This is a genomic window from Streptomyces sp. NPDC002602 (genome assembly GCF_042889445.1).
Taxonomy (GTDB): domain Bacteria; phylum Actinomycetota; class Actinomycetes; order Streptomycetales; family Streptomycetaceae; genus Streptomyces.
This window is the reverse complement of record NZ_JBIAQX010000007.1, coordinates 1-230,686: the sequence shown is the minus strand read 5'-3', so window position 1 is coordinate 230,686 and position 230,686 is coordinate 1. Positions and strand designations below refer to the sequence as shown.

Annotated in this window: 197 protein-coding genes, 5 tRNA genes, 1 pseudogene and 1 riboswitch (1 of these 204 cut by a window edge); of the genes and pseudogenes, 143 read left to right on the top strand and 60 right to left on the bottom strand. The window is 71.4% G+C overall.

Going from position 1 to position 230,686, the window contains the following annotated elements; genetic code table 11:
* The 3 genes from gatA to gatB all read left to right on the top strand — a co-directional run.
* Positions 1–1,355, top strand: partial view of an Asp-tRNA(Asn)/Glu-tRNA(Gln) amidotransferase subunit GatA gene (gatA, locus tag ACFYW3_RS21165; RefSeq protein ID WP_351750548.1) — the 3' portion only. Its footprint begins 139 nt before the window's first position; only the last 1,355 of its 1,494 coding nucleotides appear in the window; its start codon lies off the left edge, out of view; its stop codon occupies positions 1,353–1,355.
* Positions 1,352–1,597 carry a hypothetical protein gene (locus tag ACFYW3_RS21160; protein WP_053677648.1) on the top strand — a complete coding sequence of 82 codons (246 nt, stop codon included), beginning with the start codon at positions 1,352–1,354 and terminating at the stop codon, positions 1,595–1,597. Before gatA ends, ACFYW3_RS21160 begins: the two co-directional genes overlap by 4 nt.
* A 72-nt stretch (positions 1,598–1,669) precedes the next feature.
* Complete coding sequence (gatB, locus tag ACFYW3_RS21155; RefSeq protein ID WP_351384825.1) at positions 1,670–3,124, top strand: Asp-tRNA(Asn)/Glu-tRNA(Gln) amidotransferase subunit GatB; 1,455 nt, start codon at positions 1,670–1,672, stop codon at positions 3,122–3,124.
* Positions 3,125–3,230: 106 nt separating this feature from the next.
* Here the strand turns inward: gatB and ACFYW3_RS21150 are convergent, their stop codons facing one another.
* Both ACFYW3_RS21150 and ACFYW3_RS21145 read right to left on the bottom strand, forming a co-directional pair.
* On the bottom strand, positions 3,231–3,839 hold the full coding sequence (locus ACFYW3_RS21150) for a GNAT family N-acetyltransferase (protein WP_351750546.1): 609 nt from the start codon (positions 3,837–3,839) through the stop codon (positions 3,231–3,233).
* On the bottom strand, positions 3,836–5,920 hold the full coding sequence (locus tag ACFYW3_RS21145; RefSeq protein ID WP_351750544.1) for a penicillin acylase family protein: 2,085 nt from the start codon (positions 5,918–5,920) through the stop codon (positions 3,836–3,838). The genes ACFYW3_RS21150 and ACFYW3_RS21145 overlap by 4 nt, the downstream gene beginning before the upstream one ends.
* Positions 5,921–6,018: 98 nt before the next feature.
* Here ACFYW3_RS21145 and ACFYW3_RS21140 point away from each other — a divergent pair, with 98 nt between their 5' ends.
* Complete coding sequence (locus tag ACFYW3_RS21140; protein ID WP_389386977.1) at positions 6,019–6,759, top strand: siderophore-interacting protein; 741 nt, start codon at positions 6,019–6,021, stop codon at positions 6,757–6,759.
* A 179-nt stretch (positions 6,760–6,938) separates the two neighbouring features.
* Here the strand turns inward: ACFYW3_RS21140 and ACFYW3_RS21135 are convergent, their stop codons facing one another.
* Both ACFYW3_RS21135 and ACFYW3_RS21130 read right to left on the bottom strand, forming a co-directional pair.
* Positions 6,939–7,439: a DinB family protein gene (locus ACFYW3_RS21135; RefSeq protein WP_389386976.1), complete on the bottom strand. Its 501-nt coding sequence runs from the start codon at positions 7,437–7,439 to the stop codon at positions 6,939–6,941.
* A 56-nt stretch (positions 7,440–7,495) separates the two neighbouring features.
* Complete coding sequence (locus ACFYW3_RS21130) at positions 7,496–8,299, bottom strand: GNAT family N-acetyltransferase (protein ID WP_351750616.1); 804 nt, start codon at positions 8,297–8,299, stop codon at positions 7,496–7,498.
* A 59-nt stretch (positions 8,300–8,358) separates the two neighbouring features.
* Here ACFYW3_RS21130 and ACFYW3_RS21125 point away from each other — a divergent pair, with 59 nt between their 5' ends.
* From ACFYW3_RS21125 to ACFYW3_RS21100, 6 genes are all read left to right on the top strand, one after another.
* Positions 8,359–8,751 (top strand): signal peptidase I, encoded by a 393-nt coding sequence (locus tag ACFYW3_RS21125; protein ID WP_389386975.1) that lies wholly within the window; start codon positions 8,359–8,361, stop codon positions 8,749–8,751.
* A 258-nt stretch (positions 8,752–9,009) separates the two neighbouring features.
* Entirely contained in the window at positions 9,010–11,301 is a 2,292-nt protein-coding gene (locus tag ACFYW3_RS21120; protein ID WP_389386974.1) for an MMPL family transporter, read from the top strand.
* 490 nt (positions 11,302–11,791) lie between these two features.
* Positions 11,792–12,694: a S41 family peptidase gene (locus ACFYW3_RS21115; RefSeq protein WP_389386973.1), complete on the top strand. Its 903-nt coding sequence runs from the start codon at positions 11,792–11,794 to the stop codon at positions 12,692–12,694.
* Positions 12,695–12,881: 187 nt separating this feature from the next.
* On the top strand, positions 12,882–13,508 hold the full coding sequence (locus ACFYW3_RS21110) for a hypothetical protein (RefSeq protein WP_351750534.1): 627 nt from the start codon (positions 12,882–12,884) through the stop codon (positions 13,506–13,508).
* A gap of 171 nt (positions 13,509–13,679) precedes the next feature.
* Positions 13,680–13,874, top strand: coding sequence for a hypothetical protein (locus tag ACFYW3_RS21105; RefSeq protein ID WP_389386972.1), 195 nt, complete (start codon positions 13,680–13,682; stop codon positions 13,872–13,874).
* Positions 13,875–13,954: 80 nt separating this feature from the next.
* The gene (locus ACFYW3_RS21100) at positions 13,955–17,125 is read left to right on the top strand and encodes an AAA family ATPase (protein WP_389387012.1); all 3,171 of its coding nucleotides are present in this window, start codon (positions 13,955–13,957) and stop codon (positions 17,123–17,125) included.
* Here ACFYW3_RS21100 and ACFYW3_RS21095 read toward each other — a convergent pair.
* The 3 genes from ACFYW3_RS21095 to ACFYW3_RS21085 form a co-directional block, all read right to left on the bottom strand.
* The gene (locus tag ACFYW3_RS21095; protein ID WP_351750529.1) at positions 17,094–17,258 is read right to left on the bottom strand and encodes a DUF6191 domain-containing protein; all 165 of its coding nucleotides are present in this window, start codon (positions 17,256–17,258) and stop codon (positions 17,094–17,096) included. The two genes, ACFYW3_RS21100 and ACFYW3_RS21095, sit on opposite strands and share 32 nt — an antisense overlap.
* 51 nt (positions 17,259–17,309) lie before the next feature.
* Positions 17,310–18,467 carry a PQQ-dependent sugar dehydrogenase gene (locus tag ACFYW3_RS21090; protein ID WP_389387011.1) on the bottom strand — a complete coding sequence of 386 codons (1,158 nt, stop codon included), beginning with the start codon at positions 18,465–18,467 and terminating at the stop codon, positions 17,310–17,312.
* A gap of 315 nt (positions 18,468–18,782) precedes the next feature.
* The gene (locus ACFYW3_RS21085) at positions 18,783–19,790 is read right to left on the bottom strand and encodes an aldo/keto reductase (protein WP_351750527.1); all 1,008 of its coding nucleotides are present in this window, start codon (positions 19,788–19,790) and stop codon (positions 18,783–18,785) included.
* Between the two features lie 73 nt (positions 19,791–19,863).
* Between ACFYW3_RS21085 and ACFYW3_RS21080 the strand changes: the two genes are divergently transcribed.
* From ACFYW3_RS21080 to serA, 6 genes are all read left to right on the top strand, one after another.
* On the top strand, positions 19,864–20,811 hold the full coding sequence (locus ACFYW3_RS21080) for a 2-hydroxyacid dehydrogenase (RefSeq protein WP_389386971.1): 948 nt from the start codon (positions 19,864–19,866) through the stop codon (positions 20,809–20,811).
* 237 nt (positions 20,812–21,048) lie between these two features.
* A complete protein-coding gene (locus ACFYW3_RS21075; RefSeq protein ID WP_389387010.1) occupies positions 21,049–23,961 on the top strand; it encodes a putative bifunctional diguanylate cyclase/phosphodiesterase in 2,913 nt (970 codons plus the stop codon).
* A gap of 228 nt (positions 23,962–24,189) precedes the next feature.
* Positions 24,190–26,076 (top strand): acetolactate synthase large subunit, encoded by a 1,887-nt coding sequence (locus ACFYW3_RS21070; RefSeq protein ID WP_351750523.1) that lies wholly within the window; start codon positions 24,190–24,192, stop codon positions 26,074–26,076.
* A 32-nt stretch (positions 26,077–26,108) separates the two neighbouring features.
* Positions 26,109–26,633 carry an acetolactate synthase small subunit gene (ilvN, locus tag ACFYW3_RS21065; protein WP_351750521.1) on the top strand — a complete coding sequence of 175 codons (525 nt, stop codon included), beginning with the start codon at positions 26,109–26,111 and terminating at the stop codon, positions 26,631–26,633.
* Between the two features lie 149 nt (positions 26,634–26,782).
* Positions 26,783–27,784 carry a ketol-acid reductoisomerase gene (gene ilvC / locus ACFYW3_RS21060; protein ID WP_053677673.1) on the top strand — a complete coding sequence of 334 codons (1,002 nt, stop codon included), beginning with the start codon at positions 26,783–26,785 and terminating at the stop codon, positions 27,782–27,784.
* 291 nt (positions 27,785–28,075) lie between these two features.
* Positions 28,076–29,665 carry a phosphoglycerate dehydrogenase gene (serA, locus tag ACFYW3_RS21055; protein WP_351750519.1) on the top strand — a complete coding sequence of 530 codons (1,590 nt, stop codon included), beginning with the start codon at positions 28,076–28,078 and terminating at the stop codon, positions 29,663–29,665.
* Positions 29,666–29,736: 71 nt separating this feature from the next.
* Here serA and ACFYW3_RS21050 read toward each other — a convergent pair whose 3' ends face one another.
* Positions 29,737–31,290, bottom strand: a complete 1,554-nt coding sequence (locus ACFYW3_RS21050; RefSeq protein WP_389386970.1) for an MFS transporter — start codon at positions 31,288–31,290, stop codon at positions 29,737–29,739.
* 89 nt (positions 31,291–31,379) lie between these two features.
* Between ACFYW3_RS21050 and ACFYW3_RS21045 the strand changes: the two genes are divergently transcribed.
* On the top strand, positions 31,380–32,036 hold the full coding sequence (locus tag ACFYW3_RS21045) for a TetR/AcrR family transcriptional regulator (protein ID WP_389386969.1): 657 nt from the start codon (positions 31,380–31,382) through the stop codon (positions 32,034–32,036).
* Positions 32,037–32,062: 26 nt separating this feature from the next.
* Here ACFYW3_RS21045 and ACFYW3_RS21040 read toward each other — a convergent pair whose 3' ends face one another.
* On the bottom strand, positions 32,063–33,469 hold the full coding sequence (locus ACFYW3_RS21040; RefSeq protein ID WP_389386968.1) for a PucR family transcriptional regulator: 1,407 nt from the start codon (positions 33,467–33,469) through the stop codon (positions 32,063–32,065).
* A 198-nt stretch (positions 33,470–33,667) separates the two neighbouring features.
* Between ACFYW3_RS21040 and ACFYW3_RS21035 the strand changes: the two genes are divergently transcribed.
* Complete coding sequence (locus ACFYW3_RS21035; protein WP_389386967.1) at positions 33,668–34,594, top strand: proline dehydrogenase family protein; 927 nt, start codon at positions 33,668–33,670, stop codon at positions 34,592–34,594.
* A gap of 44 nt (positions 34,595–34,638) precedes the next feature.
* Positions 34,639–36,270 carry an L-glutamate gamma-semialdehyde dehydrogenase gene (pruA, locus tag ACFYW3_RS21030; protein WP_351750511.1) on the top strand — a complete coding sequence of 544 codons (1,632 nt, stop codon included), beginning with the start codon at positions 34,639–34,641 and terminating at the stop codon, positions 36,268–36,270.
* Between the two features lie 81 nt (positions 36,271–36,351).
* Here pruA and ACFYW3_RS21025 read toward each other — a convergent pair whose 3' ends face one another.
* On the bottom strand, positions 36,352–37,053 hold the full coding sequence (locus ACFYW3_RS21025; RefSeq protein ID WP_351750509.1) for a nitroreductase family protein: 702 nt from the start codon (positions 37,051–37,053) through the stop codon (positions 36,352–36,354).
* A 60-nt stretch (positions 37,054–37,113) separates the two neighbouring features.
* Between ACFYW3_RS21025 and ACFYW3_RS21020 the strand changes: the two genes are divergently transcribed.
* Together ACFYW3_RS21020 and ACFYW3_RS21015 are read left to right on the top strand one after the other, a co-directional pair.
* Positions 37,114–37,866 carry a tyrosine-protein phosphatase gene (locus ACFYW3_RS21020; protein WP_351750508.1) on the top strand — a complete coding sequence of 251 codons (753 nt, stop codon included), beginning with the start codon at positions 37,114–37,116 and terminating at the stop codon, positions 37,864–37,866.
* A complete protein-coding gene (locus ACFYW3_RS21015; RefSeq protein WP_351750507.1) occupies positions 37,863–38,417 on the top strand; it encodes a GNAT family N-acetyltransferase in 555 nt (184 codons plus the stop codon). Before ACFYW3_RS21020 ends, ACFYW3_RS21015 begins: the two co-directional genes overlap by 4 nt.
* 43 nt (positions 38,418–38,460) lie before the next feature.
* On the opposite strand, the gene ACFYW3_RS21010 is transcribed toward ACFYW3_RS21015, so the two are convergent.
* Together ACFYW3_RS21010 and ACFYW3_RS21005 are read right to left on the bottom strand one after the other, a co-directional pair.
* Positions 38,461–40,488, bottom strand: coding sequence for a phosphocholine-specific phospholipase C (locus tag ACFYW3_RS21010; RefSeq protein ID WP_351750505.1), 2,028 nt, complete (start codon positions 40,486–40,488; stop codon positions 38,461–38,463).
* A gap of 119 nt (positions 40,489–40,607) precedes the next feature.
* On the bottom strand, positions 40,608–41,621 hold the full coding sequence (locus tag ACFYW3_RS21005; protein WP_389386966.1) for an NADP-dependent oxidoreductase: 1,014 nt from the start codon (positions 41,619–41,621) through the stop codon (positions 40,608–40,610).
* Between the two features lie 101 nt (positions 41,622–41,722).
* Between ACFYW3_RS21005 and ACFYW3_RS21000 the strand changes: the two genes are divergently transcribed.
* The 4 genes from ACFYW3_RS21000 (at position 41,723) to ACFYW3_RS20985 (ending at position 45,505) form a co-directional block, all read left to right on the top strand.
* Positions 41,723–42,604 (top strand): LysR family transcriptional regulator, encoded by an 882-nt coding sequence (locus tag ACFYW3_RS21000; protein ID WP_389386965.1) that lies wholly within the window; start codon positions 41,723–41,725, stop codon positions 42,602–42,604.
* Between the two features lie 271 nt (positions 42,605–42,875).
* Positions 42,876–43,007, top strand: coding sequence for a hypothetical protein (locus ACFYW3_RS20995; protein WP_266950054.1), 132 nt, complete (start codon positions 42,876–42,878; stop codon positions 43,005–43,007).
* 142 nt (positions 43,008–43,149) lie between these two features.
* Entirely contained in the window at positions 43,150–44,190 is a 1,041-nt protein-coding gene (locus ACFYW3_RS20990) for a 3-isopropylmalate dehydrogenase (RefSeq protein ID WP_351750500.1), read from the top strand.
* A gap of 229 nt (positions 44,191–44,419) precedes the next feature.
* Entirely contained in the window at positions 44,420–45,505 is a 1,086-nt protein-coding gene (locus ACFYW3_RS20985; RefSeq protein WP_351384706.1) for a branched-chain amino acid aminotransferase, read from the top strand.
* Positions 45,506–45,743: 238 nt separating this feature from the next.
* Here the strand turns inward: ACFYW3_RS20985 and ACFYW3_RS20980 are convergent, their stop codons facing one another.
* A complete protein-coding gene (locus ACFYW3_RS20980) occupies positions 45,744–47,174 on the bottom strand; it encodes a cytosine permease (protein ID WP_389386964.1) in 1,431 nt (476 codons plus the stop codon).
* A gap of 156 nt (positions 47,175–47,330) precedes the next feature.
* Between ACFYW3_RS20980 and ureA the strand changes: the two genes are divergently transcribed.
* The 6 genes from ureA (at position 47,331) to ACFYW3_RS20950 (ending at position 54,899) form a co-directional block, all read left to right on the top strand.
* Positions 47,331–48,095: an urease subunit gamma gene (gene ureA / locus ACFYW3_RS20975; protein WP_351750496.1), complete on the top strand. Its 765-nt coding sequence runs from the start codon at positions 47,331–47,333 to the stop codon at positions 48,093–48,095.
* Positions 48,092–49,825: an urease subunit alpha gene (locus ACFYW3_RS20970; protein ID WP_351750494.1), complete on the top strand. Its 1,734-nt coding sequence runs from the start codon at positions 48,092–48,094 to the stop codon at positions 49,823–49,825. Before ureA ends, ACFYW3_RS20970 begins: the two co-directional genes overlap by 4 nt.
* Positions 49,826–49,843: 18 nt before the next feature.
* The gene (locus ACFYW3_RS20965; protein ID WP_389386963.1) at positions 49,844–50,890 is read left to right on the top strand and encodes an agmatine/peptidylarginine deiminase; all 1,047 of its coding nucleotides are present in this window, start codon (positions 49,844–49,846) and stop codon (positions 50,888–50,890) included.
* A gap of 30 nt (positions 50,891–50,920) precedes the next feature.
* Positions 50,921–51,529, top strand: coding sequence for a TetR/AcrR family transcriptional regulator (locus tag ACFYW3_RS20960; RefSeq protein WP_351750491.1), 609 nt, complete (start codon positions 50,921–50,923; stop codon positions 51,527–51,529).
* Positions 51,530–51,810: 281 nt separating this feature from the next.
* Positions 51,811–53,439 (top strand): citramalate synthase, encoded by a 1,629-nt coding sequence (cimA, locus tag ACFYW3_RS20955; protein WP_351750489.1) that lies wholly within the window; start codon positions 51,811–51,813, stop codon positions 53,437–53,439.
* A gap of 116 nt (positions 53,440–53,555) precedes the next feature.
* The gene (locus ACFYW3_RS20950; RefSeq protein WP_389386962.1) at positions 53,556–54,899 is read left to right on the top strand and encodes a hypothetical protein; all 1,344 of its coding nucleotides are present in this window, start codon (positions 53,556–53,558) and stop codon (positions 54,897–54,899) included.
* A gap of 42 nt (positions 54,900–54,941) precedes the next feature.
* Here ACFYW3_RS20950 and ACFYW3_RS20945 read toward each other — a convergent pair whose 3' ends face one another.
* A complete protein-coding gene (locus tag ACFYW3_RS20945; RefSeq protein WP_389386961.1) occupies positions 54,942–55,556 on the bottom strand; it encodes a YceI family protein in 615 nt (204 codons plus the stop codon).
* A gap of 264 nt (positions 55,557–55,820) precedes the next feature.
* Between ACFYW3_RS20945 and ACFYW3_RS20940 the strand changes: the two genes are divergently transcribed.
* Both ACFYW3_RS20940 and ACFYW3_RS20935 read left to right on the top strand, forming a co-directional pair.
* Positions 55,821–57,404: an acyl-CoA carboxylase subunit beta gene (locus ACFYW3_RS20940; RefSeq protein WP_267803216.1), complete on the top strand. Its 1,584-nt coding sequence runs from the start codon at positions 55,821–55,823 to the stop codon at positions 57,402–57,404.
* Positions 57,405–57,425: 21 nt separating this feature from the next.
* Positions 57,426–57,629: an acyl-CoA carboxylase subunit epsilon gene (locus ACFYW3_RS20935; RefSeq protein ID WP_351750484.1), complete on the top strand. Its 204-nt coding sequence runs from the start codon at positions 57,426–57,428 to the stop codon at positions 57,627–57,629.
* A 189-nt stretch (positions 57,630–57,818) separates the two neighbouring features.
* On the opposite strand, the gene ACFYW3_RS20930 is transcribed toward ACFYW3_RS20935, so the two are convergent.
* The 8 genes from ACFYW3_RS20930 to ACFYW3_RS20895 all read right to left on the bottom strand — a co-directional run bounded on the left by ACFYW3_RS20930 (position 57,819) and on the right by ACFYW3_RS20895 (position 68,291).
* On the bottom strand, positions 57,819–58,400 hold the full coding sequence (locus ACFYW3_RS20930; protein WP_037792108.1) for an ATP/GTP-binding protein: 582 nt from the start codon (positions 58,398–58,400) through the stop codon (positions 57,819–57,821).
* Positions 58,381–58,941 carry a DUF742 domain-containing protein gene (locus ACFYW3_RS20925; RefSeq protein ID WP_351750482.1) on the bottom strand — a complete coding sequence of 187 codons (561 nt, stop codon included), beginning with the start codon at positions 58,939–58,941 and terminating at the stop codon, positions 58,381–58,383. The genes ACFYW3_RS20930 and ACFYW3_RS20925 overlap by 20 nt, the downstream gene beginning before the upstream one ends.
* A gap of 93 nt (positions 58,942–59,034) precedes the next feature.
* Complete coding sequence (locus ACFYW3_RS20920; protein ID WP_030037347.1) at positions 59,035–59,448, bottom strand: roadblock/LC7 domain-containing protein; 414 nt, start codon at positions 59,446–59,448, stop codon at positions 59,035–59,037.
* Positions 59,449–59,458: 10 nt separating this feature from the next.
* Complete coding sequence (locus ACFYW3_RS20915; protein ID WP_351750480.1) at positions 59,459–62,665, bottom strand: nitrate- and nitrite sensing domain-containing protein; 3,207 nt, start codon at positions 62,663–62,665, stop codon at positions 59,459–59,461.
* Positions 62,666–62,957: 292 nt separating this feature from the next.
* Positions 62,958–63,542 carry an ATP/GTP-binding protein gene (locus ACFYW3_RS20910; RefSeq protein WP_266573764.1) on the bottom strand — a complete coding sequence of 195 codons (585 nt, stop codon included), beginning with the start codon at positions 63,540–63,542 and terminating at the stop codon, positions 62,958–62,960.
* Complete coding sequence (locus tag ACFYW3_RS20905) at positions 63,523–63,915, bottom strand: DUF742 domain-containing protein (protein ID WP_007266775.1); 393 nt, start codon at positions 63,913–63,915, stop codon at positions 63,523–63,525. Before ACFYW3_RS20905 ends, ACFYW3_RS20910 begins: the two co-directional genes overlap by 20 nt.
* Before the next feature lie 152 nt (positions 63,916–64,067).
* The gene (locus ACFYW3_RS20900) at positions 64,068–64,481 is read right to left on the bottom strand and encodes a roadblock/LC7 domain-containing protein (RefSeq protein ID WP_008739864.1); all 414 of its coding nucleotides are present in this window, start codon (positions 64,479–64,481) and stop codon (positions 64,068–64,070) included.
* Between the two features lie 9 nt (positions 64,482–64,490).
* Positions 64,491–68,291: a nitrate- and nitrite sensing domain-containing protein gene (locus tag ACFYW3_RS20895; protein WP_389386960.1), complete on the bottom strand. Its 3,801-nt coding sequence runs from the start codon at positions 68,289–68,291 to the stop codon at positions 64,491–64,493.
* A gap of 578 nt (positions 68,292–68,869) precedes the next feature.
* Here ACFYW3_RS20895 and ACFYW3_RS20890 point away from each other — a divergent pair.
* The 9 genes from ACFYW3_RS20890 (at position 68,870) to ACFYW3_RS20850 (ending at position 72,833) form a co-directional block, all read left to right on the top strand.
* On the top strand, positions 68,870–69,052 hold the full coding sequence (locus tag ACFYW3_RS20890; protein ID WP_053675056.1) for a hypothetical protein: 183 nt from the start codon (positions 68,870–68,872) through the stop codon (positions 69,050–69,052).
* A gap of 108 nt (positions 69,053–69,160) precedes the next feature.
* Positions 69,161–69,967: a fumarylacetoacetate hydrolase family protein gene (locus ACFYW3_RS20885; RefSeq protein ID WP_351750477.1), complete on the top strand. Its 807-nt coding sequence runs from the start codon at positions 69,161–69,163 to the stop codon at positions 69,965–69,967.
* Positions 69,960–71,435, top strand: coding sequence for a glutamate--tRNA ligase (gltX, locus tag ACFYW3_RS20880; RefSeq protein ID WP_351750475.1), 1,476 nt, complete (start codon positions 69,960–69,962; stop codon positions 71,433–71,435). Before ACFYW3_RS20885 ends, gltX begins: the two co-directional genes overlap by 8 nt.
* A gap of 87 nt (positions 71,436–71,522) precedes the next feature.
* The gene (locus ACFYW3_RS20875; RefSeq protein WP_351750474.1) at positions 71,523–72,251 is read left to right on the top strand and encodes an HAD family hydrolase; all 729 of its coding nucleotides are present in this window, start codon (positions 71,523–71,525) and stop codon (positions 72,249–72,251) included.
* 86 nt (positions 72,252–72,337) lie between these two features.
* Positions 72,338–72,409, top strand: a tRNA-Gln gene (locus ACFYW3_RS20870).
* 26 nt (positions 72,410–72,435) lie between these two features.
* A tRNA-Glu gene (locus ACFYW3_RS20865) sits at positions 72,436–72,508 on the top strand.
* Between the two features lie 61 nt (positions 72,509–72,569).
* A tRNA-Glu gene (locus ACFYW3_RS20860) sits at positions 72,570–72,642 on the top strand.
* 24 nt (positions 72,643–72,666) lie between these two features.
* Positions 72,667–72,738, top strand: a tRNA-Gln gene (locus tag ACFYW3_RS20855).
* Positions 72,739–72,760: 22 nt separating this feature from the next.
* Positions 72,761–72,833, top strand: a tRNA-Glu gene (locus ACFYW3_RS20850).
* Between the two features lie 196 nt (positions 72,834–73,029).
* On the opposite strand, the gene ndgR is transcribed toward ACFYW3_RS20850, so the two are convergent.
* Positions 73,030–73,746: an IclR family transcriptional regulator NdgR gene (gene ndgR, locus ACFYW3_RS20845; RefSeq protein ID WP_053675064.1), complete on the bottom strand. Its 717-nt coding sequence runs from the start codon at positions 73,744–73,746 to the stop codon at positions 73,030–73,032.
* A 184-nt stretch (positions 73,747–73,930) separates the two neighbouring features.
* Between ndgR and leuC the strand changes: the two genes are divergently transcribed.
* The 4 genes from leuC to ACFYW3_RS20825 all read left to right on the top strand — a co-directional run bounded on the left by leuC (position 73,931) and on the right by ACFYW3_RS20825 (position 77,148).
* Positions 73,931–75,355, top strand: coding sequence for a 3-isopropylmalate dehydratase large subunit (gene leuC / locus ACFYW3_RS20840; protein ID WP_351750472.1), 1,425 nt, complete (start codon positions 73,931–73,933; stop codon positions 75,353–75,355).
* A gap of 3 nt (positions 75,356–75,358) precedes the next feature.
* On the top strand, positions 75,359–75,952 hold the full coding sequence (gene leuD, locus ACFYW3_RS20835; RefSeq protein WP_053675068.1) for a 3-isopropylmalate dehydratase small subunit: 594 nt from the start codon (positions 75,359–75,361) through the stop codon (positions 75,950–75,952).
* A 137-nt stretch (positions 75,953–76,089) separates the two neighbouring features.
* On the top strand, positions 76,090–76,317 hold the full coding sequence (locus ACFYW3_RS20830; RefSeq protein WP_351750471.1) for a hypothetical protein: 228 nt from the start codon (positions 76,090–76,092) through the stop codon (positions 76,315–76,317).
* Positions 76,318–76,461: 144 nt separating this feature from the next.
* Positions 76,462–77,148, top strand: coding sequence for an HU family DNA-binding protein (locus ACFYW3_RS20825; RefSeq protein ID WP_351380822.1), 687 nt, complete (start codon positions 76,462–76,464; stop codon positions 77,146–77,148).
* Positions 77,149–77,468: 320 nt separating this feature from the next.
* On the opposite strand, the pseudogene cofC reads toward ACFYW3_RS20825, so the two are convergent.
* Positions 77,469–78,068 (bottom strand): annotated as a pseudogene (cofC, locus tag ACFYW3_RS20820) (2-phospho-L-lactate guanylyltransferase); the annotation flags it as partial.
* A gap of 241 nt (positions 78,069–78,309) precedes the next feature.
* Between cofC and ACFYW3_RS20815 the strand changes: the two are divergent.
* From ACFYW3_RS20815 to ACFYW3_RS20805, 3 genes are read left to right on the top strand one after another with little or no spacing between them, the layout of a single operon-like run.
* Positions 78,310–79,062 carry a 1-acyl-sn-glycerol-3-phosphate acyltransferase gene (locus ACFYW3_RS20815; RefSeq protein WP_267800191.1) on the top strand — a complete coding sequence of 251 codons (753 nt, stop codon included), beginning with the start codon at positions 78,310–78,312 and terminating at the stop codon, positions 79,060–79,062.
* Positions 79,059–80,069, top strand: coding sequence for an NAD(P)H-dependent glycerol-3-phosphate dehydrogenase (locus tag ACFYW3_RS20810; RefSeq protein ID WP_053675076.1), 1,011 nt, complete (start codon positions 79,059–79,061; stop codon positions 80,067–80,069). The genes ACFYW3_RS20815 and ACFYW3_RS20810 overlap by 4 nt, the downstream gene beginning before the upstream one ends.
* A 39-nt stretch (positions 80,070–80,108) precedes the next feature.
* Positions 80,109–81,266: a D-alanine--D-alanine ligase family protein gene (locus ACFYW3_RS20805; protein WP_389386959.1), complete on the top strand. Its 1,158-nt coding sequence runs from the start codon at positions 80,109–80,111 to the stop codon at positions 81,264–81,266.
* Positions 81,267–81,372: 106 nt separating this feature from the next.
* Here ACFYW3_RS20805 and ACFYW3_RS20800 read toward each other — a convergent pair whose 3' ends face one another.
* On the bottom strand, positions 81,373–81,873 hold the full coding sequence (locus tag ACFYW3_RS20800) for a DUF3515 domain-containing protein (protein WP_351750469.1): 501 nt from the start codon (positions 81,871–81,873) through the stop codon (positions 81,373–81,375).
* Positions 81,874–81,896: 23 nt separating this feature from the next.
* Complete coding sequence (locus tag ACFYW3_RS20795) at positions 81,897–82,130, bottom strand: Lrp/AsnC family transcriptional regulator (protein ID WP_030011290.1); 234 nt, start codon at positions 82,128–82,130, stop codon at positions 81,897–81,899.
* A 245-nt stretch (positions 82,131–82,375) separates the two neighbouring features.
* Between ACFYW3_RS20795 and ACFYW3_RS20790 the strand changes: the two genes are divergently transcribed.
* Together ACFYW3_RS20790 and thiD are read left to right on the top strand one after the other, a co-directional pair.
* Positions 82,376–83,359 (top strand): thiamine-phosphate kinase, encoded by a 984-nt coding sequence (locus tag ACFYW3_RS20790; protein WP_053675082.1) that lies wholly within the window; start codon positions 82,376–82,378, stop codon positions 83,357–83,359.
* Positions 83,356–84,156 carry a bifunctional hydroxymethylpyrimidine kinase/phosphomethylpyrimidine kinase gene (thiD, locus tag ACFYW3_RS20785; protein WP_351750467.1) on the top strand — a complete coding sequence of 267 codons (801 nt, stop codon included), beginning with the start codon at positions 83,356–83,358 and terminating at the stop codon, positions 84,154–84,156. The genes ACFYW3_RS20790 and thiD overlap by 4 nt, the downstream gene beginning before the upstream one ends.
* Before the next feature lie 170 nt (positions 84,157–84,326).
* On the opposite strand, the gene rpmB is transcribed toward thiD, so the two are convergent.
* Positions 84,327–84,512, bottom strand: coding sequence for a 50S ribosomal protein L28 (gene rpmB, locus ACFYW3_RS20780; RefSeq protein WP_007266795.1), 186 nt, complete (start codon positions 84,510–84,512; stop codon positions 84,327–84,329).
* Between the two features lie 241 nt (positions 84,513–84,753).
* Between rpmB and ACFYW3_RS20775 the strand changes: the two genes are divergently transcribed.
* The 9 genes from ACFYW3_RS20775 (at position 84,754) to mutM (ending at position 93,861) form a co-directional block, all read left to right on the top strand.
* Complete coding sequence (locus ACFYW3_RS20775) at positions 84,754–86,427, top strand: DAK2 domain-containing protein (protein ID WP_351750466.1); 1,674 nt, start codon at positions 84,754–84,756, stop codon at positions 86,425–86,427.
* A 37-nt stretch (positions 86,428–86,464) separates the two neighbouring features.
* Positions 86,465–88,675 carry an ATP-dependent DNA helicase RecG gene (recG, locus tag ACFYW3_RS20770; RefSeq protein WP_351750464.1) on the top strand — a complete coding sequence of 737 codons (2,211 nt, stop codon included), beginning with the start codon at positions 86,465–86,467 and terminating at the stop codon, positions 88,673–88,675.
* A 61-nt stretch (positions 88,676–88,736) separates the two neighbouring features.
* Positions 88,737–89,315, top strand: a complete 579-nt coding sequence (gene rsmD / locus ACFYW3_RS20765; protein WP_351750462.1) for a 16S rRNA (guanine(966)-N(2))-methyltransferase RsmD — start codon at positions 88,737–88,739, stop codon at positions 89,313–89,315.
* A 29-nt stretch (positions 89,316–89,344) separates the two neighbouring features.
* Positions 89,345–89,824, top strand: a complete 480-nt coding sequence (gene coaD / locus ACFYW3_RS20760) for a pantetheine-phosphate adenylyltransferase (RefSeq protein WP_199826417.1) — start codon at positions 89,345–89,347, stop codon at positions 89,822–89,824.
* Positions 89,825–89,927: 103 nt separating this feature from the next.
* Complete coding sequence (locus tag ACFYW3_RS20755; RefSeq protein WP_351750461.1) at positions 89,928–91,025, top strand: ATP synthase F0 subunit B; 1,098 nt, start codon at positions 89,928–89,930, stop codon at positions 91,023–91,025.
* Between the two features lie 100 nt (positions 91,026–91,125).
* A complete protein-coding gene (locus ACFYW3_RS20750; protein ID WP_371591454.1) occupies positions 91,126–91,827 on the top strand; it encodes a DUF177 domain-containing protein in 702 nt (233 codons plus the stop codon).
* A 2-nt stretch (positions 91,828–91,829) separates the two neighbouring features.
* Complete coding sequence (gene rpmF, locus ACFYW3_RS20745; protein ID WP_053675094.1) at positions 91,830–92,003, top strand: 50S ribosomal protein L32; 174 nt, start codon at positions 91,830–91,832, stop codon at positions 92,001–92,003.
* Between the two features lie 19 nt (positions 92,004–92,022).
* A complete protein-coding gene (gene rnc, locus ACFYW3_RS20740) occupies positions 92,023–92,868 on the top strand; it encodes a ribonuclease III (RefSeq protein ID WP_389386958.1) in 846 nt (281 codons plus the stop codon).
* 132 nt (positions 92,869–93,000) lie between these two features.
* Complete coding sequence (gene mutM, locus ACFYW3_RS20735; protein WP_389386957.1) at positions 93,001–93,861, top strand: bifunctional DNA-formamidopyrimidine glycosylase/DNA-(apurinic or apyrimidinic site) lyase; 861 nt, start codon at positions 93,001–93,003, stop codon at positions 93,859–93,861.
* Here mutM and ACFYW3_RS20730 read toward each other — a convergent pair.
* Entirely contained in the window at positions 93,834–94,238 is a 405-nt protein-coding gene (locus ACFYW3_RS20730) for a helix-turn-helix domain-containing protein (RefSeq protein WP_329442141.1), read from the bottom strand. The genes mutM and ACFYW3_RS20730 overlap by 28 nt on opposite strands.
* A 127-nt stretch (positions 94,239–94,365) precedes the next feature.
* On the opposite strand from ACFYW3_RS20730, the gene ACFYW3_RS20725 reads away from it, so the two are divergent.
* A complete protein-coding gene (locus tag ACFYW3_RS20725; RefSeq protein WP_351762670.1) occupies positions 94,366–94,974 on the top strand; it encodes a flavodoxin family protein in 609 nt (202 codons plus the stop codon).
* Between the two features lie 58 nt (positions 94,975–95,032).
* On the opposite strand, the gene ACFYW3_RS20720 is transcribed toward ACFYW3_RS20725, so the two are convergent.
* Positions 95,033–96,034, bottom strand: coding sequence for a CAP domain-containing protein (locus tag ACFYW3_RS20720; protein ID WP_389386956.1), 1,002 nt, complete (start codon positions 96,032–96,034; stop codon positions 95,033–95,035).
* Between the two features lie 140 nt (positions 96,035–96,174).
* On the opposite strand from ACFYW3_RS20720, the gene ACFYW3_RS20715 reads away from it, so the two are divergent.
* The 4 genes from ACFYW3_RS20715 to ACFYW3_RS20700 all read left to right on the top strand — a co-directional run bounded on the left by ACFYW3_RS20715 (position 96,175) and on the right by ACFYW3_RS20700 (position 102,792).
* Positions 96,175–96,456, top strand: a complete 282-nt coding sequence (locus tag ACFYW3_RS20715) for an acylphosphatase (RefSeq protein ID WP_351762675.1) — start codon at positions 96,175–96,177, stop codon at positions 96,454–96,456.
* Between the two features lie 350 nt (positions 96,457–96,806).
* On the top strand, positions 96,807–97,022 hold the full coding sequence (locus tag ACFYW3_RS20710; protein WP_030227372.1) for a hypothetical protein: 216 nt from the start codon (positions 96,807–96,809) through the stop codon (positions 97,020–97,022).
* A 231-nt stretch (positions 97,023–97,253) separates the two neighbouring features.
* Complete coding sequence (locus ACFYW3_RS20705) at positions 97,254–101,105, top strand: AAA family ATPase (protein WP_389386955.1); 3,852 nt, start codon at positions 97,254–97,256, stop codon at positions 101,103–101,105.
* Between the two features lie 256 nt (positions 101,106–101,361).
* Positions 101,362–102,792 (top strand): sugar porter family MFS transporter, encoded by a 1,431-nt coding sequence (locus ACFYW3_RS20700; RefSeq protein WP_351762681.1) that lies wholly within the window; start codon positions 101,362–101,364, stop codon positions 102,790–102,792.
* 48 nt (positions 102,793–102,840) lie between these two features.
* Here ACFYW3_RS20700 and ACFYW3_RS20695 read toward each other — a convergent pair whose 3' ends face one another.
* Positions 102,841–103,827, bottom strand: a complete 987-nt coding sequence (locus ACFYW3_RS20695; protein WP_389386954.1) for an LLM class flavin-dependent oxidoreductase — start codon at positions 103,825–103,827, stop codon at positions 102,841–102,843.
* A 63-nt stretch (positions 103,828–103,890) separates the two neighbouring features.
* Positions 103,891–105,363 (bottom strand): cytosine permease, encoded by a 1,473-nt coding sequence (locus tag ACFYW3_RS20690; protein WP_351762687.1) that lies wholly within the window; start codon positions 105,361–105,363, stop codon positions 103,891–103,893.
* Between the two features lie 197 nt (positions 105,364–105,560).
* On the opposite strand from ACFYW3_RS20690, the gene ftsY reads away from it, so the two are divergent.
* Positions 105,561–106,775, top strand: coding sequence for a signal recognition particle-docking protein FtsY (gene ftsY / locus ACFYW3_RS20685; protein ID WP_351762690.1), 1,215 nt, complete (start codon positions 105,561–105,563; stop codon positions 106,773–106,775).
* Between the two features lie 87 nt (positions 106,776–106,862).
* Here ftsY and ACFYW3_RS20680 read toward each other — a convergent pair whose 3' ends face one another.
* Entirely contained in the window at positions 106,863–107,531 is a 669-nt protein-coding gene (locus ACFYW3_RS20680) for a bifunctional DNA primase/polymerase (protein ID WP_351762693.1), read from the bottom strand.
* 409 nt (positions 107,532–107,940) lie between these two features.
* On the opposite strand from ACFYW3_RS20680, the gene ACFYW3_RS20675 reads away from it, so the two are divergent.
* The 6 genes from ACFYW3_RS20675 (at position 107,941) to ftsH (ending at position 117,702) form a co-directional block, all read left to right on the top strand.
* Positions 107,941–109,431 (top strand): hypothetical protein, encoded by a 1,491-nt coding sequence (locus tag ACFYW3_RS20675; RefSeq protein WP_351762696.1) that lies wholly within the window; start codon positions 107,941–107,943, stop codon positions 109,429–109,431.
* Positions 109,432–109,722: 291 nt separating this feature from the next.
* Positions 109,723–111,060, top strand: a complete 1,338-nt coding sequence (locus ACFYW3_RS20670; RefSeq protein ID WP_351762699.1) for an ammonium transporter — start codon at positions 109,723–109,725, stop codon at positions 111,058–111,060.
* A complete protein-coding gene (locus ACFYW3_RS20665; RefSeq protein WP_053675124.1) occupies positions 111,057–111,395 on the top strand; it encodes a P-II family nitrogen regulator in 339 nt (112 codons plus the stop codon). Before ACFYW3_RS20670 ends, ACFYW3_RS20665 begins: the two co-directional genes overlap by 4 nt.
* Before the next feature lie 17 nt (positions 111,396–111,412).
* Positions 111,413–113,839 (top strand): [protein-PII] uridylyltransferase, encoded by a 2,427-nt coding sequence (locus ACFYW3_RS20660; protein ID WP_389386953.1) that lies wholly within the window; start codon positions 111,413–111,415, stop codon positions 113,837–113,839.
* A 215-nt stretch (positions 113,840–114,054) separates the two neighbouring features.
* Positions 114,055–115,629, top strand: a complete 1,575-nt coding sequence (ffh, locus tag ACFYW3_RS20655; protein WP_351754268.1) for a signal recognition particle protein — start codon at positions 114,055–114,057, stop codon at positions 115,627–115,629.
* Positions 115,630–115,779: 150 nt separating this feature from the next.
* Positions 115,780–117,702 (top strand): ATP-dependent zinc metalloprotease FtsH, encoded by a 1,923-nt coding sequence (gene ftsH, locus ACFYW3_RS20650; protein WP_389386952.1) that lies wholly within the window; start codon positions 115,780–115,782, stop codon positions 117,700–117,702.
* A gap of 21 nt (positions 117,703–117,723) precedes the next feature.
* On the opposite strand, the gene ACFYW3_RS20645 is transcribed toward ftsH, so the two are convergent.
* A complete protein-coding gene (locus ACFYW3_RS20645) occupies positions 117,724–118,401 on the bottom strand; it encodes a methyltransferase type 11 (protein WP_351754266.1) in 678 nt (225 codons plus the stop codon).
* A gap of 132 nt (positions 118,402–118,533) precedes the next feature.
* Between ACFYW3_RS20645 and proS the strand changes: the two genes are divergently transcribed.
* The 18 genes from proS (at position 118,534) to ACFYW3_RS20555 (ending at position 133,031) form a co-directional block, all read left to right on the top strand.
* Positions 118,534–119,946 carry a proline--tRNA ligase gene (gene proS / locus ACFYW3_RS20640; protein WP_053675134.1) on the top strand — a complete coding sequence of 471 codons (1,413 nt, stop codon included), beginning with the start codon at positions 118,534–118,536 and terminating at the stop codon, positions 119,944–119,946.
* Between the two features lie 202 nt (positions 119,947–120,148).
* Positions 120,149–120,748 carry a hypothetical protein gene (locus ACFYW3_RS20635; RefSeq protein WP_053675136.1) on the top strand — a complete coding sequence of 200 codons (600 nt, stop codon included), beginning with the start codon at positions 120,149–120,151 and terminating at the stop codon, positions 120,746–120,748.
* Between the two features lie 260 nt (positions 120,749–121,008).
* Positions 121,009–121,449, top strand: a complete 441-nt coding sequence (gene rpsP, locus ACFYW3_RS20630) for a 30S ribosomal protein S16 (protein WP_053675137.1) — start codon at positions 121,009–121,011, stop codon at positions 121,447–121,449.
* 2 nt (positions 121,450–121,451) lie between these two features.
* Positions 121,452–121,691 carry an RNA-binding protein gene (locus ACFYW3_RS20625; RefSeq protein ID WP_030011889.1) on the top strand — a complete coding sequence of 80 codons (240 nt, stop codon included), beginning with the start codon at positions 121,452–121,454 and terminating at the stop codon, positions 121,689–121,691.
* Positions 121,692–121,786: 95 nt separating this feature from the next.
* Positions 121,787–122,389: a ribosome maturation factor RimM gene (gene rimM, locus ACFYW3_RS20620; protein ID WP_389386951.1), complete on the top strand. Its 603-nt coding sequence runs from the start codon at positions 121,787–121,789 to the stop codon at positions 122,387–122,389.
* Positions 122,389–123,210, top strand: coding sequence for a tRNA (guanosine(37)-N1)-methyltransferase TrmD (gene trmD / locus ACFYW3_RS20615; RefSeq protein WP_351754259.1), 822 nt, complete (start codon positions 122,389–122,391; stop codon positions 123,208–123,210). The genes rimM and trmD overlap by 1 nt, the downstream gene beginning before the upstream one ends.
* A 133-nt stretch (positions 123,211–123,343) precedes the next feature.
* A complete protein-coding gene (gene rplS / locus ACFYW3_RS20610; RefSeq protein WP_351754257.1) occupies positions 123,344–123,694 on the top strand; it encodes a 50S ribosomal protein L19 in 351 nt (116 codons plus the stop codon).
* 44 nt (positions 123,695–123,738) lie between these two features.
* Positions 123,739–124,449, top strand: a complete 711-nt coding sequence (gene lepB, locus ACFYW3_RS20605; protein WP_351754254.1) for a signal peptidase I — start codon at positions 123,739–123,741, stop codon at positions 124,447–124,449.
* Between the two features lie 85 nt (positions 124,450–124,534).
* Entirely contained in the window at positions 124,535–125,341 is an 807-nt protein-coding gene (gene lepB / locus ACFYW3_RS20600) for a signal peptidase I (protein WP_351754252.1), read from the top strand.
* 115 nt (positions 125,342–125,456) lie between these two features.
* Positions 125,457–126,374: a signal peptidase I gene (lepB, locus tag ACFYW3_RS20595; protein WP_351380743.1), complete on the top strand. Its 918-nt coding sequence runs from the start codon at positions 125,457–125,459 to the stop codon at positions 126,372–126,374.
* A gap of 62 nt (positions 126,375–126,436) precedes the next feature.
* The gene (gene lepB, locus ACFYW3_RS20590) at positions 126,437–127,201 is read left to right on the top strand and encodes a signal peptidase I (RefSeq protein WP_389386950.1); all 765 of its coding nucleotides are present in this window, start codon (positions 126,437–126,439) and stop codon (positions 127,199–127,201) included.
* Complete coding sequence (locus tag ACFYW3_RS20585; RefSeq protein WP_351754244.1) at positions 127,191–127,691, top strand: NUDIX hydrolase; 501 nt, start codon at positions 127,191–127,193, stop codon at positions 127,689–127,691. The genes lepB (ACFYW3_RS20590) and ACFYW3_RS20585 overlap by 11 nt, the downstream gene beginning before the upstream one ends.
* 55 nt (positions 127,692–127,746) lie before the next feature.
* On the top strand, positions 127,747–128,055 hold the full coding sequence (locus ACFYW3_RS20580; RefSeq protein ID WP_005311352.1) for a DUF2469 domain-containing protein: 309 nt from the start codon (positions 127,747–127,749) through the stop codon (positions 128,053–128,055).
* Positions 128,056–128,169: 114 nt separating this feature from the next.
* Complete coding sequence (locus ACFYW3_RS20575) at positions 128,170–128,556, top strand: YraN family protein (RefSeq protein WP_351754241.1); 387 nt, start codon at positions 128,170–128,172, stop codon at positions 128,554–128,556.
* Entirely contained in the window at positions 128,556–130,187 is a 1,632-nt protein-coding gene (locus ACFYW3_RS20570) for a YifB family Mg chelatase-like AAA ATPase (protein ID WP_351754238.1), read from the top strand. Before ACFYW3_RS20575 ends, ACFYW3_RS20570 begins: the two co-directional genes overlap by 1 nt.
* Positions 130,184–131,365: a DNA-processing protein DprA gene (gene dprA / locus ACFYW3_RS20565; RefSeq protein ID WP_389386949.1), complete on the top strand. Its 1,182-nt coding sequence runs from the start codon at positions 130,184–130,186 to the stop codon at positions 131,363–131,365. Before ACFYW3_RS20570 ends, dprA begins: the two co-directional genes overlap by 4 nt.
* 209 nt (positions 131,366–131,574) lie before the next feature.
* Positions 131,575–132,411, top strand: a complete 837-nt coding sequence (gene whiG / locus ACFYW3_RS20560; RefSeq protein ID WP_351754232.1) for an RNA polymerase sigma factor WhiG — start codon at positions 131,575–131,577, stop codon at positions 132,409–132,411.
* 62 nt (positions 132,412–132,473) lie between these two features.
* The gene (locus tag ACFYW3_RS20555; RefSeq protein ID WP_389387009.1) at positions 132,474–133,031 is read left to right on the top strand and encodes a TetR/AcrR family transcriptional regulator; all 558 of its coding nucleotides are present in this window, start codon (positions 132,474–132,476) and stop codon (positions 133,029–133,031) included.
* A gap of 45 nt (positions 133,032–133,076) precedes the next feature.
* On the opposite strand, the gene ACFYW3_RS20550 is transcribed toward ACFYW3_RS20555, so the two are convergent.
* Entirely contained in the window at positions 133,077–133,583 is a 507-nt protein-coding gene (locus ACFYW3_RS20550; RefSeq protein ID WP_389386948.1) for a M23 family metallopeptidase, read from the bottom strand.
* Between the two features lie 251 nt (positions 133,584–133,834).
* Between ACFYW3_RS20550 and rpsB the strand changes: the two genes are divergently transcribed.
* From rpsB to ACFYW3_RS20505, 9 genes are all read left to right on the top strand, one after another.
* Positions 133,835–134,758, top strand: coding sequence for a 30S ribosomal protein S2 (gene rpsB / locus ACFYW3_RS20545; protein WP_351754227.1), 924 nt, complete (start codon positions 133,835–133,837; stop codon positions 134,756–134,758).
* Positions 134,759–134,893: 135 nt separating this feature from the next.
* A complete protein-coding gene (tsf, locus tag ACFYW3_RS20540; RefSeq protein ID WP_389386947.1) occupies positions 134,894–135,730 on the top strand; it encodes a translation elongation factor Ts in 837 nt (278 codons plus the stop codon).
* A 162-nt stretch (positions 135,731–135,892) separates the two neighbouring features.
* Positions 135,893–136,672 carry a UMP kinase gene (pyrH, locus tag ACFYW3_RS20535; protein ID WP_053675272.1) on the top strand — a complete coding sequence of 260 codons (780 nt, stop codon included), beginning with the start codon at positions 135,893–135,895 and terminating at the stop codon, positions 136,670–136,672.
* 84 nt (positions 136,673–136,756) lie between these two features.
* The gene (gene frr, locus ACFYW3_RS20530; RefSeq protein ID WP_053675274.1) at positions 136,757–137,314 is read left to right on the top strand and encodes a ribosome recycling factor; all 558 of its coding nucleotides are present in this window, start codon (positions 136,757–136,759) and stop codon (positions 137,312–137,314) included.
* A complete protein-coding gene (locus ACFYW3_RS20525) occupies positions 137,314–138,390 on the top strand; it encodes a phosphatidate cytidylyltransferase (protein ID WP_351754224.1) in 1,077 nt (358 codons plus the stop codon). The genes frr and ACFYW3_RS20525 overlap by 1 nt, the downstream gene beginning before the upstream one ends.
* Before the next feature lie 74 nt (positions 138,391–138,464).
* A complete protein-coding gene (gene rlmN / locus ACFYW3_RS20520; RefSeq protein WP_150517606.1) occupies positions 138,465–139,577 on the top strand; it encodes a 23S rRNA (adenine(2503)-C(2))-methyltransferase RlmN in 1,113 nt (370 codons plus the stop codon).
* A 59-nt stretch (positions 139,578–139,636) separates the two neighbouring features.
* A riboswitch (TPP riboswitch) is annotated at positions 139,637–139,745 on the top strand.
* An 84-nt stretch (positions 139,746–139,829) separates the two neighbouring features.
* Positions 139,830–140,933 carry a thiamine ABC transporter substrate binding subunit gene (locus ACFYW3_RS20515; protein ID WP_389386946.1) on the top strand — a complete coding sequence of 368 codons (1,104 nt, stop codon included), beginning with the start codon at positions 139,830–139,832 and terminating at the stop codon, positions 140,931–140,933.
* Between the two features lie 53 nt (positions 140,934–140,986).
* A complete protein-coding gene (locus tag ACFYW3_RS20510) occupies positions 140,987–142,603 on the top strand; it encodes an iron ABC transporter permease (RefSeq protein WP_351754279.1) in 1,617 nt (538 codons plus the stop codon).
* A complete protein-coding gene (locus tag ACFYW3_RS20505) occupies positions 142,603–143,628 on the top strand; it encodes an ABC transporter ATP-binding protein (RefSeq protein ID WP_389386945.1) in 1,026 nt (341 codons plus the stop codon). Before ACFYW3_RS20510 ends, ACFYW3_RS20505 begins: the two co-directional genes overlap by 1 nt.
* Before the next feature lie 107 nt (positions 143,629–143,735).
* Here ACFYW3_RS20505 and ACFYW3_RS20500 read toward each other — a convergent pair whose 3' ends face one another.
* The 6 genes from ACFYW3_RS20500 to ACFYW3_RS20475 form a co-directional block, all read right to left on the bottom strand.
* Positions 143,736–144,641: a DMT family transporter gene (locus ACFYW3_RS20500; RefSeq protein WP_389386944.1), complete on the bottom strand. Its 906-nt coding sequence runs from the start codon at positions 144,639–144,641 to the stop codon at positions 143,736–143,738.
* Between the two features lie 80 nt (positions 144,642–144,721).
* Positions 144,722–145,813 carry an LOG family protein gene (locus ACFYW3_RS20495; protein WP_389386943.1) on the bottom strand — a complete coding sequence of 364 codons (1,092 nt, stop codon included), beginning with the start codon at positions 145,811–145,813 and terminating at the stop codon, positions 144,722–144,724.
* Positions 145,814–145,839: 26 nt separating this feature from the next.
* On the bottom strand, positions 145,840–146,922 hold the full coding sequence (locus ACFYW3_RS20490) for a hypothetical protein (protein WP_389386942.1): 1,083 nt from the start codon (positions 146,920–146,922) through the stop codon (positions 145,840–145,842).
* On the bottom strand, positions 146,904–147,641 hold the full coding sequence (locus ACFYW3_RS20485; RefSeq protein ID WP_351754209.1) for an ATP-binding cassette domain-containing protein: 738 nt from the start codon (positions 147,639–147,641) through the stop codon (positions 146,904–146,906). The genes ACFYW3_RS20490 and ACFYW3_RS20485 overlap by 19 nt, the downstream gene beginning before the upstream one ends.
* A 182-nt stretch (positions 147,642–147,823) precedes the next feature.
* Positions 147,824–149,203, bottom strand: coding sequence for an aspartate aminotransferase family protein (locus tag ACFYW3_RS20480; protein ID WP_008737612.1), 1,380 nt, complete (start codon positions 149,201–149,203; stop codon positions 147,824–147,826).
* On the bottom strand, positions 149,188–149,691 hold the full coding sequence (locus ACFYW3_RS20475) for an Lrp/AsnC family transcriptional regulator (RefSeq protein ID WP_053675186.1): 504 nt from the start codon (positions 149,689–149,691) through the stop codon (positions 149,188–149,190). Before ACFYW3_RS20475 ends, ACFYW3_RS20480 begins: the two co-directional genes overlap by 16 nt.
* Positions 149,692–149,861: 170 nt before the next feature.
* Here ACFYW3_RS20475 and ACFYW3_RS20470 point away from each other — a divergent pair, with 170 nt between their 5' ends.
* Positions 149,862–151,301 carry a gamma-aminobutyraldehyde dehydrogenase gene (locus tag ACFYW3_RS20470; protein ID WP_053675188.1) on the top strand — a complete coding sequence of 480 codons (1,440 nt, stop codon included), beginning with the start codon at positions 149,862–149,864 and terminating at the stop codon, positions 151,299–151,301.
* Between the two features lie 104 nt (positions 151,302–151,405).
* The gene (locus ACFYW3_RS20465; RefSeq protein ID WP_389386941.1) at positions 151,406–152,584 is read left to right on the top strand and encodes a PotD/PotF family extracellular solute-binding protein; all 1,179 of its coding nucleotides are present in this window, start codon (positions 151,406–151,408) and stop codon (positions 152,582–152,584) included.
* A 114-nt stretch (positions 152,585–152,698) separates the two neighbouring features.
* On the opposite strand, the gene ACFYW3_RS20460 is transcribed toward ACFYW3_RS20465, so the two are convergent.
* From ACFYW3_RS20460 to ACFYW3_RS20440, 5 genes are all read right to left on the bottom strand, one after another.
* Positions 152,699–153,922, bottom strand: a complete 1,224-nt coding sequence (locus tag ACFYW3_RS20460; protein WP_389386940.1) for a serine hydrolase domain-containing protein — start codon at positions 153,920–153,922, stop codon at positions 152,699–152,701.
* A gap of 157 nt (positions 153,923–154,079) precedes the next feature.
* On the bottom strand, positions 154,080–154,838 hold the full coding sequence (locus ACFYW3_RS20455) for a response regulator (RefSeq protein WP_389386939.1): 759 nt from the start codon (positions 154,836–154,838) through the stop codon (positions 154,080–154,082).
* Positions 154,835–156,001, bottom strand: a complete 1,167-nt coding sequence (locus tag ACFYW3_RS20450) for a sensor histidine kinase (protein ID WP_389386938.1) — start codon at positions 155,999–156,001, stop codon at positions 154,835–154,837. The genes ACFYW3_RS20455 and ACFYW3_RS20450 overlap by 4 nt, the downstream gene beginning before the upstream one ends.
* Positions 155,998–156,687, bottom strand: a complete 690-nt coding sequence (locus ACFYW3_RS20445) for a glycerophosphodiester phosphodiesterase (RefSeq protein ID WP_351754198.1) — start codon at positions 156,685–156,687, stop codon at positions 155,998–156,000. Before ACFYW3_RS20445 ends, ACFYW3_RS20450 begins: the two co-directional genes overlap by 4 nt.
* 21 nt (positions 156,688–156,708) lie before the next feature.
* Complete coding sequence (locus ACFYW3_RS20440) at positions 156,709–157,734, bottom strand: adenosine deaminase (RefSeq protein WP_351754195.1); 1,026 nt, start codon at positions 157,732–157,734, stop codon at positions 156,709–156,711.
* A gap of 108 nt (positions 157,735–157,842) precedes the next feature.
* Between ACFYW3_RS20440 and ACFYW3_RS20435 the strand changes: the two genes are divergently transcribed.
* Positions 157,843–158,586: a hypothetical protein gene (locus ACFYW3_RS20435; protein WP_389386937.1), complete on the top strand. Its 744-nt coding sequence runs from the start codon at positions 157,843–157,845 to the stop codon at positions 158,584–158,586.
* A 64-nt stretch (positions 158,587–158,650) separates the two neighbouring features.
* Here the strand turns inward: ACFYW3_RS20435 and ACFYW3_RS20430 are convergent, their stop codons facing one another.
* Both ACFYW3_RS20430 and ACFYW3_RS20425 read right to left on the bottom strand, forming a co-directional pair.
* Positions 158,651–159,127, bottom strand: a complete 477-nt coding sequence (locus tag ACFYW3_RS20430; protein WP_389386936.1) for an NUDIX hydrolase — start codon at positions 159,125–159,127, stop codon at positions 158,651–158,653.
* Positions 159,124–159,678 (bottom strand): NADAR family protein, encoded by a 555-nt coding sequence (locus ACFYW3_RS20425; protein ID WP_351754187.1) that lies wholly within the window; start codon positions 159,676–159,678, stop codon positions 159,124–159,126. Before ACFYW3_RS20425 ends, ACFYW3_RS20430 begins: the two co-directional genes overlap by 4 nt.
* A gap of 194 nt (positions 159,679–159,872) precedes the next feature.
* On the opposite strand from ACFYW3_RS20425, the gene ACFYW3_RS20420 reads away from it, so the two are divergent.
* The 8 genes from ACFYW3_RS20420 to ACFYW3_RS20385 all read left to right on the top strand — a co-directional run bounded on the left by ACFYW3_RS20420 (position 159,873) and on the right by ACFYW3_RS20385 (position 169,731).
* Positions 159,873–161,387: a gamma-aminobutyraldehyde dehydrogenase gene (locus ACFYW3_RS20420; protein ID WP_351754274.1), complete on the top strand. Its 1,515-nt coding sequence runs from the start codon at positions 159,873–159,875 to the stop codon at positions 161,385–161,387.
* 47 nt (positions 161,388–161,434) lie between these two features.
* The gene (locus ACFYW3_RS20415; RefSeq protein WP_351754185.1) at positions 161,435–162,685 is read left to right on the top strand and encodes a spermidine/putrescine ABC transporter substrate-binding protein; all 1,251 of its coding nucleotides are present in this window, start codon (positions 161,435–161,437) and stop codon (positions 162,683–162,685) included.
* 137 nt (positions 162,686–162,822) lie between these two features.
* Positions 162,823–163,974 (top strand): ABC transporter ATP-binding protein, encoded by a 1,152-nt coding sequence (locus ACFYW3_RS20410; protein ID WP_351754183.1) that lies wholly within the window; start codon positions 162,823–162,825, stop codon positions 163,972–163,974.
* The gene (locus ACFYW3_RS20405; RefSeq protein WP_351754180.1) at positions 163,971–164,900 is read left to right on the top strand and encodes an ABC transporter permease; all 930 of its coding nucleotides are present in this window, start codon (positions 163,971–163,973) and stop codon (positions 164,898–164,900) included. The genes ACFYW3_RS20410 and ACFYW3_RS20405 overlap by 4 nt, the downstream gene beginning before the upstream one ends.
* Positions 164,900–165,706 (top strand): ABC transporter permease, encoded by an 807-nt coding sequence (locus ACFYW3_RS20400; protein WP_053675209.1) that lies wholly within the window; start codon positions 164,900–164,902, stop codon positions 165,704–165,706. The genes ACFYW3_RS20405 and ACFYW3_RS20400 overlap by 1 nt, the downstream gene beginning before the upstream one ends.
* Before the next feature lie 21 nt (positions 165,707–165,727).
* A complete protein-coding gene (locus tag ACFYW3_RS20395) occupies positions 165,728–167,146 on the top strand; it encodes an FAD-dependent oxidoreductase (RefSeq protein ID WP_351754176.1) in 1,419 nt (472 codons plus the stop codon).
* Positions 167,147–167,363: 217 nt separating this feature from the next.
* Positions 167,364–167,825: a hypothetical protein gene (locus ACFYW3_RS20390; RefSeq protein ID WP_389386935.1), complete on the top strand. Its 462-nt coding sequence runs from the start codon at positions 167,364–167,366 to the stop codon at positions 167,823–167,825.
* A 100-nt stretch (positions 167,826–167,925) separates the two neighbouring features.
* Positions 167,926–169,731 carry a chitinase gene (locus tag ACFYW3_RS20385; RefSeq protein WP_389387008.1) on the top strand — a complete coding sequence of 602 codons (1,806 nt, stop codon included), beginning with the start codon at positions 167,926–167,928 and terminating at the stop codon, positions 169,729–169,731.
* Between the two features lie 103 nt (positions 169,732–169,834).
* On the opposite strand, the gene ACFYW3_RS20380 is transcribed toward ACFYW3_RS20385, so the two are convergent.
* Both ACFYW3_RS20380 and gabT read right to left on the bottom strand, forming a co-directional pair.
* Positions 169,835–170,452, bottom strand: coding sequence for a phosphatase PAP2 family protein (locus ACFYW3_RS20380; protein ID WP_389386934.1), 618 nt, complete (start codon positions 170,450–170,452; stop codon positions 169,835–169,837).
* A 370-nt stretch (positions 170,453–170,822) separates the two neighbouring features.
* The gene (gene gabT, locus ACFYW3_RS20375) at positions 170,823–172,157 is read right to left on the bottom strand and encodes a 4-aminobutyrate--2-oxoglutarate transaminase (protein WP_351754168.1); all 1,335 of its coding nucleotides are present in this window, start codon (positions 172,155–172,157) and stop codon (positions 170,823–170,825) included.
* Between the two features lie 274 nt (positions 172,158–172,431).
* Here gabT and ACFYW3_RS20370 point away from each other — a divergent pair, with 274 nt between their 5' ends.
* The 11 genes from ACFYW3_RS20370 to ACFYW3_RS20320 all read left to right on the top strand — a co-directional run bounded on the left by ACFYW3_RS20370 (position 172,432) and on the right by ACFYW3_RS20320 (position 189,026).
* Entirely contained in the window at positions 172,432–174,771 is a 2,340-nt protein-coding gene (locus tag ACFYW3_RS20370; protein WP_389386933.1) for an ATP/GTP-binding protein, read from the top strand.
* A gap of 171 nt (positions 174,772–174,942) precedes the next feature.
* On the top strand, positions 174,943–176,523 hold the full coding sequence (locus tag ACFYW3_RS20365; protein WP_351754163.1) for a PucR family transcriptional regulator: 1,581 nt from the start codon (positions 174,943–174,945) through the stop codon (positions 176,521–176,523).
* Positions 176,524–176,693: 170 nt separating this feature from the next.
* The gene (locus ACFYW3_RS20360; RefSeq protein WP_351754160.1) at positions 176,694–178,139 is read left to right on the top strand and encodes an aldehyde dehydrogenase family protein; all 1,446 of its coding nucleotides are present in this window, start codon (positions 176,694–176,696) and stop codon (positions 178,137–178,139) included.
* A gap of 184 nt (positions 178,140–178,323) precedes the next feature.
* Positions 178,324–180,276, top strand: a complete 1,953-nt coding sequence (locus ACFYW3_RS20355; protein WP_389386932.1) for an acyl-CoA dehydrogenase family protein — start codon at positions 178,324–178,326, stop codon at positions 180,274–180,276.
* Positions 180,277–180,389: 113 nt separating this feature from the next.
* On the top strand, positions 180,390–181,652 hold the full coding sequence (locus tag ACFYW3_RS20350) for a hypothetical protein (RefSeq protein WP_389386931.1): 1,263 nt from the start codon (positions 180,390–180,392) through the stop codon (positions 181,650–181,652).
* 20 nt (positions 181,653–181,672) lie between these two features.
* Entirely contained in the window at positions 181,673–182,926 is a 1,254-nt protein-coding gene (gene dxr / locus ACFYW3_RS20345; protein WP_351754152.1) for a 1-deoxy-D-xylulose-5-phosphate reductoisomerase, read from the top strand.
* Entirely contained in the window at positions 182,923–184,224 is a 1,302-nt protein-coding gene (locus ACFYW3_RS20340) for a site-2 protease family protein (RefSeq protein WP_351754149.1), read from the top strand. Before dxr ends, ACFYW3_RS20340 begins: the two co-directional genes overlap by 4 nt.
* Positions 184,225–184,431: 207 nt before the next feature.
* On the top strand, positions 184,432–185,589 hold the full coding sequence (gene ispG, locus ACFYW3_RS20335; protein WP_351754146.1) for a flavodoxin-dependent (E)-4-hydroxy-3-methylbut-2-enyl-diphosphate synthase: 1,158 nt from the start codon (positions 184,432–184,434) through the stop codon (positions 185,587–185,589).
* Positions 185,590–185,736: 147 nt separating this feature from the next.
* Entirely contained in the window at positions 185,737–186,582 is an 846-nt protein-coding gene (locus ACFYW3_RS20330; protein WP_351754144.1) for a GNAT family N-acetyltransferase, read from the top strand.
* Positions 186,583–186,716: 134 nt separating this feature from the next.
* Positions 186,717–187,289: a GNAT family N-acetyltransferase gene (locus ACFYW3_RS20325; RefSeq protein WP_351754141.1), complete on the top strand. Its 573-nt coding sequence runs from the start codon at positions 186,717–186,719 to the stop codon at positions 187,287–187,289.
* A 42-nt stretch (positions 187,290–187,331) separates the two neighbouring features.
* Positions 187,332–189,026 carry a proline--tRNA ligase gene (locus ACFYW3_RS20320; protein ID WP_389386930.1) on the top strand — a complete coding sequence of 565 codons (1,695 nt, stop codon included), beginning with the start codon at positions 187,332–187,334 and terminating at the stop codon, positions 189,024–189,026.
* Between the two features lie 119 nt (positions 189,027–189,145).
* Here ACFYW3_RS20320 and ACFYW3_RS20315 read toward each other — a convergent pair whose 3' ends face one another.
* The 4 genes from ACFYW3_RS20315 to ACFYW3_RS20300 are packed head-to-tail and all read right to left on the bottom strand — an operon-like array spanning position 189,146 to position 192,091.
* Complete coding sequence (locus tag ACFYW3_RS20315; protein ID WP_389386929.1) at positions 189,146–190,054, bottom strand: slipin family protein; 909 nt, start codon at positions 190,052–190,054, stop codon at positions 189,146–189,148.
* A gap of 42 nt (positions 190,055–190,096) precedes the next feature.
* Complete coding sequence (locus tag ACFYW3_RS20310; protein WP_351754134.1) at positions 190,097–190,999, bottom strand: aminoglycoside phosphotransferase family protein; 903 nt, start codon at positions 190,997–190,999, stop codon at positions 190,097–190,099.
* Between the two features lie 16 nt (positions 191,000–191,015).
* Complete coding sequence (locus ACFYW3_RS20305; protein ID WP_351754132.1) at positions 191,016–191,480, bottom strand: ferritin-like domain-containing protein; 465 nt, start codon at positions 191,478–191,480, stop codon at positions 191,016–191,018.
* Positions 191,477–192,091, bottom strand: a complete 615-nt coding sequence (locus ACFYW3_RS20300) for a hypothetical protein (protein ID WP_389386928.1) — start codon at positions 192,089–192,091, stop codon at positions 191,477–191,479. The genes ACFYW3_RS20305 and ACFYW3_RS20300 overlap by 4 nt, the downstream gene beginning before the upstream one ends.
* A gap of 170 nt (positions 192,092–192,261) precedes the next feature.
* Here ACFYW3_RS20300 and rimP point away from each other — a divergent pair, with 170 nt between their 5' ends.
* The 9 genes from rimP (at position 192,262) to ACFYW3_RS20255 (ending at position 204,874) form a co-directional block, all read left to right on the top strand.
* Positions 192,262–192,759 (top strand): ribosome maturation factor RimP, encoded by a 498-nt coding sequence (rimP, locus tag ACFYW3_RS20295; RefSeq protein ID WP_329442031.1) that lies wholly within the window; start codon positions 192,262–192,264, stop codon positions 192,757–192,759.
* 2 nt (positions 192,760–192,761) lie between these two features.
* Positions 192,762–193,832 carry a transcription termination factor NusA gene (nusA, locus tag ACFYW3_RS20290; protein ID WP_351754127.1) on the top strand — a complete coding sequence of 357 codons (1,071 nt, stop codon included), beginning with the start codon at positions 192,762–192,764 and terminating at the stop codon, positions 193,830–193,832.
* Positions 193,833–193,988: 156 nt separating this feature from the next.
* A complete protein-coding gene (locus tag ACFYW3_RS20285) occupies positions 193,989–194,276 on the top strand; it encodes a YlxR family protein (protein ID WP_351380626.1) in 288 nt (95 codons plus the stop codon).
* A 148-nt stretch (positions 194,277–194,424) separates the two neighbouring features.
* Complete coding sequence (gene infB / locus ACFYW3_RS20280) at positions 194,425–197,562, top strand: translation initiation factor IF-2 (protein WP_351754124.1); 3,138 nt, start codon at positions 194,425–194,427, stop codon at positions 197,560–197,562.
* 191 nt (positions 197,563–197,753) lie between these two features.
* Positions 197,754–198,047 (top strand): DUF503 domain-containing protein, encoded by a 294-nt coding sequence (locus ACFYW3_RS20275; RefSeq protein ID WP_053675255.1) that lies wholly within the window; start codon positions 197,754–197,756, stop codon positions 198,045–198,047.
* 27 nt (positions 198,048–198,074) lie between these two features.
* Positions 198,075–198,524, top strand: a complete 450-nt coding sequence (gene rbfA, locus ACFYW3_RS20270) for a 30S ribosome-binding factor RbfA (RefSeq protein ID WP_351754121.1) — start codon at positions 198,075–198,077, stop codon at positions 198,522–198,524.
* A complete protein-coding gene (gene truB, locus ACFYW3_RS20265) occupies positions 198,521–199,429 on the top strand; it encodes a tRNA pseudouridine(55) synthase TruB (RefSeq protein WP_329442024.1) in 909 nt (302 codons plus the stop codon). Before rbfA ends, truB begins: the two co-directional genes overlap by 4 nt.
* A gap of 335 nt (positions 199,430–199,764) precedes the next feature.
* Complete coding sequence (locus ACFYW3_RS20260) at positions 199,765–203,733, top strand: trypsin-like peptidase domain-containing protein (protein ID WP_389386927.1); 3,969 nt, start codon at positions 199,765–199,767, stop codon at positions 203,731–203,733.
* 184 nt (positions 203,734–203,917) lie between these two features.
* Entirely contained in the window at positions 203,918–204,874 is a 957-nt protein-coding gene (locus tag ACFYW3_RS20255) for a bifunctional riboflavin kinase/FAD synthetase (RefSeq protein ID WP_389386926.1), read from the top strand.
* Between the two features lie 88 nt (positions 204,875–204,962).
* Here ACFYW3_RS20255 and ACFYW3_RS20250 read toward each other — a convergent pair whose 3' ends face one another.
* From ACFYW3_RS20250 to eccE, 3 genes are all read right to left on the bottom strand, one after another.
* Positions 204,963–207,428 carry an SCO5717 family growth-regulating ATPase gene (locus ACFYW3_RS20250; protein ID WP_389386925.1) on the bottom strand — a complete coding sequence of 822 codons (2,466 nt, stop codon included), beginning with the start codon at positions 207,426–207,428 and terminating at the stop codon, positions 204,963–204,965.
* A gap of 286 nt (positions 207,429–207,714) precedes the next feature.
* Complete coding sequence (locus tag ACFYW3_RS20245) at positions 207,715–208,431, bottom strand: hypothetical protein (RefSeq protein ID WP_351761444.1); 717 nt, start codon at positions 208,429–208,431, stop codon at positions 207,715–207,717.
* A complete protein-coding gene (gene eccE, locus ACFYW3_RS20240; RefSeq protein WP_389386924.1) occupies positions 208,428–209,699 on the bottom strand; it encodes a type VII secretion protein EccE in 1,272 nt (423 codons plus the stop codon). Before eccE ends, ACFYW3_RS20245 begins: the two co-directional genes overlap by 4 nt.
* Before the next feature lie 288 nt (positions 209,700–209,987).
* Here eccE and eccB point away from each other — a divergent pair, with 288 nt between their 5' ends.
* From eccB to ACFYW3_RS20220, 4 genes are all read left to right on the top strand, one after another.
* On the top strand, positions 209,988–211,562 hold the full coding sequence (eccB, locus tag ACFYW3_RS20235; protein WP_351761450.1) for a type VII secretion protein EccB: 1,575 nt from the start codon (positions 209,988–209,990) through the stop codon (positions 211,560–211,562).
* An 11-nt stretch (positions 211,563–211,573) separates the two neighbouring features.
* Positions 211,574–212,908: a type VII secretion-associated serine protease mycosin gene (gene mycP / locus ACFYW3_RS20230; RefSeq protein ID WP_389386923.1), complete on the top strand. Its 1,335-nt coding sequence runs from the start codon at positions 211,574–211,576 to the stop codon at positions 212,906–212,908.
* Positions 212,909–213,121: 213 nt separating this feature from the next.
* Complete coding sequence (locus ACFYW3_RS20225; protein ID WP_351761453.1) at positions 213,122–213,442, top strand: WXG100 family type VII secretion target; 321 nt, start codon at positions 213,122–213,124, stop codon at positions 213,440–213,442.
* A 44-nt stretch (positions 213,443–213,486) separates the two neighbouring features.
* Positions 213,487–213,792 (top strand): WXG100 family type VII secretion target, encoded by a 306-nt coding sequence (locus tag ACFYW3_RS20220; protein WP_351761456.1) that lies wholly within the window; start codon positions 213,487–213,489, stop codon positions 213,790–213,792.
* 125 nt (positions 213,793–213,917) lie between these two features.
* Here the strand turns inward: ACFYW3_RS20220 and ACFYW3_RS20215 are convergent, their stop codons facing one another.
* A complete protein-coding gene (locus ACFYW3_RS20215; protein ID WP_053683900.1) occupies positions 213,918–214,151 on the bottom strand; it encodes a DUF397 domain-containing protein in 234 nt (77 codons plus the stop codon).
* 100 nt (positions 214,152–214,251) lie between these two features.
* Positions 214,252–218,214: a type VII secretion protein EccCa gene (gene eccCa / locus ACFYW3_RS20210; protein ID WP_351761459.1), complete on the bottom strand. Its 3,963-nt coding sequence runs from the start codon at positions 218,212–218,214 to the stop codon at positions 214,252–214,254.
* A 206-nt stretch (positions 218,215–218,420) separates the two neighbouring features.
* On the opposite strand from eccCa, the gene eccD reads away from it, so the two are divergent.
* The 6 genes from eccD (at position 218,421) to ACFYW3_RS20180 (ending at position 225,596) form a co-directional block, all read left to right on the top strand.
* Positions 218,421–219,941: a type VII secretion integral membrane protein EccD gene (gene eccD, locus ACFYW3_RS20205; RefSeq protein ID WP_389386922.1), complete on the top strand. Its 1,521-nt coding sequence runs from the start codon at positions 218,421–218,423 to the stop codon at positions 219,939–219,941.
* Between the two features lie 174 nt (positions 219,942–220,115).
* On the top strand, positions 220,116–220,403 hold the full coding sequence (rpsO, locus tag ACFYW3_RS20200; RefSeq protein ID WP_053683894.1) for a 30S ribosomal protein S15: 288 nt from the start codon (positions 220,116–220,118) through the stop codon (positions 220,401–220,403).
* 285 nt (positions 220,404–220,688) lie between these two features.
* Positions 220,689–222,911 (top strand): polyribonucleotide nucleotidyltransferase, encoded by a 2,223-nt coding sequence (locus ACFYW3_RS20195; protein ID WP_351380848.1) that lies wholly within the window; start codon positions 220,689–220,691, stop codon positions 222,909–222,911.
* Entirely contained in the window at positions 222,908–224,287 is a 1,380-nt protein-coding gene (locus ACFYW3_RS20190; protein ID WP_267797537.1) for a pitrilysin family protein, read from the top strand. Before ACFYW3_RS20195 ends, ACFYW3_RS20190 begins: the two co-directional genes overlap by 4 nt.
* A gap of 81 nt (positions 224,288–224,368) precedes the next feature.
* Positions 224,369–225,124 carry a 4-hydroxy-tetrahydrodipicolinate reductase gene (gene dapB, locus ACFYW3_RS20185; RefSeq protein WP_389386921.1) on the top strand — a complete coding sequence of 252 codons (756 nt, stop codon included), beginning with the start codon at positions 224,369–224,371 and terminating at the stop codon, positions 225,122–225,124.
* A gap of 19 nt (positions 225,125–225,143) precedes the next feature.
* Positions 225,144–225,596, top strand: coding sequence for a hypothetical protein (locus tag ACFYW3_RS20180; protein WP_351761467.1), 453 nt, complete (start codon positions 225,144–225,146; stop codon positions 225,594–225,596).
* Positions 225,597–225,630: 34 nt separating this feature from the next.
* On the opposite strand, the gene ACFYW3_RS20175 is transcribed toward ACFYW3_RS20180, so the two are convergent.
* Both ACFYW3_RS20175 and ACFYW3_RS20170 read right to left on the bottom strand, forming a co-directional pair.
* Positions 225,631–226,185: a PH domain-containing protein gene (locus tag ACFYW3_RS20175; protein WP_351761469.1), complete on the bottom strand. Its 555-nt coding sequence runs from the start codon at positions 226,183–226,185 to the stop codon at positions 225,631–225,633.
* Between the two features lie 48 nt (positions 226,186–226,233).
* Positions 226,234–226,473, bottom strand: a complete 240-nt coding sequence (locus tag ACFYW3_RS20170; protein WP_053683883.1) for a hypothetical protein — start codon at positions 226,471–226,473, stop codon at positions 226,234–226,236.
* A gap of 226 nt (positions 226,474–226,699) precedes the next feature.
* Here ACFYW3_RS20170 and thyX point away from each other — a divergent pair, with 226 nt between their 5' ends.
* From thyX to ACFYW3_RS20155, 3 genes are all read left to right on the top strand, one after another.
* Positions 226,700–227,440 carry an FAD-dependent thymidylate synthase gene (thyX, locus tag ACFYW3_RS20165; RefSeq protein ID WP_389386920.1) on the top strand — a complete coding sequence of 247 codons (741 nt, stop codon included), beginning with the start codon at positions 226,700–226,702 and terminating at the stop codon, positions 227,438–227,440.
* A gap of 199 nt (positions 227,441–227,639) precedes the next feature.
* Complete coding sequence (gene dapA, locus ACFYW3_RS20160) at positions 227,640–228,539, top strand: 4-hydroxy-tetrahydrodipicolinate synthase (protein ID WP_351761473.1); 900 nt, start codon at positions 227,640–227,642, stop codon at positions 228,537–228,539.
* 113 nt (positions 228,540–228,652) lie between these two features.
* Positions 228,653–230,338: a ribonuclease J gene (locus ACFYW3_RS20155; RefSeq protein WP_053683878.1), complete on the top strand. Its 1,686-nt coding sequence runs from the start codon at positions 228,653–228,655 to the stop codon at positions 230,336–230,338.
* Positions 230,339–230,686 lie beyond the last annotated feature (348 nt).

The window sequence follows — 230,686 nt, the reverse complement described above, 5'->3', positions numbered from 1 at the left end:
TCGACCGCGACGGGGCCCTGGCCCAGGCGCGCGCCGTCGACGCGAAGCGCGCCGCGGGCGAGAAGCTCGGCCCGCTGGCCGGCGTTCCGCTCGCCCTCAAGGACATCTTCACCACCATCGGGGTCCCGACCACCGTCGGTTCGAAGATCCTCGAAGGGTGGATCCCGCCGTACGACGCCACCCTGACGCGCAAGCTGAAGGAAGCCGACGTCGTCATCCTCGGCAAGACCAACATGGACGAGTTCGCCATGGGGTCCTCCACCGAGAACAGCGCCTACGGCCCCACCGGCAACCCGTGGGACCTCACCCGCATCCCCGGCGGCTCCGGCGGCGGTTCCTCCGCGGCCCTCGCCTCCTACCAGGCGCCCCTGGCCATCGGCACGGACACCGGCGGTTCCATCCGCCAGCCCGCCGCCGTCACCGCCACCGTCGGCGTGAAGCCCACGTACGGCTCGGTGTCCCGCTACGGCATGGTCGCGTTCTCGTCCTCCCTGGACCAGGGCGGGCCCTGCGCCCGCACCGTCCTGGACGCCGCGCTCCTGCACGAGGTCATCGCTGGCCACGACCCGATGGACTCGACCTCCATCGACGCGCCGGTCCCGCCGGTCGTCGAGGCGGCCCGCAACGGCTCCGTCGCAGGCCTGCGCGTCGGCGTGGTCAAGCAGTTCGCCGGCGAGGGCTACCAGGCCGGCGTCGTCCAGCGCTTCAACGAGTCGGTGGAGCTCCTCAAGGAGCTCGGCGCCGAGATCGTCGAGCTGGACTGCCCGTCCTTCGACCTGGCCATGGCCGCGTACTACCTGATCGCCCCGTCCGAGGCCTCCTCGAACCTGGCGCGCTTCGACGGCCTGCGCTACGGCCTGCGCGTCGGCGACGACGGCACCCTGTCCGCCGAGGACGTCACCGCCCTGACCCGCGAGGCCGGCTTCGGCGACGAGGTCAAGCGCCGCATCATCCTCGGCACGTACGCGCTCAGCTCCGGCTACTACGACGCGTACTACGGCTCCGCGCAGAAGGTCCGCACGCTCATCACGAAGGACTTCGAGAAGTCCTTCGAGCAGGTCGACGTGATCGTCTCCCCGACGACCCCGACCACCGCCTTCCCGATCGGCGAGCGCACCGACGACCCCCTCGCGATGTACCTCGCGGACCTGTGCACCATCCCGACCAACCTGGCCGGCAACTCCGCCATGTCGCTGCCCTGCGGCCTGGCACCGGAGGACGGCCTCCCGGTCGGACTGCAAATCATCGCCCCCGCGATGAAGGACGACCGGCTGTACAAGGTCGGCGCCGCCGTCGAGGCGGCCTTCGTCGCGCGCTGGGGTCACCCGCTGCTTGAGGAGGCACCGTCGCTGTGAGCACCAGTGCACTGTCCAAGGCCAAGGGCTTCAAGAAGTCCAAGACCGGCACCTACCTGTCGATCGGCACCACCGCCTTCGGCGCCCTCGGCGTGATCAAGCAGGTCAAGAAGGCCCGCACCGAACACGACGTGCTGAAGTTGATCGACGCCGCCGTGTCCGCCGCCGCCATCGTGACCGGCCTCGCGATCCTGTACCGCGAGCTGAAGCGCCTCGGCGACGACGACGTCCTGCTGGGCTGAGAGGGAACATCCACCGTGAGCTTCACTGAACTGCTGTCGTACGAGGACGCCCTCGCGTCGTACGACCCCGTCATGGGCCTCGAGGTCCATGTCGAGCTCGGCACCAGGACCAAGATGTTCTGCGGCTGCTCGACCGAGCTGGGCGCACAGCCCAACTCGCAGACCTGCCCGGTCTGCCTCGGTCTGCCGGGCGCGCTGCCGGTCGTCAACGCGATCGGCATCGAGTCCGCGATCAAGATCGGCCTCGCGCTGAACTGCGACATCGCCGAGTGGTGCCGCTTCGCCCGGAAGAACTACTTCTATCCGGACATGCCGAAGAACTTCCAGACCTCCCAGTACGACGAGCCCATCGCCTTCAACGGCTTCCTGGACGTCCAACTGGAGGACGGCGAGATCTTCCGCGTGGAGATCGAGCGCGCCCACATGGAGGAGGACACCGGCAAGTCGCTGCACGTCGGCGGCGCCACCGGTCGCATCCACGGCGCGTCCCACTCCCTGCTGGACTACAACCGCGCCGGCATCCCGCTCATCGAGATCGTCACCAAGCCGATCGAGGGCGCCGGCGAGCGGGCCCCCGAGGTCGCCAAGGCGTACGTCGCGGAGCTGCGCGAGGTCATCAAGGCGCTCGACGTGTCCGAGGCGCGGATGGACAAGGGCCAGATGCGCTGCGACGTGAACCTGTCGCTGCGCCCGAACGGCACCGAGAAGTTCGGCACCCGCTCGGAGACGAAGAACGTCAACTCGCTCCGCTCCGTGGAGCGCGCGGCGCGCTACGAGATCCAGCGGCACGCGGCCGTGCTGTCCTCCGGCGGCACGATCGTGCAGGAGACCCGGCACTTCCACGAGGAGGACGGCTCCACCACCGCCGGCCGCATCAAGGACAACGCCGAGGACTACCGGTACTTCCCGGAGCCCGACCTGGTGCCCGTCGCCCCGGCCCGCGCCTGGGTCGAGGAACTGCGCACCGGCCTGCCCGAGATGCCGCGCGTGCGGCGCAACCGGCTCCGCGAGGAGTGGGGCGTCAACGAGCACGACATGCAGTCGATCCTCAACGCGGGCGCGGTGGACTCCATCGTCGCCACCATCGAGGAGGGCGCCGACTCGACGGCCGCGCGCAAGTGGTGGATGGGCGAGTTGGCCCGCAACGCCAACGAGCAGGGCGTCGTCGTCGACGAGCTGCCGATCACCCCGGCCCAGGTGGCCCGGGTGGCGGCGCTGGTCGCCGCGGGCGACCTGAACGACAAGCTGGCCCGCCAGGTCATCGAGGGCGTCCTCGCCGGCGAGGGCACCCCGGACGAGGTCGTCGACAAGCGCGGCCTGAAGGTCGTCTCGGACGAGGGCGCGCTGGGCGCGGCCGTGGACGAGGCCATCGCGGGCAACGCGGCCATCGCCGACAAGATCCGCGGCGGCAAGGTCGCCGCCGTCGGCGCCCTGGTCGGGGCGGTCATGAAGACCACCCGCGGTCAGGCCGACGCGGCGCGCGTCAAGGAACTCATCCTGGAGCGCCTGGGCGTCTCCGAGGGCTAGATCCCGTACGAGGAACGGCCCGCACGGTGAACACCGGTGCGGGCCGTTCTCGTCGGTCGGCTCCGACCGCCGCGGGACGCCGCGACCACCGCGGCCGCCGCGAGGCCTACAGCGGAACCGGCGCCGCCAGGAAGGCCAGCCGCGCCGGCTTCGCGGGCAGATACACCTCGGGCAGGTCGATCTCCGGGAGCACGACCTCCGGGCCCAGCACGAAGCCGGTGCGCTCCAGGCGACTGATGGCCTTGAGGTTGCGGGCGTCGGGCTCGGCGACCACGCGGCGGGTGCGGCCGTCGGCGAAGACGTACGCCATGAACGCGGTCAGCAGGGCCGCGGTGAATCCGCGCACGGCGCCACCGCCCGCGTCCGGGGCGATCAGCAGGTGCACACCCGTGTCGCCGGGCCGCGCCTCGTAGCACTCGCTGACCCGGTCCGCCGAGCAGTCGTACGTCTGGAACAGCGCGACCGGCGTGCCGTCGCGGCTGACGATGAAGGCGTGGTGCGTCGTGCGCCGGTCCACGTCCTCGTAGATCTCCCGCACCAGTTCGCGGCTCGCGTCGCCCATGCCCCAGAAGCGGGCGCGCTCCTGGCTGACCCAGCCGTGGATCAGCGTCGCGTCGGCGGCGGGGTCGACGGGGGTGATGGTGACGGTGCCGAAGCCCGCCAAGGGGTGGGTGTGCACGGGCTCGCGGGTGGACGTGCTGGATGCGCCGGTCATGCGGGGGTTTCCTTGGTGAGTCGGGCCCAGTCGGTGACGACCGGTACGAGTTCGCACCGCGCCCACAGGGCGAGCTGGTCACGGTGGTGGGGTGAGCCGGTGACGCCGTCCGCGCCCAGCGGGACCGCCCAGAGGCTGTCCTCCCGCCGGGCCAGGTCCCAGGCGTAACGGGCGGCCGAGGCGCGGGCGGTGAGATCGGTGAAGCCGGGTACGGAGGAGGTGGCGTTCACGCAGTCGTGGTCGCCGCCGAGGCCGGGCCACAGCGCGTCGGGATCCGGGAGCGCCGACCAGGGCACGAGCCGGTGGACCTGCGACCAGGGGGTGTCGGCGCCCTGCGCGGCGGCGGTCTCCTCCAGGGCGGCCCGAACGTGCGCGACCCGGTCCAGGGCGGGCAGGAGCGGGGTGGTCAACAGCCCTTCGAGGGCGTAGCCCACCCTCGGGAGCAGGTACAGCCAGGGGTGGAAGACCTCCGGGCCGGTGGGGGCGTCGGCCAGTCCCGCGAGCGCGGGGTCGGCGGCGATGCCGCGTACCGTCGCGGTCCGGAAGGCGGCGAAGACGGTGGCGTCGGTGCTGTCGGCCGCCATGTGCCGGTCCCAGGCGAGCAGTCGGGCGCGCAGCGCCTCGGCGGCGGGGGAGAGGTCCGCGAGATCCGGCAGCAGGTCGAGCAGGGGCGCGGCGGAGGCCAGCCGGGTGTCCGCGTGTACGTCGGCCATCGCCTTCGCCGACCAGTCCGTGGAGCCGGAGAGCAGCTCGCGGATGCGGTCGGCCCGGTGCGGGGGAGCGAACTCCACGCCGAGGGGGGCGGCGATGCCGCGCGCGTTCGCCATCACGGCGAAGTCCCGCACCGGCTCGGCGGGCGTCTCGGCCCAGCCCCGCCACGCGTACCGCGCGTCCCAGGCGGGCACGGGGCGCAGCCGGTTGGCGGGGTCGCGCACCGGGACGGCGCCGGCGACGCGGTGCAGCAGACCGCCCTCGGTGTCGGCGGCGTGCACGACGTTGACCGGCTCGGCCCAGCCGTCGAGCGCGCGGTCGACGTCGGCCACGGTGCGGGCCCGCAGCAGCGCCGGCAGGACGGCGAAACCGAGGTCGCGACGGACCCGGGGCGGGTAGCGCAGCGACAGGGTCTGGTCCGCCGACTCCTCGCGGGTGATCACCGGGCCGCGCGCGGTCTCCAGGACCTCGATCTCCACCGGGTCGCCGCCGGCGACGGAGATGGTCTCGGTGTGCCGGTGGACGGGCTCCCAGGCGCCGTCCGGTCCCAGGGCCTCGACGCCGTCGCCGCCGGGCGCGGGGCGCAGCCGCTCGACGTACAGGTCCTGGTAGTCGGCCATGGCGTTGGTGATGGCCCAGGCCGCGCCGCCGGTGTGCCCGAAGTGGCCGAGGCCGGGGATGCCGGGGACGGCCAGGCCGAGCACGTCGAACTCGGGGCAGGAGAGACGTATCTGCTGGTAGACGCCCGGGTCCTCGATGAACCGGTGGGGATCGCCCGCGATGATCGCCGCGCCGGTGGCGGTCCGGTCGCCGGGGATCAGCCAGCCGTTGCTGCCGGCCGTGCCGGGGCCGTCGGTGGCGAACAGGGTGACCGCCCCGTCGCCCAGGGCCCGGCCGACGCGCTCGCGCCAGAGCTTGGTCGCGAACCCCGCGAACAGGATGTGGGTGGCGATCCAGATGGAGAGCGGGACCCACGGCTCCCACGGGGTCGGAACGTGCCCGGTGCGCGCGAACCGCTCGTCGCGCAGGGCGCCTTCGGCCAGCCCCTCGTTGACCCCGTCCACGTACGCCCGCACCCAGGCCGCGGTCTGCGGGTCGAGCGCCTCGTGGCAGCGGCGGGCGGTGTCGTCGAGACGGGACTGGCGGGCGAACCGGTCCCAGGCGACGGCGTCCGCACCGAGGAAGGCGGCGCTGGAGCCCTGGGCGCGATGGCGCTCCACCTCCAACTGCCAGGCGCGGTCCAGGGCGGTGACGCGCCCTTGGGCGTGGGAGAGTCGGAGCGCGTCGGATGCGCGAAGATGGGGGACGCCCCAGTCGTCGCGGTAGACCGCGTAGTCGTCCGACGGGTTTGCGCTGCTCACACTGCTCACTCTTCCCCAAAGCGTTAGGTTAGGCTGGCCTAACTATAAGCTGAAAGCGCGTGCCGATGCCTAGGGCAGGGGCAGCTCAGGGGAAGGGGTGGCCACACATGGCCGTTGGCAAGGGCTGGGAGGGCGTCGTCCTCAAGCTCATGGGGGCGAAGGACTTCACCTTCACCGTCACCGGGGCGGAGGACGTCACGGCGAACTACCGCCGCGTGCACCTGTCGGACGGAGGACTCCTCGCGTCGGCCGGAGAATCGATTCACCCGACGATGTGGGTCCGCCTGTGGTTCCAGAGCGAGGGCAAGCCGCACCAGCGTGCCTACACGCTCGTCGACCCCGACCCCGCCACGGGCACCTTCACCCTCGAATTCGCCCTCCACGACGGAGTGGCCAGCGCCTGGGCGCGGGCCGCCCGACCCGGCGACACCATCGAGGCCAGCATCCAGGGCACCGGATTCACCGCCCCCGCGCCCGAGCCCGAACGCCTCCTGGTGATCGGCGACCCGGCCTCCCTCCCGGCCATCAACTCCCTCCTCGACGCCTACCCGAGGACCCCCGCCACGATCTGGTTCGAGACCCAGCACGCCTCCGACACCGCCCTCCCCGTCCGGCTGGACCCCGACCGGCACGACATCCGCCGCGTCGAGCGCGGCGCGGGCGCCGGGGCGAACCTGGTGGAGCAGGTCAAGGCGCAGCTCCCCGAGCTGGTCGCCGACCCCGCCTCGGCGTACGTGTGGCTGGCCTGCGACGCCGCGACCACCCGCGCGTTGACCGCGTACCTCCGCAAGGACCTCGCCCTGCCGAAGCAGCGGGTCAACGGCCTCGGCTACTGGCGCGCCGCCTGACCCGGACGCCCGGTCGCGGCCCCCGCACCCACCCCTGAGGCGCAGACCCCGGGGTGGGTGGTGCGACGGCGTTTCCACCCGCCCGCGCCTCTCGCGCGCCGACGATGCGCCTCTCGCGTTCCCCCGCCGCGCCTCTCATGCGCCGACGGTGCGCCTCTCACGTGCCCCCGCCGCGTCCCTCACGCGCCGACGGTGCCGTCCACGGCCTCGCGGAGGAAGTCGGCGTGCCCGTTGTGGCGGGCGTACTCGTGGATCATGTGCAGCATCACCAGGCGCACCGAGACGTCCTCCTTCCACTTCGGGACGTGCACCGTCACCTCCAGGGACGCGGCGGCGGCCTCCACCTCCCGGGAGTGCTCGATCTCGGCGTGCCAGGCGGCGAAGGCCTCGGCCCCGCTCGCGTCCGTGGCGTCGTAGGCCGCCTGGAAGTCGTGGCGATCGGACCACAGGTGCGGGGCCTCGGCCCCGCCGATCGTGCGGCGGAACCACTGGCGCTCGACCTCGGCCATGTGTCGGACCAGGCCCATCAGGGACAAGGTGGACGGCGGGGACGCCCTGCGGCGCAGTTGCCCGTCGTCCAGGCCCTCGCACTTCATCGCGAGGGTGGCGCGGTGGAAGTCGAGGTAGGCGCGGAGCGTTTCGCGTTCGTTCCCGGTGCCGGGTGGTGAGATGCGTTCCATGTGCGTGATCCTGCCCGCCCGACCTGGCGGCCGGAAGGGCTCGACGAGCCCCCGTTTCAGGACTCCCACAGGTACGGCACCGTTACTCCCAGCACCTTGAACCCCAGCCGTTCCAGGATCGGTCGGCTGTCCTCCGTCGCGTCCACCTGGAGGTACTCGATGCCACGGGCCGCCGCCAGCCGGGCGCGGTGGGCGACCAGGAGACGGTAGATGCCCCGCCCTCGCCACTCGGGATCGGTGCCACCGCCCCACAGGCCCGCGAACGAGACCCCCGGGGGCATCTCCATCCGGGCCGCGCAGACCGGGGTGTCGCCCGCCATCGCGACGACGGCCTCGACGGTGTCCGGTGCGTCCCGCAGCATGCCGAGCACCAGCTCCCGGATCCGGGGGCTCTCGGAGGCGAACGCCCTTCTGTGGGCCTCCATCATCAGATCCACCCCCGCCTCGTCCGTCACCACCCGCAGGGTGATCCCCTCGGGAGGACGGACCGGCAGCGCCGCGAGGTCGGCCGTGCGCGCCACGAGCAGCGTCTCGGCCGGCTCCGGCACGAACCCGGCCGCGCGCAGCCGCTCCCCGAGGTCCGCCGGTCGGTCGTGGCCGTACAGCTTCCACTCGAAGTCCGTCGCCTCGCCGGCCTTCGCCCGCCCCGCGTAGTGGGCGATCTGCGCGGCGATCTCCGCGTCCGCCGTCCCGGCGTCGAGGTCCGACCAGACCACGCCGTTCCAGCCGGGACCGGACACGGTCTGTCGGACGACCGCGCCCACCCGTTCCACGCGGGCCGACGCAGAGTCGGGCTGCGCGCCCCGGCGCATCTGCGAGTCGTACAGGGCCCGTACCTTCACCAGTTCCGCGTCATCCATGGTCATCCGGCCAGCTCACCAGCCGAGTCCGCGCGCCACAACTGCATTAACCTCGCTCCGTGAACGTCGACTCCTCCGTCTACACCGGCAAAGCCGCTCCCGACGCCGCCGCCGACCGGGGCTGGCTCCTCGGTCACTTCAAGGCGCCCGGCGATCCCCGCCACAGCGAGGACGTCGAGATCAAATGGGGCGTCCACCCCAAGGGCGACGAGCGGGCGACGTGGGTGACCGGCGAGGAGCGCACCGCGCTCCAGGTGTTGATCAGCGGGCGCTTCCGGCTGGAGTTCCCCGGCCGCACCGTGGTCCTCGCCGAGCAGGGCGACTACGTGGTCTGGGGGCGCGGCGTCGACCACTCCTGGCACGCGGAGGAGGACACGGTGGTGCTCACCGTCCGATGGCCGTCCGTTCCCGGCTACCGGGCCGACGAGCGGCCCGGCAGCCCGCGATCCTGAAACTGCTCCGCGACCCTGCCCCTGGCGCTCGCCCCGCCGCTCCGCACCGGGCATTCCCCACGTTCCTGTGACGATGCACACGAATGGGGCCAACGATCATCAATCGCTGAGATCGTTGCAGGTGAAGCAGGTAGAGGTGTGGACCGACCGGTCGGCCGGGGAGACCCCCTGGACACCGCCCCGGACCGCACGCGTTCACGTGTTCTTTGCGGCGGGCCCTCCCTCGGTAAAGATCCGAACCACCAGGGAGCACGTCCGTTGGCAGCAATCGCACGCTGGTGCATGCGACACCGACTGGTCACCGTCCTGATCTGGCTGCTCGCTCTCGGCGGCACCGCCGCGGCCGCGGGGAGCGCCGGATCGGCCTTCACCAACGACTACGAGGTCCCCGGGACCGAGTCCGCCAGGGCCAACACCCTGCTGCGCGAAGGCTTCCACGGCCAGGGCGGCGACACGAACACCGTCGTGTGGCGGGCCCCGGACCACCAGAGCGCCCGCACCCCCGCCGTCGAAGAGCGCATGACCCGGGCACTGGACGCGATCGCCGCACTCCCCGGCGTCGGCTCGGTCGCCGGCCCCTACGGGCCCGGCCCCGAACAGGCCGACCGGATCAGCCCCGACGGGCGCACCGCCTACGCCGTCGTCACCTTCGACCGGCCCGCCGACGCCGTGCCCAAGGACCAGGCCAGAGCCGTCGTCGCGACGGCCAAGAACCCCACCACCGAGTCCGACGGCCTCCAAGTGGAGCTGGGCGGCCGGGCGATCGGCCTGACCGAGGCACCCGGCGCCCACCTGGCCGAGGCCATCGGCGTGGCCATCGCCGCCGTGGTCCTCTTCCTCGCCTTCGGCTCGCTCGCCGCGAGCCTGCTGCCCCTCGCGACCGCCCTGGTCAGCGTGGGCACCGCCTACTTCGGCATCACCCTGCTCGGACACGCCATACCGGTCGCGGACTTCGCCCCGATGCTCGGCACCCTCGTCGGCCTCGGCGTCGGCATCGACTACGCGCTGTTCATCGTCACCCGGCACCGCAAGGCCCTCACCCGCGGCCTCCCGGTCGAGCAGGCCGCAGCGGAGGCCGTCGCGACCACCGGCCGGGCCGTCGTCTTCGCCGGCGCGACCGTCTGCATCGCCCTGCTCGGCATGCTGGTGCTGAGGCTGAACTTCCTCGACGGCGTCGCGATGGCGGCCTCCCTGACCGTGGTCCTCACCGTCGCCGCCTCCGTGACCCTGCTCCCCGCCCTCCTCTCGTACATCGGCACCCGCGCCCTCTCGCGCCGCGAACGCCGCACGCTCGAGCGGGAAGGACCACGCCCCGAGCTCCCCACCGGCTTCGCCGTCCGCTGGTCCGCCTTCGTCGAACGACACCCCAAGCTCCTGGGCGCGGTCGCCACCACCGTGATGGTGGTCCTGGCGCTGCCGACCCTCGGCCTCCACCTCGGTACCTCCGACCAGGGCAACAACCCGGCCACCGCCACGACCCGCAAGGCCTACGACCTGCTGGCCCAAGGCTTCGGACCCGGAACGAACGGACCGCTCGCGGTCGTCGCCCGCCTCGACGGCGCCGCCGGCCGGGTCGCCGTCGACCGCCTGACCGAAGCCCTGCACACCACCGAGGGCGTGGCCTCCGCGGGCCCGGCGGTCTTCAACGGCAGCGGGGACACCGCCGTCCTGACCGTCGTACCGGACACCTCCCCGCAGTCCCGGGCCACCAGCGATCTCGTCGACACGCTCCGCCGGGACGTCATCCCGCGCGTCGCGAACGACGGCTCGACCGAGGTCCACGTGGGCGGCGTGACCGCCGGCTACGACGACTTCGCAGAGGTCATCATCGGGAAGCTGCCGCTCTTCGTCGGCGTGGTCATCGCCCTCGGCTGCGTGCTCCTGCTGCTGGCCTTCCGGTCCATCGGCATACCGGTCAAGGCCGCCGTCATGAACGTCGCGGCTGTCGCCTCCTCCTTCGGCGTGGTCGTCGCGATCTTCCAATGGGGCTGGGGCAGCGAGGCGATGGGCCTGGGCAGCGCCGGCCCCATCGAGCCCTTCCTGCCCGTCATCATGGTCTCCGTCCTCTTCGGGCTGTCCATGGACTACCAGGTCTTCCTGGTCAGCCGGATGTACGAGGAATGGCTGGAGACGGGGGACAACAAGCGGGCCGTCCGCGTCGGCCTCGCCGAGACCAGCCGGGTGATCAACTCCGCCGCCGTCATCATGATCTCCGTGTTCCTGGCCTTCGTGCTCAGCGGCGACCGCATCATCGCGATGTTCGGCATCGGCCTCGCCGTCGCCGTCGCACTCGACGCCTTCGTCCTGCGCACCCTGCTGGTCCCCGCGCTCATGCACATGCTCGGGGGCGCCAACTGGTGGCTGCCCGCCTGGCTCGACAGCAGGCTCCCGCGCATCAGCATCGAACCCCCGCCCTCCCACACCCGCGCGACACTCCCGTCGCAGCGGCCCGACGAGGACAGCGCCCCGGACAAGGACAAGGACGAGGACAAGGACACGGACACGGACACGGACGAGGACGAGGCCGCGCACGCCACGGCATCCCGGTGACGCGAGCCCGCCGCCCGTGACCCGAGGGGGCACGGCAGGTTCTCGATCCACCTCGCCGAAGACGCCCGGCCGTTCCCGCTGGAGATCAGCCCCGCCGAGGAGTTCCCGGCCCACATGGACCGCGGCCGGGAGTGCGCCGGCGAGCACACCGCGCTTCCCGACCTCGCCACCGACCTCGACTCCGCGCGCGCCTTCCTCGCCGACCACGCACGCAAGACGGCCACCACACCGGCCGTGAAGGAGTCCCGCGGCAGAGCGATCCGCACCGGGGAGTCCGCCAGGACACCGAGGTCCGGGCGGTCCTCGCCCACGCGTGGACCGCGACCGCGAAGCCGGCAGGGACCGCGAACCCGGCAGGGACAGCGAACCCGCAGGGACCGCGGACCGGACCGCGAACGCGCAGGCCGCCTCTTCTCTGAGCTGATCCGGCTCCCGCCGCGTGGGGACAACGGCTTCTCATCGGGAGCGTCGATCCCTACCATGATCCATCATGTCTTCCAATCAACAGATAGTCGAAGCAGCCCTGGAGCGAATCGGCGCGGGCTATGTCTTCCCCGGGAAGACCGCCTCCATCGAAGCCGCGATCAGGGGCCGTCTGGCGACCGGCGCCTACGAGGGCCTGGACGGCCCGGCTCTCTGCGACGCGGTGACCACACACCTCCAAGAGGCGTGCCCGGACAAACACCTGCGACTGCTCTGGACGCACGAGCCGCAATCGCTGGCGCCGGCGGACGACGACGGGGGCCAGGCCGCGTTCCTCGCGCGCCTCCGGGCGGAGGGCCAGGGGATCCACCGCGTCGAGCAGCTGAAAGGCAACGTCGGGCTCATCGAGCTCCGGCTCGTCACCACCGCCGCCGAGGGCGCCGGCGCGATCGGTGCGGCCATGCGGTTGGTCGCGGACAGCTCCGCCCTCGTACTGGACCTGCGGGCGTGCCTCGGCGGATCCCCGGAGGGCGCGGCGATGTGGTGCAGCTACTTCTTCCCCGACGACCAGGTGCACCTGAACGACCTCTACGACCGGCGCACCGACACGACCCGCCAGTTCTGGACGGTCGGGCACCTCCCCGCGCCGCGCTATGTGGACCGCCCGGTCCACGTGCTCACCAGCGGGACCACGTTCTCCGCGGGCGAGAACATCGCGTACACCCTGCAGGCGCACGGCCGGGCCGTCGTCGTCGGCGCGACCACGCGCGGCGGTGCCCATCCCACGGACCGCCACGCGGTCACCGAGCACATCCTGGTGACGGTCCCCACGGCACGGACCATCAACACCGTCACGGGGACCAACTGGGAGGGTGTGGGAGTCGTCCCCGACGTTCCGGTTCCGGCGGACCAGGCGCTCGAAGAGGCACTCGAGCCCACGTCGCGGCAGGTCGCGGCGCAGCCCGGATAGGCGTCTCGTGGCCGGAAGGCCGGCGTCCGCCGCCGGGACCGCCGGGCCGCTCGCGATCGGCGGCCCGGTCCCCGGGGCGGGGCCACCGCCCGGATTCCCGCCCCCGGGCCCACCTGCGGCGATGGCCCCCGGGCGGTCGCGGGACCTTCTCAGAAACCTCTCAGAAACGCCGCCTACGGTGCCCGGCATGGACACCAAGAAGACCTCCGACCCGACGGCCCCCGCAACGGACCCCACCGAAGACAAGGCGACAGCGACCACCCCGGCCGAGGCCCGGACCGAGAACACGGGGTCCGACACGGTCGAACCGGCCGACAAGGCCGTGGCGGAGCCGCTCGACGGGTCCACCGCGGCCGAGGCGTCCGACGAAGACCTCGACGAGGAGTTCGCCGCCGAGGACGAGGAAGCCGAGCAGGTCGGCGGCGTCGCCTCCGCTGCCTCCGCGATCGTCGCCGCAGGGCTGAGCGTCGTCGCCCTCAGCGGGAGCTGGGTCTCCCGCGTCGTCGCCGAGCGACAGAACCTCGTGAACCAGCTCGACCTGAGCCAGACCGCCGACAACAACGCGAAGATCGCGGCCCTGTACAGCGCTCCCTGGCACGCGACCGCCCTCGTCAACGGCGTCCTGTCCGCCATCGCGCTGCTCCTCGCCCTCTTCGTCCTGGCCCGCCCCGCCTTCGGGGTCCCCGGCCGCACCCTCCCGACGTGGATCCGCTCCGTGGCCTGGGCCGCCATCGCGCTCGGCGCACTGGGTGTGCTCCTGTTCACCCTCATGTACTTCGACCTCCTCCTCCCCGCGCCGACGAGCGCCGCCTGACGCCCGTCGTCCACAGGGACGCCGGGAGACCCGGGCACCGCCTTGGGGACAACCCTTAGGGCGGTCCGGGGGCCGGTAAGCGGGACTAAGGCTTCCGGCGCGCGGAGATGCGGCAAGCGCCCCATGCGCCCGGGCCCTCTGGGAAGCGAATCTTGGATCACACCGAACGAGGTGCCCGAGAGAGCAACCAGGGAGTACGACATGTTCGAGTACGAGATGGCCAACGCCCGCCGCGCCGAACTCCTCCGCGAGGCCGATGCGTACCGACTGGCCCGGGCGGCCAAGAAGGCGCGCCGCTCCTCACGCGGCCAGGAACCCGAAGGGTCGGTGAGTGGAAACCGGAGCCGCTTCACCCGCGCCGCGTAAGCCGCGGCGCGAGCAGCGGGAACCGACGCGTGATGAGAAGCGCGGAGATACCCGGTGACGCCGAACAGCCGCCCTGTGCGATGCTCGGCGACGTGGAGACCAGATCCGTGAGCCCGGTGTTCGTCGGCCGAGCCGACGAACTGGCCATACTCGTCGATGCCCTGACACGCGCCGGGGACCAGGAGCCGCAGGCCCTGGTCATCGGCGGCGAGGCCGGCGTCGGCAAGACCCGCCTCACGGAGGAGTTCCTGGCCGAGGCCGCCCGCCGCGGCGCGGTGGTGGCCGTCGGAGGCTGTGTGGAGATCGGGGCGGAGGGGCTTCCCTTCGCCCCGTTCTCGACGGCGCTGCGCAGCCTGAGCCGCCGGCTCCCCGAGGAGCTGGCCGCCGCGACCGCCGGCCAGGAGGACGAACTCGCCCGCATCCTCCCCGAACTCGGCGACACCCCCAGGGGCCCGCACGACGAGGAGAGCACCGCGCGCCTCTTCGAGCTGACGGCCCGCATGCTCGAACGGCTCGCCGCCGACCGCACCATCGTGCTCGTCCTGGAAGACCTGCACTGGGCCGACACCTCCACCCGGCACCTCCTCGCCTACCTCTTCCGCACCCTCGGCAACGGCCGTCTCGTCGTCGTCGCCACCTACCGTGCCGACGACATCCACCGCCGCCACCCGCTGCGCCCGCTCCTCGCCGAACTCGACCGGCTCCGCACCGTCCAGCGCATCGAACTGCCCCGCTTCAACCGGGCCGAGGTACGCCGACAGCTCACCGGCATCCTCGCCTCGCGGCCCGACGAGGCCTTCGTGGACTCGGTGTTCGACCGCTCCGACGGCAATGCCTTCTTCGTCGAGGAACTCGTCGCCTCCCGGGCGAACGGCTGCCGTACGGGACTCACCGAATCCCTGCGCGATCTGCTGCTCGTCCGGGTCGAGGTCCTGCCGGAGTCCGCGCAGCGCGTGGTCCGGATCGTCGCCGAGGGCGGTTCCACCGTCGAGTACCCGCTGCTGCGCGCCGTCACCGGGCTCGGCGAGGACGAGCTGATCGAGGCCCTGCGGGCCGCCGTCGGCGCCAACATCCTCCTCCCCACCTCCGACGGCGACGGCTACCGCTTCCGTCACTCCCTGGTCCGCGAGGCCGTCAGCGACGACCTGCTGCCCGGCGAGCGCGCCCGCGTCAACCGACGGTTCGCCGAGGCCATGGAAGCCGACGAGACCCTGGTCCGCGCCGGTGAACGGATCATCAGGCTGGCCAGCTACTGGTACTACGCCAACGACGCGGTCAAGGCGCTGCCCGCCGTCCTCGCCGCCTCCGTGACCGCCCGCCGCCGACACGCCTACTCCGAGCAGCTGAGCCTGCTGGAACGGGCCATCGACCTCTGGGACAGCGTCCCGGAGGAGACGCGCGAAGGACTCCGCCCGGCGGACTACACCGACGTCTACCCGCCCTGTGGATGCGACCCGGAGAACAACGGGCTCCGGCGACTCGACCTGCTGGCCGAGGCCACCGTCGCGGCCCGCTACGGAGGTGAACGCGAGCGCGCCCTCAAGCTGACCAAGACCGCGCTGCGCGTGCTGGAGGAGGACGAGGACCCGCTCAGGGCCGCCTGGTTCTGGACCGAGCGCTCCCGGCTGGTCGCGAGCCTCGCCCGCGGCGACGGCTGGGCGGAGATAGCCAGGGCGCAGGAACTCGTCCGGGGGCTGCCCCCGTCCCAGGTGCACGCCGAGGTACTGGTCCGGGCCGCGGGCTGGGGCATGCTCCACAAGCCGGGCCCCGACAACCTCGCCGCCGCCGAACGCGCCGTGGAGTACGCGCGGATGGTCGGCGCGGAGGACGTCGAACTCAACGCGCGGATCACGGTCGCCTCCCTGTGCGTCGACGCCGGCGACAGCGAGACGGGCCTCGCCGAACTGCACGCGGTCAAGGACCGCGCCACGGAACTCGGGCTGACCGCATTGGCCGGTCGTGCTCATATCAATCTCACCTCTCAGTTGGAATCGCTGGGCCGTTCCGCGGAAGCCGTGGAAGTGGCCAAGCGGGGTACTGAACTCGTCGGGAAATCAAGGCTGTTGGACTCCGAGGCCTGGGTCCGGGGCAACATGGCGGAAAGCCTCTACAGCCTCGGCCGCTGGGACGAGGCCGCCGAGGAGGCCCGGGAGACCCTCCGCGTCGGCCAGAGCGCCGCCCCGCGCGCCGCCGCCGCCGCACGCCTCTCCTACCTGGCCTTGGCCCGCGGCGAACTCTCCGAGGCCGCCACCCAACTCGCGACCGCTCACGCGTACTTCGGTACGCACGATGCCCAGCCCCAACACCGACTGCCGCTCTACCGGCTGGAGATCGGCGTGGCCGCGGGCAAGGGCCGGATCGCCGAGGTCCGCAACCACGCCACCGAGGCCATCGCCCACGGATTCGCCCTCGGGCAACACCGCTACGCCTGGCCCCTGCTGCTGGCCGCGGCCACCGCGGAGGCCGACACCCGGGGACTCCCGACCGCCGACTCCGGCCGGGAAGCCGCTCTGAAGGCGCTGCGCGCCGCCGCCCGCACCCTGGTGACCCCGGTGCCGGTGTGGGTCGCGCACGCCGAATACGTCCGGGCCGAGCTGCTCCGCGCCGAGGGCCGGGACACCACCGAGGACTGGACCGCCGTCGTGGCCAAGATCCGCCCCCTGGCCCGCCCCTACCTGCTCGCCCGGGCCGTGTACCGACTCGGCGAGGCGCTGCTCGTGGCCGGCCACGACCGGGAGAAGGCCGCCGAACTGCTCCGCGAGGCCCACACCACCGCCGAGCGACTCGGCTCCCGACGGCTGTGCGAGGACCTGGCCCTGCTGGCGCAGCGTGCCCGGGTCCCGCTCGACGCCCCCGACCCGCACGGGGCGCCGCCGACACCGGAGGTGGACCCGGTCGAGGCCCTGGGGCTGACCAGCCGCGAGCGGGACGTACTACGACTGGTCGCGACGGGCAGTACCAACCGTCGGATCGCGGAGGAACTCTTCATCTCCCCGAAGACGGCCAGCGTGCACGTCTCGAACATCCTGGCCAAGCTGGGCGTGGCAGGTCGCGGCGAGGCCGCGGCCCTCGCCCACCGGCTCAGACTGTTCGGCCCCGACCTCCAGGACCGCCCGGACCACCGCCCGGACAGCGGGGGCCGCCAAGACCACGGGGGCGGCCGGACCGGTCAGGATGATGCCCAGGCGTCCGGACCCGCCCCGGTGCGCGGGGCCCGGGTCAGGCCGGAGGCCGCTCGGCAGGGCGTATGAACACCTTGCCGGATTCGAGATCTATCGGGCCCCGTCCCGGATCGCCGTCATTGACGTCGGTCCGGGACAGCTCCAGCCGCTTCTTCTCCTCGTTCGCGTGCTTGCGTCCCGGTGCGAAGAGGTCCTCGATCATATTGAACACGGTGTTCACCACGCCTTTCGTCCCCGGCCGGGGCCTCGTCGGTCATCGCACCGTCAGCGTCAGGATCCTGTCGTCGCCGGTCTCCGGCGACCCGCGCCTGTCCGTCTCGCTCGTGACCAGCAGCAACGCGTCTCCGCCCAGGGGCACCACGGTCCGCAGCCGGCCGTACCGGCCCTGGAGGAAAGCCTCCGGTTCGGCCACCGGCGTCGCGCCGGCGAGCGGGATCCGCCACAACCGTTCGCCCTTCAGCCCCGCCATCCAGATCGAGCCCTGCGCCCAGGCGATGCCGCTCGGCGACGCCTCGTCGGTCTTCCACACGGCCACCGGGTCGCGGAAGCCGGGTCTGCCCACCTTCCCCTCGGCCTCCGGCCAGCCGTAGTTCACACCGGGCTCGATCAGATTCAGCTCGTCCCACGTGTTCTGGCCGAACTCGGCGGCCCAGAGCCGCTTGTCCTTGTCCCAGGTGAGACCCTGCACATTGCGGTGACCGTACGAATAGACGACCGAGTCCGCCTCCGGATTGCCGTGCACCGGCTCCCCGTCCGGGGTCATCCGCAGGATCTTGCCGCCGAGGGACTTCCTGTCCTGCGCGAGCCCGGTCTCGCCGGTCTCCCCGGTGCCGACGTACAGCATCTTGTCCGGACCGAAGGCGATCCGGCCCCCGTTGTGGACGAGGCCCTTGGGGATGCCCCGGAACACCGTGTCGGGTGCCCCCAACTGCTGCCCGGTCGACCGCTGGTCGTCATAGCGAAGCCGGGCGATCCTGTTGTCGGACTCCGTCGTGAAGTAGACGTACACGAGCCGGTCCGAGGCGAAGGCGGGGGAGAGCGCCAGACCCAGCAACCCGCCCTCGCCGCCCGGGGCCACCCCGGGGACCTCGCCGATCGGCGTCACCACGCCCGTGTCCGCCCGCACCCGACTGATGGTCCCCTTGTCCCGCGAGGCGACCAGCAGATCCCCGCCCGGCAGCGCCGCCACACCCCACGGGGACTCCAGCCCCTTGGCGACCTCGCCCGTCACCGTCACGGCGCCCTTGGCGGGCGGACCGCTGGGGGAGGGGGAACCGGAGGGACCCGGCGATCCGCCCCCCGGTGACGCCGTACCCGGTGGGGAGCCGCCCGGCCGGGCCGCCTCCCCACCCGGCGGCGAACAGCCCGCCGCCAGCAGGGCCCCACAGCCGGCCAGTGCCAGCGCCGTCAGGACCGATCGGGGCCGGCCGCGCACGACGTCATACGCGGCCGGGGGAGCGGTGCGCCCGTCCCCCCGACCGTCCCGCCGCGAGTCGAGCCGCGCAGAGCCGACCGCCGCCCGCACCCCCGAGTGCCCGTCGCCCCGCCCGTCGCCCTGTCCGTACCGCGGTTCGTATCGCATCGCGCTGTCCCTTCCGGTGCTCCGATCGTGCCTTCCCACCGACTCAACATCGGCGGCACCGCCCGAAGTTCCACCACTCGTACACTCGATCGAGTGGATGTGCCGGTGGTCGCCGACCGCGCGGGGCACGACCCCCGGCCGGGGTCAGTCCCAGGCTCCCACCGCCGCCGGCAACTCCGCCATCTCGGCCAGGTCCCCGGCCGTGAGCCGGACCTCGGCCGCCCGGGCGTTCTCCGCCGCCCAGTGCGCCCGATCGGCCCCCGGCACGGGCACCACGTGCGGTCCCTGCGCCAGCACCCACGCCAGCGCCACCTGCGCCGCGGTGACCTCCGGCCCGTGCCGCCGGGCCACCCGCCGCAGCCCCGCCACCAGCACCTGGTTCGAAGCCATCGCGTCCGCCGTGAACCTCGGGTGCCGGGCCCGCACGTCCGCCGACTCGAAGCCGGCGCCCGGCCGCAGCGTCCCGGTCAGAAACCCGCTGCCCAGCGGCATCGCCGCCAGCACCCCCACCCCCCGCGCCGCGCACCACGGCAGCAACTGCCACGCCGCCTCCGGCGACCACAGGGACAGTTCGGCCTGCACCGCGCTCACCGGGAACACCTGCTGCGCCCGCTCCAACAGCCTCACCGTGGACCGGTACGCCCGGTCACCGCGCCGTCCCGCGCCCGGCCCGGCGCCCGCGCCCAACGCGCAGAAGCCGAGCGCCCGCACCTTCCCCGCGGCCACCAGCTCCGCCATGGCGCCCCAGGTCTCCTCCACGGGCACGTCCGGGTCCACCCGGTGCAGCTGGTACAGGTCTATGACGTCGGTCCGCAGCCGCCGCAGCGAGGCGTCGCAGGCCCGCCGCACATATCCGGGCCGACCGTCCGCCACCACGTGCTGCTCCCCGGCCCGCAGGCCCACCTTGGCCGACACGAAGGCCTCGGACCGCCGCTCCCGCAGCACCCGGCCCAGGACCAGCTCGTTGGTGAACGGCCCGTACACATCGGCCGTGTCCAGCAGGTTCGCGCCGAGGTCGAGCGCCGTGTGCAGGGTCCGCATCGACTCCTCGCCCCGGCGGTGCGAGGGCGCGTACGCCCAGCTCATCGGCATGCAGCCGAGTCCGATGGCGCCCACCCGCAGCGGCCCCGACCCGATCGACCTGCGCTCCACCTGTGCGTCCCCCTCCCGGTCCGGCCATCAAACTAACGGCTTGATCCGAATCCCTTGGCATAGCCTCGTGATCATGACTGCAACGACCCCGGACGTCTGGCTCCCCTTCGCCGCCGACGAGATCGAAGGCCTTCCCGACTGCTTCCGGTACCGACGGTGGGACGGCGAGGACGCGTTCCCCGCGGATCCGGGGGACTGCGCCTTCTACGTCACCCCGTACATGAAGTCCCCGGCGGTCACCCTGCGACCGCTGCCGGCGATGCCCGTCCTCCAGGTCGTCCAGACCCTCACCGCGGGCATCGACCACGTGCTCGGAGGCCTCGACGGACTGCGGCCCGGCGTGCGCCTGTGCAACGCCCGCGGCGTGCACGAGGCCAGTACCGCCGAACTGACCCTCACCCTGATCCTCGCCTCGCTCCGCGGCATTCCCGGCATGGTCCGCGGCCAGGACCGCGAGGAGTGGCGCTCCGGGTTCTACCCGGCGCTCGCCGACAAGTCGGTCCTGATCGTCGGCCACGGGTCGGTCGGCGCGGCCATCGAGGACCGGTTGATCCCCTTCGAGTGCGCGCGCGTCACACGGGTCGCACGCTCCGCGCGCACCACCGCGCACGGGCCGGTGCACGCTCTCGCCGACCTTCCCCGACTCCTCCCGGACGCCGACGTGGTGATCCTCTCCACCCCGCTGACCGATGCCACCCGGGGCCTGGTCGACGCCGATTTCCTGAGCCGGATGAAGGACGGCGCCCTGCTCGTGAACGTGGCGCGCGGCCCGGTCGTCGACACGGCGGCCCTGCTGGCGGAGCTGGAATCCGGCCGGTTGCGGGCGGCGCTCGACGTGACCGAGCCGGAACCGCTGCCCTCGGGCCACCCGCTGTGGCACGCCCCGAACGTCCTGATCACGCCCCATGTGGGCGGCAGCACTTCGGCGTTCGAGCCGCGGGCCAAGCGGCTCCTGGCCCGGCAGCTCTCCCGGTTCGCCGCCGGCGACCCCCTGGAGAACACGGTGTTGACCACAGGGTGACCCGATGTGAGCACGCTCCGCATTCACCCGAGTGCGCGCGGTGTCGACAACCTCCCGGGCGGTGACGGAGAGTAGAGGAGCTATGTCGCTGAGTGACGAAAGTGGTGTATCGTCCGGAACAAGGGGCTGCGCCGGGAACGTCCGGCGCCGGGGAGTGATCGGACACTTTGGGGGGCGACGGGCGATGCACGGCCAATGGACGAAGGATCCGACGCGGCAGAGCCGCCGGAGGCGACGATGGGGTGCGCCGAAGCCGGCGGACGAGGGGGACCGGTGAGTCCCCCGAGGGCGGCGCTCCTGACCCGGCCCCCGACGGCGGGCGCCGGCAGGGGCCTGGCGGCGCAGCTCCTCCTCGCGGTGGTCAGCGGTGGTTACGCCGTCGGAGCCGCCCTCGGCTGGGGATCGACCGAACTCGCCAAGATCATGGGCGACTTCGGACTCAGCACGGCGGGACTGCTCGCCGCCGTCTCCTGTTTCCACTACGCGCGCACCATCGACCGGCGCGAACGTCCCGCCTGGCTGATGTTCGCCTTCTCCTCCCTGATGGGAGCCCTCGGGAACGCCGTCTGGGGCTGGTACGAGGTCGTTCTCGGCCAGGACGTCCCGGAGCCCTCGCTCGCCGACTTCGCCTTCCTCTGCTTCGCACCACCCGCCATCGTGGGCCTCCTGGTCCTCGCGAAGCGCCCCGTCACCCGAGCCGGCTGGGTCTGCCTCGGCCTCGACTCCTGGCTCATCGGCGGATCGCTGCTGACGCTGTCGTGGAGCCTGGCCCTCGCCAACGCCGCGCGCACCGTCCAGTCGGGCGCCCCCGGCAGCGTCCCCCGAGCCGCACTGTCCCTCGCGTACCCGCTGCTCGACATCGCGCTCGTCTCGATGGTGCTGGTCCTGCACTTCCGCCGCTCGGCGAACAACCGCTCCGCCGTCAACACGGCCATCGCGGCCCTCGCCCTGACCGTCCTGAGCGACGCGCTCTTCACGTCCCCGCTGCTGAACACCACCTACCGCTCCGGTGAGATCCTCGACGCCGGCTGGTTCGCGGGCTCGCTGCTGCTCGCCTACGCCCCCTGGGGTGCCCGCCGGGCCGAGTCCGCCGAGCAGGCGGTGCGGCCCCCGCGCGCGGAGCGCCCGCACAGCCGTCCGATCTCCGGCTCGCTGCCCGCGCTGACCCCGTACCTCGCGGCCGCCGTCTGCACCCTCGGCATCCTGTACAACGTCGTGGACGGCCGGAAGGTCGACCGGATGGTCGTCTTCACCGGCTGTACGGTCGTCCTCGCCCTCGTCATCCGGCAGGGCATCATGCTCGTCGACAACATCGCGCTGACCCAGGAACTGGCCCAGAAGGAGAACCACTTCCGCTCCCTGGTCCAGGGCTCCAGCGACGTCATCATGATCGCCGCGCCCACCGGCACCCTGCGCTACGTGAGTCCCGCCGCCGCAGGCGTCTACGGCCGCGAGGCGGAGGAACTGGTCGGCACCGAGCTCGCCACCCTGATCCACCCCGACGACCTCGGCCGCGTGGTCCACGAGGTGCGCCGTTTCCTGGCGGCGCCCCCCTCGGAGGAGCCCACCACCCGCATCGAGTGCCGGTTCGAGTCGGGCGAGGGCGATTGGCTCAATGTCGAGTCCACCGTCAACCGACACCAGGGCGGGCTCATCCTCAACAGCCGTGACGTCACCGAACGCGTCCGGCTCCAGGCCCAGCTCCAGCACAGCGCCGAGCACGACCCCCTCACCGACCTCCCCAACCGGGCCCTGTTCACCCGCAGGGTCCGCCATGCGCTGACCGGCCGCCGGGCCGGGGACCACAGCACCGCCGTGCTCTTCATCGACCTCGACGGCTTCAAGGCGGTCAACGACACCATCGGTCACCAGGCCGGCGACGAGCTGCTCGTCGAGGCCGCCCGCAGACTCCAGGACTCGGTACGGGCCGGGGACACCGCGGCCCGGCTCGGCGGCGACGAGTTCGCCGCGCTGATCATGGGCGACGGCAGCCGCGACCGCGGCGCCCGCGAGTACCAGGCGCACGAGATCGCCGACCGGCTGCGCACCACGCTCTCCCAGCCGTACCGGATCGGGGGCAGCGAGGTCAGGGTCGCCGCGAGCATCGGCGTGGCCTTCGCGGACCCCGGCATCACCCCTTCGGACCTGATGCGCAACGCGGACCTCGCGATGTACCGGGCCAAGGCGGGCGGCAAGAACCGCGTCGAGCTGTACGCGCCGCAGATGCAGGCCGAGGTCGTGCGCAAGGCCGAGCTCGCGGGGCGGCTGCGCACCGCGCTCCACGAGGGCGAGTTCGCCCTGCTGCACCAGCCCGTGGTCTCGCTGGCGACCGGGGAGGTCACGGCCGTCGCCGCGCAGGCCCGTTGGCGCTCGGCGCAGGGGATCCTCTTCACGCCGGCCGAGTTCCTGCGGGTGGCCGAGTACAGCGAGGGCGCCCACGGCATCGCTCCGGACGCCTCGCGCACCGCCGAGCTGGGGCGCTGGTTGCTGGAGGAGGCCGTGGAGCAGGCCGCCGAGCGGCACCGGGCCGGCCATCACGTGCCGGTGGCGGTCCGGATCACCGCCCAGCGGCTGCTGGACCGCTCCGTGCCGCTCGCCTCCCTGGACGCCCTGCTGACCCGACACGGGCTGCCCTCCGGCGCGCTGGTGATCGAGTTGGCGGACAGCGACCCCAGAGTGCCCTTCGACGAGCTGGAGCGGCGCCTGACGGCCTTGCGGAGGCTGGGCGTCCTGATCGCCCTCGATGGCTTCGGCAGCGGTTACGCGGCCATCAGCGCCCTCCGGCGCCTCCCCGTGGACATGCTGAAACTGGATCGGGGCCTGGTCGAGGGCCTGGCGGAATCCGCGCGCCTGCACAAGATCACCGCAGGTTTGTTGCGGATCGCAAACGACCTGGGAATGCAGTCGGTGGCCGACGGCGTGGACCTGCCCGAGCAGGTGTCGGCCCTTCGGGCGATGGGGTGCACCCATGGTCAAGGAATGGCCTTCTCCGGACCACTCGACGAATACAGGCTGCGACGCGCCCTCGTGCGCGGTACGTTCCCAGTACCGGGCGGTGTGGCCCAGCCGGCCTTGGCCGGAGGCTCGTCCAGTGGCTTGATGGTCATCCGTAGAGGCTCAAATAATGAGACGCCCGTCCCACCCGCTTGACATCCACCTCCCGCCGGAGGGAGGGTCAGTGCCATGCGCACCCGAATTCTCGTACTTGGAAAGCGCGTCGGCTGAAGTTGGGACCTGCATGTCCCCGCTCCACACACCCGACGCGCTCCCCTCGCTTGCCTCCCGGCACGAGGGGTTTTTTGTTGCACTGGCACACGCCTTCGGACCTTGCTCCGAAGGATCCCCGCTCCTCGTAAAACCCTCAGCTTCGAGAAGAGAATGCCGATGACCGAGCAGGCCACCGGGGCCCACCATCCGCAGCCGCGGCCCCGTACGGGTGGACACCAGTCCGCCGCAGTTGAGCACGTCACGGGTGCGCAGTCCCTCATCCGCTCTCTCGAAGAGGTGGGGTGCGACACCGTGTTCGGGATCCCGGGCGGCGCCATCCTTCCGGCCTACGACCCGATGATGGACAGCAAGAGCGTCCGTCACATCCTGGTCCGCCACGAGCAGGGCGCCGGCCACGCCGCGACCGGCTACGCGCAGGCCACCGGGAAGGTCGGCGTCTGCATGGCCACCTCGGGCCCGGGCGCCACCAACCTGGTCACCCCGATCGCCGACGCGCACATGGACTCCGTGCCGCTCGTCGCGATCACCGGCCAGGTCTCCTCCAAGGCGATCGGCACCGACGCCTTCCAGGAGGCGGACATCGTCGGCATCACCATGCCGATCACGAAGCACAACTTCCTGGTCACGCGGGCCGAGGACATCCCGCGGACGATCGCCGAGGCGTTCCACATCGCCTCCACCGGCCGCCCCGGTCCGGTCCTGGTCGACATCGCCAAGGACGCCCTCCAGTCGAAGACCACCTTCTCGTGGCCGCCGACCCACGACCTGCCGGGCTACCGACCCGTCACCAAGCCGCACGCCAAGCAGATCCGGGAAGCCGCCAAGCTCATCTGCGCGGCCAAGCGCCCGGTCCTGTACGTCGGTGGCGGTGTCATGAAGTCCGGCGCCACCGCCGAACTGAAGGTCCTCGCGGAACTGACCGGCGTCCCCGTCTGTACCACCCTGATGGCGCTCGGCTCCTTCCCCGACAGCCACCCGCTGCACGTCGGCATGCCCGGCATGCACGGTTCGGTCACCGGTGTCACCTCGCTGCAGAAGTCGGACCTGCTGATCGCGCTCGGCACCCGCTTCGACGACCGCGTCACCGGCAAGCTGGACAGCTTCGCCCCGTTCGCCAAGATCATCCACGCGGACATCGACCCGGCCGAGATCGGCAAGAACCGCGAGGTCGACGTCCCGATCGTCGGTGACGCCCGCGAGGTCATCGCCGACCTGATCCAGGCGGTCCAGGCCGAGCACACCGAGGGCAACGCGGGCGACTACACCGCCTGGTGGAAGGACCTCAGCCGCTGGCGCGAGACGTACCCGCTGGGCTACGACCTGCCCGCGGACGGCAGCCTCTCGCCGCAGCAGGTCATCCAGCGGATCGGCGCGCTCGCCCCGGAGCACACCATCTACGCGGCCGGCGTCGGCCAACACCAGATGTGGGCCTCGCACTTCGTCGACTACGAGGAGCCCCGCACCTGGCTGAACTCCGGCGGCGCCGGAACCATGGGCTACGCGGTCCCGGCCGCCATGGGCGCCAAGGTCGGCATGCCGGACCGCACGGTCTGGGCGATCGACGGCGACGGCTGCTTCCAGATGACCAATCAGGAACTGGTCACCTGCGCGCTGAACAACATCCCGATCAAGGTCGCGATCATCAACAACGGTGCGCTGGGCATGGTCCGCCAGTGGCAGACCCTGTTCTACAACCAGCGGTACTCCAACACGGTCCTGCACGCCGACGAGACCGGCCACGCCACCGTGGGCTCCCAGCTCGGCGAGTCCAACGCCCCCCGCAAGGGCACCCGCGTCCCGGACTTCGTGAAACTGTCCGAGGCCATGGGCTGCGTCGCACTGCGCTGCGAGGACCCCGCCGACCTGGACCGGGTCATCGCCGAGGCCAACGCGATCAACGACCGTCCGGTGGTCGTCGACTTCATCGTCCACGAGGACGCCATGGTGTGGCCGATGGTCGCCGCCGGCACCTCCAACGACGAGGTCATGGCCGCCAGGGGCGTCCGTCCCGACTTCGGCGACAACGAAGACGACTGAGCCGAGAGAGCCTGAGAGAGAGAACGACTCACATGTCCAAGCACACGCTCTCCGTCCTGGTCGAGAACACGCCCGGCATCCTCGCCCGGATCGCCGCCCTGTTCTCCCGCCGCGGCTTCAACATCGACTCCCTCGCGGTCGGTGTCACCGAGCACCCCGACATCTCGCGCATCACCATCGTCGTGAACGTCGAGGACCTCCCGCTGGAGCAGGTGACCAAGCAGCTCAACAAGCTGGTCAACGTGCTCAAGATCGTCGAGCTGGAGCAGCACAGCGCCATCGAGCGTGAACTCGTTCTGGTGAAGGTCCGCGCCGACAACGAGACCCGCTCGCAGATCGTCGAGATCGTCCAACTGTTCCGCGCCAAGACGGTCGACGTCTCCCCGGAGGCCGTCACCATCGAGGCCACCGGCGGCACCGACAAGCTCGGCGCGATGCTGAAGATGCTGGAGCCCTTCGGCATCAAGGAACTCGTCCAGTCCGGCACGATCGCCATAGGGCGTGGCGGACGGTCCATCACGGACCGCAGCCTGCGCGCGCTCGACCGCAGCGCCTGAGCGACCGCTCCACCGGTCGTTCGACCGTTCGCCCCCGTGGGCGGCCCGCCGCGCGTCTGCGGACCGCCCGCATGGCGAGACCGAGAAACTCACATTCCGTTCCCCGCCGTACGGTGGGAGCAACACACGCGCACCAAGGAGATATCCCAGTGGCCGAGCTGTTCTACGAGAACGACGCCGACCTGTCCATCATCGCGGGCCGCAAGGTCGCGGTCATCGGCTACGGCAGCCAGGGCCACGCCCACGCGCTGTCGCTCCGTGACTCCGGCGTCGACGTCGTCGTCGGCCTGAAGGAGGGCTCCAAGTCCAAGGCCAAGGCCGAGGAGCAGGGCCTGAAGGTCGTCTCGGTGTCCGAGGCCGCCGAGTGGGCCAACGTCATCATGATCCTGACCCCGGACCCGCTCCAGGCCGAGATCTACGAGGAGTCCATCAAGGACCACCTCCAGGACGGCGACGCGCTCTTCTTCGGTCACGGCTTCAACGTCCGCTACGGCTTCATCAAGCCCCCGGCCAACGTGGACGTCGCCCTGGTCGCCCCGAAGGGCCCGGGCCACCTGGTCCGCCGCCAGTACGAGGAAGGCCGCGGCGTGCCCTGCATCGCCGCCGTCGAGCAGGACCACAGCGGCAACGCCTTCGCCCTCGCGCTCTCCTACGCGGCCGGCATCGGCGGCACCCGCGCCGGCGTCATCAAGACCACCTTCACCGAGGAGACCGAGACCGACCTGTTCGGTGAGCAGGCCGTCCTCTGCGGTGGCGCCTCCGCGCTGGTCAAGGCCGGTTTCGAGACCCTGACCGAGGCCGGCTACCAGCCGGAGATCGCGTACTTCGAGTGCCTGCACGAGCTGAAGCTCATCGTGGACCTCATGTACGAGGGTGGCCTGGAGAAGATGCGCTGGTCGGTCTCCGAGACCGCCGAGTGGGGCGACTACATCACCGGCCCCCGCATCATCACGGACGCCACCAAGGCCGAGATGAAGAAGGTCCTCGCGGAGATCCAGAGCGGCGAGTTCGCCAACACCTGGATGGCCGAGTACAAGGCCGGTCTGCCGAAGTACAACGAGTACAAGAAGGCCGACGAGGCCCACCTGCTGGAGACCACCGGCAAGAAGCTGCGCAAGCTGATGAGCTGGGTCGACAACGACGAGAGCTGATCTCGCCGCGGCGGGGCCGGGACGACGCGTCCCGGCCCCGCCGCGCACGCGCCCCTGGAGGCCGTCCGGCCCGCCGGAACAGTGGCCTTCGACCGCGCGGATTGGCCACCCCGGCCAATCACGGAAGAGTGATCCTTCCGTACAGGCGGAAACCCGCCGCGGATACGCCACTACACTGCTCAACACAACGCGTCAGGCCCACAGTGTCGTGCGTCTTCCACGCGGCTACCCCCTCCACCGCCTGCGGCCGTCGGGACGGCCGTCCGCACTGGACTTGTGAGGATGACCCACGTGAGCTCGAAACCTGTCGTACTCATCGCCGAAGAGCTGTCGCCCGCCACGGTGGACGCGCTCGGTCCGGACTTCGAGATCCGGCACGTCAACGGAGCCGACCGCGCGGAGCTGCTGCCCGCGATCGTCGACGTCGACGCGATCCTGGTCCGCTCCGCCACCAAGGTGGACGCCGAGGCCATCGCCGCCGCCAAGAAGCTCAGGGTGGTCGCCCGCGCGGGTGTCGGCCTCGACAACGTCGACGTCTCCGCCGCCACCAAGGCCGGCGTGATGGTCGTCAACGCGCCGACCTCCAACATCGTCACCGCCGCCGAGCTGGCCTGTGGCCTGCTCGTCGCCACGGCCCGCAACATCCCGCAGGCCAACACCGCCCTGAAGAACGGCGAGTGGAAGCGGAACAAGTACACGGGTGTCGAGCTCAGCGAGAAGACCCTCGGTGTCGTGGGCCTCGGCCGCATCGGCGTCCTGGTGGCCCAGCGCATGTCGGCCTTCGGCATGAAGGTCGTCGCGTACGACCCCTACGTCCAGCCGGCGCGCGCCGCCCAGATGGGCGTCAAGATGCTGACGCTGGACGAGCTGCTGGAGGTCGCGGACTTCATCACCGTGCACCTGCCGAAGACCCCCGAGACCCTCGGTCTCATCGGGGACGAGGCACTGCACAAGGTGAAGCCGTCCGTCCGCATCGTCAACGCCGCGCGCGGCGGGATCGTGGACGAGGCCGCGCTGTACACGGCTATCAAGGAGGGCCGGGTCGCCGGCGCCGGCCTCGACGTGTACGCGAAGGAGCCCTGCACGGACTCCCCGCTCTTCGAGCTCGACCAGGTCGTCTGCACGCCGCACCTCGGCGCGTCCACGGACGAGGCCCAGGAGAAGGCCGGTGTCTCGGTCGCCAAGTCGGTGCGCCTCGCGCTCGCCGGTGAACTGGTGCCGGACGCGGTCAACGTCCAGGGCGGCGTCATCGCCGAGGACGTGCGTCCGGGCCTGCCGCTCGCCGAGAAGCTCGGTCGCATCTTCACCGCCCTCGCGGGCGAGGTCGCGGTCCGTCTCGACGTCGAGGTCTGCGGCGAGATCACCCAGCACGACGTCAAGGTGCTGGAGCTCTCCGCGCTCAAGGGTGTCTTCGAGGACGTCGTCGACGAGACGGTCTCCTACGTCAACGCCCCGCTGTTCGCGCAGGAACGCGGTGTCGAGGTCCGTCTGACCACCAGCTCGGAGTCCCCGGACCACCGCAACGTGGTCACCGTCCGCGGCACCCTCTCGGACGGTCAGGAGGTCTCGGTCTCCGGCACGCTCGCGGGCCCGAAGCACCTTCAGAAGATCGTCGGAATCGGCGCGTACGACCTGGACCTGGCACTCGCCGAGCAGATGGTCGTCCTGCGCTACGCCGACCGCCCGGGCGTCGTCGGCACCGTCGGCCGCATCCTGGGCGAGGCCGGTCTGAACATCGCGGGCATGCAGGTCGCCCGCGCCGAGGAGGGTGGCGAGGCGCTCGGCGTCCTCACCGTCGACGCCGAGGTCCCGGTGAACGTTCTCGCGGACATCGCCGCCGAGATCGGCGCCGTCTCGGCGCGCACGGTCAGCCTCGGCTGACCCTTCGGCACGCACGGGAAGGGCCCGGGGGGATCCCCGGGCCCTTTCGCGTTCCGTGTCGTACGGGTCGTTCAGCGTGCGACGGGGGCGGGGGCCGCGGTCGCCCCCGGCGCCGGTTCCGCCTCGGCGGGGGCGGTGGTGCCGATGCCGCGCAGCAGAACCGGCGTGAGGGCCGCGGCCGCGAGCAGCAGGGCCATTCCGCCCCAGGCCGCGTACTGCATGCCGTGCACGAACGCCTCCCGCGCCAGGTCCAGTACCCGCTGCCCGGCCTCGCCGCCGAGCGAACCGGCGGTGGCGACCGCGCCGCCCAGGGTCTCCCGGACTGCGGGCTCGGCGCCCACCAGGTCGGAGCGGTAGACCGCGGTGCCGAGGCTGCCCAGAACGGCCATGCCCAGGGCGCCTCCGAACTCGGCGCCCGTCTCCAGCAGCGAGGCGGCCGAGCCGGCCTTCTCGGCGGGGGCGGCGCCGAGCGCGATGTCGGAGACCAGGGACATGACGACGACGATCCCACTGGCCAGCACCCCGGCGCCGACGAGGAGCAGCCACAGGGAGTCCGTGCCGACCCGGCCGATGAGGGCGAACCCGGCGGCGCCGAGGACGAAGCCGCCCGCGATGACGAGGGACCGGTCCACCGTGCGGGCGAGGGCCGCGGCCACGGGGGCGGCGGCGCCGATGGCGACCGACGGGGCCAGGGTCCACAGCGCGGCCTCCAAGGTGCCCATGCCGAGCACCGATTGGAGGTACTGGGTGGTGAAGTAGGCCGAACCCGTCATGGCGAAGGCGGAGACGGTCTGGAGGCCGATGCCCGCGCCGAAGCCCCGGTTGCGGAAGAGGGCTCGGCCGACCATGGCGTCGTCGCGGCCCCGCTGGCGGCGCACGAACACGTACCCGAAGGCCAGGCCGACGGCGACGCAGGCGGCGTGGAGCGGAGCGAGGCCCTCCGCGGCGATCTCCTTGAGGCCGTACACCAGGGGCAGTACGGCGGCCATCGACAGCGGGACGCTCGGCAGGTCGAAGCGGCCCGGGGCGGGGTCCTTGAACTCCGGGACCAGCACCGGGACCAGGACCAGCAGGAGCAGCATCGCGGGGACGTTGATCAGGAAGACCGAACCCCAGTGGAAGTGGTTCAGCATCACACCGCTCATCACGGAGCCGAGGGCGATGCCACCGGTCATGGCGCCGGACCAGATGGCGATGGCCCGGGCGCGCTGCCCGGCGTCCTGGAAGAGGTTTCGTACGAGGGCCAGGGTGGACGGCATCAGCGTCGCACCGCCGACGCCGAGCAGTACCCGGCAGGCGATCAGCATCTCGGCGCTGGTCGCGTAGGCGGCGCCGACGGAGGCGAGGCCGAAGGCGCTCGCGCCGATCAGCAGCAGTTTGCGGCGACCGATGCGGTCTCCGAGCGAACCCATCGTGATCAGCAGCCCGGAGAGGGCGAAGGCGTAGCTGTCGAAGATCCAGAGCTGCTGGGTGGCGCTCGGGTCCAGCTCCCGGGTGATGGCGGGGATGGCGAAGTAGAGGACGGAGACGTCCATCGAGACCAGGAGCAGCGGCAGCAACAGGACGGTGAAGGCGGTCCATTCGCGGCGGCCGGCGAGGCGCGCTGAGGCAGCGGGGTTCGTCATGAGCAGGAATGTACAAGCGTCATAAACGCTTGTCTAGTACGGATGTATGGAACTTCCGTCTAGGACAGTTGTCTTGCTACCGTGTCGGCATGGGACATCGCGAAGATCTGCTCCGGGGCGCCAAGGAATGCCTGGTCGAGAAGGGGTTCGTGCGCACCACCGCGCGTGACATCGTCAAGGCCTCCGGCGCCAACCTGGCCTCCATCGGCTACCACTACGGCTCGAAGGACGCCCTGCTCACCCAGGCGTTCATCGAGCTGATCTCCGACTGGGGCGACGCGTTCACCGGCGGCCTCACGGGGGAGGGCGGCTCGCTCGAACGCTTCCGTGCGGTGTGGGAGGGCGTGCACGCCGGCCACGAGGAGTCGGGCCCGATCTGGTCCGCGAGCCTGGAGGTCGCACTGACCCGTGACGGGCTCCCGGAGCTGCGCCGACTGCTCGCCGCCTCGCAGGACGAGGGGCGCCGGGGACTGGTCTCGATGTTCACCGGCGTACCGGAGGACCGGCTGGAGGAGGGGGACCTGCGCACGCTGGGCACCTTCTACCAGGCGCTGCTCAACGGGTTCATGATCCAGTGGCTCTTCGACGCAGGGAGCGCCGGCACCCCGGCCGAGTTGACCGAGGGGATGCGGCGGGCGGCGGAGCTCATGGCGAAGGGGGCGGGGGCGGGAGCGCCCGGGAAGGCGGCCGACGGGACGCCGGGGGAGGGCTCGGTCCACGCCTCGGTCGCAGAGCCCACCGCCTGAGTCGCGCCCCCCGCCCCGCGCGGGGATCAGTCGAGGCGGGCGGCCTTGAGGGACATGTGCAGCAAGAGCCGGTCCTCGCCCTCGTCCAGGTCGAGGCCGGTCAGTTGCTCCACCCGGCCCAACCGGTAGTACAGCGTCTGGCGGTGGATCCCCAGGGCCGCCGCCGCCCGGCCCGCCTGCCCGGCGCAGTCCAGGAACACCTCGGCGGTACGGGCCAGTTCCCGGTGCGTCGCCTCCAACAGCACCCGGGTGGAGGGGTCTTGCGCCCGTCCCGCGGCCAACGAGGCCAACAGTCGGTACGGTCCGATGGCCGACCACCGTGCGACCTGCCCGAGCCGGGGCTGCGCGGACGCCGCCCGGGCGGCCGCCGCGGCCTCGGCCCACGCGTCGCCGAGCGTGGTCAGCCCGCGCCGGGGCTCGGCGATGCCCGCGGTCGCGGCGACGGGTCCCGCCGGCGTCGCGGGGCGGGGGAGCAGCCGTGAGGCCAGCGCCTCCACCGGGGCGACGGAGTCCGCCGAGCGGAGCCTGACCAGCACCGCCAGGGCCGCCTGACCGGGACCCGGGTCACCGTCGACCCCGTCCGACCCGCGGGGCCCGGTGGCGGAGCGCTCACCCGGTCGGGTGTCGGGGCGGCCCACCGGATGATCGGCGGCCCGCCCCGACACGGTGCGCCCGGCCGACACGGCGCGTCCCGCCGGCGTGGCCCGCCCCGACGCGCCCCGACCCGACGCGGCCCGCTCGGACCCGGCGCGGATCACCCCGGCGCGGTCCGACCCGCCCGCCCCGTTCGCGCCGCCCGGCCACGGCCACGGCACCACGCACACCGCCGCCGCGCCCGGTACCGAACCCGGCACCTCCCCGGCCCACGGGGTCACGCACACCACCGCGTGGAGCCCGTCGCCGTCGGCCCCCAGAGCCGTGCGCAGCGCGGTCAGCGCCATGTCCCGCTGCCAGCCGCGCTCGGCCGTGAGCGCCGCGCGGAACTCCCGCGACAGGTCCGCCCCGGCCTTGGCCTCCTCGGCGAGCAGCACCCCCATGCGCTCGGCGACCTCCATGGCGGCGGTGAGCGCCGCCGGACCGGGCCCCGCGTCGGGTCCGGACTCCGGGTCGAGGAGCCACACGTACCCCTGCACGATCCCCCGGTAGCGCACCGGCAGGCAGAGCCGACCCCGGACGACCCCGGCTTCCGGAGCGGCCGGGATGCGTACCGGACCGGTGGCGCGGGCGATGCCGAAGCCCTCGAACCAGGACCGGACGGCGGCCGTGGACTGCCTGGTCAGGATCGAGCGGGTGCGGACCGGGTCCATGGCCGCGTCGTCGTCGCCGTCGTGCGCGCCGAACGCGATGAGGCGGAAGTCCCGGTTCTCCAGGGTCGCCGGGGCACCGAGCAGCGCCGAGATCTCGTCCACCAGGTCCTGGTAATCGCCCTTCACCCGGCCATTCTCCCACCCGCGGAACGGTTCTTCAGACAGATGTATGAGATGGCGGCAACGGATGCGTGACAGCTGTCGATGGCAGAGGATCGTGGAGATCCTTAGGTTTCACGGTGGTTTTACATGCGTTTCTCTTACGTCCACGCCATGCCGGCGCGAGATCGTGAATCTGCTTCTGCCACCCGTTGGAGGTGCCCCGTGCTGGGTCCCGCGATCCTCGCCGCTTCCCGCAGCGACAAACTGCGCCGAATCGTCTCCGCCGCCCCGGTGACCAAGCCCGTGGTGAACCGGTTCATCCCCGGTGAGACGGTCGGCCAGGTCATCCCGATCGTCGAGGACCTCACGCGCAAGGGTCTCGAAGTCACCCTCGACGTGGTCGGCGAGGACATCACCGCCGTGGAGCAGTCCCACGCCGCGCGCGACGCCTACCTCGAACTGATCGAGCGGCTGGCCGAGCTGGGCATGGGCGAGACCGTCGAGATGTCGGTCAAGCTCTCGATGTTCGGCCAGGCCCTCGAAGGCGGCCACGAGCTGGCCCTCGCCAACGTGCGCCCGGTCGTCGAGGCCGCCGCGGCCATCGGCACCACCGTCACCCTGGACGCCGAGGACCACACCACCCTCGACTCGATGTTCGCGATCCACGAGGAACTGCGCCGGGACTTCCCGCAGACCGGCTGCGTGATCCAGGCCTACCTCTTCCGCACCGAGGCCGACGCCCGCCGGCTCGCCGACGCCGGCAGCCGCGTCCGGATCGTGAAGGGCGCCTACAAGGAGCCCGCCGAGGTCGCGTACCAGGACAAGGCCGAGATCGACAAGGCGTACGTCCGCGTCATGCGCATCCTGATGGAGGGCGAGGGGTACCCGATGATCGGGTCCCACGACCCGCGCCTGATCGCCATCGCCCAGGAAATGGCCCGCAAGGCCGGCCGCAAGCCCGACGAGTACGAGTTCCAGATGCTGTACGGGATCCGCAGCGACGAGCACCTGCGGCTCGCGGCCGAGGGACACCGGATGCGCGTCTACACCGCGTACGGGACCGACTGGTACGGCTACTTCATGCGCCGCCTCGCGGAGAAGCCGGCCAACCTGCTCTTCTTCCTCCGCTCGATGATCACCAAGAACTAGGTCCAGAACCAGGTTCAGAACTAGCTCAAGGAGTTGCCAGACCCATGGATGCTGTGACCCAGGTCCCCGCGCCGGTCAACGAGCCGGTCCACTCGTACGCCCCCGGCAGCCCGGAGCGCGCACGTCTCGAAATCCAGCTCAAGCAGCTGTCCGAGAACCCGATCGACCTCCCCATGACGATCGACGGCGTCAAGCGGATGGGTGGCGGCGAGCGCTTCGACGTCGTCCAGCCGCACGACCACAAGTCGGTCATCGGCACCTACGCGAACGCCACCGAGGCCGACGCCCAGGCCGCCGTCGATGCCGCTCTGGCCGCCGCCCCGGCCTGGCGCGCGATGGACTTCGACGACCGCGCCGCGATCATCCTGCGCGCCGCCGAGCTGCTCGCCGGCCCGTGGCGCGAGAAGCTGGCCGCCTCGACCATGCTGGGCCAGTCGAAGACCGCCCAGCAGGCGGAGATCGACACCCCCTGCGAGCTCGTCGACTTCTGGCGCTTCAACGTCCACTTCGCCCGCCAGATCCTGGCCGAGCAGCCCGCCGCGAACAGCGCCGGCGTGTGGAACCGCAGCGACCACCGCCCGCTGGAGGGCTTCGTCTACGCGATCACGCCGTTCAACTTCACGGCCATCGCCGGCAACCTGCCGACCGCCCCGGCCCTGATGGGCAACGTGGTCGTGTGGAAGCCGTCCCCGACGCAGACCCACTCCGCGGTCCTGCTGATGGAGGTCCTGGAGGCGGCCGGTCTGCCCAAGGGCGTCATCAACCTGGTGACCGGCGACGGCATCGCCGTCTCCGAGGTGGCCCTGAACCACCCCGAGCTGGCCGGCATCCACTTCACCGGCTCGACCAAGACCTTCCAGCACCTGTGGAAGACCGTCGGCAACAACATCGAGAAGTACAAGTCCTACCCGCGCCTGGTCGGCGAGACCGGTGGCAAGGACTTCGTCGTCGCCCACCCGTCCGCGGACCGCGACATCCTGAAGACCGCCCTGACCCGCGGCTCCTTCGAGTTTCAGGGCCAGAAGTGCTCGGCCTCCTCGCGCGCCTACGTCCCGGCGTCGATCTGGAACGACGGCTTCAAGGAGGCCTTCGCGGCCGAGGTCGACGGCATCACCATGGGTGACGTCCGCGACCTGACGAACTTCATCGGCGCCGTCATCGACGAGCGCTCGTTCGCGAAGAACAAGGCCGCGATCGACCGCGCCAAGGCCGACCCGACCTGCACGATCGTCGCCGGTGGCAGCTACGACGACTCGGAGGGCTACTTCGTCCGCCCGACCGTCATCGCCTGCACCGACCCGGAGAACGAGGTCTTCACGACCGAGTACTTCGGCCCGATCCTCGCCGTGCACGTCTACGAGGACGCGAACTTCGACGCGATGCTGGAGCAGATGGAGTCGGTGTCCGCGTACGCGCTGACCGGCGCCGTCATCGCCCAGGACCGCTACGCGGCGGCCGACGCGATGGAGAAGCTCCGCTTCGCCGCGGGCAACTTCTACATCAACGACAAGTCCACCGGCGCCGTCGTCGGCCAGCAGCCCTTCGGTGGCGGCCGCGCGTCCGGTACGAACGACAAGGCGGGCGCGGCCTCCAACCTGCTGCGCTGGACCTCGACCCGCTCCATCAAGGAGACCCTGGTCCCGCCGACCGACTACGCGTACCCGCACATGGGCTGACCACCCCGCCCTGCCGAACCCCGCCCCCGCTCCGGTACCCCCAAGTCCGGAGCGGGGGCGGTCCAGGTTCCGGGACGGGTCTCAGACCTCGACGATGACCTGGTCCAGGGACTTGCGCCGCAGGTCGGGAACCTCGCAGTCGTCGGCGGGGTAGCCGACGGGGATGACCGCGAAGGCCTTCTCGTTCTCCGGGCGGTTCAGGACGTGGCTCAGGAACCGCATCGGGCTCGGCGTGTGGATCAGCGCGGCGAGCCCGCTCAGGTGGAGGGCGGACAGCAGCATGCCGACGGCGATCCCGACCGACTCGTCCACGTAGTAGTGCTTGCGCTTCGTACCGTCGGGCCCCAGCCAGTACCGCTGCTGGAAGACCACGATCAGGGCCGGAGCGTCGGTCAGGTGGGTCTTGACCGCGTCGGTGCCGAGGGGACGCAGCGCGGCGAGCCATTCGTCGCCGAGCCGGCCGTCGTAGGAGATCTGTTCCTCCTGCTCGGCGGCGGCGCGGATCTGCTGACGGATCCCGGGGTCCTTGACCAGGACGAACGTCCAGGGTTGCTGGTGCGCCCCGGACGGGGCCGTCGCGGCGCAGGCGACGGCGTCCCGGACGACCTGCTCGGGCACCGGGTCGGGGGAGAAGTGACGGACGGTGCGCCGCTCGTCCATCCGCGCCCGCAACTCGGCCGCGCGCACGAGGGATTCGGGGCCAGGCATGCGCGCGGGTCGGTACGGGACGGGCCGGTAGGGACGGCCATGGGTGGGGGTCCACTGCTGGGTCTCAGGCGACATGGGCAGATCTTCACGCGCGGAACCGCCGGCCGCCAGGGTCGCGTCATCAGCATCTGTCCGATGTGTACTGACAGGGGAGCTATGAACATGGCACGGGCCGGACGATTTCTCGAGTGGGACGGGTGTTTCAACGCGCGTGACCTGGGGGGCGTGGGGCAGGTCGCGCCGGGAGCGGTCGTGCGCGCGGACCGGCTCGACCGGCTCACCGAGCGGGGCTGGACCACCCTGGTCGCACACGGCGTGCGGACCGTCGTCGACCTGCGCAATGACGACGAGGTGGAGGTGGACCGCGCGCCCCGCCCGGACCTCCTGAGCACGGTGCGGATACCCCTGGACGGGCTGGAGCACCGGGACTTCTGGGACGTGTGGTGGGGAACCCCGGGATTCGGCACCCCCGCGTATTTCCAGCCTTTCCTGGAGCGTTTCCCCGACCGCGTCGCCGCCGTGGCGCGCGTGATCGCCGACGCCCCGCCCGGCGGGGTCGCCTTCCACTGCGGTCTGGGCCGGGACCGCACCGGGATCATCGCCCTCGTCCTGCTCCGGCTCGCCGGGGCGAGCCCGCGGGAGATCGCCACCGACCACGGGCTGAGCGAGTCCCGGGTGAAGGCCGGGTACGCCGCGCAGGGCCGACCGTACGACGGTGCGGAGATCGAGACGTACGTCGCCGGGCTCGGCACGACCGTCCACGCTCTGGCCCGGCAGACCGCCGAACGGCTGGACGCACGGGCCTACCTGCTCGACGCCGGCCTCGACACGGGCACGCTGGAAAGGCTCGCCGGCCGGCTCCGGGGCGTTGGTACCGTCGCCGGATGACGGCGAACACGAGCGGCGACATCCTGCTGCGGCACACCTGCGAGCTGGGCACGGCGGAGTTCGGCGAGATCCGCGCCCTGCTGGACGACGCGTTCGACGGGGACTTCGCCGACGAGGACTTCGAGCACGCGCTCGGCGGCATGCACGCCCTGGTGCGGGAGGACGGCGTGCTGATCGCACACGGCAGCGTGGTGCAACGCCGGGTCGTGCACGCCGGTCGGGCCCTGCGGACCGGGTACGTCGAGGCGGTGGCCGTACGCTCCGACCGGCGCCGGCGCGGTCTCGCCGGACGGGTCATGGCCGAACTGGAGGGTGTGATCGGGCGGGCCTACGAGCTGGGCGCGCTGTCCGCCTCCGAGGACGGCGCCGCCCTGTACGCGGGGCGCGGCTGGCGGGTCTGGGGCGGACGGATCGGGGTGCTCGGCCCGGCCGGGCCGGAACGACTCGCGGAGGAGGAGGGCTCCACGTACCTCTGGACACCGCCCGGTGGGGTCTTGTCGGACCCCACCGGGCGGCTCGACTTCGACTGGCGCGACGGGGACGTGCTCTAGGGATGTCGGCGTCGGTGTCGGCGTCGGTGTGGGCGCGGGCCGCTCAGCCCGAGACGCTCGGCGCCCCGTACTCGACGTGGCCCGTGTAGCGGCGCGACCAGGTGCCGTCGGAGTCGGCCAGGATCGTGAAGTCGTACCAACCGCCGTTGTAGGCGACGGCGTTGAAGAAGTCCTCGCGCGAGGACCTCGCCGGGACCTTGTACGTCCACGGGCCGTCCGTGCGGTACGCGTCGGAACGGATCGTGAAGGTGACCGCCGCCGCGGAGGTGTTGGTCATCTTGAAGTACACGGCGGTCCTGCCCGTGCCCGGCTCCACCGCGAAGCGCGCCGCGACCTCGATCGCCGCGCCCGCCTTGGACGCGTCGCCGATGAAACGGCGCAGGAAGCGGTTCGGCCCGTGCATCGAGATGTCGTACTTGCCGGAGCCGCTGCCGAGGCCGACGCTGAACCAGTCCGTGGAGGTGGTGCCCGGGTCCACCGTGTACTGCCAGGGCGTCGTGTCCCGGTGCTGGTGCGGGTGGATCGAGAAGTGCGCGGGCCGCTTCGCGTGCGCGCCCTGGTTGGACATCGAGAACCAGGCCAGGATCTTCCCGGCGGCCCCGAACTCGAAGCGGTCCAGGTTGCCGTTCACCTGGTACGGCAGGGCCCGCGCCGGGCGGGTGCCGGGCTCCTGCGCCGGGAGCGCGTTGTTCTGCGGGGCGGGGTTGGGCAGCGGGGCGCAGGTGGCCTGGCCGATGACCTTCGCGGTCGAGGGCAGGCCGGCGGGAACGCCGTGGACGGGGTGCGCGAAGTCGAAGACGCCGGTCAGGTCGCCGACCACCCTGCGGCGCCAGGCGCTGATGTTCGGACAGGTCGCGGGGGTGCCGAGGGCCGTCGTCCAGGTCTCCATGAACCGCAGGACCGAGGTGTGGTCGAAGACCTCGGAGCTGACCCAGCCACCACGGGTCCACGGGGACATCACGAGCATCGGGACGCGGAAGCCCAGTCCGATCGGGAGGCCGTCGAGGTACTCGTCGGGCGTGCCGGGCGGAGCGACGGGCGGCGGCACGTGGTCGAAGAACCCGTCGTTCTCGTCGTAGTTGAGGAAGAGGACGGTGGAGTCGAAGACCTCCGGGTTCGCGGCCAGCGCCCGGTAGACCAGGTCCACGAAGTGCGCGCCGTCACCGGGCGGCGCGTACGGGTGCTCGGAGAAGGCCTCGCTCGCCACGACCCAGGACACCTGAGGGAGGGTGCCGGCGACGACGTCGGCGCGGATCGCGGCCGCGATGTCGTCCGGGGTGGAGCCGGTGACCCTGGGGACGGAGCCCATGCCGCGGTCCCACAGCGGGTCGCCGGGGGCCGCGTCGGTGAACTTCCTGAAGTAGGCCAGGCCGTTGTCCCCGTAGTTGTCCTGGGCGTTCTGGTAGACCTTCCAGCTCATCCCGGCCCGCTGGAGCGCCTCCGCGTACGTCTCCCAGGTCAGCCCGGACTCGTCGCCGCCGTCCTTGCTGCTCGCGTCGACCTTGCCGCTCCACAGGAACGTGCGGTTGGGGCCGGTGGCGCTGAGGGCGGAGCAGAAGTACGCGTCGCAGATCGTGTAGTGGTCGGCGAGCCCGTAGTGGAAGGGGATGTCGCCCCGGTCGAGGTGGCCGAGGGTGCGGGTGTTGCCGACACCGATGACGAAGTTGTCCATCCGGCCCTTGTTCCAGGCCGCGTGCTGCGAGGTCCAACTGTGCGGGAGGTCGCCGGTGCACTGGGCGAGGGTCGCGCCGTCCACCCCGCCCGCCGGCGGGGTGGCGCTGAGTTTCCACGGGTACTGGCGACCGCCCCAGTTCGGCTGGTTGAACATGCCCCAGCCGCCCGGGAGGTTGCCGGCGGCGCGGTCGCCGAAGCCGCGGACGCCCTTCAGCCTGCCGAAGTAGTGGTCGAAGCTGCGGTTCTCCTGCATGAGGATCACCACGTGCCGGACGTCGGTGATCGTGCCCGTCGCGTTGGCCGCGGCCGCCGAGGTCGGGGTGACCGCGGGCAGGCCGGCGCCCGCCATCAGTCCGGCGCCGATTCCCACGAAACCCCTGCGGCTGATCGGTGTCACTGACTGCTCGCCTCCAACCCACGTGCCCCGTCGGCACATTGAGCGCAAGGGTGGCCGGACCCGCGCCAAAGGTCTACATCCGTGCGGTAAGAGTTCGGTGAACTTCCGGGTGGCCGGAATCAAGCACCCAACCGGACCAACATCTTGCCCAGATTGTCCCCGCGCAGCATCCCCAGGAAGGCGTCCACCGTCCGGTCGATCCCCTGCACAACGGTGGTGTCGGTGCTCACCCGACCGCTGCGCAGATGCGGGACCAGGAAGTCCTCCAACTCCTCCTGCAAATTGGTGTGATTGCGAACCAATACCCCTTCCAGGCGCAGCGACTTGTGTACGACCTCGAAGAGATTGCGGGGAGCGGCGGGCGACCGGTCGCCGTTGTACATCGAGATCGCCCCGACCCACGCGATCCGCCCGTACTCGCGCAGCGCGCCGATCGCGCCCTCCAGATGGTCGCCGCCCACGTTGTCCACGTACACGTCGATCCCGTCCGGGGCCGCCTTCGCCAACTGCTCGCCGACCGGGCCGTCGTGGTGGTCGAAGGCCGCGTCGAAACCCAGCACCTCGGTGAGCCGGCGCACCTTGGCGGGCGAGCCCGCGCTGCCCACGATCCGGCGGGCGCCGAGCAGCCGGGCGATGTGCCCGGTCGCGGTGCCGACCCCGCCCGCCGCGGCGGACACGAACAGGTCCTCCCCCTCGCGCAGGGCCGCGGTGCGGGTGAGCGCGGCGTACGCGGTCAGTCCCGTGCCGCCGAGGATGCCCAGGTACGCCTCCAGCGGGACGCCCTCGTGACCGCGCAGCGTACGGGTGCCGTCCACGCCGAGCCGGACGAGGGCGTGCGTGCGCCAGCCCGCCCGGTGGAAGACCAGGTCGCCCTCGGCCAGCCCGGGATCCCGCGAGGCGATCACCCGGCCCACCGCACGACCCTCCAACGGGGCGTTCAACTCGAAGCCGCCCTCGCCGCCGTCCATCAGGCCCCGGTGGTACGGATCCACCGAGAGCAGCAGGTTCTCCACCAGGGCGGTGCCGGGGACGGGGGCGGGGACGGGACCCTCCGCGAGGGTGAACGCGGCGGCCGTGGGGAAGCCGGAGGGGCGGGCGATCTGATGGACGGCGAAGGCCGTGTCGGTGGTCATGACGATCACGCTAGGAAGGAATCCCGGGCCCGGGCAGGGGGTTGCGCTCATGGAAGGCGCACATCCATGAATGGCGCTCATACGACGAGGTGGGAGCACCCATGGCCGCCGGTCCGACCGAACTCGCCCCCCAGGAACTGCGGGTCCTGGTCGCCGTCGCCGACACCGGCGGTTTCTCCGCCGCGGCCACCGCCCTCGGGGTCGGTCAGTCCGCCGTCTCGCACTCGGTGCGCGGCAGCGAGACCAAGGTCGGCGCGGTGCTGTTCGAGCGAGGCCGCGCGGGAGCCACGCCCACCCCGGCGGGGGAGCGGGCCGTCGCCCTCGCCCGGCGCATCCTGCGGCTGTACGAGGTGCTGGGCGCGGAGGCCCGGGGCGCCGGCCGGGGCGCGGTGGAGGGGACGCTGCGCATCGCCGCCTTCCGCAGCGCGGCCCTGCACCTGCTGCCGCCCGCGCTGGAGCGACTGGCGGCCCTGCACCCCGGCATCCGGCCCGAGGTGCGGGTGGTGCGCGAGATCGGCGCGGGCACGGCGGGGGAGGTGCTGGCCGGGCGCGCCGACCTCGGCATCGCCACCCTGGGCGCGGGGGCCGACACCCGGCCCGAGCTGCTGACCGGTGAACTCGTGCGGGAGGCGTACGCGCTGGTCCACCCCGCCGGACACCCCGACCCGCGGTCGCTGCCCCTGCTGGACTGGGACGAGAACTGCGGCTCGTACACCCGCTCGTGGTGGCGGGCCCAGGACTGGATCCCGCGGGCCACCGTCAAGGCGGAGGACGACGCGATGGTGCTGACGATGGTCGGCAGGGGACTGGGAATGGCGATCCTGCCCGAACTGTCGTTGAGCGAGGCCACGGACGCCGTCGAGATCACCGATCTGGGCCCCGAACGGCCCATGAGGCGCGTGGGATACGTCACGACGGCGGAATCCGCCTCGACCCTCGCCGTCAGAGCCCTGATCAGGGAACTCCGCGCGAACAAGGGCTGAAACGGACCCTCGGGGCGGCCCGTCCGAGGGGCCTTCCCGGGCGATCCGCGTCTCAGATAGTAGGAAGTCCGAGTAATTGCGGAGACATACAGCGGGACCTGGCCTAGCTTTGTAGGAGCCGAACGTATCGCCGATCCGGCGAATGGCGGTCGAGAGCGCGCGCCCCCGGCAGGCAACCCCTGCGGCGCACCGCTCCCCGCCTCTTCCGGCGCCTTGAAGGAACCCCTCATCCGTGGCCCCGCCACGCCGTGATCTCAAGGAGTCGATCACCATGACCCGTCACACCCCCGCAGTCCGTCGCGTCCGCCACTCCTCCCAGGCCGAGGCCGACCGCAAGAACGCCGCCGCCGCCCTCCAGCGCGCCCTGGACCGCCGCGACAACGGCGGCTCGACCGGCCACTGAGCACACCGGCCACTGAGCACACCGGCCGCCCCGCGCGGGCGGCCGTCCGAACACACCCGGGCCCGGGACATGTTGCGTTCATCCACGTCCACATGGTGGACGCAATATGTCTGAGGGCTGGGACAGGGAGTACGGTTTTCCCATGTCGACCAGCATCAATCTCGCAGTGATCCCCGGTGATGGCATCGGCCAGGAAGTCGTGGCTCAGGGCCTCAAGGTCCTTACCGCGGTCCTGCCCCAGGATGTGAAGCTGGAGACCAAGGAGTACGACCTCGGCGCCCGGCGCTGGCACCGCACCGGTGAGACCCTCCCGGACGCGGAACTCGAAGCGCTCAAGCACCACGACGCGATCCTGCTGGGCGCCATCGGCGACCCCTCGGTCCCGTCGGGCGTCCTGGAACGCGGTCTGCTGCTGAAGCTTCGCTTCGCCTTCGACCACTTCGTCAACCTGCGCCCGTCGAAGCTCTTCCCCAACACGGCCACCCCGCTCGCCGGCCGCCCGGAGATCGACTTCGTCGTGGTCCGCGAGGGCACCGAGGGCCCTTACACCGGCAACGGCGGCTCGCTGCGCACCGGCACCCCCGCCGAGGTGGCGACCGAGGTCAGCCTCAACACCGCGTACGGCGTCGAGCGCGTGGTCCGGGACGCCTACGCGCGGGCCGACGCCCGCCCCCGCAAGAAGCTGACGCTGGTCCACAAGAACAACGTCCTCGTGTACGCGGGTCACCTGTGGAAGAACATCTTCGACAAGGTCGGCCAGGAGTACCCCGAGGTCACCACCGACTACCTGCACGTCGACGCCGCGACGATCTTCTTCGTCACGCAGCCCGAGCGGTTCGACGTCATCGTCACGGACAACCTCTTCGGTGACATCCTCACCGACCTGGCCGCCGCCGTCACCGGCGGAATCGGCCTGGCCGCCTCCGGGAACATCAACCCGACCGGCGCCTTCCCGTCCATGTTCGAGCCCGTTCACGGCTCCGCCCCGGACATCGCCGGCACCGGCAAGGCGGACCCGACCGCGACGATCCTCTCGGTCGCCCTCCTGCTGCGCCACCTCGGCCACGAGACCGAGGCCGCCCGCATCGAGGACGCCGTCTCCGCCGACCTGGCCGAGCGCGACGGCACCTTCCGCTCCACCGACGCGATCGGCGACGCCCTCGCCGCGCGAGTAGCCGGCTGACCCGGCAACCCCGTCTCAGGAAGCCGCCGGGTCGCGACACCGCACCCGGCGGCTTTTCCTGTGCGGCCCCGGGTGCCACCATCTCCCCTGGGCCGCAAACTCCCTGTTTCACCGAAGCCTCCCTGCGCGCGATAATCGAACGCGAGGCCGCGGAATGCGGGGATGCTCGGACGTCCTAGTACGCCGTGAGCGCGGTCCGCCCTACAAAACCGGTGAAGGACAAGCACTCATGACGACGCCCACGATCGAGCTCAAGCCCTCCTCGAACCCGCTGTCCGACGCGGAGCGCGAGGCGATCCTGGCCAGCCCCGGCTTCGGCCGCCACTTCACCGACCACATGGTGACGATCAAGTGGACCGAGGGTCGCGGCTGGCACGACGCAGAGCTGGTCCCGTACGCGCCGCTGTCGATGGACCCGGCGAACATGACCCTGCACTACGCGCAGACCATCTTCGAGGGCCTCAAGGCCTACAAGCAGCCCGACGGCACCGTCGCCACCTTCCGCCCCGAGGCCAACGCGGACCGCTTCCAGGCCTCGGCCCGCCGCATGGCCATGCCCGAGTTGCCCTCGGAGCTGTTCATCGCCGCCTGCGACGCGCTCATCAAGCAGGACCGCGCCTGGGTTCCGGACTCCGGCGAGGCCTCGTTGTACCTGCGCCCGTTCATGTTCGCGTCCGAGGTCGGTCTGGGCGTCCGTCCGGCCAACGAGTTCCTCTTCATGGTCATCGCCTCGCCCGCCGGCGCCTACTTCCCCGGTGGCGTCAAGCCCGTCTCCGTCTGGCTCTCCGAGGACTACGTCCGCGCGGTCAAGGGCGGCACCGGCGCGGCGAAGACCGGCGGCAACTACGCGGCCTCCCTCGTCGCCCAGGCCGAGGCCGCCTCGCACGGCTGTGACCAGGTCGTCTGGCTGGACGCCGTCGAGCACCGCTGGATCGAGGAGATGGGCGGGATGAACCTGTACTTCGTGTACGGCGACCGCATCGTCACCCCCGAGCTCACCGGTTCGCTCCTCCCCGGCATCACCCGCGACTCCCTCCTCACGATCGCCCGCGACCTCGGCTACACCGCCGAGGAGGGCCGCATCACCACCGAGGACTGGAAGCGCGACAACGAGAACGGCACCCTCACCGAGGTGTTCGCCTGCGGCACCGCGGCCGTCATCACCCCCGTCGGCTCGGTCAAGTCCGGGCGCGCGAACTGGACGCAGGGCACCGGCGAGCCCGGCGAGGTCACCATGAAGCTCCGCAAGGCGCTCCTCGACCTCCAGACCGGCCACACCGCCGACCGCCACGGCTGGATGCACCCGCTCGGCTAGGCCGTCTCTTTCGGATCTTGCCGGTCAAGCCCGCGTTGTCCGGTGCCGTGCATCGCAAGGCGGAGAGGCTCCCGAGTACTGGACGTACTCGGGTGCCTCGACAACGTGGCGAGGTGCGGTGCCGGGCGGCGCGGGTCAGGCAAGATCCGGAAGAGACGGCCTGGTACCGCGCGCTCGACGAAGCACGGCGAGAGGCCCGCACCCCCGATCCGGGGTGCGGGCCTCTCGTCGTACGGGGCTACACGGCGACCGGCTCCTCGGCGGCGTCGGGGGCGGCCGGTGCGGGGACGGCCGCCTTCCGTCGGGTGAGGGCCGTGTAGGCGAGGCCGCCGGCCAGGCCGGACAGGACGAAGGAACAGTCCACCCCGCCCGTCAGGGCCAACAGCGGACCCTCGTAGAAGGGGGTGGTGACGGCGAGCAGGCCGACGCCCGCGCCGATCGCCCACGAGGCGGTGGCGGCCGGGTTCCAACCGCCCCGGTACCAGTAGATCCCGCCCACCGAGCGACGGTTGAACACCTGGAGGGCGTCGGCGTCGTACGTGCCGCGACAGCGCGCGTGGCCGATCAGGGTGATCACCGCCCACGGGGTGCCGAGCGCGGTGAGCAGCAGCACGAACGAGGTCATCGCGGACTGGACGTCCCACTCGAAGGAGCCGACGAACACGAAGGCGGTGGCCACGCCGGCCGCGACCAGGGTGGCGGTCGTACGGGTGGCCCGGGGCGCGATCGCGTCCAGGTCGAGGCCCATGGAGTAGAGCATCAGCCCGGCGTTGCCCACGGAACCCGCGGCGGCGGCCACCAACAGCGGGACCAGGTACCAGAACGGGGAGGCGTCGACCAGCGGCCCGGCGTACTCGGCGCCGGCCCGCGCGGCGAGGGCGGTGTACGTGCCGAAGAGCTGCGGGATCAGCAGGCCGACCAGCAGGCCGAGCGCCGTGGACCGGAGCACCGTGCGGGAGTCGTGCCGGGCGGGGGAGATGTAGCGGGTGTAGTCGCCGAGCAGGGTGATGAAGGCGACGGGACCGCTGAGGCCGGCGGCGACGGCGGCGAGCAGCCAGGTCGGCCAGAAGGAGCCGAGGAGGTAGGTGGTCTCCGGCGGCGCGGCGGCGGTGAAATCGGGGGCGTACGCGAAGACGCCGAGGGCCAGCAGGACCAGCATGGCGACGGACAGGATCTTGCTCATCCGCAACAGGAGCCGGTAGCCGAACACGGCCGCGACGACGGTGCAGGCGGCCAGCACGCCGTACATCACGGCCCGCGAGACCCCGGTGTCCGGCAGCCCGCTCAGCCGGGACAGGGCGCCGACCATCACGTCGCCGCCGATCCACAGGGTCAGCGCCGTGTAGCCGAGGGAGAGCAGCAGCCCCACCACGGACCCGACCAGCCGACCGCGCACGCCGAACAGGGCCCCGCTGGAGGTGGACAGGTTGGTGCCGGTGCGCAGGGAGACCAGCGCCAGCGGGGCGGTGAAGGCGATCCCGACGACGGTGCCGGTCACGATCGCGGTCACCGAGGGCCACAGCCCCAGGCCGAAGGACGGGGGCAGCCAGCCGAAGACGATCACACCGAGGCAGAGGTTGGAGCCGAGGAGGATCGAGATCAGGTCGCGGGGACCACTCGTCCGCTCCTCCTCCGGGATGGTGTCGACTCCGCGCTGTTCGATGGGCATGGGGGAACTCCCTTGGCAGGGCGGGGGGTGGTTCGCAAAGGTTTGAGCGACATTCAATGTGGCGCAGTCCCTGCTCTGCGGTCAATGCTTCACTGCCGGGAAACGAAGAGTTAGAGTGATGCTCTAACCCATCGACCCCGAAGGTGGTGGATCGGCGTGCGGCTGACCCCAACCGAGCGCGACCGGCTGCTGCTCCGCGGCGCCGCTGAACTGGCCAGGGCCCGACGGGCCCGGGGCCTGCGCCTCAACGTCCCCGAGGCCACGGCGCTGATCGCGGACACGGTCTGCGAGGCCGCCCGCGACGGCAGGCGGCTGGCGGAGGCCATCGAGGAGGCCCGTACCGTACTGGGCCCCGACGACGTGCTGCCCGGCGTCGCCGACGTGGTCACCGAGGTGCACGTGGAGGCCGTCTTCGACGACGGCTCCCGCCTCGCGGTGGTCTCGGCTCCCATCCGCGGCGCCGTCCCGCTCGGCGACGACGCCCCCGGCGCGATCGTGCCCGGCCCCGGCGCCCCCCAGCCGGAGCCCGTGGTCCACCTGCGCGTGCGCAACACCGCCGCCGTGCCGATCAGCGTGACCTCGCACTTCCACTTCTTCGAGGCCAACCCGCGCCTCGACTTCGACCGCGCCGAGGCCTACGGCATGCGGCTGTGCGTGCCGGCCGGCTCCTCCGTACGGTTCGACCCGCACGGCGAGGGCGAGGTCGGCCTGGTCCCCATCGGCGGCGCCCGCGTCGCCGTCGGTTTCGCCGGGCTGGTCGACGGCCCCCTCGACGCCCCCGGAGCCAAGGACGAGGCCCTGCGCCGAGCCGTCGCCTGCGGCTACCTCGGCGCCGGCGGCGAGAGCGCCGCCCCGGTCGCCGCACCCGGGCCCGACGCCCCCGAGACCGGTGACGACCACCCGGAAGGTGACCCCGCATGAGCCGCCAGACCCCGCACAGCGACCACTGCGCGCCGGGCAGCCGCCACATCGACCCGCACGAGTACGCCTCCGTCTTCGGCCCCCGGGCCGGCGACCGGGTACGCCTCGGCGACTCCGGGCTGACCGTCCGCGTCGAGCACGACGCCCAGAAGCCCGGCGACGAGTTCCTGGCCGGCTTCGGCAAGACCGCCCGCGACGGCCTGCACCTCAAGGCCGCCGCCGTCCGCGACACCTGCGACGTCGTCATCAGCAACGTGCTGGTCATCGACGCCGTCCTCGGCATCCGCAAGGTCTCCATCGGCATCCGCGAGGGCCGCATCCACGCCATCGGGCGTGCCGGCAACCCCGACACCCTCGACGGGGTCGACGTGGTCGTCGGCACCGGCACCTCGATCGTGTCCGGCGAGGGGATGATCGCCACCGCCGGGGCCGTGGACACCCACGTCCACCTGCTCTCCCCGCGCATCATGGAGGCCTCGCTCGCCGCGGGTGTCACCACGATCATCGGCCAGGAGTTCGGCCCGGTCTGGGGCGTGGGCGTCAACTCCCCCTGGGCGCTCAAGCATGCCTTCAACGCCTTCGACGCCTGGCCCGTCAACATCGGCTTCCTCGCCCGCGGCTCCTCCTCGGACGCCGCCCCGCTGGTCGAGGCCCTCGCCGAGGGCGGAGCCAGTGGCTTCAAGGTCCACGAGGACATGGGCGCCCACACCCGCGCCCTGGACACCGCCCTGCGGGTCGCCGAGGAGTACGACGTCCAGGTCGCCCTGCACAGCGACGGCCTCAACGAGTGCCTCTCCGTCGAGGACACCCTGCGCGTCCTGGACGGCCGCACCATCCACGCCTTCCACATCGAGGGCTGCGGCGGCGGACACGTGCCCAACGTGCTCAAGATGGCCGGCGTGCCGAACGTCATCGGCTCCTCCACCAACCCGACCCTGCCCTTCGGCCGGGACGCCGTCGCCGAGCACTACGGCATGATCGTCTCCGTCCACGACCTCAAGCCCGACCTCCCCGGCGACGCGGCCATGGCCCGCGACCGGATCCGCGCGGGCACCATGGGCGCCGAGGACGTGCTGCACGACCTGGGCGCGATCGGCATCACCTCCTCCGACGCGCAGGGCATGGGTCGCGCGGGCGAGACCATCCGGCGCACCTTCGCCATGGCCGCGAAGATGAAGGGCGAACTGGGACCGCTCGACGGCGACGGCGAGGGCGACGACAACGCCCGCGTCCTGCGCTACATGGCCAAGCTGACCATCAACCCGGCCATCGCCCACGGACTGGCCCACGAGATCGGCTCCATCGAGGTCGGCAAACTCGCCGACATCGTCCTGTGGCGCCCCCAGTTCTTCGGCGCCAAACCGCAACTCGTCCTCAAGTCCGGCTTCCCCGCGTACGGCGTCACCGGCGACCCCAACGCCGCCACCGACACCTGCGAACCGCTCGTCCTCGGACCGCAGTTCGGCTCGTACGGAGCCACCGCGGCCGACATCTCCGTCGCCTTCGTGTCGGCGGCGGCCGCCGCGCTCGGCTCCGACGAGATGCCGACCCGGCGCCGCCGGGTGGCCGTTCGCGCAACCCGCGGCATCGGCCCCCGGGACCTCCTGCTCAACTCCCGGGTGGGCGCGGTCGATGTGGACGCGCGCAGCGGCCTCGTCTCCCTCGACGGAGAACCCCTGCGCTCCGAAGCGGCCGATTCGGTCTCCCTCAACCGCCTGTACTTCCTGTAAGCCAGTAAGGACCCCGCCATGACTGACGCCGCAGACAAGCCCGCCGCCCACGGGTACCGCATGCCCGCGGAGTGGACCCCGCACGAGCGCACCTGGATGGCCTGGCCCAGCCCCAACCCGACCTTCACCGACGAGAGGGAACTCGCCGAGGCGCGCGAGGCCTGGGGAGCCGTCGCCCGCGCCGTGCGCGCGTACGAGCCGGTGACCCTCGTCGTCTCCCCGGGCGACGCGCAGGGCGCCCGCGCGATCGTCGGCGACGACGTCGAGCTGGTCGAGCGCGAGCTGGACGACGCCTGGATGCGGGACATCGGCCCGACCTTCGTCACCGACGGCGCCGGCGGCCTCGCCGCCGTCGACTGGACCTTCAACGGCTGGGGCGCCCAGGAGTGGGCCCGCTGGGGCCACGACGAGAAGATCGCCCGCCACGTCTCCGACCTGGCCGGCACCCGCACCTACAGCACCCGCCTGGTCAACGAGGGCGGCGCCATCCACGTGGACGGCGAGGGCACCGTACTGCTCACCGACACCGTGCAGCTCGGCGCCGGGCGCAACCCCGACTGGACCCGCCGACAGGTGGAGGAGGAGATCCACGCCCACCTCGGCACGACCAAGGCGATCTGGCTGCCCTACGGCCTGGCCGGCGACTACGGCACCTACGGCACCCAGGGCCACGTGGACATCGTCGCCGCCTTCGCCCGCCCCGGCGTGGTCATGGTCCACAGCCAGCCCGACCCGGCCCACCCCGACCACGAGCGCTGCAAGACCATCGCCGCGCTCCTGCGCGCGTCCACCGACGCGCGGGGCCGGCTGCTGGAGGTCGTGGAGATCCCGGCGCCGACCGTGTTGGAGGAGGACGGCGAGTGGGTCGACTACTCGTACATCAACCACTACCTCTGCAACGACGGCGTGGTGCTCTGCGCCTTCGACGACCCGCGCGACGAGGAAGCCGCGGAGATCTTCCGGGGTCTGTTCCCCGAGCGGACCGTGACACTGGTTGACGCACGTACGATTTTCGCCGGGGGTGGCGGTATCCACTGCATCACCCAGCAACAGCCGAAGGTCTGACCCGCGGCGAACGGTTTCGAGGAGTGGTCCATGGTGGCGGGTGGAGTACGGGCGGCGCGGAAGAACGCGCCGCCGCGCGAGGACGTACTCGTCGCCGCCATGGCCACGATCGCCGAGCGCGGCCTCGAAGGCCTCACCATGGCCGGCCTCGGCCGTCAGGTGGGCATGAGCAGCGGCCATCTCCTCTACTACTTCGGCAGCAAGGACGAGCTCCTGCTGCAGACCCTGGAGTGGAGCGAGGCCTCGCTCGGCGCCGAACGACGGGCCCTGCTGTCCCGCCGCGGCCCGGTGCGCGAGCGGGTGCAGGCGTACGTCGACCTGTACGTGCCCGAGGCCGCGCGTGACCCGCACTGGACCCTGTGGCTGGAGGTCTGGAACCGCTCGCAGAACGCCGGCCCGCGGGAACGCGAGCGCCAGGCCGCCATCGAGGGAGCCTGGCACCGGGACCTGGTCGCACTGCTCGCCGAGGGGATCTCGCGCGGAGAGTTCCGCGCGGTGGACGCCGACCGGTTCGCCGCCCGCGTCAGGGCCCTGCTCGACGGGTTCAGCATCCAGGTCGCCGTCGGCCTGCCCGGCATGGGGCGGGGCGACATCCTGGAACACGTCACCGAGTTCCTGGACGATGCGCTCGTATCGTGAGACGTCGGTCCGCGGGCGCGGGCCCTTGTGACACACTGCGGACGTGCCTGCTCAGCTCATGATTATGGACAGCAGCGCGCCGGTCCGCAGTGACCGTTGAGCCGTGGAGAACCCATGGGGCAGCGGCCACAGTGCCTCAGACCCGCGCGCAGACCTCTCGCACCCGCGAGGGGTCTTTTCGTTTCCCGGCTCCATTCCTGCCGGGAGCGGGCGGCGCGCGATGATGGGGGCAGTGGATCCCCGGTCTCCGGAACCACTCATCCGACAGGAGTCAGACCAGCATGACGACGACAGAGGCGACCGAGCCGACTGCGCCGGCGGGCCCCGACGACAGCTTCCACGTCTTCGACACGACCCTGCGCGACGGCGCCCAGCGTGAGGGCATCAACCTCACGGTCGCGGACAAGCTGACCATCGCGCGGCACCTGGACGACTTCGGAGTGGGCTTCATCGAGGGCGGCTGGCCCGGCGCCAACCCCCGCGACACCGAGTTCTTCGCCCGCGCACGTGCCGAGATCGACTTCAGACACGCCCGCCTCGTGGCCTTCGGCGCCACCCGCCGGGCCGGCGGCTCCGCCGCCGCGGACCCCCAGGTGCGGGCCCTGCTGGAGTCCGGCGCCCCCGTGATCACCCTGGTCGCCAAGTCCCACGACCGGCACGTCGAGCTCGCGCTGCGCACCACCCTCGACGAGAACCTGGAGATGGTCCGGGACACGGTCTCCCACCTCGTCGAGCAGGGGCGCCGGGTCTTCGTCGACTGCGAGCACTTCTTCGACGGCTACCGCGCCAACCCCGAGTACGCCAAGGCGGTCGTCCGCACCGCCCACGAGGCCGGCGCGGACGTCGTCATCCTCTGCGACACCAACGGAGGCATGCTGCCCGCGCAGGTGTCCGCCACCGTCGCGACCGTCCTCGCCGACACCGGGGCCCGCCTGGGCATCCACGCCCAGGACGACACCGGCTGCGCCGTCGCCAACACCCTGGCCGCCGTCGACGCGGGCGCCACCCACGTCCAGTGCACCGCCAACGGCTACGGCGAGCGCGTCGGCAACGCCAACCTCTTCCCGGTCGTCGGCGCCCTGGAGATCAAGTACGGGCGCACGGTGCTCCCCGCGGGCGCGCTCGCCGAGATGACCCGGATCTCCCACGCCATCGCCGAGGTCGTCAACCTCACCCCGTCCACGCACCAGCCGTACGTCGGCGTCTCGGCCTTCGCGCACAAGGCCGGCCTGCACGCCTCGGCCATCAAGGTCGACCCCGACCTCTACCAGCACATCGACCCTGAGCGGGTCGGCAACACCATGCGGATGCTGGTCTCCGACATGGCCGGCCGCGCCTCCATCGAGCTCAAGGGCAAGGAACTCGGCGTCGACCTCGGCGGCGACCGCGCGCTGATCTCCCGGGTCGTGGAGCGGGTCAAGGAACGGGAGCTCCAGGGCTACACCTACGAGGCCGCCGACGCCTCCTTCGAGCTGCTGCTGCGGGCCGAGGCCGAGGGCCGGGCGCGCAGGTACTTCCGGATCGAGTCCTGGCGGGCGATCGTCGAGGACCGCCCCGACGGCACCCACGCCAACGAGGCCACGGTCAAACTGTGGGCCAAGGGCGAGCGGATCGTCGCGACGGCGGAGGGCAACGGCCCCGTCAACGCGCTGGACCGGGCCCTTCGGGTGGCGCTGGAGCCGTTCTACCCGCAGCTCGCCAAGTTCGAGCTGATCGACTACAAGGTCCGCATCCTGGAGGGCAAGCACGGCACCGACTCCACCACGCGCGTGCTGATCGCCACGACGGACGGCGCCGGCGAGTGGTCCACGGTCGGCGTCGGCACGAACGTCATCGCCGCGTCCTGGCAGGCCCTGGAGGACGCCTTCACGTACGGCCTGCTGCGCGCGGGCATCGAACCGGCCGAGTAGCACCCGCCCGCCGCTCGGCGTCCGGACCGGCCGGACCCCGAGCGGCGATGGCACGCACGGCCTGCGCTTATGCCGCGCTTACACGGAAAAGGGGCGATTCGGGTAGCGTCGTGACCATGAGGACCAGGCTCGTTTCCGTGTTTTCCGGTCTGCTGCTGGCCCTGTCCGCGACGGCCCTCGTGGTCGCCCCGCAGGCGTCGGCCGCCACCGGGGTCAGTGCCGTCGGGGAGGCCCTCAAGAAGGGCCCGGTCTACGTCGATCCCGGCGCGCGGGCCCAGCTCTCGCAGGCGCAGGCGGACGCCCTCACGAAGAAGATCGAGGACGCCGGCAAACCGGTCTTCGTCGCCGTCCTCCCCGCCGGCGAGACGTTCCCCGAGCGGGGTCTGCTCGCCGCCGTCCGTGCCCAGACGGGGATCACGGGGCTCTACGCGGTCCGGCTCGGCGAGGGCTTCGACGCCGGCGCCGACCCCAGGGTGATGCCGAGGAACGCCGTCCAGAACCTCACCTCGTCCGTGAAGGTCGGCGGCCCGGTGGACGCGAACACCCAGCTGAACGACTTCGTCGACCAGGCCCTCACCCAGGTCAAGGGGAACGCCCCCGCCTCCTGGGGCGGCGCGGCCGCGGACGACGGCGCACCCGTCGGCGGGCTGATCACCCTCGGTGTGGTGGCCGTGGTCGGCGGTGGCGGCGCCTACGCGCTGGTCCGACGCAACCGGAAGCGGAAGGAAGAGGAGCGGCGCGAGGCCATCGCCCGCCTCGGCGTGGTCGTCGACGAGGACATCACGGCCTTCGGCGAGGAGCTGGAGCGGCTCGACTTCCACCCCGGCGAGCCCGGTGCGGACGACGCGATGCGCAAGGACTACGAACAGGGCCTGGACTCCTACGAGAAGGCCAAGCAGATCATGGCCTCGGTCCAGCGCCCCGACGAGGTGCAGGGAGTGACCCAGGCGCTGGAGGACGGGCGGTACGCGCTCGCCTGCCTGGACGCGCGCCGGCAGGGCGGGCCGGTGCCCGAGCGCCGCTCGCCCTGTTTCTTCGACCCGCGCCACGGGCCGAGCACGCAGGACGCGAACTGGGCCCCGGCGGGCGGGACGGCCCGTACCGTGCCGGTCTGCGAGGCGGACGCCGTCCGGCTGCGCGACGGTCTGGACCCGGCGGTCCGCACCGTCGACACGGAGCGCGGGCCGCGCCCCTACTACGACGCGGGCCCGGCGTACGGTCCCTGGGCCGGCGGGTACTTCGGCGGCGGCATGCTGCCGGGCCTGCTGATGGGCACGATGCTCGGCTCGATGATGTCGACCCCGGCCTACGCCGCCGACTTCGGCGGCGGTGGCGGCGGCTACGACGGGGGAGACGTCTCCGGCGCCGACTTCAACCCGTCCGACTTCGGGGGCGGGGACTTCGGCGGCGGTGGCGGATTCGACGGAGGCGGAGGCTTCGACGGCGGGGGCGGCTTCTAGTCGCCCCCGGACCCGCGCGTCCGTTCCCTTGCGGGGGCGGGGTCAGGCCTGCTTGATGGCGGAGATGTCGAAGGTCAGCTTGACCTTGTCGCTGACCATCACGCCGCCGGTCTCCAGGGCGGCGTTCCAGGTCAGGCCCCAGTCGGAGCGCAGGATCTCGGCGGAGCCCTCGAAGCCGACGCGCTCGTTGCCGTAGACGTCGGTGGCGGAACCGTTGAACTCCAGGTCGATGGAGAGCGGACGCGTGACGTCCTTGATCGTCAGGTCGCCGGTGATCCGGTACGTGTCCCCGCCCAACTGGGCCGCGCCGGTGGACCGGAACGTCATCAGCGGGAAGGTGTCGGCGTCGAAGAAGTCGCCGCCGCGCAGGTGGCCGTCGCGGTCGGCGCTGCCGGTGTCGACGGAGGCGATCTTCACGTCGATGGAGGCGGTGGAGCGGGAGGGGTCGGCGCCGTCCAGGTGCAGGCCGCCCTCGTGGTCGGCGAAGGAGCCGCGGACGTTGGTGACCATCGCGTGCCGGACGGTGAAGCCGATGCTGCTGTGCGCGGGGTCGATGACGTAGTCACCGGTGAGGGCGGCGAGCGCGGGGTCCACCGGGAGGGTGGCGACCGAGGATGCGGTGGTGGTGTCCTGGCTGCGGCGGGTGAAGAGACCCATGACTTCCTCCTTGGCGGGGGTGCGGACCTCCGCACCCAGTCGTTTAACTTTCAACGAGATTGACGCTAAGCCCATTCCGTTCAAATTTCAACTTCCCGGAGCCTTGTCATCCGATTTTGTGGAATCCCCACAAAGGCTCGCCGCCCCGGCTGGTGGAGTCCTTGCATCGTTCACCGGTTCTGTCCGGGCCTCACAGCGGATGACGCCGGAGACTGTGCGGAACCAACGGAGGGTTTTCACCCCGTCACTTCGTAAGGTCGGTACATGACCGTTGTGGACCAGACCCCGAGCGAGCCGACGGACGCCCGCGGGCGCGTGGCCGAGCTGCACTCCCTGCGCGACGAGGCCCGCCGCGGCCCGAGCGACCGCGCCACCGAGGCGCAGCACGCCAAGGGCAAGCTGACCGCCCGTGAGCGCATCGCTCTGCTGCTCGACGAGGGTTCCTTCAAGGAGGTCGAACAGCTCCGCCGGCACCGCGCCACCGGCTTCGGCCTGGAGGCGAAGAAGCCCTACACCGACGGTGTGATCACCGGTTGGGGCACGGTCGAGGGCCGTACGGTCTTCGTCTACGCGCACGACTTCCGGATCTTCGGCGGCGCGCTGGGCGAGGCCCACGCCACGAAGATCCACAAGATCATGGACATGGCCATCGCGGCCGGTGCGCCGCTGGTCTCCCTCAACGACGGCGCGGGTGCCCGTATCCAGGAGGGCGTCTCCGCGCTCGCCGGCTACGGCGGCATCTTCCAGCGCAACACCAAGGCCTCGGGCGTCATCCCGCAGATCTCGGTCATGCTCGGCCCCTGCGCCGGCGGCGCCGCGTACTCCCCGGCCCTCACCGACTTCGTGTTCATGGTCCGGGACACCTCGCAGATGTTCATCACCGGCCCGGACGTGGTCCGCGCGGTGACCGGCGAGGAGATCACCCAGAACGGCCTCGGCGGCGCCGACGTCCACGCCGAGACCTCGGGCGTCGCGCACTTCGCGTACGACGACGAGGAGACCTGCATCTCCGAGGTCCGCTACCTCATCACGATGCTCCCCTCCAACAACCGCGAGAACCCGCCGGTCCACCAGACCGACGACCCCCGCGACCGCCGCTCCGACGTGCTCCTGGACCTGGTCCCCGCCGACGGCAACCGCCCGTACGACATGCTCAAGGTCATCGAGGAACTCGTCGACGACGGCGACGTCCTGGAGATCCACGAGCGCTGGGCCCGCAACATCATCTGCGCCCTCGCCCGGCTGGACGGCCAGGTCGTCGGCATCGTCGCCAACCAGCCCGGTCACCTCGCCGGCGTCCTGGACATCCACGCGTCCGAGAAGGCCGCGCGCTTCGTCCAGCTCTGCGACGCCTTCAACATCCCGATCGTCACGCTGCTGGACGTCCCCGGCTTCCTGCCGGGCGTCGACCAGGAGCACGGCGGCATCATCCGCCACGGCGCCAAGCTGCTCTACGCGTACTGCAACGCCACCGTGCCGCGCATCTCGCTGATCCTGCGCAAGGCCTACGGCGGCGCCTACATCGTCATGGACTCCCAGTCCATCGGCGCCGACCTCACCTACGCCTGGCCCACCAACGAGATCGCCGTCATGGGCGCGGAGGGCGCGGCCAACGTCATCTTCCGCAAGCAGATCTCCGATGCCGAGGACCCCGAGGCCATGCGTGCCCGGATGGTCAAGGAGTACAAGGCCGAGCTGATGCACCCGTACTACGCGGCCGAACGCGGCCTCGTGGACGACGTCATCGACCCCGCCGAGACCCGCGAGGTGCTGGTGAGCGCCCTCGCGATGCTCCGCACCAAGCACGCCGACCTGCCGTCGCGCAAGCACGGCAACCCGCCTCAGTAAGACGAAGGAGACCTGCCACCGATGAGCATCACCGCCGACACCCTGCTGAAGGTCGAGAAGGGCAACGCCGCGCCCGAGGAGCTGGCCGCGATCACCGCGATCCTGCTCGCCCGCGCCGCCGCCACCCCCGCCGAGGCCTCCGCCCGCACCGGCCGGTCCCAGGCCGGCTGGCGCCGTCTGGAGCGCAGCCCGGGCTTCCGCGCCCCGCACAGCTGGCGCGGCTAGTCAGCACCGCACACCACACGGTTCACCGAGAGCGCCGGGGCCCCGCCCCGGCGCTCTCGCGTATCCGGGAAGCCCGCGGGGAGTTCGCGTACGGCTCCTGTGGGGATCGCGGACGGCGACGACAAGGAAAAGGGCCCCTGACGCTCCGACGGAGCGTGAGGGGCCCTTCTCGTGCGTTCTGCGGAACCGCTAGCGCAGGCGTGCCATCAGCGCGTGCTCGACGAGCGTGATGAGTGCGCTCTTGGCGTCCGCGCGGTGGCGGGCGTCCGTGGTGATGATCGGGGCGTCCGGGCCGATCTGCAGGGCCTCGCGGACTTCCTCCGGGGTGTAAGGCTGGTGTCCGTCGAAGCCGTTCAGGGCGATGACGAACGGCAGGCCGCTGTTCTCGAAGTAGTCGACGGCGGGGAAACAGTCCGCGAGCCGGCGAGTGTCCACGAGCACCACGGCGCCGATCGCGCCGCGTACCAGGTCGTCCCACATGAACCAGAAGCGGTCCTGGCCCGGTGTACCGAAGAGGTACAGGATCAGGTCCTGGTCCAGGGTGATGCGGCCGAAGTCCATGGCGACCGTGGTCGTCGTCTTGTCACCTGTGTGGGTGAGGTCGTCGATTCCGGCGGAGGCGCTGGTCATGACGGCCTCGGTGCGCAGCGGGTTGATCTCGGAGACCGCGCCGACGAACGTGGTCTTGCCCACGCCGAAGCCGCCCGCCACCACGATCTTCGCGGAGGTGGTGGAGCGAGCCGCTCCGCCGTTAGAGCTTGCGAAGTCCACTGAGCACCCTTTCGAGCAGTGTCACGTCTGGCTGGCCGCCGGCAGACTCGTCGCCGCCGGGCTGGTGAATGGCGACAAGGCCCGCCTCCGCCAGGTCGGCGACGAGGATGCGGGCGACACCAAGAGGAATGGAGAGGAGTGCCGAGATCTCCGCGACGGATTTGATCTCCTGGCACAGACGGCAGATGCGCTGATGCTCGGGCAACTGCCCTTGCAGCCGCGCGGGATCGGCCGTGGTGCTGACCAGCGCCTCGATGGCGAGCTGGTAGCGCGGCCGGGTACGGCCGCCGGTCATGGCGTACGGACGCACCAGCGGGTTGTGCGCCTTCGGGGCCTGCGGCTGCGAGGAGCGCGAGGGCCGCTGCGAAGGCCGGTAAGGCTGCTGGGGCTGCTGGGGCTGGCCGTACGAAGGCTGCTGCTGGTACGGGTTGTGCTCCGGCGCGGGCCGGCTGGGAGCAGAGGGGAAGTTGAAGCGGTTCTGGTCGTGCCCACCCTGCGGCTGCTGCGCGCCGCCATAAGGATGTCCTCCGGGTGTTGTCACGTTTCCTCCTCCGACTCCAAGAACGCAGTACTCCCTGTGGAACCGCGCCACCGCACCCTATGGTGCGATGACGCGAAACGCACTGCCTGTCTGCTAGTTGAGCAGACTTCCCTGCAGCTCCGCACGCAGGTCCGGGGTGAGGACACTGCCTGCTCGGTCCACAAGAAGGGCCATTTCGTAGCCCACCAGGCCGATGTCGCACTCGGGGTGCGCGAGCACCGCGAGCGAGGATCCGTCGGACACGGACATGAGGAAAAGGAATCCCCTGTCCATCTCCACGACCGTCTGGTTGACCGCGCCACCCTCGAAGATGCGGGAGGCTCCGGCGGTCAGCGACGTCAGACCGGAGGCCACGGCCGCCAGCTGATCGGCGCGGTCGCGCGGGAATCCGTCGGACATCGCCAGAAGGAGTCCGTCGGCGGAGACCACCACGGTGTGGGACACCCCAGGGGTGTTGTCCACGAAGTTGGTGATCAACCAGTTCAGGTTCTGTGCCGCCTGGCTCATCGGGCTCACACTAACGCTCCTGGTCATAGCTGTTACTTGACTGCTCGGAACCCGCGCTGCGTCCCTGTTGGACACCGCGTCGCAGGTTGCTCAACCTGCCACGGACGTCCTCCGGTGCGCGGGAGACCTGGGGGCCGCCCTGCGGGGTCGTCTCCGCAGCACCCTCGACCAGGTTGGCCTTGGGTACCCGCCGAGGGAGACCGGACGGGGTGACCCCGCCCGCCTTCGGCTCACGAAGCTTGGCGGCCTGCTGCCAGCGCTCGTCGTTGTTCGAGCGCCAGGCCTCAGGGCCTTCCTCGTCCGCCTTCGGGGCGGCGGCGGGCTGCTGACGCTGCGGCCGCTGCTCGAAGAGGGATCCGGTGGACTCCGCTTCCTGCTGTGCCGGCTGCCACTGCTGCTGGCTGCCGCGGCGCGGCAGGCCCGCTCCGGTCATCTTGTGACCGGTGTCGGCGGCGGCGCCCGGACGGTCGAAGCCTACGCGTTCCGGGGCCGGTTCGGGAGCGGGCGTGGATTCCGATTCGGTCCCGTAGTCCTGCTGGTAGCCACCCGAGTACGTGTTCTGCTCGGGCCACTCCGCCTGCTGGGACTGGGGTTCGAAGCCGCCGCCGTACGACGGGGCGTCCTGCCGCTGGTCCTGGTACTCGGCTTCCGGATAGGCATATCCCTGTTGCGGGTAGGCCTCGTAGGACTGCTGGGGCTGCTGGGACGGCCCGCCCTCGTACCCCGGGGCGTAGCCCGGCTCGGGCTGCTGCTCGTAGCCCTGGTACGGCTGGTACCCGTGTTCAGGCTGGGGTTCCGGATAGTCCTGGGAGGACTGCTCGGCCTGATCGGGGTACTGCTGGTCCTGCGGGTAGCCCACCTGGGCGGCCAACGCCGCCCGGCGCTCCTGCTGGCCCAGGGACCGGCCCACGGGGTCGGCACCCTGTCCGTCGGCCCCCTGGCCGCCCTGGGCGTCGTAGCGGGAGTCGTCGAAGCCGAGCTCGGCCGCCGTGCGCATCTTCGGCGCCTGCAGGGCCTGCTGCTCCGGGATGATCTGCGAGACCGTGAAGTCGTCGTCCGGTACGCCCTCGCCACCGCCACCGTGGGTGATGGCGTCGGGGAGCATGACCAGCGAGGTGGTGCCGGCCGCCTCGCCCGAGGGGCGCAACTGGACGCGGATGCTGTGGCGGTCCGCCAGCCGGCCGACCACGAACAGACCCATGCGCTGCGAGATCGCGGCGTCCACGGTCGGCGGGTTGGCCAGCTTGTGGTTGATGTCCGCGAAGTCCTCGGCGGTGAGGCCGATGCCCTTGTCGTGGATCTCGATCATGACGCGGCCGTCGGGCAGACGCGTGGCGTTGACACGGACCTTGGTCTGCGGGGAGGAGAACGTGGTGGCGTTCTCCAGCAGCTCGGCGAGCAGGTGCACGAGGTCGGTCACGGCCTGGCCGTGGATCTCGGCCTCCGAGACGCCCGACAGCTCGATGCGCTCGTACTGCTCCACCTCGGAGGAGGCGGCGCGCAGCACGTCGACCAGCGGGACCGGCTGGTCCCAGCGGCGGCCCGGTTCCTCGCCCGCGAGGATGAGGAGGTTCTCGCCGTTGCGGCGCATGCGGGTGGCCAGGTGGTCCAGGCGGAAGAGGTTCTCCAACTGGTCCGGGTCGGCCTCGTTGTTCTCCAGGTCGGTGATGAGGGTCAACTGGCCCTCGATCAACGACTGGTTGCGCATGGAGAGGTTCGTGAAGATCGCGTTGACGTTCCCTCGCAGGAGCGCCTGCTCCGCGGCGAGCCGGACCGCTTCCCGGTGGACCTGGTCGAAGGCGCGGGCGACCTCGCCGATCTCGTCCTGGGAGTCGATCGGGATCGGCAGCACCCGGGTGTCGACCTTGCCCGGATCGGTGCGCGACAACTGGTCGACGAGCATCGGCAGGCGCTGCTCGGCGACGTCGAAGGCGGCGGTGCGCAGCTGGCGCATGGCCCGGCCCATCTGGCGGGCCATCATGCCGGCCAGGATGAAGGCGGCGAGCAGGGCCACGACCACGATGGCGCCGGTGAGGATCGCGTCGTTGCGGGACTCGTCGGAGACCGCGACCGCGTCCTGCACGGCCTTGTCGAGGAGTTCCTTCTCGATCTCGGCGTAGCCGTCGAACTTGGCGGTGGCGGCGGCCTGCCAGGCCTGGGCCGTGGTGCCGTTCTGGGCGAGACGCGTGTTCTTCTCGCCCGAGGCTATCGCCTCGGTCATTCCGGTGAGCACGGAGCCGTTGACCACGGGCGGGGTCTTGAAGGTGGTGCCCGCCTGCTCGGCGGCCTGCTTGGCCGCGGCGAGCTTCTGCGCGCCCTCCTGGGACTTCTGACCCATGACGTCGCGCAGGCGGTTGGTGTCCGCGTCGGTGCCGGCCGCGACGTACTCGCCGATGGCGATCTCTTCGAGGTAGGCGTACGAGGAGAAGGCGACGAGCTGGGACTTGCGGATGTCCTCGCTCTCGCTCGGCCGGACCAGCAGGTGGGTGCCGACGGAGCGCTGGAGCGAGTTCGCGGCCTTGGCCAGCTCGATCGCGTAGACCATGCGGCCGTAGCTGGTCACGTTGCCGGTGCCCAGGCCGAGCTCGTTGGAGAACTGCATCAGGTAGTGCTGGACCAGCACGTACCCCTCTTCGGTGGGGATGGGGCCCAGCGCGTTGGGGAGGTTCTTCTTCGCCGACTCGGGAGCCGCCAGGTAGGCCGTCTTGCGGACCTGGTCCAGCTTGGGCTCCTCCTGGCGGAAGAGTTCCAGGCGTCGTTCCATGCCCTGGTTCTTCGGGAGGTCCTTCGCCGCGTCCGCGAACTTGGCCTTCGCCGCGTCCGTGGCCGCGTACGCCTTCGTGACGATCTCGCTGCCGCGGTCGCCGCGCAGCAGCGGCTGGGCGGTCAGGTCACGCTCGTCGAGGAGCGCCTCGCCGTATTCGGAGGCCGCCTGGACGATGCGGGCGGTCTTCTCCGCGTCCTTGGCCTCGTTCCAACTGTCGACCGAACCCTTCACCTGGAAGCCGCCCATGACCAGTCCGACGAGGACGGGCACGAGGAGGATGGCGTTCAGACGGGTCGGCACGCGCCAGTTGCGGGGCGAGAACCTGCTGGTGCTGCCGCTGCTCGCGGGTGGGTCAACGGGCACGTCGACGGGCGACGCGGCCGCTCGCGGCGGCGGGGTGAAGTTGCCGCGCGCGGGTTCATCCGCGGGGCTCGAGTTGCTTCGCCTCACTCGACCAACAACCTCTCGGCGGTGCTACTAGCTAGTTCGTTGAATTCCAGCACGGTTAACGGCCGTGTTCCAAACAGTTGAAATCAGCCATTCCCAGAGCCTTATGTCCCACATAAATCGGACATAAAGAGCGAGGGGCGGCAAAAGATGGGCCGGTTGTGAGCACAGCGGCACCGAGCGACCGCACCCTGTGCCCGGCCGGCCTCAATTCTCTGTCGAAACGTTATGAACGAGAAGGGCGGGCCGTGTCGTATGACACAACCCGCCCTCACACGCGGCCATGATTTCCGTGCTACTTGAGCCGTGCCATCAGCGCGTGCTCGACGAGCGTGATGAGCGCGCTCTTGGCGTCCGCGCGGTGGCGGGCGTCGGTGGTGATGATGGGCGCGTCCGGACCGATCTGGAGGGCCTCGCGGACCTCCTCCGGGGTGTACGGCTGGTGCCCCTCGAAGCCGTTGAGCGCCACGACGAACGGCAGACCGCTGTTCTCGAAGTAGTCGACGGCGGGGAAACAGTCCGCGAGCCGGCGGGTGTCGACCAGGACGATCGCGCCGATGGCGCCCCGCACGAGGTCGTCCCACATGAACCAGAAGCGGTCCTGGCCCGGCGTACCGAAGAGGTACAGGATCAGGTCCTGGTCCAGGGTGATGCGGCCGAAGTCCATGGCGACCGTGGTGGTCGTCTTGTCCCCGGTGTGGGTCAGATCGTCGATGCCCGCGCTCGCGGACGTCATGACGGCCTCGGTGCGCAGCGGGTTGATCTCGGAGACCGCGCCGACGAACGTGGTCTTGCCCACGCCGAAGCCGCCGGCCACCACGATCTTCGCGGAGGTGGTGGAGCGAGGAGCCGCTCCACCGTCAGAGCTTGCGAAGTCCACTGAGAACCCTCTCGAGCAGCGTTACATCCGGCGTTCCGCCGGCCTCTCCATTGCCTGGCTGGTGGATGGCCACCATTCCGGCCTCCGCCAGGTCGGCGACGAGGATCCGGGCGACACCGAGCGGCATCGACAGAAGTGCGGAGACCTCCGCGACCGACTTCACCTCGCGGCACAGCGTGCAGATGCGCTGGTGCTCCGGCAGCAGGCCGGAAAGGTGCATCGGGTCGGCCGTGGTGCTGACCAGCGCCTCGATGGCGAGCTGGTAGCGCGGCCGGGTCCGGCCACCGGTCATCGCGTACGGACGTACCAGCGGCTGGTCGCCTTCCGAGTACGAATCTCCGTACGCATCGGGGTAGGCGGGGGGCGGGGTCATTGATCCTCCGGGCTGGACAGCAGTGGTCAGCGTGCCGTCTGACAGGGCGGCCGGTGGGGGGACGTGATGACGGCCTGTCGGGGGTACTGGATTTCCGGGGCGCGAGCCCCGGGCTCCCGGCCGGAAGTACCGTCCGACCGGGAGTCTGGCAGTCAGATGAGCAGGCTTCCCTGCAGCTCCGCGCGCAGGTCCGGGGTGAGGACACTTCCGGCGCGGTCCACGAGGAGGGCCATTTCGTAGCCCACGAGGCCGATGTCGCACTCGGGGTGCGCGAGAACGGCCAGCGAGGATCCGTCGGACACGGACATGAGGAAGAGGAATCCCCTGTCCATCTCCACGACCGTCTGGTTGACGGCGCCACCCTCGAAGATGCGGGAGGCACCGGCGGTCAGCGACGTCAGACCGGAGGCCACGGCCGCCAACTGATCGGCGCGGTCACGCGGGAAACCTTCCGACATCGCCAGAAGGAGTCCGTCGGCGGAGACCACCACGGTGTGGGACACCCCAGGGGTGTTGTCCACGAAGTTGGTGATCAACCAGTTCAGGTTCTGTGCCGCCTGGCTCATCGAACTCAACTATCGCTCCTGCTGGTAAGTGGGGTCGACGTGGTAACTGCCGGTCGCGGGGCCGGTGGTGCCGGCCTGACGCCCCTGCTGGATACCGCGGCGGAGGTTGGTGAGACGGCCTCGGACATCGTCCGGGGCACGCGATACCTGCGGGCCTGCCTGTGCTTCGGCCTGCTGCTGCGCCGTGCCGGCCACGAGGTTCGCTCGCGGTACGCGACGGGGCAGCCCCGAGGTGGTGATGCCGCCCGCGGCGGGCTGGCGCACGCGCTCGGCCTGTCGCATCAGCTCGTCGTTCGGCGACGAACGCCAGCTGACGGTCGGCATGGCGCCGGTCGCGGCGGCGTCGGCCGCCGGCTCCTGGCCCCGCTGCGGCAGCTGGGGCTGCGTGCGCTGCGGAGCCGGCGCGGACGAGGCGCTCTGCTGCGGCTGCCGGGGTACGGCCGGTCCCTGCTCGGCGGGCTGCTCGCCCTCCTGACGGAACCAGTTCGACTCCAGCGTGTCGAAGATCGGGCTGCGGCCCTCACCCTGGTTCCGGGCCGGCGGCAGGGCCTCCGGCTGCGGAGCCTGCGGCAGGCTCGGCGCCTCCGGACGCGGAGCGGGTACCGGCGAGGGGGCGGCCGGGTAACCGGCGTCCTGCTGCGGGGCCTGGTGCCGGCGGCTGTAGCCGCCCACCCCGGGGCCGCCGCCGCGCGGCGCCTGGAAGTCCGGGCGGTCGAACTGGCCCGTGGTCGAGGCCGGACCGGCGAGGTCGGCGGGCCCGCGCGGCTCCGGACGCTCGAACTGCCCGGTGGTGGAGGGGTCCAGGGGACCGCGCACGTCGGGACGCTCGAACTGGCCGGTGGTGCTGTTGGCGGGGTTGGCGCCGGTGGCCTGCGGGAGGGGGGCGTTGTAGTCCGGGCGGGCGAACTCGGCCGTCGCGCCGGGGCCCGAGAGCTCGTCGTGACCGCGCGGGACGTCCTGGCCACCCTGACCGGCACCCCAACTGGTGCCCTGCGGGATCCCGGTGGGAGACGTGCCGGCGCCGGCGCCCGGGAGCTCCGGACGCGGCGCGCCCCCGCGCGGCGGCAACTGCGGCCGCTTGCGCTGGGCCGGCGCCGGGGCGGCGGACTGTTGGCGCTCCTGCTGCTGCGGAGCCTGCTGGGGCTGCGGCGGCTGCGGACGCTCGAACCCGTTGCCCTGCGGGAAGGCGGAGGGGGTCTGACCCGGACGACCCTGAAGGCCACCGGTCGTGGCGCCGGGCGTACGCCCGGGCAGCGGGGCGGGGCCGCCGAAGGCACCGGCCTGGCCGTTCGGCGCGCCGGGGCCGGCCTGCGGACGGGCCGACGGCCCGCCCTGCTGCGGACGGGTACCGGGGCCGCCCTGCGGCGCCTGACCCGGACCCTGCGCACGCTGTTGCTGGGGACCCTGACCGGCGGAGCCGTCACGCCCCGGCAGGGCGGGACGCTGCCCGCTGCCGGAGACCTGGCCGCGCTGCTGGCCGGCGCCCACCGGGGGACGGGCGTTCCCACCGGGAACGGAACCCTGGCCGCCGGGGCCGCCCTGCGGACCACCCTGGGCGCCGGAGCCCCCGGGGCCGCCCTGACCGGGCATCGGGGTCGGCTTCTTGCCGCCCTGGGCGACGTCGACCGGCAGCATGACGAGGGCCGTCGTACCACCCGAGTCGGAGGGACGCAGCTGGATGCGGATGCCGTGTCGCAGGGACAGGCGGCCGACCACGAACAGACCCATGCGGCGGGAGACGGAGACGTCCACGGTCGGCGGCGACGCGAGCCGCTCGTTGATCGCGGCGAGGTCCTCGGGGGAGAGGCCGATGCCGGTGTCGTGGATCTCGACCAGCACCCGGCCGTCGGGCAGCGCGTGACCGGTGACCTTGACCTTCGTCTGCGGGGAGGAGAACGACGTGGCGTTCTCCAGCAGCTCGGCGAGGAGGTGCACGAGGTCGTTGACGACGCGGCCCGCGACGTCGGTGCCGGGCACCGACGAGAGTTCGATGCGCTCGTACTGCTCCACCTCGGACGCCGCGGCGCGGAGCACGTCGACGAGCGGGACGGGGCGGGTCCACCGACGGCCCGGCTCCTCGCCCGCGAGGACGAGGAGGTTTTCGCCGTTACGGCGCATGCGGGTCGCGAGGTGGTCGAGCTTGAAGAGCGAGGAGAGCTGGTCCGGGTCGGCCTCGCGGGACTCCAGCTCGGAGATGAGCGAGAGCTGACGCTGGATGAGGCCCTGCGAGCGGCGCGAGAGGTTGGTGAACATCGCGTTGACGTTGCCCCGGAGGAGGGCCTGCTCGGCGGCGAGGCGGACGGCCTCGCGGTGCACGTCGTCGAAGGCCGCGGCCACCTGGCCGATCTCGTCGCGGGTGTGCAGACCGACCGACTCCACGGACGTGTCCACGTCCTGCGGGTCGGACTCGGAGAGCTGCTTGACGAGCTCGGGCAGTCGGTCCTGGGCGACCCTGGTGGCGGTGTCCTGCAGACGCCGCAGCGACCGGATCATGGACCGGGCCATGACGAAGGCGCCGACGAGGGAGACACCGAGGACGAGGAGGATCAGGGCACCGTTGATGATGGCGTCCTGCTGCGACTCGTTCCTGAGCTCGCGGGCCTTCTGCTCCATGTCCTCCAGGAGCGACAGCTCGATGGTCTTCATGGCCTGGAGCTTGATGCCGTCGGTGTCGTACCAGTCCATCCAGGACCGGAACTGCTGCTCCTTGGCGAACTGCCCCTCGGCGGACAGCACACGGCGGGTGTAGTGGTCCGCCTTGCTGATCTCCGAGTTGCCGTCGCCGAGGGACGCGGTGAGATCCTCGGACCGGCCCTGGTAGACGAGTTCGAAGGTCTTCTTCGACTGGCTCTCGCCGCGGAGCGCGGAGAGCGCGTACAGGCGGTCGTTCTCCTTGAGCGTGCCGGTCGTGGCCCCGCTCTCGGGGAGCGACGCGGCGATGATCGCGCGCTGGATCGAGGCGTACTCCTTGGCCGAGGAGAAGGAGGCCAGGGCGCGCGTGCGCTTGATCATCTCGGGGTTGGACGTGGCCTGGGCCATGTCCTGCGAGAGGGACAGGAGCGAGACGATCAGCGCGTTGTACTCGGTGACGGTCTGCTGGGCGCCGTTGTCGTACGCCTTCTTGCGGATGTCCTCGATGCCGGTGAGCTGGCGGCCGATCTGCAGGATGTTGTTGCGGATCGACTTGAGGGTCTCGTCCTTGTCCTCCGTGAGGCTGACCTTGTCGGTCGCCGCGGCGAAGGCCTCGGCGGCGGCGTCGGTCTGGTCACGGACACCCTGGACGAGCGAGTTGGGCTTGGCGGTGCCGACCTTGGCGGGGTCCTTGGCGGCGACCGACAGCGGACCCGCCGACTTGTCCCGCTCCTCCTGGAGCATGGCGGCCAGGTTGGTGGCCTGCCGGGTCATGGTCGTCAGCAGCTGCATGTGGTCGAGCTGCGCGATGTCGTTCAGCGAGTCGTTGATGCGGAAGCCACCGAGCGTGGTGGCGGCGACGACCGGCAGGGTCAGCAGCGACACGAGTCGCGTGCTGATGCGCCAGTTCTGCATGGCGAGGCGGGAAACGGACCCCGTGGGGGTCTTCGGTATCGCCACGTCCTGCCCGGCGGCGGACTCGCTCTTGCCCTTCGCCTTGGCCAAGCCCTTGGGCTTCGCACGACCCTTCGCCTTCACCGTGGCGGAGGCGTCGGAGCTCGCACCCTCGACAGCCGGCCCGCGGTTCTGGGCGTGCTGGGGCGAGGAGCCACGGTCGGTCCCGCCGCGCGGCTCCTGCTCCGCCGCAGCGCTGCCATCCCTCTTGAATCGTCCCTGCACTAGCGTCGCAACCTCTGGACCAGGCGTCCCGCCGGGTGACCGGTGGGACGGTGTCGAGTCGTGGGGCACAGACGGCCCCATGGTGGTCGTCGGTGACCGGCGCGTCTCCCTCTCCTTGCCGCCGCGCTCGGCGCTGAGTCGCGCCACCTGCGCGCCGGCTGATTCCCGCGGCGGTCCCGCGAATTCCAGCACAGTGGAGGATCTCCAACAAGGTGCGCGCGTCGGGTCGGCGAGCCGGTCACGGCACGTGAGGGGAGCGCTACTCCATGTGGTACCGGTACCGGGAAAAACCGGACTTACGCCGACCAAACACCGTGGCCGGCAAGGTGTCCCAGTCCTCATGATCAGGAGCGGAATGCCGCATTCAGTGGCGCAATGTCCGTTTCGCGAAGTGGAATTGACTGCCCGTTATGCCCGTAATGCCGGGTCATGGGTGAGCAAACTCACATAGCTGTGGCCATTACTTCCCGGTTCAGCCGGGGATTCAGATGTTTAGCCTTTCCCTTTGCAGGGTTGGCGCCAGGGTTGGCGCATCCGACAACCATCACCCGACGAGCGAGCCGAGGCCCCGAACTCCGATGAAGACGACGATGCTGATCCGCAACATAGCCAACCCCCGCCGCACCACCCTCGCGCACCTCAAGGACGCCGAGGAGCTCCAGGTGCCGCCGGTCGCGGAGCACGCCGTCGAGCTTCCGGCCCAGACCGCGAACCCGCGGCGCACGATCCTGATGGACGCGCCGGTCGCCGCCGCGCAGTAGTCGCCGCGCGGTGGTCGTGGACAAGGAAGCGGAGCCCCGCTGCCTGCCGCGTTAGCCTGGAGTCCGCAGACTCCAGCAGGCCGGCAGACAGAGGGGCAGACGCAGCACGTGCGCATCGCCAGGTTCTCGATCGATGGAAACGTCGCGTTCGGCGCGGTCGAGGGCAGCACCGCCCCCGGCGACGAAGCGACGCTCGTCCTCGACATCATCAAGGGCATCCCGTTCGCGGACTTCGAGCTCTCCGGGGTCAAGGTCCCGCTCGCCAAGGTCCGCTTGCTGCCGCCCGTGCTCCCCAACAAGGTCGTGGCCATCGGCCGCAACTACGCGGAGCACGCGGCGGAGCTCGGCCACTCCCTCGTGGACGCCGACGGCCGCCCGGAAGCCCCCATCACCTTCTTCAAGCCCTCCACCTCGGTGGTCGGCTCGGGGGACCCCATCACGTACCCCTCCTTCTCCGAGGAACTCCACCACGAGGCCGAGCTCGCCGTGGTGATCGGCCGCATGTGCCGCGAGGTCCCCAAGGAGCGCGTCAAGGACGTGATCCTCGGCTACACCTGCGCCAACGACGTCACCGCGCGCGACGTCCAACGGCGCGAGAAGCAGTGGGCCCGGGCCAAGGGCTTCGACAGCTCCTGCCCGCTCGGCCCCTGGATCGAGACCGATCTGGACCCGACCGACCTGACCATCCAGTGCACCGTGAACGGCGAACAACGCCAGCTCGGCCGCACCGGCGACATGATCCGCTCCATCGAGGACCTGGTCGTGCACATCACCGAGGCCATGACGCTGCTCCCGGGCGACGTCATCCTCACGGGGACCCCGGCCGGAGTCGGCCCCCTCAACGTCGGCGACGAGGTCGCCGTCACCATCGAAGGCATCGGCACTCTCACCAACAAGGTGATCAAGCGTGGCTAACGCGAACGTCCGCGTACGTTTCTGTCCCTCCCCGACCGGCAACCCCCACGTGGGCCTGGTCCGGACCGCTCTCTTCAACTGGGCGTTCGCCCGCCACCACGGCGGCACGTTCGTCTTCCGCATCGAGGACACCGACGCGGCCCGCGACTCCGAGGAGTCCTACGGCCAACTGCTCGACTCGCTGCGCTGGCTCGGCTTCACCTGGGACGAGGGCCCCGAGGTCGGCGGCCCGCACGCCCCGTACCGCCAGTCCCAGCGCATGGACATCTACGCGGACGTCGCGCGCAAGCTCCTGGACGGCGGCCACGCCTACCACTGCTACTGCACCACCGAGGAGCTCGACGCGCGCCGCGACGCCGCCCGCGCGGCCGGCAAGCCGTCCGGCTACGACGGCCACTGCCGCGAGCTGACCGCCGAGCAGGTGGCCGCGTACGAGGCCGAGGGCCGTACCTCGATCGTGCGCTTCCGGATGCCCGACGAGACGATCACCTTCACCGACCTGGTCCGCGGCGAGATCTCCGTCGCCCCCGAGAACGTGCCGGACTTCGGCATCGTCCGGGCCAACGGCGCCCCGCTGTACACCCTGGTCAACCCGGTCGACGACGCGTTGATGGAGATCACGCACGTGCTCCGCGGCGAGGACCTGCTGTCCTCCACCCCGCGCCAGATCGCGCTCTACCGGGCGCTGATCGAGCTGGGCGTCGCGCAGCGCGTCCCCGAGTTCGGCCACCTGCCGTACGTCATGGGCGAGGGCAACAAGAAGCTCTCCAAGCGCGACCCGGAGTCCTCGCTCAACCTGTACCGCGAGCGCGGCTTCCTCCCCGAGGGCCTGCTGAACTACCTCTCGCTCCTGGGCTGGTCCTTCTCCAAGGACCAGGACATCTTCTCGATCGAGGAGATGGTCGCGAAGTTCGACATCCCGGACGTCAACGCCAACCCGGCGCGCTTCGACCTCAAGAAGGCCGAGTCGATCAACGCCGACCACATCCGGCTGCTCGACCCGAAGGCCTTCGCGGCCGCCTGCGCCCCGTGGCTGGAGGCCCCGCACGCCAACTGGGCCCCCGAGGACTTCGACGCCGAGGCCTGGGAGCGCATCGCGCCGTACGCCCAGACCCGGGTGACCGTGCTGTCCGACATCACCGCCAACGTCGACTTCCTGTTCCGCAAGGAGCCGGTCGAGGACCAGGCGTCGTGGGACAAGGCGATGAAGGGCGAGCCCGCGGCCCTGCTGACGACCGCCCGCGCCAACCTGGAGACGGCCGACTGGAGCGACCCCGAGTCCCTCAAGCAGGCCGTGCTGACCGCCGGCGAGACCCACGGTCTCAAGCTCGGCAAGGCCCAGGCCCCGGTCCGTGTCGCCGTCACCGGCCGCACGGTGGGCCTGCCGCTCTTCGAGTCGCTGGAGATCCTGGGCAAGGAGCGTTCGCTGGCCCGCATCGACGCGACCCTGGCCCGGCTCACGGCCTAGACGGCCTGGGCACCACCCGTACGTCCCCCGGGGGCGGCAGCCGCGAAGGCCGCCGCCCCCGGGGCGTTTCGGCGTAGCCTCGGCCGTATGCCGATCAGTGCAGTGCTGTGGGACATCGACGACACCCTCTTCGACTACACCGGCGCGGACACGGCCGGTCTCGCGGCGCATCTCGCCGACGAGGGGCTGGAGGCGCGCCACGGCTCGCCGGCCGAGGCGCTCGCGCTGTGGCGCCGCCTCACCGAACGGCACTGGGACCGCTTCGCCGCGGGCCGGGTGACCTTCCGGGAGCAGCGCCGGGACCGGGTGCGGGACTTCCTGGAACGGCCCGACATGAGCGGGGCCGAGACCGACGACTGGTTCGACCGGTACGTCGCCCACTACCAGGCCGCCTGGACCCTGTTCCCCGACGCGGTGCCCGCGCTGGACGCCCTCGCCGACGGCTACCGGCACGGCGTGCTCTCCAACTCCTCGCTCGCCAACCAGGATCCCAAGCTGCGCCGGCTCGGCCTGCGCGAACGCTTCGAGGTACTGGTCTGCGCCGCCGAACTGGGCGTCAGCAAGCCCGCCGCGGAGGCCTTCCTGAAGGCCTGCGAGGCGCTCGGACTGCCGCCGGGCGAGGTCGCGTACGTGGGGGACCAGCCCGAGATCGACGCCCGCGGCGCCCGTGACGCGGGCCTCACGGCGGTGTGGCTCGACCGTCGCGGCGACGCGGGCGCGGGGCCCGAGGGCGTGCACAGGATCGACGGACTCGGGCGACTGCCCGCGCTGCTGGCTGCGGATACCCGTTTTGGAGCACGGTCAGGCATCCGGTAATGTTCTTTCTGCGCCGCCCGAGCGGGCCGAAAGGCCGGGACGGGGGCGCTAACCAAACGAAAGTCCCGCAAGGGCTTGAGTTTTGGTGGGCTATAGTGTAATTGGCAACACGAGGGTTTCTGGTTCCCTTATTCTAGGTTCGAGTCCTGGTAGCCCAGCGCAGTGCAGAAGTAACGCAGTGCTTGCCCCCGTTGTGTAGCGGCCTAGCACGCCGCCCTCTCAAGGCGGTAGCGCCGGTTCGAATCCGGTCGGGGGTACAGATCCTTCCCGCGAGATCTCCAGGGTCGCACCCGGATGTTTTGATGCAGGATCGCTAGGGCCCCCGTTGTGTAGCGGCCTAGCACGCCGCCCTCTCAAGGCGGTAGCGCCGGTTCGAATCCGGTCGGGGGTACTGTGTCTAGCTGGTCTAGACCTTTGGGCTATAGTGTAATTGGCAACACGAGAGTTTCTGGTTCTCTTATTCTAGGTTCGAGTCCTGGTAGCCCAGCGCATCACCGCAGTAACAGCTAGCCCCCGTTGTGTAGCGGCCTAGCACGCCGCCCTCTCAAGGCGGTAGCGCCGGTTCGAATCCGGTCGGGGGTACGCATCGAAGAGGCCCTCCGCGTTCATCGCGGAGGGCCTCTTTCGTATGTCCAGCGGTCGGATCGCGCAGCGGTACGGTCGCGGACCCGCCCGCGTACCCGCCTCATGAGTGCGGGCCCGGAGGCGCGTGTACAGGACGTGTGCGGCGTCGTACGCGCCCCCGGACCCGGGGGGAGTGGGGGAGTTCGGAAGAGGGTCAGCCGGTTCGGCGCAGGGCCTCCGACAGGCGGGCGGCCGCGTCGATGACGGCCTGGGCGTGCATCCGCCCCGGGTGCCGGGTCAGGCGCTCGATCGGCCCGGAGACCGACACCGACGCGACCACCCGGTTCGAGGGTCCGCGCACCGGCGCCGACACGGAGGCCACACCGGGCTCCCGCTCGCCGATCGACTGCGCCCAGCCGCGGCGCCGTACGCCCGAGAGCGCCGTCGCCGTGAAACGCGCGCCCTGCAGCCCGCGGTGGAGCCGCTCGGGCTCCTCCCAGGCCATCAGGATCTGCGCGGCCGAACCGGCCTTCATCGGGAGCGTGGAGCCCACCGGGACGGTGTCCCGCAGGCCCGACAGCCGCTCGGCCGCCGCCACACAGATGCGCATGTCGCCCTGACGCCGGTAGAGCTGCGCGCTCTCCCCGGTCACGTCACGGAGGTGGGTGAGCACCGGTCCGGCCGTCGCGAGCAGGCGGTCCTCGCCGGCCGCGGCGGCAAGCTCTGCCAACCGCGGACCGAGGATGAAACGTCCCTGCATGTCCCTCGCCACCATCCGGTGGTGTTCCAGTGCCACGGCAAGGCGATGTGCCGTGGGTCGTGCGAGCCCTGTCGCCGCGACCAGCCCGGCGAGGGTGGCCGGACCGGACTCCAGTGCGCTCAGTACCAGAGCTGCCTTGTCGAGAACGCCGACGCCGCTAGAGTTGTCCATGAAACGATATTCGCGTCTCACACTGTGAAACGCAAGTTCAATTTTTCCAAGAAACAGCGAGTCTGTATGTGCGGGTCCACGAACCACTGGGTCCGAGCCTCGGTCCGGCACGTGGGGTACGGACGATCAGGCGCACCGGATCTCTAATAAGCGCCGGCACGACCGGCCGGCCGGAGGGAAAGCGATGGGTAGGACACTCGCGGAGAAGGTCTGGGACGACCATGTCGTCCGGCGCGCGGAGGGCGAGCCCGATCTGCTCTTCATCGATCTGCACCTCCTGCACGAGGTGACCAGCCCGCAGGCGTTCGAGGGCCTGCGGCAGGCCGGCCGCAAGGTGCGCCGCCTCGACCTCACCATCGCGACCGAGGACCACAACACCCCCACCATCGACATCGACAAGCCGATCGCGGACCCGGTCTCCCGGGCCCAGCTGGAGACGCTGCGCAGGAACTGCGCCGAGTTCGGTGTGCGCCTGCACTCGCTGGGCGACGTCGAGCAGGGCGTCGTCCACGTCGTGGGACCGCAACTGGGCCTGACCCAGCCGGGCACCACCGTGGTCTGCGGCGACTCCCACACCTCCACCCACGGCGCCTTCGGCGCCCTGGCCTTCGGCATCGGCACCAGCCAGGTCGAGCACGTCCTCGCCACCCAGACGCTGCCGCTGGCCCGCCCGAAGACGATGGCGATCACCGTCACCGGCGCGCTGGCCGAGGGCGTCACCGCGAAGGACCTGATCCTGGCGATCATCGCCCGGATCGGCACCGGTGGCGGCCAGGGCTACATCCTGGAATATCGCGGCGAGGCCATCGAGAAGCTGTCGATGGAAGCCCGGATGACCATCTGCAACATGTCGATCGAGGCCGGCGCCCGCGCGGGAATGATCGCCCCGGACCGGACCACCTTCGACTACCTCCAGGGTCGCGACCACGCGCCCCGGGGCGAGGAGTGGGACGCGGCCGTCGCGTACTGGCAGACCCTGCGCACCGACGACGACGCGGTCTTCGACGCGGAGGTCGTCATCGACGGCACCGCGCTGTCCCCGTTCGTCACCTGGGGCACCAACCCGGGCCAGGGCGCGCCGCTCTCCGCGAACGTCCCCGACCCTGCTTCGTACGAGGACGCTTCGGAGCGGAACGCCGCCGAAAAGGCCCTGGAATACATGGGGTTGACCGCCGGACAGCCGCTGCGCGACATCAACGTCGACACCGTCTTCGTAGGTTCCTGCACCAACGGCCGCATCGAGGACCTGCGGGCCGTCGCAGGCATCATCGAGGGCCGCAAAGTCGCCGAGGGCGTACGGATGCTGGTCGTTCCGGGCTCGGTCCGGGTCGCCCTCCAGGCCGTCGAGGAGGGCCTGGACAAGGTCTTCAAGGAGGCCGGCGCCGAATGGCGGCACGCGGGCTGCTCGATGTGTCTGGGCATGAACCCCGACCAACTGGCGCCGGGTGAGCGCTCCGCGTCCACCTCCAACCGCAACTTCGAGGGCCGGCAGGGCAAGGGCGGACGCACCCACCTGGTCTCCCCGCAGGTGGCCGCGGCCACCGCCGTGCTGGGCCATCTGGCCTCGCCCGCCGACCTGTCCGCCGCCGACGCGACCGCCGGAGTCTGAACCATGGAAGCCTTCACCACCCACACCGGCCGGGCCGTCCCGCTGCGCCGCAGCAACGTCGACACCGACCAGATCATCCCGGCCCACTGGCTGAAGAAGATCACCCGCGACGGGTTCGAGGACGGGCTCTTCGAGGCCTGGCGCAAGGACCCGGAGTTCGTCACGAACCGCCCGGAGCGCGCCGGCGCGACCGTCCTGGTCGCCGGCCCCGACTTCGGCACCGGTTCCTCCCGCGAGCACGCCGTCTGGGCCCTGCAGAACTTCGGCTTCAAAACGGTCATCTCCTCCCGATTCGCCGACATCTTCCGCGGCAACTCGCTGAAGAACGGCCTGCTGACCGTGGTCCTGCCGCAGGAGACCGTCGAACGGCTCTGGAAGCTCACCGAGGCCGACCCCGACGCCGAGATCACGGTCGACCTGGTCGATCGCCAGGTCCGAGCGGAAGGCGTCGAGGCCGAGTTCGAACTCGACGACAACGCCCGCTGGAGGCTGCTGGAGGGGCTGGACGACATCTCGCTCACCCTTCAGAACGAAGCCGACATCGCCACGTACGAAAGCACCCGGCCGGGCCACAAGCCCCGCACGATTCGGGCCTGATTCCAGCCTGATCAGCGCTTATTCGCCTTCGGGTGATCACATCGACCACACTGTGCCCCTCGCCCTCCGGCGGGGGGCACAGCCGTGTGTTGAGGCCCCGTGAGGCGACAACTCGCCCCAGATGGCACAATCTGTGCATGGAACGCGACAGTCAACTTGAGCTCTACGAACTCGTCGCGGACCGATTGAAAGAAGCACACACAAGGGTGCGCTCACTGCAAGTCCCGGAGGGCGTAAGGATGGCGCTGTCCCGGAAGCTGTTGGTCGTCACGGCCGCGTCGAAGCACGATCTCGCCGATGCGGCAAGGCGCCTGGACAGGATGATGAAGGACCTCGACGAGGGTCGATTCCCTGAAGGCGACTGATGCGAAGGAACTCCGTAACGGCCTACAACGTTGCGGCACTAGGGTGATTAGCCCGTTTCGTGTTTGATTTGCGGTATATATCCGCCTAACGTGCGAAATAAGCTTGAACACATTCGTTCTGGCGAAGTCTCCGAAGGGGAAGACGTGAACAAGGCGCAGCTCGTAGAAGCGATTGCCGACAAGCTGGGCGGCCGTCAGCAGGCCGCGGACGCTGTCGACGCGGTACTGGACGCGATGGTCCGCGCCGTGGTCGCGGGCGACCGGGTCTCGGTCACGGGCTTCGGCTCGTTCGAGAAGGTCGACCGCCCCGCCCGTTACGCCCGCAACCCGCAGACGGGTGAGCGCGTCCGGGTCAAGAAGACCTCGGTTCCCCGATTCCGAGCCGGCCAGGGCTTCAAGGACCTGGTCAGCGGCACCAAGAAGCTCCCCAAGGGCGATGAGGTGGCCGTGAAGAAGGCCCCCAAGGGCAGCCTGTCCGGCGGCGCTTCCGCCACGGTCAAGAAGGCCGCGGCCAAGAGGGCGACCACCGCCAAGAAGGCCGCCGCGAAGACCACGGTCGCGAAGAAGGCGACCGCGAAGAAGACCACGGCCAAGAAGGCCACGGCGACCGTCAAGAAGACGGCCGCGAAGACCGCCGTCGCGAAGAAGGCCGCCACGGCCAAGAAGGCGACCACGGTCAAGAAGGCCACCCCGGCGGCCAAGAAGACCACCGCCACCGCCAAGAAGACCGCTCCGGCGGCCAAGAAGGCCACCGCGAAGACGACCGCGCCCGCCAAGAAGACGGCGACGCGCAAGGCCACCGCGAAGAAGACGACCGCCCGCAAGAAGTAGGGGCGTCGGTCACACACGCCGGGCCGGCTTCCCCCGCGGGGGGAAGCCGGCCCGCGGTGCTGTCCGGAGGGGAAACCCCCGTCGGGGACGGGTCGGGAGAGAAGGCGCGGACCTCAGAAGGTCTGGAGCGTGATCAGGGTGATCCGCAGGGTCCCGCCCTCGCCGTCCGTCTCGATGCGCACCCGCTGTCCGGGGCGCAGCAGCCGCAGGCCGCCCGCGTCGAAGGCCGGGGCCTCGAAGGACACCGGGGTGCCGTCGTCCAGCAGCACGCTGCCACTGCGGGTCTGGGAGTCGTACGTGTACGCGGTCGCCTGCATACCGGCACTGTATCGGGCGGTGTGGCGCCCCACACCGAGCGTGAGGGCCGTCCGCAGATCCGCCGCGGTGTCCACGTCCCGGCGCACGCTGTCGACGTCCGCCAGGGCGATTTCCACCGCCCCCGAGGCGAAATGGCGGGCCCGCGACGGGCCGCCGAACGAGGGTGCCAATTCCACGTCCGGAGCAGCCGAAAGCAACGTCGTCCCGATTCTCGCCGCATCCGCCAGGAATGCCCGGGGAAATTTCGAGGCGTCGTCGAGCACGCGTAGCAATTCGGGCGGTCGCAAGGCGGGCAGATCGGCGTTCATCGCGGCCACCGCCGCCCGGGGCCGCCGCCGGCGCACGGCGCGCTCCCCGTGGGCCAGGGCGGCGTTCAAGCCGGCGCCCGGGGCGTCCGACACGATCCGCGCGCCCAGCCGGGCCAGTTCCCGACCCGCCACGGAGTCGTCCGTGACGACCACCACATCCGCGACGGCCGCGCAGGCCAGCGCCCCCACCACGGTGTCCTGCGCGAAAGCCAGCGCCAGCCCCGGACGAGAGCCCCCGACGGCCGCCGCGAGGCGACTCTTGGCCAGCGCCAGCGGCTTCAACGGGACGACCAGACTCCAGACGGCGTTCGTGGCGGCCCCCTCCCCTCCGGTGCGCTCCCGCGCGCGCTCGAGCCATCGTCAGGTCATGGCCGGGTCATCAGTGGGCCCATTGTCGCCCCCACCCGGGCAGAGGGGAGGCAGGGCGGCGTGAGCGGGGCGTACGGTGTTCTCGACAGAGACCGGGCCTGGGGCCACACTTGTCCGGCCGACGAGGTGCCCAAGCCGCGCACCGGTCCTAGAGGAAGGTGTTCGAGTGTCCCGCCGCAGAATCGGCTTCTGGTACCGCCTGGCGGCGGTCATCGCGAAACCGCCGCTGGTAGTGCTCTTCAAGCGGGACTGGCGGGGAATGGAGCACATTCCGGCCGACGGGGGATTTATCACCGCCGTCAATCACAACTCGTATCTGGACCCGCTCTCGTACGCGCACTTCCAGTACAACACCGGCCGGGTGCCCCGATTGCTCGCGAAGGCCGGCCTCTTCAAGGTGCCTTTTGTCGGCATGATCCTCCGTGGTTCCGGTCAGATCCCCGTGTACCGGGAGACCACCAACGCCCTCGACGCATTCAGGGCGGCCGTGGCGGCCATCGAGAGCGGTGAATGCGTGGCCTTTTACCCGGAAGGCACCCTCACCCGCGATCCCGACATGTGGCCGATGGCCGGCAAGACCGGCGCCGCCCGCGTGGCACTGATCACCAAGGCCCCCGTCATTCCGGTGGCCCAATGGGGCGCGAATCTCGCGATGCCGCCCTACGCGAAGACCGACAAGCTCCGGCTGTTCCCGCGCAAGACCCTCCAGGTGCTCGCCGGACCGCCCGTCGACCTCTCCGCCTTCCACGGCCGGGAACCCACCCCGGACGTGCTCAAGGAGGTCACCGAGGTCATCATGGCGGCCATCACCGAGCTGCTGGAGGAGTTGCGGGGCGAAAGCGCGCCCGCGCAGCCGTACGACCATCGCCAAGCCAGGGCGCAGCAGCGGCGCAACGCCGCGGGGGAGGGCAAGAAGTGACAGGTCCCGTGAAGGCAACCGTGTTCGGAACCGGCTCATGGGGCACGGCCTTCGCCGTCGTGCTCGCCGACGCCGGCTGCGAGGTGACGATGTGGGGGCGCCGCCAGGAGCTGGTGGACGCCGTCAACACCGACCGGACCAACCCGGACTACTTCCCCGGAGTCGAACTCCCCGCCAACATCCGGGCCACCACCGACCCGGCCGAGGCGGCGCGCGGCGCCGACTTCACCGTTCTCGCCGTCCCGTCCCAGACCCTGCGCGGCAACCTCGCCGAGTGGGCGCCCCTGCTGGCCCCCGACACCGTGCTCGTCTCCTTGATGAAGGGCATCGAACTCGGCACCGCGAAGCGGATGAGCGAGGTCATCGAGGAGGTGGCCAAGGTCCCCGCCGAGCGCGTCGCCGTGGTCACCGGCCCCAACCTGGCCCGCGAGATCGTCGCCCGTCAACCCGCCGCGTCCGTGGTGGCCTGCGTGGACGACGCCGTGGCCCGGCGCCTCCAGGCCGCCTGCCACACCCCGTACTTCCGCCCGTACACGAGCACCGACGTCATCGGCTGTGAACTCGGCGGCGCCGTGAAGAACGTCATCGGCCTCGCCGTCGGCATCGCGGACGGCATGGGTCTCGGCGACAACACCAAGGGCTCGCTCATCACCCGCGGCCTCGCCGAAGCCACCCGCCTGGGCCTCGCGATGGGCGCCGACCCGCTCACCTTCTCCGGTCTCGCGGGTCTCGGCGACCTCGTCGCCACCTGTTCCTCGCCGCTCTCCCGGAACCACACCTTCGGCATCAACCTGGGCCGCGGGATGACCCTGGAGGAGACCATCGCGGTCACCCGGCAGACCGCGGAAGGGGTCAAGTCCTGCCAGTCCGTGGCGGATCTGGCACGTCGGTACGGAGTGGACATGCCGATCACCGACACGGTGGTCGACATCGTGCACCACGGGAAGCCCACGCTGGTCGCGCTCAAGGAACTCATGGGACGCAGCGCCAAACCGGAACGGCGCTGACTCCATTCCGGACGTCTGAGCGGGTACTCTCGTGGCGATATGAGCAGCGAGAACCTCCCCCAGACCCCTGAGCAGCAGGGCCGCAAGCCCCGCGTGGCCGTCGTGTTCGGCGGCCGCAGCTCGGAACACGCCATCTCGGTCGTCACGGCGGGCGCCGTGCTGCGGTCCATCGACCGGTCCAAGTACGAGGTGCTGCCCATCGGCATCACCACGGACGGCCGGTGGGCGCTGACCGCCGACGAGCCCTCCCGCATGGCCATCGCCGAGCGGGTGCTCCCGAGCGTCGAGGACCTGGCCGACTCCGCGGACGGCAGCGTCGTCCTCTCCGTCGACCCGGCCAAGCGCGAGATCGTCTACACCGAGCCGGGCGCCGTTCCCAAGGCCCTCGGCGAGGTGGACGTCGTCTTCCCCGTGCTGCACGGCCCGTACGGCGAGGACGGCACCCTCCAGGGCCTGCTGGAGCTCTCCGGCATCCCCTACGTCGGCTCGGGCGTCCTCGCCTCGGCCGTCGGCCAGGACAAGGACTACATGAAGCGGGTGTTCACGTCCTTCGGGCTGAACGTCGGCCCGTACGTGACCGTCCGCCCGCGCGAGTGGGAGGCCGACCGCTCCGCCGCCACCGCCAAGGTCCTGGACTTCGCCGCCGAACACGGCTGGCCGCTGTTCGTGAAGCCCGCCCGCGCGGGTTCCTCCATCGGCATCACCAAGGTGGACGACGCGTCCGGCCTGGACGCCGCCATCGAGGAGGCCCGCCGCCACGACCCGAAGATCATCGTGGAGGCGCTGCTGCGCGGCCGCGAGATCGAGTGCGGGGTCCTGGAGTTCGAGGACGGGCCGCGCGCGAGCGTCCCCGCCGAGATCCCGCCGGTCTCCAGCCACGACTTCTACGACTTCGAGGCGAAGTACATCGACTCCGCCTCCGGGATCGTTCCCGCGCCGCTCACCGACGAGCAGACCGCCGAGGTGCGCCGGCTCGCCGTCGAGGCGTTCGACGCCGCGTCCTGCGAGGGCCTGGTGCGTGCCGACTTCTTCCTCACGGAGGACGGCACCTTCGTCATCAACGAGATCAACACCATGCCGGGCTTCACGCCGATCTCCATGTACCCGCGCATGTGGCAGGAGTCGGGCATCGAGTACCCGGAGCTGGTGGACCGCCTGATCCAGGCAGCCCTGCGCCGCTCCACCGGGCTGCGCTAGCGCCGGCCCGACCGCACACACACGACGACCGCCCGCCGGGGATCCCCGGCGGGCGGTCATCGTGAGTGGGGGAGACCGCACGGCGGCCCCGGACGGTCCGGACGACTCAGTACGAGGAGATGCCCACGGGCACGGTCTTGGCGATGGCCGCGGAGAGATCGACCAGCATCCCCGCATCCGTGGCATGCTCCTTGTCGACCCGGACCTCCGTGTACGCCAGCCGCGCCCCGGTGGTGAACCGGAAACCGCCGTCCTCGTCGGCGGGAAGCTTCTCCAGCAACCAGCCGACTCCGTTGACCTCGACGCCGTCCTGCTTCGGATCCGACATCTTGGGCGGCTTGGGGATACCGCACCGCAGTACGATCGCCGAGCCGCCCCACGCGGCGGTCAGATCCGACTCGGGACGGGTGGTGGTCCGCGCCAGGCCGGCCACCTTCTCCGGGAGCTCCTCGTGCAGTGCCGCACAGAGCCCCGCGACATCGGCGGGCGGCGTGGGCGGCGGATCCACCCGGGCCTCGGCATCGCCGGAGGAACAGCCGGCGAGGGCCAGCAGGACCGCGCAGGCGGGAAGGGCCAGTAGACGCAGGGGCCGGTGGTGGAGGGACATCACCGGCCAAGAGTAGACGGGGGCTACAGATGGACCACCGGGCAGGTCAAGGTGCGGGTGATCCCCTCCACCTGCTGGACCTTGGCGACCACCATGCGGCCGAGATCGTCGACGGTGTCCGCCTGGGCGCGCACGATCACGTCGTACGGGCCCGTCACGTCCTCGGCCTGGATCACCCCCGGGATCTGGCCGATGGACTCGGCGACGAACGACGCCTTGCCCACCTCGGTCTGAATGAGGATGTACGCCTGTACCACGGAACCTCCAGGGCGGCCACGAGGATCATTTCCCCTAACCTTCGGGTGGGCCCGGGGACATCGGGTGGGCCCGAGGAAGAAGGGACGCCACGGTACCGCGTCGCCGAGCGTCACGGGGAGACCCGCGAGCCCGGCTCCACGCACGGCGAGGCGCACGGAGAGCAGAAGTTGACGTATCTGTTGACGGTACCCAGAGCTGTGACGGCTCGCGACCGCAAGCGGACTGGGCAAGAAGGGGCACAGCGATGAAGGGCACTGTGGGCGAGCTGGGGGAGTTCGGGCTCATTCGAGAGCTCACCTCACGGCTCACCACCACCCCGGCGGTCCGGCTCGGACCCGGCGACGACGCCGCGGTGGTGTCGGCCCCCGACCGGCGGGTCGTGGCGAGCACGGACATCCTGCTGGAAGGCCGGCACTTCCGGCGCGACTGGTCCACGGCCTACGACGTCGGCCGCAAGGCCGCCGCGCAGAACCTCGCCGACATCGCGGCGATGGGCGCGGTGCCGACCGCACTGCTCCTCGGCCTCGTCGTCCCGGCGGAACTGCCGGTCACCTGGCCCACCGAGCTGATGGACGGCATCCGCGACGAATGCCAGGTCGCGGGCGCGGCCGTGGTCGGCGGCGACGTCGTGCGGGGCGACACCATCACCGTGGCCATCACCGCCCTCGGGGACCTGCGCAACCACGAGCCCGTGCTGCGCTCCGGCGCCCAGCCCGGCGACGTGGTGGCCGTCACCGGCTGGCTGGGCTGGTCCGCGGCCGGGTTCGCGGTCCTCTCGCGCGGCTTCCGCTCCCCGCGGGCCTTCGTCGAGGCGCACCGGCGCCCGGAACCGCCGTACCACGCGGGCCCCGCCGCCGCCGGACTCGGCGCCACCGCCATGACCGACGTCAGCGACGGCCTGGTCGCGGACCTCGGGCACATCGCCGAGGCCAGCAAGGTACGCATCGACCTGCGCTCGGCGGCCGTCGACATCCCCAGCCAGATGCACGACATCGGCCAGGCCGTCGGCGTGGACCCGCTCCAGTGGGTGCTGACCGGGGGAGAGGACCACGCCATCGTGGCCACCTTCCCGCCCGACGTGAAACTGCCCGCCCGCTGGAAGGTCATCGGAGAGGTACAGAACCGCTCCGCCGCCCCCCAGGTGACCGTGGACGGCGCGCCCTGGACCAGCACCGGCGGCTGGGACCACTTCGGCGCCGACCCGGCCGCCGAGGAGCCCGCGCGATGAACCGTCCGCCGCTGTGCCTGACCGTCGCCGGATCGGACTCCGGCGGCGGCGCGGGCATCCAGGCCGACCTCAAGACGATGCTGGCGCTCGGCGTGCACGGAATGAGCGTGCTGACCGCCGTGACGGCCCAGAACTCGCTCGGCGTGCACGGGGCCTGGGAACTGCCCGCGGAGGCCGTCACGGCCCAGTACCGGGCCGTGGTGGACGACATCGGAGTCCAGGCCGTCAAGACCGGGATGCTGTCCTCCGCCTCACTCGTGGAGACGGTCGCCGAACTGCTGGCCGGGACCCCGGCCCCGGCGGTCGTGGACCCCGTCGGCGTCTCCAAGCACGGGGACGCGCTGCTCGCCGACTCGGCGCTGGACGCCGTACGCGAGGAACTCCTGCCGCGGGCCACCGTGGCCACCCCCAACCTCGACGAGGTGACCCGACTCACCGGCCTGGTGGTGGAGACGGAGGACGACATGCGGCGGGCGGCCGACGCGATCCTCGGTCACGGTCCCCGGTGGGCGCTGATCAAGGGCGGACACCTGCGGGCGCACGGCGACCAGGCCGTGGACCTGCTCACCGACGGCGCCGACGAGCGGTGGCTGCGCGCACCCCGGCACGACAACCGGCACACCCACGGCACGGGCTGCACCCTCGCGAGCGCGATCGCGGCGGGCCTCGCCAAGGGGCTCGACGTCCCCGAGGCCGTCACCGCGGCCAAGGAGTACGTCACCGGGGCCATCGCCGCCGGCTTCGCGCTCGGCGGCGGCATCGGCCCCGTGGACCACGCCTGGCGTTGGCGTGCCTGAACGCGCGAAGAGCTCCCGGGAAACCCGTCGAGGGTTCCCGGGAGCTCTCCGCGCTCGCTCGGGCCGTGCGCGGGCAGGCCCGCGCACGCTTCAGGCAAGGCAAAAGGCCGGTCCACCAGGTGGACCGGCCTTCTTGGCAACCGGAAAGGGCTGCGCTACGACGTGAGGCGTCAGCGCGAGACCTTGCCGGCCTTGATGCACGAGGTGCAGGCGTTGAGGCGCTTCGGCGTCCCATTGACCACGGCACGAACGCGCTGGATGTTCGGGTTCCAGCGACGCGAGGTGCGGCGGTGCGAGTGGGAGATGTTGTTGCCGAAGCTCGGCCCCTTGGCGCAAACGTCGCAGTTGGCAGCCACAGGTCACTCCAAAGACTTCAGATGCACTTACAGTGAATCCGGCGCACCGGAATCAGAGATCCGAAGTGGTTTGCCGGGGGAATGGCCCGACTCTCATCGGGCAACCGGAGCAGCATACAACGTCTGTGCCGGTCCAAGAAAACTACCATGGCGCCCGCCGACCACGCCCCGCGGTCCCGAGGCGCCGGCCACCCTTGGTTACCCTGCGGTGAACCCCGGCCCGCACAAGGAGGAACGCCCGGTGCCTTACGAGCCTCAGCCGCACACCCTCGACGCCGAAGCGGTGCGCACCTGGAGCTCGCTCGCCCTGGCCGCGCTGGGCCGGGCCCGCGAGGACATCGACGCGATCAACGTCTACCCCGTGGCCGACGCGGACACCGGCACCAACCTCTACCTGACCGCCGAATCGGCCGCCCGCGAGCTGGCGGCCGCCTTCGCGTCGGCCTCCCCCGACGTGACCGACACCACGCCGCCCGAGCCCGCTCCCGCCCCCCTGTCCCTGCCCGAGGCCGTACGGGCCTACGCGCACGGCGCCCTGACAGGCGCCCGGGGCAACTCCGGGACGATCCTCGCCCAACTCCTCCGAGGCGTGGCCGACGTGCTCGGCGCCGAACCCGAGGGACGCGACCCCGGCCCGCTCCTGGCGCGGGCGCTCACCCGGGCCGCCGAGGAGGCCTACCAGGCCGTCGCGCACCCCGTCGAGGGGACCATGCTCACCGTCGCCGCCGCCGCGGCCCGCGCCGGCCACGCGGCCGAGGCCGCCGCCGGCACCGCCGCCGACGTGGCCCGCGCCGCCTACGACGGAGCCCGCGCCGCCCTCGCCGAGACCCCGGGGCAACTCGCCGCGCTGGGCCGGGCCGGGGTGGTCGACGCCGGGGGGTGCGGACTGGTCGCCGTGCTCGGCGCCCTCTGGCAGGCGTTGTCGGGCCGGGAACCCGCCGCCGAACCGATCCGCGGCCGGGCCGTGCCCGTACCCCGACCGCCGGAGCCGTGCGCCGAGGAACACGGTGGGCCCGCGTACGAGGTGATCTACCTGCTGGAGGCCGGCGAGCCGGCCGTCGGGGAGCTGCGCGCCCGCCTCGACGGGCTCGGCGACTCCCTCGTGGTGGTCGGCGGCGACGGGCTCTGGAACGTCCACGTCCACGTCGACGACCCCGGCGCCGCCGTCGAGGCCGGCGTCGTCGCCGGACGCCCCTACCGGATCCGGATCACCCACTTCGGCGACGAACGACGCCGGGCCGGCGCCCCGCGCGCCCAGCGGGCCGCGGTCGCCGTCGTACCGGGCGAGGGACTGGCCGGACTGTGCGGGGAGGCGGGCGCGACCACCGTGCTCGCCCGCCCCGACGCGTCCCCGGCCCCCGCCGACCTGGTCGACGCCATCCGCCGGGCCCACGCCCGCGAGGTGGTGCTGCTGCCCAACGACTCCGAGTGGCGGGCCGCCGCCTCGGCCGCGGCGGATCAGGCCCGCGCCGACGGTGTGCGGGTCGCCGTGATCCCCACCCGCTCGGCGGTCCAGGGCCTGGCCGCACTCGCCGTGCACGACCCGGACGCCAGCTTCGACGAGGACGTCGTCGCCATGACCGCGGCGGCCGGAGCCACCCGGTACGGGGAACTCGCCGTCGCGGAACGGCAGTCCTTCACCTCCGCCGGCATCTGCCAGGCCGGGGACGTCCTCGGGCTCATCGACGGGGACGTGGCCGTCATCGGTCCCGGCCTGCCGGAGACCGCCGAGGCCGTCCTGGACCGCATGCTCGGCTCCGGCGGCGAACTCGTCACCCTGGTGCTCGGGGAGGACGTCCCGGACGCCCTCGCCGCCCGCCTGGAGGCCTACGTACAACACGGCCACCTGGCCGTCGACACGGTCACCTACCGCGGCGGACGGTACTCGGCGCCGCTCCTCATCGGGGTCGAATAGGGGTCGAAGGACCGGCTTGTCGGCGCCATGGTGTGCAATGGAACACGTGCCCGCGCTCGACGAAGACCTCAAGAAGACCCTCGGCCCCGCCACCGCCAAGGTGCTGGCCGAGCACCTCGGGCTGCACACGGCCCTGGACCTGCTGCACCACTACCCCCGGCGGTACGCCGAGCGCGGCGAGCTGACCTCCCTCGCGGACCTCGCCGACCAGCTCGACGAGCACGTCACGGTCGTCGCGCAGGTCGCCGACGCGCGACTGCTGACCTACCAGGGCGGTCGTGGCGGCGGGAAGCGCCTCGAAGTCACCATCACGGACGGCAGCGGCCGGCTCCAGTTGGTCTTCTTCGGCTCCGGCGTCCACAAGCCGCACAAGGACCTGCTGCCCGGCAGCCGCGCGATGTTCGCGGGCAAGGTCTCCCGGTTCAACCACAAACTCCAGCTCGCCCACCCCGCCTACGAGCCGCTCGGCAAGGACACGGACGACACCGGCGGCGCGGACGCCGCGGCCGCCTTCGCCGGCCGACTCATCCCGATCTACCCGGCGTGCAAGCAGATGGAGTCCTGGAAGATCGCCAAATGCGTGGACGCGGTGCTGCCCGGCGTAAGGGAGGCAGTGGACCCGCTCCCCGCCGCCCTGCGCGAGGGCCGCGGCCTGGTCCCGCTCACCGAGGCCCTGCTGAAGGTCCACCGCCCCACCACCAAGGCCGACGTGGAGGACGCCCGCCAACGCCTCAAATGGGACGAGGCGTTCGTCCTCCAGGTGGCCCTCGCCCGCCGCCGGCACGCCGACTCCCAACTCCCGGCCGTCCCGCGCCGGCCCCGCCCGGGCGGACTCCTCGACGCCTTCGACGCGAAGCTGCCCTTCACCCTCACCGAGGGCCAGCGGACCGTCTCCAAGGAGATCTTCGACGACCTCGCCACCGACCACCCCATGCACCGCCTGCTCCAGGGCGAGGTCGGCAGCGGCAAGACGATGGTCGCCCTTCGGGCCATGCTCGCCGTCGTCGACGCGGGCGGACAGGCCGCGATGCTCGCGCCCACCGAGGTACTCGCCCAACAGCACCACCGCTCCATCACCGAGATGATGGGCGAACTCGCCGAGGGCGGCCTGCTGGGCGGATCCGACGAGGGCACCAAGGTCTCGCTGCTCACCGGCTCGATGGGGGTGCCGGCCAGGCGCCGGGCGCTGCTGGACCTGGTGACCGGCGAGGCCGGCATCGTCATCGGCACCCACGCCCTGATCGAGGACAAGGTGCAGTTCCACGACCTCGGACTGGTCGTCGTCGACGAACAGCACCGCTTCGGCGTCGAACAGCGCGACGCGCTGCGCTCGAAGGGCAAACAGCCCCCGCACCTGCTGGTGATGACCGCGACCCCGATCCCGCGCACGGTCGCGATGACGGTCTTCGGCGACCTGGAGACCTCCGTACTGGACCAGCTGCCCGCCGGCCGCTCTCCCATCGCCACCCACGTGGTGCCCGCCAAGGACAAGCCGCACTTCCTCGCGCGCGCCTGGGAACGCGTGCGGGAGGAAGTCGAGAACGGGCACCAGGCCTACGTGGTCTGTCCGCGCATCGGCGACGGCGAGGACGAGCCCAAGAAGAAGAAGGCCGCCGAGGAGGACGGCGACAAGCGACCCCCGCTGGCCGTCCTGGAGATCGCCGACCAGCTCGCCCGGGGCCCGCTCGCCGGGCTGAGCGTCGAGGTGCTCCACGGACGGATGGACCCCGCGGACAAGGACGCCGTCATGCGCCGCTTCACCGCCGGCGAGGTCAAGGTGCTGGTCGCCACCACCGTCATCGAGGTCGGGGTGAACGTCCCCAACTCCACGGTCATGGTGATCATGGACGCGGACCGGTTCGGGGTGTCCCAACTCCACCAGTTGCGCGGCCGCGTCGGCCGCGGCTCCGCGCCCGGGCTGTGTCTGCTGGTCAGCGAGATGCACGAGGCGAGCCCCGCCCGCGCCCGGCTCGCGGCCGTCGCCGCCACCCTCGACGGCTTCGAACTCTCCCGGATCGACCTGGAGCAGCGGCGCGAGGGCGACGTGCTGGGGCAGGCCCAGTCGGGAGTCCGCTCCTCGCTGCGCATGCTCGCCGTCATCGAGGACGAGGAGGTCATCGCCCAGGCCCGCGAGGAGGCCACCCGCGTGGTCGCCGAGGACCCCGAGCTGGAGCACCTGCCCGGCCTGCGGACCGCCCTGGACGCGCTGCTGGACACCGAGCGCGAGCAGTACCTGGAGAAGGGCTGAGGACGACGACCTATCGTTGAACCGCTGAACGTTTCTCCGTCTCCCCACCGAAGGACCCCAGATGACCCGCGTGATCGCCGGCAGCGCCGGCGGGCGACGGCTGTCCGTGCCGCCCGGCACCGGCACCCGCCCGACCTCGGACCGGATGCGCGAAGGGCTCTTCTCCACCTGGGAGTCCCTGCACGGCGTCGAGGGCGCCCGCGTGCTCGACCTCTACGCGGGATCCGGCGCGGTGGGGCTGGAGGCCCTCTCCCGCGGCGCCGAACGGGCCCTGCTCGTCGAGCCCGACGCGAAGGCCGCCAAGGCGATCAAGGACAACATCACGTCGGTGGGCCTGCCCGGCGCCGAATTCCGGTCGGGCAAGGCCGAACAGATCGTGGCGGTCCCGCTCCACGAGGAGCCGTACGACATCGTCTTCCTGGACCCGCCGTACGTCGTGGACCACGAGGAACTCCAAGAGATCCTCCTCACACTCCGGTCCAATGGCTGGCTCACGGAGGACGCACTGGTCACCGTGGAACGCAGCACCAGGAGCGGTGCCTTCCCGTGGCCCGACGGCTTCGAACCGCTCCGGTCACGGAAGTACGGCGAAGGTACCCTCTGGTACGGTCGCGCCGCCTTCACCAGCGAAAACTCATGATGCCCGCATCGGGGAGCGAGGGAATTCAGTTGCGCCGCGCCGTCTGTCCGGGGTCGTTCGACCCCATCACCAACGGACACCTCGACATCATCGGCCGAGCCTCCCGGCTCTACGACGTGGTCCACGTCGCCGTGATGATCAACCAGTCCAAGCAGGGGTTGTTCACCGTCGAGGAGCGGATCGAACTGATCCGGGAGGCGACGGCCGACTACGGGAACGTGGAGGTCGAGTCCTTCCACGGACTGCTGGTCGACTTCTGCAAGCAGCGGGACATCCCGGCCATCGTCAAGGGCCTGCGCGCCGTCAGCGACTTCGACTACGAGCTGCAGATGGCCCAGATGAACATGGGACTGTCGGGCGTCGAAACGCTGTTCGTGCCGACCAACCCCACCTACAGCTTCCTGTCGTCCTCCCTGGTCAAGGAGGTCGCCACCTGGGGCGGCGACGTCGCCCACCTGCTGCCGGCGCACGTGCACGCGGCCCTGCTGGAGCGACTGCGCGACCGCTGACGGGTCGATGTCACCCCGGTCCAGCCCGGGCCCGCACCCCGGGGCCTTACAGTCGTCGGGTCCTACTCGGGAACCGCCCGAGGCCGAGAGAGTGCGAGCCCCCATGGACGTGCAGAAGAAGCTCGACGAGATCGTCGCGGCCGTCGGCGGCGCCCGGTCCATGCCCATGTCCTCCTCGTGCGTGATCAATCGCGCGGAGCTGCTCGCGCAGCTCGAAGAGGTGCGAGAGGCCCTGCCCGGGTCGCTCGCACAGGCGCGGGAGCTCATCGGCGGCCGGGAGCAGATGGTCGAGGAGGCCCGCCGGGAGGCGGACCGGATCATCGAGTCGGCGCACGCCCAACGTGGCTCCCTCATCTCCGACACGGAGGTCGCGCGCCGCTCGCAGGCCGAGGCGGACCGGATCCTCGCGGACGCCCGCCGGGAGGCGGAGGAGATCCGGGCGGAGGCGGACGACTACGTCGACAGCAAGCTCGCCAACTTCGAGGTCGTGCTGAGCAAGACCATCGGCTCGGTGGACCGCGGCCGGGAGAAGCTGCTGGGACGGGGTCCGGGCACGGGCGGCAGCGGATACGAGGACCCGACGGACCACGACGCCCCCGAGCCCAGCCCGGATCCGCAGATCCGGCGCGAGCAGGCCGACGCGTACGTGGACACCAAGCTGGCGACCTTCGAGGCGGTGCTGTCCAAGACCCTGGAGGCGGTCGGCCGCGGCCGCCAGAAGCTGCTGGGGCGCGCGCCCGTGGACGATCTCGGCGCGCACATGGCGGCCCAGGACGCGGCGGGCCTCCAGCAGGGCCGCTCGTCGAGCGACGCGGACTTCCTGGCCGGTCTGGCCGAGCCGGCGGCCCCGGTGATCCCCGCCCAGGTCCAGGCGCCCGCGCACCAGGAGCCCGTGTACGACGGCTACTCCTACCAGCAGCCGGCGGCCCACCAGCAGGACGCGTACGCCGCGTACCAGGATCCGTACGGCTACCAGCAGCAGCCCGACCCCTACGCCGCCTCCTACCAGCAGCAGCCGGACCCGTACGGGGCCTACCAGCAGCAGGTCCCGTACGACCAGGACCAGCAGCACCAGCAGCACCAGAGCGGGCAACAGCACGAACAGCAGGTTCCCCCGCAGCCCGCGCTCGACGAGACCAGCTTCTTCGACACGAGCATGATCGACCTGAACCAACTGCGGCAGTACGAGCAGGGACGCTAGAGGGGCCTCGGGTCGCTCTCGGGGCCGGATTGGGCTCAGAGCGGAGCGGCGGGTATCCTGGCTGTTCGGTCGCGCGTATGCACCGCGATCCATGCTGCCCGTGAGCGGCAGAAACTTTGATCTTCAGCGATCTGTGAAAGCAGGAACGGCCCTGAATACCCGCCTCGACCACCACAACCCCCTCGTGTTCGACACGCACGAGTTGGGTCGGCGTCCTGGTGCCATGCAGCGGCTGTCCCGTGAGATCGCGGCACCGGCGGACCTCGGTCTCGCCGGCGTCATCGGGGTACCGGAAGGCGCCCCGTTGAAGCTCAGCCTCCGCCTGGAGTCGGTCATGGAAGGGGTGCTTGTCACAGGCACCGCCCGTGCATCGGCCGTGGGGGAGTGCGTAAGGTGTCTGGAGTCTGTCGGGCGCGAGCTCAAGGCGGACTTCCAGGAGATGTTCTCGTACCCTGACGCCGACGACCGGAGCCGCTCCAAGGCGGAACCGGCCGACGACGCCGAGGACGACGAGGACACGCTCTTCCTCGAGGACGGCTTGTTCGACCTCGAACCCCTGCTGCGGGACGTGGTGGTGCTCGCACTGCCGCTGCAGCCGGTGTGCCGAGAAGACTGTCTCGGACTGTGCCCCGATTGCGGGCTCAGCCTGAACGACGACCCGGACCACCACCATGAGGCCGTCGATATCCGTTGGGCGGCCTTGCAGGAACTCGTCGTGACCGATCAGGACGACGAGAAGGACAACATGAGCGGCACTGCATCTGACGGAGTTCAGAGCGCCGCCGAGAAGCAGGAGAAGTAGCCGTGGCTGTTCCGAAGCGGAAGATGTCGCGCAGCAACACGCGCCACCGCCGGTCGCAGTGGAAGGCTGCGGTCCCCAACCTGGTTTCGTGCGAGCGCTGCCAGGAGCCGAAGCTCCAGCACATTGCGTGCCCGAGCTGCGGCACCTACAACAAGCGCCAGGTTCTCGAGGTCTGAGCGGCTGGTGAGAGGCGCAATGTCTGAGCTGTCCAACGCTGAGAAGCAGGCAGACAGTAACAACGCGGCCTCGTCCCACGTGCTTCTGGAAGGGCGGCTCGGGTACCAACTCGAGACCGCCCTTCTGGTGCGTGCACTGACCCACCGCTCGTACGCGTACGAGAACGGCGGTCTGCCCACCAACGAGCGGCTGGAGTTCCTCGGGGACTCCGTGCTCGGCCTGGTGGTCACGGACACGCTGTACACGACCCACCCGGACCTGCCGGAAGGCCAACTGGCCAAACTGCGGGCCGCTGTGGTCAACTCGCGCGCACTTGCGGAGGTCGGGCGTGGCCTCGAACTCGGCTCCTTCATCCGGCTCGGCCGGGGCGAAGAGGGCACGGGTGGCCGGGACAAGGCCTCCATCCTCGCCGACACCCTTGAAGCGGTGATCGGCGCGGTCTACCTCGATCAGGGCCTCGACGCGGCCTCGGAGCTGGTCCACCGGCTCTTCGACCCGCTCATCGAGAAGTCCTCCAACCTCGGGGCCGGCCTGGACTGGAAGACCAGTCTCCAGGAGCTCACGGCGGCCGAAGGCCTTGGTGTACCGGAATACCTGGTCACCGAGACCGGTCCGGACCACGAGAAGACCTTCACAGCTGCCGCTCGCGTCGGTGGTGTCTCGTACGGCACCGGCACCGGCCGCAGCAAGAAGGAAGCGGAACAGCAGGCGGCCGAGTCCGCGTGGCGCGGGATCCGCGCCGCGGCGGACGAGCGGATCGCGGCGGCAGCCGCTGCCGCAGCCGCTCCGGCAGAGGTCGTGGCTCCGGCCGCGGCCGAGGACGGCGGGGCGCCGACGCCCGTCGAACCGTCGCCGGGCGTCTGACCCTTCCTTCGGGATGTTCCCCGCCCCCGCCCCTCTCCGGAGGGGCGGGGGCGGTCCCGTTCCCGGGCACCCGAAGGGCGGCCGGTAGGCTCGGCGGAGCGTCCATACCCGTCGCCCTCCCGGAGGAACACCGTGCCCGAGCTGCCCGAAGTCGAAGTGGTGCGGCGCGGCTTGGAGCGTTGGGTGGCCGGGCGGACCATCGAGTCCGTCGAGGTCCTGCACCCCCGAGCCGTACGGCGGCACCCGGGCGGCGGCGCCGATTTCGCCGCCCGCCTCACCGGGGAGACCGTCGGGGTCCCGCGGCGGCGCGGGAAGTACCTGTGGCTGCCGCTCGTGGAACGGGACCTGTCGGTGCTGGGCCACCTCGGCATGAGCGGGCAACTGCTGGTACAGCCGGCCGGTGCTCCCGACGAGAAGCACCTGCGGATCCGCGTGCGCTTCGACGACGCGACCGGCACCGAGCTGCGTTTCGTGGACCAGCGCACCTTCGGCGGGCTGTCCCTGCACGAGAACACCCCCGACGGGCTTCCCGACGTCATCGCGCACATCGCCCGCGACCCGCTGGACCCGCTCTTCCCCGAAGCCGCCTACCATCTCGCGCTGCGGGCCAAGCGGACCACGGTCAAGCGGGCCCTGCTGGACCAGTCGCTCATCAGCGGGGTCGGCAACATCTACGCGGACGAGGCCCTGTGGCGCGCCCGGCTGCACTACGAGCGCCCGACCGCCACGCTCACGCGCCCCCGGAGCGCGGAACTCCTCTCGCACGTCCGCGACGTCATGAACGCCGCGCTCGCCGTCGGCGGGACCAGCTTCGACAGCCTGTACGTGAACGTGAACGGGGAGTCCGGATACTTCGACCGCTCGCTCGACGCGTACGGGCGAGAGGACGAGCCCTGTCGGCGCTGCGGGACCCCGATGCGCCGTCGGCCGTGGATGAACCGGTCGAGCTACTTCTGCCCGCGCTGTCAGCGACCGCCGCGCGCCTCGTCGTAGGACGCCCGGGCGGCGAGCACCTGCCGCATGTTGTCCTCCACGGAGTGGATCAGGGCGAGCAGCCGGTCGGCGACCTCGTGGCCCAGGGGAGTGAGTTCGTAGTCGACGCGGGGCGGGTTCGTGGGCTGCGCCTCGCGGTGGACTATGCCGTCGCGCTCCAGCGCGTGCAGGGTCTGGGAGAGCATCTTCTCGCTGACGCCGTCCACACGGCGACGCAGTTCGTTGAAACGACAGGCGCCGTCACGCAGGGCGCCCACGGTCAGACTGCCCCAGCGTCCGGTGACGTGCTCCAGGGTTTCCCGAGAGGGGCAGGTGCGGGCGAAGACGTCGAAAGGCAGTTCCGATGCGGGCGCGTCCGTGCGAACAGGGGTCTCCATAGCGCAAGCGTACCCTCGGGTAGCGCTAACTGTCTGCTTGCGCTTTCGAAAAGTTAGTGGTTCTCTTTCCCTCGTCGCCGTCGTGCTCCGACGCGATGCATCGAGCACATCCTTGAGGGAGAACCACATGTCCGACATCACGCCCACCCCCGTCGTCTCGGTCGCCTACCACTCGGGATACGGCCACACCGCGGTCGTCGCCGAGGCCGTCCGGGCGGGAGCCGCCGACGCCGGCGCGACCGTCCACCTCGTCAAGGTCGACGAGATCGACGACGCGCAGTGGGCGCTGCTGGACGCGTCGGACGCGATCGTCTTCGGCTCCCCGACGTACATGGGCACCGCCTCGGGCGCCTTCCACGTCTTCGCCGAGGCCACCTCGAAGCGCTGGTTCGGGGACGTGTGGCAGGACAAGATCGCCGCGGGCTTCACCAACTCCGGCTCGAAGAGCGGCGACAAGATGCACACCCTGCAGTTCTTCCAGACGCTGGCCGCGCAGCACGCGATGAGCTGGGTCAACCTGGGCCTCAAGCCGGGCTGGAACTCCACCACCGGCTCCGAGTACGACCTGAACCGGCTCGGCTTCTTCTCCGGCGCGGCCGCGCAGACCAACTCCGACCAGGGCCCCGAAGCGGTCCACAAGGCGGACATCGCCACCGCCGAGCACCTCGGCCGGCGTGTCGCCGAGCACACCCGCGTGGTCCTGGCGGGCCGCGCCGCCCTCGCCGTCACGCGGTAGTCGCCGTCGCCCGTCGCCCGTTGGTCGCCGGGGTGACGGCCGTCCGGGAGCCGGGCTTCTAGAAGCCGAAGTCCTGGGTCCACCACGGGCCGCCGTCGGCGAAGTAGGCGCCGACGCCCAAGGTGCGGAACTCGCAGTTGAGGATGTTCGCCTTGTGGCCCGGGCTGTTCATCCAGGCCTTCATCACCGCGTCGGCGTCGCCCTGACCGCGGGCTATGTTCTCGCCGCCGAGGCCGGAGAGGCCCGCGTTGTCGGCCCGCTTCCACGGGGTGTTCCCGTCCGGGTCGGTGTGGTCGAAGAAGCCCCGTACGGCCATGTCCTTGCTGAAGGCGCCCGCCAGCGTCGCGAGCGGCGGGTTCGCCCGGACCGGGCCACAGCCCGCCTGGGCACGCTCCTGGTTCACCAGGGTCAGGACGGCCGCCTCCTCGGCGGAGTGCCCGCCGGAGGGCGCGGGCGCGGTGGGCTTCGGCGCGGGGGCCGAAGGCTCACTGGTCGGCGCCGGCTTGGGGTCCGGCTTGGGCTCGGGCTTCGGGGCGGGGGCGGCGGGCTTCTCCGGCTCCGGCTCCGGCTTCACGGGCTGGGGCTTGACGGGCTGGGGCTTGACCGGCTGGGGTTTCACGGGCTGGGGCTTGACCGGTTCCGGCGCCTTCGTCGAGGCGGAGGGCCTCGGCGTCGGGGACTGCGTCGTCGGCGTGGGCGTGGGTGTCGGCGTAGGTGTGGGAGACGCCGAGCCCGAGGGGGACGGCGACGACGGCCGGGTCGGCGTGGCGCTGTCCGGGGCGGCGGGCGTGGAGGCGCGGCCCTGCAGACCGGCGAGACCGCCCTGCCCCTGTACCGCGTTCTCGTCTCGGGCGGACGGCGAGGCCTTGGCCTCCGTCTTCGCGCCGGCGTCCGTCCCGACGTACGGGAACGAGCCGCCGACCGGGACGATGCCGGTCGTGACGACCGCCGTCGTACCGAGGACCAGCGCCACCGGGACGCCCACGATGCCGATGCGCACGGCGGTGCCGCGCTTGCCGCCGCCGCGGCGCGGCGGAGCGGGGAGTTTGTGGCGTCCCATCGGCGTCGTGCCTTCCTTGCGATCCTTCAACGATCAATCTTTGCTCGCCCAAACGGATGAGCTCATTGGAGCGGGACTGTACGCCATGGGGCCCGGGGGGCGATGTGCCGCGAATCGGACGCCCCGGTTAGCGTTCGGGCATGAATGAAGAAGTCCGGCTGACCGCATGGGTGCGCGGCCGTGTACAGGGAGTGGGCTTCCGCTGGTTCACCAGGGCCAATGCTCTGGAGATCGGCGAGGTGGTCGGCTTCGCGCTCAACCTGGACGACGGTCGAGTACAGGTCGTGGCCGAAGGTCAACGTGAGAATTGCCACCGGCTGCTGGACTGGTTGCGCTCGGCCGACACGCCCGGCCGGGTGGACGGGGTGACAGAGATCTGGGGCACACCGCGCGGTGGCTACGAGGGATTCGCGATCCGATGACGGATCGGCTGATCATGCACTGATCAGATCTCTGGATGGTCGACACACGGTCGGAACTGCGCATTCGTCGCGGAGCCGTTGCCGTCGGTCGCGATTCGTGGAAGGCTCGGAGACGAGGATGATCTCCGCGCCGCAGGCGAGCGCCGGGCCGCCCGCCGATACGGGGCGTGATCGTGTTGACCGTCAAACTTTTTGGTGAGACGCTGGAAGCCCCGCGCACCTGAGCTGTTTGGCAGTGTTGGCAGTAGTAAGCGCAGTGACTGTCAGTCGCTGCCGGACATCCGCGGGTGCGATTCCCTCACGACCCACACCGCTCTCGGTCGGTCACTCAGTGTGGAGGACCATCCATCATGGCAAAGGCGCTTCTCGGTTACGTCGGCGGTTCCGACCCGCGACTCCTCGCCGAGATGCGACGGCTTCAGCAGCGCGTCCAGGACCTCGAGTCCGAGCTCGGACGAATCCAGTCCGAGAACGACGCACTGAACGCGGCCGCCGCTCAGCACGGAGACTCGCTGCTCGACAGCATCGACCTCGACGTACCCCAGGCGGAGCCTGCGCTCACCTGATCCGCGCTTCACTCGTCGCTCGATTCCAGCCCCGTTTGATCTGCAAGGGACGCTCCGGCGTCCCTTCTTTCTTGTACGGCCGGCTCCTCTTCGCACCGCCGGCCCTTCACCCGCCGGCCGTCCCGCCCGGGCCCCACCATTGGGCCAGGTGGGGGGGTTGATTCCTTTGACGTCTGATCTGCCCTGCACCTTCATGGGTGAAACCGAACGTGAAAGGTAGAGTCCGGCGGCGTGCACCTCAAGTCCCTGACCCTGCGCGGCTTCAAATCATTTGCTTCCGCGACCACCCTGCGCTTCGAGCCGGGGATCACCTGTGTCGTCGGCCCGAACGGATCGGGCAAGTCCAATGTGGTGGACGCGCTGTCCTGGGTCATGGGCGAACAAGGGGCCAAGTCCCTGCGCGGCGGGAAGATGGAAGACGTCATCTTCGCCGGCACGACGGGCCGCCCGCCCCTGGGGCGCGCCGAGGTCTCGCTGACCATCGACAACTCCGACGGCGCGCTGCCGATCGAGTACGCCGAGGTCACCATCACGCGGATCATGTTCCGCGGCGGGAGCAGCGAGTACCAGATCAACGGCGACACCTGCCGGTTGCTCGACATCCAGGAGCTGCTCTCCGACTCCGGCATCGGTCGCGAGATGCACGTCATCGTCGGGCAGGGCCAACTGGACTCCGTACTGCACGCCGATCCGATGGGCCGCCGCGCCTTCATCGAGGAGGCGGCCGGCGTACTGAAGCACCGCAAGCGGAAAGAGAAGGCGCTGCGCAAGCTCGACGCGATGCGGGCCAACCTCGCGCGCGTGCAGGACCTCAACGACGAACTGCGGCGACAGCTCAAGCCGCTCGGGCGCCAGGCGGCGGTGGCCCGCCGGGCCGCCGTGATCCAGGCCGACCTGCGGGACGCGCGACTGCGGCTGCTCGCCGACGACCTGGTCACCCTGAAGGGCGCGCTGAACGCGGAGATCGCGGACGAGGCGGCGCTGAAGGAACGCAAGGAGGCGGCCGAGCGGGAGCTGGCGGGCGCGCTGCGACGCGAGGCCGAGCTGGAGGAGGCGGTACGGGAACTCGCGCCCCGGCTGCAACGGGCCCAGCAGACCTGGCACGAACTCTCCCAGTCGGCCGAACGGGTGCGCGGAACCGTTTCCCTGGCGCAGGCCCGGGTCAAGAGCGCTTCGGCGCCGCCGGAGGACGAGCGGCGCGGCCGCGATCCCGAGGAGATGGAGCGCGAGGCGGCGCGGATCCGTGAGCAGGAGGCCGAACTGACGGCCGCTCTGGAGGCGGCCTCACGGGCGCTGGAGGACACCGTCGAGCACCGGGCGGAGCTGGAACGTTCCCTCGCCGACGAGGAACGGCGGCTGCGGGACGCGGCGCGGGCCATCGCCGACCGGCGCGAGGGGCTGGCCCGACTGACCGGCCGGCTCGGCGCGGCCCGGTCCAGGGCGGGCGCGGCGCAGGCGGAGATCGAACGGCTGGAGGCGGCGCGGGACGACGCCGAAACCCGTGCGGCGCGGGCGCAGGCGGAGTACGAGGCGTTGGCCGAGGAGGTCGGAGCCCTCGACGACCCGGCCGTCGACGGGGAGCACGAGGCGGCGCGGACCCGTCTGGCGGAATCCGAGGCAGCCCTGTCGGCGGCGCGCGAGGCGTTGACCTCGGCGGAACGCTCCCGGGCGGCCGTGGCGGCCCGCCGGGACGCCTTGGCGCCGGCGCTGCGACGCAAGGACGGCACGGGCACCTTGCTCGGCGCGCGCGAACGGCTGGACGGGCTGCTCGGCCCGGCGGCCGAACGGGTGACGGTGGCGCCGGGGTACGAGGTGGCGGTCGCGGCGGCGTTGGGGGCGGCGGCCGACGCGCTCGCCGTGACCTCGACGGCGGCGGCGGCGCACGCCATCCGGCACCTGCGGGACACGGACGCGGGGCGGGTCACCTTCCTGATCGCCCCGGCGTCCGCGGCCGTCCTGCCAGGGCAGGCCGCGGATCCGGAAGGGCGGCCGTCGGGCGAGGGGGGTGTGCCGGGGCAGAGCGCCGGCCCGGGCGCGCGCGCCGTCCAGGCCTCGACACCCGCTTCCGTCCATGCCCCGGCTCCGGCTTCGACACCCGCTTCCGCCCCGGCCCCGGCCGAGGCCCCGGCCTCGCCCTCGGCTTCCGCCCCGGCCCCGGCTTCCGCCCCGGCCCCGGCTTCCGCTCCGGTGGCGGATCGCCCCGCCCCGGTCGCCGCTCACGTGCCCGCGCCGGCCGCTCCGCAGTCCGTGCCCGCCCCGACGACGGTCGGATCGCGCACGCTCGGGGTGCCCGCCGGGAGCCTGGTGACGGGGGACCCCGGCGTGGTCCGGGCCGTGGCGTGGGCCCTGCGGGAGTACGTCGTCGTCGCGACCCTGGGCGAGGCCGAGGCGCTGATGGCCGAGCGGGCCGACCTGGTGGCGGTCACCGCCGGCGGGGACGTCCTGGGGACACATCTCGCGCACGGGGGTTCCGCCGGGGCGCCGAGCCTCATCGAGGTACGGGCCGCCGTGGACGAGGCCGCGGCCGAGCTGGCGCGGTTGGAGGAGGAGTGCGCCGAGCTGGCCGAGGCCAAGGAAGGCGCCCACTGCGACCGGCAGGACGCGGTCCGGTTCGTCGAGGAGCTGGCCGAGCGGCGCCGGGAGGGCGAGCGGGCCAGGGCCGGGGTCGCGCAGCAGTTGGGTCGGCTCGCCGGACAGGCGAAGGGCGCGGCGGGCGAGGCCGAACGGGGCGCTCTGGCCGCGGCCAGAGCGCAGGACGCGCTGGAGCAGGCGCGCATCGAGGTGGAGGAGTGCGCGGAACGGCTGGCCGTCGCCGAGGAGATGCCGGTGGACGAGGAGCCGGACACCTCGGCGAGGGACCGGCTCGCCGCCGACGGGGCCAACGCGCGACAGACCGAGATGGAGGCGCGGCTCCAGCTCAGGACCCACGAGGAGCGGGTCAAGGGGCTGGCCGGGCGGGCGGAGGCGCTCGACCGCGGCGCCAGGGCCGAGCGCGAGGCCAGGGGCCGTGCCGAACGGCGCCGGCAGCGGCTGGCGCACGAGGCCGAGGTGGGTCGGGCGGTGGCCGACGGGGCGCGACAGCTCCTGGCCCATCTGGAGGTGTCGATCGGTCGTGCCGAGGCGGAGCGCGCCGCCGCCGAACAGGCCAAGGGGGTGCGTGAACGGGAGCTCGCCGAGGCCCGCGGCCGGGGTCGCGACCTCAAGGGAGAGCTCGACAAGCTGACCGACTCCGTGCACCGGGGCGAGGTGCTCGGAGCCGAGAAGCGGTTGCGGATCGAGCAGGTCGAGGGCCGTGCCCTGGAGGAGTTCGGGGTGGAGGCCGCCGGGCTGGTGGCCGAGTACGGCCCCGACCAGCCGGTGCCGCCGTCACCGGCCGCCGAGGGCGAGGAGCTGCCGCAGGACCCGGAGCACCCGCGGAACCGGCCGGGACCGTACGTCCGGGGGCAGCAGGAGAAGCGCCTCAAGGCGGCCGAACGCGCCTACCAGCAGTTGGGGAAGGTCAATCCGCTGGCGTTGGAGGAGTTCGCGGCGCTGGAGGAGCGGCACAGGTTCCTCAGCGAGCAACTGGAGGACCTGCGCAAGACGAGGGCCGATCTGCTCCAGGTCGTGAAGGAAGTCGACCAGCGGGTCGAGGAGGTGTTCACCGAGGCCTACCGGGACACGGCACGTCAGTTCGAGGGGGTGTTCTCGCGGCTGTTCCCCGGCGGCGAGGGCCGGTTGATCCTCACCGACCCCGACAACATGTTGACCACCGGCGTGGACGTCGAGGCGCGCCCGCCGGGCAAGAAGGTCAAGAGGCTGTCGCTGCTGTCGGGCGGCGAGCGCTCGCTGACCGCGGTCGCGTTGCTGGTGTCCATCTTCAAGGCCCGACCCAGCCCGTTCTACGTCATGGACGAGGTCGAGGCGGCCCTGGACGACACCAATCTGCAGCGGCTGATCCGGATCATGGAGGAGCTCCAGGAGAGCTCGCAGCTGATCGTGATCACGCATCAGAAGCGCACGATGGAGGTCGCCGATGCCCTGTACGGCGTCTCCATGCAGGGAGATGGAGTGTCCAAAGTGATCAGTCAGAAGCTCCGCTAGAGACCTTCATCGTTCAATAGATGAACACAAAGCCTCTCCTGTTCGCTCGTTCGCTGGCATTCACCTGAGTGAAACGAGTTCTTCATCCTCTATTGACTTCAGGAAGTGAACTCATAAGCTCTCCTCTGTCGCCTGGATGTTCAGGTGGTGGTGCACTGTTTGATGTGTCCCACTGTGAGGAACACGATCAGGCGACGACACGAGTACCAACTTTCCCCACGCTGCCCGCCGTCGGCGCCGGGCCCAGGAGCGCACCTTGACCAGCACAGCGAACGCACCCGCGGCAGGCGGGGGAGGCGCGGGCCACCCCGACCACCTCGGGCACGTCATCTTCATCACCGCGGCCGCCGCCATGGGCGGTTTCCTCTTCGGCTACGACAGCTCCGTCATCAACGGCGCCGTCGAGGCGATCCGGGACCGCTTCGACGTCGGCTCCGCCGCCCTCGCCCAGGTGATCGCCGCCGCGCTGATCGGCTGCGCCTTCGGCGCCGCCACCGCCGGCCGCATCGCCGACCGCATCGGTCGCATCCGCTGTATGCAGATCGCCGCCGTCCTCTTCACCGCGAGCGCCCTCGGTTCGGCCCTGCCCTTCGCCCTCTGGGACCTCGCCACCTGGCGCGTCATCGGAGGCTTCGGCATCGGCATGGCCTCCGTGATCGGCCCCGCCTACATCGCCGAGGTCTCCCCGCCCGCGTACCGCGGCCGGCTCGCCTCGTTCCAGCAGGCCGCGATCGTCATCGGCATCGCCGTCTCACAGCTGGTCAACTGGGGCATCCTCAACCTCGCCGACGGCGACCAGCGCGGCGAGATCGGCGGCCTGGAGGCCTGGCAGTGGATGCTGGGCGTCATGGTCATCCCGGCCGTGCTCTACGGTCTGCTGTCCTTCGTCATCCCGGAGTCCCCGCGCTTCCTCGTCTCGGTCGGCCGCATGGAGAAGGCCAAGACGGTCCTGCGCGAGGTCGAGGGCGACCGCATCGACGCCGACGCCCGGGTCCGCGAGATCGACAACGCCATCCACTCGGAGCACAAGTCGACCTTCAAGGACCTGCTCGGCGGCCGCTTCGGCTTCCTGCCGATCGTCTGGATCGGCATCGGCCTCTCCGTCTTCCAGCAGCTCGTCGGCATCAACGTGATCTTCTACTACAGCTCCTCGCTGTGGCAGTCGGTCGGCATCGACGCGAGCTCCTCGTTCCTGTACTCCTTCGAGACGTCCGTCGTGAACATCATCGGTACGGTGATCGCGATGCTGCTGGTCGACCGGATCGGCCGCAAGCCGCTCGCCCTCATCGGCTCCGTGGGCATGACGATCTCCCTCTCGCTCGCCGCCTGGGCCTTCTCCTTCCGGTCCGGCAGCGGAGACGACATCACCCTGCCGCACACCCAGGGTCTGGTGGCCCTCTTCGCCGCCAACTTCTTCGTGCTCTTCTTCGCCCTCTCCTGGGGCGTGGTGGTCTGGGTGCTGCTCGGCGAGATGTTCCCGGGCCGCATCCGCGCCGCCGCCCTCGGTGTGGCGGCCGCCGCCCAGTGGATCGCCAACTGGGTCATCACGGTCACGTTCCCGTCGCTGTCGGACTGGAACCTGTCCGGCGCCTACATCATCTACGCGTGCTTCGCCCTGCTCTCGATCCCGTTCATCCTCAAGTGGGTGCCGGAGACCAAGGGCAAGGCGTTGGAGGAGATGGGGTAACCACCCCCGCCAACACCCCCTCTCCTCTTCGACAGGTACTGCCCCCGCTCAGCTCGTGAGCCGGGGCAGTACCTGTTCGCACAGCAACTGCAGGCTGCGCCACCCCTCGTCGACGGGCATCCCGCCGCACAACGGATGCAGCACCAGGTTGCCCGCCTCGCCGGCGGCCCGGGCGTGGGCGACCGCCTCGTCCGGAGTGAGGATCCGGTACACACCCTCCGCGCGCAGCTCGGACACCGAGTGGGCGCCCGACCGCACGGCGCTGACGATGTCCTTGGACTGCCAGGACGCGTACATCCCGGCCTCGTGCAGGAAGTGCTCGCCGTACTCGGCCCAGGCCCGGTCGGGATCCTCCGAGATGTGCAGCAGCGGCGTCTGCGCGGCGGGCATCATGCAGAAGCCCTCCGTGCCGTGCTCCGCGAGCTGTTCCCGGTAGTACGCCTCCAACTCCGGCAGGTGGGCGCTCGGGAAGAAGGGCAGCCCCAGCCGGGCCGCACGCCGCGCCGCCGCCCGTGAACTGCCTCCGACCAGCAGCAGCGGGTGTGGCCGGGTGAACGGTCGCGGGGTGACCCGTACGGTTCGGCCGCGGAAGGAGAACGGCTCGCCGGTCCACGCCTTCAACAGGGTTTCCAGCAGCTCGTCCTGGAGCCTGCCGCGCCGGCCCCAGTCCACTCCGTGCTGCTCGTACTCCTCGGGCCGGTACCCGATGCCGGCGACCGTGACCAGGCGGCCGCCGCCCAGCAGGTCGAGCACGGCGATGTCCTCGGCCACCTTCAAGGGGTCGTGGAGCGGGCCGATGATCGCGGAGACGGTGACCGCGATACGACGGGTGGCGCCGAAGACCGCGCCCGCGAAGATGAAGGGCGAGGGCATCCAGTTGTTCCCGGTGCCGTGGTGTTCCTCGGTCTGGACGGTGTCGATCCCGCGGTCGTCCGCGTACCTCGCCATCTCCAGCGCGGCCTTGTACCGGGCGGAGAGGGATTCCGGGGTGCCGTTCGGGTCGACGAGGTTGAAGCGGGCCACGGTGATGGTCATGGAGAAGTCCCCCTTCGCCGGATGTGGGTGGGTGGGCGAAGGGGGACGTTAGCTGACGTGGCGTCAGTTGCCCAGGGTTCCGGCGGGCACCGGCTCCTCGGCCTCGACCGGGGCGCTCCCCGCGACCGCGGTGCGGGGCAGGACGGCGTACAGCACGCCCGACGTGAGGATGCCCGCGACCCAGCCCAGGCCGTTCTGCCCGATCCAGGTCGAGGCGAGCGGGCCGGCGAACCAGTCCACCTTCGTGAACAGCAGCCCCACCACCAGGGCCACGCCCCAGGCCGTCATCGCCTGCCAGGCATAACCGCCCTTGTACCAGTAGGCACTGCCGGCCGTGGTGTCCAGCAGCGCCCGCCCGTCGTAGGACTCGCGTCGCAGCATGTCCACGCCGAAGACGCCGATCCACGCGGAGAAGGCCACGGCCAGCAGCGTCAGGAAGGAGATGAAGGAGCCGAAGAAGCTCGTCGCGACGACCATCAGCAGGAACCCGAAGACCAGGCTGATGACCGCGTTGACGCTGACGGCCCAGGCGCGCGGCACCTTGATGCCGAGGGTCTGCGCCGTGAACCCCGCCGAGTACATCGACATCGAGTTGATCAGCAGCATGCCGACCACCGCGATGAGCAGGTACGGGACCGCGATCCAGGTCGGCAGCAACTCGCCGATGAAGGAGACCGGGTCCTGGGCGGAGGCCAGGTCGGGGGTGCCGACGGCCATCACCGCGCCCATCAGCACCATGGGCAGGACCACGATCCCCGCGCCGCCGATCGTCGCGCCGACCATGGCCTTGGAGGACGCGGTCCGCGGCAGGTAGCGGGTGAAGTCCGGGCCCGACGGGACCCAGCTGATGCCGCCGGCGGCGATCGTGCCGATGCCCGCGATCATCATCGCGGTGGACCCGGCGGGCTTGTCGAGGACCGCCGCCCAGTCGGTGTCGACCACCAGGTAGCCGAGGACGAGCACGCTGAACGCGCCGAACAGGTACGTCGACCACTTCGAGCACACGCGCAGCGCGTTGATGCCGAGCCCGGAGACCACGAAGGTGCAGCCCACGAAGAAGAGCAGGGTGACGACGATCAGCGCGGTGTTGCTCTTGATCCCGAAGACCAGGTCGAGGACGGTCAGCACGGCGTAGGCGCCACTGACCGCGTTGATGGTCTCCCAGCCCCAGCGGGCCACCCAGATCAGCGCGCCGGGGAAGAGGTTGCCGCGCTGCCCGAAGACGGCCCGGGAGAGCGCCATGCCCGGCGCCCCGCCGCGCTTGCCGGCGATGGATATCAGGCCGACGATCCCGTACGAGAGGACGGGCGCGGCGATGGCGACGACGAGCACCTGCCAGATGTTGAGCTTGTTGAAGATCACGAGCCCCGCGCCCATGGTCAACAGCAGCACGCTGATGTTGGCGGCGACCCAGGTCGGGACGAGTTCGCGGACTCGGCCGCCGCGTTCGTCGTCGGGTACGGGTTCCAGTCCGCGGGTCTCGACCGCCGTCTCCTGGGCGGTCTCCGTCGCACCGGCAGTGGGCTTGGCAGGCATGCACTACTCCGTGGGGATGTGGGGGGAGTGGTACATCATCGTAGTTTCGCCGCGAAAATCACAAATAGCGGAGTAATGCCCGGTGGGGAGTGCCGAAGGGCTCGCCGGCGAAGGCCGCACCGCATCCGGCCATGCTCCGCGGCGCCGCCCGCGCGGGTCCGCCCGCGCCGCGCGCCGTGGCCGATACTGGTGGGGTTATGGACATCCTCATTCTCGCTGTAGTCATCGCCCTGGTCGCGGTCGGCGTGGTCGGCGGGCTCGTGGTCGGCAGCCGCAAGAAGAAGCAGCTGCCCCCCACGGCACCGCCCGGCCCGCCGACCATCACTGCCCCGCCCGCCGAACCGCAGGTGGGGGAGGACGCCGCCCCCACCGCGGAAGAGCCGCGCCGCACGATCGAGGAGGTGACCCTTCCCGAGGCGGAGGCGGCCACCGATTCCCCGGTCGCCGTCGAGGACCCCGTGGTCGCGGCACCCGAGATCGAGGTGCCCGAGCCCACCGCCGGCCGCCTGGTCCGGCTGCGCGCACGGCTCTCCCGTTCGCAGAACTCGCTCGGCAAGGGGCTGCTCACGCTGCTCTCCCGCGAGCACCTCGACGAGGACACCTGGGAGGAGATCGAAGAGACCCTCCTCATCGCCGACGTCGGCGTCGTGCCGACCCAGGAACTGGTGGACCGGCTCCGCGAGCGGGTCAAGGTGCTCGGCACCCGCACCCCCGCCGACCTGCGCACCCTCCTGAAGGAAGAGCTGCTGACCCTGGTCGGCACCGACTTCGACCGCGCCGTCAAGACCGAGAGCGGCGTCGACACCCCGGCCGTCGTGATGGTCGTCGGCGTCAACGGCACCGGCAAGACCACCACCACCGGCAAACTGGCCCGTGTCCTCGTCGCCGACGGCCGCAGCGTCGTGCTCGGCGCGGCGGACACCTTCCGTGCCGCCGCCGCCGACCAGCTCCAGACCTGGGGGGACCGGGTCGGCGCCCGGACCGTGCGCGGCCCCGAGGGCGGCGACCCGGCGTCGATCGCCTACGACGCCGTCAAGGAGGGAATCGCCGAGGGCGCGGACGTCGTACTGATCGACACCGCCGGTCGGCTGCACACCAAGACCGGGCTCATGGACGAGCTCGGCAAGGTCAAGCGCGTCGTGGAGAAGCACGGTCCGCTGGACGAGGTCCTGCTCGTGCTGGACGCCACCACCGGCCAGAACGGCCTGACCCAGGCGCGCGTCTTCGCCGAGGTCGTGGACATCACCGGCATCGTGCTGACCAAGCTCGACGGCACCGCCAAGGGCGGCATCGTCGTCGCCGTCCAGCGCGAGCTGGGCGTCCCGGTCAAGCTCATCGGTCTCGGCGAGGGACCCGACGACCTGGCTCCCTTCGAGCCGGAGGCGTTCGTGGACGCCCTGATCGGCGACTGAACGACCCGCTCCGCGGCCCCGCCGCCGTACGCGTGACGGTGCCCCCGCATCCGACCGGATGCGGGGGCACCGTCACGCGTACGGCCTTCAGCGCCGCAGGCGGTGGCAGATGTACGCGAGCGTCCCGAGCAGCAGCCGGGCCTGTGGCGGTCCGTCCACGCAGTCGAGCGCGGGCGGCCGCAGCCAGCCGGCCGGGCCGAGCCCCGCGCGGTCGGAGGGCGGGGCGGTGAGGAAGGCTCCGTGGCCCAGGGCCCGCAGGTCGAGATCGGCGTCGTCCCAGCCCATCCGGTACAGCAACTGCGGCAGCTCGGTCGCGGCCCCGGGGGCCACGAAGAACTGGGCCCGGCCGTCCGGGGTGACGGTGACCGGGCCCAGCGGGAGCCCCATCCGCTCCAGTCGGACCAGCGCGCGCCGGCCGGCCTCCGCCGAGACCTCGATGACGTCGAAGGACCGTCCGACGGGGAGCATGATCGCGGCGCCGGGGTACTCGCCCCAGATCTCGGTGACCTCACCGAGGGTGGCGCCCGCCGGGACCGTGGGTGCGAAGTCCAGCGGATGCGCCCCGGGCGCACCGCAATTCGTATGACCGCAGGAACACTCGGCGCCAGGCGCCGCCGCCCGGGCGCCCGGGACCGTCTCCCAGCCCCACAGGCCGGTGTATTCCGCCACCGTCGTGCACTCCGAGGTCCGGCCGCGGCGCCGAGCGCCGGAAAGGAACTCCTTGGTGCCGCGGCTGCCGCCGATCGTGAAGCCCATGCCCATGCCCCCTCCAACGGGTCGAACGCGTCGGTGGTTACGACGTCGGCGAGACCTCCTGTCGGCCGGCCCCGGGAGCCACTCCGGGAGGGGGTTGCCCGGCGCACTCCTCGCCGCGCGCGCCCCCGGTGCACTCCCGTCCAACCATTGCGTTTCGCCTGCCTGTCAAGTGAATCGCGCCTGGCTGGTGGCGAGTTCATTCGAAGGGGTGGCGAATGGTGGCGTTTCCGGGATCGACCTCGCGGAGCGGGTGATCGTAGGATTACTTTCGGTACACGAGCCCGGAGGGCAGACCCGTTCGTGGGTATGCCGGAGGCAAAGCGTGAAGGACCTGTGAAGGTCCCCGGTCGCGCCTGCGCTCCGAGCCAGGGTCTCGTGATGAGGATGCTGAACGGATGGGGGCGTTCCTGTGAGCGGCAACGGCGCAAGCGGAACGAGCGAGTCGACGGAGGCTGCCGATCGCAATGAGCAGCTGACCTCCTGGTTCGTCCGCAGTGGCTGGTCCAAGGGCGAGCTGGCCCGCCAGGTCAACCGCCGGGCCCGCCAGATGGGCGCCCACCACATCAGCACCGACACCTCGCGCGTCCGCCGATGGCTCGACGGCGAGCAACCCCGCGAACCCGTCCCGCGCATCCTCTCGGAGCTGTTCTCCGAGCGCTTCGGCTCCGTCGTCGCCATCGAGCAGCTCGGCCTGCGCACCGCCCACCAGACCCCCTCCGTGTCCGGCGTGGACCTGCCCTGGGCCGGCTCGCAGACCGTCGAGCTGCTCAGCGAGTTCTCCCGCAGCGACCTGATGCTGGCGCGCCGGGGCTTCCTCGGGACCTCGCTCGCCCTCTCCGCGGGCCCCGCGCTCATCGAGCCCATGCAGCGCTGGCTCGTCCCGACCCCGGCCGCAGACCCCGGATCGCGTACCGAGGGCGGCTCGGCGGGCGGCCACCGGCCGCCCCGGCTGTCCGAACCGGAACTCGACCTGCTCGAGGCCACCACCGTGATGTTCCGCCAGTGGGACGCCCAGTGCGGTGGCGGGCTGCGCCGCAAGGCCGTCGTGGGTCAGCTGCACGAGGTCACCGACCTGCTCCAGGAGAACCACCCCGCCCCGATCATGAAGCGGCTCTTCAAGGTCGCGGCCGAGCTCGCCGAGCTCGCCGGCTGGATGAGCTACGACATCGGCCTGCACCCGACCGCGCAGAAGTACTTCGTCCTCGCCCTGCACGCGGCCAAGGAGGGCGGGGACAAGCCGCTCGGCTCGTACATCCTCTCCGGCATGAGCCGTCAGATGATCCACCTCGGGCGCCCCGAGGACGCCCTGGAACTCATCCACCTCGCGCAGTACGGCAGCCGCGACTGCGCGGGCCCCCGGACCCAGGCCATGCTGTATGCGATGGAGGCTCGCGCCTACGCCAACATGGGCCAGCCCAGCCGTTGCAAGCGCGCCGTCCGGATGGCCGAGGACACCTTCTCCGACGTGGCCTTCGGCGGCGAGCCCGAGCCCGACTGGATCCGCTTCTTCTCCGAGGCCGAGCTGAACGGCGAGAACTCCCACTCGTTCCGGGACCTGGCCTATGTCGCCGGCCGCAGCCCCACCTACGCCTCCCTCGCCGAACCCGTCATGGCGCGGGCCGTGGAGCTGTTCGCCAAGGACGACGAGCACCAGCGCTCGTACGCGCTGAACCTCGTAGGGATGGCCACCGTCCACCTCCTCCGGCGCGAACCCGAGCAGGCCGCCGGCCTCGTCGACCAGGCCCTGGACGTGGCGCGAAAGGTGCGGTCCGAACGGGTGAACACCCGGCTCCGCAAGACCGTCGACCAGGCCGCGCGTGAGTACGGCGACGTCGCCGAGGTGGTCCGGCTGACGGACGTCCTCGCCGCACGGCTCCCCGAGGCCGCGGAGGCCGTCTGACGGCCCTGACGGCCGTCCCCCAGGCACCGGCCGCGGCAACGGACCCCGTGAAGCCCGATCAGGCTCCCCCAGCCAGGTCTCCCGGGTCACCGCCGCGGCCGGTCTCGCGCTTCCGCTCGTTCATGGAGGCGTAACACGCACGACCTCTTCGTCATCGGCGTGAAACACGCAGCTGCGCCGCCGGAAACCCCCCTGCGCGAATCTCAGGGCCAATAACCGGCCAGCCCCTTAACGCCGCTCAGGTTTTCACGATCGCCCGCACGCGAACGTACCGACGACGAGGAGACGCCGATGGCATCAGCCATCACGACCCTCGCGGCAGACGCCCCGACGCTGTCTGCCGCGAACACCGGGTTCATGCTCATCTGCTCCGCCCTGGTCATGCTGATGACCCCGGGACTCGCCTTCTTCTACGGAGGCATGGTCCGCGTCAAGAGCAGTCTCAACATGCTGATGATGAGCTTCATCAGCCTCGGGATCGTCACGATCCTCTGGGTCCTCTACGGATTCAGCCTCGCCTTCGGCACCGACGCCGGCTCCCTCATCGGCTGGAACTCCGACTACATCGGCCTCAGCGGCATCGGCATCACCGAACTGTGGGACGGCTACACCATCCCGGTGTACGTCTTCGCCGTCTTCCAACTGATGTTCGCCGTCATCACCCCCGCCCTGATCAGCGGCGCCCTCGCCGACCGCGTCAAGTTCAGCGCCTGGGCCCTGTTCAGCGCCCTGTGGGTCACCGTCGTCTACTTCCCCGTCGCCCACTGGGTGTGGGGCGCGGGCGGCTGGCTCTTCGAACTCGGCGTCATCGACTTCGCGGGCGGCACCGCCGTCCACATCAACGCCGGCGCCGCGGCCCTCGGCGTCATCCTGGTCATCGGCAAGCGCGTCGGCTTCAAGAAGGACCCGATGCGCCCGCACAGCCTCCCCCTCGTGATGCTCGGCGCCGGCCTCCTGTGGTTCGGCTGGTTCGGCTTCAACGCGGGCTCCTGGCTCGGCAACGACGACGGCGTCGGCGCGGTCATGTTCGTCAACACGCAGGTCGCCACCGCCGCCGCCATGCTCGCCTGGCTCGCCTACGAGAAGCTGCGCCACGGCTCCTTCACCACCCTCGGCGCCGCCTCCGGCGCCGTCGCGGGCCTCGTCGCCATCACCCCGTCCGGCGGCGCCGTCTCCCCGCTCGGCGCCATCGCGGTCGGCGCCATCGCCGGTGTGCTGTGCGCCATGGCCGTGGGCCTGAAGTACAAGTTCGGCTACGACGACTCCCTCGACGTGGTCGGCGTCCACCTCGTCGGCGGCATCGTCGGCTCCCTGCTCGTCGGATTCTTCGCCACCGGCGGGGTCCAGTCCGATGTGGCCGGCCTCTTCTACGGCGGCGGCCTGGAACAGCTCGGCAAGCAGGCCATCGGAGTCTTCTCCGTCCTGGCCTACTCTCTCGTGGCGTCCGCGATCCTCGCCTTCCTCCTCGACAAGACGATCGGAATGCGGGTCACCGAGGACGTCGAGGTCTCCGGCATCGACCAGGTCGAGCACGCCGAGACCGCATACGACTTCAGCGGAGCCGGCGGCGGAGCCTCGCGCGGAACCGCCACCCCCGCTGCCGCCGCGACCAAGAAGGTTGACGCATGAAGCTGATCACCGCGATCGTCAAGCCCCACCGGCTCGACGAGATCAAGGAAGCCCTCCAGCGCTTCGGGGTACAGGGACTCACGGTCTCCGAGGCCAGCGGCTACGGCCGCCAGCGCGGCCACACGGAGGTCTACCGCGGCGCCGAGTACACCGTGGACCTCGTACCGAAGATCCGCATCGAGGTGGTCGTCGAGGACGACGCCGCCGACGACGTGATGAATGTGCTCGTCACGGCGGCCCACACCGGCAAGATCGGTGACGGCAAGGTGTGGAGCGTCCCCGTGGACTCGATCATCCGGGTCCGCACCGGCGAGCGCGGCGCTGACGCGCTCTAGGCGACGGGAGACCCTGGGTGACGAGTGTGGACGCGACCACGACCGAACCGGCCGACTCGGGACCCAGCGGTTACGCCGCGGCCCGGCTGCGACTCCTCCAGGAGGAGTCGCGGTCCGGGCCTTCCCGGCGTTCCGCCCTGGCCGCACTGACCGACGACTGGCTGCGGGCGCTCTTCGCCCGGGCCGTGCGGGAGACCGGCGTACGAGGCGCCTCGCTGGTCGCCGTCGGCGGCTACGGCCGCGGCGAACTCTCCCCGCGCAGCGACCTCGACCTGCTGCTCCTGCACGACGGCAAGGCCGACCCCCGCGCGCTCGGCGCGCTGGCCGACCGCCTCTGGTACCCCGTGTGGGACCTCGGCGTGGCCCTCGACCACTCCGTACGGACCCCCGCGGAGGCCCGCAAGACCGCCGCCGAGGACCTCAAGGTCCACCTCGGACTGCTCGACTCCCGGCCCGTCGCCGGTGACGCCGGACTCCTCGCCGGCCTGCGAACCTCCGTCCTGGCCGACTGGCGCAACCAGGCCGTCAAACGACTCCCGCAACTGCACGCCCTGAGCCGCGAGCGCGCCGACCGGGCCGGCGAACTGCGCTTCCTGCTCGAACCCGACCTCAAGGAGGCCCGCGGTGGCCTGCGCGACATCACCGCGCTGCGGGCCGTCGCCGCGTCCTGGCTCGCCGACGCCCCCCGCGAGGGACTCGCCGAGGCCCGACGCAAGCTGCTGGACACGCGCGACGCCCTGCACCTGGTGACCGGCCGGGCCACCGACCGGCTCTCCCTCCAGGAACAGGACCAGGTCGCCGAGCGGCTCGGACTGCTCGACGCCGACGCCCTGCTGCGCGAGGTGTACGAGGCCGCGCGGGTCGTCGCGTACGCCGGAGACGTCACCTGGCGCGAGGTCGGACGCGTGCTGCGCGCCCGCTCCGCCCGCCCCCGCCTGCGCGGGCTGCTGGGGAGCCGGGGCCCGGCCGAGTCGGCGCGCGCCCCGCTGGCCGAAGGCGTCGTGGAGTCCGACGGCGAGGCCGTGCTGGCGCTGGCCGCGCGCCCCGAACGGGACCCGGTGCTCGCGCTGCGGCTCGGCGCCGCCGCCGCGCAGGCCGGCCTGCCCGTGTCCCCGCACTCCGTGCGCCGACTCGCGGCGCAGGCGAAGTCCCTGCCCGTGCCCTGGCCCGCCGAGGCCCGCGAACAGCTCCTGACACTGCTCGGGGCCGGGGAGCCCACCATCGGCGTGTGGGAGGCCCTCGAAGCGGAAGGGCTCATCACACGGCTGCTGCCCGACTGGGAACGGGTCCGGTGCCGGCCGCAGCGCAATCCCGTGCACACCTGGACCGTGGACCGGCACCTGGTCGAGACCGCCGTCCGCGCCTCGGAGATGACCCGCCGGGTGAGCCGCCCCGACCTGCTGCTGATGGCCGCGCTGCTGCACGACATCGGCAAGGGATGGCCCGGCGACCACTCCGTCGCCGGCGAGACCATCGCCCGCGACGTGGCCACCCGGGTGGGCTTCGACGCCCCGGACACCGCCGTCCTCGGCGTCCTCGTCCGCCACCACCTCCTGCTGATCGACACCGCGACCCGGCGCGACCTCGACGACCCGGCCACCGTGCGCTCCGTCGCGGAGGCCGTCGGTTCCACGGGCACCCTGGAACTGCTGCACGCGCTCACCGAAGCCGACGCCCTCGCCACCGGGCCGGCCGCCTGGAGCGCCTGGCGCGGCTCCCTCGTGGCCGACCTCGTCGCCCGCGTCGCGGCCGTCCTGCGCGGCGCGCCGCCCGCCGTCACCGAACCGGAGATCCCCTCCACCGAAGCGGAGCGCCTCGCGGTCGAGGCGCTGCGCACCGGCGAACCGGTGCTCGCGCTGCACGCCCGTCAGGAAGAGGACGCCGTCGGCGTCGAACTCGTCGTCGCCGTCCCCGACCAACCCGGGGTCCTCCCCGCGGCGGCCGGCGTACTGGCCCTGCACCGGCTGACCGTACGGGCCGCCGACCTGCGCCACCTGGAACTGTCCGACCTGCCGGGGGAGGTACTGGTACTGCGCTGGCGGGTCGCCGCCGAATACGGGGCCCTGCCCGAGACGGCACGGCTGCGCACCGACCTGATCCGGGCGCTGGACGGCTCCCTGGACGTGCCGGCGAAACTGGCCGAGCGCGAGTCGGCCTACCCCCGGCGGCGCGGAGTGGTCCCGCCCCCGCCCCGGGTCACCGTGGTCCCGGACGTCTCCTCGCTGGCCACGGTGCTGGAGGTGCGCGCACCCGACGCGGTCGGGCTGCTGCACCGCATCGGGCGGGCGCTGGAGTCCGCGGGGGTCCGGGTCCGCAGCGCCCACGTCTCCACGCTCGGCGCCAACGCGGTGGACTCCCTGTACGTGGTCGACGCGGACGGCAAGCCGCTGCCGCCGGCCCCGGCCGCCGCGCTGGCCGCCGAGGTGGAGGCGGCGCTGCGCTGACGCCGCCGGCCACTCTCGCCCGAGCCCTCGCCCGAGCCCTCCGCGGGCCCCGGCGGGGGCCGCGCGGCGCCGTCGATCGAGCCCAGCGCCCCCTGCTCGCCACCCGTGCGCCGGCGGGCCCCCGGCCGCTTGGGACGGCCGGGGGTACATCCGCCTCGCGGCCCGATACCCTGGGGGGCGACCACACGCCCCCGACCTGAGGAATCGCGACCACCGTGTTCGATACGCTTTCCGACCGCCTTGCCTCGACTTTCAAGTCCCTCAGGGGCAAAGGCCGCCTCTCCGAGCAGGACATCGACGCTGCGGCGCGGGAAATCCGTATCGCCCTCCTCGAGGCCGACGTCGCCCTCCCGGTCGTCCGCTCCTTCATCGCGAACGTCAAGGAGCGCGCCCGCGGCGAAGAGGTCTCCAAGGCCCTGAACCCGGGCCAGCAGGTCCTCAAGATCGTCAACGACGAGCTGGTCTCCATCCTCGGTGGCGAGACCCGGCGGCTGCGCTTCGCCAAGACCGCCCCGACGGTGATCATGCTCGCCGGTCTCCAGGGTGCCGGTAAGACCACCCTCGCCGGAAAGCTCGGCCTGTGGCTGAAGGGGCAGGGCCACGCCCCGCTCCTCGTGGCGTGTGACCTCCAGCGCCCCAACGCCGTCAACCAGCTCTCCGTGGTGGCCGACCGAGCGGGCGTCGCCGTCTACGCGCCGCAGCCCGGCAACGGCGTCGGTGACCCGGTCCAGGTCGCCAAGGACTCGATCGAGTACGCCCGTACCAAGCAGTACGACGTGGTCGTCGTCGACACCGCCGGTCGCCTCGGCATCGACCAGGAGCTGATGCGGCAGGCCGCGGACATCCGCGACGCCGTCAGCCCCGACGAGATCCTCTTCGTCGTCGACGCCATGATCGGCCAGGACGCGGTCAACACCGCGGAGGCCTTCCGTGACGGCGTCGGCTTCGACGGCGTCGTGCTCTCCAAGCTCGACGGCGACGCCCGAGGCGGTGCCGCGCTCTCCATCGCGCACGTCACCGGCAAGCAGATCATGTTCGCCTCGAACGGCGAGAAGCTCGACGAGTTCGACGCGTTCCACCCCGACCGCATGGCGGGCCGGATCCTCGACATGGGTGACATGCTCACCCTGATCGAGCAGGCCGAGAAGACCTTCAGCCAGGCCGAGGCCGAGAAGATGGCGGCCAAGCTGGCGAAGGGGCCGAAGGAGTTCACGCTCGACGACTTCCTGGCCCAGATGGAGCAGGTCCGCAAGATGGGCTCCATTTCCAAGCTCCTCGGCATGCTGCCGGGCATGGGCCAGATCAAGGACCAGATCAACAACATCGACGAGCGCGACGTCGACCGCATGGCCGCGATCATCAAGTCGATGACCCCGGCCGAGCGCCATGACCCGCACCTCATCAACGGCTCGCGCCGCGCCCGTATCGCCAAGGGCTCCGGCGCCGAGGTCAGCGCCGTGAAGTCGCTGGTCGAGCGCTTCTTCGAGGCCCGCAAGATGATGTCCCGCATGGCCCAGGGCGGCGGGATGCCCGGCATGCCCGGCATCCCCGGGATGGGTGGCGGCCCCGGCCGCCAGAAGAAGCAGGTCAAGCAGGCCAAGGGCAAGCGCAAGAGCGGCAACCCGATGAAGCGCAAGGAAGAGGAGGCCGCGGCCGCGGCCCGGCGCGAGCAGGGTCCGCAGGCGGGCGAGCCCGCCGCCGCAGGCAACCCGTTCGGTCTGCCGGCCGGCGGTGCGCAGCCCGGCCAGGACTTCGACCTCCCGGACGAGTTCAAGAAGTTCATGAAGTGACCGCCTGACGGCACCGCGCGACGCGTACGAGGAGGGCCCCGGCCGGGGATGCGGCCGGGGCCCTTCCGTGTGCCAGGTCCCCGGCCGTCGGGGCGCAATGATCAGGTATGTCGCTTATCGTCGGGCGGGAGGACGGCAGAAGGAGGCCCCGTGCCCAGCCCCACCCCCGCACCGCCGCGCGACCGGGCCGACACCCCCTGGCGCTCCGAGGGCGCCCCGCCCACCCCGCCGCCGGCCAAGAAGGGGATGCCGGGCGGTTGGCGCGGGCTGATCCTCACCGCGCTGATCCTCTTCCTGCTGACCAACCTCGTGCTGTCGTTCTTCAACGAGGGCGACGAGCCGACGATCTCGTACACGGAGTTCAGCAAGCAGGTCGCCGACGGCAACGTCTCGAAGATCTACTCCAAGGGCGACGCCATCCAGGGGCAGCTCAAGAACAAGCAGCCCGCCCCCGACGGGGACGGCGACTACACGAAGTTCGTCACCCAGCGGCCCTCCTTCGCCGACGACCGGCTGTGGTCGAACCTCACCGCCAAGGGCGTCACCGTCACCGCCTCCCCGGTCGTCGAACAGCGCAGCTTCCTCGCCAACCTGCTGATCTCCCTCGCGCCCATCCTCCTGCTCGTCGTCCTGTGGATGTTCATCGCCCGACGGATGGGCTCCGCCATGGGCGGCATGGGCGGGCTCGGCCGCAAGGCGCCGCCCAAGCCCGTGGAACCGGAGACCGGCGCCAAACGCACCACCTTCGACGACGTGGCCGGCATCGACGAGGTCGAGGGCGAACTGAACGACGTCGTCGACTTCCTGAAGAACCCGCAGGAGTACCGCAAGCTGGGCGCCCGCATGCCCGGCGGGGTCCTGCTCGCCGGCCTCCCCGGCACCGGCAAGACCCTGCTGGCTCGCGCCGTCGCCGGCGAGGCCGGGGTGCCCTTCTTCTCCGCCTCCGCCTCCGAGTTCATCGAGATGATCGTCGGCGTCGGCGCCTCCCGGGTACGGGAACTCTTCTCCGAGGCCCGCAAGGTGGCCCCCGCGATCATCTTCATCGACGAGATCGACACCATCGGCCGCGCGCGCGGCGGCGGCGCCGCCATGGGCGGCCACGACGAGCGCGAACAGACCCTCAACCAGATCCTCACCGAGATGGACGGCTTCTCCGGCTCCGAGGGGGTCGTCGTCCTCGCCGCCACCAACCGCGCCGACGTCCTCGACCCCGCCCTGACCCGCCCCGGCCGGTTCGACCGCACCGTCGTCGTCTCCCCGCCCGACAAGGCCGGCCGCGAGGCGATCCTGCGCATCCACACCCGCGACATCCCGCTCGCGCCCGGCGTGGACCTCGCCCGGGTGGCCCGCACGACCCCGGGCATGACCGGCGCCGAACTGGCCAACCTCGCCAACGAGGCCGCCCTGCTGGCGGTCAAGCGCCGACAGGGCGCGGTCACCCAGGCCGACCTGTCCGACGCACTGGAGAAGGTCCAACTCGGTGCCGAACGCCCCCTGGTCATGCCCGACGAGGAGCGCCGCCGCACCGCCTACCACGAGAGCGGCCACGCCCTCCTGGGCATGCTCCAGCCGGGCGCCGACCCCGTCCGCAAGATCACCATCGTGCCGCGCGGCCGGGCGCTCGGCGTCACCCTCTCGACCCCGGACGCCGACCGGTACGCCTACACCGAGGAGTACCTCCGGGGCCGCGTCATCGGCGCGCTCGGCGGAATGGCCGCCGAGCAGGTGGTGTACGCGGTCATCACCACGGGCGCGGAGAACGACCTCGAACAGGTCACCAACATCGTCCGCGGCATGGTGGGCCGCTGGGGCATGAGCGAGCGGATCGGCCGGCTCACCGCGATCCCGGCGGACGCGCAGAGCCCGTACGGCCTCCTCGCGGCGCCCGCCACCCTCGACGCCGTCGACCACGAGATGCGACGGATCGTCGACGAGTGCTACGAGGACGCATGCCGGCTGCTGCGCGAGAACCGCGACAAGCTGGACGCGCTCGCCGAGGCGCTGCTCGCGAACGAGACCCTGGACGAGCCCGCCGCCTACGCCGCGGCGGGCATCGCGCGCCTCCACGAATAGCCGGACACGCGACCCGGCCCGTTAGGCCGTCCGGGCGACCACGTACCGGAAGATGTTCGGCAACCAGACCGACCCGTCGGCTCGTTCGTACGGGTGAAGCGCCTCGGCAAGTTCCTTCTCGACCTGGGCCGTGTCCGCGTGCTCGTACATCCCGGTCGACAGCAGCCCGCGCACCGCGCTGTCCACGTCCGCGTAACCGAACGGGCAGAACACCCGCCCCGACCCGTCCGGCACCAGCCCGGCCGACGCCACCATCGCGTCCAGGTCCCGCGGGGCCGGCCCGCCGCCGAGCACCGCCGGCACCGTGCACCGCTCCGCCGGACCCCAGTCGGCCAGCACCACCACGCCGCCCCGCCGGACCGCCGACAGGGCCGCCGTCAGGTCCCGAGGGCGGGGCGTGAAGGCCAGCACGACGTCGTACGGACGCGCCGGCGACGCCGGGGGAGCGGCGACCACCTCCAACAGCCGCTCACGGGCCAGCGCCCGGCGTGCCGGGTCCGCCTCCACGCCCGTGGCCAGGGCTCCCCGCCCTGCGGCCAACAGCAGGGCCAGCCCGGCCCCGCAATCGAGGCCCAGCAGCCGGTCGCCCGGCCCGACCTCCAGCCGTTCGTAGACGGCCTCGTACAGCGGTACCAGCATCCGTTCCTGGATCTCCGCCCAGTCCCGGGCGACGAGCGTCGCCGTCGGCGTCGGTGTCATCGAAAGAGCGCTCCTGATTCCTTTGTCGCCCCCTGGCCCCCGTTGCCAGGGAACTCCCCATTCGCCCCCGCGTCCAGAGGAACGCGCCACCCGATTCACGCATCGCGTGCGCGGCGCCGTACCATTCGCGCCATGGCAAAGGCACCCGTTCTCACCCCCCAGGCGGAGGATTTCCCCCGCTGGTACCAGGATCTGATCAACAAGGCCGAGCTGGCCGACAACGGTCCGGTACGCGGCACCATGGTCATCCGACCGTACGGCTACGGGCTGTGGGAGCGGATGCAGCAGGAGATGGACGCGCGCATCAAGGACGCGGGCGCCCAGAACGCGTACTTCCCGCTGTTCATCCCGCAGTCCTACCTGACCCGGGAAGCCGAGCACGTGGAGGGCTTCGCCCCCGAGCTCGCGGTCGTCACGCACGGCGGTGGCAAGGAACTCGACGAGCCGGTCGTCGTCCGCCCCACCTCCGAGACGATCATCAACGACTACTTCTCGAAGTGGGTCCAGAGCTACCGCGACCTGCCCCTGCTGATCAACCAGTGGGCCAACGTGGTCCGCTGGGAGATGCGCCCGCGCGTGTTCCTCCGTACGAGCGAGTTCCTCTGGCAGGAGGGCCACACCGCCCACGCCACCTACGAGGACGCCCGCGACTACGCGGCCCGCATCCACACGGACGTCTACGGCGACTTCATGACGAACGTGCTCGGCATCGACGTCGTGCTCGGCCGCAAGACCGCCAAGGAGCGCTTCGCCGGCGCCATCAACACCCTCACCCTCGAGGGCATGATGGGCGACGGCAAGGCCCTCCAGCTGGGCACCAGCCACGAGCTGGGCACCAACTTCGCCAAGGCCTTCAACACGCAGTACCTGTCGAAGGAAGGCAAGCAGGAGCTGGTCTGGCAGACCTCGTGGGGCGTCTCGACCCGCATGGTCGGCGGCTTGATCATGTCGCACGGCGACGACAACGGCCTGCGCGTCCCGCCGCGCCTCGCGCACGTCCAGGTCGTCGTCATGGCGATCAAGGGCGACGAGGCCGTGACCAAGGTCCGCGAGCTGGGCGCCCAGCTCAAGGCCGCGGGCATCCGCGTGCAGGTCGACGACCGCGTCGACACCCCCTTCGGCCGCCGCGCCGTGGACTGGGAGCTCAAGGGCGTACCGGTCCGCATCGAGATCGGCCCCCGAGACCTGGAGGCCGGCACCGCGATGCTCGCCCGCCGGATCCCGGGCGGCAAGGAGGCCGTGCAGATCTCCGCGCTGCTCGACCTGCTGCCCAAGGTGCTGGAGGAGGACCAGGCGCAACTGCTGCGCGAGTCCCGCGAGCGCCGCGAGGCCCGCACCTCCGACGTCGCGACCATCGAGGAGGCCGCCGAGGCCGCCATCGCCGGTGGCTGGGCGCGCATCCCGTGGGCCGACCTGGGCCCCGAGGGCGAGGCCAAGCTGGCCGAACAGGCCGTCTCCGTACGCTGCCTGATCGCACCCGACGGGTCGGTTCCGCAGGCGGACGACGCCCCGGGAACCCTCGCGATCGTCGCGCGCTCGTACTGATCCACCGACCCGCCCCCGGGCGTGCGGCCCCGTGCCGCGCACCGGGGGCGGCTGTCGTTGGGCCTCGTTACGTACCGACTCCTCCGGGGATATGCGCACCCGTCCTCGTCAGGACGCATGAGACTGAACTGACTGGTACGTGCAAAAAATTTGGAATGGCCCGGAATCGGAACACCGGGGCACCCCGGCTCGTTGTCACGACGTGAGCACGACACCACCTGTTCTCGCCGCAGAGCTGGCGCAGGCGTGGGCCGATATTCAGCGGTACCACCCCGAGCTGCCTGACCTTGCCGCGCCCGAGTCCCTGATCGGAGAGTCCTCGTCCGCCTGCGGCGCCGAGCTCTCCTTCGAGCGACTGCTGCACGAGGCAGTCCACGGCATCGCAGCCGCCCGTGGAGTCCGCGACACCTCGCGGGCCGGCCGCTACCACAACCGCAGATTCCTCGCGATCGCCGAGGAGATGGGGCTGGACCACTCCGAGGAACCGCACGCCAGCAGCGGCTTCTCCCTGGTCTCGCTCAACCCCGAGGCGAAGCGGCGCTACCGCCCGACCATCGAGCGGCTGCACCGCGCGCTGAAGGCGCACACGGTCGCCACCGCCGCCGACACCAAGCGCAGTTTCCGAGGGCCGGCCGCCCGCCACGGTTCGTCCGGTGGCGGTGTGCGGGTCAAGGCGGTCTGCGACTGCGGCCGGAACGTACGGGTCGTCCCGTCCGTCCTGGCCCAGGCGCCCATCGTCTGCGGGGGCTGCATGAAACCGTTCCGGATTCCCGAGGTGGCCGTCTCGGCCGCCGCCTCCTGAAGGCACCTCCCGGGCCCGCACGGGCCCGGTGCGGCCCGCACCCGGTGGCGGCGGCATCGGTGGCGCGCCTCCGCGTGCCGCCGATCACCGCTCCCCGAGAGGAAGCGCCGCAGGCATGTGGCACAATGGCTAGCTGTACTCGACAGTCGCATAGGACCCCTCTCTCCTCCGGCTGACGCGTCCATCGGGCACCCGAGTACCGCAACCCCACGTGGCATCTCATGTGCCCAACCACGTCAAGTTCAGGAGACACCACTCCAGTGGCAGTCAAGATCAAGCTCAAGCGCCTCGGCAAGATTCGCCAGCCGCACTACCGCATCGTCGTCGCCGACTCGCGCACCCGCCGCGATGGTCGTGCGATCGAAGAGATCGGTCTGTACCACCCGACGTACAACCCGTCGCGCATCGAGGTCAACGCCGAGCGTGCGCAGTACTGGCTCTCGGTCGGCGCCCAGCCCACCGAGGCCGTGCTCGCCATCCTGAAGCTGACCGGTGACTGGCAGGCGCACAAGGGCCTCCCGGCCCCCGCGCCGCTGCTGCAGCCGGAGACCAAGGAGAGCAAGCGCCGCACGTTCGACGAGTTCGCCAAGGCCCTCGAGGGCATCGGCGAGACCAAGGGCGAGGCCATCACGCAGAAGGCGAAGAAGGCCGACAAGAAGGCGGACGAGGCTGAGGCCACCGCCGAGTCGACCGAGGCCTGAGCATGCTCGAGGAGGCTCTTGAGCACCTCGTGAAGGGCATTGTGGACAACCCCGACGAAGTGCAGGTCGCCTCGCGCAACCTGCGCCGCGGGCAGGTGCTGGAAGTCCGGGTCCACCCGGACGACCTGGGCAAGGTGATCGGTCGCAACGGCCGCACCGCACGTGCTCTGCGTACGGTCGTGGGCGCCATCGGCGGCCGGGGGATCCGCGTCGACCTCGTCGACGTGGACCAGGTCCGCTGAGACCTGTCCGTTGAAAGCGTGAATCACCGGCACGGGCCGGGGAGGGCATACGTGCCCGCCCCGGCCCGTCGTCGTCTGAACAGGAGAGACACACAGTGCAGCTGGTAGTCGCGCGGATCGGCCGCGCCCACGGGATCAAGGGTGAGGTCACCGTCGAGGTACGGACCGACGAGCCCGAACTGCGGCTCGGACCCGGCGCCGTGCTCCAGACCGAACCGGCGTCCGCGGGCCCGCTGACCATCGAGACGGGCCGGGTGCACAGCGGCAGGCTGCTGCTGCGCTTCGCCGGGGTGAAGGACCGCACGGGCGCCGAGGCGCTGCGGAACACCCTGCTCATCGCGGACGTGGACCCGGCGGAACTGCCGGAAGAGCCCGACGAGTATTACGACCACCAGCTGATGGACCTGGACGTGGTGCTGGAGGACGGCACCGAGATCGGTCGGATCACCGAGATCTCCCACCTGCTCTCGCAGGACCTGTTCATCGTCGAACGGCCCGACGGGACCGAGGTGATGATCCCCTTCGTCGAGGAGATCGTCGCCGAGATCGACCTGGAAGAGCAGCGCTGTGTCATCACCCCGCCGCCCGGGCTGATCGACGACCGCGCGGTGATCGCATCCGCGCGCGACGACGCGGGCGACAAGGACGACGAGGGCGACAAGGACGACGAGGCCACCGCTCCCGGGGCAGACGTCTGATGCGTCTCGACGTCGTCACGATCTTCCCCGAGTACCTGGAGCCGTTGAACGTCTCCCTCGTCGGGAAGGCCCGGGCCCGCGGGCAGCTCGACGTTCACGTACACGACCTGCGGGAGTGGACGTACGACCGCCACAACACGGTCGACGACACCCCCTACGGTGGCGGCCCGGGCATGGTCATGAAGACCGACCCGTGGGGCGAGGCCCTGGACGCGGCGCTCGCCGACGGCTACGAGGCCGGCGCGCACGGCCCGGTCATCGTCGTCCCGACGCCCAGCGGCAGGCCCTTCACCCAGGAACTCGCCGTCGAGCTCTCCGAGCGCCCCTGGCTGATCTTCACCCCGGCCCGGTACGAGGGCATCGACCGGCGCGTGATGGACGAGTACGCGACGCGCCTGCCGGTGTACGAGGTCTCCATCGGCGACTACGTCCTGGCGGGCGGCGAGGCGGCCGTCCTGGTCGTCACCGAGGCCGTGGCACGGCTGCTTCCCGGAGTCCTCGGCAACGCCGAGTCGCACCGCGACGACTCCTTCGCCCCCGGCGACATGGCCAACCTGCTGGAGGGGCCCGTCTACACCAAGCCCCCGCAGTGGCGCGGCCGGGGAATCCCGGACGTGTTGCTGAGCGGCCACCACGGGAAGATCGCGCGCTGGCGCCGCGACGAGGCGTTCCGTCGCACCGCCGCGAACCGCCCCGACCTGATCGAGCGCTGTGAGGCGTCCGCCTTCGACAAGAAGGACAGGGCGATGCTCGACGCCCTCGGCTGGAAGCCCTCCGCCGACGGCCGATTTTGGCTCCGGCCCCAGGCCGTGGAAGAATAGGCGGCTGCTGTGTGCTCGCGGGCGCCCCTGCCACAGGGGGATCGTCGTCCGTCGAGTGACGCGGCTCCCGAATTCTCTCCGGAAACCCGCTTCGGCGACCTGTGGCGCCGTGCGAAGAAAGCAGACGAAGCACATGTCTCACCTGCTCGATGGCGTCAACGCCGCCTCGATCCGCTCCGACGTCCCGGCCTTCCGCCCCGGTGACACGATCAACGTGCACGTCCGCGTGATCGAGGGCAACCGCTCCCGTATCCAGCAGTTCAAGGGTGTCGTCATCCGCCGTCAGGGCGCCGGCGTCTCCGAGACCTTCACCGTTCGCAAGGTCTCCTTCAGCGTCGGTGTCGAGCGCACCTTCCCGGTGAACTCCCCGATCTTCGAGAAGATCGAGATCGTCACCCGCGGTGACGTGCGTCGCGCCAAGCTGTACTTCCTCCGTGAGCTCCGCGGCAAGGCCGCGAAGATCAAGGAGAAGCGCGACCGCTGATCTCATCTCCGGGTCCAGGGGCGGGCCGGATAGGCTCGCACCCGATGGACACCGAAGCAGAGCTCACACGACGCGGCCACTCCTCCCCCGATCAGGGGGAGGGGCGGTCGCGTTTCGCGTTCTCGTGGAGGCGGGCCGGACTGCTCGGTGTGATCTGTACCGTGTTCCTGCTGCTGCTCAGCAATTTCGTGCTGCAGCCCTTCCTGATCCCGAGCCGATCGATGGAGCCGACGTTCCGGGTCGGTGACCGGGTCCTGGTCAACAAGCTCGCCTACCGGTTCGGCGACCAGCCGCGGCGCGGGGACCTCGTCGTCTTCGACGGCAGGGGCTCCTTCGTGCCGGAGAGGGCCGGATCAGGCTCGATGGGCGGGAGCCTGCGCGGCGCGGCGTCCGCGCTGGGCATCGGGGACCCGTCCGAGACCGACTTCGTGAAGCGGGTGGTGGGGGTGGGCGGTGACGACGTGGTCTGTTGCGACGCGGGCGGCCGGATCCGGGTCAACGGCACAACGCTCGACGAGCCCTACCTGTTCCCGGGGGACACCGCGTCCAAGGTGCCCTTCCGGATCGTCGTACCCGTTGGGACCCTGTGGGTCATGGGTGATCATCGCTCCCAGTCCCGGGACTCCCGGGACCACCTCGGGGAGCCGGGCGGGGGGATGGTGCCGGTGGAGAGAGTGATCGGGCGTGCCGACTGGATCGGCTGGCCGCTCTCGCGTTGGGGCGCGGCGGGGCCCGCGGGCGGCGGACATGGGTAGCCGGCGACGGCGCGGACGCGGTCGCCGGGAGCCCGAGCACTGGGTGGAGGCGCCGTCGAGACCCGCGGCGCCGCCACGAGGGCCGGTGCCCACGACGCCCGTGCGCGAGTCCGACGGGGGCAGCCGCGCCGAACGCCGCCGGCTGGCGCGCCGGGTCAAGAGACGCAGACGTACCCGACGGGTCGGCGAGGTGCCGCTGCTCGTCGTGGTGGCCCTGTTCATCGCGTTGCTCCTCAAGACCTTCCTCGTACAGGCCTTCTTCATCCCCTCGGGCTCGATGGAGCAGACGATCCGGATCGGCGACCGGGTCCTGGTCGACAAGCTGACGCCGTGGTTCGGCTCCAAGGTCGAGCGGGGCGACGTCGTCGTGTTCAAGGACCCCGGTGGCTGGCTCAAGGGAGAGACCACCAGGCCGCCCAAGGACCCGGTCGTGGTCAAGCAGGTCAAGGAGGTCTTGACCTTCATCGGGCTGCTGCCCTCCGCCGATGAACAGGACTTGATCAAGCGGGTCATCGGTGTCGGCGGGGACACGGTCACCTGCTGTGACACCAAGGGGCGGATCACCGTCAACGGTGCGCCGCTCGACGAGCCGTACGTGAACCCGGGCAACGCCCCCTCGGAGATCCGCTTCACGGTCCGGGTGCCGGAGGGCCGGCTGTTCGTGATGGGCGACCACCGCGCGAATTCCGCCGATTCCCGCTTCCACCTCGACGAGGGCTTCGAGGGCACCATCGGAGAGGAGGGGGTCGTCGGGAAGGCGGTGGTGATCGCCTGGCCGTACGACCACTGGCGCGGGCTGGAGCAGCCGGCGACCTTCCTCACCGTCCCCGATCAGGCACGACGCGGACGGCGCGGGCCTCGTGGGCGTCGTCGGGGCACGCCGGTCGCATAGTGTGTCCTCGGTCTCCCGAGCCTTAGGGAACTCCCGCTCGTTAGGGGAGGGGAGGGCCCGTTCCCGATCCGGCACGGGCGGTGATTTCCGATGTGAGGGAGTGGATGTGGGGGATGTGGCGGTAGGCGCACGATCCGGACGCGACGAGGGCGAGGAGCGGCCGGACGACGCCGTGGGGAGCGATGCCGAGTTCGCGAAGGACGACGCGGAGGACGAGGGCGCCGAGGCGCGCCCGCAGCGTTCGTTCTGGAAGGAGCTGCCGCTCCTCATCGGTATCGCCCTGCTGCTGGCCCTGCTCATCAAGACCTTCCTGGTGCAGGCGTTCTCGATCCCGTCCGACTCGATGCAGAACACCCTGCAGCGGGGCGACCGGGTGCTGGTGGACAAGCTGACCCCGTGGTTCGGCTCGGAGCCCGAGCGCGGTGAGGTCGTCGTCTTCCACGACCCCGCGAACTGGCTGTCCGGTGAGGCCACCCCGGAGCCCAACTTCATGCAGCAGGTGCTCAGCAAGATCGGCTTGATGCCGTCCGCGGACGAGAAGGACCTGATCAAGCGGACCATCGCCATCGGCGGGGACACGGTCGAGTGCAAGAAGGGGGGGCCTGTCGTCGTCAATGGCAAGGAGCTGGACGAGCCGTACATCTTCCCCGGCAACACCCCTTGTGACGACTTCCCCTTCGGCCCCCTCGTCGTCCCCAAGGGCTCGATCTGGGTCATGGGCGACCACCGGCAGAACTCCCAGGACTCCCGCTACCACCAGCAGGACTCGACGCGCGGGTTCGTTCCGGTCAAGGACGTCGTCGGGCGGGCCGTGGTCGTGGCGTGGCCGGTCACCCGTTGGTCCACCCTCCCGATTCCGGACACCTTCGACCAGCCGGGCATCGGCGACCAGGCCAAGGCGACCGCCCTCGGCCTCGGGGCCGCCGGCCTCGCGCCCGTCGGGCTCGGTCCGGCCGCGCTGGGGCTCACGGGCGCGGTTCCGCTGGTCATGTGGCGTCGACGGAGGCTGACCAAGGGCCGTACCGCCCGGTAGGGTGCCGCCCAGGTCACCGATCTCCGAAGTGTGGGGGCGCTGGAATGGGCGGAACACAAGACATGAGCGGTGGCAGCGATGGCCGCGGCGGTCTCGGCAACGTGTTGTCGGGAATCGCCGTGGCCATCGGCTTCGTGCTCTTCCTCGGCGGCTTCGTCTGGGGAGCCGTGATCTACCAGCCGTACACGGTGCCGACCGACTCGATGGTGCCCACCGTGCGCCCGGGGGACAGGGTGCTCGCGCAGCGGATCGACGGGGGCGAGGTGCGGCGCGGAGACGTGGTGATCTTCACCGACTCGTTGTGGAGCGACACCCCCATGGTCAAGCGCGTCGTCGGCATCGACGGCGACACCGTGAAGTGCTGCGGCGCGGGCGGCCGGCTCACCGTGAACGGCCGGGAGCTGGACGAGCCGTACATCGACGACGCGAAGCCCGCCGTGGCCCTCGAAGGCGCGGCCCCGCCGGGCAGGGCGGCCTCGGACACCCTGTTCGAGGTGACGGTCCCCGAGGGCAACCTCTTCCTGCTGGGCGACCGGCGGGCCGGCTCGCTGGACTCCCGCGCGCATCTCCAGGAGGCCGGTCAGGGCACGGTGCCCCGCTCGGCGGTCAACGGCCGGGTGGACGCGCGGGCGTGGCCCTCCATGACGATGCTGGAGCGGCCGACGACGTACCGGTCCCTGGCCGGCGGCGTCTCGTCGCCCGGGCCGCTGCGACTCCAGGTGATCGCCATCGTGCTCGGCGCCGCCCTCGTGGTGGTGGGCGCGGCGTACGGGCCCCTCGCACGGGTCCTCGGGCGCGGGCGACGGGAGCGGTCCGATGCCCGCTGAGCGGGCCGAGGGCCCGCGCAAGGTGGCCCGGGTGATCCTGCTGGACCCCGAGGACCGGATCCTGCTGCTGCACGGCTTCGAACCGTCTGATCCGGCGGACGACTGGTGGTTCACCCCGGGCGGCGGCCTGGAGGGGGCGGAGAGTCGGGAGGAGGCCGCGCTGCGGGAGCTCGCCGAGGAGACCGGGATCACCGAGGTGGAACTGGGGCCGGTGCTGTGGCGACGCCACTGCGCGTTCCCCTTCGACGGGCGGCGCTGGGAACAGGACGAGTGGTACTTCCTCGCCCGGACCACCCGCACAGACACCGACATGAGCGGGCTCACCGACCTGGAGCGCCGCAGCGTGATCGAGGCCAGGTGGTGGACCTCCGAGGAACTTCTCGCGGCACGTGAGACGGTGTACCCGACCAGACTCGCCGAGCTGCTCCGTAGGCTGCTCGACGACGGTCCTCCGGGTACGCCGGTGGTCCTGGCCCCGGAAATCGTTTAGGGGCGCGGGGGCCTGGCGCACAATAGGGGGACGCACGGCTGAAGGGGAACATGCCATGAGCGCCGAGGACCTCGAGAAGTACGAGACCGAGATGGAGCTGAAGCTCTATCGGGAGTACCGCGACGTCGTCGGGCTGTTCAAGTACGTGATCGAGACGGAACGTCGCTTCTACCTCACCAACGACTACGAGATGCAGGTGCACTCGGTTCAGGGGGAGGTCTTCTTCGAGGTCTCGATGGCCGATGCCTGGGTCTGGGACATGTACAGGCCGGCTCGCTTCGTGAAGCAGGTACGGGTGCTGACCTTCAAGGACGTGAACATCGAGGAGCTCAACAAGAGCGACCTCGAACTCCCGGGCAGTTGACGGGCACCCCGTCACCCCTGTGGGTGGCGGGGTTCTCCACAATCCCCCGGTTGTCCACCAAGATCCACTCGGTGGGCGGGGACGCGCGATCGTCGGTGCCGGAGGTGGTGCCGGATGAACGCGAAGAGCGTGGCACAGCAGGCGTTGGGGCGGTACGGCGAGGAACTGGCGGTGCGTCGGCTGGCCGAGGCCGGGATGACGGTGATCGCCCGGAACTGGCGATGTCGCAGCGGGGAGATCGACATCGTCGCGCGGGACGGCGACGCCCTCGTCGTGTGCGAGGTCAAGACGCGCAGGGCAGGACCGCCCGAACACCCCGCTTTCGAACACCCCATGGCCGCCGTGCGGCCGGGCAAGGCCGAACGGCTCCGACGGCTCGCCGGGCGCTGGCTCGCCGACCACGGCGGACCGCCTCCGGGCGGCGTGCGGATCGATCTGGTCGGCGTCCTGCTGCCGCGGCGCGGCGCGCCCGTGGTGGAACACGTCAGGGGGGTGGCCTGATGGGGTTCGCACGGGCCTGCTCGGTCGCCCTGGTGGGTGTCGAGGGCGTGGTCGTCGAGGTCCAGGCCGACCTGGAACCGGGGGTCGCGGCCTTCACCCTCGTCGGGCTGCCCGACAAGACCCTCGTGGAGAGCCGGGACCGGGTGCGGGCCGCGGTCGTGAACTCCGGGGCCCAGTGGCCCCAGAAGAAGCTCACGGTCGGACTCAGTCCGGCCTCCGTGCCCAAGTCGGGAGCCGGCTTCGACCTCGCCGTGGCGGTGGCGGTCCTCGGCGCCGCCGAGGTGGTCGAACCGGAGGTGATCGCCGACCTCGTCCTCATCGGGGAACTGGGGCTCGACGGCCGGGTGCGCCCGGTCCGCGGGATCCTCCCGGCCGTGCTCGCCGCGGCCGAGGCCGGGTACCGGCAGGTGGTGGTGCCCCGACAATGCGCGGCCGAGGCCATGCTGGTCCCGGACGTCTCCGTCCTCGGCGTGAGCAGCCTTCGCCAACTGATCGCCGTGCTCACCGACGGGGAGGTGCCCGAGGAGGAGCCCGAGCCGGCCGGTCGGCCCGATCCGATGCTGGCCGGGTTGCTCGTACCGGGCGCGGGGCTCGGCAGCGGGATCTCCCGCGTCGGCGGGGACGGCTCCGAGCATCCCGACCTGGCGGACGTCGCCGGACAGTACGCCGCCCGCCGGGCCCTGGAGGTGGCGGCCTCCGGCGGACACCACCTGTTCCTCAGCGGACCCCCGGGGGCGGGCAAGACGATGCTCGCCGAGCGGCTGCCCTGGATCCTGCCGCCGCTCACCCGACAGGACTCCCTGGAGGTGACGGCCGTCCACTCGGTCGCGGGAATCCTTCCGCCCGGCGAACCGCTCGTCGCCAGGCCCCCGTACTGCGCGCCCCACCACTCCGCGACGATGCAGTCGTTGGTCGGCGGCGGGGCCGGGGTGCCCAGGCCGGGGGCGGTGTCCCTGGCCCACCGGGGGGTGCTCTTTTTGGACGAGGCCGCCGAGTTCGGGGTCAAGGCGCTCGACGCGCTGCGGCAGCCGCTGGAGGCGGGGCACGTGGTCATCGCCAGGGCCGCCGGAGTGGTAAGGCTGCCGGCCGGGTTCCTGATGGTGCTCGCGGCCAACCCGTGCCCCTGCGGCCGGCACACCGTGCACGGGGGCGGCTGCGAATGTCCGTCCTCGGTGATCCGGCGCTACCAGGCCAGGCTCTCCGGCCCGTTGCTCGACCGGGTCGACCTGCGGGTCGAGGTCGAACCCGTCAGCCGCCGCGACCTCTTGGCCGGGCCGGGCCGGGGCGAGTCCAGCGCGGTGGTCGCCGCCCGGGTCGGTGAGGCCCGGGACCGCGCCGCCACCCGGCTCGCCGAGACCCCCTGGCGGCTCAACTCCGAGGTCCCCGGTCACCAGCTCCGCACCCGCTGGCAGGTGGCCCCGGGCGCGCTGGTCCAGGCCGAGCGGGACCTGGAACGCGGTCTGTTGACGGCGCGGGGGCTGGACCGGGTGCTCCGCGTCGCCTGGACCGTCGCCGACCTGCGGGGCCGGGACCGCCCCGAGGCGCCGGACGTGGCCGTCGCGCTGGAGCTGCGGACCGGGATCCCCCGCGGGGCGACGCGGATCGTGGGGGCGGCGGGGGGCGGAGCATGACCGGGGAGGCGGAAACCGAGGCGGAGACGGTGGCGCGGGCCGCCCTGACCCGGGTCCTGGAACCGGGGGACGGGCAGGGCGGGCGCCTGCTCCGGGAGCTGGGCGCCGTGGAACTCATGCGGCGCCTGACCGACCCCGATCCGGGAACCGGGGCGCCGGCCGGGGTGGGGCCCGAGCGGCTCGCCGGATACCGTGGACGGGCCGCCCTGGCCGACCCCCTGCGGGACCTGGAGACCGCCGCCGGGGCGGGCGTGCGGTTCGTCTGCCCGGGGTCGGCCCAGTGGCCGACCCAACTGGACGACCTCGGCGACGCACGGCCCGTGGGGCTCTGGCTCCGGGGCGGACCGGACCTGCGGACCTGGGCGCTGCGCTCCGTCGCCGTGGTCGGGGCCCGCGCGTGCACCCCGTACGGGGCCCACATGGCGCAGACCCTGGCGGCCGGGCTCGCCGAGCGCGGCTGGGTCGTCGTCTCCGGGGCCGCTTACGGCATCGACGGCGCGGCCCACCGAGGAGCCCTCGCCTCGGGCGGGGCCACGGCCGCGGTGCTGGCCTGCGGGGTGGACGTGGCGTACCCCAAGGGGCACGCCGGGCTCCTCGGCCGGATCGCGGGCCAGGGGTTGATCCTGGGGGAGTTGCCGCCCGGCAGTCATCCCACCCGGAGCAGGTTCGTGCTGCGCAACCGGGTCATCGCCGCCCTCACGCGGGGCACGGTCGTCATCGAGGCGGCCCACCGCAGCGGCTCCCTGGTCACGGCCCGGCGGGCCCAGGCGCTCGGCCGGTTCACCATGGGCACCCCCGGCCCGGCCACCAGCGGACTCTCCGCGGGGGTCCACGAACTGCTGCGCGGCGAGGCGGTGCTCGTCACGGACGCCGCGGAGGTGATCGAGCTGGTCGGCGGCATGGGCGAGCTGGCTCCCGAGCGGCGCGGGCCCGTGCTCGCCCGGGACCTGCTGGACCCGGGCGCGGCGCGGGTGCTCGAAGCCCTGCCGGCGCACCGGCCCGCGCCGGCGGAGGAGGTTGCCGTCGCCGCGGGCGCCGGCACCGATGAAGTCATCGGCAGACTGTACGAACTTCACTCTCTGGGGTTCGTCGAACGGCAGGGCGACGGCTGGCAGTTGACCATGCGGAGGTCGAGAGGAGGCGCACAAACCGACGCCACCCGGCGAGGCGGTCATTGACCTGGGGCGTTCCGGTGAAAGAGTGAAGCCGATGAGAGACGCGGTGTTCCGGTTGGCAGTCGTCGGGACCGTGCGCGAGGCGCCGGTCCGGGGCCGTCCGTGCCGGTCGGGGCGCCCCGACGGCCGCGCGGGATCCCGTACTCTTCGCGCACCGCGACACTTCCGTCACGCTACGCTCCCAACGAATCCGGCTCCGGCAAAGGCGAAGCATGCCCCAGCACACCTCAGGGTCTGACCGCGCTGCGGTGCCCCCCGCTGCCCGCGGCAGCGTGCGGTCCACCGCGCCCTCGTCCCTGGAGGTGCTGTGGCGCTCGTACAAGGACTCCGGTGACGAGCGACTGCGGGAGCAGTTGATCCTGCACTACTCGCCGCTGGTCAAGTACGTCGCGGGCCGGGTCAGCGTCGGCCTTCCGCCCAATGTGGAACAGGCCGACTTCGTCTCCTCGGGAGTCTTCGGACTGATCGACGCCATCGAGAAGTTCGACATCGAACGGTCCATCAAGTTCGAGACCTACGCCATCACCCGCATCCGCGGCGCGATGATCGACGAACTCCGGGCCCTCGACTGGATCCCGCGTTCCGTGCGGCAGAAGGCGCGGGCCGTCGAGCGGGCCTACGCCACGCTGGAGGCCCAACTGCGGCGCACCCCGACCGAGCACGAGGTCGCGGGAGAGATGGGCATCGCGGTCGAGGAACTCCACACCGTATTCAGTCAGTTGTCCCTCGCCAACGTGGTCGCCCTGGAGGAACTCCTGCACGTGGGCGGGGAGGGCGGCGACCGGCTCTCCCTGATGGACACCCTCGAGGACCACGCCGCTGACAACCCGGTCGCCGTCGCCGAGGACCGCGAACTGCGCCGGCTGCTGGCCAGGGCCATCAACACCCTCCCGGACCGGGAGAAGACCGTCGTGACGCTCTACTACTACGAGGGCCTCACGCTCGCGGAGATCGGCAACGTGCTGGGCGTCACCGAGAGTCGGGTCAGTCAAATCCACACCAAGTCGGTCCTCCAGCTTCGGGCGAAGCTGGCGGATGTGGGGCGCTGAAGGGGCCGGCCCTTGCGGGACGTCCGTAGAGTGGTCGTGTGCCCAGGATTCGAGCGGCCTCCGTGGCCGAGCACCGGTCGATGCAGCGCGGCGCCCTGTTGGACGCCGCGCGTTCCTTGTTGTCCGAAGGCGGTACGGAGGCGCTGACCTTCCCCGCACTGGCGGAGCGGACCGGCCTCGCCCGGTCGTCCGTCTACGAGTACTTCCGGTCGCGCGCGGCCGTCGTCGAAGAGCTGTGCGCGGTGGACTTCCCCGTGTGGGCCGCCGAGATCGAGGCGGCCATGGCCTGCGCCGAGTCGCCTGAAGCCAAGATCGAGGCCTACGTCCGCAGCCAGCTCGGGCTCGTGGGCGACCGGCGACACCGCGCGGTCGTCGCGATCTCGGCCAGCGAGCTGGACGCCGGCGCGCGGGAGAAGATCCGCGCCGCGCACGGGGGACTGGTCGCGATGATCGTCGAGGCGCTCGCGGGCCTCGGGCACGCCGAACCGCGCCTCGCGGCGATGCTGCTCCAAGGCGTCGTGGACGCGGCCGTCCGGCGGATCGAGCTGGGCGCCGCGGAGGATCCGGTCGTGGTCACGGACGCCGCCGTCGCCATGGCGCTGCGGGGCGTCCGGGGCTGACCCTCGGGAGCGCGTGCCCGTCCCGGCCGGCGAGTGGCCGGCGCGTCACTCCAGGCGCGGGTGCTCCCGACCGGGGTGCTCCTGGCCGGGGTGCTCCGGACCGGGACCGGGAAGCAGCCGGGGAGTCGGCCGGGGGAGCAGTCTCAGCGGGTTGAGGTAGGTCTCGCCGGCCAGGAGACCCCAGTGCAGGCAGGGCAGCGGGCAGTGCGCGCCCTCGGTGAGGACCGCCACCACCTGCCCCGCCACGACCTCCTCCCCCTCGACGACGAGTGGACGGACCGGCTCGTAGGTGGTGCGCAGCCCGCCCGGGAGGGTGAGCGAAAGGACCCCCCGCCCCGCCACCGGTCCGGCGTGGTGGACCCGGCCGGGGCCCGGGGCCCTGATCTCCGTGCCCACCGGCGCCGCGAGGTCCACGCCCCGGTGTCCGGCGGCGTACGGGGTCGGGGGCGGATCCCACCAGCGGGCCACGACCAGCGGGGGCGGCAGCGGGCGCACTCCCGAGGTGAACGCCTGGGACAGCGCGAGCAGCAGTGTGAGCAGCAGTGTCGTCATGCGGGCCAGCGTGCCGGGCGGTCGCCGGACCTCGCGGGGGCCTGTGGACGGCCGGGCCGGTGTGGACAAACGCGTCACCCGGCATACCGCCGGGTCCCGTACACTTCTTGTGGCGATCCGGGTCACCGGGTCGACTTCGCACGCCCCAGCACCGGCCGGTCAGGCCACGTGAAAGCGTCTCTCGGTCCCCTCTCAGGGGGCAGGGCGCGGCGGGGCGTCAGGAACCAAACCGAGAAAACAAGGAGATGGCCATGGCCGTCGTAACGATGCGGGAGCTGCTGGAAAGCGGCGTCCACTTCGGTCACCAGACCCGCCGCTGGAACCCGAAGATGAAGCGCTTCATCTTCACGGAGCGCAACGGCATCTACATCATCGACCTGCTCCAGTCGCTGTCGTACATCGACCGCGCCTACGAGTTCGTGAAGGAGACCGTCGCGCACGGTGGCTCCATCATGTTCGTCGGTACCAAGAAGCAGGCTCAGGAAGCCATCGCCGAGCAGGCGACGCGCGTCGGCATGCCGTACGTCAACCAGCGGTGGCTGGGTGGCATGCTCACCAACTTCTCGACCGTCTACAAGCGCCTTCAGCGTCTGAAGGAGCTTGAGGCGATCGACTTCGAGGACGTCGCCGCCTCGGGCCTCACCAAGAAGGAGCTCCTGGTCCTCTCTCGCGAGAAGATCAAGCTGGAGAAGACCCTCGGTGGTATCCGCGAGATGTCGAAGGTTCCCAGCGCCGTCTGGATCGTCGACACCAAGAAGGAGCACATCGCCGTCGGTGAGGCGCGCAAGCTCCACATCCCGGTCGTCGCGATCCTCGACACCAACTGCGACCCCGACGAGGTCGACTACAAGATCCCGGGCAACGACGACGCGATCCGCTCCGTCACCCTGCTCACCCGCGTGATCGCCGACGCCGTCGCCGAGGGCCTCATCGCCCGCTCCGGCGCTGCGACCGGCGACTCGAAGCCGGGCGAGAAGGCCGCCGCCGAGCCGCTCGCCGAGTGGGAGCGCGACCTCCTCGAGGGCGAGAAGAAGGCTGACGACGCCGAGGCCGCTCCGGCCGAGGCCGCTGCCGAGGCCCCCGCCGCCGAGGCCGTCGAGGCTCCGGCCGCGGACGCCGAGGCTGTCGAGGCTCCGGCCGCCGACGCTCCGGCCGCCGACGCCGAGCAGGCCTGACCCACTGAGAGCGCCCGGCGTTCACGCGCCGGGCACTCACAGCACGGACGATGACGGCGGGGGAGCCGCGCCACAAGCGCGACTCCTCCGCCGTTCACCCGTAGATCTACGACTTCGAGAGAGAATCACAGACTCATGGCGAACTACACCGCCGCTGACGTCAAGAAGCTCCGCGAGCTCACCGGCGTCGGCATGATGGACTGCAAGAACGCACTGGTCGAGTCCGACGGCGACGTCGACAAGGCCATCGAGGCGCTCCGCATCAAGGGTCAGAAGGGCGTCGCCAAGCGCGAGGGCCGTTCTGCCGAGAACGGTGCCGTCGCCTCCCTGATCGCCGACGACAACACCTCCGGTGTCCTCGTCGAGCTGAAGTGCGAGACGGACTTCGTCGCCAAGGGCGACAAGTTCCAGGCCGTCACCAACGAGCTGGCCGCTCACATCGCCGCGACCTCCCCGGCCGACCTCAAGGCGCTGCTCGCGTCCGAGATCGCTCCCGGCAAGACCGTCCAGGCGTTCGTGGACGAGGCCAACGCCAACCTCGGCGAGAAGATCGTCCTGGACCGCTTCGCGCAGTTCACCGGCGGTTACGTCTCGGCGTACATGCACCGCACGATGCCCGACCTGCCGTTCCAGATCGGCGTCCTGGTCGAGCTCGACAAGGAGAACGCCGAGGTCGCTCGCGGCGTCGCGCAGCACATCGCCGCGTTCGCCCCGCAGTACCTCGCCAAGGAAGACGTGCCGGCCGAGAAGGTCGAGTCCGAGCGTCGCGTCGCCGAGGAGATCACCCGCGCGGAGGGCAAGCCCGAGGCTGCCATCGCCAAGATCGTCGAGGGTCGCGTCAACGGCTTCTTCAAGGAAGCCACCCTGCTCGGCCAGCCGTACGCGCTGGACAACAAGAAGTCCGTCCAGAAGGTTCTGGACGAGGCCGGTGTCACCCTGGTGCGCTTCAGCCGCATCAAGGTCGGCATCTGAGTCCGTCCGTACGCGACGGACACCGGACCCCGGTAGGGTCTGAAGCAGTCGTCCACGCTTGCGCAGGACGACCGCAGATCTGACGAGGAGGCCATTGCCGTAGAGGGAACCGCGAGGACCCACCGGCAATGGCCTTCTTCGTATGTGCACGAGGAGATCTCCATGAATCAGGGCGTGGACACCCACACCGCTTCCGACGACAAGAGCGACCACGAGAAGAAGGGCCGGCGCTTCATGCTGAAGCTGTCGGGTGAGGCCTTCTCCGGCGGCGGCGGACTGGGCGTCGACCCTGACGTCGTGCACGCCATCGCCCGCGAGATCGCGGCCGTTGTCCGAGACGGCGCGGAGATCGCGATCGTCATCGGCGGCGGCAACTTCTTCCGCGGCGCCGAACTGCAGCAGCGTGGCATGGACCGTGCGCGGTCCGACTACATGGGCATGCTCGGCACCGTCATGAACTGCCTCGCCCTCCAGGACTTCCTGGAGAAGGAAGGCATCGACAGCCGCGTCCAGACCGCCATCACCATGGGCCAGGTCGCGGAGCCGTACATCCCGCTGCGTGCCGTGAGGCACCTGGAGAAGGGGCGCGTCGTCATCTTCGGCGCCGGCATGGGCATGCCGTACTTCTCCACCGACACCACGGCGGCCCAGCGCGCCCTGGAGATCGACGCCGAAGCCCTGCTCATGGGCAAGAACGGCGTCGACGGGGTCTACGACTCCGACCCGAAGGCCAATCCGGACGCGGTGAAGTTCGACGCGCTGGAGTACAGCGAGGTGCTGTCCCGAGACCTCAAGGTCGCCGACGCCACGGCCATCACGCTCTGCCGCGACAACAAGCTGCCGATCCTGGTCTTCGAACTGCTCGCCGAGGGCAATATCGCCCGCGCCGTCAAGGGTGAGAAGATCGGCACGCTCGTGAGCGACCAGGGCACCCGGGCCTGACCTCCGCATCGCCGGCCCGCGCGCGTCGCGGACCGGCCGCCCCGCCCGCCTGAACCATCCATATCTGACATGCAGGAGCACGTGGTGATCGAAGAAATCCTCCTCGAGGCCGAGGAGAAGATGGAGAAGGCCGTCGTCGTCGCCAAGGAAGACTTCGCCGCGATTCGCACGGGACGTGCGCACCCGGCGATGTTCAACAAGATCGTGGCGGAGTACTACGGCGCCATCACGCCCATCAACCAGCTCGCGTCCTTCGCGGTGCCCGAGCCGCGCATGGCGGTCGTGACGCCCTTCGACGCGTCCGCGCTGCGCAACATCGAGCAGGCCATCCGCGACTCCGACCTCGGGGTCAACCCGAGCAACGACGGCCGCATCATCCGGGTGACCTTCCCCGAGCTGACGCAGGAGCGCCGCAAGGAGTACGTCAAGGTCGCGCGCACCAAGGCCGAGGACTCCAAGGTCTCCATCCGCGCCGTCCGCCGCAAGGCGAAGGACGCCCTCGACAAGCTCGTCAAGGACAAGGAAGCCGGCGAGGACGAGGTGCGCCGCGCCGAGAAGGAGCTCGACGACACCACCGCGAAGTACGTCGCGCAGGTGGACGAGCTGCTGAAGCACAAGGAAGCCGAGCTCCTCGAAGTCTGATGAACGACTCTTCCTGGCAGCCGGAGCCGGTTCCGGCGGGTCCCGCATACGATGCGCAGGCGGGCCCGCAGACTCGGCCCATGCCCATCGTGCCCGATGCCGCCGGCCGTGACTTCGACGACCGGGAAGCACGCGATCGGGGGGCCGCCGCCGCAGGCGGCCCCTTCTTCCGCGACGAGACGCCGCCGCAGGAGCCCATGCCCAGCCCTCCGCCCCCGCCCTCACAGGCACCGCAGGACCCCTCGCCCCCACCGCCGAAGAAGCGTGCGGGGCGGGATCTGCGTGCCGCCATAGGGGTCGGCGTCGGCCTCGGTGCGGTGATCTTCGCTTCGCTCCTCATCGTCAAGGCGGTCTTCGTCGGCGTCGTCGTCGTCGCGGTCGTCGTGGGGCTGTGGGAGCTCACCTCCCGGCTCCAGGAGAAGAAGGGCATCAAGGCGCCGCTCGTCCCGCTCGCGGTCGGTGGCGCCGCCATGATCATCGCCGGATACGTCCGGGGGGCCGAGGGAGCCTGGGTCGCCATGGCCCTGACCGCCCTCGCGGTCCTGGTCTGGCGGATGACCGAGCCGCCCGAGGACTACCTCAAGGACGTCACGGCGGGTGTCTTCGCGGCGTTCTACGTACCCTTCCTGGCGACCTTCGTCACGATGCTGCTCGCCGCCGACGACGGTCCGCAGCGGGTGATGACGTTCCTGGCCCTGACCGTGGTCAGTGACACCGGGGCGTACGCGGTGGGCTGGCGCTTCGGCAAGACCAAGCTCGCGCCGCGCATCAGCCCCGGGAAGACCCGTGAGGGGCTCTTCGGGGCGGTGGCCTTCGCGATGGTGGCCGGCGCGCTGTGCATGGAGTTCCTGGTCGACGGCGGGGTCTGGTGGCAGGGCCTGCTGCTGGGGCTGGCCGTCGCGGTCAGTGCCACGCTGGGCGACCTCGGCGAGTCGATGATCAAGCGGGACCTGGGCATCAAGGACATGGGGACCCTGCTCCCGGGACACGGCGGGATCATGGACCGGCTCGACTCCCTGCTGCCGACCGCTCCGGTGGTGTGGCTGCTGCTGGCCGCTTTCGTCGGCACCGGCTGACACCGGCCTCCGGTTACTCTTGAAAGGCGTGCTGCTTCTGCGGCGCGCCTTTCGTCTTACGAGGAGTACCTGCCATGGCCCGCCCTGTTCCGGGAGAGCTCACTTTCGTCGCCCCTCGCGGGGTGAAGAAGCCGCCCCGGCACCTCGCCGACATGACCCCGGCCGAGCGCCGCGAGGCGGTCGCCGCGATCGGCGAGAAGCCGTTCCGGGCCAAGCAGCTCTCCCAGCACTACTTCGCGCGGTACGCGCACGACCCGGCGGAGTGGACGGACATCCCGGCCGCCTCGCGGGAGAAGCTCCGCCAGGAGCTGCTGCCGGACCTAATGAACGTCCTGCGGCACATCTCGTGCGATGACGACACCACGCGCAAGACCCTGTGGAAGCTGCACGACGGCACGCTCGTCGAGTCCGTGCTGATGCGCTACCCGGACCGGGTCACCATGTGCATCTCCTCGCAGGCGGGCTGCGGGATGAACTGCCCGTTCTGCGCCACCGGCCAGGCGGGTCTGGACCGCAACCTGTCCACGGCCGAGATCGTGCACCAGATCGTGGACGGCATGCGAGCGCTGCGCGACGGCGAGGTCCCCGGCGGGCCGGCCCGACTGTCCAACATCGTCTTCATGGGCATGGGCGAGCCGCTGGCCAACTACAACCGGGTCGTCGGCGCCATCCGTCGGTTGACCGACCCGGAGCCCGACGGTCTGGGGCTGTCCCAGCGCGGCATCACCGTCTCCACCGTCGGTCTGGTCCCGGCCATGCTGCGGTTCGCCGACGAGGGCTTCAAGTGCCGTCTCGCCGTGTCGCTGCACGCCCCGGACGACGAGCTCCGCGACACCCTCGTGCCCGTGAACACCCGCTGGAACGTCCGTGAGGTACTCGGCGCGGCCTGGGAGTACGCGGAGAAGTCCGGCCGTCGCATCTCCATCGAGTACGCCCTGATCCGCGACATCAACGACCAGGCCTGGCGTGGTGACCTGCTCGGCAAGCTCCTCAAGGGCAAGCGCGTGCACGTCAACCTGATCCCGCTGAACCCGACCCCCGGCTCGAAGTGGACGGCCTCGCGTCCCGAGGACGAGAAGGCCTTCGTGGAGGCCATCGCCCGCCACGGGGTGCCGGTGACCGTACGCGACACCCGCGGTCAGGAGATCGACGGCGCGTGCGGCCAGCTGGCAGCCTCGGAGCGCTAGCTTTCGTTTCCGGTCAGTCACATTCGGCCACCGGGGTACTCTGTGGCCGAACAAATTTCATATTCCGACAGGGGAGCGCCACAGCGCTGAGAGTGCGGTAACCGTCACCGCAGACCCTCTGAACCTCGCCCCGGTCATTCGGGGTAGGAAGTTCGGTCACCACTCAAGCTGTTGCGCCCTGCCCGGCGTCCGCTCCACAGAGCGCCGGGCAGGGCCGCGTCTTCTCCTGGACATCCCAGGAGGAATTCACCAGTGAGCACCACCAGGAAGTACGCGGGCCTCGCGCTCGTGGCCGCGCTGGGCGTCGGCACCCTCAGTGCCTGCGGCGACGGCGAGGCCAAGGACAAGCCGTCGGCGGGCGCGAGCGACGCACCGAAGTCCAAGACCGTCACGCTCGTCTCCCACGACTCCTTCAACGTCAGCGACGCGGTCCTCAAGGAGTTCGAGCAGCGGAGCGGCTACACGGTCAAGAAGCTGAAGTCCGGGGACGCGGGCGCCGCCCTGAACCAGGAGATCCTCACGAAGGGCTCCCCGCGCGGCGACGTCTTCTTCGGCGTGGACAACACCCTCCTGTCGCGCGCCCTCGACAACGGCATCTTCACCCCGTACGAGGCCAAGGGCCTGGCCGAGGTCAAGCCCGAGTTCGTGCTCGACAAGGAGCACCGGGTCACCCCGATCGACTCCGGCGACATCTGCGTCAACTACGACAAGAAGTACTTCGCCGACAAGAAGATCGCCCCGCCGCAGACGCTGGACGACCTGATCAAGCCGGAGTACAAGGACCTGCTGGTCACCGAGAACGCCGCGACCTCCTCGCCCGGTCTCGGATTCCTGCTCGCCTCCGTCGGCAAGTACGGCGAGGACGGCTGGAAGGACTACTGGACCAAGCTGAAGGCCAACGGCGTCGAGGTCGTCGACGGCTGGGAGCAGGCCTACAACGAGCGGTTCTCCGGCTCGGCCGGCGGCAAGAAGGCCAAGGGCGACCGCCCGCTGGTCGTCTCGTACGCCTCCAGCCCGCCGGTCGAGGTGCTGTACGGCGAGCCGAAGCCGGCCGAGGCCCCGACCGGTGTCTCCGCCGGCACCTGCTTCCGCCAGATCGAGTTCGCGGGTCTGCTGAAGGGCGCCAAGAACGAGGAGGGGGGCAAGGCCCTCCTCGACTTCCTGATCAGCAAGAAGTTCCAGGAAGACATGCCCCTGAACATGTTCGTGAACCCGGTCGTCAAGAACGCGGCGCTGCCGGAGCTCTTCACGAAGCACGGTGTGGTGATCGAGAAGCCGGAGAACGTCGCGCCGGAGACCATCGCCAAGAACCGTGAGCAGTGGGTCAAGGCATGGTCCTCGCTCGCCGTGAAGTAGGACGGGTGAGCCCGAGGGGGGGGACGCGGGCCACGCTGGTCAGGCTGGGCCTGATGGTGATCCCGCTCGCCTTCTTCGGGCTGTTCTTCGCCTATCCCGTCGCCGCGATCGTCGGGCGCGGGCTGAAGACCGACGACGGGTGGCAGTTCGGCCGGATCGGCGAGGTGCTGGGCCGGCCCGACATCGCCGACGTGCTGTGGTTCACCACCTGGCAGGCCCTCGCGTCGACGGCGCTCACGCTCCTGATCGCGCTCCCCGCCGCGTACGTCTTCGCGCGCTTCGAGTTCCCGGGCAAGCAACTACTGCGGGCGGTGGTCACGGTTCCGTTCGTGCTGCCGACCGTGGTGGTCGGCACGGCCTTCCTCGCGTTGGTCGGGCGGAACGGACTGCTGGACGAGACCTGGGGCGTCCGCCTCGACACCACCGTGTGGGCGATCCTGCTGGCCCACGTCTTCTTCAACTACGCGGTCGTCGTACGGACGGTGGGCGGGCTCTGGGCGCAGCTCGACCCGCGACAGGAAGAGGCCGCCCGGGTGCTGGGCGCCGGACGGTTCGCGGCCTGGCGGCGGGTGACGCTGCCCGCGCTCGGACCGGCCGTGGCCGCCGCCGCGCTGATGGTCTTCCTGTTCACGTTCACCTCCTTCGGTGTCGTGCAGATCCTGGGCGGGCCCTCCTACGCCACTCTGGAGGTGGAGGTCTACCGGCAGACCGCGCAGTTGCTCGACCTGTCGACGGCCGCCGTGTTGACGATGATCCAGTTCGCCGCCGTCGGACTGATCCTGTGCGTGCACGCCTGGACCGTGCGCAAGCGGGAGACGGCGCTGCGGCTCGTGGACCCGGCCCGCACCGCGCACCGGCCCAGGGGCGTGGCGCAGCGCGCCCTGTTGGGCGGGGTGCTGCTGACCGTGCTGCTGCTGATCGTGCTGCCGCTGGGCGTCCTGGTGGAGCGGTCCTTCGACGCCCCCGGCGGATACGGCCTCGACTTCTACCGGGCGCTGGCGGACGTGGGCGCGGGCGGGGGGACGTTCCTGGTCCCGCCGCTGGAGGCCATCGGGAACTCCCTGCGCTACGCGCTGGCGGCCACCGGCATCGCCCTGCTCATCGGGGGGCTCGCGGCCGCTGCGCTGACCCGGCGCGCGGGTCGCTTCGTACGGGGCTTCGACGCGCTGCTGATGCTGCCGCTCGGGGTGTCCGCCGTGACGGTCGGCTTCGGATTCCTGATCACCCTGGACGAGCCCCCGCTCGACCTGCGCACCTCGTGGATCCTGGTGCCGCTGGCGCAGGCCCTGGTCGGAGTGCCGTTCGTGGTGCGGACGATGCTGCCCGTCCTGCGCGCGGTCGACGGCCGGCTGCGGGAGGCGGCCGGCGTGCTCGGTGCCTCGCCGCTGCGGGCCTGGCGGGAGGTGGACCTGCCGCTCGTGCGGCGGGCCCTGCTGATCGCGGCCGGTTTCGCCTTCGCCGTGTCGCTCGGCGAGTTCGGGGCGACGGTCTTCATCGCACGGGCCGACAGTCCCACGCTGCCCGTGGCCGTGGCGAGGCTGCTGGGGCGGGCCGGAGAACTGAACTACGGGCAGGCGATGGCCCTGAGCACGATTCTGATGCTGGTGTGCGCGGTGTCCCTGCTGGTGCTGGAGCGGCTGCGACCCGACAAGACCTCGGGAGAGTTCTGATGACGCTGCTTCGGCTGGACGGGGTGTCGGTCCGCTTCGGCGAACGCGACGTCGTGGACGCCGTGGACCTGGAGGTCGCCGAGCACGAGATCGTCTGCGTGCTGGGACCGAGCGGCAGCGGGAAGTCCACGCTGCTGCGGGTGGTCGCCGGGCTCCAACCGGTCTCGGCCGGACGCGTGCTGCTCGACGGCGCGGACCAGGCGGCGGTGCCGGTGCACCGGCGCGGGGTGGGCCTGATGTTCCAGGACCACCAACTGTTCCCGCACCGCGACGTGGCCGGCAACGTGGGCTTCGGGCTGCGGATGCGGGGCTCCGCGCGGGACGCCCGCGCGAGCCGGGTCGAGGAGTTGCTGGACCTGGTCGGACTCCCCGGAGCCGGGCGCCGCGCCGTCGCGTCGCTGTCGGGCGGCGAACAGCAACGGGTCGCGCTGGCTCGGGCGCTCGCCCCGTCCCCGCGACTGCTGATGCTCGACGAACCGCTGGGCCAACTGGACCGGGGATTGCGCGAGCGGCTGGTGGTGGAACTCCAGGGGCTGTTCTCCCGGCTGGGAACGACCGTCCTGGCGGTCACCCACGACCAGGGGGAGGCCTTCGCGTTGGCCGACCGGGTCGTGGTGATGCGGGACGGGCGGATCGCGCAGGTGGGGACTCCGCTGGAGGTGTGGGAGCGGCCGGCCTCGGAGTTCGTGGCACGGTTCCTGGGTTTCGAGAACGTGGTCCCGGCGACGGTGTCGGGCGGCGCCGCGGCCACCCCCTGGGGGAAGGTCCCGGTGCCTGACGGCTCACAGGAGGGGGAGCGCCTGCTCCTCATCCGGGCCGCCGGGGTGACCGTGGCGGCCGAGGGGCTGCCGTGCGTCGTGGAGTCGCGGACGTTCCGGGGGACCCACGTGGCGCTGCTGCTGCGACCCGAGTCGGGGCCGCCGCTGGAGGCCGAGTGCGGGCCGGTCGGGGCACCGGAAGTGGGGGACCGCATCACGGTGGCGTTCACCCCCGGCGAGGTCGTCGTCCTGCCCGCTGAGGACTGACCGGCGCCGATACGGCTCCGCCCCCGGATCCACCGCCCCGTGCGGGCGGTGGATCCGGGGGCGGCAGCGTTTCCGTACGCCGCTACGGCGCGGTGGCCGTGCGGCGGTTACGCGACCGGCACCGGGTCCGGGGACTCCGACGGAGCCTCGGCTCCGTCGTGATTGCCGTACCAGGCCACCGCCACGGCGCCCGCCACCGCGAGGACGAAGCCCAGCACCGCCAGCCATGCCAGGCCGGGGCGGGAGGCGTCGCCCAACAGGAGGACGCCGATGGCGCCCGGGAGCACCGTCTCGCCGACCACCAGGGCTGCCGTGGCCCCGTTCACGGACCCGATCTGGAGGGCCACCGTGTGCAGGTACATGCCGCCGACGCCCGCCACGAGGATGGCGTAGAGGGCCGGGTCGGACAGCAGGGCGCCCAGGCCGAACGGCTCGACGCCGTTCAGGATGCGGACGCCCACCCCCAGCGCGCCGAAGGCCAGGCCCGACAGCAGACCGGCCAGGATCGCGGCCCGGCCGCCGAGGAACCGGACCGCCACCGTGCCGCCCACGATGATCAGCAGGGTGATCGCGAGCAGCCACCAGTGCGTGGCCATCGGCGCGTGATGGCCGCCCTCGTGCCCCGCTGCCGTCGCCAGCAGCACGAGCGCCGCGCAGACGACCCCGATGGAGGTCCACTCCTTGCGGGTGAGTCGGATGCCCAGCATCTTCACGCTGAGCACGGCGGTGATCACGAGGTTGGCGCTGATCACGGTCTGGGAGAGGAACAGCGGAAGGAGACGCGCCGCGAGCGCGCCCAGGCCGAAGCCCACGAAGTCCAGGATCGTGCCGACGATGAACTCCCAGGTCATCGCCGCCTTGGCGGTCGAGGACAGGTTCGGTCCGCCGTGCGCGGTCACCCCGGCCGCGGCCGGGGACATCCGGGCCGCCCGGCGCGAGCCGACGGCTTGCAGGACGGATCCCGTGCCGTAGCAGATGGACGCCGCGATGGCGGTCAGCAGGCCTATGAGCACAGAGGGCTCCGTTCACGTCTGGCAGGTTTTGCGGTACCTCTACCAGACGTGCGAATCCGCCGGGAAGTTGCCTCGTCGGGTCAGCGCATCGAAGCGAGTGCCGCCGGGACCTCGTCCACCGAGTCCACCAGGGCGATCCTCGACTCCATCGGCCGGCCGCGCGCCAGTGCCTGGAGCAGCGGCCAGGCCGGCAGGCGCTCCGTCCAGTGGGCGCGGTCGACCAGGACCATCGGGGTCGGTTCGCCGCGCGACTCGTAGTGGTTCGGCGTGGCGCTGTCGAAGATCTCCTGGACCGTCCCCGCGGCGCCCGGGAGGAACACCACGCCCGCGGTGGACCGCGCCAGCAGTCCGTCCTCGCGGGTGGCGTTCGCGAAGTACTTGGCGATGTGGCCGGCGAAGGGGTTGGGCGGCTCGTGCCCGTAGAACCAGGTCGGGATCCCCACCGAGTCGCCGCCGTCGGGCCAGCGTTCCCGCACGGCGAAGGCCGCTCGCGCCCAGTCGGACACGGAAGGAGTGAAGGAGGGGGCCTTGGCCAGCATCTCCAGCGCCTCGGGCAGCGCGTCGTCGGGGGCGGGGGCCAGGTAGGCGCCGAGGTTCGCGGCCTCCATCGCACCCGGGCCGCCACCGGTGGCCACGGTCAGCCCGGACCGGGACAGGGTCCGGCCGAGTTCCGCCGCGCCGAGGTAGTCCGTACCGCCGCGGGCCATGGCGTGGCCGCCCATCACTCCCACCACCCGGGCACCGGCGAGGTGCTCGTCCAGGGCGTCGGAGACGGCGTCGTCGTGGATGGAGCGCAGCATCGAGGCGTAGATGTCGCCGTCGGCCTTGGTCTCCTGGAACCAGGCGTACGCCTGGGCGTCAGGGGTGGCCTCGTAGCCCTCCCGCAGGCCGGTGAACAGCTCGTCCGCGGTGTAGAGCAGACCCCGGTAGGGGTTGAACGGCAGGTCCGGCACCGGCGGGAAGACCAGGGCGCCGTCGGCGCGGACCTTCGCGGAGGCGTCGGGCTCCATGGCACAGCCGAGGAACACGGCGGCCGAGGTGTCGGCCGACAGCAGCGCGAACGTCCGCTCCAGCAGGTTGACCGACTGGACCCGGTGGCCGCTCAGGGAACCCCGAGCGGCGACCTGGTCGAATTCGGCGAGCGTCTCGATCTCGATGTCTGGGTTGACCATTCGGCCCACACTAAGGGCTGCGTCAGTCAGCGGGTCAACGCGAGAGACGTCAGTTGCGCCACACACCAACTGAGGGATACGCATACGGCGAGCAGGGCAGTCGCGCGTACGGTGACGGCCGTACGCAGCACCGTTCCGGGGGTTCCCAGGTTGTTCAGGGTGTCCCGGACGGGGGTGCGGGACTGCCGGGACTCGACCGCCGATGTGAGGAGAGTCGCAGCCGCGCACAGCGCCACGAGCGCGGCGGCCGGACCCGTCAGCGGGCCGAGCAGAGGCATGAAGCCGTCGGTGTCGCGCACGGCGAGGGCGGTGAGCCAGGCCGCGCCGATCGCGCACAGCACGCCGAGCGGCCGGCCCAGTCGCGGCGCCTCTTCCTGGAGGGTTCGGCCGGCGAGCAGCCGGAGCGCACCCGGGCGGACGGCCTGCACCAGGGTTCCGCAGGCGAAGGCCACACCCGGCCCGGCGAGGGCGAGGCCCATCGCGATCAGCGCCCAGCCGGTCGGCACGGCGGCGCTGCCCCGTCCGGCGTAGGTCTCGACGGTCAGGCCGGAGGCGGTGAGGGCGACCCCCCAGGGGACACCGCTCTGCGGGGACAGCCCGGCCAGGGGCGGACGGGAGCGCAGGGCGAGGCCCACCGCCACCGAGGCGGTGAGCGGGACCAGGGCCAGCAGGGTCAGGGCGCCCGCCACCGGCAGTGGCTGTTCGGCGTGCAGCAACCGGGCGCCGGCCCCGTCGAAGGGCAGGCCGCCGAGCTCGCCCCGCAGGTGCAGGAACGCGGCCAGGGCGACGGCGCAGCCCAGGGCGCAGGCGACGGCGGTGGAGATCGCCGCGACGAGGGTGCGCCGTACGGGACCCAGGCCGACCGCGTCCATTCCCTCGCGGGGCCGGGTCGCGGGGTCGGTCCGTGCCACGGCGACGGCGAACTGCACGGTGACGGCGAGCGGGACGAGCGCCCACAGCAGCCGAGGGAACGATCCGGCAGGTCGGGCCATGGCTCCGGCCAGCACGTACAGCAGCAGGAATCCGGTACCGGCGGAGGCGGTGGCGACGAGCAGCCGACGCAACTGGACCAGCGGCCGGGAGCCTCGGGCTAGGCGGAGAGCGAGCACGCGGCCTGGTCCTCCGTGGTGAGCGGGGTGGCGGCGGCCGCGACCGCGGCCGGGCGTCCGTCGAGGAGCTCGATCCGCCGGTCGGCGACGGCGGCGACCTCCTCGTCGTGGGTGGCCAGCAGCACGGAGATCTCGTGCGAGCGGGCCGCCGTGGTCAGGGTGCGCAGGAGCAGGGCGCGTTCGGTGCGGTGCAGGGAGGCCGTCGGCTCGTCGGCGAAGATCACCGTGGGCTCGTTGACCAGGGCTCGGGCCAGGGCGACGCGCTGTGACTCGGCCCGGGTGAGGGCGCCGGGGCGCTTGCGGGCGAAGCCGCCGATGTCGAGACGGTCGAGCCATTCGCAGGCGGCGCTCTTGGCGGCGCGGTGATGGGCGCCGGCGAGGAGCAGCGGCAGTGCGGCGTTCTCCCACACCTTGAGTTCGGGCAGCAGCCCCGGCTCGGGGCCGATCCAGCCGAACCGGTCGCGGCGCAGCCGCTCGCGGACCGCGGCTCCCATGGTGTGCACGGGGACGCTGTTGAACCAGACCTCGCCCTGTTCCGGCGTCAGTTGTCCGACGAGACAGCGCAGCAGGGTGGTCTTGCCGCTTCCGCGGGGGCCGGTCACGGCCAGGATCTCACCTTGGCGGACGCCGACGGAGACGCCGATGAGGCCTGGTGAACCGCTGTGGGAGTAGTGCAGGGACCGCGCCCAGAGCACATCATTGTCTGCCGGAGCCACCATGGCGTACACCTCCGTCCGGGGGAACGAAGCGGAGCCGGTTCGGTCACTGGCGCCGCAATGAGATGTAAAGAGATGAACGTCTTGGATGGTGACAGCACACGGCCCGGACCCCCGCGTTCTCACTCGAACGGGGGATCCGGGCCGTGTGGTTCGGACGGTTTGCCGCTTGTCGCGGGTCTTGCCTACAGCTTGGTCCACGCCTCCGTGAGCACCGAGCGCAGGATGCCCTCGATCTCGTCGAAGGTGCCCTGGTCCGCGATCAGCGGCGGGGCCAGCTGGATGACCGGGTCGCCGCGGTCGTCGGCGCGGCAGTACAGGCCGTTCTCGAAGAGCGCCTTGGAGAGGAAGCCGTAGAGCACGCGCTCCGTCTCCTCGTCCGTGAAGGACTCCTTCGTGACCTTGTCCTTGACGAGTTCGATGCCGTAGAAGTAGCCGTTGCCGCGGACGTCGCCGACGATCGGCAGGTCGTGCAGCTTCTTCAGCGTCGAGAAGAAGGCGCCCTCGTTGTCCAGCACGTGCTGGTTGAGGCCTTCCTTGTCGAAGATGTCGAGGTTGGCCAGCGCGACCGCCGAGGAGACCGGGTGGCCGCCGAAGGTGTAGCCGTGCAGGAAGGTGTTGTCACCCTTGTAGAACGGCTCCGCGAGGCGGTCCGAGATGATGCAGGCACCGATCGGGGAGTAGCCCGAGGTCATGCCCTTGGCGCAGGTGATCATGTCCGGTACGTAGTCGAACTTGTCACAGGCGAACATCGTGCCGAGGCGGCCGAACGCGCAGATCGTCTCGTCGGAGACGAGCAGGACGTCGTACTCGTCGCAGATCTCGCGGACCCGCTGGAAGTACCCGGGCGGCGGCGGGAAGCAGCCGCCGGCGTTCTGCACCGGCTCCAGGAACACGGCGGCGACGGTGTCGGCGCCCTCGAACAGGATCTCCTGCTCGATCTGGTCGGCGCACCAACGGCCGTAGGCCTCCGGGTCGTCGCCGAAGATCGGGGCGCGGTAGATGTTGGTGTTCGGCACCTTGTGCGCGCCGGGGACCAGCGGCTCGAAGGGGGCCTTCAGGGCCGGCAGACCGGTGATGGACAGGGCGCCCTGCGGGGTGCCGTGGTAGGCCACCGCGCGGGAGATCACCTTGTACTTGGTGTGCTTGCCCTGGAGCTTGAAGTACTGCTTGGCGAGCTTCCAGGCGGTCTCGACGGCCTCGCCGCCACCGGTGGTGAAGAAGACCTTGTTCAGGTCGCCCGGGGCGTAGTGGGCGAGGCGCTCGGCGAGTTCGACGGCCTTGGGGTGCGCGTACGACCAGATGGGGAAGAACGCGAGTTCCTGCGCCTGCTTGTAGGCGACCTCGGCCAGTTCCTTGCGGCCGTGACCGGCGTTGACCACGAACAGTCCGGCGAGACCGTCGAGGTAGCGCTTGCCCTTGTCGTCCCAGATGTAGGTGCCCTCGCCCCGGACGATGGTGGGGACGGGGGAGTTCTCGTAGGACGACATGCGGGTGAAGTGCATCCACAGGTGGTCGTACGCGGTCTTGGAGAGGTCCTGGCTCACGGTTATCGGGTTCCCCACATGTAGGTCTGCTTCTTCAGCTTCAGGTAAACGAAGCTTTCGGTTGATCGCACGCCGGGGAGCGCGCGGATCTTCTTGTTGATCGTTTCCAACAGGTGGTCGTCGTCCTCGCAGACGATCTCCACCATCAGGTCGAACGAGCCCGCGGTCATGACCACGTACTCGCACTCGGCCATCGAGGTCAGTGCGTCGGCCACCGGGTCGAGGTCGCCCTCGACGTTGATGCCGACCATTGCCTGGCGCCGCAGGCCCACGGTGAGCGGGTCCGTTACGGCGACGATCTGCATGACGCCCTGGTCGAGCAGCTTCTGTACGCGCTGGCGCACGGCCGCCTCGGACAGGCCGACGGCCTTGCCGATGGCTGCGTAGGGGCGGCGTCCGTCCTCTTGCAGTTGCTCGATGATCGCCAGGGACACAGCATCGACCGAAGGGGACGGTTGTCTGTTCCTGGAATCTGCGCTTCGACTGACCACGACCTCACTGTGCACGAGGAGTCGTCTGTTCCGCAAGCCATAACCGATGAAATTCGTTGTTCGGCGTCTCGGATTGCACGGATTTCGTAGTTGGGGGTGTCCGGCCCTGTCGAAAGCGTCGGCCGAGAGGCTAGGCTTGGGGAATCGTCTCAATCGTTGGACATGTGATCAGGAGAGTGGCTGTAGTGACCACCGAACTGCGTCGTCTGCGCAACTACATCGGCGGGGAGTTCAAGGACGCCGCCGACGGGCGGACCACCGAGGTGGTCAACCCCGCCACCGGCGAGGCGTACGCCACCGCACCCCTGTCCGGCCAGGCCGATGTGGACGCGGCCATGGCCGCCGCCGCCGCGGCCTTCCCGGGCTGGCGCGACACCACCCCCGCGGAGCGGCAGAAGGCCCTGCTCAAGATCGCGGACGCCTTCGAGGCGCGCGCGGACGAGCTCGTCGCCGCCGAGTCGGAGAACACCGGCAAGCCGCTGGGCCTCACGGCCAGCGAGGAACTGCCGCCGATGGTGGACCAGATCCGCTTCTTCGCGGGGGCGGCCCGACTGCTGGAAGGCCGCTCGGCCGGCGAGTACATGGACGGGATGACCTCGATCGTCCGCCGTGAGCCGGTCGGCGTCTGCGCCCAGGTCGCGCCGTGGAACTACCCGATGATGATGGCCGTGTGGAAGTTCGCCCCGGCCATCGCCGCGGGCAACACCGTGGTGCTCAAGCCCTCGGACACCACCCCGGCCTCCACCGTGCTGATGGCCGAGATCATCGACTCGGTCCTGCCCAAGGGCGTCTTCAACGTCGTCTGCGGCGACCGCGAGACCGGCAAGGCCATGGTGGAGCACTCCACCCCGGCCATGGCCTCCATCACCGGCTCGGTACGCGCCGGCATGCAGGTCGCCGAGAGCGCCTCGAAGGACGTCAAGCGCGTCCACCTGGAGCTCGGCGGCAAGGCTCCCGTCGTGGTCTTCGAGGACGCCGACCTGGCCAAGGCCGTCGAGGACATCGCGGTTGCCGGCTACTTCAACGCCGGCCAGGACTGCACCGCCGCCACCCGCGTGCTGGTGCACGAGTCCATCCACGACGAGTTCGTGGCCGCGCTCGCCAAGGCCGCCTCGGACACCAAGACCGGGCAGCCGGACGACGAGGACGTGCTGTACGGGCCGCTCAACAACCCGAACCAGCTCAAGCAGGTCGCCGGCTTCATCGAGCGCCTCCCCGCCCACGCCAAGGTCGAGGCGGGCGGCCACCGGGTCGGCGAGAAGGGTTATTTCTACGCCCCGACCGTGGTCTCCGGCCTGAAGCAGGACGACGAGATCATCCAGAACGAGGTCTTCGGCCCCGTCATCACCGTGCAGTCCTTCACGGACGAGGCCCAGGCCCTGGAGTACGCGAACGGCGTCGAGTTCGCCCTCGCCTCCTCGGTGTGGACCAAGAACCACGGCCGCGCGATGCGCATGTCCAAGAACCTCGACTTCGGCTGCGTGTGGATCAACACCCACATCCCGCTCGTCGCCGAGATGCCCCACGGCGGTTTCAAGAAGTCCGGCTACGGCAAGGACCTCTCCGCCTACGGCTTCGAGGACTACACCCGCATCAAGCACGTCATGACCTCGCTCGACGGCTGACCACTCACCGCGGCGACCGCACTGATCAGCGCACAGCGCTGAGGGGGCGGGCAGTAGACACGTTGTCTATTGTCCGCCCCTTCGCGTTGCCCGAGGCTGTGGCCATGCCTGAACTCGCCTTCTCCCGGCGCTCGGCGCTGCGCGGCCTCGGCGCCGTGGTCCTGCCGGCCGCGCTCACCGGCTGCGGTGTCCCCGCCGCCTTCGTCCCCGAGGACCGGCGGGAGGGCCCGGACCGGTCCGCCCGGGACCGGAGTCTCGCCTTCTCCAACTGGCCGCTCTACATCGACACCGACGAGGGGGACGAGGCGCGCCGGCCGACGTTGGACGAGTTCTCGCAGAAGACCGGCATCGAGGTCCGGTACACCGAGGAGATCAACGACAACGACGAGTTCTTCGGCAAGATCAGCCCGGCCCTCATGAACCACCAGGAGACCGGCCACGACCTCGTGGTGGTCAGCGACTGGATGGCCGCCCGCTTCGTCCACCTGGGCTGGGCCCAGAAGATGGACCGCTCGGCCCAGTCGAACGTGGCCAAGTACCTCGATCCCCAGCTCCGTTCCCCCGCCTTCGACGAGGGCCGACTGCACACCGTCCCCTGGCAGTCGGGCATCACCGGCATCGCCTACAACCGCAAGGCCCTGGGCCGTGAGATCAAGTCCGTCAAGGACCTCTGGCAGCCCGATCTCGCGGGCAAGGTGACGCTCTTCTCCGGGCTCGACGAGTCCTTCGCCCTGCTGATGCAGGGTGACGGCGTGGACGTCACCCGCTGGACCGAGGCGGACTTCCACCGCGTGTGCGATCAGGTCGAGCGCATGGTGAGGAAGAGGCACATCCGCCGCTTCACCGGCAACGACTACACCTCCGACCTGAGCAAGGGCGATGTCCTGGCCTGTCAGGCCTACTCCGGCGACGTCATCCAACTCCAGGCCGACAACCCCGACATCGAGTTCGTGGTGCCCGAGGAAGGGGCCGAACTCTGGGCCGAGAGCCTGCTCGTCCCCAACCTGGCGCGACACAAGGCCAACGCCGAGGCCCTCGTGGACCACTACTACGACCCGGCGGTGGCCGCCCGGCTCGCGGCGTCCGTCAACTACGTCTGCCCGGTCCCGGCCGCCCGCGAGGTGCTGGCGGGATCCGACGACAAGGAGACCGCGGAACTGGCCGAGAACCCGCTGATCTTCCCCGACGACGAGATGCGCCGGCGTCTCGTCGTGGCTCGGGACATCTCCTCCGTGGAACGCCGCTCCTTCGCCAAGCGGTGGAACGCCATCGTCGGTCTCTGAATCGTCGGCTTCCGAGGGGAACGCCCGCGATCGACCGTCGTCCTCCTCGCCTCCTCGCCTCCTCGCCTCCTGGGCCGGATTCCGCCCGCGGGCGTCTCCCCGTCGTGTGGCCTCCTACTTCGTGAAGGCGGCCATCACTATGCCGAGGGCCACCGGGTTCGTGTCCGGTCCCTTGGCGTCCGTGGAGTTGACCGAGTAGACGAGGGTCCGGGAGAGGTCGCGGGTCGCGCCCATCCCCGTGGTGTAACCGTGCCGGCCGCCGGTCTTGCCCCAGGCCACCGTGCCGTCCGGCAGGACGATCCTCGACAGCCCCGCGGTCAGGGCGGCCTTCTTCCCGGTCACGAAGTCGTCGACCGCGGGCACCGTGAACATCTCCTCCAACCGGGACCCGGGTACGATCCGGCCGCTGAACAGGGCGACGGTGAAGCGCTCCAGATCGGCGGTGGTCGAGACGATGTCGCCGGCCGCCCAGCGGTCGGAGCTGTTCCACACCGAGACGTCCCGCAGTTCCCTCGTGCCGTCCGGTCGCGGCACCGCCTGGTAGCCGTGGTTGTGGGGCCCCTGGATCCGCGTCTGTGTGCGCCCCGGGAAGGACGTCTGACGCAGTCCGAGGGGCCGCAGGATCCGCTGGGTGACCGAGGACTCGTACGAGGTGCCCGTCACCTCCTCGATGAGAACGCCCAGCACCGTGTAGTTGATGTTCAGGTAGTGCTGGGCCTCGCCCGGCTCGAACTCCGGCTTCTTGGCCAGGGCATTGGCGATCTGCTGCCGTGGATCCGCCACGTCGAAACGGTGCTCCCACTGGGCATCGAAGGAGTCTCCGGGGCCGTCGGCCGGCTGGATGCCGCTCGTGTGGTTCAGCAGCTCCCGCACCGTGGGGTCGGTCTTGAAGGTGGGGGGAAAGATCCCCGGCAGGTACCGTCGCGCCGGCGCGTCCAGATCGACCTTGCCCTCGGCGGCCAACTGGAGCACCACCGCCGCCGTGAAGGTCTTGGTCACCGAACCGGCCCGGAAGCGGCCCTGCTCCAGGGCCCCACGCCCGGTACGCACATCCGCCACGCCCGCGCCGCCCCGCCAACTGCCGCTCGTGCCGCCGACCCGGACCAGGGCGGCCGTCGCGTCCTTGTGGTCCGCTCCGATGCCCGCGATGGCGGCGCGCAGCGCCACCGCGTCGGGCGGCGTGGCGACGGTGCGGGACGAGGGGGTCGTGTGGGGCGCCGGCGCGCCCACCGGCGTGGTCGCCGATGGGGACGGCGGCTCTGCGTGGGCGACGGCCGGGCCGGCCGCCACACCCAGCACCAGGGCGGTCGCGATCACGGTGCGGGTCGTTGCGTTCATGGTCTTCATGGTGGGATCCCCCGTCGAGTCTCTCCGGGCGACTTCCGCCCCGATGACCTCAATGTTGCTGGTCACAGGGGTGGTTGCGGATCCCCGGCAAGAGGGGTCTTCAGCGGTGTGACAACTCACCACCGCGGGGGAGGACGATGCCGCCGACTCACTCTCCGGAGGGAGATACCCCGGATGCGGATGCGGATGCGGATGCGGATGCGGATGCGGAGACAGAGGCGGAGGCCACGGCACCGGACTGCCTTCCCACCGCGATCAGGCCCGTCTCGTAGGCACAGATCACCGCCTGGATGCGGTCCCGCAGCCCCAACTTGGCCAGCACGTTCCCCACATGGGACTTCACCGTGTGCTCGCTCACCGTCAGCGCCCCCGCGATCTCCGCGTTGGACAACCCCCGCCCCAGGTGCAGCAGCGTCTCCCGCTCCCGCGCCGTCAGCACCCCCAACCGCTCGGCCGACAGAGCGGATCCGGCCGCCGGTCGCGCCGTCACCGCCGTGTACCCCTCGATCAGACGCCGCGCCACCGAAGGTGCCAGCAGGGACTCGCCGGCCGCCACCACCCGTACGGCGTGCACCAGATCGTCCCGCCGCACGTCCTTCAACAGGAACCCGCTCGCGCCCGCGTGCAGGGCCTCGTACACGTACTCGTCGGAGTCGAAGGTCGTCAGCATCACCGTCCGGCACGCGGACCCCGCCGTGATCGTCCGACACGCCTCGATGCCGTCCAGCACCGGCATCCGCACGTCCAGCAGCGCCACGTCCGGCCGCAGATCACGCACCGCCGTCACCGCCGCCGCGCCGTCGCCGACCTCGGCCACGACCTCGATGTCGTCCTGGACGTCCAGGATCATCGCGAAGCCGCTGCGCACCAGTTCCTGGTCGTCGGCCACCACCACACGGATCGTCAACTCCCCACCTCCGGAGCCGACGTTACAAGGACCATCCGTACCCGGAACCCCCGGCCGTCCGCGCCCGCACCGGACTCGACGGTTCCGCCGTGGGCGGCCGCGCGCTCCCGGATGCCGATCAGCCCGTGCCCGCCCGGAGAGCCGTCCGGGCCCCGCCCGTCGTCCGTCACCTCCACCGCGAGGTCCCCCGACCCGTACTCCAGACGTACCGCCGCGGTCGAGGCCCCGGAGTGCCGGACCACGTTCGTCAAAGCCTCCTGGACCACCCGGTACACCGTCGTCTCCAGCGCGGCGGGCAGCGGGCGCACCGCGCCGGTCAGCTCGTACGAGACGGCGGGCCCGCTGCCCCGCACCCGCTCCAGCAGCCCGTCCAGTTGCCCGATGCCCGGTTGCGGGCGGCGCGGTGCGACCTCGTCCGTCCGCAGCACGCCCAGCATCGCGCGCAGTTGGGCCATCGCCTCGCGGCCGGTGTCCGCTATGGCGTCGAAGGCGGCCTCCGCCCGCTCGGGCGCCCTCCGCACGGCCACCGGACCGGCCTCGGCCTGCACGATCATGATGCTGACCGCGTGCGAGAGGACGTCATGCATCTCCCGTGCGATCCGGGCCCGTTCCCGGGCCGCGGCCTGCTCCGCCTCGATCAGGCTCGCCCGCTCCAGTTCGGCGGCCCGTTCCTCGACGGCCCGCGTGTACGCCTGCCGGGTGACCTGGAGCCGGCCCAGCGCGTACGCGGCGGCCGAGACGAAGAGGGTGAACAGCAACTCCCGCATGGTCCCGGTGTTCCAGCCCACCGACACGACGATCGCCACGACCGTGAGCAGCCCGACGAGGAGGCGCACCCTGGCCGTGCACAGTTGGGCCACCGTGTAGTAGGCGATGAGCCCCGCGTACGGAAGAGGCTGGCCGGGGCCGTCCTGCGCGAGTTCGTAGAGGCCGCCCGCGAGCAGGACGGCGAGCAACACCGTCACGGGCGCCCGGCGGCGCCAGATCAGCGGCAGCACGGCGAGCGTGGTCATCCCGTAGGAGGGCCAGTCGGCGGCCGGCAGCGCGGGATCGCGGGGAACCAGGAACGGCATCGTGACGGCCAACTGCACCAGCAGCGTCAGCCCCAGGTCCTGCCACCGCTGGTCGGCCCGGCGGACGCGTTCGCCCCAGGCTCGTATCACCGCCGCCGCTCGGCCCGTACGGCCGTCAGCGCGTCCACCCGGTTCGTCGTGATGGAGTCGACCCCCGCCGCGATCAGCGCACGCATCGACCGCTTCGTGTCGGCGGTCCAGGCCGACACGAGCAGCCCGTCCCGGTGCAGGGCGTCGGTCAACTCCCGGTCGACCAGCCCGAAGCGGTAGTTGAGCCAGGCCGGGGCCACCGCGTCGATGAGCACCCGGCGGGGCGGCGACAGGGTGGTCCAGGTCAGCGCGATCTCCGCGCCGGGGTCGGCGGCACGCACCGCGAGCATCGACTCCGGGCCCGCGCAGTAGTACGTGCGGTCCCGCGCCCCGCACTCGCGGACCTGGTCCACGACCGTCCGCACCGCTTCGGAGTCCGCGCCCGGAAGGTCCACCATCACCCGGCCCGCGCCCGCCGCCATCAGGGCCTCGCGCAACGTGGGGATCCGGCCCCGCGCGAGCTCCTTGAGCTGCGGAGCCGTGACGGCGTCGAGCCGCACGTCATGCCCCCACAGCCGCTGGAGCGTCTCGTCGTGCAGGACGACCGGGACCCGGTCACGGGTGAGCCGGACGTCGATCTCGACCGCGTCCGCCCCCCGGGCGAAGGCGGAGCGGATCGAGTCGAGGGTGTTCTCGCGGACGCGGTAGGGGTCGCCGCGGTGGCCGACGGCAGTCAGGGTGCGCATGCACCCCATTCTGCTCGGGCGTCAGGAGGCCAACCAGGTGTCGGTGTACGTGTCGATCTCCGCGATGAGCCGCGCCTTGCCGGCAGGGTCGAGGAAGGAGGCCTCGACGGCGTTCTTGGCCAGCCGCGCCAAACCGCGCTCGTCGAGGTCGAGGAGCCGTGCGGCCACCGCGTACTCGTTGTTGAGGTCGGAGCCGAACATCGGCGGGTCGTCGCTGTTGATGGTGACGAGCACGCCCGCGGCGACCATCTCCTTGACCGGGTGCGCGTCCATGTCGGTCACCACGCGGGTGGCGATGTTCGAGGTCGGGCAGACCTCCAGCGCGATCCGGTGCTCGGCGAGGTAGGCCAGCAGCTCGGGGTCCCGGACGGAGGTCGTGCCGTGGCCGATGCGCTCGGCGCCCAGCTCGCGGATGGCGTCCCAGACCGTCTCCGGCCCGGTGGACTCGCCGGCGTGCGGCACGCTGTGCAGGCCGGCCGCCCGGGCCCGGTCGAAGTACGGCTTGAACTGGGGGCGCGGAACACCGATCTCCGGACCGCCCAGGCCGAAGGAGACCAGGCCCTCGGGGCGCAGGTCGACCGCGAGGCGGGTGGTCTCGGCCGCGGCCTCCAGGCCCGCCTCGCCGGGGATGTCGAAGCACCAGCGCAGGATGACCCCGAGTTCGGCCTCGGCGTCCTTGCGGGCGTCCTCGATGGCCTCCATGAACGCCTTCTCCTCGATGCCGCGGCGGGTGGAGGAGTACGGGGTGATCGTCAGCTCGGCGTAGCGGATGTTCTGCCGGGCCATGTCGCGCGCGACCTCGAAGGTCAGCGTGCGCACGTCGTCGGGGGTGCGGACCAGGTCCACGACGGACAGGTAGACCTCGATGAAGTGGGCGAAGTCCGTGAAGGTGAAGTAGTCGGCGAGCGCCTCGGGGTCCGTCGGAACCTTCGAGTCGGGGTGACGGGAGGCGAGCTCGGCCACGATGCGCGGGGAGGCCGAGCCGACGTGGTGGACGTGGAGTTCGGCCTTGGGAAGCCCCGCGATGAAGGGGTGCAGGTCGGGCATGGGTGCCTCCGGGAGGACACGGGTTCGGGCAGGTCGGCTTCATCGTAGGCAGGCCCGGGGAGTGTCGGTGGCAGCACCTAGCATGGCCGTACGAGAGGGGGGTGCCGTATGACCGACCAGAGCCCTGAACAGTCCGACCCGTGGGCACCGCCCGAGCGACCGGCCGTGGACCCGGGCAATCCGGCCGTGGACCCGCGCAAGGGGCGGGGCGCGTCGGGCGGACCGGGGGGACCGGGGGGCCCGGGCGTGCACGACCAGCCGACGATCGCCGGCATGCCGGGCGCGACGGCCGCCCGGCCCTTCGACACGACGCCCCGGCCCTTCGACACGGCCGGGCAGTCCCTCGAGACGGCTCCCCAGTCGTTCGGCACGTCCGCGCAGCCCTTTGGCGAGACCGCGCCGATCGGCCCCGCCGGGTCCTGGGGGCAGGCTCCCGGTCCCGCGTACGGGTATCCGGCGCAGCCCGATCCCGCCGGATACGGCTACCCCGGGGGCCGGTTGCCGGGGCGGCCCGCCCCCTACACACCCTGGTTCCCCGCGCCGACCCCGCCGAGCAACGGCCTCGCCATCACGGGGTTCGTGCTCGGCCTGCTCTCGGTCCTCGCCTGCCCGACCATCGTCGGCCCCATCGCGCTCGGCATCGCCGGGATCGTCCTCGGCGCGCTCGGCCGGGGCAAGGCGAACCGGGGCGAGGCGGGCAACGGCGGGCTCGCCTTGGCCGGTGTGATCCTCGGTTCCGTCGGCATCGTGATCGGCATCCTGGTGACCGCCGCCTTCTTCCTCGGCCCGACCTTCGAGGACGTCGACCGCGACGGGCCGTACGAGGACACCGGGGTTCAGGAGCGAATATGACCCGCGCCGACGCCGGTGGGGGTACCGGGCGTGGGAGCCCGGTCGGGGAACCGGTCGTCGCCGGTCAGACCCGCGCCGCCATCAGCAGCGTCGGCACCATGACGACCGCGTCGCCGTCCTCCCCGGCCGAGCCGACGTCGTCGCCGCCGCCGAGGTCGGCCCCGGTCCCGCGTGACAGGGGGACCCAGATCAGCCCCACCATTCGGGGGCAGTCGCACACCAGGTCCTCGTCGACCCCGAGGCGGGGTTCCCCGGGCGCGACGTCCACGCGGTAGCAGGCGGTCCAGCCGGAGGGGTACGGCGCCTCGTACGCGAACCGCACGTCCAGCGCGTGCAGGCCGACCTCCTCGGCCACCTCGCGCCGCACCGCCCCCTCGGGTTCCTCCCCGGCCTCCAGGCCGCCGCCGGGCAGCGTCCAGTACTCCGGCCCGTCGTGTCGACCGGTGGGGCCCGTGCCCCGCTCCCGCACCATGAGCACGCAGCCGTCCCGGATGATCACCGCGGCGACCCGGCGTCGACCGGGTATGCCCGGACCCGTCACGCGGTGTCCGTCCGCAGCCGGTCCCGGGCCTCCATGAGGGCGAAGCCGAGCAGGTTCAGCCCGCGCCACCGGGCCGGGTCCAGGGCCCGCTCGTCGTCGGCCGCCAGTCCGATGCCCCAGATCCGGTCCATCGGGCTCGCCTCCACGAGCACCCGGTTCCCGGTGCCGAGCAGGTATCCGCGCAGCGCCGGATCGGAGCCGAACTTGTGCACGCTGCCCTCCACGACCAGCGCGAACCGCTCCCGCTCCCAGACCGCGTTGTCGAAGTCGCGGACGAGGCGTCCGGCCTTCTTCGCCTCGGCCGGGGTGTCGGCCTCCAGCGCGGCGCGCTCCGCCTCGGCGTCCCCGAATATCCGGGCCTTGCCGGCCATCATCCAGTGTTCGGCGGTGGCGTACCGGACCTCACCCACAGTGAAGGCGGAAGGCCACCACTGGCTGAGGCAGCTCGGGCCGAGCGTCCCGTCCGTTCGCGGTCGGTGCCCCCAGAACGGCAGGAACTTGGGCCGTTCACCCTGGCTGACCTGCTTGATCAATGCGTCGATCGTCTCCATGCACGCGAGTCTGGCAGTCGCCACGGACACTTCGTACGGGATTTTCGGCGTGCCTCGACACATGGTCGACCGATTCCGTCGCGTAATCAAAAGGCAACAACGGAATCACTTGGCCGGGGCCCCTGCCTCTGTCAGGATCGGCACTCAATTCGGGCTGTAGTCCGAACTGTAGCTACGGAGAGCGTGAGAGCGTGATGGGCAACCGCTTCCAGGTCAAGGACCGCTTCGCGGACGGCGCGCAGTACATCGACGGCAGGCTCAGGGCCGGCACCTCCGGTCAGTCACACACCGTGATCGACCCGGCCACCGGCGAGGAGGTCCTCACCTACGAACTCGCGGGCACCGCGGACGTGGACGAGGCCGTGGCCGCCGCCAAGAGGGCCTTCCCGGCCTGGTCCGCAGCCACCCCCGGGGAGCGCTCGGACGCGCTGCACCGGCTGGCCGCCGTACTGGCCGAGCAGGCCGACGACTTCGCCCACGCCGAGTCGATCCAGTGCGGCAAGCCGCTCAAGCTGTCCACGGAGTTCGACGTACCGGGGACCATCGACAACACCGCCTTCTTCGCGGGCGCCGCCCGCCACCTCCAGGGGCAGGCCGCCGCCGAGTACTCCGGCGACCACACCTCCTACGTGCGCCGCGAGGCCATCGGGGTGGTCGGCTCCATCGCCCCCTGGAACTATCCGCTCCAGATGGCCGCCTGGAAGATCCTCCCGGCCATCGCCGCGGGCAACACCATCGTGTTGAAGCCCGCCGAGCTGACCCCGCTGACCTCCCTGATGTTCGCCCAGGCGGCCAAGGACGCGGGCCTGCCCGACGGCGTGATCAACATCGTCACCGGCGCCGGCCGGGAGGCGGGGGAGCACCTCGTCGGACACCCGGACGTCGTCATGACCTCGTTCACCGGCTCGACCGCCGTCGGCAAGCGGGTCGCCGAGATCGCCACCGCCACCGTCAAGCGGCTCCACCTGGAGCTCGGCGGGAAGGCCCCCTTCCTCGTCTTCGACGACGCCGACCTGGAGGCCGCCGCGCACGGAGCCGTCGCCGCCTCCCTCATCAACACCGGCCAGGACTGCACCGCCGCCACCCGCGCGTACGTCCAGCGCCCCCTGCACGACGCCTTCGTCGCGCGGGTCGCCGAGCTGATGGAGACCGTCCGCCTCGGCGACCCCTTCGCGCCCACCACGGACCTCGGCCCGCTGGTCTCGCACGCCCAGCGCGACCGCGTCGCCGGGTTCGTCGAGCGCGCCCGCTCCTACGCCACGGTCGTCACCGGCGGCGAGAGCCCCGGGGGAGACCTGGCCGGCGGGGCGTACTACCGGCCGACCCTGATCTCCGGCGCGGCCCAGGACAGCGAGGTCGTCCAGTCCGAGATCTTCGGGCCGGTCCTCGTGGTCCTGCCGTTCGACACCGACGACGAGGGCCTCGCACTGGCCAACGACACCCCGTACGGACTCGCGGCCTCCGCCTGGAGCCGGGACCTCTACCGGGCCAACCGGGCCACCCGCGAGCTCAAGGCGGGTTGCGTCTGGGTCAACGACCACATCCCGATCATCAGCGAGATGCCTCACGGGGGCTACAAGGCCAGTGGCTTCGGAAAGGACATGAGCTCCTACTCCTTCGAGGAGTACACGCAGGTCAAGCACGTGATGTACGACAACACCGCGGTCGCCGCGAAGGACTGGCACCGCACGATCTTCGGGGACCGATAGCCACGACGCCGCCGCCGGCGGCCCTGCCACCCGAAAGGGCACAGTCCATGGAGCAGTTCGAGCCCGAGCGTCTCTCGGCGCCGCAACTCAACGCGATACGCCGCAGCCTCACCAGCGGGCGCGGCGCCCTCACCCGCCGTTCGCTGTTGCGCGCCTCCGGAGTGGGGGCGCTCACCCTCGGCGGCCTGTCGGCCCTGAGCGGTTGCGGAATCCCGCCCGCCCAACGGCAGGACGGCACGGCGGCGGCGTCCGACGACCGCTCGGAACAGGAGAAGGAGATCAACTTCTCCAACTGGACCGAGTACATGGACACCAGCGACGACGAGAAGAGCCGTCCCACCCTGGAGGAGTTCGCCAAGCGGACCGGCATCAAGGTCAAGTACACCGAGGACATCAACGACAACGTCGAGTTCTTCGGCAAGATCCGCCCACAGCTCGCGGCCGGCCAGGACACCGGCCGCGACCTGATCGTCGTCACCGACTGGCTCGCCGCGCGCATCATCAGACTCGGCTGGGCGCAGAAGCTGGACCCCGCCCGCCTCCCGCACGCCTACGCCAACCTCTCCCCGCAGTTCCGCAGCCCCGACTGGGACCCGGGCCGCTCCCACAGCTACCCGTGGACCGGCATCTCCACCGTCATCGCCTACAACTCCAAGGCCACCGGCGGCAAGACGGTCGACTCCGTCACCCAGTTGCTCGACGACCCCACCCTCAAGGGTCGGGTCGGCTTCCTGACGGAGATGCGCGACAGCGTCGGCATGACCCTCCTCGACCAGGGCAAGGACCCGGCGAACTTCACCACGGCCGACTACGACCAGGCCATCGGCCGACTCCAGAAGGGCGTGGACAAGAAGCAGATCCGGCGCTTCACCGGCAACGACTACACCGCCGACCTCGACAAGGGCGACCTCGCCGCCTGCCTCGCCTGGGCGGGCGACGTCATCCAACTGCAGGCCGGAAACCCGGACATCAAGTACGCGATCCCCGCGGCCGGGTACATCACCTCCAGCGACAACCTGCTGGTCCCCACCAAGGCCCGGCACAAGGCCAACGCCGAGCGGCTCATCGACTACTACTACGAGCTCCCGGTCGCCGCCCGACTGGCCGCGTACATCAGCTACGTCTGCCCCGTCGAGGGAGTCAAGGACGAGCTGGCGAAGATCGATCCCGAGCTCGCGGAGAACCCCCTGATCGTTCCGGACAAGGCGATGACCGCCAAGTCCCACGCCTTCCGCTCCCTCAGCTCCGAGGAAGAGACGGCGTACGAGGAGAAGTTCGCCAAGCTCATCGGCGCCTGACCGACCCCGCCGCCCCCTCGGCACCGAAACCGGCACGCACCCACGACGGCGCCGCCGCCGGCGCACTCGCGCACCGGCCGCCGCCGGCACCCGCGATTCCGCACCCTTCCGAATACCACCACCGAAGGCCGCGACCCATGACTGACAAGACCGCGGGCGGCGACGTCCGCCTCGCCGGGATCAGCAAGCACTACGGCTCCTTCACCGCCGTGCATCCGCTGGACCTCACCATCCCCCAGGGTTCCTTCTTCGCGCTGCTCGGCGCCTCGGGCTGCGGGAAGACCACCACCCTGCGCATGATCGCCGGACTGGAGGAGCCCTCCACCGGCACCGTCAGCCTCGGCGACCGCGAGGTCACCGACCTGCCGCCATACAAGCGCCCGGTCAACACCGTCTTCCAGAGCTACGCGCTCTTCCCGCACCTCGACGTCTCCGAGAACGTCGCCTTCGGGCTGCGCCGCCGCGGCATCAAGTCCGTGAAGAAGCAGGTGGACGAGATGCTGGAGCTGGTCCAACTGGGCCAGTTCGCCGGGCGCAAGCCGCACCAACTCTCCGGAGGCCAGCAGCAGCGCGTGGCGGTCGCCCGCGCGCTCATCAACCACCCCCAGGTACTGCTCCTCGACGAACCCCTCGGCGCCCTCGACCTCAAACTGCGCCGCCAGATGCAACTGGAGCTCAAGCGGATCCAGACCGAGGTGGGCATCACCTTCGTGCACGTCACGCACGACCAGGAGGAGGCCATGACCATGGCCGACACGGTCGCGGTGATGAACGGCGGCCGCGTCGAGCAGCTCGGCGCCCCCGCGGAGCTGTACGAGAACCCGAAGACCACCTTCGTCGCGAACTTCCTCGGCACCTCCAACCTCATCGAGGCCGAGGTGTTGGAGGCCGGCTCCGCGGACATCCTCGTGTCGAGCGCGGACACGAAGCTCCGGCTGCCCGCCGCGCGATGTTCGACCACACCCCGCGCCGGCGAGAAGCTGCTGGTCGGGGTGCGTCCCGAGAAGATCTCCCTGGTGCCCGCGGACGAGGAACACACCATCGGCGCCGGCCGGAACAAGGTCGCGGGCCGAATAGCGGACTCCTCCTTCATCGGGGTGTCCACCCAGTACGTCATCGACAGCCGGGTCTGCCCCGAACTGGAGGTGTACGCGCAGAACATCGAACGTGACGCCCGCCTGGTCCCGGGCGCCGAGGTGATCCTGCACTGGAACCCGGCGCACACCTTCGGCCTCGACGCCGCCCAGGACATCGACGCGGGAATCGAGACGGTCGAGGAGTCCGCGTGACCACCACCGTCGCGCCGCCGCAGGCGCCCGCCCCGACCGAGCCCCCGGTCCACAAGCCGTCGATGCGCAAGCGCCTGATCCCGTACTGGCTGTTGCTGCCGGGCATCCTGTGGCTGCTGGTGTTCTTCGTGCTGCCGATGGTCTACCAGGCCTCGACCTCGGTGCAGACGGGCTCCCTCGAAGAGGGCTTCAAGGTCACCTGGCACTTCCAGACGTACTGGGACGCCTTCGCGGACTACCTCCCGCAGTTCCTGCGCTCCCTGCTGTACGCCGGTACCGCGACCGTCCTGTGCCTGCTGTTGGGGTACCCGCTGGCCTATCTGATCGCCTTCAAGGCGGGCCGGTGGAGAAACCTTCTGCTGGTACTGGTGATCGCCCCGTTCTTCACCAGCTTCCTGATCCGCACCCTGGCCTGGAAGACGATCCTCGCCGACGGCGGCCCGGTCGTGGACGTCCTCAACTCCGTCGGCTTCCTGGACGTCACCAGCTGGCTGGGCATGACCGAGGGCGACCGGGTGTTGGCCACGCCGCTCGCGGTCGTCTGCGGTCTGACGTACAACTTCCTCCCCTTCATGATCCTTCCGCTCTACACCTCCCTGGAGCGGATCGACACCCGCCTCCACGAGGCCGCGGGGGACCTCTACGCCCGCCCCGCCACGGTCTTCCGCAAGGTGACCTTCCCGCTCTCGATGCCGGGCGTGGTCTCCGGGACCCTGCTCACCTTCATCCCCGCGAGCGGCGACTACGTCAACGCGGAACTGCTCGGCTCCACGGACACCCGGATGATCGGCAACGTCATCCAGTCGCAGTACCTGCGGATCCTCGATTACCCGACGGCGGCCGCGCTGTCCTTCATCCTCATGGCCATCGTGCTGATCATGGTCACCATCTACATCCGCCGAGCGGGGACGGAGGACCTGGTCTGATGCGCACCACCACCACGTGGCTCCGCCGCAACCTCGTCGTGATCGCGGGCCTCGGCACGCTCGCCTACCTGATCCTGCCGAACATCGTCGTCACCGTGTTCTCCTTCAACAACCCGGCCGGCCGGTTCAACTACGCCTGGCAGGAGTTCTCCCTCGACGCGTGGAAGGACCCCTGCGGGGTCGCCGACCTGTGCGGCTCGCTCTCGCTGTCGCTCCAGATCGCGCTCTGGTCCACCCTGGCGGCGACCTGCCTGGGCACGGCCATCGCCTTCGCGATGGTCCGCTACCGCTTCCGGGGACGCGGCGCCGTCAACTCGCTGATCTTCCTGCCCATGGCCATGCCCGAGATCGTGATGGCCGCCTCGCTGCTCGCCCTCTTCCTCAACATGGGCATCCAACTGGGCTTCTGGACGATCCTCATCGCCCACATCATGTTCTGCCTCAGCTTCGTCGTCGCCGCCGTCAAGGCGCGCGTCCTGTCGATGGACCCGCGCCTGGAGGAGGCCGCCCGCGACCTCTACGCGGGCCCGGTGCAGACCTTCCTGCGGGTCACCCTGCCCATCGCGGCCCCCGGGATCGCGGCGGGCGCGCTGCTGTCCTTCGCGCTCTCGTTCGACGACTTCATCATCACCAACTTCAACTCGGGCAACACCGTCACCTTCCCCATGTTCGTGTGGGGATCGGCCCAACGCGGTACGCCCGTGCAGATCAACGTCATCGGCACGGCGATGTTCGTCATCGCGGTGCTGGTGGTGCTCACCGGCCAGATGGTCGGGAACCGCCGCAAGAAAGCACAGCCCAAGTAACTCTGTAGGGAGTTGGAAGCCATGGCCCCAGCCGCCATGCGAAGCGTTGCGCAATCCCTTTCCGAAGCACTGCCGGTCTCGTACTGGCTGGACGACCCCGGCAAGCCGGCCGCGCTGCCGGCGCTGACCTCCGACGAGGCCTGCGACCTGCTGGTCATCGGCGGCGGGTACAGCGGCCTGTGGACCGCGCTGATCGCCAAGGAGCGCGACCCCGCGAGGGACGTCGTCCTGATCGAGTCCAAGGAGGCGGGCTGGGCCGCCTCCGGCCGCAACGGCGGCTTCTGTGCCGCCTCCCTCACCCACGGCCTCGCCAACGGCATGGCCCGCTGGCCCGGCGAACTCGCCAAGCTGGAGGAGTTGGGCGCCCGCAACCTCGACGAGATCGAGGCGGCCGTCGCCCGGTACGGCATCGACTGCGACTTCGAGCGGACCGGCGAGATCGACGTCGCCACCGAGCCCCACCAGGTCGAGGAGCTGCGCGAACTGCACGAGGAGGCCCAGAAACTGGGCCTGGCGGGCGGTGCGCGCTGGCTCGACCGCGACGAGGTGCGCGCCGAGGTGGACTCGCCGACCTTCCTCGCGGGTCTGTGGGACACCGACGGCGTGGCGATGGTCAACCCCGCCAGACTCGCGTGGGGCCTGAAGAAGGCATGCACGGACCTCGGCGTGCGGATCTACGAGAACACCCGCGGCCTCTCCCTGGCCCCCTCGGGCGCCGGAATGGCCGTCCGCACCCCCTACGGCCGGGTCTTCGCCCGCCGAGTGGCCCTGGGCACCAACATCTTCCCCTCGCTGGTCAAGCGGATCCGACCCCTCACGGTCCCGGTGTACGACTACGCGCTGATGACCGAGCCGCTCACCGCCGACCAGCTCAAGGCCATCGGCTGGACGAACCGGCAGGGACTGGGCGACAGCGCCAACCAGTTCCACTACTTCCGCATCACCCCGGAGAACCGCATCCTGTGGGGCGGCTACGACGCCATCTACCCCTACCGGGGCCGGCTCGACTCCGCGTACGACGACCGCCCCGAGACGTACCTGAAGCTCGCGCAGCACTTCTTCACGGCGTTCCCGCAGTTGGAGGGCGTGAAGTTCAGCCACGCCTGGGGCGGGGCGATCGACACCTGCTCGCGCTTCTCCGCCTTCTTCGGCACCGCGCACTCCGGCAAGGTCGCCTACGCCGCCGGCTACACCGGACTCGGGGTGGGGGCCACCCGCTTCGGCGCCGAGGTGATGTTGGACCTGCTCGACGGCGCCACCACGGAGCGGACCGAGCTGGAGATGGTGAAGTCGAAGCCGCTGCCGTTCCCGCCGGAGCCGTTCGCCTGGACCGGGATCACGCTGACGAAGTGGTCGCTGGCCCGAGCGGACGCCCGCGGCGGACGGCGGAACCTGTGGCTCAAGGCGCTGGACCGCCTCGGTCTGGGCTTCGACAGCTGAACCGCCGCCGGCAGGGCCGGACGTCGACCCGTCGCCCTGGTTGTCGGTTGATCGGGTTGTCGGTTGATCGAGGGCCGCACGCCCGGCGCACTCGGTCGATCGCCGTGTGACCCGCTTCACTGCCACGGGGTGGCGAAACCCGCGTCATAGCCGAGTCCCGCCCCGCTCTCTCCCGGTGAGAACCCTTCACCGAGCGACAGCGAACGGAGACCGGGCGATGACGACCCCCGAGGACAAGACGGCAGTGGAGTGGCTGGTGTCGGTGGCACCGGATCCCGACGCCTGCCGGTGGGAATGGGAGCGCAACCCCTTCGGGGTCGCGCTCCTGCCCGCCGGCCGGCGTTGGGACGTGCTGATCCTGCCGGGGGCGCTGGGGCAGGCCACCCTCGACGTACTGACCCTGCTCATCGACCGGCCCGGCCCGGTGCTCGCCGACGGCGAGTCCAGGCTGGGCTTCTTCGTGCCCGCCGGCACCGCCTCCCGCTGGCTCGGCACGGGCGTGCGGGGGGCCGGGCACGGCGCCTGGATCGTCGTCCCGTACCCGGGCCGGGCGACCGGCGGGGTCCGCTGGGTGGTGCTCCCGGACGGCCGCGGAACGCTCACCGACCCGGCGGTGCTGGAACTCGCGATGCACGAGGCGGCGGCGCTGGTCGCGGCGGAGGAGGGTCGAACACCTTGACAAGGGCATTGGTCTGGACCATCTTGGGCGCCGCTCCCCTCCATCCCCCCACGCACCGGAGGCAGTTGTGCGCGCACCCCGCAGGGTCGCCAACAGAACCCTGTCCCTCCTTACGACCGCCGCCCTCGCGGTGGCCGGTCTCCTCGCCGCGGGCCCGCCGGCCGCGGCCGCCGACGCCGATCTGGCGCGCAACGGCGGCTTCGAGGCCGGACTCGACGGCTGGAACTGCCCGGGCGGCGGCGCCGCCGTCGTCACCGCCCCCGTCCACGGCGGGAGTTCCGCCCTCAAGGCCACCCCGGCCGGCCAGGACAACGCGCGCTGCGCCCAGACCGTCACCGTCAAGCCGGACTCCACGTACACGCTCAGCGCGTGGGTGCAGGGCGCGTACGTCTACCTCGGCGCGACCGGGACCGGCACCACCGACGTGTCCGTCTGGACGCAGACCCCGGGCGCCTGGAAGCAGTTGAGCACCACCTTCCGCACGGGCGCCGCCACCACCTCGGTGACGGTGTACACCCACGGCTGGTACGGGCAGCCCGCCCACTTCACGGACGACGTCACCCTCGTCGGCCCGGACCCGGGCCAGACCCAACCCCAGCCCCCGGCCGCCCCCACCGGCCTCACCGCGTCCGCCGCCTCGTCGAGCGCGGTGAACCTCTCCTGGGCGGCCGCGCAGGGCGCCACGTCGTACAAGGTCCACCGCGCGGGCGCCGCCGCGCTGACCGTCCCCGGCCCCTCGGCGACGGTCACCGGCCTGACCGCGTCCACCGCCTACACCTTCCAGGTCAGCGCCGTGAACGCGGCGGGCGAGTCCCCGAAGAGCGCCCCCGTCACGGTGACCACCACCGGCGGGGGAGGCGGTGACCCGGGCAACCCCGGCAACCCGGGACTGCCCGCCCACGCCCTGGTCGGCTACCTCCACGCGAGCTTCGCCAACGGCTCCGGCTACATGCGGATGGCGGACGTGCCCGCGTCGTGGGACGTCATCAACCTGGCCTTCGGCGAACCGACCTCGGTGACCTCGGGCGACATCCGCTTCTCGCCGTGCCCGGTCGGCGAGTGCCCGAACGTCGAATCGGTCGCGGAGTTCAAGGCGGCCATCAAGGCCAAACAGGCGGCCGGCAAGAAGGTCCTGATCTCGATAGGCGGCCAGAACGGCCAGGTCCAACTGGGCACCACGGCCGCCCGCGACGCCTTCGTCTCCTCCGTCAGCAAGATCATCGACGAGTACGGGCTCAACGGCCTCGACATCGACTTCGAAGGCCACTCCCTCTCCCTGGCCACCGGCGACACCGACTTCCGCGCCCCCACCACCGCGGTGATCGTCAACCTGATCTCCGCCGTCAAGACCCTCAAGGCCAGGTACGGTCCGGACTTCGTCCTGACCATGGCCCCCGAGACCTTCTTCGTCCAACTCGGTCACCAGTACTACGGCTCGGGCCCCTGGGGCGGTCAGGACCCGCGCGCCGGCGCCTACCTCCCGGTGATCCACGCCCTGCGCGACGACCTCACCCTGCTGCACGTCCAGGACTACAACTCCGGCTCGATCATGGGCCTCGACAACCAGTACCACTCCATGGGCGGCGCCGACTTCCACATCGCCATGACCGACATGCTGCTCACCGGCTTCCCCGTCGCCGGGAACACCGCCCGGGTCTTCCCGGCCCTGCGCCCGGACCAGGTCGCCATCGGCCTGCCGGCCACGACCAACGCGGGCAACGGCCACACCTCGCCCGCGGAGGTGAACAAGGCGCTGAACTGCCTGACGAAGAAGACCGACTGCGGGACGTACCAGACCCACGGCACCTGGCCGACGCTGCGCGGCCTGATGACCTGGTCGATCAACTGGGACCGCTTCGGGGGCTGGGAGTTCTCCCGGAACTTCGACGGGTACTTCGGCGGCTGATGGACGGATGCGGACGGATGCGGACGGATGCGGGGGCGGCGGGGGCGGCGGGATCGAGCCCTTCCGGCTCGGGCTCAGCCCGCCCGGCCACCCTCCGCGTCGGTCACTCGGCCGTCACTCGGCCGGTCTCTCCGTCGGCATCGGGGTGGTTGTCGCGGTCGGCCTCGCGGTCGGTCTCTCGTCGTCCGCCGGTCCGCGCGGCCCGGCGGACGACGAGCAGCAGGGGCGTGCACATCAAGACGCTGGCCACCACGTCCAGCAGCCAGTGGAAGCCGCGCAGGACCAGGCCCACCGCAGTCAGCGCGGCCAGGGCGAGCGCGAGGGGGATCGGCCAGCGCCGCCGTGTGTACGGGGCGATCAGCAGGGCCGCGCCCACGTACGCCACCAGGGAGGTGGCCGTGTGGCCGGAGGGGAAGTAGCCGGCGGCCCAGGGCTCCAGGGGGCCGGGGCGGGCGGTCCACTCCTTGAGCGGCACGATCAGCGCGGGAACCGCGATCATGGCCAGCCCCGCCGTCAGCGCGGCGCGGCGGCGACCGCGCCAGGCGGCGTAGGCCATCGCCAGGACCAGGACGGGCAGCGCGACCGGGATGTTGCCGAGGTCCGAGAGGCGCTCGGTGACCGAGTCGGGGACCGTGCGGACGACGGCGCGGCTGAAGTCCTCGTCGGGCACCAGCAGCGGTCCGGAGGCGAGGACCTGCCAGGTGATGAGCGCGAAGAGCACCGCGCAGAGGGCGGAGAGGGCGCCGACGGGCGCGAGGGAAGTGGCCGGCCGTCCCGGAACAGGGGGGATGGTTCCGGGACGGCCGCCCGGATCGGGTCGCCGGGCGCCCCGGGGGGTTTGGGGCGAACGGCTGTCCGATCGGTGAGGAGTGTGCGCGAACGCATGCCCAATACGGCGCTGGGGAAGCCCGGTACTGGTGTCGCCCTCGGTTTCCCGTGAGCGGGGTGTCTCACTCATCTGCAGAAACCGTACGCCAACCCGAAGGGGGCCGGCAGCGGGATCGCGCTCCCGCCATCGGCCCCCCACACGTTCTTCACAGTGTCCGACCGTTACCGCCGGTAGGGGTGGGTCACTGTGTTCGGGTAATCGCTCAGATGCCCGCGAATGCGGCCTCGAGGACGTCCAGGCCCTCGTTCAGCAGGTCCTCGCCGATGACGATCGGGGGGAGGAAGCGAAGCACGTTGCCGTAGGTGCCACAGGTGAGGACGAGCACGCCCTCCGCGTGGCAGGCCTTGGCGAGCGCGCCGGCCGCCTCCGGGAACGGGGTCTTGGAGACCGGGTCCTTGACGAGCTCGATCGCGATCATGGCGCCGCGGCCGCGGATGTCGCCGATGATGTCGTACTTCTCCTGCATGGCCGTCAGGCGGGTCTTCATGACGGACTCGATCTTCTTCGCCGCGGCGTTGAGGTCGAGCTCCTTCATGGTCTCGATCGAACCGAGCGCACCGGCGCACGCCACCGGGTTGCCGCCGTAGGTGCCACCCAGGCCACCGCCGTGCACGGAGTCCATCATCTCGGCGCGGCCGGTCACGGCGGCGAGCGGCAGACCGCCCGCGATGCCCTTGGCGGTGGTGATCAGGTCCGGGACGATGCCCTCGTCCTCACACGCGAACCACTGGCCGGTACGGCAGAAGCCGGACTGGATCTCGTCGGCGACGAACACGATGCCGTTGTCATTGGCGAACTTCACCAGCGCCGGGAGGAAGCCCTTGGCCGGCTCGATGAAGCCGCCCTCGCCGAGGACCGGCTCGATGATGATCGCGGCGACGTTGTCGGCGCCGATCTGCTTGTTGATCTGGTCGATCGCCTGCGCGGCGGCCTCGGGGCCGCAGTTCTCGGCGCCGGTGGGCCAGCGGTAGCCGTACGCGACCGGGACGCGGTAGACCTCGGGCGCGAACGGGCCGAAGCCCTGCTTGTACGGCATGTTCTTCGAGGTCAGCGCCATCGTCAGGTTCGTACGCCCGTGGTAGCCGTGGTCGAAGACGACGACGGCCTGACGCTTGGTGTACGAACGGGCGATCTTGACGGCGTTCTCGACGGCCTCGGCGCCGGAGTTGAACAGCGCGGACTTCTTGGCGTGGTCGCCCGGGGTCAGCTCGGCCAGGGCCTCGCATACCTCGACGTAACCCTCGTACGGCGTGACCATGAAACAGGTGTGGGTGAAGTCGGCGAGCTGCGCGGAGGCGCGGCGCACGACGGCCTCGGCGGAGGCGCCCACCGAGGTCACGGCGATGCCGGAACCGAAGTCGATCATGCGGTTGCCGTCGATGTCCTCGATGATGCCGCCGCCCGCGCGGGCCGTGAAGACGGGAAGCACGGAGCCCACGCCACCGGCCACCGTCGCGAGGCGGCGGGCCTGCAGCTCCTGCGACTTGGGGCCGGGGATCGCGGTGACGATGCGGCGCTCCTGCGGGACAGCGGTCATAGAGGGCTCCTGGGGGTGTTTTCGGACGCACTTGTGTCTTTGTCCGCAGGCTAGGCCCGGGGACGGTGGTCCTGCATGCTCCGTTAGGGAGTGGTGCGCGCGTGTCCTTGTCCGGGACGGCCATAGGACGGCCGCGGCGCGCGTCCGGGACGGCCTTGCCGCTGCGGCGGCGCGTGTCGTGTGGATCATGACGGGGTACGGGCCCCGGGGCGCCCGCGGCCACTAGATTGAGCGCGCAGCGCAGCGCAGTGAACGGGCAGGGGGCAAGGGGTTCATGAACACCGACGGTGCGTACGAGGGGCAGTCGGTCCGCGCGGACCACGTGCCGAGACCGGCGGGCCCGCCGGGAGTCCCCCCGAAGCCGACACACGCGCCGGGGGCGGGGGCCGGGCACGGCGCGGCCGGCGTCCCGCTGGCGGACTGGGCGCGCACGCCACGCCCGAAGGCCGAGCCGGGAGTCTGGCGCTTCGGATACCGGCCGCGGGAGGGGGCGGAGGCCGAGCCGGCCTCGGACCGGTCGCTGCTCAGTGGGGCCGTCATCTCCTTCCTTGCCTGCGTGCTGCTCTGGTCCCTGCTGAGCAACGGGTACATCCCCTATGCGACCGTGCCGGTGAAGCTCTTCACGCCTCGTGATTGGTGGGAGCTGGGCGGCGCTGCCAAGGACGGCCGGGGCGTCGCTGCCGAGCAGGTCTACCTGCTCCTGCTGACCGGCGCACTCGTCGTGTGGTTCAAGCGACTCGGTTCCTGGGCTCTCGCCTTCGATCGGCTCGTCGCGACCCGAGGCCCGCAGGCGCGCAGAGCGGGCATTGCCGCAGTTGCCTTGTTCGTGATGATGCTCATCTGGACCGAGACCGTGCCCGTCGAGGGATTGGCTTTCGGGCATCTGCCTCATGGGATGGGTGCGCAGTGGACCCTGATCGTCGCGGTCCTGCTCTACCTCCTCATCTATGGGTCCGTCATCGTGTTCTTCGTCCGCCTGGCTCGTAGGCCCACGATGGCCGACACGTCCCAGATGCTGCGGGAGGCCACTGCCGCCACCCCCGACGACCCCGTCGCCTTCAACGAGCTGCGTGGCGCCGGGCTCGGGGAGGTGGCCGATCGGCTGGGCGGGGAGATCGGGGCCGGGCGGATGAACGACGTGGACTACGCCCGGATCCGCCGCGCCTGGGAGTCCGTGCGCGTCGATCCTTCGCGCGCGCGGGCCTTCGCCGCCGCCGTTCGGGACCACGGCGCGGGGGCCTGTGCGCACCCCTCCGGGGCGCGGGACCTGCCCGTGCGGGCCGCGCGGCACGATCTGCTGACCCGGCAGGTGCTGCTCGGCACGGTGGAGGACGGGGAGCGCAATCCCTGGGCTCGGCGCGGGACCGCCCTCGCCCTCGATCCCGAGGTGCTCGGCACCTCGCTGGTGGCGGTCGGGCCCTCCGGCTCCGGCAAGACCCGCCACCTGGTCCGCCCCGTGGTGGAGGCTCTGGCGCTCCAGGCGCTGGCCGGGCAGGCAGCCGTCATCGCCGTCGGCTCGGCGGGTGCCCGGCTCGGTCCGGACTCGGCGTACGACATCGTGGTCCGGATCGGCGATCCGGAGTCCGTCCACGACCTCGACCTGTACGGAGGTACCACCGACCCCGACGAGGCGGCCGGTCTGCTCGCCGAGGCCTTCGTAGGGGACGTCCCCGGGGCCGACGTGCGGCGCGCCGCGACGGCCCTCGCCCAGTTGCTCGGGCCGTTCCACACGGCCCACGGGCGTTTCCCCTCCGTGCCGGAGCTGCGCGACCTCCTCGACCCCGTCGGTGACGCGCTGGACGCGCTGCGCCGGGACCTGGACAGCGCCGGGCAGCCCGCGATGCTGCGCGAGCTCGACGCCCGCGGCCGGCAGAACGGGGCCCCGGGCGACCCCGCTCCGGCGCTCGCCGACCGGCTGGCCCTGCTGGACCGGCCCGCCTTCCACGGGTTCTTCGACACCTCCGGGCAGAGCCGGCCGTTCTCGGTACGGGCGATGGAGCATCCCATCCGGGTCCGGGTGGACCTTCCCGAGCGGGGGCACGCGGGCGCGTCGCGGATGTTGGCACGGCTGCTGCTCGCCCAGTTCAACGCCTCCGTCGCGGCCCGTGCGGACCGCTCGCTCTTCGCGTTCCTGGCCTTCGACGACGCCTCGCACACCCTGACCCCGGAGACCGTGCGCGGCGTGCAGCGGCTGAGGTCGGCGAACGCGGGAGTGCTGTTGACGTTGCGCACCCTCGACGACGTGCCGGACGGGTTGCGGACCCCGTTGCTGGGCGCGGTGGGCTGTCGGATGGCCTTCTCCGGGGTCACCACCTGGGACGGGAAGCGGTTCGCCGAGGCCTGGGGCACGGAGTGGGTGGAGACGCGTGACGTCACCCACCGGACGGTCTTCGCCGACCAGCCCCTGACCCGGGCCATCCACGCCTTCCGGAAGCTGGTCACGGGCAAGGCCGTGACCACGGACGCGGTGACCGTGCGGCAGGTGGAGCGCGAGCGCTGGTCGGCGTCCGACCTGGCGCACGCCGTGCCGCCGGACCACGCCGTGCTGTCGCTGACCTCGGTCCGGGGGGAGCGGGCCGCGCCCCTGCTGGTCAGGCTGGCCGGATCGAGCTGAGCGGACCCGTACGAGGTGGCAGAATCGAGGGGAGTCGTTCATACGCCACGGCGAAATACCCTTCGCCCGACCCGGTGAACTGCTCCCTGCCCGACACGGCGAACCCACCCCCTGCTCCGTGTCCCGGCCTCCTCGCCGCCCCACTCCTCCGTCTAAGGCCCCTGGTATCCGATGCCGCTCACCCTCGCCTCGCTCGTCCAGCACTCGGCGCTCAAGCTCAGCGTCCGGGCGGGGGAGGGCCGCCTCGACACGCCCGTGCGCTGGGCCCACGTCAGCGAGCTCGCCGACCCCGTCCCCTATATGGAGGGCGGCGAACTGCTGCTGATCACCGCGATGAAACTGGACGCCGAGGACCCCGAGGAGATGCGGCGGTACGTACGGAGGCTCGCGGCCTCCGGCGTCGTCGGCATCGGCTTCGCGATCGGCGTCAACTACGAGGCGATCCCCCAGGCGCTGGTCGAGGCGGCCGCGGCGGAGGACCTGCCGCTGCTTGAGGTGCCGCGCCGCACCCCGTTCCTCGCCATCAGCAAGGCCGTCTCGGCGGCCCTCGCGGCCGACCAGTACCGGGCCGTGACGGCCGGTTTCGAGGCGCAGCGGGAGCTGACCCGCGCCGCCCTGTCGGCCGACGGCCCCGCCGAACTCCTGACGAAGCTGGCGGCGCACGTGCACGGCTGGGCCGCGCTGTACGACACCTCGGGCGCGGTGGTCGCGGCGGCTCCCGACTGGGCGGCCCGCCGGGCGGCCCGGCTGACCCCGGACGTGGAGCGGCTGCGGGAACGGCCGGCGCCCGCGAGCGCCGTGGTGGGTGGCTCCGACGACCGCGTCGAACTCCAGTCGCTGGGCACCGGGCGACGGGCGCGGGGCGCGCTCGCGGTGGGCACCGGCGCCCCGCTGGGCACGGCGGAGCGGTACGCCGTGCACTCGGCGGTGGCCCTGCTGACGCTCACCACCGAGCGGTCCCGGTCCCTGCACGACGCGGAGTCCCGGCTGGGGGCCGCCGTGCTGCGGATGCTGATCGTCGGCGAGGCGGAGCGCGCGCTGGCCGTCGCCGGGGATCTGTACGGGGCGCTCCTGGAGTCCCCGTTCCGGATCGTGGTGGCCGAGCCGGCCCTGACGGGGACGGCCCAACCGGAGGGTCTCGCCCAACTGGCCGACGCGGTGGAGTCGGCGGCGGCCCGTACCGGCGAGGCGCTGCTGGTGGTGCCCGAGGAGGGGCGGCTGGTGGTCCTGGCGGCCGAGGCCGGTTCCGCGGTACGGGCGTGCGCGGAACACGCGGAGCTGCTGGAGGCGCGGCGCGGCCGGGACACGACCGGGCCGGAGCCGGACGAACTGGTGATCGGGCTGTCGGGAACGGCCGGAGCCGCCGGCGTGGCGGCGGCCTTCAAGCAGGCGGACCAGGCACTCGCCGTGGCTCGACGGCGCGGCCGGGCGATGGTGGAGCACGAGGACCTGGCGGCGGGGTCGGTCCTGCCGCTGCTGGCCGACGACGCGGTGCGGGCCTTCGCGGACGGCACGCTGCGGGCCCTGCGGGAACACGACGCGAAGGGTCGCGGCGACCTGGTGGCCTCGCTCCAGGCCTGGCTCTCCCGGCACGGCCAGTGGGACGCGGCGGCGGTGGACCTGGGCGTGCACCGGCACACGCTGCGGTACCGGATGAAGCGGGTGGAGGAGATCCTGGGCCGCTCCCTGGACGATCCGGACGTCCGGATGGAACTCTGGCTCGCCCTCAAGGCCGCCTCGACCGTCTCCTAGGCCGTCTCGTCGAAGTGGCGCCCGGCCCGCGCGAGCGGCCCCGACACTGCCAAAGCGGCGCGGGTCGGCCCGCGGGTACTCCATGCCGGATAAACAACGAATCCTCCGCGGAGTCCTACGGTGGTGGGGACAAGGACCCCACCGCACAACTCCGAAGGGCCGGGATTCGCATGACTTCCACCCACGCCTTCTGGCTCGCCGGTCGCCTGGCCACCGGCGAGGACAGCTTCGACGTCCACTCCCCGTGGGACGGTCGCCTGGTCGGCTCCGTCAGCGTGCCGACCGACGCGCAGGTCGAAGAGGCCGTGGCCGCGGCGCACGCCGTGACGGCGGAGTTCTCCGCGACCCCCGCCCACGTACGGGCCGCCGCCCTGGACCACGTGTCCAAGCGGCTCGCCGAGCGCACCGAGGAGATCGCCCAGCTGATCTCCGCCGAGAACGGCAAGCCCATCAAGTGGGCCCGCGGTGAGGTCGGCCGTGCGGTGTCCGTGTTCCGTTTCGCCGCCGAAGAGGCCCGCCGCTTCAACGGGGGAGAGGCCCAGCGCCTCGACACCGACGCCGGTGGCGTCGGCCGGCTCGCGCTGACCCGCCGCTTCGTCAAGGGTCCCGTGCTCGGCATCGCGCCGTTCAACTTCCCGCTGAACCTGTGCGCCCACAAGGTGGCCCCCGCCATCGCCGTCGGCGCGCCGATCATCCTGAAGCCGGCCCCGGCCACCCCGCTCTCCGGCCTGATCCTCGGCGAGCTGCTCGCCGAGACGGACCTGCCGGTCGGCTCCTGGTCCGTCCTGCCCGTGGCGAACGACAAGATGCCCGCCCTGGTCAAGGACGAGCGCCTGCCCGTCATCTCCTTCACCGGCTCCGACACGGTCGGCTACGCCATCCAGCAGTCGGTGCCCCACAAGCACTGCACCCTGGAGCTCGGCGGCAACGCCGCCGCCGTCGTCCTCGCCGACTGGTCCTCCGAGGCCGACATCGACTGGGCCGCGACCCGTATCGCGACCTTCTCGAACTACCAGGCCGGCCAGTCCTGCATCTCGGTGCAGCGCGTGATCGCCGACGTCTCCGTGTACGACCGCCTCGTCGAGAAGGTCGTCGCCAAGGTCCGTGCCCAGGTCACCGGTGACCCGTCCGACTCCGCCACCGACGTCGGCCCCCTTGTCTCCGAGGACGCCGCCAAGCGCGTCGAGTCCTGGGTGGACGAGGCCGTCGCCGCCGGCGCCAAGCTGCTCACCGGCGGCAAGCGCGAGGGTGCCTCGTACGAGCCCACCGTCGTCGCGGAGCTGCCGGCCGGTGTCACGCTCGCCGTCGAGGAGGTCTTCGGGCCGGTCCTCACGCTGCAGAAGGTCGACGGGGTCGACGAGGCCTTCGCCGCCGTCAACGACTCGAAGTTCGGTCTGCAGACCGGCGTGTTCACCCGCGACATCCAGGTCGCGTTCCGCGCGCACCGCGAGCTGGAGGTCGGCGGCGTGATCGTCGGCGACGCGCCGTCCTACCGCGCCGACCAGATGCCGTACGGCGGCGTCAAGCAGTCCGGTGTCGGTCGCGAGGGCGTCCGCTACGCCATGGACGACTACACGTACGAGCGGGTCCTGGTCCTCACCGGCCTGGACATCTGAGCGCACTCGTACGGCCATGAGCCGACGGCCGGAGCCCACTGTGCGGGGGCTCCGGCCGTCTCCTTTTCGCCCACCCGGCCGGACGCCCCTTTTCAGGGCGCACGAAACGGGTACCACTCACCAGGTAGCACCGACCGGTATCCGGAAAGTCAACCGACTTCGGCGGCGAGGTGAGTCCCCTCTCATGTCCGCAACACAGCCCAGCGGCACTCAGCCCAAGGTGACCGAGCGCGAGGCACGGCAGGTCGCGGAAGCGGCCCGGGAACAGGACTGGCGCAAGCCCAGCTTCGCGAAGGAGCTCTTCCTCGGGCGGTTCCGGCTCGACCTGATCCACCCCCATCCGCTGCCCGCCGACGAGGACGTCCGGCGCGGCGAGGCCTTCCTGGCCCGGCTGCGGCAGTTCTGCGAGACCGAGATCGACGGGGCCCGCATCGAACGCGAGGCGAGGATCCCCGACGAGACCGTGCGCGGACTGAAGGACCTCGGCGCACTCGGGATGAAGATCGACCCCAAGTACGGGGGCCTCGGCCTCACCCAGGTGTACTACAACAAGGCGCTCGCCCTCGTCGGTTCGGTGAGCCCCGCCATCGGAGCCCTGCTCTCCGCCCACCAGTCGATCGGCGTCCCCCAGCCGCTCAAGATGTTCGGCACCCGGGAGCAGAAGGACACCTACCTGCCCCGCTGCGCCACCACCGCCATCAGCGCCTTCCTGCTCACCGAGCCCGACGTGGGTTCCGACCCGGCCCGCCTGGCCACCACGGCGGTACCGGACGAGAGCGGCGACGAATACCTCCTCGACGGGGTGAAGCTCTGGACCACCAACGGGGTGGTCGCCGACCTGCTCGTCGTCATGGCCCGGGTACCGAAGAGCGAGAACCACCGGGGCGGGATCACCGCCTTCGTGGTCGAGGCGGACTCGCCCGGCATCACCGTCGAGCACCGCAACGCCTTCATGGGTCTGCGCGGTCTGGAGAACGGCGTCACCCGCTTCCACCAGGTGCGGGTCCCCGCGGCCCAGCGGATCGGCGCCGAGGGCGCCGGTCTGAAGATCGCGCTCACCACGCTGAACACCGGACGCCTCTCGCTGCCCGCCATGTGCGTCGGCGCCGGCAAGTGGTGTCTGAAGATCGCGCGCGAGTGGTCGGGCGTGCGCGAGCAGTGGGGCCGGCCGGTCGCCCGGCACGAGGCGGTCGGCGCCAAGATCGCCTTCATCGCCGCCACCACCTTCGCCCTGGAGGCCGTGGTCGACCTCGCCTCCCAGATGGCCGACGAGGACCGCAACGACATCCGCATCGAGGCCGCCCTCGCGAAGCTCTACGGCTCCGAGATGGCCTGCCTGATGGCAGACGAGTTGGTCCAGATCCGCGGCGGCCGCGGCTTCGAGACCGCCGAGTCGCTGGCCGCCCGCGGCGAGCGGGCCGTCCCCGCCGAACAGATGCTCCGCGACCTGCGCATCAACCGGATCTTCGAGGGCTCCACCGAGATCATGCACCTGCTCATCGCCCGGGAGGCGGTGGACGCCCACCTGTCGGTGGCCGGCGACCTCATCGACCCCGAGAAGGCCCTCGGCGACAAGGCCAAGGCAGGCGCCCGAGCCGCCGGGTTCTACGCCCGCTGGCTGCCCAGACTCGCCACCGGGGCCGGCCAGGTGCCGGGCACCTACCGGGAGTTCCACCCCGACGGCCACCCCGACCTCGCCACCCACCTGCGCTACGTCGAGCGGACCTCCCGCAAACTCGCCCGATCGACGTTCTACGCCATGTCCCGCTGGCAGGGGCGGATGGAGACGAAGCAGGGCTTCCTCGGCCGGATCGTGGACATCGGCGCCGAACTCTTCGCGATGAGCGCGGCCTGTGTGCGGGCCGAGCACCTGCGCGCCGACGGCGACCACGGCCGCGAGGCCTACCAACTCGCCGACGCCTTCTGCCGACAGTCCCGGATCCGCGTCGAGGAACTCTTCGGGCGGCTCTGGTCCAACACCGACGACCTGGACGGCAAGGTCGTCGCCGGGGTGCTGTCCGGCACCTACACCTGGTTGGAGGAGGGCATCCTCGACCCCTCGGGCGACGGCCCGTGGATCGCCGACGCCACCCCGGGCCCGTCCACCCGCGAAAACGTCCACCGTCCGCTGCGCTGACCTGCGAGGATCATGGCGGGCCGGGACACGACGAGTGATCCGGGCGACCGGCCCGCGCGCACAGGACGAGTACGAGTACCGGCACGAGCACGAGGCGGGCGGGAACGATGGCGATGGCCGAGGAAGACCGTCACAGCCGACGGCTGGCCTGGTGCGTGGCGCACCTGCTGCGCCACGCACCGGACTCCGTCACCGCCGACCTGACGGGTCGGCTGGAGGACACCACCCGCAAGTACCTGCTCCGCGACGAGTACCTGCCCGCCTCCCTCGTCACGCTCGTGCTGCGGCACGGCAGCGACGAGGACCGGCGGACCGTCGCCCGCAACCCGCGCGTGTTCGGGCGCCCGCTGCCGGGCCTGCCCGGACCCGCGCGGTACGCGGCCCGCCCCGCGCCCGGCCCGGAACTCCTCGCCGCCCTCGGCATCGGCCCCGGCCCGCTGGACACCGATCAACTGGTCGGGCTGCTGCGCGCGCACGGCGCCCGCCCCCGGCTCCCGCTCACCCTGCTGCGGCTGCCGCACACCCTCGACCCCGAACTGCTGCGCGCCCGGCACGCCCGCGATCCGTTGCCGCCCGGCGCGATCGAGGCGCTGCTCCTGGTCGGCGACCTGCCCCTGGACGTGTCCGTCGCGCTGCTCCGCGGCGCGCCGGGGGAGACGTTGGGGCGCCGTTGGTACCGCCCCGCCGTACGGGCCGTCCGGATGGGGCTCCTGACCTGCGACGAGCTGGTCTCCCGCGTGGCTCCCGCCGGGCGGACCCTGCTCCTGGCGAACCTGCCGGCCGGCCCGGGTGGGCTGCGCTGGAACGTGCCCGAACAGGCCGAGGTCCGGTCTGCCGTGCGCCGGGTGCTGCGACCCACCCTGGGGGACGACCCGCGCTGGTGGCCGATCCTGAGCCGGCGGGCGGTCGGCTTCGGCGGCACGCTGCCCGAACTGGTCGAGGTGGTGGCCGCGCGGGAGACACCATCGGCCGGCGTCCTCACCGGCCCCGAACCGGTCGGCGGGGTGGAACGCGAACTGGCCCTGGTCAGCCTGGCCGTGCCGATGGAGCAGGTCAGCGAGGACATTCGCTGGGTCCGTGACTGCCTGGACCGCGGCCTGCTCACCGGGGCCGACGTGATCCGCCACAAGGTGCCCGCCTGCTGGGCCCTGGACGAGGACCACTGGCTCGGCGACATCGATCACCCCGACCGCCACGACCGTCCCGAGGCCGTCCACTCGGCCCGCGCGGAGGCCGACCGGCTGTTCGCCGAGGCCCTCGGCGCGGACGCGGACGCCTGGTGGCGGGCCGCCCGCGCGCTCCCCGACTTCGCCGGGACGCTGCCGGAGCTGTTGGCCGGTGTGATTCAAGGGGACTCCGTGTCCAACCGCACCTGAGTTGCGGCAACAATGGGAGCATGAGCGACAGCCCAGCCCCCCTCGCCGATCCGCACCTCCTCTTCGATCCCGCGGTCGGCCGCCGGGACATCGTCATCCTCGGGTCGACCGGGTCCATCGGGACCCAGGCCATCGACCTCGCCCTGCGCAACCCGGACCGCTTCCGCGTGACCGCGCTGTCCGCCGCCGGCGGGCGCGTCGCGCTGCTGGCCGAGCAGGCCCGGCTGCTGCGGGTCGACGTGGTCGCGGTGGCCGACGAGGATGCCGTACCGGCCCTGAAAGAGGCGCTGAGCGCCCAGTACGGCGGCGCCGAGCCGCTGCCGGAGATCCTGGCCGGCCCCGACGCGGCGAGCGAACTGGCCGCCTCCGCGTGCCACACCGTGCTCAACGGCATCACCGGCTCCATCGGCCTCGCGCCCACCCTCGCCGCCCTGCGGGCCGGCCGGACCCTGGCCCTGGCCAACAAGGAGTCGCTGATCGTCGGCGGTCCCCTGGTCAAGGCGCTGGCGAAGCCCGGTCAGATCATCCCGGTGGACTCCGAGCACGCGGCGCTGTTCCAGGCGCTCGCCGCCGGTACCCGGGCCGACGTGCGCAAGCTCGTGGTCACCGCCTCCGGCGGTCCCTTCCGCGGCCGCACCCGCGCCGAGCTGGCCCACGTCACCGTCCAGGACGCGCTGGCGCACCCCACCTGGGCCATGGGCCCGGTCATCACGATCAACTCGGCGACCCTGGTCAACAAGGGGCTGGAGGTCATCGAGGCGCACCTGCTCTACGACATCCCCTTCGACCGCATCGAGGTCGTCGTCCACCCGCAGTCCCACGTCCACTCGATGGTCGAGTTCACGGACGGCTCCACCCTGGCGCAGGCCACCCCGCCGGACATGCGCGGCCCGATCGCGATCGGCCTCGGCTGGCCCGAGCGGATCCCCGACGCGGCCCCGGCGTTCGACTGGACCAAGGCGTCGAGCTGGGAGTTCTTCCCGCTGGACACCGAGGCCTTCCCGTCGGTGGGACTGGCCCGCCACGTGGGCGCCCTGGGCGGTACCGCCCCGGCCGTGTTCAATGCGGCGAACGAGGAGTGCGTGGACGCCTTCCTGGCCGGTCGGCTGCCGTTCACAGCAATCATGGATACGGTCTCCGCTGTGGTCGATGAGCACGGAACGCCGGAGGCGGGAACTTCCCTGACCGTCCGGGACGTCCTTGAAGCGGAGACCTGGGCCAGGGCCCGGGCACGGGAGATGGCGGCACGCGCCGCCGTGGAGGCGAGCGCATGACGATACTGCTGACCTTGATCGGTGTGGTCGTCTTCGTGGTCGGCCTGCTGGTCTCCATCGCCTGGCACGAACTCGGCCACCTCTCCACGGCCAAGATGTTCGGCATCCGCGTGCCCCAGTACATGGTCGGCTTCGGCAGGACCGTCTGGTCGCGGAAGAAGGGCGACACGGAGTACGGGATCAAGGCCATCCCGATGGGCGGCTACATCCGCATGATCGGGATGTTCCCGCCCGGCGAGGACGGCAAGGTCACCGCCCGCTCGACGTCGCCCTTCCGCTCGATGATCGAGGACGCGCGCTCCGCGGCGTACGAGGAGCTCCAGCCCGGCGACGAGACGCGGCTGTTCTACACGCGCAAGCCGTGGAAGCGCGTGATCGTGATGTTCGCCGGGCCGTTCATGAACCTCGTCCTGGCCGTGGCGATCTTCCTGGCCACGCTGATGACCTTCGGCGTGAACACCCAGACCACCGTGGTCAGCAGCGTGTCCGACTGCGTCCTGCAGCAGAGCGAGAAGCGCGACAAGTGCGCCGCCGGCGACCCGGTGGCCCCCGCCAAGGCCGCCGGCCTGCTGCAGGGGGACAAGATCGTCGCGTTCAACGGTCGGAAGGTCGCCGACTGGTCGGCGCTCCAGAAGGACATCCGCGCCACCGTGGGCCCGGCCACCGTCACCGTGGAGCGCGCGGGCCGACTGGTCGACCTGAAGCCCACCCTGATCGAGAACACGGTCGCCAAGACCGACGGTCGCGGCGAGTACGTCAAGGACCAGTACGTCACCGCGGGCTTCCTCGGCTTCGCCCCGGCCAGCGGGTACGTGGAGCAGTCCTTCCCGCAGGCCGCCTCCCGCATGGGCGACATGATGGAGTCCGGGGTCGAGTCCCTGGTCGCGCTGCCGTCCAAGATCCCGGCCCTGTGGAACTCCGTCTTCAACGGCGCCGAGCGCGACGTGAACGGCCCGATGGGCATCGTGGGCGCCGCCCGGGTCAGCGGCGAGATCTTCACCCTGGACCTGCCGCCCACCCACATCCTGGTGATCTTCCTGAACCTGGTGGCGGGCTTCAACCTCTCGCTGTTCCTGTTCAACATGCTGCCCCTGCTGCCGCTCGACGGCGGCCACATCGCGGGCGCGCTGTGGGAGTCGGTGCGACGCAACGTGGCCCGTGTCTTCCGCCGGCCGGACCCCGGTCCGTTCGACGTGGCGCGGCTGATGCCACTGGCCTACGTGGTCGCCGGAGTCTTCGTCTGCTTCACCCTGCTGGTGCTCGTGGCGGACGTGGTGAACCCGATCAAGATCACCTGACGCGTCCGGTCCGATCTCCGGATCGACCGCTCATGCGAAAGTCGTACGACCATGCGTAGGGGGCCGGGCACACATCGTGCCCGGCCCCTTCGCGTTCGGGTGGCACACCCCCGGCGATGCGAGGGTCCCGCACGGATTGGCGTAATCTCGAAGCCTGGAGCCCGCCGATCTCGGGACCTTGATCCACACCTTGGGGTTGCACAGCAGATGACTGCCATCTCTCTCGGAATGCCGTCCGTGCCGACGAAGCTCGCCGTCCGACGGGTCAGTCGCAAGATCCAGGTCGGTTCCGTGGCCGTCGGTGGAGACGCGCCGATCTCGGTGCAGTCGATGACCACGACCCGCACCTCCGACATCGGCGCCACCCTCCAGCAGATCGCCGAGCTCACCGCCTCCGGCTGCAACATCGTCCGTGTCGCCTGCCCGACGCAGGACGACGCCGACGCGCTCGCCGTGATCGCCAAGAAGTCGCAGATCCCGGTGATCGCCGACATCCACTTCCAGCCGAAGTACGTGTTCGCCGCGATCGACGCCGGCTGCGCCGCCGTCCGCGTCAACCCCGGCAACATCAAGCAGTTCGACGACAAGGTCAAGGAGATCGCGCACGCGGCCAAGGCCGCGGGCACCCCGATCCGGATCGGCGTCAACGCGGGCTCCCTCGATGCCCGGCTGCTCAAGAAGTACGGCAAGGCCACCCCCGAGGCGCTCGTCGAGTCCGCGCTGTGGGAGGCCTCCCTCTTCGAGGAGCACGGCTTCGGCGACATCAAGATCTCGGTCAAGCACAACGACCCGGTCGTCATGGTCAACGCCTACCGCCAGCTCGCCGCCGCCTGCGACTACCCGCTGCACCTCGGCGTCACCGAGGCCGGCCCCGCCTTCCAGGGCACCATCAAGTCCGCCGTCGCCTTCGGCGCCCTGCTCTCCGAGGGCATCGGCGACACCATCCGCGTCTCCCTCTCCGCACCGCCGGTCGAGGAGATCAAGGTCGGCAACCAGATCCTGGAATCGCTGAACCTCAAGCCCCGCCGCCTGGAGATCGTCTCCTGCCCGTCCTGCGGGCGGGCCCAGGTCGACGTCTACAAGCTGGCCGAAGAGGTCACGGCGGGCCTGGAGGGCATGGAGGTCCCGCTGCGCGTCGCGGTCATGGGCTGCGTCGTCAACGGCCCCGGCGAGGCCCGCGAGGCCGACCTGGGCGTCGCCTCCGGCAACGGCAAGGGCCAGATCTTCGTGAAGGGCGAGGTCATCAAGACCGTCCCCGAGTCGAAGATCGTGGAGACCCTCATCGAAGAGGCACTGAAGATCGCCGAGCAGATGGAGAAGGACGGCATCGCGTCCGGCGAGCCCACCGTCGCCATCGGCGTCTGAGCGTCCCCGCCGACACCACTGAGGCCCCGGCCCGTTCCCGCAGCTCGCGGGCGGCGTCGGGGCTTTTTCGTGACCCGTGGGACCAGGCATCCTCATGCGACGCCGGGTACAGTTCGGGGATCAGCAGACTTGCATGGTGAGGCCCCAGTGTTGACGCAGACCACCACCCGGGTCCTTGAGCCCAGTGATCTCGACGCCGCGCTCGCGGTCCTGGGACGCGACCCCGTCGAGAACGCCTTCGTCACCTCGCGCGTCCAGGTCGCCGGGCTCGACCCGTGGCGCCTCGGCGGCGAGATGTGGGGCTGGTACACCGACGGCGCGCTCCAGGCCCTCTGCTACGCGGGAGCCAACCTGGTCCCCGTCTGCGCCGGACCCGACGCCGTACGCGCCTTCGCCGACCGCGCCCGCCGCACCGGCCGCCGCTGCTCCTCCATCGTCGGCCCGGCCGAGGCCACCCGGCTGCTGTGGCAGCTCCTGGAGCCCAGTTGGGGCCCCGCCCGGGACATCCGCTCCCGCCAACCCCTCATGGTCATCGAACAGCCCTCGACCGAGGTCCGCGCGGATCCCCTGGTCCGCCGGATCCGCAAGGACGAACTGGACCTGATCATGCCCGCCTGCGTGGCGATGTTCACCGAGGAGGTCGGCATCTCCCCGCTCGCCGGGGACGGCGGCCTGCTCTACCAGGCCCGGGTCGCCGAACTCGTCGGCTCCGGCCGCTCCTTCGCCCGCGTCGAGGACGGCAAGGTCGTCTTCAAGGCGGAGATCGGCGCCGCCACCCCCCGCGCCTGCCAGATCCAGGGCGTCTGGGTCGACCCCGAGTTCCGCGGCCGGGGGCACTCCGAGACCGGCATGGCCGCCGTCGTCGAGTACGCGCTGCGCGACGTGGCCCCGGTGGTCAGCCTCTACGTCAACGACTTCAACACCGCCGCCCGGGCCTCCTACCGCCGCGTGGGCTTCCGCGAGGTCGGCGCGTTCATGAGCGTGCTCTTCTGACCCGGCCCGCCCCCCGGCCGGCACGCGCGGACCCGTCCGTTCGCGCGGCACCCGGCCCGTCGGCGCCGCCGGAGCGGGCCGCCGGCCGAGAGGGCCACGTATCCCTCGCCGGTACCCCCGAGTAAGGTCACGGCATGCTGCCTACCTCCGAGGGCGACGACCCCGACCGGCCCGCCGGACTCCGCATCGCCGCCCTCGACCTCGCCGCCCGCGTGGACGAGGCCCTGCGCGTGCAGGCCGTCGCGTTCGGGCTCAGCGACGACGAGGTCGGCATCCGGCGCTACATCGTCCAGCGCCACATGGACTGCCGGGGCGCCCGCGCCCTGGGGGCGTTCACCGAGGACGGCGCGCTCGCCGGATTCGTGTACGGCATGCCCAACGACCGCGACCACTGGTGGTCCACCGTCGTCGAACCCCACCTGCGCGCCGGCGGTCACGACGGCTGGCTCGACCACTCCTTCGTCATCACCGAACTCCACGTGCACCCCGGCTTCCAGGGCCGGGGCGTCGGCCGCGCCCTGATCACGCGGATCACCGACACCGCCGCCGAGCCCCGCTCGATCCTGTCCGCCATCGACACCGAGAGCCCCGCCCGCGGCCTCTACCGCGCCCTCGGCTACACGGACCTCGCCCGCCGGGTGCACTTCCCCAGCGCGAGCCTGCCGTACGCCGTCATGGGCGCCCCGCTGCCCCTGCGCCGGCGCTGAATTCGTTTCGGGCCCCGCGCCGGTCCCCGATAGCCTCGCGTCATGTCAACGCAACACGTGCAGCGCATGTCCCGCCTCATGGCCAAGACCCTCCGCGAGGACCCGGCGGACGCGGAGACCCTCAGTCACCGCATGCTGGTCCGCGCCGGCTACGTCCGGCGCAGCTCCGCCGGCGTGTGGACCTGGCTGCCGCTCGGCAAGCGGGTCCTGGACAACGTCTCGCGCGTCGTCCGCGAGGAGATGGACGCGATCGGGGCCCAGGAGGTCCTCCTCCCGGCGCTGCTGCCGAAGGAGCCGTACGAGGTCAGCGGCCGCTGGTCGGAGTACGGCGACCTGCTCTTCCGCCTCAAGGACCGCAAGGGCGCCGACTACCTCCTCGGCCCCACCCACGAGGAGATCTTCACCCTGCTGGTGAAGGACCAGTGCACGTCCTACAAGGACCTGCCGGTCATGCTCTACCAGATCCAGACCAAGTACCGCGACGAGGCCAGGCCGCGCTCCGGGGTGCTGCGCGGCCGCGAGTTCCAGATGAAGGACTCGTACTCCTTCGACGTGAGCGACGAGGGCCTGGCCGAGTCCTACGCCCTCCACCGTGCCGCCTACCGGCGGATCTTCGAGCGGCTCGGGCTGAACCACCGGATCGTGTCGGCGGTCTCGGGAGCGATGGGGGGCTCTGCGTCCGAGGAGTTCCTCGCCCCGGCCGAGGCGGGCGAGGACACCTTCGCCGACTGCCCGTCCTGCGACTACGCGGCCAACACGGAGGCCGTGACCTTCGCCCTGACACCGGTGGCCGGCGAGCACGGCCCCCTGGAGGAGATCCCCACCCCCGACACCCCCACCATCGAGACGCTGGCCGCGCACCTGGGCGTACCCGCCTCGGCGACGCTGAAGAACCTCCTCGTGAAGGTGGACGGCGAGATCGTGGCCGTCGGCGTACCGGGGGACCGCGAGGTGGACCTCGGGAAGCTGGGCGAGCATCTCGCCCCGGCCGTCGTGGAGTTGGTGACGGCCGAGGACTTCGTGGACCGGCCCGACCTGGTACGCGGCTACGTGGGCCCGCAGGGCCTGGACAAGGTCCGCTACCTCGCCGACCCCCGTGTCGCACCCGGCACTTCATGGGTGACCGGCGCCAACAAGCCCGACACGCACGCCCGCGACGTGGTCTGCGGACGGGACTTCGAGGTGGACCGGTACCTCGACGTGGTGGTCGTGGCGCCCGGCGACCCCTGCCCGCTCTGCGGCGCCGGCCTCCGCCTGGACCGCGCGATCGAGATCGGCCACATCTTCCAACTGGGTCGCAAGTACGCCGACGCCTTCGGGCTCGACGTGCTCGGCAAGGAGGGCAAGCCGGTCCGGGTCACGATGGGCTCGTACGGGATCGGCGTCTCCCGGGCGGTCGCGGCGCTCGCCGAACAGACCGCCGACGAAAGGGGATTGTGCTGGCCCGTCGAGGTGGCACCGGCCGACGTCCACGTGGTCGCGGCGGGCAAGGCCGTACCGCTGGCGCTCGCCGCGGAAGCCGCCGAGGCGCTGGCCGCCGCGGGCCGGCGGGTCCTCCTGGACGACCGGCCGGGGCTGTCGCCCGGGGTCAAGCTCACCGACGCGGAGCTGATCGGCGTGCCGTGGATCCTGGTCGCCGGGCGCCGCTCGGCCGAGTCGGTGGTCGAACTCCAGAACCGCCTGGACGGTACCCGCGAGGAACTCCCGCTCGCGGAGGCGCTGGCCCGTCTGACGTGACCAACCCCCGCCGGGGCGCGGGGCCCCGGCGGACGGCCCGTACCGCGGCCAGGCCGTCTAGGCCGTCTCTTCCGGATCTTGCCTGACCCGCGCCGCCGGCAAGATCCGAAAGAGACGGCCTAGTCGCGTTCGGCCGGGGGCGGGTCGAGGGCCGGGGGCGCGTCGGTGTCCGCGGCCGGCGCGATGGTCGGCGTCGCGGTCGGGGTCTCGCCCGGCGGGACGGGCGGGGCCGCTTCCGGCGGGGCGGCCGGGGCGGGCGGCGCGGGGGCGGGTGCCGCGCGTTCGAGGAAGCGCAGGAGCTCCACCGGGAACGGCAGGACCAGCGTGGAGTTCTTCTCCGCCGCCACCGCCACCACCGTCTGCAGGAGCCGCAGTTGCAGCGCCGCCGGCTGCTCCGACATGACCTCGGCCGCCTCGGCCAGCTTCCTCGACGCCTGGAGTTCCGCGTCCGCGTTGATGATGCGCGCCCGCCGTTCGCGGTCCGCCTCGGCCTGCCGGGCCATCGATCGTTTCATGGTCTCCGGCAGCGAGACGTCCTTGATCTCGACCCGGTCGATCTGGACGCCCCAGCCGATCGCCGGGCTGTCGATCATCAGCTCCAGCCCCTGGTTCAGCTGCTCCCGGTTGGACAGCAGATCGTCCAGGTCCGACTTGCCGATGATGGACCGCAGCGAGGTCTGGGCCATCTGCGAGACCGCGAACCGGTAGTCCTCGACCTGGATGATCGCGTCGGCCGCGTCGACCACCTTGAAGTAGACGACCGCGTCCACCCGCACGGTGACGTTGTCCCGGGTGATGCCCTCCTGGGCCGGCACCGGCATCGTCACGATCTGCATGTTCACCTTGCGCAGCTTGTCCACGCCCGGGACGACGAAGGTGAAGCCGGGACCCCGCACGCCCTCACGGAGCCGGCCCAGCCGGAACACCACGCCCCGCTCGTACTGCTTCACCACCCGGGCGGCGACGCCCAGGTACACCGTGATTCCCACGCCCGCGGCGATCGCCGCTGTCAGCAGTTCCTCGACCATGACGGCCCCCTGCCGGACATACCTACCTATGTACGGTATGCCCTACAACCAGGCCGCGAACTCCAACAACAGCTCGGCGTCCCGACGCCGCCCGGCGGCCAGGGCCCGGTTCCCCGACTCCACCGCGCGGAACACCGTCCAGCCCCGCAGCCGCTCCCGGTCCACGTCCAACGCGTCGGCCAGCTTGTTCACCCGCCGGCGGGCGCCCGACGCCCCCGTCGAGGAGGCGACCTGGTCCTCCAGCCGGTCCCTGACCAGCCGCGCGAGGTCGTAGGCCCGCTCGCCGACCACCGGGTCGGGACCGACCGTCAGCCACGGCGCCCGCTCACCGGCCAGCACCTTGCCCTGCCGGAAGTTCCCGTGCAGCAGCAGCTCCTCGCCCGGCGCCGCCGTCAGCTCCTCGCGGAGCGCGAGGGCCGTCGCGGCCAGCCCCTCGACCTCCGGGGGAGCCTTCCGCAGCGCCTCGGCCTGCCGGTCCGTGCGCTGCGCGACGGTCTCCCACTCGTGATCGGCCCCGGGGGCCACCCACAGCCGCCGGAGCGTGCCCGACGCCTCCAGCAGCGCCTTCGCCTCCGGCAGCGAGCGCAGCGACACCTCCGGATGCAGCCGCTCCAGGAGCAGCGCCCCGTCCTCCTCGTGGTACCGCGAGTCCAGGACCCGCACCGCCCCGAACCCGCCCCAGTGGGCCAGCGCCGCCAGCTCCCGGTCGGGCCGCGCCCCGGGGGGCGCCAGCTTCAGCGCGGCCGGGGTGCCGTCGGCGTACCGGACGAGGAGCACCAGACTGCTGCGTCCGCCCGGGGCCTGCACCCGCTGCGCGGCCACCTCACGCCGGGTCAGCGCCTCCTCGGTCAGCAGGGGCAACCGCCCCAGCCAGTCCGTGTCCCGCGTCGTCTCCGGCGTCTCGCCGAGCGCCCGCACCAGCCGCTGCGGCGGTTCGAAAGCCATGCGTGCGTGATCCCTTTCAGCTGGTCTGGGCTCGCTTCGAACGTTCCGTGAGCCCAGGGAAGGCTACGCCGACACCACGCCAGCGCGCCGCGCGGACCGCCGCGGCGCTCAGCGCGTCGGCCGCCTCACGGCGCAACGAGCCGTCGGCGGCCCGCACCAGATCGGAGTAGGCGCCGGCCACCCGGTCCTCGACGTCACCGGCGAGCCGCTCGGCGTCCGCAGGGGTCCGCAGTTCGAACGGCAGGGCGTACGCGGCCTCCGACGGGCGGGGCGATCCGCCCAGGTCACGCACGGTGCGGGCGAGCGAGTCACGCCGCGCGAGGTGCTGTCCGTACGCCTCGCGGGCCTCGGGCGCACGGGCCGCCGCGATGCGCGCGCCGATCACCCCGTAGGCGTACGCGGCTGCGTGCTCGGCGGCCAGCGCGGACTGCGCGGCCTCCAGCGGGCGGGTCGTCGCGGAGGGCTCGGGCTTCACGGTCATGCTCCCGGGGTCGAGGTCAGCAGGTACGCGTGGACCGCTCCGCAGGCGGCGACCGAGGCCAGCAGCCGGGCCAGCTCCCCGGGGGCGCCGGCCAGCGCGACGGTCCGGGTCTCGGCCAGGCTCCGCTCGGCGTCCGCGAGTTCGGCCAGGGCGTCGGCGGCCTTGGGCGGAACCGGCTCGCCGGAGCGCGACGGCGTGGCCGTCGCCGAGGCGGAGGGCGACGGGGAGGCCTCCCGACCGGGTTCGACGAACGCCAGGGCCGCGGGGTGCGCCGCGACGGAGGCGCGCAGTGGCCCGAGTCGCCCGGCCAGGTCCGGATGGGCGGCGATGGTCCTGTCGTAACGTTCCAGCAGATGCTCGGAGTCACGAACGGCGCTCTCCCGCATCCGCCGTTCGAGTGAGACCTCGGTGCTCGCGCCGGACGCGTCGCCGGCGTCCGAGCACCCGCTGAGCAGTGCGGCGCCGCCCGCGCCGACGGCCGTGACGAGCACGCTCCGGCGCGAGGGGCGCGAGACGCGGGAAGGGCGCGGGGGACCGGCGGGCTCCGCCGACTCCGGGAAACCCGAGGTCCGCGCGGGCACGGACGGCGGGCGTGGCGTGGTCCAGGGCACGGTGACGTCCTCCGGAGGTGACGGCGGGGCGGGTGTGATCGGCGGGTGTGATCAAGGTACCCGGGGCCCGTGCCGGAGCGCGGACGGCAACACCCTCCGCGACCGGATACCCTTTGACCTGACACGCGACAGAAAACCACAACAGCACACGCGGCCGAGGAGTCACCCGGATGAGCACCACCCAGAGCGACAGGCTGCGCGGACTGCTGGAGCCGCTGGTCACCGCCAAGGGCCTGGACCTCGAAGACATCGAGACGTCCAAGGCGGGCAAGCGCCGGATGCTGCGGATCATCGTGGATTCCGATGAGGGTGTGGAACTGGACGCCTGTGCCGAGTTGAGTCGCGAGGTCTCCGATCTGCTCGACGAGAGCGACGTGATGGGCGAGGACGAGTACGTCCTCGAAGTGAGCTCGCCGGGCGCGGACCGCCCGCTGACCGAGCACCGTCACTACATCCGGGCGATCGGCCGTCTCGTGAAGTTCCAGTCGGTCGAGAGCGGGGAACTGATCGCCCGCATCCTCGACGTCGACGACGAGGGCATGGACCTCGAAGTACCGGGTGTGAAGGGCCGCAAGGCGACCACCCGCCGCATCGCTTTCACCGACATCGCCAAGGCGCGTGTCGAGATCGAGTTCAACCGCAAGGACAAGAAGGAAGAGGAGGCGTAGTCGTGGACATCGACATGAGTGCCCTACGGGGTCTGGTCCGGGAGAAGGAGATCTCCTTCGACCTGCTCGTCGAGGCGATCGAGTCGGCCCTCCTCATCGCGTACCACCGCACCGAGGGCAGCTTCCGCCGCGCCCGCGTCGTGCTCGACCGCACCAACGGTCACGTGGTCGTGTGGGCGACGGAAGACCCGAAGGATCTCGAAGAGGGCCAGGAGCCCAAGGAGTTCGACGACACGCCGTCGGACTTCGGCCGGATCGCCGCGACGACCGCCAAGCAGGTGATCCTCCAGCGTCTGCGCGACGCCGAGGACGACCTGACCTTCGGCGAGTTCCTCGGCCGCGAGGGTGACGTGATCACCGGCGTCGTCCAGCAGGGCAAGGACCCCAAGAACGTCCTCGTCGACATCGGCAAGCTGGAGGCCATCCTGCCGGTGCAGGAGCAGGTCCCCGGCGAGGAGTACACCCACGGGCTGCGCCTGAAGGCGTACGTGGTGCGTGTCGCGAAGGGTGTGCGCGGCCCGTCCGTGACCCTCTCGCGGACCCACCCCAACCTGGTGAAGAAGCTGTTCTCCCTGGAGGTCCCGGAGATCGCCGACGGCAGCGTCGAGATCTCGGCGATCGCCCGCGAGGCCGGCCACCGCACCAAGATCGCCGTCCGCTCCACGCGCTCCGGCCTGAACCCCAAGGGCGCCTGCATCGGCCCGATGGGCAGCCGCGTGCGCAACGTGATGGCCGAACTGCACGGTGAGAAGATCGACATCGTGGACTGGTCGGACGACCCGGCGGAGATGGTCGCCAACGCCCTGTCACCCGCCCGGGTGAGCAAGGTCGAGGTCGTCGACTGGGACTCCCGCTCCGCCCGCGTCACCGTGCCCGACTACCAGTTGTCGCTGGCCATCGGCAAGGAGGGCCAGAACGCCCGCCTCGCCGCGCGGCTCACCGGCTGGCGCATCGACATCCGCCCGGACACCGAGGACCCCTCGGACCGGGACGGGGACCGCGACCGCGGTGGCGACCGGGACCGCGGCGGCGACCGCGGCGCGGACCGTCACTCCGACCGGCGCGGGGAATAAACCACTACCGGTCGGTGGTTTTCGGCCGGTAGACAGGGACCCCGCGGGCCGGGGTCCCTGACCTGTGGCTCCTCCGGGATCCATGTGAATCACGACGACATCCGTTCGATTTTTCGCCCGAAGGGGTGAGGTCGGTGCGGGGAGGTAGACTTAGGCGTGTCTGGCCGGACGCAAGCCCGCGCATGCCCCGAACGCACCTGTGTGGGGTGTCGGGAGCGAGCGGCCAAGAGCGATCTGCTGCGCATCGTGGCGGTCGAGGACGAATGCGTCCCCGATCCTCGCGGTACGCTGCCCGGCCGGGGTGCCTACGTGCACCCCGCCGTGGTCTGCCTCGACCAGGCGGTCCGCCGCAGAGCGTTCCCCCGGGCCCTTCGGTCCGCCGGAGCGCTCGACACGACGGAACTGCGCAAAGCCGTGGCCGGTGAGGCCGGGGCGACACCGTAAGAAGTAGTACGGCACGGATACCCCGTGCGGTCAGGTACCTCGCGAGTTGGAAGTAGGTCGAGATTGCGATGAGCACTCGATGAGTACGCGATGAGTACGCCCATGAAGTAGCGACGGTCCGGCGTAACCCGGACCTAAAAGGAGCGAAGTGGCTAAGGTCCGGGTATACGAACTCGCCAAGGAGTTCGGGGTAGAGAGCAAGGTCGTCATGGCCAAGCTCCAAGAACTCGGTGAATTCGTACGTTCGGCGTCCTCGACGATCGAGGCGCCTGTCGTACGCAAGTTGACTGACGCACTGCAGGGGCCCGGCGGCAACGCCGGCAAGTCCGCTGCAAAGCCCGGCGCGCCCCGCAAGGCAGCGCCCGCCAAGCCCGCAGCGCCCTCCCCGGCCGCTGCGGCACGTCCTGCCGCCCCGAAGCCCGGTGCACCGGCCCCCAAGCCGGTCGTCGCCGAGGCTCCGGCCGCCAGTACTCCCGCCCCGGTGACTCCGGCCGCATCCGGCCCGCGTCCCGGTCCCAAGGCTCCGGCCGCCCCGAAGCCCGCTCCGGCGGCTCCCGTGGCGACCGAGTTCTCCGCGCCTCCGGCGGCCCCGGCCGCCCCGGCGCGCACCGAGCGTCCCGCCGCGGCCGCTCCCGGCCCCCGTCCGGCGCAGCAGCGTCCGGCCCAGGGCCAGGGCCAGGGCGGTCAGCCCGGCGCCCGTCCCGGCGCCCCGCGCCCGGCCGGTTCCGCCCCCGGCGGTCCGTCCCAGCGTCCCGCCGGCGGTGCCGGTGCCCCGCGTCCGCAGGGCGCCCGTCCGGCCGGTCCCCGTCCGGGCAACAACCCGTTCACCTCTGGTGGCTCCACCGGCATGGCGCGCCCGCAGGCGCCCCGTCCGGCCGGCGCTCCCCGTCCCGGTGCCCCCGGCGCCGGCGGCGGCCAGGGTGCTCCCCGTCCGCAGGGCGGCCCCGGCGGCGCCCCGCGTCCCCAGGGTCAGGGCGCCGGTCGTCCGACCCCGGGCGGCATGCCTCGCCCGCAGGGCGGTGCCCCGCGTCCCGGTGGTGCTCCCGGCGGTAACCGTCCCAACCCGGGCATGATGCCGCAGCGTCCCGCTGCCGGTGGTCCCGGTCCGCGTCCCGGCGGCGGCCCCGGTGGCCGTGGTCCCGGTGCGGGCGGTGCCCGTCCCGGCGGCGGCGCCGGTCGTCCCGCGGGCGGCGGCTTCGCCGGTCGTCCGGCCGGTCCGGGCTCGCGTCCCGGCGGCGGTGGCGGCTTCGGTGGCCCCCGTCCCGGTGGCGGCGGCTTCGGTGGCGGTCCGGCCGGTGCCGGTGGCGGCGGTCGTCCCGGCTTCGGCGGGCGTCCCGGTGGTCCCGGTGCCCGTGGTGGCACGCAGGGCGCCTTCGGTCGTCCCGGCGGTCCGGCCCGTCGTGGTCGCAAGTCCAAGCGTCAGAGGCGCCAGGAGTACGAGGCCATGCAGGCCCCGTCGGTCGGCGGCGTGATGCTGCCGCGCGGCCAGGGCGAGACCGTTCGCCTGTCGCGCGGTGCCTCCCTCACCGACTTCGCGGAGAAGATCAACGCCAACCCGGCGTCGCTCGTCGCCGTGATGATGAACCTCGGCGAGATGGTCACGGCCACGCAGTCCGTCTCCGACGAGACCCTCGAAATGCTGGCCGGCGAGATGAACTACACGGTTCAGATCGTCAGCCCGGAGGAAGAGGACCGCGAGCTCCTCGAGGGCTTCGACATCGAGTTCGGCGAGGACGAGGGCGGCGAGGAATTCCTCATGCCGCGTCCGCCGGTCGTGACCGTCATGGGTCACGTCGACCACGGCAAGACCCGACTGCTCGACGCCATCCGCAAGACGAACGTCGTCGCGGGCGAGGCCGGTGGCATCACGCAGCACATCGGTGCGTACCAGGTCGGTACCGAGGTCAACGGTGAAGAGCGCAAGATCACCTTCATCGACACCCCGGGTCACGAGGCGTTCACCGCCATGCGTGCCCGTGGTGCCAAGTCGACCGACATCGCGATCCTCGTGGTCGCGGCCAACGACGGCGTCATGCCGCAGACGATCGAGGCGCTCAACCACGCCAAGGCCGCCGGCGTCCCGATCGTCGTCGCGGTCAACAAGATCGACGTCGAGGGTGCCGACCCGGTCAAGGTGCGCGGTCAGCTCACCGAGTTCGGTCTGGTCGCCGAGGAGTACGGCGGCGACACGATGTTCGTCGACATCTCCGCGAAGCAGGGTCTGCACATCGACTCCCTGCTGGAGGCCGTCGTCCTCACCGCCGACGCCTCGCTCGACCTGCGCGCCAACCCGGAGCAGGACGCTCAGGGTATTGCGATCGAGTCCCACCTCGACCGCGGCCGCGGTGCCGTCGCGACCGTCCTCGTGCAGCGCGGTACCCTCCGCGTCGGCGACACGATGGTCGTGGGCGACGCCTACGGCCGAGTGCGCGCCATGCTCGACGACAAGGGCAACAACGTCGAGGAAGCGGGTCCGTCGACCCCCGTCCTGGTCCTGGGTCTCACCAACGTCCCCGGCGCCGGCGACAACTTCCTCGTCGTGGACGAGGACCGTACGGCCCGTCAGATCGCCGAGAAGCGTGCTGCGCGAGAGCGCAACGCCAACTTCGCCAAGCGCGTCCGTCGTGTGTCCCTCGAGGACCTCGACTCCGTGCTCAAGGCCGGTCTGGTCCAGGAACTCAACCTCATCATCAAGGGCGACGCGTCCGGTGCGGTCGAGGCTCTCGAGTCCTCGCTGCTCCAGCTCGACGTCGGTGAAGAGGTCGACATCCGGGTCCTGCACCGCGGTGTGGGTGCGGTCACCGAGTCCGACATCTCGCTGGCGATGGGCTCCGACGCCATCGTCATCGGTTACAACGTCCGTGCGGCCGGTCGCGCCGCGCAGATGGCGGACCGCGAGGGTGTCGACGTCCGCTACTACTCGGTGATCTACCAGGCCATCGAGGAGATCGAGGCGGCCCTGAAGGGTCTCCTCAAGCCGGAGTACGAAGAGGTCGAGCTCGGTACGGCGGAGGTCCGCGAGATCTTCCGCTCGTCCAAGCTGGGCAACATCGCGGGTGTTCTCATCCGCTCCGGCGAGGTCAAGCGCAACACCAAGGCGCGGCTCCTGCGCGATGGCAAGGTCATCGCCGAGAACCTCACCATCTCCGGTCTGCGCCGCTTCAAGGACGACGTCACCGAGATCCGCGAAGGCTTCGAGGGCGGTATCAACCTCGGTTCCTTCAACGACATCAAGATCGACGACGTCATCGCGACGTACGAGATGCGCGAGAAGCCCCGCGCGTAAGCGCGAGGCGGTTCGCACCGTGTCGTAAGGCGTAAGGCTCGTACGGCCGAAAGGTCGTACGAGTAGCACCGGGGCCGGTCGGCGGAATATCCGTCGATCGGCCCCGGCCGTTGCGTGTACGGTTCTGGTGATCCTGCCGCGCGAAGGCCGGCAGGCCACCGAACCCGCACCGGCGGGATATCCGGAACTGCATGTACGTGGGGACTCTGTCCTTCGATCTGCTCCTCGGCGACGTTCACTCGCTGAAGGAGAAACGCTCCGTCGTCCGGCCCATCGTCGCCGAGCTCCAACGCAAGTTCTCCGTGAGCGCGGCAGAGGTGGGCGACCAGGACCTGCACCGCAGGGCCCTCATAGGGGTCGCCCTGGTGAGTGGGGACGCGGGGTTCGTGTCGGACGTACTGGACCGCTGCGAGCGGTTGGTCGCGGCACGTCCTGAAGTGGAGCTGCTGTCGGTACGACGGCGGCTCCACGGTGATGAAGACTGACTGCAAGACAAAGAAGGAGACGGACCAGTGGCCGACAATGCGCGGGCGAAGAAGCTGGCGGACCTCATCCGGGAGGTGGTGGCCGAGAAGCTGCAGCGCGGTGTCAAGGACCCCCGCCTCGGTACGCACGTGACCATCACGGACACCCGGGTCACCGGCGACCTGCGGGAGGCCACGGTCTTCTACACGGTCTACGGTGACGACGAGGACCGGGCCAGTGCGGCGGCGGGCCTCGAAAGCGCCAAGGGCGTACTGCGCTCCGCGGTCGGCCGGGCGGCGGGAACCAAGTTCACGCCCACCCTGACCTTCGTGGCGGACGCCCTCCCGGAGAACGCCAAGACCATCGAAGACCTCCTCGACAAGGCGCGGGCCTCCGACGCCCAGGTGCGCGAGGTCTCCTCCGGCGCGAAGTACGCCGGCGACGCCGACCCGTACAAGAAGCCGGACGAGGACGACGAGGACGCAACCGCGGAATGAGCACCAACGCAGGGAAGACTCCGGACGGCCTTGTCATCGTCGACAAGCCGTCCGGCTTCACTTCGCACGACGTGGTCGCCAAGATGCGGGGGATCGCCAAGACCCGCCGCGTGGGCCACGCCGGCACGCTCGACCCGATGGCCACGGGCGTACTCGTCCTCGGCGTCGAGAAGGCCACCAAGCTCCTCGGCCACCTCGCGCTGACGGAGAAGGAGTACCTCGGCACCATCAGGCTGGGGCAGGACACCCTCACGGACGACGCCGAGGGCGAGATCATCTCCTCCGCCGACGCGTCCGGGGTGACCCGCGAGGCCGTGGACGCCGGCATCGCCAAGCTGTCCGGCGAGATCATGCAGGTCCCGTCCAAGGTCAGCGCCATCAAGATCAAGGGCGTTCGCTCCTACAAGCGCGCCCGGGACGGCGAGGACTTCGAGATCCCGGCCCGACCGGTGACCATCTCGTCCTTCCAGGTGTACGACATGCGGGACGCCGAGGCCGAGGACGGCACCAAGGTCGTCGACCTCGTCGTCTCCGTCGTCTGCTCCAGCGGTACGTACATCCGGGCCCTCGCCCGCGACCTGGGCGCCGACCTCGGTGTCGGCGGCCACCTGACGGCGCTGCGGCGCACCCGGGTGGGCCCGTACAAGCTCGACCGGGCGCGGACGCTCGACCAGCTCCAGGAGGAGCTGACCGTCATGCCGATCGGCGAGGCCGCGGCCGCGGCCTTCCCGCGGTGGGACCTGGACGCCCGGCGTGCCGGTCTGCTCGCCAACGGCGTGCGGATCGAGATGCCGGAGGAGTACGAGGACGGCAAGACGGTCGCCGTCTACGGTCCGCAGGACCAACTGCTCGGGCTCGTGGAGAGCAAGGGCGGCAAGGCGAAGTCGCTCGCGGTGTTCGTCTGACGGACGGAGGTCCGCGGAACGGGCGGTTCGGCCCGGTGCGTGCGTACGGCCCTCGGGCCGTGCGGCGGGCCGGGCCGTACGCGTCCTTCCCGCCGTTCCTTGCCTCGCGCGTGTTCGTCGTGGAGCGGCGAGCGCACAAGGACCGCCGCTCGCCGCTCCACGACCCCCCTCGGGTAGCTCTCTATCCACCCGGAGTGCCTTATTCACCCGTCCGAGCAGGCGCTCGGAGTGAATGGAGGGAGCGTAAGGGGGCGCTTTCGGCTCACGTGCTTTTCCCGCTGATCTTCACCTGCCTAACGTCATGGGCACGGGTACGGCGGGGGAGTGGTGCGGCAATGACGGAGCTCGTCAGGATCTGCGATCTCGCCGGGCGGGTGCGTGGCAGCGGTTTCGTCGCGGACGACCGCGGCACGGTGATCACCAGCCACGAGGCCGTGGACGGCTTGGCCCGGGTGGTGTTGCACGGCCCCGGGGAACGCACGTGGCTCGCCGAGGCGCGGGACGTGACCCCCCTGCCGTGGCTCGCGCTCGCCCTCGTACGCACCGACGGGCTGGGTCTGCGTCCCCTGCCGATCGGGGCGCGCTCGGCGATCACTCCCGGGACGTACGTACGGATCCCCGCGCGGGGGTGGCGACAGGCGCGCGTGCTCGCGGCCGGCGCGGAGGTCACGTACACCGCGACCGACCGGATCCACGTCCTGCCCGCCGCGGTGGAGCTGGCGATCGGCACGGCCGGCCGGGACGCCCTGGAGCTGGGCGGGGAGGCCTGCGGGGGGCCGGTGCTCGACGCCGAGACCGGAGCGGTGCTCGCCGTGGTGGGCACCGCTCTGCACGCCGAACACCGCTCGGCCGGTTTCGCGATCCCGCTCCGCGCGGCGGCCGAGGCCGACCCGGGCGGCCCGCTGGCCGCCCTGCTGGAACGAAACGCCGCCACCGTGCCGGGACACGGCGCCGACCTGAACCTCGCCGGCGTGCTGGAGCTGACCGGGACCACACTGCCCCCGGCGCTCACCGCCGGCGGACCGGAACCCGTCGAGCGCCCCGGGATCGCCGCCGAACTGGCCTCCTTCACCGCCTCGGACCGGTCCGTTCTCGGGCTGGTCGGCGCCCCGGGCACCGGCCGGACCACGGCACTGGCCGTGCTGGCCGCGCACCGTGCCCGCGGGGCCCGGCCGGCGCCCACGCTGTGGCTGCGCGGGGCTGATCTGCGCGCCGCGGACTCCTCGTTGGCCGACGCCGTGGCGCGTGCGCTGGCCGCGGCGCGGCGGATCGTCGCCGCCGGTGCGGAGGCGCGGATGGAAGCCGAGGCGGAGGCGACGGCGGCGCGCGTGATGTCCCCGGAGCCCGCCGCGATGGCCGCCGCAGAGGCGGCCGTGTCCGTGGGCTCTGCCGTGGGCTTCGGCTCGGCCACCGGTTTCGGGTCGGCCGCGGGCTTCGGTCCGTTCTCGTCCCTCGCCCCGCCCGCCGACGCCGGACACGGCGGCCGGGCGACCGCCGTGGGCACCGTCGAGCCGTTCTCCGAGCTCGTCGGTCGGGCGGGGACGGCTGTGCCGGGACCGGTTCCGGAGCCTGCCGCCGCCCCCGGAGCCGCGAGCACCGTCGAGCGGATCGCACGGCTGGCCGCCGACGCCGGGTGCGCTCTGCTGGTGGTCCTCGACGCCCCGGAGGAGACGTCCCCGCGGCAGGTCCCACGACAGGCGCCGTGGGCCGAGGCCACCGCCCGTTGGCTCGCCCGCATCGGGGCCCGGCTGATCGTCGCCGCCCGGCCGGAGCACTGGGAGCGGGCCGGCGCCCTGTATCCGCCCGAGGCGCTGTACGTCCCCGCCCGTCCGGCCCGACGGCTGCCGCCCGCGCTGCCCGTCGGCGACCTGAGCCCGGAGGAGGCGCGGACCGCCCGGGCCCGCCTCGGCATCCCCGCCGACGCGGTGCGGGAAGCCGACGCCCGGCACCCCCTCACCCTGCGCCTGCTCGCCGACATCCGGGCCGCCGAGGTCACCGCGGGGCGGCCCGGCCGCGACGAGGTCTTCGCCGCGCACCTCGACCTGTCGGCGCTGCGGGTGGCCGTGCGGATCGCGGCCTCGGGCGCCGGCTCGTCGGAGCCGGGCCCGGGCGGCGCCCCGTCCCCGTCCCCGTCCCCGGGCGCCGGCGGGACCGGGGGCGCGGGGCCCGGCTGGTTCGGGGGGCTCGGCGCGGCCGGGTCCCGGCTCCGCGGGGCGGGGGACCCCTGCGGCCCCGACACCGCGGGCACTGACGGGGTATCGGCCCTGATCGGATCGGTGTGCGGCGCGGACCCGGCCGAGGCGGACCGGGGCGCCCCGGGGGCACGGAGCCACGGTGACCACGGTCGCGGCGTGCCCGGGCCTGGTGTGCACGGGCCCGGGGTGCGCAGGCTCGCCGCCCGTGTCGCCGGGCGGGTGCACGAGGCCGCCCGGCGCTGCCTCGGGCCGGGGCAGGGCGAACTGGACCGGGCCGCCTTCGAGGAGCTGTTCCCCTGGCGGACCGGCTGGGCCTCGGCCGTGCTCACCGAGGGCCTGCTGGTCCCCGCCGGGAACGGCTACCGCTTCGCCCACGAGGAACTGTCCGACTGGCTCCAGGCCGGACACCTCGACGTCCCGACCGCACTGGACGCCCTGGTGCACCTCGGCCCCGCCACCACGGGCCCGCCCGTGCCCCGCCACCGCGTCGGCACCGTCGTGGAGGCCCTGCTCAGGCTCTCGCCGACCGAGACCCGAGGCATGCTGACCCGGCTGGTGGAGGCCCTGAACTCCTTCGCGGAGGCCGAACCGGAACGGCAACCGGAGCAACAAGCGGAGCAACAAGCGGAGCGAGGACCGGAAGGGCGGGCACAGGGGGAGCGCGAGCAGCCCGCGCCCGGGGAGGGAGACCGGGCCGAACGGGTCTGGTGGGCGGCCCGCCTGCTCCGTGAGGGCCTGCTGCGGGTCCCCGACGCCACGCCGTACCTGCCCGTCCTGCACGCCCTCGCCGAACACGTGGCCCGCACCGGCCCCGGCGACTTCGAGGGCTGGTTCTGGAACCGGCTCCGGCTGTCCGAGTCCGACCGCCTCGACCTGCTGCGTCGGCTGCTGCCCTCCGACCACCGCTACCTGGAGGCCGCCGCCCGACGCCTCGCCCGTGACCCGAGGCTCGTCCAGCCCCTGCTCTGCGCCTGGTTGACCGACGAACGCCGGTTGCGCGGACGCCCCGGAGCCACCGTCGCCACCGCCGCCCAGGCCCTGCTGCACACCCACCGCGCCCTCGCCGTCGACGAGCTCGCGGAGGCCCTGGTCGCGGCCGCCCACCCGCGTGCCGACGAACTGCTCGCCGTCCTCGCCGAGGACGAGCCCTCCGCCCTGTGCCGGGCCGTCGACCGCTGGGCCCACGACGAACGGCCCGGGCGCCGGGTCGCCGCCGCCGCGTACGGATCGACCACCGCCCCGCACGTGCGCGCCCCCGCCGACCGCGAGCTGCTGCGTCGCGCGGCGCGGGCGCTGCTGGACCGACCGGCCGACGCGACCCTGCACGGCAGTGCCCTCGGGATGCTGCTCCGCGACCCCCGGGTGCGGGCCCGCTACCTGCCCGACGCCCTCGCCTGCTTCCGCGATCCCGAGGGCGGTGCCCGGCTGCCCGCGTCGGCGTTGGTCGCGGCGCTGCCCGTGCTGCCCGACCCGGACGCCGTGTTCGCCGCCCTTCGGGCCCGCGCCGACGGGGAGGTGGTGCGCGCCCTGGCCGCGCTGACCACGCCGGGACTGGCCCGCCGCGCGGGAGACCTCGTACGGGAGCACCTCGCACGGCACCCCGAGGACGCCCCGCACGCGGCCGTGTTCGTGGACCGGCGCCTCGCCCAGGGCCTGGCCGCGATGCCCGTGCTCCGCCCGCTGGTCCTCGACCTGCTGCGGACCGCCCCGACGGAGGTCCGGGTCGCCCTGGCCCGGGTGCTGGCCGCGCCCGGCGGGGAGGGCTCGTCGGTGCTCCGGGGCGACCTGGCCGACGTGCTGCTGCGGGAGGAGAACGACCCGGTGGTGCTCGACGCCTTCCTCGGGGCGCTCGCCGCCTGGGTGGGTGCGCGGCCGGAGGAACGCACTCGCGAGCTCCTGCGGCGCACCGGCCGCCGGCTGTTGGGGGTGCCGGGCGGTCCGGCGGTGTTCGAGCACCGGACGGTGGAGCTCGCCCGCGCCGATCCGGTCTTCGGGAGCCTCGTCGCGCGCTGGCTCGACGCATCGGGGGTCGAGGCCGCGGCGCTGCTCGGGCCGGGTGCCAGACGTACGGTCGAGACGCTGAGCAGGACCGCACCCGACATCACGTGAGGCGGGGCCGGCCATCACGTGAGGCGGGGCCGGCTCCCGTCGTCGTCCCGCGCCCGGCATCCCGTCGTGCGGGGCGGAGCCGGCCCGATGCCGATGCGGACCCCCGGCCGGCGGCATGGCAGTCTTAGACCTGCAATCGGCATCAGGACAGGGACCATACGGGTTCGGGCGAGGAGCGGTCACAGTGCAGCGCTGGCGTGGCTTGGAGGACATCCCCCAGGACTGGGGACGCAGCGTCGTCACCATCGGCTCCTACGACGGTGTGCACCGGGGGCATCAGCTGATCATCGGGCGGGCCGTCGCCAAGGCCCGGGAGCTGGGCCTCCCGTCGGTCGTCGTCACCTTCAGCCCGCACCCGAGCGAGGTCGTGCGGCCCGGCAGCCACCCGCCGATCCTGGCGCCCTACGACCGACGCGCCGAGTTGATGTCCGGTCTCGGGGTGGACGCGCTGTTGATCCTGCCGTTCACGGCGGAGTTCTCCCAGCTGTCCCCGGCCGACTTCATCGTGAAGGTGCTGGTCGACAAGCTGCACGCCCGCGCCGTCATCGAGGGACCCAACTTCCGCTTCGGCCACAAGGCCGCCGGGAACGTCGACTTCCTGCGCGAGCTGGGCGCCACGTACGACTACGAGGTCGACGTCGTGGACCTGGTGGAACGCGGCGAGGCGGGCGGCGGGGTGCCGTTCTCCTCGACGCTGGCGCGCCGGCTCGTCGCCGAGGGCGACATGGACGGCGCGGCCGAGATCCTCGGCCGCCCGCACCGGGTCGAGGGCGTCGTGGTGCGCGGCGCGCAGCGCGGGCGCGAACTCGGCTACCCGACGGCCAACGTCGAGACCCAGCCGCACACCGCGATCCCCGCGGACGGGGTGTACGCGGGCTGGCTGACGGCGGACGGCGAGCGGATGCCCGCGGCGATCTCGGTGGGGACGAACGTGCAGTTCGACGCCACCGAGCGGACCGTCGAGGCGTACGCGATCGACCGGATCGGGCTGGACCTGTACGGCATGCACGTGGCCGTGGACTTCCTCGCGTACGTGCGGGGCATGGCCAGGTTCGAGTCGCTGGACGGGCTGTTGGAGGCCATCGCCGACGACGTGAAGCGGGCGCGTGTGCTGACCGACGCCTACGACGCGCAGCGCTGAGCCCCATCGCACGAATGACGTGAGGGCCCGTACCGTCCTGGGACGGTACGGGCCCTTCGTGCTGCCGCCCGGTGCGTCCCGGCCCGCGTCAGCCGAGCCGGGGATCGCGCGGCGGACCACCGGGCTGCGGCGGTTGTTGCCCCGGCTGCCCGGGCTGCTGCCAGGGTTGCCCGGGCTGCGGGTACGCCCGGTCGTACGGCTGTGGGGCGGGCGGCGGCTGCTGCTGGTGGGGCGCCTGCTGGTACGGACCCGGCGCCGGCGCCTGCGGAGGCTGCGGGACCTGGGCGGCCTGCGGGGCGCCCCAGTGGTTCTGCGGGGCCTGCTGCTGCGCGCGGACGAAGTCCTCGGCGACCAACGCGGAGAGGTTGAAGTACGCCTCGCGCGTCTTCGGCCGCATCAGGTCGAGGTCCACTTCCGCGCCCGCGGCGAGGTGCTCGTCGAAGGGCACCACGACCACGCCCCGGCAACGGGTCTCGAAGTGCTGGACGATGTCCTCGATTTTGATCATCTTGCTGGTCTCGCGGACCCCCGAGATGACGGTGAGGGACCGGGACACGAGATCGGCGTAGCCGTGGGCGGAGAGCCAGTCGAGCGTGGTGCTGGCGCTGCTGGCGCCGTCCACGGACGGTGTCGAGATGATGATCAGCTGATCGGCCAGGTCGAGGACCCCGCGCATGGCGGAGTACAGGAGCCCGGTGCCCGAGTCGGTCAGGACGATCGGGTACTGGCGCCCCACGGTCTCGATGACACGCCGGTAGTCCTCGTCGTTGAAGGTCGTCGAGACCGCGGGGTCCACGTCGTTCGCGATGATCTCCAGGCCGGAAGGGGCCTGCGAGGTGAACCGCCGGATGTCCATGTACGAGTTCAGGTACGGGATCGCCTGGACGAGGTCCCGGATCGTCGCACCGGTCTCGCGGCGCACCCGCCGGCCGAGGGTGCCGGCGTCCGGGTTCGCGTCGATGGCCAGGATCTTGTCCTGGCGCTCGGTGGCGAGCGTCGCGCCGAGCGCGGTGGTCGTCGTGGTCTTGCCGACGCCGCCCTTGAGGCTGATGACGGCGATCCGGTAGCACGACATGACCGGCGTACGGATGAGCTCCAGCTTGCGCAGGCGCTCGGCCTCGGCCGCCTTGCCGCCGAACCGGAAGCCCGAACGGGTCGGCTTGGGCTTCTGCTTGGCCCGCAACAGACGGTCGGAGGACAACTCGACGGCGGCGGTGTAGCCGAGCGGCGCCCCACCGCCGGCCTGGCCGGACGGGTACGAGGGCTGCTGGGGGCCGCTCGGCCACTGCGCGCCCGAACGGGGGTCACCGTAGGGCGGCTGCGGCTGCGGCTGCGGCTGCGGCTGCGGCGGTTGGGGTTGCTGCTGAGCCGGAGCGGGGACCTGTGCCGGCGGGGCGGGAGGGAAGCCGTATCCCCCGTGCGGGGCCGGGGCCGGGGGCTGCGGCCGGCGGTCGGCGGGGGAAGGCGGGAAGCCGTAGCCCTGCGGGGCATCGGGCGCACCGAAGGCGGCCGGCGGAAGGGCACCACCGGGTCCCCCGTAGGGGTTCTCCACGACGGGCGCCGGCGCGTCCGCCGGGGTGGCGGGCGGGGCGTACGGCCCGGGCGCGGGCTCCGCGAGGGCAGCCTGCGGCGCGGGGTCCCGGTAGGGACCGGCCGGAGGAACCGCGTCGGCGGGGGCGGGGACCGGAGTCACCGGGGACGCTCCGTCGGCGGGCGCGACGGACACCGCCGGCTCGACCGGCGCCGGTACGGGCGGCTCGACCGGCACGGGTACCGGAGCCGGTGCGGACGCGGGGCTCGGGTACGGCTCCGGCGCGGGACCGGGGTACGGCGGCGCCGGGGGCTCGGGCGTCACCGCGGGCGGCGCGGGCGGGGCCGCCGGAGTGGGCGGGGCGACGGGAGCCGGCTCGACCGGAGCCGCCTCGACCGGAGCCGCCTCGACCGGAGCCGCCTCGGCCGCCGAGGCCGCCGGGCTGGGCTCGACCGGAGCCGCCTCGGCCACGGCCGGGGCCACCGGAGCGACCGGTTCCGCGACCGGCTCGACCCGTTCCGCGGCCGGAGCTGCGGGGAGGTCCGGGGACACGGGCGCCGGCTCGGGCGCGACCGCCGGAGCGGCCACCTCGCCCGGCTCCGGGTACGACGCGGCCGGACCGGGGTACGACGGAGCGGAAGCCTGAAGCCGGTACGCCGGGGGCTCCTGAGCCGGCGCGGCGTCGACGCGGGGCGGCTCGGGAGACGTGGGTTCCGGCGTCGGTTCGGCCGGCGTCGTGAACGCGGCGGGCGCGCCCCGCTCGTCGGCCGGGCGCTGCGCGGGCGGTGCGATCCGCATCGTGGAGGACGAGACCACGTCCGACGGGCGGTGGGGTTCGAACCCGCTGCCCTCGGGCAGCCCCGGCACCGGTGTGGCCGGAGCCGCCGGCGCGCCCTGGGTGTACCAGGCCGGCGGGGTGTAGTCGATGGTGAACTCGCCCGTCACCTCGGGCTCCGCGTCGGACTGATCGTCCGTCGGGACGTCCCACGTCCCGCCGCGCCTCTCGTTCCGATCGCCGCTCACTGGTCCTCCTGGTTTGTCGAACACCGCACAGGCGCCAACCTCGACGCCGTGCCCTCACTCACCCTAATGGCGCCCCCTTTCGCGGCCCGCCCCGCCGGGGCCGCGGACCGGGGGCGCCACGTTCCTCCCTACAGGCCGACCGGGCGCTGAGCAACCGTCATCGGCACCCGCTCACCCCATCCGGGGAGAGTCCCGGACGGCCCGAGGCGCGCCTTCGCGGTCCGCACCGCCACCACCCCGGATCCGTTCGGATCGCCCACCCCCGGTCCGTTCGCGCCGCGTCGGGTCAGTCGATCCGCCGCGACGGACCCAGCAGCCCGATCTCCGTGTCCGTGCCCTGCGTCATCACGAACGTGCGGTCCTGCGGCGTACACCACAGCGTGACCCCGTCACCCAGCGTCGGCAGCGAGTCCACGGCCGCGGCCGGCAACCCCATCAGGCGGCCGACCTGCTCCGCCTCGTCGGGGGAGACCCGCTGCACGCCCACCACCGAGGAGTTCCGCAGCAGCCGGGGCGCCGTCGGGCTCAGGTACGGCAGCAGGGTCAGCACCGACTGCCACGGCCCCGCCACCACCCGGCCGCGCGGTGGTCTCATCCCGCAGTCCCGGATCACCAGGACGGGGCTGCCCGCGGACGCGCCCTGCGGCGGGACCCGGCCCACCTCGTGGAGGGTCACACACTGCTGCCCGCCGCCGGCGGCCTGCGCCAGCCCGGACCACACCGGCCCGCGCCCGGTCTCCACCGCCACCCGCGCCCCGGTGGCCGCCGCGCGCAACGCCAGCACCTGCGCCGTCCAGAGACCGCCGATCAGCGTCACCTCGTACGGGGTGGGACGGTTGACGCCCAGCACCGCAGGGTTGCCCTCGGCGTCCACCCCGATGACGACCCCGTCGTCCCCGACGGGGAGCGCCAGCAGGTCCAGCTCCGCCGCCGGCAGCACGTGCCGTTCCCGGCGCGGGCCGACCAGCCCGAAGCCGCCCCGCAGGGCACCCGTACCCCTCATCGCGCACCTCCCAGCGGCAGCGAGGCCAGCAGCCCCGGCACCTGTTCACGGTCCAGGCGTACGAGGTCGGCCTTCACACCCCGCGCCGTCCGCTCCAGTTCGCGCCGGGCGGCGACCAGTTCCTCGTCGCTGCGCCCGGTCACCCGTACGTGTCCGGTCAACGTGACGCCCTGTCGCCCGGCGGGGGCCATCGTGAGGCTGAAGTTCGTGGCCAGGGCCGGCAGTGACGTCAGCAGCGCCACGAACTGGGGGAGCGCCGCCCCGGAACCGCCCAGTCGCGGCCAGCGGCCGATCCAGTAGGTGGTGTGCCGGCGGTCGTCGCAGCGCCAGGTCCGCGAGGTCTCCTCCGTGCGTCGCCCCGACCCGGCCGACCGGCCCGCCTGGGTGATCGCCATCGGGTTCGCGCACGAGGACGTCGCCAGCGCGCCCGTCAGTTCCTGCTCGGTCAGCACCGTGGCGCGGAATCCGGCCCCGGTCAGCCGGCTCGCCAACTGGTCGGCGGCCCGCACCAGACACCGCTGGGCGCCGCCGAGCCCACCGCCGCGCGCGGTGACCGCCTCGGGGCACAGCTCCGGGTCGAGTTTGAGCGCGACCCACGTCAATCGCACCGCGGGCGTCCCGGTGCTGGCCTGCAGAGGCGCGTAGTTGAGCGCGGCCATCGACCGGGCCGGCAGGTGCGGCGCCGGCGCCGGCTGGGTGTGCTGCACCAACTGCGCGGACTCCAGGCGGATCCCGTCCACTTCGAGGATGTCCCGTACGAGACCGAGCGGCAGCGGTCGCGCGCCCCGGTCCGGTCGCAGCGCCGTGGCGTCCGTGTCCACCTGCACGACCGCGGTCAGGAACGTCCCGTCGCCCACCATCCCCACCGGCCGCCGGTCACGGTCGCCGAACGTCAGGGTCCGCAACGCGGGATCTGCCTCGACCAGCGGAGCCAGCCCCGGTTCGGTCCCGGCCGGCACGGCGAAGGCGGCGGCCCGCCCCCGGCGGGCCCGCAGCGCGAGGGAGCCGGCGAGCCACTCCGGCAGGGACCGCCGGCGCCGGCGCACGACCGCGAGCAACACCAGGACCAACGCGAGCGCGCCGGCCGGCATCAGCAGCAGCGGTTCCACCACCCACGCCACCAACAGCGCCGCCGCGGCGACCTGGAGCAGGACGAGCTGTTGCAATCGGAACGGACCGAACCGCCCCGGACCCGACCTCGGATGCGGCGTCACCCCGTCGCCCGCGGGTGCGGCCTGGGCCGTCTGCGACTGCGTCGCGGTGGCCATCACTCGCGCACCTCCCCATCCCGGGGTCGGACCCCGTACGTCCGGTGTCGTGCGGCCCTCGCCGCCCGACTCCGGAGATCCCCTCGATCCGCCCCGACGAGCCCTGATGCCACAAGGCGCCTGAAATCGCGCGGTCCGGGCTCTTGAACGGGGGTGTGGAACGGCCAACAGAGCCTACCCGCCCCACGCGTGGCCTCCGGCAAGAGGCATAGTAGGTGCCCGGTCAGACAATCGAGGCTCGGGGGACCGTACCCACCGACCGGGCCGTGCGGGGAGAAGCAGGCGGCCATGGCATCACGACGTGATGAGCTCAACGCGTACACCTTTGCGAAGCGGCGTACGGTGTCCGCCTTCCTCCAGCCGTCAGCCACCGGCACCGAGGAGGGAGCGCCCAGGCCGCTGCGCGCCGTACTGCCCGGAGTGGTCGTCGGGGCACTGGTGTTGGCGGGCTTCGGCGCCTGGGGCATGTTCAAACCGCAGGCCCCCAAGGGCTGGGCCGAGCCGGGCACCACGGTCATCGTCGGCAAACAGTCCACGACCCGCTACGTGGTCCTGTCCACCAAGATCAACGGCAAGGCGCAGACGCGGCTGCACCCGGTGCTGAACCTGGCCTCCGCCCGACTTCTCCTGGATCCCTCGAAGTTCAAGGTCGTCCAGATCGACGACAAGATCCTCGACGCGGGCAAACCGCCGCGCGGCCCGATCGTCGGCATCCCCTACGCCCCCGACCGGCTGCCCACCGCGGCGGACGCCGGCAAGGCCAAGCGCTGGGCCGTCTGCCAACAGCCCGGCGGCAACGGCAAGGGCGTGCAGACCGCCGCCTTCGTCCTCGCCGAACGCGAGGCGGGACGCGTGGACGACGCCGGCAGGGTCACCGGCGGCCAACTGCTGTACGTCCGGAACACCGGCGGCGCCAAGGAGCGCTACCTGGTCGACGCCGGCGGCACCAAGTACCGGTTCCCCGAGGGCACGCCCGACGCGGGCACCCTCACCACCGCCCTCGTCGGCACCGGCGCCGTCCCGCAGCCCGTCACCGAGCAGTGGCTGGCCACCCTCAATCCCGGCGACGACCTGGCCTTCCCGCAGCTGCCCGGCACGCCCGACGCCAACGCGAACGTGCAGGGCCTGGCCACCGCCGACAACAAGGTCGGCATGGTGCTCACCGCCCAGACCGGCTCCGGCACCCAGAACTACGTGGTCCTGCCCGGACGGGTCGCCCCGGTGTCGGAGTTCGTGGCCTGGCTGCTGATCTCCGCGCCGGCGACCGATGCCCTCGACATGCACGGCAAGGCCCGCGAGATCGACCTCCAGTCGCTCACCCCGGACGCCACCCCGTTCAAGGGCGAGGCCAGATGGCCGCAGCGGCGCGGTCCCCAGATCAACCGCGTCGCGCCGGCCGCCGGCGCCGCCGAGGGAACCGGGCAGCGCGACACCGTCTGCAACGTCCTGCGCTCCGTCGACGGCCAGGGAAACCAGACCCTCAGCACCTGGGCCGGCGCCGGATTCCCCCTCGACATCACCGCCAGCGGCACCAGCTCGTACGTCACCCCGGGCTCGGGTCTGCTCTACACCCAGACACAGGGCCGGCAGACCACCGCCGGGGGATCCCTGTTCCTGGTCACCGACACCGGCCTGCGCTACGCCGTACAGGCCAACGGCGACAGCGACGCCGAGCAGTCGAAGATCGGTGCCGGGGCCCCGAAGGACCCGGCCGCCGACGGCCGTCCCGAGGCGAGCCAGGCGCAGATCCGGCTCGGTTACGGCTCCGTCACACCGGCCATGGTGCCCATCGCGTGGTCCGAGTTCCTCTCCAAGGGGCCCCGGATGGACACCAACTCCGCCCGCCAGCCGCAGGGTTCATGAGGACGCCGCCGATGTCCGAAACGCCGATGCGACGCCCCCGCGCACCCCGCACACCCCGCGCCTTCGGGGCCCTGCGGCCCGGTCCGGTGCGCGTGGCCGCGAGGGCCGCGCTCCTCGCCTGCGCCCTCGCGCTCGTCACGGTCCCCGGCGCGGGCGGAGCCGCCGCCGCGCCCCGGCCCTCGTACGCCGCGTTCCCCGCGTCCGCCTCGTACGCCTCCCGGGTCTCCGGAGCCGGCGAGTGCACGTTCCCCATGAAGAAGCAGATCGCCGATCGCCCGTGGGCCCTGCAACGGGTGCTCCTGGACACCCTCTGGGCTCGGACCAAGGGCAAGGCCAAGGACGGGACGAGCATCCGCGTGGCGGTCATAGACACCGGCGTGGACCGGGCGAACCCACAGCTCAGCGGCGCCCTCGATGTCGCGGCCGGCAAGGACTTCGTCGATCCCAAGGGCGGCGACGGCACCGCCGACACCGTGGGCCACGGCACCAAGGTCGCCGGGCTGATCGCGGCGCGCCCCCAGGAGGGAACCGGCTTCGTCGGCCTCGCCCCCGAAGCCACCGTCATCCCCATCCGGCAGAACGACGGCCAGGGCAACGGCAACGCCGCCACCCTCGCCAAGGCGATCGACCACGCCCTGGCCAAGGGCGCACACGTCATCAACATCTCGCAGGACACCGACGCCCCACTCGGCCCGGACTCCGACCTCGCCAAGGCCGTGAAGCGCGCCATCGACGCCAAGGTCGTGGTGATCGCCTCGGCGGGCAACGACGGCCTCGCCGGCCAGAAGCGCAAGACCTACCCGGCCGCCTTCCCCGACGTCCTCGCCGTGGCATCCTCCGACCGCAACAACGAGCGCGCCGCCTTCTCCCAACCCGGCGACTTCGTCGGCGTCGCGGCCCCCGGCGTCGACATGGTCTCCACCGTCCCGGGTTTCGGCCAGTGCATCGACAACGGGACGAGTTTCTCCGCACCGTACGTCGCCGGCCTGGCCGCCCTGCTGCGAGCCGAGCACATGGACTGGACCCCGCGACAGATCGTCTGGCAGATCCAGAACACCGCCGAACGCGCCGTCAACGGCCGTGACGACTACGTCGGTTGGGGGGTCGTCGACCCGGTTCGCGCGGTCACCCAGGACGGTGAACCCCCCAAGGCACCCGTCCCGGACCCCGGACCGCCCCCCGCGGCCGCCCCGGAGGCCGCGCGACTGAGCCTCACGGAGACCGCGCAGGAACGGCAGGAGCGCCTCGGCACGTACGCTCTCGGGATCGGCGTGGTCCTCATCGGCGTCATCGCGGGGACCGCCACCGTCGTCCGCGACGCCCGCCGCCGCCGCCGTTTGCAGTGAACGGCCACCGGTTTACGAAGGCAGTGGGACACCGGTGTTGGGCCGGTGCGATGAAGTGACTAGAGTGACGCCGAGCTTCACGACTGTGATCGGGGGATCGTGTGAAGCGGAGGGGGACTTCCGAGGCGAGCGGCTCCACGCCGCGCCGGGAACATCCGCTCCGCCACGCCGTCCGCCGGTTCTGCCGGCGAATTGAGAAGTGAGGAGCTTCGGATGACGAACAATTTCGGACTCGCGGATGATCCGGTCGTCAAGGCGGCCGACAAGATCTCCGAGACGGCCCAGGCCGTCACCACCCAGTCCCGTGAACTGGCCGACATCGTCGCGACGGTGAGCGCCGGTTGGACCGGTGTGGGCGCCGGCGGATTCGCCAAGGCCCAGGAGGACATCAACCTGGACCACGACAAGATCCGCCGCCTGCTCGGGGTCCTGCACCACGCGGTCTCGCAGACCAAGAACCTGAGCAACGCCCAGGACGAGGACGTGCGCGCGACCTTCGCCGCCGCCAACAAGTCCGGCCTGAACAACATCTGACCCGACGTCGTCGCCCGTCAAGCCCCAGCGCGAAGGAGAAGACCATGGTTGACCCCGGCCACACCCGGGTTCGGTACGAGACCGTCCAGCAGATGGCCGACCGCATCCGGATCGTGTCGAACAACATCCTCAAGGACCTGGCCGACATGGAGCAGGCCGTCAAGGTCGTCACCGACACGTGGGACGGTGAAGCGCACCGCGAGTACGTGACCCTCCAGACGAAGTACAAGGCCGCGGCCGACCACATGCAGAAGCAGTTGGAGACCGTCGCCAAGCTCATCGAGGCCGGCAAGGGCGACTACCGCGCCACCGACGTGAAGGCCTCGCGCCTGTTCACCGAGGCTTACTGAGCCCGGTGGCCCGGTGGCCCGGTGGCCCGGTAGCCGGCACACCGGCAGCCGGTCCCTCGCCGAGCACCGAACGGGGCGCGCCCGCACCGGGCGCGCCCCGTCCGCGTCTCCCGACGCCCGCCGCCTCAGCGCAGGTCGAACTCGCCGTCCCGGGCGCCGAGCACGAACGCCTCCCACTCGGCCGCCGTGTACCGCAGCACCGTCTCCCGGTCCAGCGAGGACCGCATGGCCACCGCCCCCTCGGGCAACTTGGCGATCTCGACCCGCTCCTCGTCGGGACTCGTCCCGGGCGGGCCCTCCCACTCGACGCCGCTGATGTCGAGCGCGTACAGCTCGTCCTTCTCCTGCTGGGACCCCATGGTGCGGCCTTCCCTTCGTACGACGGCGGTGCAGCGTTCCCGCCCGATTATCGACGCCGGCGCCGCGGGTGGGGGAGCGATTCGACTTCTCGGTCCTGCCTCACGGCGCGGAGTTCGGCAACCGCCCGATCTGCACCAACGACGTGCCCCGCTTGCGCGAGGCGTAGTAGCCCCGGCCCGGCGGCATCGGACGCGGCCGGACACTGCCGATCAGGTCGCCCTCGGACGGGTCGCCCGACAGCACCACACCCTGCGCCCCCAGCTCCTTGATCCGCTGCATGAAGGGCTCGTACAGGGAACGCGAGGCCCCCGCCGAGTTCCGGGCGACGATGAAGCGCACGCCCGTGTCCCGGGCGAAGGGCAGGAACTCCACCAGCGCGGCCAGCGGATTGCCCTGACTCGTCGCGACCAGGTCGTAGTCGTCGATGATGATGAAGACGTCCGGGCCCGTCCACCAACTGCGATCCCGCAACTGCTGCGGGGTCACGTCGTCGGGCGGCTGCCGCCGGGAGAACACCCCGCCCAGCGCCTCCATGTGCATCTGGAGGGAACTCGCCATGGGCGCGTACTCCAGCAGGTGCTCCTCCGGGAGCGCCCCGAGCAGCCCCCGCCGGTAGTCGCCGACCACCAGCTTGGCCTGGTCGGGGGTGTACCGGTCGGCGATCTGTCGGGCGATGAGCCGCAGCAGGTTCGTCTTGCCCGACTCGCTCTCGCCGAAGACCAGGAAGAACGGATCGGTCTCGAAGTCGACGAACACCGGCTCCAGATCCGTCTCCCCGATGCCGATCGAGATCCCGCGCGAGGGGTACTCCCCGCCCTTGGGCAACTGATCGGCGTGGAGCAGCCGCGGCAGCAGCCGCACGCCGGGTGCCGAGGCCCCCGTCCACGCCCCCTTCACCGCCGCCACGAACGCCGCCGTGGCCTCCGACAGGTCCTGCGCGGTGTGCGAACCGTCGATCCGCGGCAGGGCGCCGAGGAAGTGCAGCTTCTCCGGGACCTGACCGCGACCCGGCATCCCCGTGGGGACGTTCGCGGCGACCCGCCGGTCGAACTCGGAGTCCATGACGTCGCCGAGCCGCAGTTCCAGCCGACTCAACATCTGGTCCTTCAGCGCGGACCGCACCTCCATGTAGCGCGCGGCCGTCACCACCACGTGGATCCCGTACCCCAGACCGCGAGCGGCGATGTCCGTGACAACCTGCTCCAGGCCCTCGTACTCGGTACGGAAGCCGCCCCACCCGTCGACGATCAGGAACACGTCGCCCCACGCCTCGCCGGGCAGCTCGCCCGCCGCGCGCCGCCGACGGTAGGTGCCCATCGAGTCGATGCCGTGGGCGCGGAAGAACTCCTCGCGCCGATCGAGGATGCCCGCGACCTCCGCGACCGCCCGGCGCACCCGCTCCGGATCGAGCCGCGAGGCGATCCCGCCCACGTGCGGCAGCTCCGCGACCGACGAGAGGCTGCCGCCGCCGAAGTCCAGACCGTAGAACTGCACCTCGCGCGGGGTGTGCGTCAACGCGAACGAGGAGATCAACGTCCGCATCAGCGTCGACTTGCCCGACTGCGGACCGCCCACCACCATCATGTGGCCCGCCGCACCGGAGAAGTCCCGGTACAACACCTCACGTCGCTGCTCGAACGGCTTGTCGATCAGGCCGAGCGGCACCACGAGCCCGCCGGGCCGCGTGTACCCCTGCGCGTGCAACCCGCGCTCCGCCGACGGGGCCAGGGCCGGCAGCAACTGGTCCAGCGGCGGCGCCTGGTCCAGCGGCGGCAGCCACACCTGGTGCGCCGGCACGCCCTGACCCTCCAGCCGGCCCACGATCACGTCCAGCACGGTGTCCGCCAGAGCGTCGTCCCCCTGCGCGGCTGCCTGCGCCGCCAGGTACGCCGGGTCCGGCGCGGCGTACACCACCGGCACCGGCGCCGCCGTGAAACGCACGGGCCGCCGCTCCAACGGGAACAGCCCCACCGACAGGTCGGGCCCGCCCGAACGGTAGGTGCCCGACACGTACGCCGCCTTGAAGCGGGTCATCTCGTCCGTACCGAACTTCAGGTACCCCGAACCCGGCACCGACGGCAGGTGGTAGGCGTCGGGCACCCCGAGCGCGGTCCGCGACTCGGCCGCCGAGAACGTCCGCAGACCCACCCGGTACGAGAGGTACGTGTCCAGCCCGCGCAGCTTCCCCTCCTCGAGCCGCTGCGACGCCAGCAACAGGTGCACGCCCAGCGAACGCCCGATGCGACCGATCTGGATGAACATGTCGATGAAGTCGGGCTTCGCCGTCAGCAGTTCGGAGAACTCGTCGATGACCAACACCAGCGAGGCCAACGGCTCCAGCGGCGCGCCGGCCGCCCGCGCCTTCTCGTAGTCGTGGACGTTCGCGTAGTTGCCCGCCGACCGCAGCAGCTCCTGCCGGCGCTGCAACTCGCCGCGGATCGAGTCGCCCATGCGGTCCACGAGCGTCAGGTCGTCCGCCAGGTTGGTGATCACCGCCGCCACGTGCGGCATCTGCCCCATCCCCGTGAACGTCGCACCACCCTTGAAGTCCGCGAGGACGAAGTTCAACGTCTCCGAGGTGTGCGTGACCGCCAGACCCAACACCAGCGTCCGCAGCAGCTCCGACTTCCCGGAACCGGTCGCACCCACGCACAGACCGTGCGGCCCCATGCCCTCCTGGGCGGCCTCCTTGAGGTCCAGCATCACCGGGGAGCCGTCCTCGCCCACACCGATCGGCACACGCAACCGCTCACCGGCCGACCGGGGCCGCCACGTCCGCGACACGTCGATCGAGGCCGCGTCACCCAGGTTCAGCAGGTCCGTGAAGTCCAGATTCGCCAACAAGGGCTCGTCCTCGTCACCGCCACCCGTGCGCAGCGGCGCCAACTGCCGGGCCAGGGCCTCCGCAGCCGGCAACGACAGGGTGTCCGGCACCCCCTCGTACGCGACGCCGGCGCCCGACTCCAGCCGCAACCGACCCGGCCGCACCACCACGGACAAGCCGCCGCGCGGCTCGTCGAGCTCGCCCGCGACCACCTCGACGACGGTCACCCCCTGGAGGCCCTCCACCGCCGCGAACACCGAATCCGGGGGCACGATCCCCCCGTCCAGCACGACCACCAGGTGCGGCTGGTCCAACACGGGGGAGACCTCCCGGCTGAAGCGCGGCCGTCCCTCCAGCCGCGAAGCCAACAACCCCTCCAGCTCGCCCAGGTCGTCACCGAACAGCCGCTTCGTGCCGGCCCCGTCCACCTGGCCGGGCACCTGCGTGTGCGGCAACCACTTCGTCCAGTCCCACGAGGGCACCGCACCCGGCGCGGTCACCACCGCCACCATCAGGTCCTCGGGGGAGTGCAACGTCGCCAACTGGGCCACCAACGCCCGCGCCGTCCCGCGCGCCGACTCCGTCTCCCCGGACACCGTCACGTGGTAGAACGCCCGGATCGACACCGCCACCGGCAGCCCCTCCAACGAGGAGTGCACCTTCAGGAACCGCTGCATCGCGCCCGCCGTCAGCGGCTCCAGTTCGTCCACCGGCGCCGTGTCCGGAGCCACCAACGCGGTCGCCAACCGCTGCGCGCCCAGTCCCAGCCGCGCCTGCCCGAAGTCCGCGTCCCCGACCCGCCGTTCCCACAGCCGCGACCCCTCGGCCACCACCGACCACAACTGCTCCGGGGCCGGGTGGAGATACAACTGCGCGTCGCGTTGCGCCCGCGCCGTCCTGCGCACCTGCCGGCGCGTCTGCGCCAGGTACTTCATGTAGTCCCGACGCACGTCCGCCATTTGCCCCTGCGTACCGCGCCGGTGACGCACCAGTTGGGCGATCACCATGCCCACGGTCGAGACCAGCATCAGCACGCCCATGATCCGCATGAACGGTGCCGCACCCGGCATGAAGAAGAAGACCACCGACGAACCCATGCCGAGCATCGGCAAGAGCTGCATCAGCATGCCCTCCTGCTGTCCGCGCGGCAGCTCCGGCGGCGCCTCCAGCCTCAGTTCGTCCGAGGGGACTTCGGGCGGCAGCGCACGGGGCGGGCGCTTGACGACGATCTGGCTCACCGGAGCATCAATCCCTTGAAAACGGACGGGACGTCGCAACCGGCGCCCCAAGTCCCGGACACGGAGGGGGACTCCCCCGCGCGACGGCGATCCTACTTGCCGGCCCTCCGGCGAAGGCCCGGTAGGGTGACCGCGCGCGGCATGCGCAACCGCGAACTCGGCCCGCGCACGCGCACGGCCGGACACGCCAACCAGGGGGCACACAGGTGAGTACGGCCGAGGCGACGGGTTTCTGCAGGGTCACCGTCGTGGCCCCGGACAGCCGGATAGACGTCGCCCTCCCCGAGGACATCGCCGTCGCCGACGTCTATCCCGAACTGCTGCGCCTCACCGGCCAGACCCAGCCGGTCGGCGCGCCGACCGGCTTCCACCTCGTACGCCGCTCCGGCGTCGTCCTCGACGGCGCCCGCACCCTCGCCGCCCAGCAGGTCCTCGACGGCGAGGTGCTCAGCCTGCGCCCCTTCGCCGAGTCCCTGCCGCCCGCCGTCTTCGACGACGTCGCCGACGCCGTGGCCTCGGCCGTCGTCCGCGACCGCCACCGCTGGAGCGACGACATGCTGCGCGGCGCGGGTCTGGCCGGCGCCGCCGTCCTGCTCGTCCTGCTCGGCTTCGTCCTCTGGTACGCCGACCCGGTCCGCCACGACATGCACGGCCTGCCCGGCGTCATCGCGGGCGCCGTCGCCGTCCTGCTGGTCGCCACCGCCGGCGTCCGCGCCCGGGTGTACGACGACCGGGGCTCCGCCGTCGCCCTCGGCCTCGCCGCCCTCCCGCACCTGCTGATCGCCGGCTCCGGCATCGTCGCGCCCGCGGCCGGCGAGGGACCCGGCCGCCTCCAGTTCCTCCTCGGCTGCCTCTGCGCCCTCGTGGCCGCCGTCGCCCTGGTCGCCCTCACCCCGAACGGCGACGCCCCCTTCGTCGCGGCCACCTTCCTGGCCGCCACCGGCACCCTCGCCGCCTTCGGGGCCATCGCCACCGAGGGCTCCGCCACCGCCACGGCCGCCGTCTGCGCCCCCGTCGCCGTGGGCCTCGTCGCCTTCCTCCCCGGCCTCTCCGCCCGCTTCGCCCGACTGCCCATCGGCTACGCCGCCCCGCAGAGCTCCGCCGGCGACCACGAGATCCCCGACCGCCACGAGACCCGGCCGTCCGGCGCCCCGACCGACCCGACCGACCCCGACGCCGAGGCCCGGCGCGACCCTGCCGCCCTCGACGCCGAGGCCATCGCCGTCCAGGCCCGCCGGGGCCACGAGATGCTGCTCGGCCTCGTCGGCGGCTGCGCGGCCGTCGCCGTGGGCGCCGCCGCGGTCCTCGGCTTCTCCGACGACACCTGGGGCCGGCTGCTCGCCCTGACCGCCGGCCTCGCCATGCTGCTCCGGGCCCGACTCTTCCGCTACACCTCACAGGTGGTGTGCGCCCTCGCCGCCGGCCTCGCCGCCGTCGCCCTGCTCGTCCTGGGCCTGGCCCTGCACCCGCCGGCCGACCTCGTCGCGGAGCTCCTGCTCCACGGGGACCGCGGCGGCCTGGACCTCCGTACGATCTGGCTCTCGGCCGCCGTCGCCGCCGGCGCGGTCCTCCTCACCGGTATTGCGCTTGTCATCCCACGCAAGGGCCTGTCACCCTTCTGGGGACGGATGCTCGACCTCACCGAGGCCGCGGTACTGCTCAGCCTGGTCCCGCTGACCCTGGCCGTGCTCGACGTCTACTCCCGGGCCCGCGCTCTCACCAGCTGAGACTGCCGGGACCCGGCAGCCTGGTACGCTGTGTGACGGCCGTTTGTGTACGCGCTTCCGGAGGTCCTCTGGAGGCTGCGCTCAGCGGACCCCGCCTCCCGAGTAACGGAAGATCCCCAGAGAATTCGACCTGGGGCACTCGGTGGCAACGAAGACCTATCACGAGGAGTACGCGTGCCGCTCGACGCCGCAACGAAGAAGCAGCTCATCGAAGAATTTGGTGCCAAGGAGGGCGACACCGGCTCCCCCGAGGTTCAGGTCGCGATGCTCTCCCGCCGCATCTCGGACCTGACCGAGCACCTCAAGACCCACAAGCACGACCACCACTCCCGTCGTGGTCTGCTGATCCTGGTCGGCCAGCGTCGCCGCCTGCTGCAGTACCTGGCCAAGAAGGACATCCAGCGCTTCCGTACGCTGGTCGAGCGCCTCGGCATCCGCCGCGGTGCGGCCGGCGCCAAGTAAAGACGCTGTGAAGGGAGCGGTTCCCACACTGAGGGGGCCGCTCCCTTTGCTGTACGTGCGCGACGCACCACACGCTTTGTAGTCTGGAAGCACACGCGCACAACCGAAGAGGAGGAGCGCCCTCCCTACGCCGCCGGTCCTCGGTAGTGGCATCCGGAAAGCCCAGCGAGGGCAACGAACCGGGTGCTTCGATCGAAGACCGGCCCGCACGCCAGGAGCGCTCTCCAACACCGTTCGTCACCACACGGGTGGCGGACGGAGACGACGAAAATGGAGATATCGCTAGTGGAGAACGAGACCCACTACGCCGAGGCCGTCATTGACAACGGTTCCTTCGGCACCCGCACCATCCGCTTCGAGACGGGCCGTCTGGCCCGCCAGGCCGCCGGCTCCGCCGTTGCCTACCTGGACGACGACACGATGGTGCTGTCCGCCACCACCGCGTCGAAGAAGCCCAAGGACCAGCTCGACTTCTTCCCCCTCACGGTGGACGTCGAGGAGCGGCAGTACGCGGCCGGCAAGATCCCCGGCTCCTTCTTCCGTCGCGAGGGCCGGCCCTCCGAGGACGCGATCCTCACCTGCCGCCTGATCGACCGCCCGCTGCGCCCGTCCTTCAAGAAGGGCCTGCGCAACGAGATCCAGGTCGTCGCGACGATCATGGCGCTCAACCCCGACCACCTGTACGACGTCGTGGCGATCAACGCCGCCTCCGCGTCCACCCAGCTGGCCGGCCTGCCCTTCTCCGGCCCGATCGGCGGCGTCCGCGTCGCGCTGATCCGCGGCCAGTGGGTCGCCTTCCCGACGCACACCGAGCTCGAGGACGCCGTCTTCGACATGGTCGTCGCGGGTCGCGTCCTGGAGGACGGCGACGTCGCGATCATGATGGTCGAGGCCGAGGCCACCGAGAAGACCATCGCCCTGGTCAAGGGCGGCGCCGAGGCGCCGACCGAGGAGATCGTGGCCGCCGGCCTCGACGCCTCGAAGCCCTTCATCAAGGTCCTCTGCAAGGCCCAGGCCGACCTGGCCGCCAAGGCCGCCAAGCCCGAGGGCGAGTTCCCGGTCTTCCTGGACTACCAGGACGACGTGTACGAGGCCCTCTCGGCCGCCGTCAAGGGCGAGCTCTCCCAGGCGCTGACCATCGCGGGCAAGCAGGACCGCGAGGCCGAGCTGGACCGCGTCAAGGAGATCGCCGCCGAGAAGCTCCTCCCGGCCTTCGAGGGCCGCGAGAAGGAGATCTCCGCCGCCTACCGCAGCCTGACCAAGGCCCTGGTGCGCGAGCGCGTCATCAAGGACAAGGTCCGCATCGACGGCCGCGGGATCACGGACATCCGTACCCTCGCCGCCGAGGTCGAGGCCATCCCGCGCGTGCACGGCTCGGCGCTGTTCGAGCGTGGCGAGACCCAGATCCTGGGCGTCACCACCCTCAACATGCTCCGCATGGAGCAGCAGCTGGACACCCTCTCCCCGGTGACCCGCAAGCGCTACATGCACAACTACAACTTCCCGCCGTACTCCGTCGGCGAGACCGGCCGCGTCGGTTCGCCGAAGCGCCGCGAGATCGGCCACGGCGCGCTCGCCGAGCGCGCGATCGTGCCGGTCCTCCCGACCCGCGAGGAGTTCCCCTACGCGATCCGTCAGGTGTCCGAGGCCCTCGGCTCCAACGGCTCGACGTCCATGGGCTCGGTCTGCGCCTCCACCATGTCGCTGCTGAACGCCGGTGTGCCCCTCAAGGCCCCCGTCGCCGGCATCGCCATGGGTCTGATCTCGCAGGAGATCGACGGCAAGACCCACTACGTCGCCCTCACCGACATCCTCGGTGCGGAGGACGCCTTCGGCGACATGGACTTCAAGGTCGCCGGCACCAAGGAGTTCGTCACCGCGCTCCAGCTGGACACCAAGCTCGACGGCATCCCGGCCTCGGTTCTGGCCGCCGCCCTCAAGCAGGCCCGCGACGCCCGCCTCCACATCCTCGACGTGATGATGGAAGCGATCGACACGCCGGACGAGATGTCCCCCAACGCCCCCCGGATCATCACCGTCAAGATCCCGGTGGACAAGATCGGTGAGGTCATCGGCCCCAAGGGCAAGATGATCAACCAGATCCAGGAGGACACCGGCGCCGAGATCACGATCGAGGACGACGGCACCATCTACATCGGTGCCGCCGACGGCCCGGCCGCCGAGGCCGCCCGCGCCACGATCAACCAGATCGCCAACCCGACCATGCCGGAGGTCGGCGAGCGTTACCTGGGTACGGTCGTCAAGACCACCACCTTCGGTGCCTTCGTCTCCCTGATGCCCGGCAAGGACGGCCTGCTGCACATCTCGCAGATCCGCAAGCTCGCCGGTGGCAAGCGCGTGGAGAACGTCGAGGACGTGCTCGCGGTCGGCACCAAGGTCCAGGTCGAGATCGCCGAGATCGACTCCCGCGGCAAGCTCTCCCTCGTCCCCGTGGTCGAGGGCGAAGCGGCCGACGCCGACGCTGACAAGGACGACTCCGACAAGTGACGTCGCGTAGTTCCCGTGTGACGGCCCGCCCCTCTTCGGAGGGGCGGGCCGTCGCCCGTACCCAAACCCTGCTCAAGGGGCAGAACGGCATCGGCACCGTCCGGCGCACGGTCCTGCCCGGCGGACTGCGCATCGTCACCGAGACGCTGCCCTCCGTCCGCTCCGCCACCTTCGGCATCTGGGCGAACGTGGGCTCCCGGGACGAGACGCCCACGCTCAACGGCGCCACTCACTACCTGGAGCACCTCCTCTTCAAGGGCACCGACAAGCGCAGTGCCCTCGACATCTCCTCCGCGATCGACGCGGTCGGCGGCGAGATGAACGCCTTCACGGCGAAGGAGTACACCTGCTACTACGCACGGGTGCTCGACACCGACCTGCCGCTGGCCATCGACGTGGTCTGCGACATGCTGACCGGCTCGCTGATCCGCGAGGAGGACGTCGACGCCGAGCGCGGCGTCATCCTCGAAGAGATCGCGATGACCGAGGACGACCCGGGCGACTGCGTGCACGACCTGTTCGCGCAGACCATGTTCGGCGACAGCCCGCTGGGCCGTCCCGTCCTCGGCACCGTGGAGACGATCAACGCGCTCGGCGCCGACCGGATCCGCCGCTTCTACAAGAAGCACTACGACCCGACCCATCTGGTCGTGGCCGCGGCCGGCAACGTCGACCACAACAAGGTCGTACGTCAGGTCCGCGCCGCGTTCGAGAAGGCGGGTGCCCTGGGTCGCACCGACGCCGAGCCGATCGGCCCGCGCGGCGGCACCAAGCGGATCCGCACCGCCGGCCGCGTCGAACTGGTCAACCGCAAGACCGAGCAGGCCCACGTGGTCCTCGGCATGCCCGGCCTCGCCCGCACCGACGAGCGCCGCTGGGCGCTGGGCGTGCTGAACACGGCCCTCGGCGGCGGCATGTCCTCCCGGCTGTTCCAGGAGGTCAGGGAGAAGCGCGGCCTCGCCTACAGCGTGTACTCGTACACCTCGGGCTTCGCCGACACCGGCCTGTTCGGCGTGTACGCCGGCTGCCGGCCCAGCCAGGTCCACGACGTGCTGCGGATCTGCCGGGACGAGCTGGACAAGGTCGCCTCGGACGGGCTCACGGACGAGGAGATCAGGCGGGCCGTCGGTCAACTGTCCGGCTCCACGGTCCTCGGCCTGGAGGACACCGGTGCCATCATGAACCGGATCGGCAAGAGCGAGCTGTGCTGGGGCGACCAGATGTCGGTCGACGACATGCTGGCCCGGATCGCGGCCGTGACCCCGGACGACGTCCGGGCCGTCGCGCAGGACGTGCTGGCCCACAAGCCGTCGCTCGCCGTGATCGGACCGTTGAAGGAGAAGCAGGCCGCCCGCCTCGACGAAGCGGTGGCCTGAGATCCTGGGGTTCCCGGGTGCCGGCCCGCATCGGCCGGCCGGCACCCGGCCCTGTGAGATGGAAGCGAAGGAAGCACGAGCATGAGCAGCAAGCTGCGGGTCGCGGTTCTCGGCGCCCAGGGGCGCATCGGCGCCGAGGCGGTCAAGGCCGTCGAGGCCGCCGAGGACATGGAACTGGTCGCCTCGCTCACCCGCGGGGACAAGCTGGAGACCCTGACCGACGCCGGCGCCCAGGTCGTCGTCGAGCTCACCACCCCCGCCGCCGTCATGGACAACCTCGACTTCTGCGTCCGCCACGGCATCCACGCCGTCGTCGGCACCACCGGCTGGACCGAGGAGCGCCTGGCCGAGCTGAACACCTGGCTCGCCGCCTCCCCGGAGACCGGGGTGCTCATCGCCCCCAACTTCTCCATCGGCGCCGTCCTCACCATGAAGTTCGCCGCCCAGGCCGCCCGCTACTTCGAGTCCGTCGAGGTCGTCGAGCTGCACCACCCCAACAAGGTGGACGCCCCCTCGGGCACCGCGACCCGTACCGCGCAACTCATCGCGGCCGCCCGCGCCGAAGCCGGTCTGGGCGCCCAGCCCGATGCCACGGCCACCGCCCTCGACGGAGCCCGCGGCGCCGACGTGGACGGCGTCCCCGTGCACGCCATCCGCCTGCGCGGCCTGCTGGCCCACCAGGAGGTGCTCCTCGGCGGCGAGGGGGAGACCCTCACCATTCGTCACGACTCCCTGCACCACAGCAGCTTCATGCCGGGCATCCTGCTCGGCGCACGCCGCGTGACGCAGACCCCGGGCCTCACCTTCGGCCTCGAACACTTCCTCGACCTCGGCTGATGAGCAGGCAGTAGTACCCATGCGCGCGAAGATCGTCTACTTCCTCACGGCCGCCGTCCTGGTCGTCTACTTCGTCCTGGTCGGCAGCCGGGGCCTGATGCTGATCCAGCACGGCACCTGGCTCACCGTCACCATGGGCCTTTCCGTGCTGATCCTGCCGGTCATCGGCATCTGGTTCCTCTGGAAGAACACGCGGTTCGTCACCAAGGCCAACCAGCTCGCCGCCGAGCTGGAGGCCGAAGGCGCCCTGCCGGTGGACGAGCTGGAGCGGGACCAGTACGGGCGGATCCTGCGAGACTCCGCCGACGAGGTCTTCGCGCGCCGCAAGGTCGAGACCGAGGACGCGCCGGGCGACTGGCGCAGCTGGTTCCGGCTCGCCGTGGCCTACCACGACGCCCGCGACACCCCGCGGGCCCGCAAGGCCATGCAGCGCGCCATCGCCCTGCACGACGGAAAGCCCGTACAGGTCTGATCCCCGTACGGGCTCCACGTGCGCCGGCGACGACTCAGGCGGGAACGGCCCGGTATTCGTCGGCCCACGCCTCCACCATCCCGGCGGCCCGGTCGAAAGCCTCGGACCGGGCCAGGAAATCGGCGTTGTGGTCGGTCAGGAGCACCGGCAGTTCGGCGCCGTCGTGCGCCGCCGCGGTCAGGGCCTGACCCTGCACGGTCCTCGGCAGCCCGAGCCAGCGCACCGGCTGCTGCACGGTGCGAATGCTGTCGATCCTGCTCCAGGCGACCGAGCGCGTTCCGAAGAACGCCACCCGGCGCAGCCCCGTACGACTCACCCAGACACCCATGCGCAGCAGGCGCAGGGTCGCGCCGACCACGGTGAGCGCGGCCGCCAGGGAGAGCAGTGCCCCGCCCCAGGTGCCCGCGAAGGCGACGATCATCGTGGCCAGGAGCATGAAGGCGGAGAGCAGCAGCAGCAGCGCCGCGACGGCCACCCGCCAGGGACCGGGACGGTAGGGCCGACGCCAACGGTCGGGATCGTCGTGGGGCAGTGTCTCTTCTTCGTGCGCGTCGAAGACGCCGTCGGCCGTCAAGAAGGGCAGGGGCACGGCTGGACCTCACTCACATGCACGTTCGGTTGGGCTGTGCCCGTGAGGCTACCGCCCCTCGGACGCCTCCGACTGCTGTGACTTCTGGGGCGCCTTGTGCGGCTGCAGTGCCGGCATGCCGAAGAGCAGCGAGCCGACGAGCCCCGCCACCACGGTCAGTCCGACCAGCGTACGGGCGGCGATCTGGGTCTTGGCCAGACTCTCTCGCGGCGGTGGAGTGACGTTACTGCGGAATCGGTCGGCCTCGGCGACGAAGGCGAAGGGGACGGGTTCGCGCCGGCGAAACATGGGAGGCACTCTCCTCACGGTCAGGGCCCGCGGGCCACGTGGTGCGTTCTCCAGGTAAGACGTCCGAAGTCCCCGATCCGTGCCGCGAATCGGAACATTCGCCGAATCGCATGGCGCGGCGTCAGCTGTACGGGTGACCCCGCCACCGCCCCGGCCTGGGAATCGAGCCGTTCCCCGCGCCGTAGAGTGGGCGCGCCCCAGGTAATACCGTTCGGAAGGACCCCCGGTGAGCGAGAACGCCGCTTCAGACCTGAAACCCAGCTTCCGCAGTGACGTGACGGTGGAGCTGGTGAAGCACTCCGCCGCCGACTCCGACGTGCTGTGGGCCGCCCGTGTCTCCACGGCCGGCGAGCAGTCCCTGGAGGAGCTCCAGAAGGACCCCGAGCGCTCCAAGGGCCTCATCAACTATCTGATGCGCGACCGCCACGGCAGCCCCTTCGAGCACAACTCGATGACCTTCTTCATCAGCGCCCCGATCTTCGTGTTCCGCGAGTTCATGCGGCACCGCGTCGGCTGGTCCTACAACGAGGAATCGGGCCGCTACAGGGAGCTGGAGCCGGTCTTCTACGTCCCGGACTCGGATCGCAAGCTGATCCAGGAGGGCCGCCCGGGCAAGTACGTCTTCGTCGAGGGAACCGCCGCGCAGCAGGAGCTGACCAGCCGCGTCATGGAGGACTCGTACGTCCAGGCCTACCAGGCCTACCAGGAGATGCTGGCGGCGGGCGTGGCCCGGGAGGTTGCCCGTTCGGTCCTGCCGGTCGGACTTTTCTCCTCGATGTACGCCACCTGCAACGCGCGCTCGCTGATGCACTTCCTCGGCCTGCGCACCCAGCACGAGCTGGCGACCACCCCTTCCTTCCCGCAGCGGGAGATCGAGATGGTCGGCGAGAAGATGGAGCGGCACTGGGCCCGCCTCATGCCGCTCACGTACGCCGCCTACAACGCGAACGGTCGCGTTGCGCCGTAAGGCCGGAGCCACGACCGGCGCACAGATGTGCGGCCCAAGTCCCAAGTGTCCGTATTGCGGCGTTTCGTAAAGTTCATCTAGGCTGATCAAACGGACCCGGCACTGCTTGAACCCCCGAGCAGGCAGTGCCGGGCTCCAACACTCGGTTCACGTCCCCCGAGGGGACACCGCGAGCATGGCAGCGAGTAGCGTGTTACCCATGGCTCCGATCTCGACTCCGCAGACCCCCTTCGGGCGGGTCCTCACCGCCATGATCACGCCGTTCACGGCTGATGGCGCACTCGACCTCGACGGCGCGCAGCGGCTCGCCGTCCACCTGGTGGACGCAGGCAACGACGGCCTGATCATCAACGGCACCACCGGCGAGTCGCCGACCACCACCGACGCGGAGAAAAACGACCTCGTACGAGCCGTACTCGAAGCCGTCGGTGACCGCGCCCACGTGGTGGCGGGCATCGGCACCAACGACACCCGGCACACCCTCGAACTCGCCCGCCAGGCCGAGCGCACCGGTGCCCACGGCCTGCTCGCGGTCACGCCGTACTACAGCAAGCCGCCGCAGGAGGGCCTCTACCGGCACTTCACGGCCATCGCGGACGCCACCGAGCTGCCCGTCATGCTCTACGACATCCCCGGCCGCAGCGGCGTCCCGATCAACACCGAAACCCTCGTCCGCCTGGCCGAGCACCCCCGTATCGTTGCCAACAAGGACGCCAAGGGCGACCTGGGCCGCGCCAGCTGGGCCATCGCCCAGAGCGGTCTGGCCTGGTACTCCGGCGACGACATGCTGAACCTGCCGCTCCTGTCGGTCGGCGCGGTCGGATTCGTCTCCGTGGTCGGCCACGTGGTCACCCCCGAACTCCGCGCGATGCTCGACGCCCACCTGGGCGGCGACGTCCAGAAGGCCACCGAGATCCACCAGAAGCTGCTCCCCGTCTTCACCGGCATGTTCCGCACGCAGGGCGTCATCACCACCAAGGGCGCCCTCGGCTTGCAGGGACTCCCCGCCGGCCCGCTGCGGCTCCCGCTCGTCGAGCTGACCGCCGAGGAGATGGCGCAGCTCAAGATCGATCTTGCTGCCGGCGGGGTACAGCTCTGACAACAGACTTCACAACTGAACAAGCGCAATCCGAAACCGCATAAGCAAGTGCACGAATGACATGCGCGCCACGTGCCTACGAGGTACGTGGCGCGTGTGGTGAGGAGACACTTTTGAGCCATCCGCATCCTGAACTGGGCCCGCCGCCGAAGCTCCCCAAGGGCGGCCTCCGGGTCACCCCCCTGGGTGGCCTCGGTGAGATCGGCCGCAACATGACCGTCTTCGAGTTCGACGGTCGCCTGCTGATCGTCGACTGCGGCGTCCTCTTCCCCGAAGAGGAGCAGCCGGGCATCGACCTGATCCTGCCGGACTTCTCGTCCATCCGGGATCGCCTCGACGACATCGAGGGCATCGTGCTCACGCACGGTCACGAGGACCACATCGGCGCCGTCCCCTACCTCCTCCGGGAGAAGCCGGACATCCCGCTGATCGGCTCCAAGCTGACGCTCGCCCTGATCGAGGCGAAGCTCCAGGAGCACCGCATCCGCCCCTACACCCTCGAGGTGAAGGAAGGCGAGCGCGAGAACCTGGGCCCCTTCGACTGCGAGTTCATCGCGGTCAACCACTCCATCCCGGACGCGCTGGCCGTGGCCATCCGCACCGGCGCCGGCATGGTGGTCTGCACCGGCGACTTCAAGATGGACCAGCTCCCGCTGGACAAGCGCCTCACCGACCTGCACGCCTTCGCGCGTCTGAGCGAAGAGGGCATCGACCTCCTTCTCTCGGACTCGACGAACGCCGAGGTCCCGGGCTTCGTCCCGCCCGAGCGCGAGATCTCCAACGTCCTGCGCACGGTCTTCGCGAACGCCCACAACCGGATCATCGTGGCCAGCTTCGCCAGCCACGTGCACCGCATCCAGCAGATCCTCGACGCGGCCCACGAGTACGGCCGCCGCGTGGCCTTCGTCGGCCGTTCGATGGTCCGCAACATGGGCATCGCCCGTGACCTGGGCTACCTGAAGGTCCCGCCGGGCCTCGTCGTGGACGTGAAGACCCTCGACGACCTGCCGGCCCACGAGGTCGTCCTGGTCTGCACGGGTTCCCAGGGCGAGCCGATGGCGGCCCTGTCCCGGATGGCGAACCGCGATCACCAGATCCGGATCGTCCCCGGCGACACGGTGATCCTGGCGTCGTCCCTCATCCCGGGCAACGAGAACGCGGTCTACCGCGTGATCAACGGCCTGACCCGATGGGGCGCCAACGTCGTGCACAAGGGCAACGCCAAGGTGCACGTCTCCGGCCACGCCTCCGCGGGCGAGCTGCTGTACTTCTACAACATCTGCAAGCCGCGGAACCTGATGCCGGTCCACGGCGAGTGGCGCCACCTGCGCGCCAACGCCGAGCTCGGCGCGATGACGGGTGTCCCCAAGGACCGCATCGTCATCGCCGAGGACGGCGTGGTCGTCGACCTGATCGACGGCAAGGCCCGCATCTCGGGCAAGGTCCAGGCCGGCTACGTGTACGTGGACGGCCTCTCGGTCGGCGACGTCACCGAGGCCTCGCTCAAGGACCGCCGCATCCTCGGTGACGAGGGCATCATCTCGGTCTACGTGGTGGTCGACAGCACCACGGGCAAGGTCGTGAGCGGCCCGAACATCCAGGCCCGCGGCTCCGGCATCGAGGACTCGGCCTTCGCCGCCGTCCTGCCGAAGATCGAGGAAGCCATCGCGCGCGCCGGCGCCGACGGCGTGGCCGAGCCGCACCAGATCCAGCAGCTCATCCGCCGCACCATGGGCAAGTGGGTCTCGGACGGCTACCGCCGCCGCCCGATGATCCTCCCGGTCGTCGTCGAGGTCTGAGCCTCGCCGTAACGCCCGTGTCGGAGCGGGGCAACCGGATTTGCGTCCGGGGGCCCCGCTCCAGTACGTTTACGTCTCCACCTCGCACGGCACCCAGGCACACACGTGTGCCCGACCGCCGGTGCGAGCGGGTGGGAATCAAACACTCAGGAACACCTGATAAAGTCTGATCCACCCGAAAGGGAAAGGCCCTCCAACGGCCATCGAATTCAAATCCGAGTCGGAAACGACACGGAAATGGTCTGATAGAGTTGGACTCGCCGGAAAGGGAAAACGCGAAAGCGAAGAACCTGGAAGGCGGAAAACAAGCGAGACTGACTCTGATAGAGTCGGAAACGCAAGAACGAA

What these genes read in the sequence shown, in the direction of transcription:
- gatB (WP_351384825.1), top strand. Translation starts at nt 1,670, where the DNA reads ATGGGCCTCGAGGTCCATGTCGAGCTCGGCACCAGGACCAAGATGTTC.
- ACFYW3_RS21150 (WP_351750546.1), bottom strand. Translation starts at nt 3,839, where the DNA reads ATGACCGGCGCATCCAGCACGTCCACCCGCGAGCCCGTGCACACCCAC.
- ACFYW3_RS21140 (WP_389386977.1), top strand. Translation starts at nt 6,019, where the DNA reads ATGGCCGTTGGCAAGGGCTGGGAGGGCGTCGTCCTCAAGCTCATGGGG.
- ACFYW3_RS21135 (WP_389386976.1), bottom strand. Translation starts at nt 7,439, where the DNA reads ATGGAACGCATCTCACCACCCGGCACCGGGAACGAACGCGAAACGCTC.
- ACFYW3_RS21130 (WP_351750616.1), bottom strand. Translation starts at nt 8,299, where the DNA reads ATGGATGACGCGGAACTGGTGAAGGTACGGGCCCTGTACGACTCGCAG.
- ACFYW3_RS21115 (WP_389386973.1), top strand. Translation starts at nt 11,792, where the DNA reads ATGTCTTCCAATCAACAGATAGTCGAAGCAGCCCTGGAGCGAATCGGC.
- ACFYW3_RS21110 (WP_351750534.1), top strand. Translation starts at nt 12,882, where the DNA reads ATGGACACCAAGAAGACCTCCGACCCGACGGCCCCCGCAACGGACCCC.
- ACFYW3_RS21100 (WP_389387012.1), top strand. Translation starts at nt 13,955, where the DNA reads ATGCTCGGCGACGTGGAGACCAGATCCGTGAGCCCGGTGTTCGTCGGC.
- ACFYW3_RS21095 (WP_351750529.1), bottom strand. Translation starts at nt 17,258, where the DNA reads ATGATCGAGGACCTCTTCGCACCGGGACGCAAGCACGCGAACGAGGAG.
- ACFYW3_RS21080 (WP_389386971.1), top strand. Translation starts at nt 19,864, where the DNA reads ATGACTGCAACGACCCCGGACGTCTGGCTCCCCTTCGCCGCCGACGAG.
- ACFYW3_RS21075 (WP_389387010.1), top strand. Translation starts at nt 21,049, where the DNA reads ATGGGGTGCGCCGAAGCCGGCGGACGAGGGGGACCGGTGAGTCCCCCG.
- ACFYW3_RS21070 (WP_351750523.1), top strand. Translation starts at nt 24,190, where the DNA reads ATGCCGATGACCGAGCAGGCCACCGGGGCCCACCATCCGCAGCCGCGG.
- ilvN (WP_351750521.1), top strand. Translation starts at nt 26,109, where the DNA reads ATGTCCAAGCACACGCTCTCCGTCCTGGTCGAGAACACGCCCGGCATC.
- ACFYW3_RS21050 (WP_389386970.1), bottom strand. Translation starts at nt 31,290, where the DNA reads ATGACGAACCCCGCTGCCTCAGCGCGCCTCGCCGGCCGCCGCGAATGG.
- ACFYW3_RS21045 (WP_389386969.1), top strand. Translation starts at nt 31,380, where the DNA reads ATGGGACATCGCGAAGATCTGCTCCGGGGCGCCAAGGAATGCCTGGTC.
- pruA (WP_351750511.1), top strand. Translation starts at nt 34,639, where the DNA reads ATGGATGCTGTGACCCAGGTCCCCGCGCCGGTCAACGAGCCGGTCCAC.
- ACFYW3_RS21025 (WP_351750509.1), bottom strand. Translation starts at nt 37,053, where the DNA reads ATGTCGCCTGAGACCCAGCAGTGGACCCCCACCCATGGCCGTCCCTAC.
- ACFYW3_RS21020 (WP_351750508.1), top strand. Translation starts at nt 37,114, where the DNA reads ATGTGTACTGACAGGGGAGCTATGAACATGGCACGGGCCGGACGATTT.
- ACFYW3_RS21015 (WP_351750507.1), top strand. Translation starts at nt 37,863, where the DNA reads ATGACGGCGAACACGAGCGGCGACATCCTGCTGCGGCACACCTGCGAG.
- ACFYW3_RS21005 (WP_389386966.1), bottom strand. Translation starts at nt 41,621, where the DNA reads ATGACCACCGACACGGCCTTCGCCGTCCATCAGATCGCCCGCCCCTCC.
- ACFYW3_RS21000 (WP_389386965.1), top strand. Translation starts at nt 41,723, where the DNA reads ATGGCCGCCGGTCCGACCGAACTCGCCCCCCAGGAACTGCGGGTCCTG.
- ACFYW3_RS20995 (WP_266950054.1), top strand. Translation starts at nt 42,876, where the DNA reads ATGACCCGTCACACCCCCGCAGTCCGTCGCGTCCGCCACTCCTCCCAG.
- ACFYW3_RS20990 (WP_351750500.1), top strand. Translation starts at nt 43,150, where the DNA reads ATGTCGACCAGCATCAATCTCGCAGTGATCCCCGGTGATGGCATCGGC.
- ACFYW3_RS20985 (WP_351384706.1), top strand. Translation starts at nt 44,420, where the DNA reads ATGACGACGCCCACGATCGAGCTCAAGCCCTCCTCGAACCCGCTGTCC.
- ACFYW3_RS20980 (WP_389386964.1), bottom strand. Translation starts at nt 47,174, where the DNA reads ATGCCCATCGAACAGCGCGGAGTCGACACCATCCCGGAGGAGGAGCGG.
- ACFYW3_RS20970 (WP_351750494.1), top strand. Translation starts at nt 48,092, where the DNA reads ATGAGCCGCCAGACCCCGCACAGCGACCACTGCGCGCCGGGCAGCCGC.
- ACFYW3_RS20965 (WP_389386963.1), top strand. Translation starts at nt 49,844, where the DNA reads ATGACTGACGCCGCAGACAAGCCCGCCGCCCACGGGTACCGCATGCCC.
- ACFYW3_RS20960 (WP_351750491.1), top strand. Translation starts at nt 50,921, where the DNA reads ATGGTGGCGGGTGGAGTACGGGCGGCGCGGAAGAACGCGCCGCCGCGC.
- cimA (WP_351750489.1), top strand. Translation starts at nt 51,811, where the DNA reads ATGACGACGACAGAGGCGACCGAGCCGACTGCGCCGGCGGGCCCCGAC.
- ACFYW3_RS20950 (WP_389386962.1), top strand. Translation starts at nt 53,556, where the DNA reads ATGAGGACCAGGCTCGTTTCCGTGTTTTCCGGTCTGCTGCTGGCCCTG.
- ACFYW3_RS20945 (WP_389386961.1), bottom strand. Translation starts at nt 55,556, where the DNA reads ATGGGTCTCTTCACCCGCCGCAGCCAGGACACCACCACCGCATCCTCG.
- ACFYW3_RS20940 (WP_267803216.1), top strand. Translation starts at nt 55,821, where the DNA reads ATGACCGTTGTGGACCAGACCCCGAGCGAGCCGACGGACGCCCGCGGG.
- ACFYW3_RS20935 (WP_351750484.1), top strand. Translation starts at nt 57,426, where the DNA reads ATGAGCATCACCGCCGACACCCTGCTGAAGGTCGAGAAGGGCAACGCC.
- ACFYW3_RS20920 (WP_030037347.1), bottom strand. Translation starts at nt 59,448, where the DNA reads ATGAGCCAGGCGGCACAGAACCTGAACTGGTTGATCACCAACTTCGTG.
- ACFYW3_RS20905 (WP_007266775.1), bottom strand. Translation starts at nt 63,915, where the DNA reads ATGACCCCGCCCCCCGCCTACCCCGATGCGTACGGAGATTCGTACTCG.
- ACFYW3_RS20900 (WP_008739864.1), bottom strand. Translation starts at nt 64,481, where the DNA reads ATGAGCCAGGCGGCACAGAACCTGAACTGGTTGATCACCAACTTCGTG.
- ACFYW3_RS20890 (WP_053675056.1), top strand. Translation starts at nt 68,870, where the DNA reads ATGAAGACGACGATGCTGATCCGCAACATAGCCAACCCCCGCCGCACC.
- ACFYW3_RS20875 (WP_351750474.1), top strand. Translation starts at nt 71,523, where the DNA reads ATGCCGATCAGTGCAGTGCTGTGGGACATCGACGACACCCTCTTCGAC.
- ndgR (WP_053675064.1), bottom strand. Translation starts at nt 73,746, where the DNA reads ATGGACAACTCTAGCGGCGTCGGCGTTCTCGACAAGGCAGCTCTGGTA.
- leuC (WP_351750472.1), top strand. Translation starts at nt 73,931, where the DNA reads ATGGGTAGGACACTCGCGGAGAAGGTCTGGGACGACCATGTCGTCCGG.
- leuD (WP_053675068.1), top strand. Translation starts at nt 75,359, where the DNA reads ATGGAAGCCTTCACCACCCACACCGGCCGGGCCGTCCCGCTGCGCCGC.
- ACFYW3_RS20830 (WP_351750471.1), top strand. Translation starts at nt 76,090, where the DNA reads ATGGAACGCGACAGTCAACTTGAGCTCTACGAACTCGTCGCGGACCGA.
- ACFYW3_RS20805 (WP_389386959.1), top strand. Translation starts at nt 80,109, where the DNA reads ATGAGCAGCGAGAACCTCCCCCAGACCCCTGAGCAGCAGGGCCGCAAG.
- ACFYW3_RS20800 (WP_351750469.1), bottom strand. Translation starts at nt 81,873, where the DNA reads ATGTCCCTCCACCACCGGCCCCTGCGTCTACTGGCCCTTCCCGCCTGC.
- ACFYW3_RS20790 (WP_053675082.1), top strand. Translation starts at nt 82,376, where the DNA reads ATGAAGGGCACTGTGGGCGAGCTGGGGGAGTTCGGGCTCATTCGAGAG.
- thiD (WP_351750467.1), top strand. Translation starts at nt 83,356, where the DNA reads ATGAACCGTCCGCCGCTGTGCCTGACCGTCGCCGGATCGGACTCCGGC.
- recG (WP_351750464.1), top strand. Translation starts at nt 86,465, where the DNA reads ATGGAACACGTGCCCGCGCTCGACGAAGACCTCAAGAAGACCCTCGGC.
- rsmD (WP_351750462.1), top strand. Translation starts at nt 88,737, where the DNA reads ATGACCCGCGTGATCGCCGGCAGCGCCGGCGGGCGACGGCTGTCCGTG.
- ACFYW3_RS20755 (WP_351750461.1), top strand. Translation starts at nt 89,928, where the DNA reads ATGGACGTGCAGAAGAAGCTCGACGAGATCGTCGCGGCCGTCGGCGGC.
- rnc (WP_389386958.1), top strand. Translation starts at nt 92,023, where the DNA reads ATGTCTGAGCTGTCCAACGCTGAGAAGCAGGCAGACAGTAACAACGCG.
- ACFYW3_RS20730 (WP_329442141.1), bottom strand. Translation starts at nt 94,238, where the DNA reads ATGGAGACCCCTGTTCGCACGGACGCGCCCGCATCGGAACTGCCTTTC.
- ACFYW3_RS20725 (WP_351762670.1), top strand. Translation starts at nt 94,366, where the DNA reads ATGTCCGACATCACGCCCACCCCCGTCGTCTCGGTCGCCTACCACTCG.
- ACFYW3_RS20720 (WP_389386956.1), bottom strand. Translation starts at nt 96,034, where the DNA reads ATGGGACGCCACAAACTCCCCGCTCCGCCGCGCCGCGGCGGCGGCAAG.
- ACFYW3_RS20715 (WP_351762675.1), top strand. Translation starts at nt 96,175, where the DNA reads ATGAATGAAGAAGTCCGGCTGACCGCATGGGTGCGCGGCCGTGTACAG.
- ACFYW3_RS20710 (WP_030227372.1), top strand. Translation starts at nt 96,807, where the DNA reads ATGGCAAAGGCGCTTCTCGGTTACGTCGGCGGTTCCGACCCGCGACTC.
- ACFYW3_RS20695 (WP_389386954.1), bottom strand. Translation starts at nt 103,827, where the DNA reads ATGACCATCACCGTGGCCCGCTTCAACCTCGTCGACCCGAACGGCACC.
- ACFYW3_RS20690 (WP_351762687.1), bottom strand. Translation starts at nt 105,363, where the DNA reads ATGCCTGCCAAGCCCACTGCCGGTGCGACGGAGACCGCCCAGGAGACG.
- ftsY (WP_351762690.1), top strand. Translation starts at nt 105,561, where the DNA reads ATGGACATCCTCATTCTCGCTGTAGTCATCGCCCTGGTCGCGGTCGGC.
- ACFYW3_RS20680 (WP_351762693.1), bottom strand. Translation starts at nt 107,531, where the DNA reads ATGGGCTTCACGATCGGCGGCAGCCGCGGCACCAAGGAGTTCCTTTCC.
- ACFYW3_RS20670 (WP_351762699.1), top strand. Translation starts at nt 109,723, where the DNA reads ATGGCATCAGCCATCACGACCCTCGCGGCAGACGCCCCGACGCTGTCT.
- ACFYW3_RS20665 (WP_053675124.1), top strand. Translation starts at nt 111,057, where the DNA reads ATGAAGCTGATCACCGCGATCGTCAAGCCCCACCGGCTCGACGAGATC.
- ACFYW3_RS20645 (WP_351754266.1), bottom strand. Translation starts at nt 118,401, where the DNA reads ATGACACCGACGCCGACGGCGACGCTCGTCGCCCGGGACTGGGCGGAG.
- proS (WP_053675134.1), top strand. Translation starts at nt 118,534, where the DNA reads ATGGCAAAGGCACCCGTTCTCACCCCCCAGGCGGAGGATTTCCCCCGC.
- ACFYW3_RS20625 (WP_030011889.1), top strand. Translation starts at nt 121,452, where the DNA reads ATGCTCGAGGAGGCTCTTGAGCACCTCGTGAAGGGCATTGTGGACAAC.
- trmD (WP_351754259.1), top strand. Translation starts at nt 122,389, where the DNA reads ATGCGTCTCGACGTCGTCACGATCTTCCCCGAGTACCTGGAGCCGTTG.
- rplS (WP_351754257.1), top strand. Translation starts at nt 123,344, where the DNA reads ATGTCTCACCTGCTCGATGGCGTCAACGCCGCCTCGATCCGCTCCGAC.
- lepB (WP_351754254.1), top strand. Translation starts at nt 123,739, where the DNA reads ATGGACACCGAAGCAGAGCTCACACGACGCGGCCACTCCTCCCCCGAT.
- lepB (WP_389386950.1), top strand. Translation starts at nt 126,437, where the DNA reads ATGAGCGGTGGCAGCGATGGCCGCGGCGGTCTCGGCAACGTGTTGTCG.
- ACFYW3_RS20585 (WP_351754244.1), top strand. Translation starts at nt 127,191, where the DNA reads ATGCCCGCTGAGCGGGCCGAGGGCCCGCGCAAGGTGGCCCGGGTGATC.
- ACFYW3_RS20580 (WP_005311352.1), top strand. Translation starts at nt 127,747, where the DNA reads ATGAGCGCCGAGGACCTCGAGAAGTACGAGACCGAGATGGAGCTGAAG.
- ACFYW3_RS20575 (WP_351754241.1), top strand. Translation starts at nt 128,170, where the DNA reads ATGAACGCGAAGAGCGTGGCACAGCAGGCGTTGGGGCGGTACGGCGAG.
- ACFYW3_RS20570 (WP_351754238.1), top strand. Translation starts at nt 128,556, where the DNA reads ATGGGGTTCGCACGGGCCTGCTCGGTCGCCCTGGTGGGTGTCGAGGGC.
- dprA (WP_389386949.1), top strand. Translation starts at nt 130,184, where the DNA reads ATGACCGGGGAGGCGGAAACCGAGGCGGAGACGGTGGCGCGGGCCGCC.
- whiG (WP_351754232.1), top strand. Translation starts at nt 131,575, where the DNA reads ATGCCCCAGCACACCTCAGGGTCTGACCGCGCTGCGGTGCCCCCCGCT.
- ACFYW3_RS20550 (WP_389386948.1), bottom strand. Translation starts at nt 133,583, where the DNA reads ATGACGACACTGCTGCTCACACTGCTGCTCGCGCTGTCCCAGGCGTTC.
- rpsB (WP_351754227.1), top strand. Translation starts at nt 133,835, where the DNA reads ATGGCCGTCGTAACGATGCGGGAGCTGCTGGAAAGCGGCGTCCACTTC.
- tsf (WP_389386947.1), top strand. Translation starts at nt 134,894, where the DNA reads ATGGCGAACTACACCGCCGCTGACGTCAAGAAGCTCCGCGAGCTCACC.
- pyrH (WP_053675272.1), top strand. Translation starts at nt 135,893, where the DNA reads ATGAATCAGGGCGTGGACACCCACACCGCTTCCGACGACAAGAGCGAC.
- ACFYW3_RS20525 (WP_351754224.1), top strand. Translation starts at nt 137,314, where the DNA reads ATGAACGACTCTTCCTGGCAGCCGGAGCCGGTTCCGGCGGGTCCCGCA.
- rlmN (WP_150517606.1), top strand. Translation starts at nt 138,465, where the DNA reads ATGGCCCGCCCTGTTCCGGGAGAGCTCACTTTCGTCGCCCCTCGCGGG.
- ACFYW3_RS20510 (WP_351754279.1), top strand. Translation starts at nt 140,987, where the DNA reads ATGGTGATCCCGCTCGCCTTCTTCGGGCTGTTCTTCGCCTATCCCGTC.
- ACFYW3_RS20505 (WP_389386945.1), top strand. Translation starts at nt 142,603, where the DNA reads ATGACGCTGCTTCGGCTGGACGGGGTGTCGGTCCGCTTCGGCGAACGC.
- ACFYW3_RS20495 (WP_389386943.1), bottom strand. Translation starts at nt 145,813, where the DNA reads ATGGTCAACCCAGACATCGAGATCGAGACGCTCGCCGAATTCGACCAG.
- ACFYW3_RS20485 (WP_351754209.1), bottom strand. Translation starts at nt 147,641, where the DNA reads ATGGTGGCTCCGGCAGACAATGATGTGCTCTGGGCGCGGTCCCTGCAC.
- ACFYW3_RS20465 (WP_389386941.1), top strand. Translation starts at nt 151,406, where the DNA reads ATGCCTGAACTCGCCTTCTCCCGGCGCTCGGCGCTGCGCGGCCTCGGC.
- ACFYW3_RS20460 (WP_389386940.1), bottom strand. Translation starts at nt 153,922, where the DNA reads ATGAACGCAACGACCCGCACCGTGATCGCGACCGCCCTGGTGCTGGGT.
- ACFYW3_RS20445 (WP_351754198.1), bottom strand. Translation starts at nt 156,687, where the DNA reads ATGCGCACCCTGACTGCCGTCGGCCACCGCGGCGACCCCTACCGCGTC.
- ACFYW3_RS20440 (WP_351754195.1), bottom strand. Translation starts at nt 157,734, where the DNA reads ATGCCCGACCTGCACCCCTTCATCGCGGGGCTTCCCAAGGCCGAACTC.
- ACFYW3_RS20435 (WP_389386937.1), top strand. Translation starts at nt 157,843, where the DNA reads ATGACCGACCAGAGCCCTGAACAGTCCGACCCGTGGGCACCGCCCGAG.
- ACFYW3_RS20425 (WP_351754187.1), bottom strand. Translation starts at nt 159,678, where the DNA reads ATGGAGACGATCGACGCATTGATCAAGCAGGTCAGCCAGGGTGAACGG.
- ACFYW3_RS20420 (WP_351754274.1), top strand. Translation starts at nt 159,873, where the DNA reads ATGGGCAACCGCTTCCAGGTCAAGGACCGCTTCGCGGACGGCGCGCAG.
- ACFYW3_RS20415 (WP_351754185.1), top strand. Translation starts at nt 161,435, where the DNA reads ATGGAGCAGTTCGAGCCCGAGCGTCTCTCGGCGCCGCAACTCAACGCG.
- ACFYW3_RS20410 (WP_351754183.1), top strand. Translation starts at nt 162,823, where the DNA reads ATGACTGACAAGACCGCGGGCGGCGACGTCCGCCTCGCCGGGATCAGC.
- ACFYW3_RS20400 (WP_053675209.1), top strand. Translation starts at nt 164,900, where the DNA reads ATGCGCACCACCACCACGTGGCTCCGCCGCAACCTCGTCGTGATCGCG.
- ACFYW3_RS20395 (WP_351754176.1), top strand. Translation starts at nt 165,728, where the DNA reads ATGGCCCCAGCCGCCATGCGAAGCGTTGCGCAATCCCTTTCCGAAGCA.
- ACFYW3_RS20390 (WP_389386935.1), top strand. Translation starts at nt 167,364, where the DNA reads ATGACGACCCCCGAGGACAAGACGGCAGTGGAGTGGCTGGTGTCGGTG.
- gabT (WP_351754168.1), bottom strand. Translation starts at nt 172,157, where the DNA reads ATGACCGCTGTCCCGCAGGAGCGCCGCATCGTCACCGCGATCCCCGGC.
- ACFYW3_RS20370 (WP_389386933.1), top strand. Translation starts at nt 172,432, where the DNA reads ATGAACACCGACGGTGCGTACGAGGGGCAGTCGGTCCGCGCGGACCAC.
- ACFYW3_RS20365 (WP_351754163.1), top strand. Translation starts at nt 174,943, where the DNA reads ATGCCGCTCACCCTCGCCTCGCTCGTCCAGCACTCGGCGCTCAAGCTC.
- ACFYW3_RS20360 (WP_351754160.1), top strand. Translation starts at nt 176,694, where the DNA reads ATGACTTCCACCCACGCCTTCTGGCTCGCCGGTCGCCTGGCCACCGGC.
- ACFYW3_RS20355 (WP_389386932.1), top strand. Translation starts at nt 178,324, where the DNA reads ATGTCCGCAACACAGCCCAGCGGCACTCAGCCCAAGGTGACCGAGCGC.
- ACFYW3_RS20350 (WP_389386931.1), top strand. Translation starts at nt 180,390, where the DNA reads ATGGCCGAGGAAGACCGTCACAGCCGACGGCTGGCCTGGTGCGTGGCG.
- dxr (WP_351754152.1), top strand. Translation starts at nt 181,673, where the DNA reads ATGAGCGACAGCCCAGCCCCCCTCGCCGATCCGCACCTCCTCTTCGAT.
- ACFYW3_RS20340 (WP_351754149.1), top strand. Translation starts at nt 182,923, where the DNA reads ATGACGATACTGCTGACCTTGATCGGTGTGGTCGTCTTCGTGGTCGGC.
- ispG (WP_351754146.1), top strand. Translation starts at nt 184,432, where the DNA reads ATGACTGCCATCTCTCTCGGAATGCCGTCCGTGCCGACGAAGCTCGCC.
- ACFYW3_RS20325 (WP_351754141.1), top strand. Translation starts at nt 186,717, where the DNA reads ATGCTGCCTACCTCCGAGGGCGACGACCCCGACCGGCCCGCCGGACTC.
- ACFYW3_RS20320 (WP_389386930.1), top strand. Translation starts at nt 187,332, where the DNA reads ATGTCAACGCAACACGTGCAGCGCATGTCCCGCCTCATGGCCAAGACC.
- ACFYW3_RS20315 (WP_389386929.1), bottom strand. Translation starts at nt 190,054, where the DNA reads ATGGTCGAGGAACTGCTGACAGCGGCGATCGCCGCGGGCGTGGGAATC.
- ACFYW3_RS20310 (WP_351754134.1), bottom strand. Translation starts at nt 190,999, where the DNA reads ATGGCTTTCGAACCGCCGCAGCGGCTGGTGCGGGCGCTCGGCGAGACG.
- ACFYW3_RS20305 (WP_351754132.1), bottom strand. Translation starts at nt 191,480, where the DNA reads ATGACCGTGAAGCCCGAGCCCTCCGCGACGACCCGCCCGCTGGAGGCC.
- rimP (WP_329442031.1), top strand. Translation starts at nt 192,262, where the DNA reads ATGAGCACCACCCAGAGCGACAGGCTGCGCGGACTGCTGGAGCCGCTG.
- ACFYW3_RS20275 (WP_053675255.1), top strand. Translation starts at nt 197,754, where the DNA reads ATGTACGTGGGGACTCTGTCCTTCGATCTGCTCCTCGGCGACGTTCAC.
- truB (WP_329442024.1), top strand. Translation starts at nt 198,521, where the DNA reads ATGAGCACCAACGCAGGGAAGACTCCGGACGGCCTTGTCATCGTCGAC.
- ACFYW3_RS20260 (WP_389386927.1), top strand. Translation starts at nt 199,765, where the DNA reads ATGACGGAGCTCGTCAGGATCTGCGATCTCGCCGGGCGGGTGCGTGGC.
- ACFYW3_RS20245 (WP_351761444.1), bottom strand. Translation starts at nt 208,431, where the DNA reads ATGAGGGGTACGGGTGCCCTGCGGGGCGGCTTCGGGCTGGTCGGCCCG.
- eccE (WP_389386924.1), bottom strand. Translation starts at nt 209,699, where the DNA reads ATGGCCACCGCGACGCAGTCGCAGACGGCCCAGGCCGCACCCGCGGGC.
- eccB (WP_351761450.1), top strand. Translation starts at nt 209,988, where the DNA reads ATGGCATCACGACGTGATGAGCTCAACGCGTACACCTTTGCGAAGCGG.
- mycP (WP_389386923.1), top strand. Translation starts at nt 211,574, where the DNA reads ATGTCCGAAACGCCGATGCGACGCCCCCGCGCACCCCGCACACCCCGC.
- ACFYW3_RS20225 (WP_351761453.1), top strand. Translation starts at nt 213,122, where the DNA reads ATGACGAACAATTTCGGACTCGCGGATGATCCGGTCGTCAAGGCGGCC.
- ACFYW3_RS20220 (WP_351761456.1), top strand. Translation starts at nt 213,487, where the DNA reads ATGGTTGACCCCGGCCACACCCGGGTTCGGTACGAGACCGTCCAGCAG.
- ACFYW3_RS20215 (WP_053683900.1), bottom strand. Translation starts at nt 214,151, where the DNA reads ATGGGGTCCCAGCAGGAGAAGGACGAGCTGTACGCGCTCGACATCAGC.
- dapB (WP_389386921.1), top strand. Translation starts at nt 224,369, where the DNA reads ATGAGCAGCAAGCTGCGGGTCGCGGTTCTCGGCGCCCAGGGGCGCATC.
- ACFYW3_RS20180 (WP_351761467.1), top strand. Translation starts at nt 225,144, where the DNA reads ATGCGCGCGAAGATCGTCTACTTCCTCACGGCCGCCGTCCTGGTCGTC.
- ACFYW3_RS20170 (WP_053683883.1), bottom strand. Translation starts at nt 226,473, where the DNA reads ATGTTTCGCCGGCGCGAACCCGTCCCCTTCGCCTTCGTCGCCGAGGCC.
- dapA (WP_351761473.1), top strand. Translation starts at nt 227,640, where the DNA reads ATGGCTCCGATCTCGACTCCGCAGACCCCCTTCGGGCGGGTCCTCACC.